The 230,686-nt window shown below is 72.2% G+C and carries 201 protein-coding genes, 3 tRNA genes, 1 pseudogene and 1 riboswitch (1 of these 206 cut by a window edge); of the genes and pseudogenes, 121 read left to right on the top strand and 84 right to left on the bottom strand.

The window, feature by feature from the left end; genetic code table 11:
- From ACZ46W_RS19850 to ACZ46W_RS19835, 4 genes are all read right to left on the bottom strand, one after another.
- Positions 1-430 carry the start of an S-methyl-5'-thioadenosine phosphorylase gene (locus ACZ46W_RS19850; RefSeq protein ID WP_468339183.1) on the bottom strand. Its footprint begins 437 nt before the window's first position, so the window shows 430 of its 867 coding nt (coding positions 1-430); its start codon is at positions 428-430; its stop codon lies off the left edge, out of view.
- A gap of 75 nt (positions 431-505) precedes the next feature.
- The gene (locus ACZ46W_RS19845) at positions 506-835 is read right to left on the bottom strand and encodes an FmdB family zinc ribbon protein (protein WP_468339181.1); all 330 of its coding nucleotides are present in this window, start codon (positions 833-835) and stop codon (positions 506-508) included.
- Positions 836-903: 68 nt separating this feature from the next.
- Positions 904-2,199 (bottom strand): MFS transporter, encoded by a 1,296-nt coding sequence (locus ACZ46W_RS19840; protein WP_468339179.1) that lies wholly within the window; start codon positions 2,197-2,199, stop codon positions 904-906.
- A gap of 327 nt (positions 2,200-2,526) precedes the next feature.
- Positions 2,527-4,074, bottom strand: a complete 1,548-nt coding sequence (locus tag ACZ46W_RS19835) for a potassium/proton antiporter (RefSeq protein ID WP_468339177.1) — start codon at positions 4,072-4,074, stop codon at positions 2,527-2,529.
- Positions 4,075-4,253: 179 nt separating this feature from the next.
- Here ACZ46W_RS19835 and ACZ46W_RS19830 point away from each other — a divergent pair, with 179 nt between their 5' ends.
- Positions 4,254-7,079 carry a penicillin acylase family protein gene (locus ACZ46W_RS19830; RefSeq protein WP_468339175.1) on the top strand — a complete coding sequence of 942 codons (2,826 nt, stop codon included), beginning with the start codon at positions 4,254-4,256 and terminating at the stop codon, positions 7,077-7,079.
- A 34-nt stretch (positions 7,080-7,113) separates the two neighbouring features.
- On the opposite strand, the gene ACZ46W_RS19825 is transcribed toward ACZ46W_RS19830, so the two are convergent.
- On the bottom strand, positions 7,114-7,707 hold the full coding sequence (locus tag ACZ46W_RS19825; protein ID WP_468339173.1) for a 5-formyltetrahydrofolate cyclo-ligase: 594 nt from the start codon (positions 7,705-7,707) through the stop codon (positions 7,114-7,116).
- Between the two features lie 94 nt (positions 7,708-7,801).
- Between ACZ46W_RS19825 and galU the strand changes: the two genes are divergently transcribed.
- From galU to ACZ46W_RS19785, 8 genes are all read left to right on the top strand, one after another.
- Complete coding sequence (galU, locus tag ACZ46W_RS19820; protein ID WP_468339171.1) at positions 7,802-8,713, top strand: UTP--glucose-1-phosphate uridylyltransferase GalU; 912 nt, start codon at positions 7,802-7,804, stop codon at positions 8,711-8,713.
- Complete coding sequence (glp, locus tag ACZ46W_RS19815) at positions 8,710-10,017, top strand: molybdotransferase-like divisome protein Glp (RefSeq protein WP_468339169.1); 1,308 nt, start codon at positions 8,710-8,712, stop codon at positions 10,015-10,017. The genes galU and glp overlap by 4 nt, the downstream gene beginning before the upstream one ends.
- A gap of 125 nt (positions 10,018-10,142) precedes the next feature.
- The gene (moaC, locus tag ACZ46W_RS19810; protein ID WP_468339167.1) at positions 10,143-10,643 is read left to right on the top strand and encodes a cyclic pyranopterin monophosphate synthase MoaC; all 501 of its coding nucleotides are present in this window, start codon (positions 10,143-10,145) and stop codon (positions 10,641-10,643) included.
- Between the two features lie 146 nt (positions 10,644-10,789).
- Positions 10,790-11,260 (top strand): MogA/MoaB family molybdenum cofactor biosynthesis protein, encoded by a 471-nt coding sequence (locus ACZ46W_RS19805; RefSeq protein WP_468339842.1) that lies wholly within the window; start codon positions 10,790-10,792, stop codon positions 11,258-11,260.
- Positions 11,261-11,274: 14 nt separating this feature from the next.
- A complete protein-coding gene (locus ACZ46W_RS19800) occupies positions 11,275-11,877 on the top strand; it encodes a GNAT family N-acetyltransferase (protein WP_468339840.1) in 603 nt (200 codons plus the stop codon).
- A 211-nt stretch (positions 11,878-12,088) separates the two neighbouring features.
- Positions 12,089-13,150, top strand: coding sequence for a divisome protein SepX/GlpR (gene sepX / locus ACZ46W_RS19795; RefSeq protein ID WP_468339165.1), 1,062 nt, complete (start codon positions 12,089-12,091; stop codon positions 13,148-13,150).
- 87 nt (positions 13,151-13,237) lie between these two features.
- Positions 13,238-13,311: transfer RNA gene (locus ACZ46W_RS19790), tRNA-Ala, on the top strand.
- Between the two features lie 371 nt (positions 13,312-13,682).
- Positions 13,683-15,617, top strand: a complete 1,935-nt coding sequence (locus tag ACZ46W_RS19785) for an RICIN domain-containing protein (protein ID WP_468339163.1) — start codon at positions 13,683-13,685, stop codon at positions 15,615-15,617.
- 61 nt (positions 15,618-15,678) lie between these two features.
- On the opposite strand, the gene ACZ46W_RS19780 is transcribed toward ACZ46W_RS19785, so the two are convergent.
- Together ACZ46W_RS19780 and ACZ46W_RS19775 are read right to left on the bottom strand one after the other, a co-directional pair.
- Positions 15,679-16,647 carry a trypsin-like serine peptidase gene (locus tag ACZ46W_RS19780; protein ID WP_468339161.1) on the bottom strand — a complete coding sequence of 323 codons (969 nt, stop codon included), beginning with the start codon at positions 16,645-16,647 and terminating at the stop codon, positions 15,679-15,681.
- Positions 16,648-16,793: 146 nt separating this feature from the next.
- The gene (locus ACZ46W_RS19775; protein WP_468339159.1) at positions 16,794-17,273 is read right to left on the bottom strand and encodes a GNAT family N-acetyltransferase; all 480 of its coding nucleotides are present in this window, start codon (positions 17,271-17,273) and stop codon (positions 16,794-16,796) included.
- Between the two features lie 59 nt (positions 17,274-17,332).
- Here ACZ46W_RS19775 and ACZ46W_RS19770 point away from each other — a divergent pair, with 59 nt between their 5' ends.
- The 3 genes from ACZ46W_RS19770 (at position 17,333) to ACZ46W_RS19760 (ending at position 19,864) form a co-directional block, all read left to right on the top strand.
- The gene (locus ACZ46W_RS19770; protein WP_468339157.1) at positions 17,333-18,130 is read left to right on the top strand and encodes an exodeoxyribonuclease III; all 798 of its coding nucleotides are present in this window, start codon (positions 17,333-17,335) and stop codon (positions 18,128-18,130) included.
- 119 nt (positions 18,131-18,249) lie between these two features.
- Entirely contained in the window at positions 18,250-19,269 is a 1,020-nt protein-coding gene (locus tag ACZ46W_RS19765) for a DUF6528 family protein (RefSeq protein WP_468339155.1), read from the top strand.
- A 91-nt stretch (positions 19,270-19,360) separates the two neighbouring features.
- Positions 19,361-19,864 carry a hypothetical protein gene (locus tag ACZ46W_RS19760; RefSeq protein WP_468339153.1) on the top strand — a complete coding sequence of 168 codons (504 nt, stop codon included), beginning with the start codon at positions 19,361-19,363 and terminating at the stop codon, positions 19,862-19,864.
- On the opposite strand, the gene ACZ46W_RS19755 is transcribed toward ACZ46W_RS19760, so the two are convergent.
- The gene (locus ACZ46W_RS19755) at positions 19,861-20,487 is read right to left on the bottom strand and encodes a MerR family transcriptional regulator (RefSeq protein WP_468339838.1); all 627 of its coding nucleotides are present in this window, start codon (positions 20,485-20,487) and stop codon (positions 19,861-19,863) included. The two genes, ACZ46W_RS19760 and ACZ46W_RS19755, sit on opposite strands and share 4 nt — an antisense overlap.
- A gap of 194 nt (positions 20,488-20,681) precedes the next feature.
- Here ACZ46W_RS19755 and ACZ46W_RS19750 point away from each other — a divergent pair, with 194 nt between their 5' ends.
- The 4 genes from ACZ46W_RS19750 to ACZ46W_RS19735 all read left to right on the top strand — a co-directional run bounded on the left by ACZ46W_RS19750 (position 20,682) and on the right by ACZ46W_RS19735 (position 24,259).
- Positions 20,682-22,187 (top strand): flavin-containing monooxygenase, encoded by a 1,506-nt coding sequence (locus ACZ46W_RS19750; protein WP_468339151.1) that lies wholly within the window; start codon positions 20,682-20,684, stop codon positions 22,185-22,187.
- Positions 22,184-23,062 carry an alpha/beta fold hydrolase gene (locus ACZ46W_RS19745; RefSeq protein WP_468339149.1) on the top strand — a complete coding sequence of 293 codons (879 nt, stop codon included), beginning with the start codon at positions 22,184-22,186 and terminating at the stop codon, positions 23,060-23,062. The genes ACZ46W_RS19750 and ACZ46W_RS19745 overlap by 4 nt, the downstream gene beginning before the upstream one ends.
- The gene (locus tag ACZ46W_RS19740; protein ID WP_468339147.1) at positions 23,059-23,955 is read left to right on the top strand and encodes an SDR family oxidoreductase; all 897 of its coding nucleotides are present in this window, start codon (positions 23,059-23,061) and stop codon (positions 23,953-23,955) included. The genes ACZ46W_RS19745 and ACZ46W_RS19740 overlap by 4 nt, the downstream gene beginning before the upstream one ends.
- Positions 23,956-24,052: 97 nt before the next feature.
- Positions 24,053-24,259, top strand: coding sequence for a hypothetical protein (locus ACZ46W_RS19735; RefSeq protein ID WP_468339145.1), 207 nt, complete (start codon positions 24,053-24,055; stop codon positions 24,257-24,259).
- 434 nt (positions 24,260-24,693) lie between these two features.
- Here the strand turns inward: ACZ46W_RS19735 and ACZ46W_RS19730 are convergent, their stop codons facing one another.
- On the bottom strand, positions 24,694-28,005 hold the full coding sequence (locus ACZ46W_RS19730; protein WP_468339143.1) for a S41 family peptidase: 3,312 nt from the start codon (positions 28,003-28,005) through the stop codon (positions 24,694-24,696).
- 158 nt (positions 28,006-28,163) lie between these two features.
- Here ACZ46W_RS19730 and ACZ46W_RS19725 point away from each other — a divergent pair, with 158 nt between their 5' ends.
- Positions 28,164-28,736: a TetR/AcrR family transcriptional regulator gene (locus tag ACZ46W_RS19725; protein WP_468339141.1), complete on the top strand. Its 573-nt coding sequence runs from the start codon at positions 28,164-28,166 to the stop codon at positions 28,734-28,736.
- A 145-nt stretch (positions 28,737-28,881) separates the two neighbouring features.
- Complete coding sequence (locus tag ACZ46W_RS19720) at positions 28,882-31,059, top strand: MMPL family transporter (protein WP_468339139.1); 2,178 nt, start codon at positions 28,882-28,884, stop codon at positions 31,057-31,059.
- An 80-nt stretch (positions 31,060-31,139) separates the two neighbouring features.
- On the opposite strand, the gene ACZ46W_RS19715 is transcribed toward ACZ46W_RS19720, so the two are convergent.
- Entirely contained in the window at positions 31,140-31,496 is a 357-nt protein-coding gene (locus ACZ46W_RS19715; RefSeq protein WP_468339137.1) for an SsgA family sporulation/cell division regulator, read from the bottom strand.
- 160 nt (positions 31,497-31,656) lie between these two features.
- Between ACZ46W_RS19715 and ACZ46W_RS19710 the strand changes: the two genes are divergently transcribed.
- Genes ACZ46W_RS19710 through ACZ46W_RS19695 form a run of 4 tightly spaced genes read left to right on the top strand, consistent with a single transcriptional unit; the run spans position 31,657 to position 35,468 of the window.
- On the top strand, positions 31,657-32,703 hold the full coding sequence (locus ACZ46W_RS19710; protein WP_468339135.1) for an energy-coupling factor ABC transporter permease: 1,047 nt from the start codon (positions 31,657-31,659) through the stop codon (positions 32,701-32,703).
- Position 32,704: 1 nt separating this feature from the next.
- A complete protein-coding gene (cbiQ, locus tag ACZ46W_RS19705; RefSeq protein WP_468339133.1) occupies positions 32,705-33,466 on the top strand; it encodes a cobalt ECF transporter T component CbiQ in 762 nt (253 codons plus the stop codon).
- Positions 33,463-34,236: an energy-coupling factor ABC transporter ATP-binding protein gene (locus ACZ46W_RS19700; RefSeq protein ID WP_468339131.1), complete on the top strand. Its 774-nt coding sequence runs from the start codon at positions 33,463-33,465 to the stop codon at positions 34,234-34,236. The genes cbiQ and ACZ46W_RS19700 overlap by 4 nt, the downstream gene beginning before the upstream one ends.
- Before the next feature lie 47 nt (positions 34,237-34,283).
- Positions 34,284-35,468, top strand: coding sequence for a serine hydrolase domain-containing protein (locus ACZ46W_RS19695; protein WP_468339129.1), 1,185 nt, complete (start codon positions 34,284-34,286; stop codon positions 35,466-35,468).
- Positions 35,469-35,471: 3 nt separating this feature from the next.
- On the opposite strand, the gene ACZ46W_RS19690 is transcribed toward ACZ46W_RS19695, so the two are convergent.
- The 12 genes from ACZ46W_RS19690 to ACZ46W_RS19635 form a co-directional block, all read right to left on the bottom strand.
- Entirely contained in the window at positions 35,472-35,897 is a 426-nt protein-coding gene (locus tag ACZ46W_RS19690; protein ID WP_468339127.1) for a hypothetical protein, read from the bottom strand.
- A 361-nt stretch (positions 35,898-36,258) separates the two neighbouring features.
- The gene (locus ACZ46W_RS19685; RefSeq protein WP_366128695.1) at positions 36,259-36,459 is read right to left on the bottom strand and encodes a type II toxin-antitoxin system VapB family antitoxin; all 201 of its coding nucleotides are present in this window, start codon (positions 36,457-36,459) and stop codon (positions 36,259-36,261) included.
- A 60-nt stretch (positions 36,460-36,519) separates the two neighbouring features.
- Positions 36,520-37,137 (bottom strand): hypothetical protein, encoded by a 618-nt coding sequence (locus ACZ46W_RS19680; RefSeq protein ID WP_468339125.1) that lies wholly within the window; start codon positions 37,135-37,137, stop codon positions 36,520-36,522.
- Entirely contained in the window at positions 37,134-38,450 is a 1,317-nt protein-coding gene (locus ACZ46W_RS19675; protein WP_468339123.1) for a DUF7224 domain-containing protein, read from the bottom strand. The genes ACZ46W_RS19680 and ACZ46W_RS19675 overlap by 4 nt, the downstream gene beginning before the upstream one ends.
- Positions 38,450-39,253: an ATP-binding cassette domain-containing protein gene (locus ACZ46W_RS19670; protein WP_468339121.1), complete on the bottom strand. Its 804-nt coding sequence runs from the start codon at positions 39,251-39,253 to the stop codon at positions 38,450-38,452. The genes ACZ46W_RS19675 and ACZ46W_RS19670 overlap by 1 nt, the downstream gene beginning before the upstream one ends.
- 11 nt (positions 39,254-39,264) lie before the next feature.
- Entirely contained in the window at positions 39,265-39,687 is a 423-nt protein-coding gene (locus ACZ46W_RS19665; RefSeq protein ID WP_468339119.1) for a hypothetical protein, read from the bottom strand.
- Between the two features lie 148 nt (positions 39,688-39,835).
- Positions 39,836-40,687, bottom strand: a complete 852-nt coding sequence (locus ACZ46W_RS19660) for an EamA family transporter (RefSeq protein ID WP_468339117.1) — start codon at positions 40,685-40,687, stop codon at positions 39,836-39,838.
- Positions 40,684-41,169, bottom strand: coding sequence for a YbaK/EbsC family protein (locus tag ACZ46W_RS19655; protein WP_468339115.1), 486 nt, complete (start codon positions 41,167-41,169; stop codon positions 40,684-40,686). Before ACZ46W_RS19655 ends, ACZ46W_RS19660 begins: the two co-directional genes overlap by 4 nt.
- A gap of 42 nt (positions 41,170-41,211) precedes the next feature.
- On the bottom strand, positions 41,212-42,849 hold the full coding sequence (locus ACZ46W_RS19650; RefSeq protein ID WP_468339113.1) for a penicillin-binding transpeptidase domain-containing protein: 1,638 nt from the start codon (positions 42,847-42,849) through the stop codon (positions 41,212-41,214).
- 162 nt (positions 42,850-43,011) lie between these two features.
- A complete protein-coding gene (locus ACZ46W_RS19645) occupies positions 43,012-43,689 on the bottom strand; it encodes a hypothetical protein (RefSeq protein ID WP_468339111.1) in 678 nt (225 codons plus the stop codon).
- Between the two features lie 35 nt (positions 43,690-43,724).
- A complete protein-coding gene (locus tag ACZ46W_RS19640) occupies positions 43,725-44,279 on the bottom strand; it encodes a hypothetical protein (protein ID WP_468339109.1) in 555 nt (184 codons plus the stop codon).
- A 181-nt stretch (positions 44,280-44,460) separates the two neighbouring features.
- The gene (locus tag ACZ46W_RS19635; protein ID WP_468339107.1) at positions 44,461-46,194 is read right to left on the bottom strand and encodes a dolichyl-phosphate-mannose--protein mannosyltransferase; all 1,734 of its coding nucleotides are present in this window, start codon (positions 46,192-46,194) and stop codon (positions 44,461-44,463) included.
- Positions 46,195-46,267: 73 nt separating this feature from the next.
- On the opposite strand from ACZ46W_RS19635, the gene rsmI reads away from it, so the two are divergent.
- From rsmI to ACZ46W_RS19600, 7 genes are all read left to right on the top strand, one after another.
- Positions 46,268-47,146: a 16S rRNA (cytidine(1402)-2'-O)-methyltransferase gene (rsmI, locus tag ACZ46W_RS19630; RefSeq protein WP_468339836.1), complete on the top strand. Its 879-nt coding sequence runs from the start codon at positions 46,268-46,270 to the stop codon at positions 47,144-47,146.
- 128 nt (positions 47,147-47,274) lie between these two features.
- On the top strand, positions 47,275-47,676 hold the full coding sequence (locus tag ACZ46W_RS19625; protein ID WP_468339105.1) for a hypothetical protein: 402 nt from the start codon (positions 47,275-47,277) through the stop codon (positions 47,674-47,676).
- Between the two features lie 28 nt (positions 47,677-47,704).
- The gene (locus ACZ46W_RS19620) at positions 47,705-48,574 is read left to right on the top strand and encodes a TatD family hydrolase (protein ID WP_468339103.1); all 870 of its coding nucleotides are present in this window, start codon (positions 47,705-47,707) and stop codon (positions 48,572-48,574) included.
- Positions 48,575-49,067: 493 nt separating this feature from the next.
- Positions 49,068-50,387 (top strand): ubiquitin-like domain-containing protein, encoded by a 1,320-nt coding sequence (locus tag ACZ46W_RS19615; RefSeq protein WP_468339834.1) that lies wholly within the window; start codon positions 49,068-49,070, stop codon positions 50,385-50,387.
- On the top strand, positions 50,384-51,244 hold the full coding sequence (gene rsmA, locus ACZ46W_RS19610) for a 16S rRNA (adenine(1518)-N(6)/adenine(1519)-N(6))-dimethyltransferase RsmA (protein ID WP_468339101.1): 861 nt from the start codon (positions 50,384-50,386) through the stop codon (positions 51,242-51,244). Before ACZ46W_RS19615 ends, rsmA begins: the two co-directional genes overlap by 4 nt.
- An 8-nt stretch (positions 51,245-51,252) precedes the next feature.
- On the top strand, positions 51,253-52,158 hold the full coding sequence (locus tag ACZ46W_RS19605) for a 4-(cytidine 5'-diphospho)-2-C-methyl-D-erythritol kinase (RefSeq protein WP_468339832.1): 906 nt from the start codon (positions 51,253-51,255) through the stop codon (positions 52,156-52,158).
- A 48-nt stretch (positions 52,159-52,206) separates the two neighbouring features.
- Positions 52,207-53,490, top strand: coding sequence for an acyltransferase family protein (locus ACZ46W_RS19600; protein WP_468339099.1), 1,284 nt, complete (start codon positions 52,207-52,209; stop codon positions 53,488-53,490).
- A gap of 93 nt (positions 53,491-53,583) precedes the next feature.
- Here the strand turns inward: ACZ46W_RS19600 and ACZ46W_RS19595 are convergent, their stop codons facing one another.
- The gene (locus tag ACZ46W_RS19595; RefSeq protein WP_468339097.1) at positions 53,584-54,231 is read right to left on the bottom strand and encodes a lipoprotein; all 648 of its coding nucleotides are present in this window, start codon (positions 54,229-54,231) and stop codon (positions 53,584-53,586) included.
- 210 nt (positions 54,232-54,441) lie between these two features.
- Here ACZ46W_RS19595 and ACZ46W_RS19590 point away from each other — a divergent pair, with 210 nt between their 5' ends.
- From ACZ46W_RS19590 to ACZ46W_RS19575, 4 genes are all read left to right on the top strand, one after another.
- On the top strand, positions 54,442-56,262 hold the full coding sequence (locus tag ACZ46W_RS19590) for an ABC-F family ATP-binding cassette domain-containing protein (protein WP_468339095.1): 1,821 nt from the start codon (positions 54,442-54,444) through the stop codon (positions 56,260-56,262).
- A 245-nt stretch (positions 56,263-56,507) separates the two neighbouring features.
- On the top strand, positions 56,508-58,394 hold the full coding sequence (locus tag ACZ46W_RS19585; RefSeq protein ID WP_468339093.1) for an outer membrane protein assembly factor BamB family protein: 1,887 nt from the start codon (positions 56,508-56,510) through the stop codon (positions 58,392-58,394).
- Positions 58,395-58,710: 316 nt separating this feature from the next.
- Positions 58,711-60,480, top strand: a complete 1,770-nt coding sequence (locus ACZ46W_RS19580; protein WP_468339091.1) for an outer membrane protein assembly factor BamB family protein — start codon at positions 58,711-58,713, stop codon at positions 60,478-60,480.
- Positions 60,481-60,702: 222 nt separating this feature from the next.
- Complete coding sequence (locus tag ACZ46W_RS19575; protein ID WP_468339089.1) at positions 60,703-61,392, top strand: helix-turn-helix transcriptional regulator; 690 nt, start codon at positions 60,703-60,705, stop codon at positions 61,390-61,392.
- 21 nt (positions 61,393-61,413) lie between these two features.
- Here the strand turns inward: ACZ46W_RS19575 and ACZ46W_RS19570 are convergent, their stop codons facing one another.
- A complete protein-coding gene (locus ACZ46W_RS19570) occupies positions 61,414-61,689 on the bottom strand; it encodes a hypothetical protein (protein WP_468339087.1) in 276 nt (91 codons plus the stop codon).
- 21 nt (positions 61,690-61,710) lie between these two features.
- On the bottom strand, positions 61,711-63,399 hold the full coding sequence (locus tag ACZ46W_RS19565) for a sodium:solute symporter family protein (RefSeq protein WP_468339085.1): 1,689 nt from the start codon (positions 63,397-63,399) through the stop codon (positions 61,711-61,713).
- Positions 63,400-63,630: 231 nt separating this feature from the next.
- Between ACZ46W_RS19565 and galT the strand changes: the two genes are divergently transcribed.
- The 4 genes from galT to ACZ46W_RS19545 all read left to right on the top strand — a co-directional run bounded on the left by galT (position 63,631) and on the right by ACZ46W_RS19545 (position 67,814).
- Positions 63,631-64,674: a galactose-1-phosphate uridylyltransferase gene (gene galT / locus ACZ46W_RS19560; protein ID WP_468339083.1), complete on the top strand. Its 1,044-nt coding sequence runs from the start codon at positions 63,631-63,633 to the stop codon at positions 64,672-64,674.
- Positions 64,671-65,645, top strand: coding sequence for a UDP-glucose 4-epimerase GalE (gene galE / locus ACZ46W_RS19555; RefSeq protein ID WP_468339081.1), 975 nt, complete (start codon positions 64,671-64,673; stop codon positions 65,643-65,645). The genes galT and galE overlap by 4 nt, the downstream gene beginning before the upstream one ends.
- Positions 65,642-66,784: a galactokinase gene (gene galK, locus ACZ46W_RS19550; protein WP_468339079.1), complete on the top strand. Its 1,143-nt coding sequence runs from the start codon at positions 65,642-65,644 to the stop codon at positions 66,782-66,784. The genes galE and galK overlap by 4 nt, the downstream gene beginning before the upstream one ends.
- Before the next feature lie 244 nt (positions 66,785-67,028).
- The gene (locus tag ACZ46W_RS19545; protein WP_468339077.1) at positions 67,029-67,814 is read left to right on the top strand and encodes a LuxR C-terminal-related transcriptional regulator; all 786 of its coding nucleotides are present in this window, start codon (positions 67,029-67,031) and stop codon (positions 67,812-67,814) included.
- Here ACZ46W_RS19545 and tamR read toward each other — a convergent pair.
- Complete coding sequence (gene tamR / locus ACZ46W_RS19540; RefSeq protein ID WP_073757514.1) at positions 67,773-68,270, bottom strand: MarR family transcriptional regulator TamR; 498 nt, start codon at positions 68,268-68,270, stop codon at positions 67,773-67,775. The genes ACZ46W_RS19545 and tamR overlap by 42 nt on opposite strands.
- Before the next feature lie 131 nt (positions 68,271-68,401).
- Here tamR and ACZ46W_RS19535 point away from each other — a divergent pair, with 131 nt between their 5' ends.
- Positions 68,402-69,241, top strand: a complete 840-nt coding sequence (locus ACZ46W_RS19535) for a trans-aconitate 2-methyltransferase (protein WP_468339075.1) — start codon at positions 68,402-68,404, stop codon at positions 69,239-69,241.
- Between the two features lie 106 nt (positions 69,242-69,347).
- Here ACZ46W_RS19535 and ACZ46W_RS19530 read toward each other — a convergent pair whose 3' ends face one another.
- Entirely contained in the window at positions 69,348-70,025 is a 678-nt protein-coding gene (locus tag ACZ46W_RS19530; RefSeq protein ID WP_468339073.1) for a TetR/AcrR family transcriptional regulator, read from the bottom strand.
- Positions 70,022-71,008 (bottom strand): acyl-CoA desaturase, encoded by a 987-nt coding sequence (locus ACZ46W_RS19525; protein ID WP_468339071.1) that lies wholly within the window; start codon positions 71,006-71,008, stop codon positions 70,022-70,024. Before ACZ46W_RS19525 ends, ACZ46W_RS19530 begins: the two co-directional genes overlap by 4 nt.
- A 214-nt stretch (positions 71,009-71,222) precedes the next feature.
- Between ACZ46W_RS19525 and ppc the strand changes: the two genes are divergently transcribed.
- Positions 71,223-73,952 (top strand): phosphoenolpyruvate carboxylase, encoded by a 2,730-nt coding sequence (ppc, locus tag ACZ46W_RS19520; RefSeq protein WP_468339069.1) that lies wholly within the window; start codon positions 71,223-71,225, stop codon positions 73,950-73,952.
- Between the two features lie 66 nt (positions 73,953-74,018).
- Here the strand turns inward: ppc and ACZ46W_RS19515 are convergent, their stop codons facing one another.
- The 7 genes from ACZ46W_RS19515 to ACZ46W_RS19485 form a co-directional block, all read right to left on the bottom strand.
- Positions 74,019-74,729, bottom strand: a complete 711-nt coding sequence (locus ACZ46W_RS19515) for a hypothetical protein (RefSeq protein ID WP_468339067.1) — start codon at positions 74,727-74,729, stop codon at positions 74,019-74,021.
- A 144-nt stretch (positions 74,730-74,873) separates the two neighbouring features.
- Positions 74,874-75,341 carry a hypothetical protein gene (locus ACZ46W_RS19510; RefSeq protein WP_468339065.1) on the bottom strand — a complete coding sequence of 156 codons (468 nt, stop codon included), beginning with the start codon at positions 75,339-75,341 and terminating at the stop codon, positions 74,874-74,876.
- Between the two features lie 54 nt (positions 75,342-75,395).
- Positions 75,396-75,992, bottom strand: a complete 597-nt coding sequence (gene pth, locus ACZ46W_RS19505) for an aminoacyl-tRNA hydrolase (RefSeq protein WP_468339063.1) — start codon at positions 75,990-75,992, stop codon at positions 75,396-75,398.
- A gap of 84 nt (positions 75,993-76,076) precedes the next feature.
- Complete coding sequence (locus ACZ46W_RS19500; RefSeq protein ID WP_468339061.1) at positions 76,077-76,670, bottom strand: 50S ribosomal protein L25/general stress protein Ctc; 594 nt, start codon at positions 76,668-76,670, stop codon at positions 76,077-76,079.
- A gap of 207 nt (positions 76,671-76,877) precedes the next feature.
- Complete coding sequence (locus ACZ46W_RS19495; protein WP_468339059.1) at positions 76,878-77,855, bottom strand: ribose-phosphate diphosphokinase; 978 nt, start codon at positions 77,853-77,855, stop codon at positions 76,878-76,880.
- Positions 77,856-77,964: 109 nt separating this feature from the next.
- Positions 77,965-79,416, bottom strand: coding sequence for a bifunctional UDP-N-acetylglucosamine diphosphorylase/glucosamine-1-phosphate N-acetyltransferase GlmU (gene glmU / locus ACZ46W_RS19490; RefSeq protein ID WP_468339057.1), 1,452 nt, complete (start codon positions 79,414-79,416; stop codon positions 77,965-77,967).
- 127 nt (positions 79,417-79,543) lie between these two features.
- Positions 79,544-79,614 (bottom strand) — tRNA-Gln (locus tag ACZ46W_RS19485).
- 124 nt (positions 79,615-79,738) lie between these two features.
- Here ACZ46W_RS19485 and ACZ46W_RS19480 point away from each other — a divergent pair.
- A complete protein-coding gene (locus ACZ46W_RS19480; RefSeq protein ID WP_468339055.1) occupies positions 79,739-81,052 on the top strand; it encodes a sensor histidine kinase in 1,314 nt (437 codons plus the stop codon).
- A 25-nt stretch (positions 81,053-81,077) separates the two neighbouring features.
- Here ACZ46W_RS19480 and ACZ46W_RS19475 read toward each other — a convergent pair whose 3' ends face one another.
- Entirely contained in the window at positions 81,078-81,566 is a 489-nt protein-coding gene (locus ACZ46W_RS19475; protein ID WP_468339053.1) for an SUKH-3 domain-containing protein, read from the bottom strand.
- A 10-nt stretch (positions 81,567-81,576) separates the two neighbouring features.
- Entirely contained in the window at positions 81,577-82,092 is a 516-nt protein-coding gene (locus tag ACZ46W_RS19470) for a YwqJ-related putative deaminase (RefSeq protein WP_468339051.1), read from the bottom strand.
- A 227-nt stretch (positions 82,093-82,319) separates the two neighbouring features.
- Between ACZ46W_RS19470 and ACZ46W_RS19465 the strand changes: the two genes are divergently transcribed.
- The 3 genes from ACZ46W_RS19465 to ACZ46W_RS19455 all read left to right on the top strand — a co-directional run bounded on the left by ACZ46W_RS19465 (position 82,320) and on the right by ACZ46W_RS19455 (position 86,924).
- Positions 82,320-83,303 carry an SMI1/KNR4 family protein gene (locus ACZ46W_RS19465; protein ID WP_468339049.1) on the top strand — a complete coding sequence of 328 codons (984 nt, stop codon included), beginning with the start codon at positions 82,320-82,322 and terminating at the stop codon, positions 83,301-83,303.
- A gap of 7 nt (positions 83,304-83,310) precedes the next feature.
- Positions 83,311-85,965 carry an SUKH-4 family immunity protein gene (locus ACZ46W_RS19460; RefSeq protein WP_468339047.1) on the top strand — a complete coding sequence of 885 codons (2,655 nt, stop codon included), beginning with the start codon at positions 83,311-83,313 and terminating at the stop codon, positions 85,963-85,965.
- Between the two features lie 92 nt (positions 85,966-86,057).
- Complete coding sequence (locus ACZ46W_RS19455) at positions 86,058-86,924, top strand: cellulose-binding protein (protein WP_468339045.1); 867 nt, start codon at positions 86,058-86,060, stop codon at positions 86,922-86,924.
- Between the two features lie 177 nt (positions 86,925-87,101).
- Here ACZ46W_RS19455 and ACZ46W_RS19450 read toward each other — a convergent pair whose 3' ends face one another.
- Positions 87,102-88,973, bottom strand: a complete 1,872-nt coding sequence (locus ACZ46W_RS19450; RefSeq protein WP_468339043.1) for an MFS transporter — start codon at positions 88,971-88,973, stop codon at positions 87,102-87,104.
- 373 nt (positions 88,974-89,346) lie between these two features.
- Here ACZ46W_RS19450 and ACZ46W_RS19445 point away from each other — a divergent pair, with 373 nt between their 5' ends.
- Positions 89,347-90,135 carry an ABC transporter ATP-binding protein gene (locus ACZ46W_RS19445; protein WP_468339041.1) on the top strand — a complete coding sequence of 263 codons (789 nt, stop codon included), beginning with the start codon at positions 89,347-89,349 and terminating at the stop codon, positions 90,133-90,135.
- On the top strand, positions 90,132-92,711 hold the full coding sequence (locus ACZ46W_RS19440) for an ABC transporter permease (RefSeq protein ID WP_468339039.1): 2,580 nt from the start codon (positions 90,132-90,134) through the stop codon (positions 92,709-92,711). The genes ACZ46W_RS19445 and ACZ46W_RS19440 overlap by 4 nt, the downstream gene beginning before the upstream one ends.
- Positions 92,712-92,734: 23 nt before the next feature.
- Here ACZ46W_RS19440 and ACZ46W_RS19435 read toward each other — a convergent pair whose 3' ends face one another.
- Entirely contained in the window at positions 92,735-94,192 is a 1,458-nt protein-coding gene (locus ACZ46W_RS19435; protein WP_468339037.1) for a DUF2079 domain-containing protein, read from the bottom strand.
- A 256-nt stretch (positions 94,193-94,448) separates the two neighbouring features.
- Between ACZ46W_RS19435 and mfd the strand changes: the two genes are divergently transcribed.
- On the top strand, positions 94,449-97,979 hold the full coding sequence (mfd, locus tag ACZ46W_RS19430) for a transcription-repair coupling factor (protein ID WP_468339035.1): 3,531 nt from the start codon (positions 94,449-94,451) through the stop codon (positions 97,977-97,979).
- Between the two features lie 271 nt (positions 97,980-98,250).
- On the opposite strand, the gene ACZ46W_RS19425 is transcribed toward mfd, so the two are convergent.
- A complete protein-coding gene (locus ACZ46W_RS19425) occupies positions 98,251-98,814 on the bottom strand; it encodes a dihydrofolate reductase family protein (protein WP_468339033.1) in 564 nt (187 codons plus the stop codon).
- 22 nt (positions 98,815-98,836) lie between these two features.
- Positions 98,837-99,391, bottom strand: coding sequence for a dihydrofolate reductase family protein (locus ACZ46W_RS19420; RefSeq protein WP_468339031.1), 555 nt, complete (start codon positions 99,389-99,391; stop codon positions 98,837-98,839).
- A 177-nt stretch (positions 99,392-99,568) separates the two neighbouring features.
- On the opposite strand from ACZ46W_RS19420, the gene ACZ46W_RS19415 reads away from it, so the two are divergent.
- Positions 99,569-100,210 carry a TetR/AcrR family transcriptional regulator gene (locus ACZ46W_RS19415; protein ID WP_468339029.1) on the top strand — a complete coding sequence of 214 codons (642 nt, stop codon included), beginning with the start codon at positions 99,569-99,571 and terminating at the stop codon, positions 100,208-100,210.
- Between the two features lie 4 nt (positions 100,211-100,214).
- On the opposite strand, the gene ACZ46W_RS19410 is transcribed toward ACZ46W_RS19415, so the two are convergent.
- Positions 100,215-100,769, bottom strand: coding sequence for a TetR/AcrR family transcriptional regulator (locus tag ACZ46W_RS19410; protein WP_468339027.1), 555 nt, complete (start codon positions 100,767-100,769; stop codon positions 100,215-100,217).
- A gap of 108 nt (positions 100,770-100,877) precedes the next feature.
- On the opposite strand from ACZ46W_RS19410, the gene ACZ46W_RS19405 reads away from it, so the two are divergent.
- From ACZ46W_RS19405 to ACZ46W_RS19395, 3 genes are all read left to right on the top strand, one after another.
- Positions 100,878-101,732, top strand: a complete 855-nt coding sequence (locus ACZ46W_RS19405) for an SCO6745 family protein (RefSeq protein ID WP_468339025.1) — start codon at positions 100,878-100,880, stop codon at positions 101,730-101,732.
- A 16-nt stretch (positions 101,733-101,748) separates the two neighbouring features.
- Entirely contained in the window at positions 101,749-102,501 is a 753-nt protein-coding gene (locus tag ACZ46W_RS19400; RefSeq protein WP_468339023.1) for an HNH endonuclease family protein, read from the top strand.
- Positions 102,502-102,567: 66 nt separating this feature from the next.
- Positions 102,568-103,314 carry an N-acetyltransferase gene (locus tag ACZ46W_RS19395; protein ID WP_468339021.1) on the top strand — a complete coding sequence of 249 codons (747 nt, stop codon included), beginning with the start codon at positions 102,568-102,570 and terminating at the stop codon, positions 103,312-103,314.
- A 122-nt stretch (positions 103,315-103,436) separates the two neighbouring features.
- Here the strand turns inward: ACZ46W_RS19395 and ACZ46W_RS19390 are convergent, their stop codons facing one another.
- Entirely contained in the window at positions 103,437-104,201 is a 765-nt protein-coding gene (locus ACZ46W_RS19390; protein ID WP_468339019.1) for a hypothetical protein, read from the bottom strand.
- A 135-nt stretch (positions 104,202-104,336) separates the two neighbouring features.
- On the bottom strand, positions 104,337-105,182 hold the full coding sequence (locus tag ACZ46W_RS19385; protein WP_468339017.1) for a DUF4190 domain-containing protein: 846 nt from the start codon (positions 105,180-105,182) through the stop codon (positions 104,337-104,339).
- A gap of 202 nt (positions 105,183-105,384) precedes the next feature.
- Between ACZ46W_RS19385 and ACZ46W_RS19380 the strand changes: the two genes are divergently transcribed.
- The 3 genes from ACZ46W_RS19380 to ACZ46W_RS19370 all read left to right on the top strand — a co-directional run bounded on the left by ACZ46W_RS19380 (position 105,385) and on the right by ACZ46W_RS19370 (position 109,739).
- A complete protein-coding gene (locus tag ACZ46W_RS19380; protein ID WP_468339015.1) occupies positions 105,385-107,418 on the top strand; it encodes an N-6 DNA methylase in 2,034 nt (677 codons plus the stop codon).
- Between the two features lie 138 nt (positions 107,419-107,556).
- A complete protein-coding gene (locus tag ACZ46W_RS19375; protein WP_468339013.1) occupies positions 107,557-108,216 on the top strand; it encodes a hypothetical protein in 660 nt (219 codons plus the stop codon).
- Positions 108,213-109,739, top strand: coding sequence for a protein kinase domain-containing protein (locus tag ACZ46W_RS19370; protein WP_468339011.1), 1,527 nt, complete (start codon positions 108,213-108,215; stop codon positions 109,737-109,739). Before ACZ46W_RS19375 ends, ACZ46W_RS19370 begins: the two co-directional genes overlap by 4 nt.
- Positions 109,740-109,754: 15 nt before the next feature.
- Here the strand turns inward: ACZ46W_RS19370 and ACZ46W_RS19365 are convergent, their stop codons facing one another.
- Complete coding sequence (locus ACZ46W_RS19365; RefSeq protein WP_468339009.1) at positions 109,755-110,570, bottom strand: class I SAM-dependent methyltransferase; 816 nt, start codon at positions 110,568-110,570, stop codon at positions 109,755-109,757.
- Between the two features lie 19 nt (positions 110,571-110,589).
- Entirely contained in the window at positions 110,590-112,956 is a 2,367-nt protein-coding gene (locus ACZ46W_RS19360; protein WP_468339007.1) for a YfhO family protein, read from the bottom strand.
- Between the two features lie 126 nt (positions 112,957-113,082).
- On the opposite strand from ACZ46W_RS19360, the gene ACZ46W_RS19355 reads away from it, so the two are divergent.
- From ACZ46W_RS19355 to ACZ46W_RS19295, 13 genes are all read left to right on the top strand, one after another.
- A complete protein-coding gene (locus tag ACZ46W_RS19355) occupies positions 113,083-114,054 on the top strand; it encodes a glycosyltransferase family 2 protein (RefSeq protein ID WP_468339005.1) in 972 nt (323 codons plus the stop codon).
- A complete protein-coding gene (locus tag ACZ46W_RS19350) occupies positions 114,051-114,470 on the top strand; it encodes a GtrA family protein (RefSeq protein ID WP_366128631.1) in 420 nt (139 codons plus the stop codon). The genes ACZ46W_RS19355 and ACZ46W_RS19350 overlap by 4 nt, the downstream gene beginning before the upstream one ends.
- Before the next feature lie 91 nt (positions 114,471-114,561).
- Positions 114,562-115,197: a SurA N-terminal domain-containing protein gene (locus ACZ46W_RS19345; RefSeq protein ID WP_468339830.1), complete on the top strand. Its 636-nt coding sequence runs from the start codon at positions 114,562-114,564 to the stop codon at positions 115,195-115,197.
- Between the two features lie 9 nt (positions 115,198-115,206).
- A complete protein-coding gene (locus ACZ46W_RS19340; protein ID WP_468339003.1) occupies positions 115,207-116,205 on the top strand; it encodes a nucleoside triphosphate pyrophosphohydrolase in 999 nt (332 codons plus the stop codon).
- Positions 116,206-116,491: 286 nt separating this feature from the next.
- The gene (locus tag ACZ46W_RS19335; protein ID WP_468339001.1) at positions 116,492-117,736 is read left to right on the top strand and encodes a cytochrome P450 family protein; all 1,245 of its coding nucleotides are present in this window, start codon (positions 116,492-116,494) and stop codon (positions 117,734-117,736) included.
- A gap of 180 nt (positions 117,737-117,916) precedes the next feature.
- Positions 117,917-118,852 carry a transglycosylase family protein gene (locus ACZ46W_RS19330; RefSeq protein WP_468338999.1) on the top strand — a complete coding sequence of 312 codons (936 nt, stop codon included), beginning with the start codon at positions 117,917-117,919 and terminating at the stop codon, positions 118,850-118,852.
- Between the two features lie 259 nt (positions 118,853-119,111).
- Positions 119,112-119,288: riboswitch (cyclic di-AMP (ydaO/yuaA leader) on the top strand.
- 3 nt (positions 119,289-119,291) lie between these two features.
- Positions 119,292-119,960, top strand: a complete 669-nt coding sequence (locus ACZ46W_RS19325; protein WP_468338997.1) for a transglycosylase family protein — start codon at positions 119,292-119,294, stop codon at positions 119,958-119,960.
- Between the two features lie 257 nt (positions 119,961-120,217).
- Complete coding sequence (eno, locus tag ACZ46W_RS19320; RefSeq protein ID WP_468338995.1) at positions 120,218-121,498, top strand: phosphopyruvate hydratase; 1,281 nt, start codon at positions 120,218-120,220, stop codon at positions 121,496-121,498.
- Positions 121,499-121,604: 106 nt separating this feature from the next.
- Positions 121,605-122,075 carry an FtsB family cell division protein gene (locus tag ACZ46W_RS19315; RefSeq protein WP_366128625.1) on the top strand — a complete coding sequence of 157 codons (471 nt, stop codon included), beginning with the start codon at positions 121,605-121,607 and terminating at the stop codon, positions 122,073-122,075.
- Between the two features lie 14 nt (positions 122,076-122,089).
- Positions 122,090-122,626: a DUF501 domain-containing protein gene (locus ACZ46W_RS19310; RefSeq protein ID WP_468338992.1), complete on the top strand. Its 537-nt coding sequence runs from the start codon at positions 122,090-122,092 to the stop codon at positions 122,624-122,626.
- Positions 122,623-123,543 carry a Ppx/GppA phosphatase family protein gene (locus tag ACZ46W_RS19305; protein WP_468338990.1) on the top strand — a complete coding sequence of 307 codons (921 nt, stop codon included), beginning with the start codon at positions 122,623-122,625 and terminating at the stop codon, positions 123,541-123,543. Before ACZ46W_RS19310 ends, ACZ46W_RS19305 begins: the two co-directional genes overlap by 4 nt.
- Before the next feature lie 370 nt (positions 123,544-123,913).
- Complete coding sequence (locus ACZ46W_RS19300; RefSeq protein ID WP_468338988.1) at positions 123,914-125,299, top strand: NAD(P)/FAD-dependent oxidoreductase; 1,386 nt, start codon at positions 123,914-123,916, stop codon at positions 125,297-125,299.
- 311 nt (positions 125,300-125,610) lie between these two features.
- Positions 125,611-126,915, top strand: a complete 1,305-nt coding sequence (locus tag ACZ46W_RS19295) for a class I SAM-dependent methyltransferase (RefSeq protein ID WP_468338986.1) — start codon at positions 125,611-125,613, stop codon at positions 126,913-126,915.
- A gap of 87 nt (positions 126,916-127,002) precedes the next feature.
- On the opposite strand, the gene ACZ46W_RS19290 is transcribed toward ACZ46W_RS19295, so the two are convergent.
- Together ACZ46W_RS19290 and ACZ46W_RS19285 are read right to left on the bottom strand one after the other, a co-directional pair.
- A complete protein-coding gene (locus ACZ46W_RS19290) occupies positions 127,003-129,531 on the bottom strand; it encodes an ABC transporter permease (RefSeq protein WP_468338984.1) in 2,529 nt (842 codons plus the stop codon).
- A 125-nt stretch (positions 129,532-129,656) separates the two neighbouring features.
- Positions 129,657-130,427 carry an ABC transporter ATP-binding protein gene (locus ACZ46W_RS19285; RefSeq protein ID WP_366128619.1) on the bottom strand — a complete coding sequence of 257 codons (771 nt, stop codon included), beginning with the start codon at positions 130,425-130,427 and terminating at the stop codon, positions 129,657-129,659.
- A 403-nt stretch (positions 130,428-130,830) separates the two neighbouring features.
- On the opposite strand from ACZ46W_RS19285, the gene ACZ46W_RS19280 reads away from it, so the two are divergent.
- Positions 130,831-130,912: transfer RNA gene (locus tag ACZ46W_RS19280), tRNA-Leu, on the top strand.
- A gap of 183 nt (positions 130,913-131,095) precedes the next feature.
- Positions 131,096-131,974 carry a Bax inhibitor-1/YccA family protein gene (locus ACZ46W_RS19275; protein WP_468338982.1) on the top strand — a complete coding sequence of 293 codons (879 nt, stop codon included), beginning with the start codon at positions 131,096-131,098 and terminating at the stop codon, positions 131,972-131,974.
- A gap of 82 nt (positions 131,975-132,056) precedes the next feature.
- On the opposite strand, the gene ACZ46W_RS19270 is transcribed toward ACZ46W_RS19275, so the two are convergent.
- Positions 132,057-132,287, bottom strand: coding sequence for a DUF4287 domain-containing protein (locus ACZ46W_RS19270; protein ID WP_073757614.1), 231 nt, complete (start codon positions 132,285-132,287; stop codon positions 132,057-132,059).
- A 99-nt stretch (positions 132,288-132,386) separates the two neighbouring features.
- On the opposite strand from ACZ46W_RS19270, the gene ACZ46W_RS19265 reads away from it, so the two are divergent.
- Positions 132,387-132,734 carry a hypothetical protein gene (locus tag ACZ46W_RS19265; protein WP_468338979.1) on the top strand — a complete coding sequence of 116 codons (348 nt, stop codon included), beginning with the start codon at positions 132,387-132,389 and terminating at the stop codon, positions 132,732-132,734.
- Here ACZ46W_RS19265 and ACZ46W_RS19260 read toward each other — a convergent pair.
- From ACZ46W_RS19260 to ACZ46W_RS19250, 3 genes are all read right to left on the bottom strand, one after another.
- Complete coding sequence (locus ACZ46W_RS19260) at positions 132,718-133,623, bottom strand: hypothetical protein (protein ID WP_468339828.1); 906 nt, start codon at positions 133,621-133,623, stop codon at positions 132,718-132,720. The genes ACZ46W_RS19265 and ACZ46W_RS19260 overlap by 17 nt on opposite strands.
- 428 nt (positions 133,624-134,051) lie before the next feature.
- Positions 134,052-135,272 carry an acetyl-CoA C-acetyltransferase gene (locus ACZ46W_RS19255; protein WP_468338977.1) on the bottom strand — a complete coding sequence of 407 codons (1,221 nt, stop codon included), beginning with the start codon at positions 135,270-135,272 and terminating at the stop codon, positions 134,052-134,054.
- A gap of 470 nt (positions 135,273-135,742) precedes the next feature.
- Positions 135,743-136,747 (bottom strand): SGNH/GDSL hydrolase family protein, encoded by a 1,005-nt coding sequence (locus ACZ46W_RS19250; protein WP_468338975.1) that lies wholly within the window; start codon positions 136,745-136,747, stop codon positions 135,743-135,745.
- Positions 136,748-136,851: 104 nt separating this feature from the next.
- On the opposite strand from ACZ46W_RS19250, the gene ACZ46W_RS19245 reads away from it, so the two are divergent.
- Positions 136,852-138,237, top strand: a complete 1,386-nt coding sequence (locus tag ACZ46W_RS19245; protein ID WP_468338973.1) for a cystathionine beta-synthase — start codon at positions 136,852-136,854, stop codon at positions 138,235-138,237.
- A gap of 278 nt (positions 138,238-138,515) precedes the next feature.
- Here ACZ46W_RS19245 and ACZ46W_RS19240 read toward each other — a convergent pair whose 3' ends face one another.
- Entirely contained in the window at positions 138,516-138,938 is a 423-nt protein-coding gene (locus ACZ46W_RS19240; protein WP_468338971.1) for a hypothetical protein, read from the bottom strand.
- A 178-nt stretch (positions 138,939-139,116) separates the two neighbouring features.
- Here ACZ46W_RS19240 and ACZ46W_RS19235 point away from each other — a divergent pair, with 178 nt between their 5' ends.
- Both ACZ46W_RS19235 and ACZ46W_RS19230 read left to right on the top strand, forming a co-directional pair.
- Positions 139,117-139,962, top strand: a complete 846-nt coding sequence (locus tag ACZ46W_RS19235) for a MurR/RpiR family transcriptional regulator (RefSeq protein ID WP_366128612.1) — start codon at positions 139,117-139,119, stop codon at positions 139,960-139,962.
- 100 nt (positions 139,963-140,062) lie between these two features.
- A complete protein-coding gene (locus tag ACZ46W_RS19230) occupies positions 140,063-140,623 on the top strand; it encodes a hypothetical protein (protein ID WP_468338968.1) in 561 nt (186 codons plus the stop codon).
- Between the two features lie 73 nt (positions 140,624-140,696).
- On the opposite strand, the gene ACZ46W_RS19225 is transcribed toward ACZ46W_RS19230, so the two are convergent.
- The 7 genes and pseudogenes from ACZ46W_RS19225 to ACZ46W_RS19195 all read right to left on the bottom strand — a co-directional run bounded on the left by ACZ46W_RS19225 (position 140,697) and on the right by ACZ46W_RS19195 (position 146,038).
- Entirely contained in the window at positions 140,697-141,071 is a 375-nt protein-coding gene (locus tag ACZ46W_RS19225) for a hypothetical protein (RefSeq protein ID WP_468338966.1), read from the bottom strand.
- 8 nt (positions 141,072-141,079) lie between these two features.
- On the bottom strand, positions 141,080-141,619 hold the full coding sequence (locus tag ACZ46W_RS19220) for a roadblock/LC7 domain-containing protein (protein WP_468338964.1): 540 nt from the start codon (positions 141,617-141,619) through the stop codon (positions 141,080-141,082).
- 43 nt (positions 141,620-141,662) lie between these two features.
- On the bottom strand, positions 141,663-142,451 hold the full coding sequence (locus ACZ46W_RS19215) for a transcriptional regulator (protein WP_468338962.1): 789 nt from the start codon (positions 142,449-142,451) through the stop codon (positions 141,663-141,665).
- On the bottom strand, positions 142,448-142,786 hold the full coding sequence (locus ACZ46W_RS19210; protein WP_468339826.1) for a hypothetical protein: 339 nt from the start codon (positions 142,784-142,786) through the stop codon (positions 142,448-142,450). Before ACZ46W_RS19210 ends, ACZ46W_RS19215 begins: the two co-directional genes overlap by 4 nt.
- A 165-nt stretch (positions 142,787-142,951) precedes the next feature.
- A pseudogene (locus tag ACZ46W_RS19205) lies at positions 142,952-143,161 on the bottom strand (hypothetical protein); the annotation flags it as partial.
- 130 nt (positions 143,162-143,291) lie between these two features.
- Positions 143,292-144,647 carry an APC family permease gene (locus ACZ46W_RS19200; protein ID WP_468338960.1) on the bottom strand — a complete coding sequence of 452 codons (1,356 nt, stop codon included), beginning with the start codon at positions 144,645-144,647 and terminating at the stop codon, positions 143,292-143,294.
- Positions 144,648-144,685: 38 nt separating this feature from the next.
- Complete coding sequence (locus ACZ46W_RS19195; protein WP_468338958.1) at positions 144,686-146,038, bottom strand: type III PLP-dependent enzyme domain-containing protein; 1,353 nt, start codon at positions 146,036-146,038, stop codon at positions 144,686-144,688.
- 119 nt (positions 146,039-146,157) lie between these two features.
- On the opposite strand from ACZ46W_RS19195, the gene hutU reads away from it, so the two are divergent.
- The 6 genes from hutU to ACZ46W_RS19165 all read left to right on the top strand — a co-directional run bounded on the left by hutU (position 146,158) and on the right by ACZ46W_RS19165 (position 153,118).
- The gene (gene hutU, locus ACZ46W_RS19190) at positions 146,158-147,822 is read left to right on the top strand and encodes a urocanate hydratase (RefSeq protein WP_468338956.1); all 1,665 of its coding nucleotides are present in this window, start codon (positions 146,158-146,160) and stop codon (positions 147,820-147,822) included.
- A gap of 56 nt (positions 147,823-147,878) precedes the next feature.
- Positions 147,879-149,069, top strand: coding sequence for an allantoate amidohydrolase (locus ACZ46W_RS19185; RefSeq protein WP_468339824.1), 1,191 nt, complete (start codon positions 147,879-147,881; stop codon positions 149,067-149,069).
- On the top strand, positions 149,060-150,394 hold the full coding sequence (locus tag ACZ46W_RS19180) for a formimidoylglutamate deiminase (protein ID WP_468338954.1): 1,335 nt from the start codon (positions 149,060-149,062) through the stop codon (positions 150,392-150,394). Before ACZ46W_RS19185 ends, ACZ46W_RS19180 begins: the two co-directional genes overlap by 10 nt.
- Before the next feature lie 44 nt (positions 150,395-150,438).
- On the top strand, positions 150,439-151,686 hold the full coding sequence (gene hutI, locus ACZ46W_RS19175; protein WP_468339822.1) for an imidazolonepropionase: 1,248 nt from the start codon (positions 150,439-150,441) through the stop codon (positions 151,684-151,686).
- 269 nt (positions 151,687-151,955) lie between these two features.
- Positions 151,956-152,621: a hypothetical protein gene (locus ACZ46W_RS19170; RefSeq protein ID WP_468338952.1), complete on the top strand. Its 666-nt coding sequence runs from the start codon at positions 151,956-151,958 to the stop codon at positions 152,619-152,621.
- An 89-nt stretch (positions 152,622-152,710) separates the two neighbouring features.
- Positions 152,711-153,118: a hypothetical protein gene (locus ACZ46W_RS19165; RefSeq protein WP_468338950.1), complete on the top strand. Its 408-nt coding sequence runs from the start codon at positions 152,711-152,713 to the stop codon at positions 153,116-153,118.
- 646 nt (positions 153,119-153,764) lie between these two features.
- Here ACZ46W_RS19165 and ACZ46W_RS19160 read toward each other — a convergent pair.
- Genes ACZ46W_RS19160 through ACZ46W_RS19150 form a run of 3 tightly spaced genes read right to left on the bottom strand, consistent with a single transcriptional unit; the run spans position 153,765 to position 155,137 of the window.
- Positions 153,765-154,550, bottom strand: coding sequence for a hypothetical protein (locus tag ACZ46W_RS19160; protein WP_468338948.1), 786 nt, complete (start codon positions 154,548-154,550; stop codon positions 153,765-153,767).
- Positions 154,547-154,933 carry a toxin-antitoxin system YwqK family antitoxin gene (locus ACZ46W_RS19155; protein ID WP_468338946.1) on the bottom strand — a complete coding sequence of 129 codons (387 nt, stop codon included), beginning with the start codon at positions 154,931-154,933 and terminating at the stop codon, positions 154,547-154,549. Before ACZ46W_RS19155 ends, ACZ46W_RS19160 begins: the two co-directional genes overlap by 4 nt.
- A 27-nt stretch (positions 154,934-154,960) precedes the next feature.
- Positions 154,961-155,137, bottom strand: a complete 177-nt coding sequence (locus tag ACZ46W_RS19150; protein WP_468338944.1) for a hypothetical protein — start codon at positions 155,135-155,137, stop codon at positions 154,961-154,963.
- A 119-nt stretch (positions 155,138-155,256) separates the two neighbouring features.
- On the opposite strand from ACZ46W_RS19150, the gene ACZ46W_RS19145 reads away from it, so the two are divergent.
- The 10 genes from ACZ46W_RS19145 (at position 155,257) to ACZ46W_RS19100 (ending at position 166,784) form a co-directional block, all read left to right on the top strand.
- Positions 155,257-156,366, top strand: a complete 1,110-nt coding sequence (locus ACZ46W_RS19145; RefSeq protein WP_468338942.1) for a CapA family protein — start codon at positions 155,257-155,259, stop codon at positions 156,364-156,366.
- A 65-nt stretch (positions 156,367-156,431) separates the two neighbouring features.
- Positions 156,432-157,295 (top strand): LLM class F420-dependent oxidoreductase, encoded by an 864-nt coding sequence (locus ACZ46W_RS19140; protein WP_468338940.1) that lies wholly within the window; start codon positions 156,432-156,434, stop codon positions 157,293-157,295.
- Positions 157,296-157,490: 195 nt separating this feature from the next.
- A complete protein-coding gene (locus ACZ46W_RS19135; protein ID WP_468338938.1) occupies positions 157,491-159,104 on the top strand; it encodes an ABC-F family ATP-binding cassette domain-containing protein in 1,614 nt (537 codons plus the stop codon).
- A gap of 33 nt (positions 159,105-159,137) precedes the next feature.
- Positions 159,138-159,830 carry an aspartate/glutamate racemase family protein gene (locus ACZ46W_RS19130; protein WP_468338936.1) on the top strand — a complete coding sequence of 231 codons (693 nt, stop codon included), beginning with the start codon at positions 159,138-159,140 and terminating at the stop codon, positions 159,828-159,830.
- 158 nt (positions 159,831-159,988) lie between these two features.
- The gene (locus tag ACZ46W_RS19125) at positions 159,989-161,077 is read left to right on the top strand and encodes a GNAT family N-acetyltransferase (protein ID WP_468338934.1); all 1,089 of its coding nucleotides are present in this window, start codon (positions 159,989-159,991) and stop codon (positions 161,075-161,077) included.
- An 11-nt stretch (positions 161,078-161,088) separates the two neighbouring features.
- On the top strand, positions 161,089-162,333 hold the full coding sequence (locus ACZ46W_RS19120; RefSeq protein WP_468338932.1) for a glycosyltransferase family 2 protein: 1,245 nt from the start codon (positions 161,089-161,091) through the stop codon (positions 162,331-162,333).
- Positions 162,330-163,127 carry a polysaccharide deacetylase family protein gene (locus tag ACZ46W_RS19115; protein WP_468338930.1) on the top strand — a complete coding sequence of 266 codons (798 nt, stop codon included), beginning with the start codon at positions 162,330-162,332 and terminating at the stop codon, positions 163,125-163,127. Before ACZ46W_RS19120 ends, ACZ46W_RS19115 begins: the two co-directional genes overlap by 4 nt.
- 128 nt (positions 163,128-163,255) lie before the next feature.
- Complete coding sequence (locus ACZ46W_RS19110; RefSeq protein ID WP_468338928.1) at positions 163,256-165,157, top strand: hypothetical protein; 1,902 nt, start codon at positions 163,256-163,258, stop codon at positions 165,155-165,157.
- 14 nt (positions 165,158-165,171) lie between these two features.
- Entirely contained in the window at positions 165,172-165,651 is a 480-nt protein-coding gene (locus ACZ46W_RS19105; protein WP_468338926.1) for a hypothetical protein, read from the top strand.
- Positions 165,648-166,784, top strand: a complete 1,137-nt coding sequence (locus tag ACZ46W_RS19100) for a glycoside hydrolase family 26 protein (RefSeq protein WP_468338924.1) — start codon at positions 165,648-165,650, stop codon at positions 166,782-166,784. Before ACZ46W_RS19105 ends, ACZ46W_RS19100 begins: the two co-directional genes overlap by 4 nt.
- Here ACZ46W_RS19100 and ACZ46W_RS19095 read toward each other — a convergent pair.
- The 3 genes from ACZ46W_RS19095 to ACZ46W_RS19085 all read right to left on the bottom strand — a co-directional run bounded on the left by ACZ46W_RS19095 (position 166,759) and on the right by ACZ46W_RS19085 (position 171,173).
- The gene (locus ACZ46W_RS19095) at positions 166,759-168,942 is read right to left on the bottom strand and encodes a lipopolysaccharide biosynthesis protein (protein WP_468338922.1); all 2,184 of its coding nucleotides are present in this window, start codon (positions 168,940-168,942) and stop codon (positions 166,759-166,761) included. The genes ACZ46W_RS19100 and ACZ46W_RS19095 overlap by 26 nt on opposite strands.
- Positions 168,935-170,128 carry a DegT/DnrJ/EryC1/StrS family aminotransferase gene (locus ACZ46W_RS19090; protein ID WP_468338920.1) on the bottom strand — a complete coding sequence of 398 codons (1,194 nt, stop codon included), beginning with the start codon at positions 170,126-170,128 and terminating at the stop codon, positions 168,935-168,937. Before ACZ46W_RS19090 ends, ACZ46W_RS19095 begins: the two co-directional genes overlap by 8 nt.
- A 136-nt stretch (positions 170,129-170,264) precedes the next feature.
- Entirely contained in the window at positions 170,265-171,173 is a 909-nt protein-coding gene (locus ACZ46W_RS19085; RefSeq protein WP_468338918.1) for an RNA polymerase sigma factor SigF, read from the bottom strand.
- Between the two features lie 240 nt (positions 171,174-171,413).
- On the opposite strand from ACZ46W_RS19085, the gene ACZ46W_RS19080 reads away from it, so the two are divergent.
- From ACZ46W_RS19080 to ACZ46W_RS19055, 6 genes are all read left to right on the top strand, one after another.
- Positions 171,414-171,782, top strand: a complete 369-nt coding sequence (locus ACZ46W_RS19080; RefSeq protein ID WP_366128583.1) for an STAS domain-containing protein — start codon at positions 171,414-171,416, stop codon at positions 171,780-171,782.
- Positions 171,783-171,934: 152 nt separating this feature from the next.
- A complete protein-coding gene (locus ACZ46W_RS19075) occupies positions 171,935-172,498 on the top strand; it encodes an ATP-binding protein (protein WP_468338915.1) in 564 nt (187 codons plus the stop codon).
- A 131-nt stretch (positions 172,499-172,629) separates the two neighbouring features.
- Entirely contained in the window at positions 172,630-173,316 is a 687-nt protein-coding gene (locus tag ACZ46W_RS19070; RefSeq protein ID WP_468338913.1) for a peptidase, read from the top strand.
- A 4-nt stretch (positions 173,317-173,320) separates the two neighbouring features.
- Positions 173,321-174,100: a COG1470 family protein gene (locus tag ACZ46W_RS19065; protein WP_468338911.1), complete on the top strand. Its 780-nt coding sequence runs from the start codon at positions 173,321-173,323 to the stop codon at positions 174,098-174,100.
- Positions 174,097-175,101: a neocarzinostatin apoprotein domain-containing protein gene (locus ACZ46W_RS19060; protein WP_468338909.1), complete on the top strand. Its 1,005-nt coding sequence runs from the start codon at positions 174,097-174,099 to the stop codon at positions 175,099-175,101. The genes ACZ46W_RS19065 and ACZ46W_RS19060 overlap by 4 nt, the downstream gene beginning before the upstream one ends.
- A gap of 14 nt (positions 175,102-175,115) precedes the next feature.
- Positions 175,116-176,480: a hypothetical protein gene (locus ACZ46W_RS19055; protein WP_468338907.1), complete on the top strand. Its 1,365-nt coding sequence runs from the start codon at positions 175,116-175,118 to the stop codon at positions 176,478-176,480.
- A 69-nt stretch (positions 176,481-176,549) separates the two neighbouring features.
- Here the strand turns inward: ACZ46W_RS19055 and ACZ46W_RS19050 are convergent, their stop codons facing one another.
- A complete protein-coding gene (locus ACZ46W_RS19050) occupies positions 176,550-178,070 on the bottom strand; it encodes a peptide MFS transporter (protein WP_468338905.1) in 1,521 nt (506 codons plus the stop codon).
- A gap of 489 nt (positions 178,071-178,559) precedes the next feature.
- Between ACZ46W_RS19050 and ACZ46W_RS19045 the strand changes: the two genes are divergently transcribed.
- On the top strand, positions 178,560-179,237 hold the full coding sequence (locus ACZ46W_RS19045) for a response regulator transcription factor (RefSeq protein WP_468338903.1): 678 nt from the start codon (positions 178,560-178,562) through the stop codon (positions 179,235-179,237).
- Positions 179,238-179,255: 18 nt separating this feature from the next.
- Complete coding sequence (locus ACZ46W_RS19040; RefSeq protein WP_468338902.1) at positions 179,256-180,527, top strand: ATP-binding protein; 1,272 nt, start codon at positions 179,256-179,258, stop codon at positions 180,525-180,527.
- A 12-nt stretch (positions 180,528-180,539) separates the two neighbouring features.
- Here the strand turns inward: ACZ46W_RS19040 and ACZ46W_RS19035 are convergent, their stop codons facing one another.
- Positions 180,540-181,064: a GtrA family protein gene (locus tag ACZ46W_RS19035; protein WP_468338900.1), complete on the bottom strand. Its 525-nt coding sequence runs from the start codon at positions 181,062-181,064 to the stop codon at positions 180,540-180,542.
- Between the two features lie 84 nt (positions 181,065-181,148).
- Here ACZ46W_RS19035 and ACZ46W_RS19030 point away from each other — a divergent pair, with 84 nt between their 5' ends.
- The 4 genes from ACZ46W_RS19030 (at position 181,149) to ACZ46W_RS19015 (ending at position 185,697) form a co-directional block, all read left to right on the top strand.
- Positions 181,149-182,321, top strand: a complete 1,173-nt coding sequence (locus tag ACZ46W_RS19030; protein ID WP_468338898.1) for a 5-(carboxyamino)imidazole ribonucleotide synthase — start codon at positions 181,149-181,151, stop codon at positions 182,319-182,321.
- Complete coding sequence (purE, locus tag ACZ46W_RS19025; RefSeq protein WP_468338897.1) at positions 182,318-182,842, top strand: 5-(carboxyamino)imidazole ribonucleotide mutase; 525 nt, start codon at positions 182,318-182,320, stop codon at positions 182,840-182,842. Before ACZ46W_RS19030 ends, purE begins: the two co-directional genes overlap by 4 nt.
- Positions 182,839-184,032 carry a dipeptidase gene (locus ACZ46W_RS19020; RefSeq protein ID WP_468338895.1) on the top strand — a complete coding sequence of 398 codons (1,194 nt, stop codon included), beginning with the start codon at positions 182,839-182,841 and terminating at the stop codon, positions 184,030-184,032. The genes purE and ACZ46W_RS19020 overlap by 4 nt, the downstream gene beginning before the upstream one ends.
- Positions 184,033-184,635: 603 nt before the next feature.
- The gene (locus tag ACZ46W_RS19015; RefSeq protein ID WP_468338893.1) at positions 184,636-185,697 is read left to right on the top strand and encodes a dipeptidase; all 1,062 of its coding nucleotides are present in this window, start codon (positions 184,636-184,638) and stop codon (positions 185,695-185,697) included.
- Between the two features lie 3 nt (positions 185,698-185,700).
- On the opposite strand, the gene ACZ46W_RS19010 is transcribed toward ACZ46W_RS19015, so the two are convergent.
- Entirely contained in the window at positions 185,701-186,078 is a 378-nt protein-coding gene (locus ACZ46W_RS19010) for a VOC family protein (RefSeq protein ID WP_468338891.1), read from the bottom strand.
- Between the two features lie 28 nt (positions 186,079-186,106).
- Positions 186,107-187,450: a UDP-glucose dehydrogenase family protein gene (locus tag ACZ46W_RS19005; RefSeq protein WP_468338889.1), complete on the bottom strand. Its 1,344-nt coding sequence runs from the start codon at positions 187,448-187,450 to the stop codon at positions 186,107-186,109.
- A gap of 202 nt (positions 187,451-187,652) precedes the next feature.
- Between ACZ46W_RS19005 and ACZ46W_RS19000 the strand changes: the two genes are divergently transcribed.
- Positions 187,653-188,801 carry an acyl-CoA dehydrogenase gene (locus tag ACZ46W_RS19000; RefSeq protein ID WP_468338887.1) on the top strand — a complete coding sequence of 383 codons (1,149 nt, stop codon included), beginning with the start codon at positions 187,653-187,655 and terminating at the stop codon, positions 188,799-188,801.
- Positions 188,802-188,851: 50 nt separating this feature from the next.
- On the opposite strand, the gene ACZ46W_RS18995 is transcribed toward ACZ46W_RS19000, so the two are convergent.
- A complete protein-coding gene (locus tag ACZ46W_RS18995) occupies positions 188,852-190,111 on the bottom strand; it encodes an LCP family protein (RefSeq protein ID WP_468338885.1) in 1,260 nt (419 codons plus the stop codon).
- A 119-nt stretch (positions 190,112-190,230) separates the two neighbouring features.
- Between ACZ46W_RS18995 and ACZ46W_RS18990 the strand changes: the two genes are divergently transcribed.
- Positions 190,231-190,770: an acyl-CoA thioesterase gene (locus ACZ46W_RS18990; protein ID WP_366128563.1), complete on the top strand. Its 540-nt coding sequence runs from the start codon at positions 190,231-190,233 to the stop codon at positions 190,768-190,770.
- Positions 190,771-190,794: 24 nt separating this feature from the next.
- On the opposite strand, the gene ACZ46W_RS18985 is transcribed toward ACZ46W_RS18990, so the two are convergent.
- On the bottom strand, positions 190,795-192,282 hold the full coding sequence (locus ACZ46W_RS18985) for an LCP family protein (RefSeq protein WP_468338883.1): 1,488 nt from the start codon (positions 192,280-192,282) through the stop codon (positions 190,795-190,797).
- 123 nt (positions 192,283-192,405) lie between these two features.
- Between ACZ46W_RS18985 and ACZ46W_RS18980 the strand changes: the two genes are divergently transcribed.
- Positions 192,406-193,431 (top strand): glycosyltransferase family 2 protein, encoded by a 1,026-nt coding sequence (locus tag ACZ46W_RS18980; protein ID WP_468338881.1) that lies wholly within the window; start codon positions 192,406-192,408, stop codon positions 193,429-193,431.
- Positions 193,432-193,541: 110 nt separating this feature from the next.
- Here the strand turns inward: ACZ46W_RS18980 and ACZ46W_RS18975 are convergent, their stop codons facing one another.
- Positions 193,542-194,498 (bottom strand): hypothetical protein, encoded by a 957-nt coding sequence (locus tag ACZ46W_RS18975; protein ID WP_468338879.1) that lies wholly within the window; start codon positions 194,496-194,498, stop codon positions 193,542-193,544.
- A 15-nt stretch (positions 194,499-194,513) separates the two neighbouring features.
- Positions 194,514-194,915 carry a hypothetical protein gene (locus ACZ46W_RS18970; protein WP_468338877.1) on the bottom strand — a complete coding sequence of 134 codons (402 nt, stop codon included), beginning with the start codon at positions 194,913-194,915 and terminating at the stop codon, positions 194,514-194,516.
- Positions 194,916-195,206: 291 nt separating this feature from the next.
- Here ACZ46W_RS18970 and ACZ46W_RS18965 point away from each other — a divergent pair, with 291 nt between their 5' ends.
- Genes ACZ46W_RS18965 through ACZ46W_RS18955 form a run of 3 tightly spaced genes read left to right on the top strand, consistent with a single transcriptional unit; the run spans position 195,207 to position 198,471 of the window.
- Positions 195,207-196,523: a peptidoglycan-binding protein gene (locus ACZ46W_RS18965; RefSeq protein ID WP_468338875.1), complete on the top strand. Its 1,317-nt coding sequence runs from the start codon at positions 195,207-195,209 to the stop codon at positions 196,521-196,523.
- Positions 196,520-197,227: an ABC transporter ATP-binding protein gene (locus tag ACZ46W_RS18960; protein WP_468338873.1), complete on the top strand. Its 708-nt coding sequence runs from the start codon at positions 196,520-196,522 to the stop codon at positions 197,225-197,227. The genes ACZ46W_RS18965 and ACZ46W_RS18960 overlap by 4 nt, the downstream gene beginning before the upstream one ends.
- Positions 197,224-198,471: an ABC transporter permease gene (locus ACZ46W_RS18955; RefSeq protein WP_468338871.1), complete on the top strand. Its 1,248-nt coding sequence runs from the start codon at positions 197,224-197,226 to the stop codon at positions 198,469-198,471. Before ACZ46W_RS18960 ends, ACZ46W_RS18955 begins: the two co-directional genes overlap by 4 nt.
- Before the next feature lie 82 nt (positions 198,472-198,553).
- Here the strand turns inward: ACZ46W_RS18955 and ACZ46W_RS18950 are convergent, their stop codons facing one another.
- The 4 genes from ACZ46W_RS18950 to ACZ46W_RS18935 all read right to left on the bottom strand — a co-directional run bounded on the left by ACZ46W_RS18950 (position 198,554) and on the right by ACZ46W_RS18935 (position 204,507).
- Positions 198,554-200,245 carry an LCP family protein gene (locus ACZ46W_RS18950; RefSeq protein ID WP_468338869.1) on the bottom strand — a complete coding sequence of 564 codons (1,692 nt, stop codon included), beginning with the start codon at positions 200,243-200,245 and terminating at the stop codon, positions 198,554-198,556.
- Positions 200,246-200,310: 65 nt separating this feature from the next.
- Complete coding sequence (locus ACZ46W_RS18945) at positions 200,311-202,002, bottom strand: LCP family protein (RefSeq protein ID WP_468338867.1); 1,692 nt, start codon at positions 202,000-202,002, stop codon at positions 200,311-200,313.
- Between the two features lie 239 nt (positions 202,003-202,241).
- On the bottom strand, positions 202,242-203,627 hold the full coding sequence (locus tag ACZ46W_RS18940; protein ID WP_468338865.1) for an LCP family protein: 1,386 nt from the start codon (positions 203,625-203,627) through the stop codon (positions 202,242-202,244).
- 127 nt (positions 203,628-203,754) lie between these two features.
- The gene (locus tag ACZ46W_RS18935; RefSeq protein WP_468338863.1) at positions 203,755-204,507 is read right to left on the bottom strand and encodes a TIGR03089 family protein; all 753 of its coding nucleotides are present in this window, start codon (positions 204,505-204,507) and stop codon (positions 203,755-203,757) included.
- A 127-nt stretch (positions 204,508-204,634) separates the two neighbouring features.
- On the opposite strand from ACZ46W_RS18935, the gene ACZ46W_RS18930 reads away from it, so the two are divergent.
- The 3 genes from ACZ46W_RS18930 to ACZ46W_RS18920 all read left to right on the top strand — a co-directional run bounded on the left by ACZ46W_RS18930 (position 204,635) and on the right by ACZ46W_RS18920 (position 208,315).
- Positions 204,635-206,053, top strand: coding sequence for a peptidoglycan recognition protein family protein (locus tag ACZ46W_RS18930; RefSeq protein ID WP_468338861.1), 1,419 nt, complete (start codon positions 204,635-204,637; stop codon positions 206,051-206,053).
- Between the two features lie 109 nt (positions 206,054-206,162).
- Positions 206,163-207,245 (top strand): mannose-1-phosphate guanylyltransferase, encoded by a 1,083-nt coding sequence (gene manB / locus ACZ46W_RS18925; protein WP_468338858.1) that lies wholly within the window; start codon positions 206,163-206,165, stop codon positions 207,243-207,245.
- 71 nt (positions 207,246-207,316) lie between these two features.
- Entirely contained in the window at positions 207,317-208,315 is a 999-nt protein-coding gene (locus ACZ46W_RS18920) for a DNA-3-methyladenine glycosylase family protein (RefSeq protein WP_468338856.1), read from the top strand.
- Positions 208,316-208,321: 6 nt separating this feature from the next.
- Here the strand turns inward: ACZ46W_RS18920 and ACZ46W_RS18915 are convergent, their stop codons facing one another.
- From ACZ46W_RS18915 to ACZ46W_RS18905, 3 genes are all read right to left on the bottom strand, one after another.
- Positions 208,322-209,638, bottom strand: coding sequence for a coenzyme F420-0:L-glutamate ligase (locus ACZ46W_RS18915; protein ID WP_468338854.1), 1,317 nt, complete (start codon positions 209,636-209,638; stop codon positions 208,322-208,324).
- An 86-nt stretch (positions 209,639-209,724) separates the two neighbouring features.
- Positions 209,725-210,681 carry a 2-phospho-L-lactate transferase gene (gene cofD, locus ACZ46W_RS18910; protein ID WP_468338852.1) on the bottom strand — a complete coding sequence of 319 codons (957 nt, stop codon included), beginning with the start codon at positions 210,679-210,681 and terminating at the stop codon, positions 209,725-209,727.
- Positions 210,682-210,747: 66 nt separating this feature from the next.
- Positions 210,748-211,245 carry a cysteine dioxygenase gene (locus ACZ46W_RS18905; protein WP_468338850.1) on the bottom strand — a complete coding sequence of 166 codons (498 nt, stop codon included), beginning with the start codon at positions 211,243-211,245 and terminating at the stop codon, positions 210,748-210,750.
- A 662-nt stretch (positions 211,246-211,907) separates the two neighbouring features.
- Here ACZ46W_RS18905 and ACZ46W_RS18900 point away from each other — a divergent pair.
- The 3 genes from ACZ46W_RS18900 (at position 211,908) to ACZ46W_RS18890 (ending at position 217,957) form a co-directional block, all read left to right on the top strand.
- Positions 211,908-212,171: a WhiB family transcriptional regulator gene (locus ACZ46W_RS18900; protein ID WP_023588371.1), complete on the top strand. Its 264-nt coding sequence runs from the start codon at positions 211,908-211,910 to the stop codon at positions 212,169-212,171.
- A 558-nt stretch (positions 212,172-212,729) separates the two neighbouring features.
- On the top strand, positions 212,730-216,434 hold the full coding sequence (locus ACZ46W_RS18895) for a glycosyltransferase family 2 protein (RefSeq protein ID WP_468338848.1): 3,705 nt from the start codon (positions 212,730-212,732) through the stop codon (positions 216,432-216,434).
- Positions 216,431-217,957, top strand: a complete 1,527-nt coding sequence (locus ACZ46W_RS18890) for a DUF5719 family protein (RefSeq protein WP_468338846.1) — start codon at positions 216,431-216,433, stop codon at positions 217,955-217,957. The genes ACZ46W_RS18895 and ACZ46W_RS18890 overlap by 4 nt, the downstream gene beginning before the upstream one ends.
- A 133-nt stretch (positions 217,958-218,090) precedes the next feature.
- On the opposite strand, the gene ACZ46W_RS18885 is transcribed toward ACZ46W_RS18890, so the two are convergent.
- Positions 218,091-218,519: a metallopeptidase family protein gene (locus ACZ46W_RS18885; protein WP_366128542.1), complete on the bottom strand. Its 429-nt coding sequence runs from the start codon at positions 218,517-218,519 to the stop codon at positions 218,091-218,093.
- Between the two features lie 273 nt (positions 218,520-218,792).
- On the opposite strand from ACZ46W_RS18885, the gene ACZ46W_RS18880 reads away from it, so the two are divergent.
- The 6 genes from ACZ46W_RS18880 (at position 218,793) to ACZ46W_RS18855 (ending at position 224,943) form a co-directional block, all read left to right on the top strand.
- Positions 218,793-219,221: a DUF3499 domain-containing protein gene (locus tag ACZ46W_RS18880; RefSeq protein ID WP_468338843.1), complete on the top strand. Its 429-nt coding sequence runs from the start codon at positions 218,793-218,795 to the stop codon at positions 219,219-219,221.
- Between the two features lie 75 nt (positions 219,222-219,296).
- The gene (locus ACZ46W_RS18875) at positions 219,297-220,679 is read left to right on the top strand and encodes a phosphomannomutase/phosphoglucomutase (protein ID WP_468338841.1); all 1,383 of its coding nucleotides are present in this window, start codon (positions 219,297-219,299) and stop codon (positions 220,677-220,679) included.
- 404 nt (positions 220,680-221,083) lie between these two features.
- Positions 221,084-221,266, top strand: coding sequence for a Trm112 family protein (locus ACZ46W_RS18870; RefSeq protein ID WP_468338839.1), 183 nt, complete (start codon positions 221,084-221,086; stop codon positions 221,264-221,266).
- 83 nt (positions 221,267-221,349) lie between these two features.
- Entirely contained in the window at positions 221,350-222,507 is a 1,158-nt protein-coding gene (locus tag ACZ46W_RS18865) for an SIS domain-containing protein (RefSeq protein WP_468338837.1), read from the top strand.
- 238 nt (positions 222,508-222,745) lie between these two features.
- A complete protein-coding gene (gene manA, locus ACZ46W_RS18860; RefSeq protein ID WP_468338835.1) occupies positions 222,746-223,912 on the top strand; it encodes a mannose-6-phosphate isomerase, class I in 1,167 nt (388 codons plus the stop codon).
- 95 nt (positions 223,913-224,007) lie between these two features.
- A complete protein-coding gene (locus ACZ46W_RS18855; RefSeq protein WP_468338833.1) occupies positions 224,008-224,943 on the top strand; it encodes a cation diffusion facilitator family transporter in 936 nt (311 codons plus the stop codon).
- 57 nt (positions 224,944-225,000) lie between these two features.
- Here the strand turns inward: ACZ46W_RS18855 and lepB are convergent, their stop codons facing one another.
- On the bottom strand, positions 225,001-225,687 hold the full coding sequence (gene lepB / locus ACZ46W_RS18850; RefSeq protein WP_468338831.1) for a signal peptidase I: 687 nt from the start codon (positions 225,685-225,687) through the stop codon (positions 225,001-225,003).
- Positions 225,688-226,017: 330 nt separating this feature from the next.
- Here lepB and ahcY point away from each other — a divergent pair, with 330 nt between their 5' ends.
- Both ahcY and ACZ46W_RS18840 read left to right on the top strand, forming a co-directional pair.
- Positions 226,018-227,475 carry an adenosylhomocysteinase gene (gene ahcY, locus ACZ46W_RS18845; protein ID WP_468338829.1) on the top strand — a complete coding sequence of 486 codons (1,458 nt, stop codon included), beginning with the start codon at positions 226,018-226,020 and terminating at the stop codon, positions 227,473-227,475.
- Between the two features lie 138 nt (positions 227,476-227,613).
- Entirely contained in the window at positions 227,614-228,228 is a 615-nt protein-coding gene (locus ACZ46W_RS18840) for a hypothetical protein (protein WP_468338827.1), read from the top strand.
- Positions 228,229-228,240: 12 nt separating this feature from the next.
- Here the strand turns inward: ACZ46W_RS18840 and ACZ46W_RS18835 are convergent, their stop codons facing one another.
- On the bottom strand, positions 228,241-229,248 hold the full coding sequence (locus ACZ46W_RS18835; protein ID WP_468338825.1) for an RDD family protein: 1,008 nt from the start codon (positions 229,246-229,248) through the stop codon (positions 228,241-228,243).
- Between the two features lie 118 nt (positions 229,249-229,366).
- Between ACZ46W_RS18835 and ACZ46W_RS18830 the strand changes: the two genes are divergently transcribed.
- The gene (locus ACZ46W_RS18830) at positions 229,367-230,374 is read left to right on the top strand and encodes a stage II sporulation protein M (RefSeq protein ID WP_468338823.1); all 1,008 of its coding nucleotides are present in this window, start codon (positions 229,367-229,369) and stop codon (positions 230,372-230,374) included.
- Positions 230,375-230,686: the final 312 nt, after the last annotated feature.

Raw genomic sequence — 230,686 nt, 5'->3', positions numbered from 1 at the left:
TGTGGACGACGTTCGGCACCGTTCCGTCCGGCAGCGGCTCCCCGTCGAAGAAGGTCTGCGTACGGGCCTTCGTCCGGTCCACCAACTGGTCCGGCACCAGCAGCGTGCCCGGCCCGTACTCGGGGCGCAGCCCGCCCACGGCGCACGGGCCGAGGACCTGTCGTACGCCGACCGACCGGAGCGCCCACAGGTTGGCCCGGTAGTTGATGCGGTGCGGCGGGAGGTGGTGGCCGCGCCCGTGCCGGGGCAGGAAGGCGACACGGCGACCGGCCAGCTCACCGAAGAACAGCGAGTCGCTCGGGCTGCCGTACGGCGTGGTCACCCGGACCTCGGTGACGTCCTCCAGGAAGGAGTAGAACCCCGAGCCGCCGATGACGCCGATGTCCGCGCGCATGTCCGTGCCAGTGCCTGCCTTCGCTGCGTTCGCCATGCGCCTCACCCTAGCCGGGGCCGGATACGCCGAGGACCCCGCCGTGGAAAACGGCAGGGTCCTGGCCAAACGTGATCAGGCGGCGGAGCTGGAGCTTCCGGCCGTGCTGGAAGAGCTCGACGTGCTCGACGCGGCGGGCTTGGAGTCCGACGAGCCGGAGGACGAGGAGCTCGACGACGTACCGGCCGCGCCGGACGACTTCGCGGCGGGCGAGCTGCTCGACGACGCGCCACGGCTGTCGTTGCGGTAGAAGCCGGAGCCCTTGAAGACAATGCCGACGGCCGAGAACACCTTCTTCAGGCGTCCCTGGCAGCTCGGGCACTCGGTCAGGGCGTCATCGGTGAACTTCTGCACCGCCTCGAGGCCCTCGCCGCACTCGGTGCACTGGTACTGGTAGGTCGGCACTTGTCTTCCTCCTGGCACTCTCACTCGATGAGTGCTAACGACAGTCCATAGTGACGTATTCCGCGGGATCAGTCCACCGTCACCGGCACGCGGTGACCGACGCCACGTGCGACGGTCCGGCTCGCCGGACGGGGCACGAGCCGCGACCGGAGCGCCACCAGGGTGGTCAGCGCCAGTGCCGTACCGGCCAGCGGGACCAGGAAACCGGCGCTCGCGCCGTACCCGTCCGCGAGCCGCCCGGCCACCGTCACGGCGGCCGCCTGGCCCAGGGCCACGGCGCCGGTCAGCCAGGTGAAGGCCTCGGTGCGGGCGGACGCCGGGACCAGCGACTCGACCAGCGTGTAGCCGGTGATCAGCGCCGGGGCGATGCACAGCCCCACGACCAGGCCGAGCGCGCCCAGCAGCACCACGGAGTGCGCGGACCACAGCAGCGAGGCGGCGACCGTCAGGGCCGCGTACCCGAGGATCAGGCGGCGCCGGGGCCCGGACTTCCAGGCGATGGCGCCGACCGCGACGCCGGCCAGCATGTTGCCCGCGGCGAAGAGGCCGTACAGCAGGCCGTTCATGCCCGGCTGGCCGATCTCCTCGGTGAACGCGGTCAGGGAGACCTGCATGCCGCCGAAGACCGAGCCGATGCCCAGGAAGGCGATCGCCAGGACGCGTACGCCCGGGATGGACAGGGCGGAGGTGTGCTCCACGCGTGCGTGGGCGGCGGACAGGCCGTGGGCGGGCTGGGTGCCGCGCTGGGCGGCGAAGAGCAGGCCGCCGGCCAGGGTGAGCGCCGCCTCGGCGACCAGGCCGGCCGCCGGGTGGACGCCGGTGCACAGCGCGGTGGCGAGGACGGGGCCCACGACGAAGGTGAACTCGTCGGTGACGGACTCGAAGGCGGCCGCCGTCGACATCAGCGGCGAGCCCTCCAGCTTCGCGGCCCAGCGGGAGCGGACCATGGGGCCGATCTGCGGCACCGAGGCGCCGGTCGGCACCGCCGCCGCGAACAGGGCCCACAGGGGGGCGTTTGCCAGCGCCAGCGCCGTCAGGGCCGACACCGACACGGTGTGCACGAGCACGCCGGGAATGAGGACGGCACGCTGTCCGAAGCGGTCGGCGAGCTTCCCGCTCTGCGGGGCGAACAGGGCCATGGAGACGCCGGTGAACGCGGCGACGGCGCCGGCGCTTCCGTAGGAGCCGGTGGTGTGCTGCACCAGCAGGACGATGCCGATGGTGAGCATCGCGAAGGGCTGCCTCGCCGCGAATCCGGGAAGCAGGAACGTCCAGGCTCCCGGGGTGCGCAGAAGCTGCCCGTATCCGGGACGCTTGACAGCGTCAGACGTGGTGACCGTGGCTGTGTTAACAGCGGAGGGCACGGCCTGTGCCTTTCTGCTGCCTGGTAGCGCTCCCCTGGGTGTCGGGAGCCGCCGAGAGCTGTCCTCTTGCGCGGAACTGCGGTAGATACCGGGCCCCTACTGCGGAGGGGCGACTCGGCCGCCATACGGTCGCGCCAGCTCTGCGTCAGGCAGAGTTGGTTCGATCAGTGTGTGCCTTCATGGTACAGGGAAGAGCGCATGTGGTGCCTGTGAATTTGCCAATACGGACCAGCCGTCGCCTCCGATTAACCGGATGTTCGCTTTCGGGGTCCCTTGGCCGGGCCTCTGGACGCCGGTTCCCGGGCGTCCTCGCCCCAAAACCGCCCCTCAGGCCCCGCCATTGCCTCCCGTTCCCAGCCAGCCGGCCAGCTTGCCGCCCTGGGCCACCGCCCGCAGCCGCCGCTCGGCCGCGTCCCGGACCGGGTCCGTGGCCACCACCAGCAGCTCGTCGCCGCGCCGCAGCACGGTCGTCGGCGACGGCACGAAGCTCTGGCCGTCCCGTACGACGAGGGTGACGGCCGCGCCCGGGGGCAGCCGCAGCTCCGCGACCTCCACACCGTGCATCCTCGACCTCTCCGGGACGGCCACCGACAGCAGGTGCCCGCGCAGCCGCTCCAGGGGGGCGGATTCGACGCCCAGGTCGGCGGCCTCGGCCTGGTCGCCCAGCCGCAGCGCCCTGGCCAGCCAGGGCAGGGTCGGGCCCTGCACCAGGGTGTAGACGACCACCAGCACGAAGACGATGTTGAAGACCTTCTCGCTGCCCTCGATGCCGGACACCATGGGGATGGTCGCCAGGATGATGGGCACCGCGCCACGCAGGCCCGCCCACGACATGAGGGCCTGTTCCGGCCAGGGGATCCGGAAGGGCAGCAGGCTCAGGAACACCGACAGCGGCCGGGCCACCGCCGTCAGCACCAGCCCGACCATCACCGCCGGCCAGAAGTCGTCGAGCAGCTCGTGCGGGGTCACCAGCAGGCCGAGCAGGACGAACATGCCGATCTGGGCGATCCAGCCCAGCCCCTCCGCGAAACCTCGGTTGGCGGGCGCGTGCGGCAGCTTGGCGTTGCCCAGGACCACCGAGGCCAGGTAGACCGCGAGGAAGCCACTGCCGTGCGCCATGGCGCCGGCCGCGTACGCCACCACCGCGATGGCCATCACGGCGATCGGGTACAGGCCGGAGGCGGGCAGGGCCACGTGCCGCAGCCCGAACGCGCCCAGGAAGCCGACGGCCAGGCCGATGGCGGCGCCGATGGCCAGCTCCAGCGCGATCGTGCCGAGCAGCACGTACCAACTGTCGACGGGGCCGGTGGTCGAGAAGGCCACCACCAGGATCACGACAGGGGCGTCGTTGAAGCCGGACTCGGCCTCCAGGGTCCCGGTCACCCGGGACGGAAGGGGAACCTTGCGCAGGACGGAGAAGACGGCGGCGGCGTCCGTCGAGGAGACGACCGCGCCGATGATCAGCGCCTGCCGCCACTCCAGGCCCACCCAGTAGTGCGCCGCCGTGGCCGTGACGCCCACGCTCACCGCGACGCCGGCGGTCGACATGACGGCCGCCATGGGCAACGCGGGTTTGATCTCCTTCCACTTCGTTCCCAGGCCACCCTCGGCCAGGATCACCACAAGTGCGGCATAGCCGATCACCTGGGTCAGTTCGGCGTTGTCGAACTCGACGTTGCCGATCCCGTCCTGCCCGATGGCGATGCCGATCCCCAGGTACAGGAGCAGGCTGGGGAGCCCGCTGCGCGAGGAGATCCGCACCGCCGCGACGGCGACGAGCAGCACGAGCGAGCAGACGAACAGGAGCTCATTGAGCTGGTGGACAGTCAGTGGGCCGACCCTTTCCTCACTTGCGCGCCGGATCGTTCCAGCCACGGGCGCTTTGTTACTTTACCTAATCATTAACGCTTCCTTGACGCCGGGGCCGGGGGCGCGGTGCCCGTGCCGGGTCCCCGGGAAAGGCCTCCTTACTGACACCGCGTCCGGGCCGGGCGGGCGCTGCGCCTATGGTTGCTCCAGCACTCCAGGACCAGCCTGCGCCTCGAAGGACAGCGATGCCCGCCAACACCACCGCCGCTTCCACCAAGAAGAAGGGGCGACGCGCCCGTCTGCTCGTGATCGCCCTGGTGCTGGCGCTGGTCGCGGGCGTCGGCTATGGCGCCTATTGGAGCGTCAGCACCGTGCGCGCCCCCTTCCCGCAGACCACCGGCACCCTCAAGCTCGACGGACTGTCCGGGCCCGTCGACGTCAAACGGGACGACTACGGCGTTCCGCAGATCTACGCCTCCACCGACGAGGACCTGTTCCGCGCCCAGGGCTACGTCCAGGCACAGGACCGGTTCTGGGAGATGGACGTCCGCCGCCACATGACGGCCGGGCGCCTGTCGGAGATGTTCGGCAAGGAGCAGGTCGACACGGACGCGTTCCTGCGCACCCTGGGCTGGCACCGGGTGGCCCAGGAGGAGTACGACAAGCTCCTGTCGCCCGACACCAAGAAGAACCTCCAGGCGTACGCGGACGGCGTGAACGCCTACCTGAAGGGCAAGGAGGGCCGCGACATCTCGGTCGAGTACGCCGCCCTGTCCTTCAGCAACGACTACACCATCGAGCCCTGGACCCCGGTCGACTCGGTGGCCTGGCTCAAGGCCATGGCCTGGGACCTGCGCGGCAACATGCAGGAGGAGATCGACCGTTCGCTGATGACCAGCCGGCTCAGCGAGAAGCAGATCAAGGACCTCTACCCCGGGTACCCGTACGACCTGCACCGCCCGATCGTCGACAAGGGCGGCGTGGACAAGGTCACCGGCAAGTTCGACCCCTCCGCCAAGGGCGGCGCCCAGGACGCGGACTCGGGCAACGGTCAGGGCGCCGGCACAGGGGCCGGCACAGGGACCGGCACGGGGAGCGGTACAGGCACCGGCACCGGCGGCTCGGACACCGCCCAGGGCGCCACCCAGGGCCTCCAGTCGCAGCTCTCCGCGCTGTCCACCTCCCTGGAAAAGATCCCCGCCCTGCTCGGCCCCAACGGCAACGGCATCGGCTCCAACTCCTGGGTCGTCTCCGGCAAGTACACGACCACGGGCAAGCCGCTGCTCGCCAACGACCCGCACCTGGCGCCCCAGCTCCCCTCGCTCTGGTACCAGATGGGCCTGCACTGCCGTTCGGTGTCGGACAAGTGCCGTTACGACGTGGCCGGCTACACCTTCGCCGGGATGCCCGGCGTGATAATCGGCCACAACCAGGACATCGCCTGGGGCTTCACCAACCTGGGCGCTGACGTCAGCGACCTGTACCTGGAGAAGATCACCGACAGCGGCTACCGGTACGGCAACAAGGAACTGCCCTTCGTCACCCGCGAAGAGGTCATCAAGATCGCCGGAGGCGGCAGCAAGAAGATCACCGTCCGGACGACGAACAACGGCCCCCTGGTCTCCGACCGCAGCAACGAGCTGGAGAAGGTCGGCGACGAGGCGCCTGTCGACACCCTGGCCCCGGACCGGGGCGACGGCTACGCGGTGGCGCTGCGCTGGACCGCCCTGGACCCGGGCAAGTCCATGGAGGCCGTGTTCAAGCTGAACCGCGCCACCGACTTCAAGCAGTTCCGCGCGGCCGCCCGTGACTTCGAGGTGCCCTCCCAGAACCTGATCTACGCCGACGCCAAGGGCGCCGAGGGCAACATCGGCTACCAGGCCCCCGGCAAGATCCCGGTCCGCAAGAAGGGCCACGACGGCACCATGCCGGCGCCGGGCTGGGACCCGAAGTACACCTGGGAGAAGAAGTTCGTCCCCTTCGACGAACTGCCCTACGAGGAGAACCCCGAGCGCGGCTACATCGTGACCGCCAACCAGGCCGTCATCGACCCGGACAAGTATCCGTATCCGCTGACCGAGGACTGGGGCTACGGATCGCGCAGCCAGCGCATCAACGACCTGATCGAGTCCAAGACCAAGGACGGGGCCAAGGTCTCGACCGAGGACATGCGCACCATGCAGATGGACAACAGCAGCGAGATCGCCAAGCTGCTGACGCCCTACCTGCTGAAGATCGACATCTCGGACCCGCACGTCCGTGAGGCGCAGAAGCTCCTGGAGGGCTGGGACTACACCCAGGACGCGGACTCCGGCGCGGCCGCCTACTTCAACGGCGTGTGGCGCCACGTCCTCAAGCTGGCGTTCGGCAACAAGCTGCCCAAGGAGCTGCGGGTCAAGGGCGAGTGCCTCAACGTCCGCCCGGCCGACTCCACCGGACCCGTCGACGAGCAGAACAGGCTGGTCCGGGAGTGCGGCCAGCGCGACGCCGCGGCGGCCACGGCCCAGCCGGACGGTGGCGACCGCTGGTACGAGGTGGTCCGCCGGATCCTGAAGGACGAGAAGAACGAGTGGTGGCAGTCCGCCCCCAGCCGCACCCACCGGGACGGCACCGCCACCCGTGACGAGCTGCTCAAGCGCGCCATGGTGGACGCCCGCTGGGAGCTGACCTCCAAGCTCGGCAAGGACGTCAACAGCTGGAGCTGGGGCCGGCTGCACCAGCTCACCCTGAAGAACCAGACCCTCGGCACCGAGGGCCCGGGCTTCATCCAGTTCCTGCTCAACCGGGGTCCGTGGAACCTGTCCGGCGGCGAGGCGGCGGTCAACGCCACCGGCTGGAACGCGGCCGGCGGGTACGGGGTCGCCTGGGTGCCCTCCATGCGGATGGTCGTGAACGTCGGCGACTGGGACAAGTCCCGCTGGATCAACCTGACCGGCGCCTCCGGGCACGCCTACAACGCCCACTACACCGACCAGACGGACAAGTGGGCCAAGGGCGAACTGCTCGACTGGCCCTACGGCAGGCAGGCGGTCGACGCCAGGACCGTGGACACGCTCGTCCTCACGCCGTAGGCGGCGGGCGGCACGAAACCGGCCGGGCCCGCCATCAGGCCCGGAAGCGGAGGGTGGCCTCCGGGGTCACCACCGCGTGCACGGGGTGGTCGTGCGGTTCCTCCGGGACCCGCTCGACCACCTCGTTCGCGTACAGGAGCACCACCAGGGCCGGATCGTGGCCGGACCGGGCGATGCGGGCCAGGACCCGGTCGTACGAGCCGCCGCCCCGCCCCAGCCGCATGCCCCGCACGTCCACCGCCAGGCCGGGCAGGAGGACCGTGTCGGCCTCCAGGACGGCGTCCACGCCCTGCCGGGGCCCCGAGGGCTCCAGGAGGCCGCGGCGGGCCCGTACGAGCCCCTCCGCGCCCTCATAGACCGCCCAGTCCAGGTCGTTGTCCTCCAGCAGGACCGGCAGCAGGACGCGCACGCCCCGCTCGCGCAGCACGTCGAGCAGCGCGCGCGTGCCCGGTTCGGTGCCTATGGAGACGTATGCGGCGACTGTCCCGGCCCGCCGCAGCTCGGGCAGGTTCAGGGCGACGTTCGCGAGAACCGCGGCCGTCTCCTGGACGTCATCACTGGTCAGGAGGGTGCGCGCGGCGAGGAGTTGGCGGCGCAGAACGGCCTTTTCGGACATGTCGCCGACCATGGTTACCTCACAAACCTCTCGTACATGACCGTATGGGGAGGAAGTTAACCGGAAGCTAATCTTCCGCCCATACCGAACAGATATGGTGCTCCGCATGACCAAGTCGCACCCCAGGATCAGCAAGGCTGTCATCCCCGCCGCCGGCCTCGGCACCAGGTTCCTGCCGGCCACGAAAGCCACTCCCAAAGAGATGCTGCCTGTGGTCGACAAGCCCGCCATCCAGTACGTCGTCGAGGAGGCCGTGGGCGCCGGCCTCTCCGACGTGCTGATGATCACCGGCCGCAACAAGCGGCCGCTCGAGGACCACTTCGACCGCAACTACGAGCTCGAAGAGGCCCTCATCAAGAAGGGCGACCAGGAGCGCCTCGCCAAGGTCCAGGAGTCCAGCGACCTGGCCACCATGCACTACGTCCGCCAGGGCGACCCGCGCGGCCTCGGCCACGCCGTCCTGTGCGCCGCCCCGCACGTGGGCGACGAGCCCTTCGCCGTCCTCCTCGGCGACGACCTCATCGACCCGCGCGACCCGCTGCTGTCCCGCATGGTCGAGGTCCAGGAGCGCGAGGGCGGCAGCGTCATCGCGCTGATGGAGGTCGAGCCGTCCCAGATCCACCTCTACGGCTGCGCGGCGGTCGAGCCCACCGGCGACTCCGACGTCGTGAAGGTGACCAACCTGGTCGAGAAGCCCGACCCGGCCGAGGCGCCCAGCAACTACGCCATCATCGGCCGGTACGTCCTCGACCCCGCCGTCTTCGGGATACTGCGCAAGACGGAGCCGGGCCGCGGTGGCGAGATCCAGCTCACCGACGCCCTCCAGAAGCTGGCCGCAGACGAGTCGGCGGGCGGACCGGTGCACGGCGTCGTCTTCAAGGGCCGCCGCTATGACACCGGCGACCGCGGCGACTACCTGCGGGCCATTGTCAGACTCGCGTGCGAACGTGAGGATCTGGGACCGGACTTCCGGAACTGGCTTCGCAGTTACGTCACCGAGGAGATGCAAGCGCTGTGAGTACGACCTGGTCGGTGGACGAGCACCTGGAGGACATCCTCCAAGCGGTCCACCCGCTCGACCCGATCGAGCTGCCGCTGCCCGACGCCCAGGGCTGTGTCCTGGTCGAGGACGTCATGGTGCCCGTCGCCCTGCCGCCCTTCGACAACAGCTCCATGGACGGATACGCGGTACGGGTCGCCGATGTCACCGGCGCCACCGAGGAGTTCCCGGCGGTGCTCACGGTCATCGGTGACGTGGCGGCGGGCAGCGAGGGGCTGCCCACCGTCGGCCCCGGCCAGGCCGCCCGCATCATGACCGGTGCCCCGCTGCCGCCGGGCGCCGAGGCCGTCGTCCCGGTCGAGTGGACCGACGGCGGCACCGGCGGCGCGCCCGCCACCGGCATGCGGGCCGCCAGCGCCGCCCCCGAGGGAGCCACCGGCGAGGTCCGCGTCCACCGCCCGGCCGAGGCCCGCGCCCATGTACGCGCGCGTGGCAGCGACGTCCAGGCCGGCGACCTGGCCCTGGAGGCCGGTACGGTCCTCGGCCCGCCGCAGATCGGGCTGCTCGCCGCGATCGGACGCGGCACGGTGCGGGTCCGTCCCCGCCCGCGCGTGGTCGTGATCTCCACCGGCAGCGAACTGGTCCAGCCGGGCGAGGAACTGGGCCCGGGCCAGATCTACGACTCCAACAGCTACGCCCTCGCCGCCGCCGCGCGCGACGCCGGGGCCATCGCCTACCGGGTCGGCGCGGTCACCGACGACGCCACGACGCTGCGGGCGGCCATCGAGGACCAGCTCATCCGCGCCGACCTCCTCGTCACCACCGGCGGGGTCAGCGTCGGCGCGTACGACGTGGTCAAGGAGGCCCTCTCCTCGGTGGGCGACGAGGACGAGCCGGGCAGCGGCGTCGACTTCCGCAAGCTCGCCATGCAGCCGGGCAAGCCGCAGGGCTTCGGCTCCATCGGCCCCGACCACACCCCGCTCCTGGCCCTGCCCGGCAACCCGGTCTCCAGCTACGTCTCCTTCGAGCTGTTCGTCCGGCCCGCGATCCGTGCCCTGATGGGGCTGAAGGACGTCAAGGACACCCAGCGGCCACGCGTGCGTGCCGTCCTGTCCGCCGACAAGCCGCTGTCCTCACCGGCCGGCAAGCGCCAGTTCCTGCGCGGCAGGTACGACGCCGAGGCCGGCACGGTCACCCCTGTGGGGGGCGCGGGCTCCCACCTGATCGCCGCCCTGGCACACGCCGACGCCCTGCTCGTCGTCCCCGAGGACACCACCACGGTCGAGCCGGGCGGCGAACTGGACGTGGTCCTCATCGGCTGATCGTCCGGCGTGGCGGTACCGTGTCTGCGCTGTGCCTTCCCGGGGGACCACCCCCGGCCCCCGGCGGCGCGACAATGGGCCGTACGGGGCAATCGGCGCCGGAACACGCGAGGCGGAGTTCAGCAGTGAGTACGCAAGGCAGCCTGACGCACATCGACGAGTCGGGGGCGGCCCGCATGGTGGACGTCTCCGAGAAGGACGTCACCGCCCGCACCGCCCGCGCCACCGGCCGGGTCCTCGTCTCCCCCCGTGTGATCGAGCTGTTGCGCGGTGAGGGCGTCCCCAAGGGAGACGCCCTGGCCACCGCCCGTATCGCGGGCATCATGGGCGCCAAGCGCACCCCGGACCTCATCCCGCTGTGCCACCCGCTGGCCGTCTCGGGCGTGAAGCTGGACCTGTCGGTCGCGGACGACGCGGTCGAGATCGCGGCGACGGTGAAGACCACCGACCGCACGGGTGTCGAGATGGAGGCGCTCACGGCCGTGTCGGTGGCCGCGCTGACCGTCGTCGACATGATCAAGGCCGTCGACAAGGCGGCCGTGATCACCGACGTACGGGTGGAGGAGAAGACGGGCGGCAAGTCGGGCACCTACCGGCGCACCGAGGCGGAAGGGGAGCGGGCGTGACGCCCCGGGCCGGAAACGTCACCGGCGCGCACCCCCACCCCCCGGAGCGCGCCCACGAGCCGGAGCGCGCCGCCACCGCGCACGCCCCCGAGCCGGAGCACGCCCCCGCTCCGCACGCCCACACCGGCGGCAGCCCGTACCGCGCGCTGGTCGTCACCGCCTCCAACCGGGCCTCCGCCGGGGTGTACGAGGACAAGGGCGGCCCCATCCTCGCCGAGGGCCTCGCCCGCCTGGGCTTCACCGTCGACGGACCGCAGGTCGTCCCCGACGGCGACCCCGTCGAGGCCGCGCTGCGCGCCGGGGTCGAGGCCGCGTACGACGTCATCCTCACCACCGGCGGCACCGGCGTCTCGCCCACCGACCGCACCCCCGACGTCACCCGCCGGGTGCTGGACCACGAGGTCCCCGGCATCCCGGAGGCCATCCGCGCGTACGGCCGCGAGAAGGTCCCGACGGCCGTGCTGTCCCGGGGCCTGGCCGGGGTGGCCGGCCGCACCCTGATCGTCAATCTGCCCGGCTCCACCGGCGGCGTCCGCGATGGCATGGCCGTCCTGGAACGGCTCCTGGTCCACGCGGTCGACCAGCTCCGCGGCGGCGACCACCCCAGACCGTCATGAACCCGGCCTGGCCGGTGACGCTGGCGGACGGCCCCGTCGTCCTGCGGCCGATAAAGCTGCGCGACCAGCGGGCCTGGCGCGAGGTCAACCGGCGCAACCGCGACTGGCTGCGCCCCTGGGAGGCGACGATCCCACCGCCGGCCCCCGGCGTCCCGTTCGCCCAGCGCCCCACGTACCGCCAGATGGTGCGCCACCTGCGTGCCGAGGCGAACGCGGGGCGGATGCTGCCGTTCGTCGTCGAGTACGAGGGGCGGCTGGTCGGCCAGCTCACGGTCGCCGGCATCACCTGGGGCTCGATGTGCTCGGGCCACGTCGGGTACTGGGTGGACCGCGAGGTCGCGGGCCGGGGCGTCATGCCGACCTCCGTGGCGCTCGCCGTCGACCACTGCTTCCGTACGGTCGGACTGCACCGGATCGAGGTGTGCATCCGACCCGAGAACACCCCGAGCCGCCGGGTCGTGGAGAAACTGGGATTCCGCGAGGAAGGGCTGCGCCCGCGCTATCTCCACATCGACGGTGCCTGGCGCGACCACCTCGTCTTCGCGCTCACCGCCGAGGAGGTCCCGGAGGGGCTGTTGCGCCGGTGGCACCGGGTCAGCCGGGGAACCCCGCGCTGATCGACCGCAATCGACCGCGACGGCTATCAACCGCGACCGCAATCGACCGCGAACCGAGCACAGTAATAAAATATATGTTCGAATTCAGGCGGGCGTTCTGTCGGAACCGGTCGGATCAATCACAAAAAAATTCAGTGATATCAGCCAGATCGTGCGACACACCGGCCCAATTGGCCGATGGCCGGATGCGAACCCCTCTACGGTGTGAGGCGTGAGCAGCAGCGGCCTCATCTACGCAGTCATCGTCGGGGCCTGGGCCGCCTACCTGGTGCCGATGTGGCTCCGCAGGCAGGACGAGCTGAACGAAGCCCGTCCGACGGAACGCTTCAGCACCGCCATCCGGCTCCTGTCCGGACGGGCGGGCATGGAGCGCCGGTACGCCAAGGAGCTGCGCGAGCGCACCGCCGAACAGGCGGCGTCGCCCGACGTCGACCCGGACGCCGAGACGGAGCATCTGAGCTCGGTCGACGTCCGGGCCTTCGCCGCGCCCCCGGACCGTACGGAGGCGCGCCTGGAGGTCCCGGAGCTTCCGCCCGCGAGGCCACGCCCCGCCCGGCGCCCCCGCCCGGCCGGTGCGGCCGCCGAGCGCGCCCGGCGCTCCAAGGTCCTCGCCCGGCGCCGGCGGACCACGGTGATCCTCTTCCTCGCCTTCACGCTCGGCGCGATCGTCGCGGCGGTCGGCGGCCTCGCCTTCCTGTGGGCCCCGGGCGTCCCGGCCGTGCTGCTGAGCGCGTACATCGTGCACCTGCGCGCCCAGGAGCGCCGTCGCTTCGTGTACGTCATGGACCGGCGCCGCGCCGAGGCCGCGGCACAGCGCCTGCGTGAGAGCCGCCCGCGCGGCCGTACCGCCCCCGACCAGGGGGACGCGCCCGAGGCCCGCCACCCGCAGCCCGACCCCGAACCGGCCCCCGCGCTCACCCCGCAGGAGGCCGGGCGCCGCGCGCTGGTCGAGCAGACCGACCACGCCGAGTGGGTGGACCAGCAGCGCGACCACGGCCCCACCCGCGGCGATAGCTGGGACCCGGTCCCGGTGCCGCTGCCCACCTACGTCACCGCCCCGGTGGCTCCGCGCGCGACGGGCGGTGTCGACGTCACCGACCCGGAGACCTGGAGCGCGGCCCGTTCCTCCCCGGCGGAACCCACCCCGCCGCCGGCCACCCGCCAGAACCCCCACCCCAGCCCGCACCCGCCGCGCCGCCCCCACGACCACGGCAGGACACCGCTCTTCGACCAGTACGCGGACGAGGACCGCCCCCGCGCGGCCAACGAGTAGGGCGCCGCGTGACGGACCTCTCGGCGGCCCGCGGGGAACGGATTTCCAAGCACCCGGATCGGGATGCTAATGTTTCACACGTCGCAAGGGCCTGTGGCGCAGACTGGTAGCGCACCTCGTTCGCATCGAGGGGGTCAGGGGTTCAAATCCCCTCAGGTCCACGCACACACAAGATCCCGTCCGATCGCTCAGATCGGGCGGGATCTTGTCGTTGTCCGCGGGCGACGTCGGTGCCGGCCCCGGTGTTCCCCGGGGTCCGGGCGGTCGCGCCCGCGCCGGACGCGAAGGGCAACGCGAATACCGATGGGCACCGCGTGCCGGAACTCTTGTTCCAAAGTGGCGGGTTATGGAAGGCTGAGCAGCCCCGCGGGCCCAACAGGGCTTAATTGAGCGGCAGTTCGAATTTCCGGACGGTGGCACCCCCAAAAGGGAATCGGCCCCCCAAACGGAATCGGCATCCGACAAGGTATGTACCAATCAGGCGGCGTTCCCCTCAGCCCCCCATCGCAATGCCCTGAATGGAAATACACCCATGCCCTCACGCCCTCGCCCCGATTCCTCCGTTCCCCCGCCCCCTCCCTACGCGCCCACCTCTGGGGGCGCCGACGCGGCACTCGCCGGCATGCTGGGCGCGGCGCCCGGCGGCGGGGGTACTGCGGACGCCTATCCCGCCACCGTGCTCATGGCGCGGCACTGCGGGGCGGTCAGTGACTACGCGGCGCTGCTCACCGGCTCGCGCACCTATGCCTCGATGGTCGTGTCGGCCGCCTTCGCGCACGTGCTGGACGAACTGCGCCAGGGCGTGGGCGGTACGGAGGCCGCGGTGCGGCCGCGGCTGCTGGTGGCGGCGCGGCGGACCCTCGCGGAGTGGGCCGGGGACGCGCGGATCGCGGCCCTGCTGACCGGACTGCCGAATCCCGCCGGGCCGGCACCGGACCGGGAGCTGGTCGCCCGGGCATTCGCGGCATTGCCCGGGCCGGCCCAGGTTCTGCTCTGGCACCGGGAGGTCGAGGCGGAGGGCATATCCATTCCGGCGGCTTTGCTGGCCATCGACCCGCGTGCCGCGACAGCGCAACTCGAAGGGGCCCGGGAACTGTTCCGCGCGGGCTGTCTGCGCGCCCATTTCGAGCTGGCCGCCGACCCGGAATGCCGCCACTACAACCGGCTGCTCGACATATCACTGCGGCGCGGCGGCGCCCTGATCCCGGACATTCAGCGGCATTTGTCGAAGTGCCGGCACTGCCGGTACGCGGCTGAGCAACTGCGCCACTCCGACGGGCGGCTGCCGCTGCTGCTGGCCGAGGGCGTGCTCGGCGAGGGGGCCGGGGCGTACGTCGAGTCGCGGCCGGGCCGCTCCCGTGCGCGTGCCGGGGCGCAGGCCGAGGCGCGGAGGGCAGGCCGGCACTCGCGGGCCGTGCCGGTGGGGGCCGTGCGGCGCCTCGCCGGGGCCGTGCCGGGCGGCGGGGCGCTCCTGGCGGGGCTCGGGCTCGTCATGACAGGCGTCCTGGCCGTGGCGGCCGTCGCCGGCCTCTGGACGGACACCGACGGCGGGCCCGGCGCCGGAGCGGCGGCCCCGAGCAGCCCGGCCGGCAGCGCCGCCCCCGCGCCCGGCTCCCGGCCGACCACCGCCCCGCCGCAGGCGCAGCCCCAGCCGCCCTCGTCGGCCGGACACGGCGGTGGCGCCCTGACCACGCGGCTGCGCAACGCCGAGACCGGGCTGTGCCTCGACATCCGGGACGGCCGGCCCCAGGTGGGCGCCGAACTCACCCTGGCGCCGTGCTCGGGCCACCCCACCCAGGCGTGGCGGTACGAGCGGGACGGGCTGCTGCGCAGCGCCGCGGCCCCGGTCCTGTGCCCGAACTCGCAGGAGCCCTCCGGTGTGGTGGTGCTCCGGCTGTGCGCGACCCAGGCCGCGGTGACCGTGCGGTACGACCTGAGCATCCAGGGCCATGTGGTGCCCCGGTGGCACGCGGGCCTGGGCCTGGTGCCGGCCACCGCGCAGCCGGGAACCACCGTGGTGGTCAAGCTCCGCGACGGCTCGGCGTCCCAGCGCTGGCTGACCGACGACAACGCTGTCGGCGCCGCTCCCTCCCCCCGGCGGGCCGTCGGGGCGGCCGGGGACGTGGAGTCGGCACGCTCGGGAAGGGGCCCGTCGCCGGACCGGGCGCCCGGCGCGCCGGGCGGCGGCACCGGGCGCGGTCCCGGAGCGCCGCCCGGGACGGCTCCCGGGGACGGGCGCGGGGACAGCGACGGGGACGGTCGCGGGGCCGAGTACGGCGTGCGCGGCGTCCGGGACGCGGCCCCCGGACCGGGCGCGGCGGAGCCCGCCCCGGAGCCCGCCCCGGAACGCGCGCCCCTGGACGGTGTCGCGCTCCCGGCCGGAGCCGCGCCCCTGGACGGTGCCCCGCCGCTGGCCACCGTCCGGCTGCCGGGCGCGACGGTGGACGCGGCGGTCGGCGTGCGGTGAGGGCCGCCCGGCCGCCCGGCGGGCGAGCCCCCGCCCGCCGGGCGCCGCCGGAGTCAGCCGGTCAGGAGACCTGGGCCTTGTCGTACAGGGCCTTGGCCTCGTTGCCGAAGTACGGCCCGAACATCCGGTTCGGCAGGAAGGTGTACCCGAAGCTGTTCACCGAGACCTGGAGGCCCGTGCCGGTCGCCTCGCTGAAGCCGGTGAACCAGGGGCCGCCGCTGGAGCCGCCGGTCATGTTGCAGCCCAGGCTGTGGTCCTGGGAGAAGAGGAAGTCCTTGGAGGAGTTCCCGCTGCAGTAGATCAGCTTGGAGCCGTCGTAGGGAGACGCGGCCGGGAAGCCGAAGGCGTACATCTGCTTGTTGTAGCCGCCGTTGAACTGGATGCCCTGGGCGCCGGTGACGGACGTGAGCTTCTGGCCGTTCAGGGGGGCGACGACGGCCGCGCCGATGTCGTGGTTGATGTCCTCGCTCGCCTCCCACTGCGGGGTGGTGAGCGTCTTGGTGGCGGTCCACTGGCCGTGGGGCGCCTGGCCGTTGTTGTACGCGGGGACGAAGACCCAGTTGGTGTGCCAGCTCCCCTGGTACTTCACGCAGTGCCCGGCGGTGATGACCGTGCTGGCGTTTTGGCTGGTCACGGCGTTGCCGGAGCAGGAGGCGGTACGGCCCTGGAAGGTGAAGAAGACCCTGCCGGACGTCTTCACGACCGCTCCGCCGCCGGTCCAGGCTCCGCCCGCCTGGGGGAAGGCGGTGGGGGCGACGGTCGTCGTCTCGCCGCCGGGCTTCGGGGTCTTGAGCTTCTTCAGCGCCTGCGGGGTGAGCAGCAGGTCGAGCGGGGTGGCGCCGCGCATCCGCTCGGCGGTCCAGAACGTGCGGGCCGTCTGCTGTTCGGCGGTGGGGACGCCCCGTGCGGCGGGGGCGGGAGCGGGGGCGGGGGACGACGGGGCCGCGGTGGCGGTGGTGGTCGACAGGGCGCCGGTGATCAGGGCTCCGACGGTCAGCAGGACGCCCATGGCGGTGCGTTGGCCTCTCACGCATGTCTCCTTCTGCCGTGCCCGGGGCGCGGTCGGCGCGGCCGGGCAGGGTGGGGGAACGAAGAGCGGTGCGGATCGACGTGCGTGAGGCAGGGTGCCACGGACGGCTGTTGTTTGTCAGGGGCGCGTCATGACTGATTTCGGCGTCACTTCAGCGGTTTCGCGAAGCAGCGGCTGCTCTCGTACTCGCGGTAGTAGCCGAACTTGGCGCACGGCTCGTACCCGCTGGACGTGTAGAGCGCGATGGCCTCCGGCTGCGCGTCGCCGGTCTCCAGCACCATGCGGGTGCGGCCGGCGGACCGGGCGTCGTCCTCCAGGGCGGCGAGGATGCGGCGGGCCAGGCCCAGGCCCCGGGCCTCGGGGACCACGTACATGCGCTTGAGCTCGGCGTCGCCGTCGGCGTACCCCTCCTCGTTCTCGTCCTGCGTGCGCCAGCCGCCGGTGGCGACGGGGCGGTCGCCGGCGTCGTAGGCGATGAGGTACAGACCGTGCGGCGGGCGGAACATCGTCGGGTCCAGCGGTGTGAGGTCGCCCTCGTCGTCGTAACGCTCGGCGTACTCGAGCTGGACCATGTCGTTGAGTTTGCGGGCGTCGGGGTGGTCGAACGGCGTAGGGCGTATAATCATGCGGAGCATCGTACATTCATGCGGGGCGATCTTCGAGGGCTTCTCGGTAGTGTGCCCGGATGCTCATTGTGACGTCCGTGAACGTGAATGGTCTCCGCGCAGCCGCGAAGAAGGGGTTCGTGGAGTGGCTGGCCGCCACCGAGGCCGATGTCGTGTGCCTCCAGGAGGTACGGGCGGAGGAGGCGCAGCTCCCCGAGGCGGTCCGCTCGCCCGAGGACTGGTACACCATCCACGCCCCGGCCGCCGCCAAGGGCCGCGCGGGTGTCGCCCTCTACACGCGGCGTGAACCGGACGCCGTGCGGATCGGCTTCGGGTCGAGCGAGTTCGACGGCAGCGGGCGGTACGTCGAGGCCGACCTGCCGGGCGTCACGGTCGCCAGCCTCTACCTGCCCTCGGGCGAGGTCGGCACGGAGCGGCAGGACGAGAAGATCCGCTTCATGGGCGAGTTCCTGCCGTACCTCAAGGAACTCAGGGAGCGGGCGGCCGCCGACGGCCGCGAGGTGGTCGTCTGCGGCGACTGGAACATCGCCCACCAGGAGGCCGACCTGAAGAACTGGAAGGCCAACCGGAAGAACTCCGGCTTCCTCCCCGAGGAGCGGGAGTGGCTGACCCGCGTCTTCGACGAGGCGTCGTACGTGGACGTCGTCCGCGCCCTGCACCCCGGTCAGGAGGGGCCGTACTCGTGGTGGTCCTACCGCGGCCGCGCCTTCGACAACGACGCGGGCTGGCGTATCGACCTCCAGGTCGCCACGCCCGGCCTCGCGGCCCGCGCGGTCAAGGCCTGGGTGGAGCGCGCGGCGACGCACGGCGAGCGGTGGAGCGACCACGCCCCGGTGACGGCGGCGTACGACCTGTAGGGCGGGCCGCCGGGCAAGCGGGATGACGTGATCCGGAAGTGAGGGTATGTCACCGCTTGTGTGGCGGCCGGTGTGGCGGGACCGGGTTCGGGGGAATGCTTCTGGCAGGGTGAGGCGGTGTGCGCAGCACCGCCGTACGTACGCCGCTGAGGTCCGTCCTGGTCGCCGCGGTCACGTGCGGAGTGCTGGTCGCCGCCACCGTACCGACGTCGGCCACCGTCCCGGTTCCCGCTTCCGAGATCCCCGCCGGGACGCCCGACGTCCTTGTCACCGATCAGGCCTCCAAGCGCGTCCTGCTCCTCGACGGAGGGCGGCGCGAGTGGGACCCGGGCGCTGATCCGGACGCCGTGAAGTGGGCGTTCTCGCCGGTCGGGGACGCCCGGTACGCGGACCTGGACCCGGACGTGAGCTGGGTGCACCCGAGCGAGGCCAAGGTGCGCACCTGGCGTGGCCGGACGTACGTGCTGACGGTGGCCTCGTACGGCTTCGCCGCGGTGGTCGAGTACCCGTCGGGCGGGCGGTACTGGGGCGACGCGCTCTCGCCGGGCACCATCCGGGACAACCCGCACAGCATCGAGCTGCTGCCGGACGGCAAGGTCGCCGTCGCGGGCAGCACCGGCGGCCTCGTGCGGCTGTACGCGGCCCCGCGCGGCCGGGCGGACGTGCCGCACGCGACGTACCCGCTGAAGGACGCGCACGGGCTCCAGTGGGACGCCGGGCGGCGCGTGCTGTGGGCGCTGGGCGGTGACCGGCTGGTGGCGCTGAAGGCGGGCGGTACGGCGGCGGGGCCGACGCTCGAAGCGGTCTTCGAGGCGCGGCTGCCGACCCCGCACGGGCACGACCTGGGGCAGGTGGCGGACGACCCCGACCGGCTGTGGGTGAGCAGCGGCTCGGCCGTGTACCAGTACGTGAAGAGCACCGGGGCGTTCGTGCGGGACTTCCCGGACGCGGCGGGGGTCGGCCGGGCGCGGGTCAAGGCGGTGGGGGACGACCCGGTGACCGGCCAGGTGGTCTCGACCGTGCCGGAGCGGGGGCTGGGCGAGACGTGGTGGACGCGCACGGTCGCGGTGCACCGGCCGGCCCGGGCGTACCGGCTGGTGGACGGCGGGATCTACAAGGCGCGGTGGTGGCTGCCGTGAGTGGGTCGTAGCCCCCGCTCCGCCGCCCGGCGGAGGCGGATGCGACCGTACGGCGACGCGGGCCGGGACGGCCGGGCGGAAGCATGAACGCATGCTGAGGATGACCGCTCTTCCGGACGTTCCCCGTTGGGCCGTGCTGGCCGCCCACACCGTGCCGTTGATCACCCTGCCGTCGGGCCTGTGGCGGATCGGCGTGGCGCTCGGACTGCCGCTGGCCGACTACCGGCCCGTCGGGTGGGAGGCCGTGTACGTCGTCGGGCTCAGCGTGGTGGCGGAGGCGCTGGCGCTGCTGACGCTCGGGCTGGTGCGGGCGTGGGGCGAGGTCGTGCCCCGGTGGGTTCCGCTGCTGGGCGGCCGGCGGGTGCCGCCGCGCGCCGCGACCGTGCCGGCGCTGACCGGCGCGGCGGGGCTGGCGGCGCTGTGCGCGTGGTCCTTCTACGCCCAGTACGCGGGGCTGGGGGAGGGCAGCATCGGGACGCCGGCCCAGGACCTGCTCCTGGTGGTCTGTTACGTGCCGCTGCTCGCCTGGCCGCCGCTGCTGGTGGCGGTGACCGTCGCGTACGGGCGGCGGCGCGGCGCTGCGACCGCGGCTTAGGGCGCGAGGGCGCGCAGGCGGCGGTCGAGTGCCATCGAGACCTCCGCCTCCACCACGCTCTTGGCGAGCGGCCGCAGCCGTACGAGGTCGGCCTCCCCGCCCGTGTGCTCGTACAGCAGGTCGGTGAAGAGGCGGGCCAGGGCGTCCGCGTGTTCCCGGACCCGGCCGGCCGTCGCGAGGACCGCCGCGAGCGGGACGCCCTCCTTGACCAGCGCGGCCGAGACGTCCAGCAGGCGGCGGCTGACGTGCACGATCTCCTGGCCGTCCGTGGCCAGGTAGCCCAACTCCAGGGCGGCGGCCAGGTTTTCGGGCGTGACCTGGTCGGCGAAGTGGTCGGCCAGCTCCTCGGGCGTGAGCCGGACCGGCTCCTCCTCGGTCGGCTCGCCCAGCCCGAGCACCTCGCCGACGTCGCGGCCGCTCTCGAAGGCGGCGGCCAGGTCGGCGATGCCGTTGAGGGTGTGGCCGCGCTCCAGCAGGGCGGCGATCGTCCGCAGCCGGGCCAGGTGGTGGGGCCCGTACCAGGCGATGCGGCCCTCGCGGCGGGGTGGCGGGATCAGGCCGCGCTCGCGGTAGAAGCGCAGGGTACGTGCCGTGATGCCGGCCGCCTCGGCCAGCTCTTCCATGCGGTACTCACGCGTGGGGGCCGGTTGCCCGTTCGTCCGCTGGTTCGTCACGCCCGCAACCCTATGTCGTACCGCCGGTAACTTCCTTGGTTCGACCCCTACCGCTCGGTAAGGACCTGCTCTACTCTCCCAACAACCGTGCCAGTGATTGCTGGCAGAGTTTGCGGATTTCGGATTTCCGATGCGGAGGCGGCATGAGCCAGCACGAGCACGTACGAGTGGCGGTGATCGGATCCGGATTCGGCGGCCTCGGAGCCGCCGTCCGGCTGCGCCGCGAGGGGATCACCGACTTCGTCGTCCTGGAGCGGGCCGACTCCGTCGGCGGCACCTGGCGCGACAACAGCTACCCCGGCTGCGCCTGCGACGTACCGTCCCACCTCTACTCGTTCTCGTTCGCGCCCAACCCCGACTGGCCGCGCACCTTCTCCGGGCAGCGCCACATCCGCGCCTACCTGGAGCACGTTACCGACACCTTCCGGCTGCGCCCGCACCTCCGCCTCAACCACGAGGTGCTGATGATGCGCTGGGACAACGACGAGCTGCGGTGGGAGATCGAGACCTCGCGGGGCACGCTCACCGCCGACGTCGTCGTCTCCGCGACCGGCCCGCTGTCCGACCCGAAGATCCCGGACATCCCCGGCCTCGCCGCCTTCGAGGAGGCGGGCGGCAAGGTCTTCCACTCCGCCCGCTGGGACCACGACTACGACCTGGCCGGCAAGCGCGTCGCGATGATCGGCACCGGTGCCTCCGCCATCCAGATCGTGCCGGCGATCCAGCCGAAGGCCGGGAAGGTGACGCTGTTCCAGCGCACCCCGCCGTGGGTCATGCCCCGCATGGACCGCGCCATCAGCGGCGTCGAGCGGTGGCTGCACCGGCAGTTGCCGTTCACCGGGACCGCGCGGCGCGGACTGCTCTGGGGCATCCGGGAGTTGCAGGTCAGCGCGTTCACCAAGCGGCCGAACGAGCTGCGGCTGGTCGAGTCGATCGCCAAGGCCAACATGGCCAGGGCCATCAAGGACCCCGCGCTGCGGGCCAAGCTGACCCCGTCGTACCGCATCGGCTGCAAGCGGATCCTGCTGTCCAGCGAGTACTACCCGGCCATCGCGCGGCCCAACGTGGACGTCGTCGCCTCCGGTCTGGCGGAGGTGCGCGGCCGGACGGCCGTCGCCGCCGACGGGACCGAGGCCGAGGTCGACGCGATCATCTTCGGCACCGGCTTCCACGTCACCGACATGCCGATCGCCGACCGGGTGGTGGGCGCCGACGGGATCACGCTGGCCGAGGCGTGGAAGGACGGCATGGAGTCGCTGCGCGGTGCGACCGCCGCGGGCTTCCCCAACTGGATGACCATCATCGGGCCGAACACCGGCCTGGGGAACTCCTCCATGATCCTCATGATCGAGTCGCAGCTCAACTACATGGCCGACTACCTGCGGCAGTTGAACCTGCTCGGCGAGCGGGCCGCGCTCGCCGCCCGGCCCTCGGCGGTGGCCGCGTGGAACCGGCGCGTACAGGCCCGGATGGAGCGGACGGTGTGGAAGGCCGGCGGCTGCGATAGCTGGTACCTGGACGCCAACGGCCGCAACACCACGCTCTGGCCCGGCACGACCTCCGAGTTCCGGCGCGCGACGCGGACGGTGGACCTGTCGGAGTACGAGGTCGTGCGCGTGCGTTCGCTGCCGAAGGAGGCCGCGGCATGAGGGTCGTCCCCGCCGTCTCCGCCGACGGATCGTCGCTGCACGTCGAGGTGTACGGGCCCGAGGGCGCCCCGGCGGTGGTCCTGGCCCACGGCTGGACCTGCTCGACCGAGTTCTGGGCCGCCCAGGTGCGGGACCTGTCCGCCGACCACCGGGTGATCGTCTACGACCAGCGCGGTCACGGGCGTACGCCCGCCGTCGGGCCGTCCGGATACACGACCGACGCCCTCGCCGACGACCTGGAGGCCGTACTGGCCGCCACGCTCGAACCGGGCGAGAAGGCCGTGCTCGCCGGGCACTCCATGGGCGGCATGACGCTCATGGCGGCGGCCGGGCGGCCGGGGCTGCGCGAGCACGCGGCGGCGGTTCTGCTGTGCAGCACGGGCCCCTCGCGGCTGGTCGCCGAGTCGCTGGTGCTGCCGATGCGGGCCGGGCGGCTGCGGACCCGGCTGACCCGTGCCGTCCTGGGCGCCCGGGCGCCCCTCGGGCCGGTCACCCCCGTGTCGAAGGCCATCCTCAAGTACGCCACGATGGGCCCCGGTTCGGCGCGCGAACGGGTCGCGGAGTGCGCCCGGATCGTGCACGCCTGCCCGCGCCGGGTGCGGGTGGCGTGGTCGCACGTGCTCGCGGAACTGGACCTGGAGGCCGGGGTGCGGCAGTTGACGGTACCGACGGCGGTGCTGGCCGGCACGGCGGACCGGCTCACGCCACCCGTCCACGCCCGGGCGCTGGCCGCCGCCCTGCCCGCCTGTGTGGGCCTGGAGGAACTGGCGGGCGTCGGGCACATGACACCGGTCGAGGCGCCGGAGGCCGTGACCGCCCGGATACGCGCCCTGGTGACCACGTACGTCCGTACCGAGCAGGAGGAGGTCGCATGAGCAGGGTGAGCCTGGAGGGACAGGTCGCGGTCGTCACGGGAGGCGCGCGGGGTGTCGGCGAACTGCTGGCGCGCAAGCTGTCCGCGCGGGGCGCGAAGGTCGCGCTGCTGGGCCTGGAGCCGGAGCTGCTCAAGGAGGTGTCCGGCCGGCTGCACACCGAGAGCGACTGGTGGCACGTCGACGTCACCGACCACGAGGCCATGGCCCAGGTCGCGGGCGAGGTGAAGGAGCGCTTCGGCAAGGTGGACATCGTCGTCGCCAACGCGGGCGTGGCGGCGGGCGGTCCGTTCGTGGACTCCGACCCGGACGCCTGGCGGCGGGTCATCGAGGTGAACCTGATCGGCGGCGCGGTGACGGGGCGGGCGTTCCTGCCCGTGCTCATGGAGAGCCGGGGCTACTTCCTCCAGATCGCCTCCCTCGCGGCGATCACCCCGGCGCCGATGATGACCGCGTACTGCGCGTCCAAGTCGGGCGTGGAGGCGTTCGCGCACAGCCTGCGCGCGGAGGTCGCCCACAAGGGCGTACGGGTCGGCGTCGGCTACCTGTCGTGGACCGACACCGACATGGTGCGCGGCGCCGACGAGGACGACGTGATGCGGGAGTTGCGGCAGCGGCTGCCGTGGCCGTCGAACCGTACGTACCCGCTCGGCCCCGCGGTCGACCGGATCGTCGCCGGGATCGAGCGGCGCTCCGCGCACGTGTACGCCCAGTGGTGGCTGCGCGGCATGCAGTCGATGCGCGGCTACCTGCCGGGGCTCATCGCGACGGTGGGGCAGCGCGAGATGAGGCGCTTCGAGCCCCGGCTGGCCGGGGTGGGGAAGGGGCTGGTCGGCGCCGGCGGCGCGGCGGACGAACAGGCGCGTACGGAGCGTGACCGTTCGGTGACTACTTGATCGAAATGCGCGGTATGTCGGGGCGTGCCAGGCTGGTCGAGGCCGGGGGCCGATGACGGTCCCCGGAGTCCCCCACACCCTTTCAGGAGAAACCTCGATGGGTATCGCAGACCAGTTCAACGACAAGGCGCAGGAGATGAAGGACCAGACCAAGCGCCGGGCCCAGGACGCGAAGCGCGAGGCGCAGGAGCGTACGCAGAAGGGCCAGCAGAAGGGCCGCCAGCCGCGCGACGAGCGTCGCCAGGGCCTCCAGGACGACATGCAGGGCCAGCGTGCCCGGGCGGACGAGGGCTACGACATCTGACGCCACGGCGGTAGGCAGGGCGCACCCGGGACGCCGGGTGCGCCCTCGCGCGTACGGGGCCGCGCGCCCGGCTCCCGCCGCGGGGGGCGTACGTGTACGCCCGTGGGCGCCCGGCACCGGGGGCTGCGCCCCGGGCCCCGCCGGTGGTGGCTGACGCCCCGGTGCGCGGCAGCTTCGCGCCGCGGGGGCGGGCGCCCGGGGCTCGTTCCCCCACCCCGCCCCTTCCCGAAACCGGGGCTCCGCCCCGGCCCCCAGGCCCCCGGTCGGGGGGAGTTGCACGTGGGGCCGGCGCCCCCGCCCCTACCGGCGTGAGGGTGACGGGGTCGGAGGTGGGGGGTGTTCGGACGTAAGAGCGCGAAGCGCAGTCCGAACACCCCCCGCCGTAGGCCCCGGCGCCCGCCCGCAACCAGGCGCCCGCACCGGCGGCGCGGCCGTCAGGAGGCGGGCCTCGGGGGGAGTTTGGGGCGGGTGAGGGATGGGACCTGGGAGTAGTCCGGGGGGCGGGACGCCGGGTGCTCGGCGAGGAGCTGGAGCGCGACCTCCACCGCGTCCGCGAGTTGCCGGTGGCGGCCCTCCGCCCAGTCCAGCGGGGTGCGGAGGATCTCGATGTCGGGGGCCACGCCGTGGTTCTCGACGGACCAGCCGTACTCGTCGAACCACGCCGCGTTCATCGGCACCGTGATCACCGTGCCGTCGCCCAGCCGGTGGCGGCCCGTCATGCCGACGACGCCGCCCCAGGTGCGCTGGCCGACCACCGGGCCGAGGCCGAGGAGCTTGAAGGCGGCCGTGATCATGTCCCCGTCCGACGCGGTGGCCTCGTCGGCGAGGGCGACGACCGGGCCGCGCGGGGCGTTGGAGGCGTACGAGACGGGCTGGGCGTTGCGGGTGAGGTCCCAGCCCAGGATCTTGCGGGTGAGCTTCTCGACGACGAGCTCGCTGATGTGCCCGCCCGCGTTGCCCCGGACGTCGACGATCAGGGCGGGCCGGGCCATCTCCATCCGCAGGTCCCGGTTGAACTGCGCCCAGCCCGAGCCGCCCATGTCCGGGATGTGCAGGTACCCGCACATGCCGCCGCTCAGCTCCCGCACCACCTCGCGGCGCTTGGCGACCCAGTCCTGGTACCGCAGCGGCCGCTCGTCGACCAGCGGGACGACGGCCACGCGCCGCGCGGGGCCCTCCCCCTCGGAGCCCCCGTCGGGGCGGAACGTCAGCTCCACCGTCGTACCGCCAGCCCCGGCCAGCAGCGGGTACGGCCCCGCCACGGGGTCCACCGGGCGGCCGTCCACGTGGGTGAGGACCGCGCCCTCGCGGATGCCCGTACCGGCCAGTGGCGAGCGCGCCTTGGAGTCGGACGACTCGCCCGGCAGGATGCGCTTGACCGCCCAGTGGCCGTCCCGGCACACGAAGTTGGCGCCCAGCAGCCCCTGGGCGCGCTGGTAGTGCGGCGGGCCCTCGTTGCGGCGCGCGGGCGTGACGTACGCGTGCGAGGTGCCCAGCTCGCCCAGCACCTCACGCAGCAGGTCGGCGAACTCGTCGGGCGAGGCGACCCGTTCGACCAGCGGGCGGTACTGGTCGAGGACGGCGTCCCAGTCGATCCCGCTCATGCCCGGGTCCCAGAAGTAGGCGCGGATGATCCGCCCCGCCTCGTCGTACGCCTGGCGCCACTCCGCGCCGGGGTCCACCTCGTGCAGGATGCGGCGCGAGTCGACGTACACCGTGGAGTCGCTGTCGCCGGGCTCGTTCGCCGGGACGGCCCGCAGGTCGCCCTCGTCGACCACGACGAGCCGGCTGCCGTCGCCGCTGACCGCGTACCAGTCCAGGTGGTCGACCAGCTCGGTCTTGCGGGCCTTGGCGAGGTTGAAGTGTTCGAGGGTGGGCCGCCCGGAGGTGTCGGCCGGGTTGACGAATGTCTCGCCCAGGGCGCCCGAGATGGGCCACCGCAGCCACACCAGGCCGCCGCCGCTCACCGGGTGCAGGGAGGAGTACTTGGAGGCCGCGACGGGGAAGGGCGTCACCCGGTTCTCCAGGCCCTCGAACTCGACGACCACCGTCCCGTCGCCCTCGGCCGCCTCCTCCGCGAGGTCGAGCCCGCCCGCCGCGGGCCGCCCCTCCGGCGACAGGGCGAACGGGGAGGGCGTGGTGGAGGCCAGCGGCACCAGGTAGGGGCGGCAGCCGAGCGGGAAAGACAGGTCCCCGGTGTGGACGTCGTACACCGGGTCGAAGCCGCGCCAGGACAGGAAGGCGAGGTAGCGGCCGTCGCGCGTGAAGACGGGGCTCTCGTCCTCGAAGCGGCCGTTGGTGACGTCCACGATCGTCCGGTCCTTGATCCGGGCGATCTTGATCTGGCGCAGCGACCGGCCGATCCCCGGGTGGGACCAGGTCAGCCAGGCGCCGTCGGGGGAGAACGCCATGTCCCTGACGGGCCCGTTGATGGAGCGGGTCAGCTCCGTCAGGCCGCCGGCCGGCTCGCCGTTCGGTTCGCTCGCCGGCTCGCCCGACGGCTCCTCGGGCTCCTCCGGCACGTCCAGCAGCAGCAGCCGCCCGTCGTTCGACGCGATCGCCAGCCGCTCGCCCTCCGGGTCGGCCAGCATCTCCGTCACGTGCCCCAGCTCGCCCGCCGCGAGCCGCCTCGGCTCCCGGTCGCCGCTGGCCCGCGGCAGGTGGGCCACCTCGATGGCCTCCTCGCCCTCGGCGTCGGTGACGTACGCGATCCGCCCGCTGCTGCCGAGCATCACCGGCAGCCGCACCCGTACGCCCGGGGTGTCGGCGATCGTCCGGGCGGGGCCGTCCCGGTGCGTGAGCCAGTACAGGCTGCCGCGTACGGAGACGGCACTGGCCCGGCCGGTCTCGTCCACCGACACGGCGTCCACGTTGGTCGCCGCGGGCACCTGGTAGGTGCGCCGCCCGGCGCGCGGCCCGCCGAGCCGCACCGCCAGCCTGCGGGGCTCGGAGTCGGGGGTCAGGGCGTCCACGATCCACAGGTCACCCGCGCACTGGTAGACCACGCGGCGCCCGTCGGAGGAGGCGTGCCGGGCGTAGAAGGCGTCGTGGTCGGTGTGGCGCCGGAGGCCGGTGCCGTCGGGGAGGCAGGAGTACAGGTTGCCGACGCCCTCGTGGTCGGAGAGGAACGCGATCCTGCCGTCCACGAACATCGCGCAGTCCAGGTGGCCCTCCAGGTCGGGCAGCAGCCGCTCCCCGTGCAGCCACAGCCGCCCGGTCGCGCCGCCACGGTACCGCTTCCAGGCGGCTGGCTCGTGCGGCGGCTTGCCGGTCAGCAGCAGGGTGAGGTGGCGGCCCTCGATGTCCGCGACCGCGATGTCCGCCACCGGCCCCCACGGCAGTCGGCCGCCGGGCGAGCCGTCGACCGGGACCTTGTAGGCCCAGGAGAAGTGCGAGAACGGCTGGCCGTGCGAGGCGACGGCCAGGATCTCCCCGTCGGGCGTCCACCCGCACACGCGCGTGTCGACCGACCCCCAGTAGGTCAGCCGGCGCGCGGGTCCGCCGTCGACGGGGGCGAGGTGGATCTCCGGGTCCAGGCTGCGCCAGTTCGTGTACGCGATGTGCCGCCCGTCCGGCGAGAAGCGGGGGTGCCCCACGCGTGTCCGGTCGACCGTCACCCGCCAGGCCCGGCCGGGCGGTTCGCCGTCCGCGACCAGGGGCGCGACCCACAGGTCGTCCTCGGCCACGAAGCACAGCAGGTCGTCGTGGAGATGGGGATAGCGGAGGTATGCGCCGTCGCTGCTCACACAGCCATGCTTTCCGCGCTCAGGGGGCCCGGCAACCCGATCACGTGATCCAGCACACGTACGAAACGGTTTCGTTTCGCAGCAGGGCTGCCGTACTCTCGTATGCGTACGAAACCGTTTCGTCTCGATGGTCGACGGTCGATGGGAGTGCAAGGGACATGGCACGCGGCAGGCTCACCCCGGAACGCGAGGCCGAGCTGTACGAAGCCGTGCTCGACCTGCTCCGCGAGGTCGGTTACGACGCCCTCACCATGGACGCCGTCGCCGCCCGCACCCACTCCAGCAAGGCCACCCTCTACCGCCAGTGGGGGAGCAAGCCCGAGCTGGTCGCCCACGCCCTGCGGCACAACAAGCCGGTGAATATCGCCGAGATCGACACCGGCTCGCTGCGCGGCGACTTCCACGAGATGCTCGCGCGTTCCGACGACTGCCAGATGGAGAAGGACTCCGCGCTGATGCGGGGCCTCGCCCATGCCGTCCACGACAACCCCGACCTGCTCCAGGCGCTGCGCGACCTGCTCGTCGAACCCGAGATGACCGGGCTCGGCGAGGTGCTGGGCCGCGCGGTGCGGCGCGGCGAGGTCGCCGTGGACAACCCCGCGCTGGGGCTCGTCCCGCACATGCTCATCGGCGCCTTCGTCGCCCGCCCCCTCGTCGAGGACCGGCCGGTCGACCAGGCGTTCCTCACCGCGTACGTCGACGCCGTGGTCCTCCCCGCCCTGGGCGTCTGACGCACCACCAGCACCACCAGCACCACTCCTGGCGCCACCACCGCACCACCTGGCACCACCACCGCACTACCTGACACGTACCGCTCACGCTGTCGGGCCGGCTCCCCATGTCCTGTTGTCCCACCCATCACCGGGAGACGCCCCCGTGGCAACGTTCCTCTACCGACTCGGCCGGTCAGCCTTCCGGCGCCGCCATTTCGTCGCCCTCATCTGGATAGCGCTGCTGGCGCTCGCCGGCGTCGGCGCCGCTTCGGCGCCCGCCGCGACCTCCAGCTCCTTCTCCATACCGGGTACGGAGGCCCAGAAGGCCTTCGACCTGCTCGAAGAGCGCTTCCCGGCCGCCGGTGCCGACGGCGCCACCGCCCGGGTCGTCTTCAAGGCCCCCGACGGCCGGAAGATGACCGACCCGGCCCACAAGGCCGAGGTCCGCAAGGCGGTCGGTGAGCTGAAGAGCGGCTCCGACCAGGTCGTCAACGTCACCGACCCGTACACCGTCCAGGCGGTCTCGCGGGACGGCAGCACCGCGTACGTACAGGTGTCCTACAAGGTCAGCGGCATGGAGCTGACCGACGCGACGCGCGAGGCGCTGGAGGAGACCGGCGACCAGGCGCGCAAGAGCGGGCTCACCGTGGAGATCGGCGGTGACGCGCTCCAGACCGTCCCGGAGACCGGGGCGAGCGAGATCATCGGCGTGATCGTCGCGGGGATCGTCCTCGTGATCACCTTCGGATCCCTGGTGGCGGCCGGGCTGCCGCTGCTCACCGCGATCATCGGTGTCGGCATCGGCGTCTCGACGATCACGGCGCTGGCGTCCGTCCTCGACCTCGGCTCCACCACCTCCACCCTCGCGATGATGATCGGCCTCGCCGTCGGCATCGACTACGCGCTGTTCATCGTCTCCCGCTACCGCGCCGAGCTGGCCGAGGGCCGCGAGCGGGAGGAGGCGGCCGGACGGGCCGTCGGCACGGCCGGTTCCGCCGTCGTCTTCGCCGGGCTCACCGTGGTCATCGCCCTGGTCGGCCTCGCCGTGGTCAACATCCCGATGCTGACGAAGATGGGCTTCGCGGCGGCCGGCACGGTCCTGATCGCCGTTCTCATCGCCCTCACGCTCATCCCCGCGCTGCTCGGTTACGCCGGCGGGCGCGTGGTCGGCCGCAAGGCCCGCAAGGCGGCCGGGTCCGCGCCGGCGGGCGAGGAGAAGCCCAACATGGGCACCCGCTGGGCCCGCTTCGTGCTGCGCCGCCCGGTCGCCGTGCTGCTCGTCGGCGTCATCGGCCTCGGTGCCGTCGCCGTACCGGCCGCGTCGCTGGAGATGGGCCTGCCCGACGACGGCGCCCAGCCCACCTCCACCACCCAGCGCCGCGCCTACGACCTGCTCTCGGACGGCTTCGGGCCCGGCTCCAACGGCCCGCTGATGGTCGTGGTCGACGGCGACAAGGCCGCCGCGGACCGTACCGTCACCGACATCAAGGGCCTCGACGGGGTCGCGGCCGTCACCCCGGCCACGGCGAACAAGGCCGGCGACACCTCGATCATCACCGTCGTACCGAAGGACCGCCCCTCCTCCGTCGAGACGGAGAACCTGGTCCACTCGATCCGGGACACCACCGGTGACGACGTGCTGGTCACCGGCGCGACCGCGATGAACATCGACTTCTCGCAGAAGATGAACGACGCGCTGCTGCCCTACCTGGCGCTCGTCGTCGGCCTCGCCTTCCTGCTGCTGATGGTCGTCTTCCGGTCGGTGCTGGTGCCGCTGAAGGCCGCGCTCGGCTTCCTGCTCTCGGTGGTCGCCGCCCTCGGCGCGGTCGTGGCCGTCTTCCAGTGGGGCTGGCTCGGCTCGCTCTTCGGCGTCGAGCAGACCGGCCCGATCATGAGCATGATGCCGATCTTCATGGTGGGCGTCGTCTTCGGTCTGGCCATGGACTACGAGGTCTTCCTCGTCACCCGGATGCGTGAGGCGTACGTCCACGGGGAACGGCCCGGCGAGGCGATCGTGACCGGCTTCCGGCACGGGGCGCGGGTCGTCACGGCCGCCGCCGTGATCATGATCGCGGTCTTCGCGGGCTTCATCGGCTCCAGCGAGCAGATGGTGAAGATGATCGGCTTCGGCCTCGCGGTCGCCGTGTTCTTCGACGCGTTCGTGGTGCGGATGGCGATCGTGCCGGCGGTGCTCGCCCTGCTCGGCCACAAGGCCTGGTGGCTGCCGCGCCCGCTGGACCGCGTCCTGCCGAACGTGGACGTCGAGGGCGAGGGCTTGCGTGTGGAGCCGGCCGCCGACGCGTCCCCGGAGGACGGCGAGCGGGAGCTCGTACGGGCCTGACACGGACCCCGGGGCGGCCGCTCGACCGGAGCCGCCGCCCCGGTCACGCGCCGTCGCCGCGTCGTGCCGTCACCCTGGCTTCACCGGGTGACGGTCGACGTGGTCGTGGCGTACGTGCGCCGGATGAAGCGCATCAGCGCCGAGGAGTCGAACTGCACCACGGCCACGCCCTCGGGGGCGTGGAACTCGACGATCGTCTGGACGCGGCCGCACGGCCAGACGCCGAAGTCACCGTCCCGGGCGGGGGCGCGCAGGCCGTTTTCCAGCAGGGAGCGCGGGAAGCTCCAGTCGGTGCCGCCGGGGAAGCAGAGCCGTACGACGGGTTCGGGATCGACCGGTTCGTAGCGGATCGCGACGGGGACGGGACGGGAGAGCGGGCCGTCGGTCACGATCAGGGCCTTGGTGTGGACTACGACACCTTCCTCAGCGGGGTACATCGGCCGACTCCTCACACTCGCCTCATTTGTCTCTAATGTCCCACCATTCCGCGGGGTGTGCCCGCCCCCCTTTTCGTGATGTGGACGCTCTTGCAAGTCGTTCGCAAGAGGACCCATCATCGAACCCGTTCTTATCCGCCTGTCCGAAAGCGGTCCCCGCATGCATGTCCCCGACGGATTCATCAACGCGCCGGTCTCCGCGGCCGCCGGTCTCGTCGCCGCCGGCGCCGTCGCGGTCAGCCTGCGCGGGGCACGGCGGGAACTGGACGACCGGACCGCGCCGCTCGCCGGTCTGGTCGCCGCGTTCATCTTCGCCGTGCAGATGCTGAACTTCCCCGTCGCGGCCGGGACCAGCGGGCACCTGCTGGGCGGAGCGCTGGCGGCGATCCTCGTCGGGCCCCATACGGGTGTGCTGTGCATCGCGGTCGTCCTGCTGATGCAGGGGGTCCTGTTCGCGGACGGCGGCCTCACCGCGCTCGGCGTCAACATCACCGTCATGGGCGCGGTCACCGTCCTCGTGGCGTACGGGCTGTTCCGCGGCCTGGTCAAGGTCCTGCCGCGCACCCGCCGCTCGGTGACCGTCGCGTCGTTCGTCGCCTCGCTGGTGTCGGTACCGGCCGCCGCGGGCGCGTTCACCGCCGTCTACGCCATCGGTGGCACGACCGACGTACCGCTGCCCAAGGTCCTCACCGCCATGGTCGGCGTCCACGTCCTGATCGGCATCGGCGAAGCGGTGATCACCACCGCGACGGTCGGCGCCGTCATCGCCGTACGGCCGGACCTGGTGTACGGGGCCCGTGGCCTGGCCGCGCCGCTGAAGCTCCGCGTGGGCGGCGAGCTGGTCGAGGCGACCCCGGCGTCCGCGCCGGTGGCGCCGGTGGCCGCCCGCTCCACGGCGAAGGTGTGGATCACCGGCCTGGCCACCGCGCTCGTCCTGGCCGGATTCGTCTCCTTCTACGCCTCCGCCAGCCCCGACGGCCTGGAGAAGGTCGCCGCCGACCAGGGCATCGACCGGAAGGCCGAGGAGCACGCCGCCGCCGACTCGCCGCTCGCCGACTACGGCGTCAGCGGCCTCACAGACGCCCGCCTGTCCGGGGGGCTGGCGGGCACCATCGGCGTCGGCGCGACCGTCCTGGCCGGCACGGGGGTCTTCTGGGCGGTACGCCGGCGCCGTACGGAGGAATCCCGTACCGAGGAAACCGTCTGACATGGGCGCCGGGCACACCCACAAGCTCTACCGGCACGGGCACTCGCCGGTGCACCGGCTGCCGCCGCACTGCAAGCTGGCCGCCGTCTTCTGCTTCGTCGTGGTCGTCGTCTCCACGCCCCGCGAGGCGGTCTGGGCGTTCGCCGCGTACGCCGGGCTGCTCGGCGCGGTGGCGGCGGCCGCCCGCGTCCCGGCGGGGTTCGTGCTGCGGCGCCTGGTCATCGAGGTGCCGTTCGTGGCGTTCGCGTTCCTCATGCCGTTCGTCGTGCCGGGCGAGCAGACGACGCTGCTGGGCGTCTCCGTGTCCGTACCCGGCCTGTGGGACGCCTGGAACGTGCTGGCCAAGGGCACCCTGGGCGTCGCCGCCTCCGTGCTGCTCGCCGCCACCACCGAGCTGCGCGCCCTGCTGCTCGGCCTGCAACGGCTGAGACTGCCGCCCCTCCTGGTCCAGATCGCCTCGTTCATGATCCGGTACGGCGACGTCATCACCGACGAGATGCGGCGCATGTCCGTCGCCCGGCGCTCGCGCGGCTTCGAGGCGAAGGGCGTACGGCACTGGGGCGTGCTCGCGAAGTCGGCGGGCGCCCTCTTCATCCGCTCCTACGAGCGCGGCGAACGCGTCCACCTGGCGATGGTGAGCCGCGGCTACGCCGGTTCGATGCCGGTCATCGACGAGGTGACGGCCTCCCGGGCCCAGTGGTCGTCGGCCGCCGCCCTCCCGCTCACCGCCCTCGTCATCTGTCTGCTGGGATGGACGCTATGAGTCTCAGTTTCGTGCCGTCGCTCGACGTCCGCGGCCTCGCGTACGCCTACCCCGACGGCCACCAGGCGCTCTTCGGCGTCGACCTGACCGTCGAGCGGGGCGAGCGGGTCGCGCTGCTCGGCCCCAACGGCGCCGGCAAGACCACCCTCGTACTCCACCTCAACGGCATCCTGGGCGGTGGCGTGGGGACGGTGACCGTCGCCGGGCTGCCCGTCGAGAAGGCCAACCTCGCGGAGATCCGCCGCAAGGTCGGCATCGTCTTCCAGGACCCCGACGACCAGCTCTTCATGCCGACCGTCCGCGAGGACGTGGCCTTCGGCCCGGCGGCGGCCGGGCTGCGCGGGGCCGAGCTGGAGGCGGTCGTGGTGAAGGCCCTGTCCAGGGTCGGGATGGCGGAGTACGCCGACCGGCCCCCGCACCACCTGTCCTTCGGCCAGCGGCGGCGCGTCGCGGTGGCGACCGTCCTCGCGATGGAGCCCGAGATCCTCGTCCTGGACGAGCCGTCGTCCAACCTGGACCCGGCCTCCCGCCGCGAACTCGCCGACATCCTCCGCTCGTTGGACGTCACCGTCCTGATGGTCACCCACGATCTGCCCTACGCCCTCGAACTGTGCCCGCGCTCGGTCGTGCTGAGCGAGGGCGTGATCGCGGCGGACGGCCCGACCGGCGACCTGCTCGGCGACGAGGAGCTGATGCGCGAGCACCGCCTGGAGCTGCCCTTCGGCTTCGACCCGACCGCAAGGCCGACCCGGAAGCCGGCGCCCCACTAGCGCGTTGCACCATGGGGTGAACGATCGCGGGAGAGGAGCGTGGGAGCGTGAACGTCCAGGACATCCAGGGCCTCCAGGACATCCAGGGCACGGTGCAGGCGGGCTTCGAGCCGGTCAGGGACGCGTTCCTGCGCAACTTCCAGCAGCGCGGCGAGCGGGGCGCCGCGGTCGCCGTCTACCGGGACGGCCGCAAGGTCGTCGACCTGTGGGCGGGCGTCAAGGACGCCGACGGCACGGCACCGTGGGCCGTGGACACCGCCCAGGTCGTCCGCTCGGCCACGAAGGGCGTCGCCGCCGCCGTACCGCTGCTGCTGCACCAGCGCGGGCAGCTCGACCTGGACGCGCCGGTCGGCACGTACTGGCCCGAGTTCAAGGCGGCGGGCAAGGAGCGGGCGCTGGTGCGCCACCTGCTGTCGCACCAGGCGGGCGTCCCGGTCCTGGACCGGCCCCTGACCCTGGCCGAGGCCGCCGACGTCTCCGTCGCGGCGGACGCCATCGCCGCCCAGGCGCCCGTGTGGGAGCCGGGAACCGACCACGGCTACCACGCCCAGACGTACGGCTTCCTGCTGAGCGCCCTCGTCCAGCGGGTCACCGGCCGCTCCATAGGCCGCTGGGTCGCCGAGGAGATGGCGCGCCCGCTCGGCCTCGACCTGTGGATCGGCCTCCCGGCGGACGAGGCGCACCGGGTCGGCCGCGTCGGGCCCATCGAGGAGCCGGCGGCCGGCGGCGCGCTCAAGCTGCGCCCCAAGCGCTCGGTCGCCGACGCCTACGCCGACCCCTCCTCGCTCACCCGCCGCGCCTTCGGCGCCATCACCCCGGCCCCGGACGAGAACGACCCGGCCTACCGGGCCGCCGAACTCCCCGCGTCGGCGGGCGTCTCCACCGCCCGGGCCCTGGCCCGCTTCTACGCGGCGACGCTCGGCCCGGTGGACGGCCACCGCCTGTTCGCGCCGGCGACCCTGGCGATGGCCCGCACCGAGGAATCCGCCGGCCCGGACCGAGTGCTCGTGGTCTCCACCCGCTTCGGCCTCGGCTACATGCTGCACGGCCCGGCGTCCCCGCTGCTCGGCCCCGGCTCCTTCGGCCACCCCGGGCGCGGCGGCTCGCTGGGCTTCGCCGACCCGGAGTCGGGCATCGCGCTCGGTTACGTCACCAACGGCATGCGCAAGGGCGTCACGGCGGACCCCAGGGCCCAGGCGCTGGTGCGGGCGGTCAAGTCGGTCGTCGCCTAGGCGCTATCGCGCAGGCGTCTGCTGACCGGTCAGCAGACCGAGCAGGTGGTCCATCTCGCCCCGCCAGATGCGGTGCACGTTCATCCGGGTCGGCTGCGTCTGCCCGGGCAGCAGCACGCGGAACGAGCTCCATACGGTGTTGCGCCGCACGTCGCCGATCATCGCGCCCACCTGGGCGGGCGGCAGGGCGAACGCGATCTCCTGGGGGCGGTTGCTCATCCGGCTCGCCTTGTGGATGACGACGCTCTGCTCGGTCAGGGTGATGAAGTAGTACGTCAGGAACGCCTGCCCGATGATCCCCAGCATGCTCATCAGCCACACGCTGGGCCCGGCGATGGCCTGAATGGTCACGATCGGCCGGTCGGTCGGATTGGCCTGCGCGAGGGCCTCCGCCACCTGCCGCTGAATGGTCGCCTTCTTGATGGCCATGGGCCCTCCCCGGGATGCGGAATGTACGCCCCCACTTCCGGGGGCACCGCAGAATACCCAGACGCGACGGCCGCACGAACGCCCGTACGGTGCCGAGCATGTTCACCCTGTCCCTCGACACCACGTCCGAGAGCTACGCCACGGGCCGGTCCTTCGGCGCGCTGCTCGTCACGGCCGGTGCCATGGCCCTGGTCTGACGCCTGACGGCCTCGTGGCGGACATCCGGGGCAGGGCACCGGCGCAACGTCGTCCTCGGCGCACCGGCCTGGGCCGCCGAGGACCGGCCCGCCCCGCCCCGCACGGTCGCCGCGCCCGCGAAGGTCGTGACTTCTTCGACGGGGCGAAGACCCGTGATGGCCCGTCAGCCCTGCGGCTCCTGTGGCCGGACGTCGACCTCCCGCAGCGCCTGGTCCTTCAGCTCGGTACGGGCCTCGGTGCGGTGACCGCGCGCAATGTAGTCCCGTACGACCAACTCCACGGCGTCCTGCGGTGACCCGACCCCGGCCAGCACCATCACCTCCACCACCAGTTCGGCGTCCAGACTGATGTCCACCTTGGCCACCACGGCCCCCCTTCGTCGCACGTCGTCCCCGGACCCTAGCGGTTCGGGCCCCCCACGTACTCACCGCTGCTCGGCCCGCTCCGTCCGGCGCGGTGACCCCGTACAGGCCGCCACCGCGCCGAGCACCCACAGCGACACCGCCACGGCGGCGGCCGGGGCAGCGGAGGCGGGGTGGAGGGACCAGGCCCACGGCTCGGTGGTGTTGTCGAACCGCACGCCCAGCAGCAGTGTGGGGCCCAGCATGCCCAGGGGGAGCAGCCAGGACAGGCCGCTGCCGAAGAGGCGGGCGCTGATCAGGGCCAGCCCGAGGTAGCCGACGGCGTTGCGCACGGACGCGCCGGACACCTCCCACCCCGCCCCGCCCAGCAGCGGGAGGGCGCTCAGGGCGACGGCCAGGCCGAGCAGCACGGCCAGGTGGACGGCGCGGTGGCGGCGCATCGGCTGGGCGGCGGTCCGTTCCAGGTCGCTCATGGGCGAGAACAGCGTCGTGCCGAGGACCACCGCGTACGCCACCGGCGCGACCTCGGCGACCGGGACGGTGAAGTCCACCAGGTAGCGGAACTCCGGTACGGCGACGCGCTGCTGGGCAAGGAGAGCGGTCGCCGCGGCGATGATGGTGCCGATGGCCGCGGCACGTGGCAGGCCGCGGCTGCGCGCGTAGGCGAGGGCGGCGTTCACCGCGGGGCCTTCGGTGCCCGGGGCAGCGCGGGTACGGGGCGGCAGGACCGGATGTGGTCGGCCGACGCCTCGATCCAGCGCTCCTGCTCGGCGGGAGGGGCGGCGGTGACGCGTTCGAGGGCCGCGCCGAAGTCGTCGCCGTAGTACTCGGTGGGGGCGCCGAGCCGGTGGCGGACCACGGCCTCGAAGAGGAACGTGTCCGGGTAGCCGCCGGTCTCCTTCAGCAGGTGCGGCTCGCACTCCGACGGAGGCTGCGGCAGGGCGGCCGTGAACATGGCGTCCGTCAGCTCCTCCTCGCTCATGTCGGGCGACGTCAGCGCCAGTTCGGCCGTGTGGCCCCGTGGACGCTCCAGGCCCGTGGCGTAGAAGCCGCGGTTGAAGCCCGACAGGGTGCCCAGGCCCGTGTCGACGCGCCGCACGGCGGCCTTCGCGCGGGGGAGCAGATGCCGGTCCTCCGGCCACAGGCAGACCGTCGTGCGGCCACCGGTGGCGCAGGCGGCCTGGGATGGCTGTGCCTTGCGCACGGCCCAGTAGGAGTCCGGCACCGGGGTACGGAAGGCGACCAGCGTGCCGCCCGCGGTCAGGGCGACGAGCCCGAGCGCCACGAGGGGCAGCGGCCGGGGGCGCAGGGTGGCGCTCCGCCGCAGTGCCGGCAGGGCGGGCAGCACCAGACCCAGGGCCAGGCACCAGGCCGCGGCGACCAGCATGCGCGTCGTGTTCGGTTCGAACACGGTGTCCCAGTGCTCGTCGACGGCGGGGAAGAGCTTGTTCAGCGCGCTGTCCGGTACGAAGGCGAGGGCGACGAAGAGCCCGTACCAGAGGACCCCCGCGAAGGGCGCGCAGACGCGTGACGGCAGGGCGGTGCCGAGGGCCACGCCCAGGCCGGTCTGGAGGGCCAGCATCGAGGCGCCGAGCAGCAGGGGCGTCCAGACGGGCCCGCCGCTCTGGCTGACCTGGGCGGTCCGTGCGAAGGCGACGGCGATGAGGACGGCGTACGCGATCAGGGACCACAGCCAGGCCGCGAGCCAGAGCACCAGCGACTGCGTCCAACCGCCGCGGGCGGCGGTGTCGGCCCAGATCCGCACCTGATGGCGGTGGGCGCGCCCGGCGGCCCACGCGGCGGCGCTGCTCATCAGCGAGCCCATCACGATGACGGCGAAGAGCTGGACGCGCAGGCTGGTCTGGGTCCACCAGCCGATCCAGTCGCTCTGGGCCGGGCTTTCGGACAGGAAGTAGTAGCAGCCGATCGCGCCCATCAGCACGGCGACCCACTTGGCCTCGCCGCGGCGCATCTCGGTCAGCAGTACGCGCATCAGCCCGTCACCGCTTCCGACCCGGCCAGATGGAGGTAGCCGGCCTCCACCGCGCCGCCGTCCACGGCGGAGTCCCCGCCCGAGCCCTCGCCCGGCAGGGCGCACAGCTCGGCGACCGTGCCGGTGAAGCGGACCCTTCCCTGGAGGAGGACCGACACGCGGTCGCACACGTGCGCCACGTCCTCGGCCAGGTGGGTGCTCATCACGACGGCACACCGCTCGCCGAGGCCCTGGATCAGGGTGCGGAAACCGACGCGCTGGGCGGGGTCGAGGCCGACCGTCGGCTCGTCGAGCAGGACGAGGGCCGGTTCGTTGACCATGGCCTGGGCGATGCCCACACGCCGGAGCATCCCCCCGGACAGCGCCCCCATCTTGCGGTCCGCGTACTGCTCCATCTCCACCAGGCGCAGCGCCTCACGGGCCCGCTCCCGGCGCCGGGCCGACGGCACCTTGCGCAGCCAGGCCGCGTACTCGGTGAACTCCAGGACGGTGAAGGCGGGATAGAACCCGAAGGACTGCGGCAGCACCCCGATCCGCTGCCGCAACCGCCGCACCGCCGCCCCGTTCGGGGCTTCCTCACCAAGGAGGCCGAGCGTCCCGGACCCGGGTCTGCGCGCGGTGCTCAGCACGGACAACAGGGTGCTCTTCCCCGCCCCGTTGGGCCCCAGCAGACCGGTGACCCCGGCGGAGAAGTGGAGGGTGACGTCGTCAAGGGCGGTCGTCGGCCCGTAACGGACCGAAACGCCCGCGACCGCCGCCACCGGCGCGGTGCCGGCGGCGGCGGTGCTGTTGCGAGGTGACACGGTGTTCCTGATCAGTTCTGGGCGTTCACGTAACCGGTCGCACGGCTCCCGGGAATCCCCGCCCAGGTGGCCTTGGTGTAGTACTTGCCACTGGTGCTGGTGCCCTTGTAGGCACCGCAGCCGTACCCGGAACGGTAGCTCCGGGAGGTGCTGGCTATCTGCGGGTCCGGACGGAAGCTCTTGTCCTCGTAAATGTAGGCGCTGAACGTCCGCGTGTCGTTGACCGGAACATCGCCGCAGGCCTTGGCGTGGCCGCTGCCCGGGCCGCGCCAGCGGTCGCCGTCCTCCTTGCTTCCCGCGGTGGCGACGCTGAACGGCAGCCGGCTGCCGCTGATCTCGGCAGCCACGGCACCGACGGCGGGCACGCCGACGGCCAGCGCGGTCAGCGCACCGACGAGCACGCGCGTACGCCGCTTGGTCATGGTGGCACGCATGTAATCCCCCTTTGGATGAAGCGAGTTGGTCGGTGATCACGCTATGCCAAAGCGGTGGGGAGCGGGAGCGGATTAGATCAGGTGTGCGACCGATCACAGGCAAACCGGACGCGCACCCTCCAGGCCGGCGCCCCGGCCGGGGGGGCGCTCAACCCACGTGCAGCATCAGCCCGATGCCCACCACCATCACGCCCGCCGCCGCGATCCTGGGTGCGCCGAAGCGTTCCTTGAAGAAGAGGGCACCGATGGCCGCGCCGACGATGATGGAGGATTCGCGGAGGGCGGCGACCGGGGCGAGGGGGGCGCGGGTCTGGGCCCAGAGGACCAGCGCGTAGGCGGAGATGGAGAGCACCGCGCCCAGCAGGCCCCGGGCGGCGTGGGGGCGGAGCTGGGCGGCCAGTGCCGTGCGGCGGCGGTGGAGGGTGTACGCCGGTATCGCCAGGCCCTGGAGGAGCATCAGCCAGGCGATGTAGCCGAGCGGGGTGCCCGAGGCGCGCACGCCCACGCCGTCGACGACCGTGTACGCGGCGATGGCCAGGCCCGTGGCGAGGGCGGCGACGATCGCCGGCCGGTGCGGGCGGTGCTTGCCGCCCCGGATGCCCCACAGGGCCAGGCCCACCAGCCCCGCGCAGGCGACCGCGACGCCGGCGAGCTGCCGTTCGTCGGGCAGCTCGTCGACGAAGGCGGCCGCCAGGACGGTGACGACGAGCGGTGCCGTGCCCCGCGCGATCGGGTACATCTGGCCGAAGTCGCCGAGCGTGAACGACCGCATCAGCAGGGCCATGTAGCCGACGTGCAGGGCGGCGGACAGCAGCAGGTACGGCCAGGCGGCCGCCGCCGGCAGCGGGACGAAGCAGGCCGCCACCGCGCCGATCAGCGCGCCGCCGCCGGATATGAGCGTGAAGGACAGCAGTTGGTCCTTGATGTGGTGGGCGATCGCGTTCCACCCGGCGTGCGTCACCGCGGCCAGCAGCACGGCAGCCGCGACGAGCGGCGTCACGCGGGCCGCTCGCGCACGTCGACCAGGGTGCCGCCGGCGTGGGCGATCAGCGTCTTGGGGTCGAGCGGGAACACCGTGTGCGGCGTCCCGGCCGCCGCCCACACCACGTCGTGGTCGAGCAGCCCCCGGTCGGCCAGCACCCGGGTCGCCGTCACGTGCCCGAAGGGCGGTACGCCGCCGATCGCGTACCCCGTCGTCCGCCGGACCAGGTCCGCGTCCGCCCGCGTCACCGCGGCGGCGCCCAGCTCACGCCGTACCAGCTCCACGTCGACCCGCGACGAGCCGTCCATCAGGACCAGGACCGGTACCCCGTCGGCCGCGAAGACCAGCGACTTGACGATCTCGGACGGGTCGCAGCCGATCGCGGCGGCGGCCTGGGCGGCGGTGCGGACGGCGTCGGGGAAGCGGCGGACCTCGACGTCGTGCAGGCCGAGCGCGCGGAGGGCCTCGGCGAAACGCGGGTGGGCAAGTGAAGCGCTCATGGCCCGCACGCTAGCGGTGGCTGTACGGGCCACGCGAGTGGGTTACCGGGCGTTGAGCACGGCCGCGACGAGCGGGCCCGCCGCGTCCCCGCCGTGGCCGCCGGACTGGACGACCGCCGCGGCGGCCAGGTCGTCGGCGAAACCGGCGAACCAGCTATTGGACGTGGCCTGCCCGCCGACCTCGGCCGACCCGGTCTTCGCGCCCTTGTCACCGCCGACCCCCGCCATGGCCGCCGCGCCCGTCCCGCTGGTCGCCGTCGCCCGCATCATGTCGCGCAACTGGCGGGCGGCCGATCCCTCCAGCGGGCGCGCGGCGGTGGCGATCTGCCGGTGGTCCAGGTCCCGGTCCACGATGACCGGCTGCTTGAAGGAACCGCTCTTCGCGGTCGCGGTGATGGACGCGACGTTGAGGACGTTCATCTGGATGGTGCCCTGCCCGATGTACTGGGCCGCCGCCTCGCCGCCGCGCTCCTCGGGCACGGAGCCGTCCCAGGTGCGTACCCCCGTCTGCCACTCCAGGCCGATGCCGAAGACGTCGCGGGCCTCCTTGCCGAGCGCCCCGTCGTCGCCGACGTCGTCGATGAGCTTGATGAAGGCGGTGTTGCAGGACCGCTTGAAGCTCTCGTTGAACGTGCTGCCGTCCGGCAGGGCGAAGTGGTCGAGGTTGTGGAACGTACGGCCCTGGTACAGGACGTTCTTGGGGCACTCGGCCGGGCGGTCCTTGCTGACCAGGCCCTTCTCCAGCAGCAGCGCCGCCGTCACCATCTTCATCGTCGAACCGGGTGCCTGCTTGCCCTCGAACGCCGCGTTGAACGCGTCCTCGCGGTTGTTGGCCACCGCCCGTATCTCGCCCGTGGACGGCTTGATGGCCACCACCGAGGACTCCGCGTACTGCTTCACCGCGCGTTCGGCCGCCGCCTGGACGTCCGCGTCCAGCGTCGTCTCCAGCCGGCCCGGCTTGCCCTCGGTGAGCGTCAGCAGCGTCTGGTCGGGCACGCCCTCGGACTCCGCGTCGATCCACGTCTCGATGCCGGCCACGCCGCCGGCGTCGGCGCCGTACTTCTGGCGCAGCTCGTCCAGGACGGGCTTCAGGGACGGGTACTTCTCCGGCGTCAGCTCCACGCCGTCGCGGTCCACCGCCTTGACCGGCGGGTGCGACGCCTGGCCCGTGCGCAGCATCGTCCCGTCGGTGAGCTTGGGGTGGATCACCGACGGCTCCCAGTCGACCAGCGGCTTGCCGGTGGTGAGGCCGCGTACGACGGTCAGTTCGGAGGCGTACGTCAGGCGCTTGGACTTCCCCTCGTACGTGACCGTCGCGTCGACCGTGAAGGGCACCTTGGGGCCCACCGGGGTGCCCGGGGTGATGACCGCCTTCGAGACGTGCGCGACGTCCCGGAAGTTCTGCACGGCAGGTGCGGCGGTGTCGGCGTGGTTGGTCAGCTCACCGGCCGCCGCGTCGTCGCCCGCCGCCCACGCGGCGAGGAAGTCCTTCGCGGTCCGCTCGACCTCCTCGGCGGTGACCGGCCCGCTGCCGGCCTTCCGCGGGGCCGCGGCGGACGTCGTCGTCCCCGTCGCACCGCCCGTGATGCCGTTGTACAGGTTGTACGCCCCGTACCCCACCCCACTGGCCACGACGGTGAACACCCCGCCGACGATGGCGACCTTCGCTCCACTGCGCATCGTGCAGTCCCCCTCCCCAGGAGCCCCGTTGAACGCGTTCAAGCGCGTAACTGGAGTCACCCTACGGGACGGGAGTGACGACGCGGCTGACTGTTACCCGACCGGAACGTCAGGGCCCCGGACACCGCTGCCGGTGTCCGGGGCCCGCGCGTGCCTACCGGCTCAGCGGGTGGTGCTGAGCGCGAAGACGTCGTCCGCGCTGTTCAGCCGCTGACCCGACGGGGCGGACTGAGCCGTCTTCCCCGCCTGGGCCGGGGCCGCGCTCCTGGTGCCCTCGGTCAGCTCGTGCGCCGCCTCCGGGTCCCGGGGCGTCTGGAGGGCGCCGTCCTTGGCGGCGACCACGCACGCGGCGGTGGACGCGCAACTGTAGACGGGGCCGTCGGCCCCCTCGTACCAGGACGTCAGGTAGAAGACGTACTTCCCCTTGGGGAGGCTGTCGGTGAGGTCCTTCAGGTTGTGTCCCGGGTCGCGGGTGAACTCGACGACCGCGCCGGTCACCCCCGGCTTGCTGGACTTCTCGACCTTGATCTCGACGTTCGAGGTCCGGTTGGCGGGCTTGCCCGGGTCGGTGTAGTCCTTGCCCTCCTTGGCGCCCGTGATGGTGCCGAGGACCACCAGGTCCGAGCGGCCCGCCAGATCCGGGACGCTCGCCGGCGGGTTGGCCTCCGAGGCCGCCGCACCGGCGTGCGCGCTCCAGAAGTCGCCGGACGCCTTCGCGGCGCCGGACGCGCCCTGCTCCGCGTCGGCCTTCGGTGTGCCGGACGAGCACGCCGCCGTGGCCAGCAGGACCGCGAGCGTGGCGGCGCCGGCGGCCGCCCGCGTGATGTGTGTGCGCTTCATCGGTCGCTCACTCTCCTCTGCTTCCTCGGTCCTGCTCAGTAACGGCCGTTGATGTGGTTCTTGTCGTGCTTGGAGTAGTAGTTGTGGTCGGGATTGCTCCGCAAGCAGGAACGATTCGGCGAGGAGTAGTTGCGGTTGTCGCCGGTGGCGTGGCCCAGTCCGACACTGTGGCCGATCTCATGGCACGACAGCGACTTGTAGTTGTTGTGCGGCACCCTGTTGTTGAACACGATGGTGAACTGGTCGCACTTGGACGAGCTGCCGCTCACCTTCTTGACGCACGTGGTCCACGCGTACCAGTTCCTCTGGTCGCCCGTGGGGTTCCACGTGGCGTACGCCCAGACGTCGACCTTGTTGTCGTACCGGCGCTCCAGGCTGGTCGTCATGTCCGTGGGCGCCAGCGAGTTCTTGCGCGCCCAGTCCATGCCGCCGCGCTGCCCCGACGACAGGTCGTCGTCGAAGAAGAAGCTGTGCGCCTTGTTGTCCGCGAACGTCGGCCCGAAGGAGTTCGCCGAAGCCGGCTGGGCGACGAGTATCAGCGAACCGGCGGCGGCACCGAGCGCCGCGAGCACACGTGTGCTCCGTCTCATGGTCTTTTCCCCGTTCCCCGTTGGTCTGTCTCACGGGGGAAACGGCGATCCCTCACGGACCCCCACGGGCGGCACGCGCGCCACGCGTGCACACGCGGCCACGCACGCCGCCCAAGGCCCGTTCCCCCCGGCTGTAAAACACACTACACAGCCCAACTGACAACGGGGCAGCGGGATTTGCCTACACCCACGTATCCAGCCACATGCGGTCGCGCCAGTCGTCCATCGGGATCGACTCGCCCGTGTAGAGGGGCCAGAAGTAGATGAAGTTCCAGACGATGAGCAGCACCAGCACGCCCACGCCGACCGCGCCGATGGTCCGTCGGCGTTCGGCGGCCGCGTCCGTGCCCGGTGGGCCCAGCATGGCGCCGGCCATCATCGCGACCGCCAGGCACAGGAACGGCACGAACACCACGGCGTAGAAGAGGAAGATGGTGCGCTCCTGGTAGAAGAACCACGGCACCCAGCCGGCCGCGACCGCGCACGCGATGGCGCCCGCCCGCCAGTCGCGCCGGAAGAACCAGCGCCACAGGACGTACAGGAGCGCGAAGCACGCCGCCCACCACAGCAGGGGCGTGCCGATCGCCAGCACCTCGCGCGCGCACTTCTCCCTGACGTCCACCGGGCAGCCGTCGCGGCCGGCCGCCGGGTCCTCGTAGAAGTACGAGACGGGCCGGCCCAGCACGATCCAGCTCCACGGGTTCGACTGGTACGTGTGCCCCGACGTCAGGTTGACGTGGAAGCTGTAGACCTCGGACTCGTAGTGCCACAGGCTGCGCCACCAGTCGGGGAACAGCCACGACCACGAACTGTCCTTGCCCTCCGTGGCCGCCCAGTTCCGGAAGTAGCCCTTGTCCGTGAGGATCCAGCCCGACCACGAGGCGATGTACGTGGCGATCGCCACCGGCACCGTCGAGACGAACGCGGGCAGCAGGTCGCGCCGGAGCACGCTCGTGTACGGGCGGAAGGCGCCGGCCGTGCGGCGCGCGCCCACGTCCCACAGCACCGTCATCACCCCGAACGCGGCCAGGATGTACAGGCCGTTCCACTTCGTGGCCGCCGCCAGGCCCAGCGTCAGCCCGGCCGCGATCCGCCACGGCCGCCACCCCAGGCGCAGCGTTTCCGCGACGTCCGCGTCGGGCCGCAGCACCCCGTCCTCGCCCACCGGCAGTGCCGCCGCGAGCCGCCGCCGCGACCGGTCCCGGTCGATCAGCAGGCACCCGAACGCCGCCAGGACGAAGAACATCAGCACCTGGTCGAGCAGTGCCGTGCGGCTCATCACGAAGTGCAGCCCGTCCACGGCCAGCAGCGCGCCCGCCAGGCACCCGAGGAACGTCGACCGGAACAGCCGCCGCCCGATCCGGCACAGCATCAGCACCGACAGCGTGCCCAGCACCGCCACCATGAAGCGCCAGCCGAACGGGGTGAACCCGATGAGCCGCTCACCCAGCCCGATGACCCACTTGCCCACCGGCGGGTGCACCACGTAGCCCGGGGCCGTCGGGACGGCCACCGCGCCGGGGTCGTCCAGGATCGACCTGTCGACGTCCTTCGGCCACGCCCCCTCGTACCCCTGGTTGACCAGCGCCCAGGCGTCCTTGGCGTAGTACGTCTCGTCGAATATCACCGCGTGCGGCTCGCCCAGGTTCCAGAACCGCAGCACCCCCGCCACCAGCGCCACCAGCAGCGGGCCGCCCCACGCCGCCAGCCGCCACAGCCGGTCGGCCACCGCGGGGGGCGCGCCGAGCACCGTCCAGACCCGGTCCGAGGGGCGGGCGTACGGGGGCACCAACCGCTCGCGCAGGCCCGTCACCGGCCGCGGCACATAGCCGAAACGGCGCAGGCGCTGCTGCCACGAGGGCGGCTCTTTCCCGGCGTCCTGCCCGTGCAGGGCCTTATGAGCAGTACTGGTCACCGCGCCATCGTAGGGAACGCGCCTGTGCGAGTCGCCCGTCCGGGCTGCGAGGATGGCTCCTGTGACAGGAACGGTGACCGGAACGCTCGTACTCGCAGGGACCCCGATCGGAGACGTCGCGGACGCCCCGCCCCGCCTCGCCGCCGAGCTGGAGAGGGCCGACATCGTCGCCGCGGAGGACACCCGGCGGCTGCGCCGGCTGACCCAGGCGCTCGGCGTGCACACGACCGGCCGGGTCGTGTCGTACTTCGAGGGCAACGAGTCAGCCCGTACGCCCGAGCTCGTCGAGGCACTCACGGGCGGCGCGCGCGTCCTGCTGGTCACCGACGCGGGCATGCCGTCCGTCTCCGACCCCGGCTACCGGCTGGTCGCCGCCGCCGTCGAGCGGGACATCAAGGTCACGGCCGTGCCGGGGCCGTCCGCCGTGCTGACCGCGCTCGCCCTGTCCGGGCTGCCCGTCGACCGGTTCTGCTTCGAGGGCTTCCCGCCGCGCAAGGCGGGCGAGCGACTGTCCCGGCTGCGTGAGGTCGCCGCCGAACGGCGCACCCTCGTCTACTTCGAGGCCCCGCACCGCCTCGACGACACGCTCGCCGCCATGGCGGAGGTGTTCGGCGAGGAGCGGCGGGCCGCGGTGTGCCGCGAGCTGACCAAGACCTACGAGGAGGTCAAGCGCGGCGGCCTCGGCGAGCTGGCCCGCTGGGCGGCCGAAGGCGTACGCGGTGAGATCACGATCGTCGTGGAGGGCGCGCCCGAGCCCGGCCCCGGGGAGCTGGACGCCGACGAGCTGGTGCGCAGGGTGCGGGTGCGCGAGGAGGCGGGGGAGCGTCGCAAAGAAGCCATCGCCGCCGTCGCCGCCGAGGCGGGGCTGCCCAAGCGGGAGGTCTTCGACGCGGTCGTCGCGGCAAAGAACGCGTCTGCCGAAGGCTCCGCAGTGGGTAAAGGACTATCGTAAAAGCTAAAGACCAGACCGTGCGGCAGGCCTTTCGGCATGGGAAGCCCCAAAACCGGTCCAACTTTCGACAGGTGCCTACGCACTCCCGCCCGTAAAGGCGTCCACTGGTTCAGTGGAAAGGAGCTGGCATGAGCGAGACCACAAGTACTCCGGTCGGCCATGAGGCATATGCCTTCGCCTGCATGAACTGCGGGTACGGCTGGGAGCAGGCGTACGACATCGAGCACCACACGGACATCAGCGGGCACGAGTTCGTCGTGTACAAGGCGGGGGGCCGCCGGGTGCCGTCACCGCTCTCCAACCCCACCTGTCTGAACTGCGGGCGGCACCGCGTCCGGATCATGCGGGCCGGCCAGGTCTCCTCGGTGCTCGAACTGCTCGCCCAGCACCAGGCCGAGCCGACGAAGGGCTCCGTCGGATCGGCCGGGCCGACCCTCGGCCAGGAACGGGCACCGGCGGCGGAACAGCCCGCCAAGGAGCCGCACCACTGGCACCTGTCCGACCTGCTCCACGCCTTCCACCGGAAGTAGCCGCCGGCCGCTTCCGTACGATCGGGGCATGAGTTCCAAGGACGCCCCGCCGCCGCTGCCCGAGCCCCTCGGAGTGCCGGTCGCCGATTCCCACACCCACCTGGACATGCAGTCCGGGACCGTCGAGGAGGCCCTCGCCAAGGCCGCCGCCGTCGGTGTCGAGACGGTGGTCCAGGTGGGCTGCGACCTCAAGGGCTCCCGCTGGGCCGCCGAGACGGCCGCCGCGCATCCTCAGGTCCACGCGGCGGTCGCCCTGCACCCCAACGAAGCCCCGCGCATCGTGCTCGGGGACCCCGACGGCTGGTCCCGGCAGGGCGCCCGGGAGGCGGGGGGCGACGCGGCGCTGGACGACGCGCTCGCCGAGATCGACCGGCTCGCCGCCCTGCCCGAGGTCAAGGCGGTCGGCGAGACCGGCCTGGATTACTTCCGCACCGGCCCCGAGGGCATGGCCGCCCAGGAGCGGTCCTTCCGCGCCCACATCGAGATCGCCAAGCGGCACGGCAAGGCGCTCGTCATCCACGACCGCGAGGCCCACGACGACGTGCTGCGGATCCTCGCCGAGGAGGGCGCTCCGGAGCGGACGGTCTTCCACTGCTACTCCGGCGACGCCGCCATGGCCCGCGTCTGCGCGGACGCCGGGTACTACATGTCCTTCGCCGGGAACGTCACCTTCAAGAACGCCCAGCCGCTGCGCGACGCGCTCGCCGTCGCCCCGCTGGACCTCGTCCTCGTCGAGACGGACGCGCCGTTCCTGACGCCCGTGCCGTACCGCGGACGGCCCAACGCCCCGTATCTCGTTCCGATCACGGTCCGGGCGATGGCGCACGTGCGGGGGATCGACGAGGAGGCCATGTCGACCGCGATCGCCGTCAACACAGCGCGAGCATTTGATTACTGACCGATAACGAGTCGGCGGCGCAACAGGGTAGCGGCGCGACACAGCGTAGTCGAATCGCTTTGGTGAGTGACGGGCCCTCCGCTAGGGTCCCGGCCTCGTGAGCAACTCCCAGGGCAGTCACCGCACCGCCCCGGCTCCGCCCCGGGAGCCGGTGGCGGGGTACGAGGCAATGGGGTACGCGTACGAGCCGGCGGGATACGGCTCCGAGGCGCCCGGGTACGAGACGGCCGTCCGGTACGAGACGGCCGGGTACGAGACGGCCGCCGGGTACGGGGCGCCGGCCGGGTACGAGACGGCCGTCGGCTACGAGGCGCCGGGGTACGAGGCGTGGGGCGTGCCGTCGGCGTCGGCCGAGCCGGGGTTCCCGCCGCCGGCGGCACCGGCGCGGGACACTCCACCCGCGCCCGTCGCCGTGTACCGGGCGTTGCCCCGGCAGGGACCCGGAGCCCGGGCCCGCGCGCGGTCGGGGACGCGCGCCGGGGCATGGGCCGGTATGGGGTCCGGGCAAGGATCGGCGGGGTCGGCCGGGGCGACCGCGACATGGGCCGGTGCCCACGCCGGGACGGGAGCCGTGGCCGGGACCGGGGCCGGGACCGGAGGCGGCGTCGATCCCGCAGCGCCGACCCTCCCGGCGGTGCCCACCGGGGGCCGCGCCGAGGCCCGCCGTGCCGCCCGTCGCCGCAAGGCCGCCGGGGTGGGCGGGGCTGCCGGGGCGGGCGCTCCGGAAGGACTGCGGCGGCTCGTCCCGCAGGCACTCGTCGTGGCGTTCCTCGCCGGCGGCACCAGCGCGTTCGTCGCCGACGACAAGGCCGTGCGGCTCAGCGTCGACGGCGTACCGCGCACCATGCACACCTTCGCCGACGACGTCTCCGAGCTGCTCGCCGACGAGGGGCTCGACGTGGGCGAGCACGACCTCGTGGCGCCCGCGCCGCACGAGGCGCTCGCCAGCGGCGACGAGGTCGTCCTCCGCTACGGCCGCCCCGTCGTCCTCACCCTCGACGGTCAGCGCCGCCGCGTCTGGACCACCGCGCGGACCGTCGGCGAGGCGCTGCGCGGGCTCGGCGTCCGTGCCGAGGGCGCCTACCTGTCGGTGTCCCGCTCCGCCGCCATCACCCGGCGCGGCCTCGCCCTCGACGTACGCACCGAACGCACCGTGACCTTCATGGCCGACGGCCGCGAGCGCACCATCCGCACCAACGCCGCCACCGTCCGCGAGGCGGTCGAACAGGCGGGGATCGTCCTCGGCGGCCAGGACACCACCTCCGTACCGCTCGGCAGCTTCCCGCGCGACGGCCAGACGATCACCGTCATGCGGATCACCGCCGGCAAGGAGGTCCGCGAGGAGCCCATCCCGTACGAGGTGGAGAAGGTCGAGGACCCCTCGCTCTACACCGGCACCGAGGTCGTCGAGCGCCAGGGGCGGCAGGGCTCGCGCCGGGTGACGTACGCCGTGCGCACCGTCAACGGGGTCAAGCAGAGGCCCCGCAGGATCGCCGACGAGGTCGTACGGGAGCCGGTCCACCGGCGGGTGTTGGTCGGCACCAAGCCCATGCCGACCTCGGTCGCCGGCGCCGACCACCTGAACTGGGACGCCCTCGCCCAGTGCGAGTCCGGCGGCCGGCCGGACGCCGTGGACTCCTCCGGTACGTACGGCGGGCTGTACCAGTTCGACCCCGGCACCTGGCGCTCCCTCGGCGGCAGCGGCGTCCCGCAGGACGCGCCCGCCACCGAACAGACATACCGGGCGAAGAAGCTCTACGTGCAGCGGGGGGCGAGCCCGTGGCCGCACTGCGGCCGTAGGCTGTATCGGTGAGCACCACTGAGCCCGACGCACTCCTCGGCCCCGCCGACATCCGTGAACTGGCCGCAGCGCTGGGCGTCCGCCCCACCAAGCAGCGCGGCCAGAACTTCGTCATCGACGCCAACACCGTCCGGCGCATCGTCCGCACCGCGGAGGTCCGCCCCGACGACGTCGTCGTGGAGGTCGGGCCCGGGCTCGGGTCGCTGACCCTGGCGCTGCTGGAGGCGGCGGACCGGGTGGTCGCCGTCGAGATCGACGACGTGCTCGCGGGTGCGCTGCCGGCGACGATCGCCGCCCGCATGCCGGCGAAGAAGGACCGTTTCGCGCTCGTCCACTCCGACGCGATGCACGTCCAGGAGCTGCCGGGCCCGCCCCCGACAGCGCTCGTGGCGAACCTCCCGTACAACGTCGCCGTGCCCGTGCTGCTGCACATGCTCGACCGCTTCCCGACCATCGAGCGCACCCTCGTCATGGTCCAGTCTGAGGTCGCCGACCGGCTCGCGGCCCGGCCGGGCAACAAGGTGTACGGCGTGCCGTCGGTCAAGGCCAACTGGTACGCGGAGGTCAAGCGGGCCGGAGCCATCGGGCGCAACGTCTTCTGGCCCGCGCCGAACGTCGACTCGGGCCTGGTGTCCCTGGTACGCCGGGACCCCCCGAAGACCACGGCGTCGAAGCAGGACGTCTTCGCGGTCGTGGACGCGGCCTTCGCCCAGCGCCGCAAGACGCTGCGCGCCGCGCTGGCCGGCTGGGCCGGTTCGCCGGCGGCCGCCGAGGCGGCGCTGGTCGCCGCCGGGGTCTCCCCGCAGGCGCGGGGCGAGGCCCTCACCGTGGAAGAGTTCGCACGCATCGCGGAGGCCAAGGCAGCGTGACCCAGAGCATGCCCGAGAGCATCACCGTACGAGTCCCGGCGAAGGTCAACGTCCAGCTCGCGGTCGGCGCCGCGCGCCCGGACGGCTTCCACGACCTGGCCAACGTCTTCCTCGCCGTCTCCCTGTACGACGAGGTGACGGCGACCCCGGCCGACGGGCTGCGGATCACCTGCTCCGGCCCGGACGCGGACCAGGTGCCGCTGGACGCCACCAACCTGGCCGCCCGCGCGGCCATCGCCCTCGCGGCCCGGCACGGCATCTCGCCGGACGTCCACCTCCACATCGCCAAGGACATCCCCGTCGCGGGCGGCATGGCGGGCGGCAGCGCCGACGGCGCGGGCGCGCTGCTGGCCTGCGACGCCCTGTGGGGCACGGGCGCGTCCCGCGAGGAGCTCCTCGACATCTGCGCCGAGCTCGGCAGCGACGTGCCGTTCAGCCTCGTCGGCGGGGCGGCGCTGGGCACCGGCCGCGGTGAGCGGCTGACGCCGCTGGAGGTCGGCGGCACGTTCCACTGGGTGTTCGCGGTCGCCGACGGCGGCCTGTCGACCCCCGCGGTGTACGGGGAGTTCGACCGGCTCGCCGCCGGCACGGACGTCCCCGCCCCGGCCGCCTCGCCCGCCCTGCTGGACGCGCTGCGCACCGGCGACGCCGCCGCGCTGGCGGGCGCCCTCGCCAACGACCTCCAGCCCGCCGCCCTCTCCCTGCGCCCCTCCCTCGCCGCCACCCTCGCGGCCGGCACGGAGGCCGGCGCCCTGGCGGGCCTGGTCTCCGGGTCCGGCCCGACGACCGCGTTCCTGACCAAGGACGAGGACGCGGCCCGCACGGTCGCCGACGCCCTCCTCGCCTCCGGCACCTGCCGCACGGCCCGGGTGGCGACGTCGCCGGCGGCGGGGGCTACTCAGATCCGTACCTGAGTACGAGAGCGCTGACGCCGGTGCGGCCCCGTCCGGGACCGTACCGGCATGGCAATCAGCGTCTCGGAGCTCGCCGCCCGCACCCCCGACACCCGTGACCGGTACATCGACCTGCTGCGGGTCGCGTCGCTCGCGACCGTGGTGCTCGGCCACTGGCTGATGGCGGCCGTCACCGCCGACGGCTCCATTGGCAACCTGCTGGCCGTCGTCCCCGAGCTGCAAGTGCTCACCTGGGCGCTCCAGATCATGCCGGTGTTCTTCTTCGTCGGAGGCTTCTCGCACGCCCTGTCGTACCGCTCGCGCCCCGTCTACGCGGCGTTCCTGCGGGCCCGGCTCCAGCGGCTGCTGCGCCCCACGATGGTGTTCATCGGGGTGTGGACGGCCGCCGCGCTCGCCGTCCAACTGCTCGGCGGGGACGGCGGCCTGACGGGCGTGGCGCTGCGCCTGGTGGCACAGCCGCTGTGGTTCATCGGCATCTACCTGGCGATGGTGGCGTTCACCCCGCCGCTGCTGAGGCTGCACGAGCGGTACGGGTGGGGCGCGTTCGCCGCGCTGGTGGCGGGCGCGGTGGCGGTGGACGCGCTGCGGTTCGCGGCCGGGGTGCCGTACGTCGAGTTCCTGAACTTCGCCTTCGTGTGGCTGGCCGTGCACCAGCTCGGCTTCCTCCGGGCGGACGGCCGCGTCCGGATGCCCGCCGCCCTCGCGGTGTGCGGTCTGGTGGGCGCCGCCGCGCTGGTGGCCTTCGGCCCGTACCCGCTGTCCATGGTCGGCATGCCGGGCGAGAAGGTCTCCAACATGGCCCCGCCGACGCTGGCCCTGCTGTGCCACGGCCTGTGGCTGGTCGGCGCGGTGGAACTGCTGCGCGGCCCGGGCGCGAGGCTGGCCCGGCGCCCCGCCGTGTGGCGGGCCGTCATCGCCGCGAACGGTATCGCCATGACCGCGTTCCTGTGGCACCTGACGGCCATGCTCGGCGTGTACGGCGCGATGCTCGCGCTGGACGTGCCGCTCCCGGAGCCGGCGTCCGCCGCGTGGTGGGCGCAGGTGCCCGTGCGGCTGGCGGTCGCGGCGGCGGTGACGGCGCTGCTGGTCGCCGTGTTCCGCGCGGTCGAGCGCCCCGGCCCGCGCCCGGCCGCCGCCCCGGGCTCGTCACCCGTGGCGGCGCTCGGCATCACGCTGTGCCTGTTCGGCGTGCTCGGCCTGTCGATGGTCGGCTTCGGCGGCCTGCTGGAAGGCCGCTCGGCGCTCCTGATCGCCGTCCCTGTCACCGCCCCGGCGGCGGTCGGCATGGCCCTGGCCGGCTGGCTCCTGGTGGAACGCGCGGGCCGCGCCTGACCAGCCGACGGGCGGCCGGGACCGGTCGCGCTCGCGTGCACGGGCCGCTCCCCGGGCCGGCCTCCAGGCGGGCGGCCGGGGCCGCGCGTGCGGTCAGCCCGCGAGTGCGGTCGTGCGCTTCGCTCGCTCGTAGGCGGGGAGCATCGCCTTGTGCTCGTCGGCGTCCAGCCCGCCCAGGTGCACCACCACCGGGCCGGCGGGGGTGGAGACGGCGAAGGCCCGCTCGGGCTTGGGACCGTCGGTGAACTCGCTGGTGATCGTGTACGTCACCTCGGTGGCCGGCAGGGCGCCCGCCTTCGTCTCCGCGTACGCGACCTTCGAGGCGTTCTTCTCGGCGCCCACGAACGCCTCAAGCGCCTTGCGCGGCGTCTCCTTCGCGTTCGCGCCCGTCCAGACCCGGATGAACCCGATGTTCCCGGCCGGCTTGGCGTCGACCTCGCAGGCGAGGATGACCGTTCCCTGCTGGGCCAGCGCGGCGAAGTCGGGATCCCCCGACACCGTCACCTTCTCCGCTGTCCACTGGGGCGCCGTCTCGAACGACACGGGCAGCACGCACGGCGTGCCCTTGCCCCCGATCACGGTGCCCTTGGCCTCGGCCGACGCGCTCGGCTGCGCCTTCTCGGCCGCCTTCTCGGACGTCTTCTCGGGCGCCTTGGCCGGCGGCTCCGGCGAGCACCCCGTCAGCACCGCCCCGGCCACCGCCGCCACCGCGACGCCGCGCAGCATTCCGTATCGCCCCATGACAACCCCACCCCTCGCGTGACGATCAAACGCCGCACGCTACCGCACCGGCACCGCACACCCGTGCGCGGCCGCCGAGCCCGGCCGGGTGGGCGCCCGCGAGCGCCGCCGGAACCACCGGCCCCCGTCCTTGACCGACCGCCGCACGCCGGCGCACCGCCCGCGGCGGCTACCCTGGTAGGTCGACCCCGTCCCCTGCACAGGAGTGAAATGGCCGTCAACCTGGTCAATGTCGAGGCAGTCAGCAAGGTGTACGGCACCCGTGCCCTGCTCGACGGTGTCTCCCTCGGCGTCTCCGAGGGGGACCGGATCGGTGTCGTCGGCCGCAACGGAGACGGCAAGACCACCCTCATCCGGATGATCGCCAAACTGGAGGAGGCCGACACCGGACGCGTCACGCACAGCGGCGGCCTGCGCATCGGGGTGCTCACCCAGCACGACTCGCTCGACCCGGCCGCCACCGTCCGGCACGAGGTCATCGGCGACCTCGCCGACCACGAGTGGGCCGGCAGCGCCAAGATCCGGGACGTGCTCACCGGGCTGTTCGGCGGCCTCGACCTGCCGGGCTTCCCGCAGGGCCTCGACACCGTCATCGGGCCGCTGTCCGGTGGCGAGCGGCGCCGGATCGCGCTCGCGAAGCTCCTGATCGCCGAGCAGGACCTGATCGTCCTCGACGAGCCGACCAACCACCTCGACGTGGAGGGCATCGCCTGGCTGGCCCGCCACCTCCAGGCGCGGCGCTCCGCGCTGGTCTGCGTCACGCACGACCGCTGGTTCCTGGACCAGGTGTGCACGCGCATGTGGGACGTACAGCGCGGCACGGTCCACGAGTACGAGGGCGGTTACTCCGACTACGTCTTCGCGCGTGCCGAGCGCGAGCGCATCGCCGCCACGGAGGAGGCCAAGCGGCAGAACCTGATGCGCAAGGAGCTCGCCTGGCTGCGGCGCGGCGCCCCCGCCCGCACCTCCAAGCCGCGCTACCGCATCGAGGCCGCCAACGAGCTGATCGCCGACGTTCCGCCGCCGCGCGACACCAGCGAGCTGATGAAGTTCGCCAACGCCCGGCTCGGCAAGACCGTCTTCGACCTGGAGGACGTGACCGTCACCGCCGGGCCCAAGGTGCTGCTCAAGCACCTGACCTGGCAGCTCGGCCCCGGCGACCGCATCGGCCTGGTCGGCATCAACGGTGCCGGCAAGACCTCGCTGCTGCGCGCCCTCGCCGACGCCGCCGCCACGCAGGGCGAGCGGCAGCCGGCGGGTGGGCGGATCGTCGTCGGCAAGACGGTCCGCCTCGCCTACCTGTCGCAGGACGTCGCCGAACTCCCCGCCACCCTGCGGGTGCTGGAGGCCGTCCAGCAGGTGCGCGACCGCGTCGACCTCGGCAAGGGCCGGGAGATGACGGCGGGGCAGCTCTGCGAGCAGTTCGGGTTCACCAAGGAGAAGCAGTGGACGCCGGTGGGCGACCTGTCCGGCGGTGAGCGCCGCCGCCTCCAGTTGCTGCGGCTGCTGATGGACGAGCCGAACGTCCTCTTCCTCGACGAGCCGACCAATGACCTCGACATCGAGACCCTCACCCAGTTGGAGGACCTCCTCGACGGCTGGCCGGGCTCGATGGTCGTCATCTCCCACGACCGGTTCTTCATCGAGCGGACCACGGACAAGACGTACGCGCTGCTCGGCGACGCCACGCTGCGGATGCTGCCGCGCGGCATCGACGAGTACCTGGAGCGGCGCCAGCGGATGATCGAGACGGCGGCCGCCGCTTCGGCGTCGTCCCCGGCTCCGGCCGCCGCGTCCGCACCGGCCGGTGAGAAGTCGGCGGCCGACGTGCGCGCCGCCAAGAAGGAGCTCCAGAAGATCGAGCGCCAGCTCGACAAGGTCTCCGAGAAGGAGACCAAGCTGCACACCCAGATCGCCGAAAACGCCACCGACTTCGAGAAGGTGGCGAAACTGGACGCGGAGCTCCGGGAACTGGCGGCCCAGCGCGAGGACTTGGAGATGCGCTGGCTGGAACTCGCCGAAGACGCCTGAGCCCCGGGGGTACGTGGCGAAGGCGTGGAGAGCGGATAACGAGGGCATCACAGGCCGGTCCTCCCTTGGGAACAGGGGCGGACCGGCCCCTTTCGTGTCGGTGCCGAGTGATAGAAAGAAGCCCCGCTCGACTCACGTAACACTGCGGAATCCATGTCCGATTCGCTCCTTTCCGGCGGTACGTGCGCGCCGGAATCGCGGGGGAGGCCGGTCGGGCAGCGGACCGCACGAAGGGGGAAGCGCTGATGACTCAGCCGCCCAGCCAGCAACCGCCGCAGGGGGGCTTCGGGTCTCCGCAGGACCCGCACCAGCAGCCCCCTCAGGCCCCGGCCCAGCCGCCGGTCCCGCCGCAGGCTCCCGCCCAGCCGGCCGGCGCACCGGCCTACGGCGCCCCGCAGGGCGCCCCGGCCCAGCCGCCCGCCCAGCCGCCCGCCCAGCCGCCCGCCGGGCAGCCGCCGGTGCCGCCGCAGGCTCCCGGCCAGCCGCCCGCCGCCGCGCCCGGTTACGGCTACCCCCAGACTCCCCCGGCCCAGCCCGGCTACGGCTACCCGCAGCAGCCCGGGCAGCAGCCCGGCCCGTACGCGGCACAGCCCGGGCCCTACGGCCAGCAGCCCAACCCCTACGGGGGCTACCCCGGCCAGCCGCAGTACCCCGGCGCGCCCACCCCGCCCCCGGCCGGCAGGACCAGCCCCTTCAAGGGCAAGCCCGCCGCCATCATCGGCGCGGCCGTGGCCGCCCTGCTCGTCATCGGCGGCGGCACGTACCTCGCCCTCAGCGGCGACGACAGCGACCCCAAGAAGCCCGACGCCAAGGGCTCCGGTGCCGCGCCCGCCCCGACCGGCTCCGGCGAGGTCGACCAGGGCGACGGCACCGGCGGCGGCCGTGAGGCCAACGACGACCTGAACGCCGGGCGCAAGCCGGGCGAGGCCAAGGTCGAGTGGCTGATGACCAACGACGTGGACCTGCCGCGCAACGGCGCGGACGTGTACGGCCCGTGGGTCGTGGGCGACACCGTCGTCAAGGCGATGTACAAGAGCGTCGTGGGCTACTCGGCGGCCGACGGCAAGAAGAAGTGGGAGGTGCCGTTCACCACCGAGGTGTGCACCGCCCCGGCCGCGCCCGCCGCCGACGGCACCATCGTCATCGGCGTCAACGACAAGGCCGGTGAGAAGGCCGACTGCACGGTGCTCCAGCAGATCGACCTGAAGACCGGCAAGGCGGGCTGGAAGAAGCCCGTCCCCCAGGGGACCGGCTTCAACGCGCTGTCCGACATGACGCTCGCCATCAGCGGCACCACCGTCACGGCCGCCGGCACCGGCAACGCCCACGGGTTCTCCCTCGCCGACGGCAAGCACCTCTTCGGCACGCCCGACGCCGACTGCAAGCCGTTCGCCTACGCGGGCGGGCCGAAGCTCATCGCCGCGTCGAGCTGCCGCACGGGCGACTACAACAAGACCCAGCACGAGGTCAGCGAGGTCGACCCGGCGACCGGCAAGCCGAAGTGGACGTACAAGCTGCCGGCGAACTGGGAGGTCACCAAGGTCTTCTCGGTCAGCCCGCTGGTCATCTCCACCGAGGAGCCGGACAGCAAGAAGTGGAGCATCGTCGCGCTGACCGACGCGGGCAAGCTCCGCTCGACGCTGGACGGCGGCAAGGACAAGTTCAACCCCAAGTGCGGCGGCAGCTTCGTCGTCTTCGGCGAGAACCTCCAGGGCTGCATCGGTGTCGCCGCCGACGCCAACACCTTCTACATGTCGACGGAGCCCACCCAGCTCACCAACGGCACCAACGACGTGGTGGCGTTCGACCTGAACACCGGCAAGCCCAAGTGGCGCGCCCCCGCCGGACCGCAGCGGACGATGACGCCCCTGCGCATGGAGGGCGGTGACGTCCTGCTGTACATGGAGGGCTCCTGGGACCGCGGCGGCGCCGTCGCGACCCTCGCCCCGACGGGCGGCAGCCCGAAGGTGCTGCTCCAGCACCCGGCGTCGACGGCCGAGATCGAGAGCGACTTCTACTCGCCCCGGTACGCGTACGCCGACGGACGCTTCTTCATCGCCAGCGGCCGCGTCAGCGCCCGTAACGACGCCGAGGAGAAGCAGACGAAGACGATGATGGCGTTCGGCAAGTGACGACCGCCCCCGTTCGCTGACTCAGCCGAACCGACCGCCGTCCGGCCCGCCCGGGCCGGACGGCACGCTCAACCCCTACGGGGGCTGACCGACGCCTCGCCGCCGGCCGGTGGGCCCGACGTGGTCGCGACCGTCGCCCCGGGCGCCCACGAGCCGCGCGTCCTGATGCGGGCTCGCATGGAGCGCGTACGGCCGGGTCAGGGGCTTCGACGACGAGGAGGAGCGGGAAATGGCGATCATCCTGGCCTTCGGCACCTGACCTGCCCCGAATCCTGACGCACTGAACCGAGATCCTTCTTCCAGAGGTACGCACACCATGACGCAGCCGCCACCGCCGCCGAACCAGCCGCCGTCGCCCGGGGGCTTCGGCGCGCCGCAGGACCCCCCTCCGGGAGGGTTCGGGGCTCCCACTCCGCCGCCGCAGAACCCGGGCTACGGCTACCCCCAGGCGCCTCAGGCACCCCAGCCGCCCCAGGCTCCTCCGCCCGCCCAGCCGCCCGGTTACGGCTACCCGCAGGCGCCGGGGCAGGTGCCCGGGCAGCCGCCGACGCAGCCGCCCGGTTACGGCTACGGCTACCCCACCGCCCCGATGCAGCAGCCGGCGCAGGGCGGACCCGGGGGCGGGGGCGGCAAGCAACTGTCCACGCAGATGCAGATCATCATCGCCGCGGCCGTCGCCGTCGTGCTGATCATCGGCGCCGGGGTCTGGTACGCCACCTCCGGCACGAGTGACCCCGCCGACAACGCCAAGGGCGGCTCCTCCGGCGCCACCGGTGGCGCCAACGGCGGCGGCACGGGCGGCCCCGACGGCGCCGGCAAGGAGAAGGTGCCCGCCAACACCCAGGCCAAGGTCGCCTTCCAACTGCCGCTGCCCAAGGTCCAGGACCTCACGGACGTGAACGGCTCCTGGGTCACCGACAAGGCGTACGTCAAGTCCGGCGTCGAGTCGGTCGTCGGCTACGACGTCGACAAGGGCACCCCGCTGTGGACCACGCCGCTCCCCGGCCAGGTCTGCGCGGCGTCCCGGCACGTCAAGGACAACAAGACCGCCATCGTCTTCGAGGCCGCCAAGCGCGTGCCGCCGAAGAACTTCCAGCCGTGCACCGAGGTCGGCGTCATCGACCTGACCACCGGCAAACTGCTGTGGCGCAAGTCCGTCACGGGCGCCGACGCCGGTGACGACAAGGCCGCGTTCGACGAGGTCACCATCGGCGCCACCACCGTCGCGGCCGGTGGCCTCGACGGCGGCGCGGCCTGGGACCTGGCCACCGGCAAGGAGCTGTGGAAGCCGCAGGTCAACGCCGAGGAGTGCGAGGACCGCGGCTACGGCGGCGGTGAAGCCCTCGTCGCGGCGCGCGTCTGCGGGCCCTACGACAGCGCGTACGTGCTCATCCAGAACCTCGACCCGAAGACCGGCGCGCCCCTGTCGTCGTTCAAGATGCCGGCCGGCGTCGAGGACGCGGGCATCATCTCCACCAAGCCGCTGGTCGTCGCCGCCGACGTGGGCGACACCGCCGGTGACGGCTCCGGCATCTCGGACTTCTTCTCCATCGACGAGAAGACCGGCAAGCTCAAGGTGAAGATCGCGGCGGACGCCGAGCGGTACGCGGCCGAGTGCGACTCGTCCGGCGTGGAGGTCTGCCACCGGGCTGTCGTCGGCAACAACCGGCTCTACCTGCCCACCGAGGACCACGAGGGCGGCGGTGAGTACGGGGACACCAACGAGATCGTGTCGTTCGACCTCACCACCGGCAAGCCCACCACCGACAAGGCCGACGCGGGCGACCGCTACTCGATGTTCCCGCTGCGGATGGACGGTGGCAACGTCATCGCGTACAAGAAGGCGCCGTACGACAAGGGCGGACAGGTCGTCAGCATCGACGGCGGGTCCTTCAAGCAGACCGTGCTGCTGGAGAACCCGTCCGACGAGTCGGTGCGGTCCGCGGAGCAGTCCTTCGTCCTGGACTCCGCGGAGATCCTCTACCGCGACGGCAGGCTGTTCATCGCCGACAACCTGTTCGACAAGCCGAGCGGTACGTCCACCGACCGCAAGGAGTACCTGGCGATCGGGTTCACCACACACTGATGCACCTCGCACAGGGCGGACGGCCCGGCACATCGACTCGCTCGATGTGCCGGGCCGTCCACTTGGTGAGCCGCATGTAGCCCTGTTTGGCGAAGAATTCGACATTCTGGGGGGCTTCTGACAAGTAACGGGCGCGCAACGTCGAACAAGCGTGTAGCTTGCCGGGTCAACAGTGCTGGGGCGCGGCGGGGGGCCGGCCCCAGGTGGATGGGGGGAAGCTCGATGGGCGTGCGGCTCATGGTGGTCGACGACCACCGACTGCTCGCCGAGGCGCTCGCCTCGGCGCTCAAACTGCGCGGGCACCGGGTGCTCGCGGCCGCCGCGCCCACGGCGGGCGCGGCCGAACTGGTGGTGAGCAGGGCGCCCGAGGTCTGTCTGCTGGGGACGGCGGCCCCGGCCGAACCGGGGGCGTTCGACCCGATCGTGACGATCAAGCGGGAGCGCCCGCAGGTCGCCGTGGTGGTGCTGGGGCCGGTGCCGTCCCCGCGCGGCATCGCGGCGGCGTTCGCGGCAGGCGCTTCCGGTTACGTACGCCACGACGAGCGCATCGAGGGCGTGGAGCGCGCCATGATGAAGGTCAGGGCGGGCGAGACGGCGGTGGCGCCGCAGTTGCTCCAGGGCGCCTTCACCGAGCTGCTCAACCCGGCCGCCCAGCCGGACGACGAAGGGCAGCGGCTGCTGCGGCTGCTCACCCCGCGCGAGGTGGAGGTGCTGGTGCGGGTCGCGGAGGGCGACGACACCAGGCTGATCGCGGCGGGCATGAACATCGCGCCGAGCACGGCCCGTACGCATGTGCAGCGGGTGCTGATGAAGCTGGGCGTCGGGTCCCGGCTGGAGGCCGCCGCGCTGGCCGCCCGTACGGGGCTGCTGGACCGGGCGTCCGGAGTGGCGAAGGGGCCGGACCTGCTCTGACGCGGTCCGGCCCCCTCGGGTCTACTCGCCGGGCGGCGCCGGGGGCGCCATCGGGCGCAGCCGCAGCCAGATCAGGAAGAACAGCCCGAGGGCGAGCATGCCCAGGCCGGTCCAGAGGTTGATGTTGACGCCGACGGCCTTCTTCAGGTCCGCGTCGGACGCGGTGAGCCCGGCGACGGTGACGATGATCCCGTACACCGTGAACAGGCCCCCGATGATGCGCCGGATGTCGAAGAGGCGGGCGGCGGTGGCGGACTTCTTCTCCAGCTCGGAGACTTCACGCTGCAGTTCGGACATGGGTGGGTGCCTCCGGGGCGGTCACAGGGAGTACGGCAGGTAGCAGGCGGCGGCCAAGGCGACGGCTCCCCAGCCCAGCAGGGCGGGGCGCCGGTACCAGGCGTCGTCGCCCTCGGACGGGGCCTCCTCCATGCCGGGCGACCTCGTCCCGTACACCAGGCCGGCGAGCTCCGCCTCGGGCTTCGGAGCGGTGAACAGCGTGACGGCGACCATCACCACCGCACCGGCGACGAACCCGACGATCGCCGAGACGAAGTTGGCGCCCTGGTCGGTGGGGATGGCGATGACGCCCTGCTTGTAGATGACGAAGTAGTTGACCATCGCGGCGACGGTGCCCGCTATCAGCCCCCAGAAGCCGGACTTGACCGAGGCGCGCTTCCAGAACATGCCGATGATGAAGACGACGAACATCGGCACGTTGAAGAAGGAGAACAGGGTCTGGAGGTACCCCATGATGTTGGAGAAGCTGGCGGCGAGGAACGCGGTGCCGATGGAGGCGAGGACGCCGATCGCGGTGATCAGCCGGCCGAAGCGCAGGTAGTAGGTGTCGTCGCGGCCCTTGACCACGTACTTGGCCCAGATGTCGGCGGTGAAGACGGTGTTGAACGACGACACGTTCGCCGCCATGCCCGCCATGAACGCGGCGAGCAGGCCGGTAACGGCTATGCCGAGTACGCCGTTGGGCAGCAGCTCCTGCATCAGCAGCGGGATGGCGTCGTTGTAGGTGAGGTCCGAGCCCGCCGTGCCGATCCTCGGTACCAGGACGGCGGCGACCAGGCCCGGGATCATCACCGCGAACACGATGAAGATCTTGGGGAAGGCGGCGATCAGCGGGGTGCGCTTGGCGGCGGACAGGTTCTTCGCGGACAGGGCGCGCTGCACCTCGGCGAAGTTGGTGGTCCAGTAGCCGAAGGAGAGGACGAACCCGAGGCCGAGGACGATGGTCAGCCAGTTCGCGCCCAGCGGGTTGGGGTCGCCGATGCCGGTGCCGCCCCAGGCGGAGAGGAAGTCGGAGCCGTGGCTCTTCTCCAGTGAGCCGGTCAGTCCGTCCCAGCCGCCGACCCGCTTCAGGCCGAGCACGGTCAGCGGGATGAGCGCGGCGAGGATCACGAAGAACTGGAGCACCTCGTTGTAGATGGCCGAGGACAGGCCGCCGACGGTGATGTACGCCAGGACGAAGAAGCCGGCGACGACGATGGAGACCCACTGCGGCCAGCCGAGCAGCGCCTCGACGACGATCGACAGGGCGTAGAGGTTGACGCCCGCGATGAGGATGGCGGCGAACGCGAACAGCACCGAGCTGAGCAGGTGCGCCGGCCTGTCGAACCGCTGGAGCAGGAACTCCGGTACGGAACGGACCTTGGAGCCGTAGTAGAAGGGCATCATCACCAGGCCCAGGAAGACCATCGCGGGGATGGCGCCGATCCAGTACCAGTGGACGACGGCCACGCCGTACTGGGCGCCCGTCGCGGCCATGCCGAGGATCTCCGTCGCGCCCAGGTTGGCGGCGACGAAGGCCAGTCCGGTGACCCAGGCGGGCAGGGAGCGGCCCGAGAGGAAGAAGTCGAGGCTGGTCCTCACACTGGCCCGGGCGGCGAATCCGATGCCCAGGACCACGGCGAAGTAGATCGCCAGGATCGTGTAGTCGAGCCCGTTGGTGGGGAGCCGGAGCCCGTCGGCCAGGTAGTGCCCGTCGGCGAGGTGATGCATGAGTACTCGCTTCGTCGCGTGGACTGATCACGCCGGAACCTACGCCTCCCTGTTCATGATCTGAACAGTTCTGTTGGTTTTCTTTGTTTGATTGTGATCGGGTAAGGAGAAATGTCGGAAGCAAGCGCTTGCAGCTCGTCACGACGCTGGGCGTTGACGGGTGCTGTTGGGCTGTGGTTGGTTATGTTTGTTTCTGTTGGTGTGGGCGTGAGGTTCCCGAGGAGTCCTTGAGTGAAGAAGACGTCGACCCGGCTGGCCGACGGCCGTGAGCTGGTCTATTACGACGCGCGGGACGACGCCGTCCGTGACGCCGTGGACCGGCGCCCCCTCGACCCCATCTCCACCACCGCGGAGATCCGCCACGACCCGCTGCTGGGCGACTCGGTCGCCATCGCCTCGCACCGCCAGGGCCGCACCTACCACCCGCCCGCCGACGAATGCCCCCTGTGCCCCTCCCGCGACGGCCGGCGCAGCGAGATCCCGGCCGGCGACTACGACGTGGTCGTCTTCGAGAACCGCTTCCCCTCCCTCGCCGGTGACTCCGGCCGCTGCGAGGTCGTCTGCTTCACCCCCGACCACGACGCCTCGTTCGCCGACCTCACCGAGGAGCAGGCGGCCCTCGTCCTGGAGGCCTGGACCGACCGCACTGCCGAACTCGCCGAGCTGCCGGGCGTGAAGCAGGTGTTCTGCTTCGAGAACCGGGGCGCCGAGATCGGCGTCACCCTCGGCCACCCGCACGGCCAGATCTACGCGTACCCCTTCACCACCCCGCGCACGGCGCTGATGCAGCGTTCCGTCGCCGCCCACCGCGCCGCCACCGGCCGCAACCTCTTCGACGACCTCGTCGAGCGCGAGCGCACCGACGCCGAACGGGTGGTCCTGCGGACCGACGAGTGGATCGCCTTCGTGCCGTACGCCGCCCACTGGCCGTACGAGGTGCACCTCTACCCCAGGCGTCGCGTGCCCGACCTGCGGGCGTTGGACGAGGCCGCGCGCGCCGGGTTCCCCCAGGTCTACCTGGAACTCTTGCGTCGCTTCGACCGCATCTTCGGGGAGGGCGAACCGCCGACGCCGTACATCTCGGCCTGGCACCAGGCGCCCTTCACCGGCCCCGGGTGCGACGACTTCGCCCTGCATCTCGAGCTTTTCACCATCCGACGCACTTCCGGCAAGCTGAAGTTCCTCGCGGGCTCGGAGTCCGGCATGAGCGTGTTCATCAACGACGTGCCGCCGGAGGCCGCGGCCCGCCGACTGCGAGAGGTAGCGAGCGCATGAAGTATCTCGTCACGGGTGGAGCCGGCTACGTCGGCAGTGTGGTCGCCGCGCACCTGCTTCGGGCGGGGCACGAGGTGACCGTCCTCGACGACCTGTCGACCGGCTTCCGCGAGGGCGTACCGGTGGGCGCGCGCTTCATCGAGGGCCGCATCCAGGACGCCGCCCGGTACCTGGACCCCTCCTACGACGGCGTCCTGCACTTCGCCGCGTTCTCGCAGGTCGGCGAGTCCGTCACCGACCCCGAGAAGTACTGGGTGAACAACGTCGGCGGCACCATGGCCCTGCTGGCCGCGATGCGCGACGCGGGCGTGCGCCGCCTGGTCTTCTCCTCCACGGCCGCGACCTACGGTGAGCCGGTCTCGACGCCCATCACCGAGACCGACCCCACCGCGCCCACCAGCCCCTACGGCGCCACGAAGCTCGCCGTCGACCACATGATCACCGGCGAGGCCGCCGCGCACGGCCTGGCCGCCGCCTCACTGCGGTACTTCAACGTCGCCGGGGCGTACGGCGAGTGCGGCGAGCGACACGACCCCGAATCCCACCTCATTCCGCTCGTCCTCCAGGTCGCGATGGGCGAGCGGGAGTCGATCTCCGTGTACGGCGACGACTACCCGACCCCCGACGGCACCTGCGTGCGCGACTACATCCACGTCGCCGACCTGGCCGAGGCGCACCTGCTCGCCATGGACGCGGTCACGCCGGGCGAGCACCTCATCTGCAACCTCGGCAACGGCGAGGGCTTCTCGGTGCGCGAGGTCATCGAGACCGTCCGCGAGGTGACCGGCCACCCGGTGCCCGAGGTCGTCGCCGGTCGCCGCCCCGGCGACCCGGCGGTGCTGGTGGCCTCGGCCGCCACCGCGCGCGACCGGCTGGGCTGGAAGCCCTCCCGGCCGGAGCTGGCGGGCATCGTGGCGGACGCGTGGGACTTCGCGAAGACCCTCGCCAAGAAGAGAGGGGCGGGGCGATGACCGTCGAGGACGGCTTCAAGGAGCTGTACGGGTACGCGCCCGAGGGCGTGTGGGCGGCGCCCGGCCGGGTCAACCTCATCGGCGAGTACACCGACTTCAACGACGGCTTCGTCATGCCGCTGGCGCTCCCGCACACCGCCGTCGCCGCCGTGTCGCGGCGCACCGACGGGCAGTTGCGCGTGCACTCGGCCGACACCGACCAGGGCGTGGTCCAGCTCGGCGTCGATGCCCTGGAGCCGCTCGCCGACACCGGGTGGGCCGCCTATCCGGCGGGTGTGGTGTGGGCGCTGCGCGCGGCGGGCCACCCGGTGACCGGCGCCGATATCCACCTCGCGTCCACCGTGCCCACGGGCGCCGGGCTGTCGTCGTCGGCCGCCCTGGAGGTCGTCACCGCGCTCGCGCTGAACGACCTGTACGGGCTCGGGCTGACCGCCCCGGAGCTGGCCGTCCTCGCGCAGCGCGCCGAGAACGCGTTCGTGGGCGTGCCGTGCGGCGTGATGGACCAGATGGCGTCCGCGTGCTGCACCGAGGGCCACGCCCTGTACCTCGACACCCGTGACCTGACGGTACGTCAAGTGCCGTTCGACCTCGCCGACCAGGGTCTGACGCTGCTGGTCGTGGACACCCGCGTGAAGCACGCGCTCGGCGACGGCGCGTATGCCGAGCGGCGCGCCGGGTGCGAGGCGGGCGCGCGGGCGCTGGGTGTGCGCACGCTGCGCGAGGTCGAGTACGTGCAACTGTCCGCTGCCCTGCGACGGTTGGGTGACGAAACGGTTCGCTCGTACGTCCGCCACGTCGTGTCCGACAACCACCGCGTCCAGCGGACGATCGCCCTCCTGGACGCGGGCGACGTGCGGGCGGTCGGGCCGGTCCTCAGCGAGGGCCACGCCTCCCTCCGCGACGACTTGGCGGTGTCCTGCCCGGAACTGGACCTGGTGGTGTCGGCGGCGACCGGCGCCGGGGCGCTCGGCGCGCGGATGACGGGCGGCGGGTTCGGCGGCTCGGCGATCGTGCTGGCCGAGGCGGCGGACGCGGACACGGTGACCAAGGCGGTGGGTGAGGCGTTCGCGGCGGCCGGGTACACCGCTCCACGGGTCTTCCCGGCGGTGCCGTCGGCGGGGGCGCGCCGCGTGGCGTGAGCGCGGGCGCGGCCGGCGCCCACGCGCGCGTGCCTGTGAGTTTGGTGAAGTGCCCTTCCCCGCCGCCCGCCCCGCCGTACTCTGATGCACGGCACCGGTGGGGGCCGGTGCTGATCAGGGGGCGAGACAGCCGGGTACGACGCCCGGGGCGGGGGTAACAGTCACTGCACGGCGGCGGCCGTGCGACCACTGAGTACCTCGGGCTCCGGGCGCCGTACCCGTAGCTGCGCAGCTTCCTCGACACATGGGGGTGTCAGTGGTCCGTATCCGGGTTCTGGTGGTGGACGACCACCGCATCTTCGCCGAGTCGCTCGCCGCCGCTCTGGCGGCCGAGCCCGACGTGGACGTCGCGGCGGCCGGCAGCGGCCCCGCCGCGATGCGCTGCCTGGACCGGGCGACGGCCGAGGGCCGCAGGTTCGATGTGCTGCTCATCGACGCCGACCTGGGCACCGCGGCCGCTCCGGCGGTCGCCCGCGCGGTGCCGGACAACGGCGAGGGCGTGGTGGACGGCATCTCGCTGGTCGCCGGGGTCCGGGAGGGCCGCCCCGAGGTGCGTACGGTCGTGCTGGCCGAGAAGGACGACCCGCGGCGGGCCGCGCTCGCCCTCCAGTCCGGCGCCTCGGGCTGGGTCGCCAAGGACTGCTCGCTCCAGCGGCTGCTGACGGTCATACGGGGAGTGCTGCGCGACGAGACGCATCTGCCGCCCGCGCTGCTCACCGGGGTGCTGCGGGAACTGACGGCCGCGCGCAAGCACCGCACCGAGAGCGAGCGGCTGGTGGAGTCGCTCACCCCGCGCGAGCGGGAGGTGCTGCGCTGCATGGTGGCGGGCCTGGGCCGCAAGGCGGTCGCCGAGCGGCTGTTCCTGTCGCCGCACACGGTGCGTACGCACATGCAGAACGTGCTGGGCAAGCTGGGTGTGCACTCCACGCTCGCGGCAGTGGCGCTGGCCCGCCGGGCGGGTGTGGGCCCGGCCGAGACGGAGCCGGCCTTAGCCGGGGATGTTGTCGAACGGGGCGGTCAGTTGGCGTAGCAGCGCGGCCAGTTCGGCGCGCTGGGCGCGGGACAGCTCCGCGAGGATGGCGCGCTCCTGGGCGAGGAGCCCGGCGAGGGCCTGGTCGGCGCGGTCGCGGCCCTCGGGAGTGAGGCGGACCAGGACGCCGCGCCGGTCACTGGGGTCGGGCAGGCGCTCGACGAGGCCCTTCTTGGCGAGCCGGTCGATGCGGTTGGTCATGGTGCCGGAGGTGACCAGCGTCTGGGTGAGCAGTTGGCCGGGGGAGAGCTGGTAAGGTGCGCCGGCGCGGCGCAGTGACGTCAGGACGTCGAACTCCCAGGGTTCCAGGTTGTGCTCGGAGAAGGCGAGGCGTCGGGCCCGGTCGAGGTGGCGGGCCAGCCTGGAGACGCGGCTGAGCACCTCGAGCGGTTCCACGTCGAGGTCGGGGCGCTCGCGGCGCCATGCAGCGACCAGTCGGTCGACCTCGTCCTCCATGGCGATCAGTGTAGGGGATCTGTCGACGTGAAGTCTCTTGACGTCAAGAAATATTCGGCTGGACCATTGGGCATGACGGGGCCGGGACTCTGTTCCGCTTCGGTACTACGTTCCAGCAAGGGGGCTCGAACATGTATTCCGCACCAACCTGGGATCCACAGCAGTACCTGCGCCACTCCTCACACCGCACGCGACCGTTCCTCGACCTGCTCGCCCGGATACCGGAACTGCCGGCCACCCTGGAGGGCCGCTCGCCCCGCATCGCCGACCTCGGCTGCGGCCCCGGCAATGTCACCGCCCTGCTCGCCGACCGCTGGCCCGGTGCGCGCATCACCGGCTTCGACCTCTCGCCCGAGATGCTGGAACAGGCGAAGAAGACCTACGCCGGCACCACCGACGGCGGCGGCTGGCTCGATTTCCGCCCGGCCGACGCCGCGCACTGGACGCCGGACGAACCTTACGACCTGATCATCTCAAACGCGGCGCTCCAATGGGTGCCCAACCATCCGGAGTCGTTCCCCGTCTGGACCCAGGGGCTCGTCCCGGGCGGCACGCTCGCTTTCCAGGTGCCCGCCAACTTCACCTCGCCCAGCCACGCGCTGCTGGGCGAGCTGTGCGAGACCCCGCAGTGGCGGGCCCGCCTCACGGGCCACGGCCGCCGCTTCGTCCACATCCTCGACGCCGCCGACTACCTCACGCGCCTGGCCGACCTGGGCCTGGCCGTGGACGTGTGGGAGACGGTCTACTCCCAGCTCCTCCAGGGCGAGGACCCGGTCCTCGACTGGGTCAAGGGCACCGCGCTGCGGCCGGTCCTGACCGCCCTTGACGGCGACGACGAGGCGGTCGCCGAATTCCTGGCCCAGTACCGTGACCTGCTGCGCAAGGCGTATCCGCCCGGCCCGCACGGCACGGTCTTCCCGTTCCGCCGCATCTTCGCGGTCGCCACCCGGGGCCAGGAGGCGAAGGGGTGACGCCCCACTTAACGGCGATACCCGCCATACGCCCGCGCCGGGGCGCGCCACGCTGCCGCGCCGCGCCCCGGCACGGGTCCGCACGGCTCTTACGGGTTGTCGTTCCTCAGCTCTTGCGGTGGCCTATCAGCCGGGGGTTTGGCTCCAGGCCGTCCAGGCCGTGCCAGGCCAGGTTCACCAGGTGGGCCGCCACCTCCGCCTTCTTCGGCTTGCGGGCGTCCAGCCACCACTGGCCGGTCAGGGCCACCATGCCCACCAGCGCCTGGGCGTAGAGCGGGGCCAGCTTCGGGTCGAAGCCCCGCGCCTTGAACTCCAGGCCCAGGATGTCCTCCACCTGCGTGGCGATGTCCGAGATCAGCGACGCGAACGTGCCCGTCGACTGGGCCACCGGCGAGTCCCGCACCAGGATGCGGAAGCCGTCCGTGTACGTCTCGATGTAGTCCAGCAGCGCGAACGCCGCCTGTTCCAGCAGCTCGCGCGGGTGCCCGGCGGTCAGGGCCCCGGTCACCATGTCGAGGAGCTGGCGCATCTCGCGGTCCACGACGACCGCGTACAGGCCCTCCTTGCCGCCGAAGTGCTCGTACACCACCGGCTTCGAGACGCCCGCCTTCGCGGCGATCTCCTCCACCGACGTGCCCTCGAAGCCCCGCTCGGCGAAGAGCGTGCGGCCGATGTCGAGCAGTTGCTGCCGGCGCTCCGCGCCCGTCATCCGGACCCGGCGCCCGCGCCTGGGTTTGTCGCTGCTGCTGGTACTACTGCCGTCGATCGCCACACCGTCCATCATGCCGCGTTCGCGGCGCGGTCCTGGCGGCGGGCTTCGATCCGCGACCGGCTCGGCCAGCGCACGTCGTAGGCCCAGCCCAGCATTTCGAACCAGCGGATCAGGCGGGCGCTGGAGTCGATCTGCCCCCGCATCACCCCGTGACGTGCACACGTCGGGTCCGCGTGGTGCAGGTTGTGCCACGACTCACCGCACGACAGCACCGCCAGCCACCAGACGTTGCCGGAGCGGTCCCGCGACTTGAACGGGCGCTTGCCCACCGCGTGGCAGATCGAGTTGATCGACCACGTGACGTGGTGCAGCAACGCGACCCGTACCAGCGAGCCCCAGAAGAACGCCGTGAAGGCGCCCCACCACGACATCGTGACCAGACCGCCCACCAGCGGCGGGATCGCCAGCGACACGACCGTCCAGAAGACGAACTGGCGCGAGATCCGGCGGATCGCCGGGTCCTTGATCAGATCCGGCGCGTACTTGTGCTGCGGCGTCTGCTCCTCGTCGAACATCCAGCCGATGTGCGCCCACCACAGGCCCTTCATCAGCGCCGGAACGGTCTCCCCGAACCGCCACGGCGAGTGCGGGTCACCCTCCGCGTCCGAGAACTTGTGGTGCTTGCGGTGGTCCGCCACCCAGCGCACCAACGGCCCCTCCACCGCCAGCGACCCCATGATCGCCAGCGCGATGCGCAGCGGCCGCTTCGCCTTGAACGAACCGTGCGTGAAGTAACGGTGGAACCCGATCGTGATGCCGTGGCAGCCGATGTAGTACATCGCCACCAGCAGCCCCAGATCCAGCCAGCTCACGCCCCAGCCCCACGCCAGCGGCACCGCCGCGAGCAGGGCCAGGAAGGGCACCGTGATGAACAGCAGCAGCGTGATCTGCTCGATCGAGCGCTTGCTGTCCCCGCCGAGTGTGGCGGAGGGCAGGTCCGGGGAGGGAGAAGCGGCGGGATCCGAGGTTTCGAGCACGTCGGAGCTTGTGGTCATGGGTGTCCCCTGGGGGCTGAGGGATACAACGGAAGCTGTGGCTACGGTCCCGTAACCTACGGCGACGTAAGTATGGCAGCGGTTGGGCGCGCGGCAAGAGGGCTGGCGACGGCGCCGCCGGAGGGGACACCTATCCTGGGTGTCGTCGGACAGCGCGGTCCGCAGCCTCCAGTACCCCTCCAGACGTGCTCAAACACTGCAAGGAGCCGCACCTGTGAGCAGTGCCGACCAGACCCCCACCGCCAGCGCCGAGCTGCGCGCCGACATCCGCCGACTGGGCGACCTGCTGGGCGAGACGCTCGTACGGCAGGAAGGACCCGAGCTCCTGGAGCTCGTCGAGAAGGTCCGCCGCCTCACGCGCGAGAACGGCGAAGCCGCAGCCGAGCTGCTCGGCGACACCGACCTGGAGACCGCCGCGAAGCTGGTACGCGCCTTCTCCACGTACTTCCACCTGGCCAACGTCACCGAGCAGGTGCACCGCGGCAAGGAGCTGCGCGAGAAGCGCGCCGCCGAGGGCGGCCTGCTCGCCCGCACCGCCGACATGCTCAAGGACGGCGATCCCGAGCACGTGCGCGAGACGGTCAAGCACCTCAACGTCCGCCCCGTCTTCACCGCGCACCCCACCGAGGCCGCGCGACGCTCCGTGCTCAACAAGCTCCGCCGTATCGCCGAGCTGCTGGAGACCCCGGTCATCGCCTCCGACCGGCGCCGCCACGACCTGCGCCTGGCCGAGTCCATCGACCTCATCTGGCAGACCGACGAACTGCGCGTCGTACGCCCCGAGCCGACCGACGAGGCCCGCAACGCCATCTACTACCTCGACGAGCTGCATGCCAACGCCGTCGGCGACGTCCTGGAGGACCTCGCCGCCGAGCTGGAGCGCGTCGGCGTCGAGCTGCCCGCCGGCACCCGGCCCCTCACCTTCGGCACCTGGATCGGCGGCGACCGCGACGGCAACCCCAACGTCACCCCCGCCGTCACCTGGGACGTGCTGATCCTCCAGCACGAGCACGGCATCACCGACGCCATCGAGCTGATCGACCACCTGCGCAGCCAGCTCTCCAACTCCATCCGGTACGCCGGCGCCACCCAGGAGCTCCTGGACTCCCTCCAGCAGGACCTGGACCGGCTCCCCGAGATCAGCCCCCGCTACAAGCGCCTCAACGCCGAGGAGCCCTACCGGCTCAAGGCCACCTGCATCCGGCAGAAGCTCGTCAACACCCGCGAACGCCTCGCCAAGGGCACCCCGCACCAGGAGGGCCGCGACTACCTCGGCACCGCCGAGCTGCTCCAGGACCTCACCCTGGTCCAGACGTCCCTGCGCGAACACCGCGGCGGCCTGTTCGCCGACGGCCGCATGGACCGCACCATCCGCACCCTGTCGGCGTTCGGCCTCCAGCTCGCCACCATGGACGTCCGCGAGCACGCCGACGCCCACCACCACACCCTCGGCCAGCTCTTCGACCGCCTCGGCGAGGAATCCTGGCGGTACGCGGACATGCCGCGCGACTACCGGCAGAAGCTGCTCGCCAAGGAGCTGCGCTCCCGCCGCCCGCTCGCGCCCACGCCCGCCCCGCTCGACGCGGCCGGCACCAAGACCCTCGGCGTCTTCCACACGGTCAAGGAGGCCTTCGAGCGCTTCGGGCCCGAGGTCATCGAGTCCTACATCATCTCCATGTGCCAGGGCGCCGACGACGTCTTCGCCGCCGCCGTCCTCGCCCGCGAGGCCGGACTCATCGACCTGCACGCCGGCTGGGCCAAGATCGGCATCGTGCCGCTCCTGGAGACCACCGACGAGCTCAAGGCCGCCGACGTCATCCTCAACGACATGCTCGCCGACCCGTCGTACCGGCGCCTCGTCTCGCTGCGCGGCGACGTCCAGGAGGTCATGCTCGGCTACTCCGACTCCTCCAAGTTCGGCGGCATCACCACCAGCCAGTGGGAGATCCACCGCGCCCAGCGCCGGCTGCGCGACGTCGCCCACCGCTACGGCGTACGCCTCCGCCTCTTCCACGGCCGCGGCGGCACCGTCGGCCGCGGCGGCGGCCCCTCCCACGACGCGATCCTCGCCCAGCCCTGGGGCACCCTGGAGGGCGAGATCAAGGTCACGGAGCAGGGCGAGGTCATCTCCGACAAGTACCTGATCCCCTCCCTGGCCCGGGAGAACCTGGAGCTCACGGTGGCGGCGACGCTCCAGGCGTCCGCCCTGCACACCGCGCCCCGCCAGTCCGACGAGGCCCTCGCCCGCTGGGACGCGGCCATGGACACCGTCTCCGACGCCGCCCACACCGCGTACCGCAAGCTCGTCGAGGACCCCGACCTGCCGACGTACTTCCTGGCCTCCACACCCGTCGACCAGCTCGCCGACCTGCACCTGGGCTCGCGGCCCTCCCGCCGCCCCGGCTCGGGCGTCTCGCTCGACGGACTGCGCGCCATCCCGTGGGTCTTCGGCTGGACCCAGTCGCGGCAGATCGTCCCCGGCTGGTACGGAGTCGGCTCCGGCCTCAAGGCCCTGCGCGAGGCCGGCCTCGACGCCGTACTCGACGAGATGTACGAGCAGTGGCACTTCTTCCGCAACTTCCTGTCCAACGTCGAGATGACCCTCGCCAAGACGGACCTGCGGATCGCCCGCCACTACGTCGAGACCCTCGTCCCGGAGAACCTGCGGCACGTCTTCGACGACATCGAGGCCGAGCACGCGCTCACGGTCAGCGAGGTGCTGCGCGTGACGGGCGGTGAGCAACTGCTCGACTCCAACCCCGTCCTCCAGCAGACCTTCGCCATCCGCGACGCCTACCTGGACCCGATCTCCTACCTCCAGGTCGCGCTGCTCGCCCGCCAGCGGGCCGCCGTCGAGCGCGGCGAGGAGCCCGACCCGCTGCTCGCCCGGGCCCTGCTGCTCACCGTCAACGGCGTGGCGGCCGGCCTGCGCAACACCGGCTGACGCGCGCGGACGAAGGAAGGGGGCGCCCGGAACCACCGGGCGCCCCTTTCACGCGTCATACGCCGGTCAGGGCTGCTTCTTGGCCCTGCCCAGCCGGGACACGAGGTAGCCGCCGCCCACGACGAGCGCCGCCGCGACGCCGGCGAGGATGCCGACCGGGGCGGAGCTGCCGGTCTCGGCGAGGTCGCCCTCGGCGGAGCCGTTCGCGGCGGGAGCTCCGGCAGCGGCCGGGGCGGACGAGGCGGGCGACGTGGCGTCCGTCTGCGCGGAGGGCTTGGCGGCGGACGGCTCGGCGGAGGGCTCCGCGGAGGGCCGCTCGCCCGGCTGGGACGCGCCCGGCTCGGAGCCGCCGGGCTCGTGGCCGCCCGGTTCCGCGTCGCACGCCGACCAGAAGACCTTCTGCTTGGCACGGCCGTTCTCGCCGTCGAAGTTCCAGAACAGCTTGTAGTGCCCGTCGGGCAGGGTTAGGTCGTCGGTGCGTCCGTGCCCCGACCCGTCCAGCGTCAGCGAACCGGACTCGACCGTCTCACCCTTGACGTCCGCCGTCGGAGCCCAGGCCTCGATGTGCCACTCCACCTGCTGGCCGGCGTCGAAGCCGAACGCGTCGAGGTAGAAGGTGCAGACGTGCGGTTCGTTCTTGAGGAGCTCCTCGCCGGTGGAGGCATCGTGGATCTTGACGGTGCCGTTGTCGCCCTTCGTGGCGAGAGCGGACGGGGCGAACACCAGTGAGCAGGCCGCAGCCGCCACCAGCACGCCGGAGAGAGTAAGAGTGCGCATGGATAGTCCAACGAGAGAGGGGGGCCGTGGGGGGCGGCTGAAGCTTCTTGTGACTCCACACCGGCGTCAAGACACCGGACGCCGCATACCCGATCACCCGCATAACGATTGGGTGAATCCCTCATTCCGCTACGCCGGCGACGGTCAGAGTGCGAAGAACGTCCCCACCAGCAGCGCCCCGCCCACCGACGCCGACACCCACGCCAGCCTGGGCAACCGCATCCCGCCACCGATCACCAGCGCCGCCAGCAACAACGCCCCGCCCAGCGGCAACCACGCGTGCAGCCCGCCCGGCCACCCCGTACGCACCAGCTCCGTCGTGTCCGGCTTCACCACCACCGGATACCGGCCGCCCTTCTGCACGGCCACCGAGTGCGCGATCGTCATGTCGGTACGCGGCCCGGGCGGGCCGTCCGGGTCGTAGCGCCCCGTACAGACGTCCGCCGAACACCCCGTGACCGTCAGCGTGCCGTGCTCACGGCCCTTCGACAGCAGGACATGCTGCGCCGTGCCCCACGACGCCCAGACACCCGCCACCACCAGCAGCAGGGCGACCAGCGCCATGGCGGCACCGCGCGCGTACGGGAGGGCTGAAGTCCGCTTCTTGCTCATGGGGCGCGATCCTCTGGGATATGACCGCGCCCGGTCAATCCCGGTCCCGACAGGTCAGGAGTTGTACGCCGACTGCGCCCGCTCCAGGCCCTCCGTCACCAGGCACTCGACCGCGTCGGCCGCCCGGTCCACGAAGTAGTCCAGCTCCTTGCGCTCGGCCGACGAGAAGTCCTTCAGCACGAAGTCCGCGACCTGCATCCGCCCCGGCGGACGCCCGATCCCGAACCGCAGCCGGTGGTAGTCCGCGCCCATCGCCTTCGTCATCGACTTCAGACCGTTGTGGCCGTTGTCGCCACCACCCAGCTTCAGCCGCAGCACCCCGTAATCGATGTCCAGCTCGTCATGGACCGCCACGATGTGCGCGGTGGGCACCTTGTAGAAGTCCCGCAACGCCGTGACCGGACCGCCGGACAGATTCATGTACGACATCGGCTTGGCCAGGATCACCCGCCGGTTCGCCGGCCCGGGGGGCCCGATGCGGCCCTCCACCACCTGCGCCTGTGCCTTCTGCGCCCGCTTGAACTTGCCGCCGATCCGCTCCGCGAGGAGGTCGGCCACCATGAAGCCGACGTTGTGCCGGTTCGCGGCGTACTCCGGCCCCGGGTTGCCCAGGCCCACGATGAGCCAGGGGGCGCTGGCATCCGTCGTCATGTCCTCAAGTCTCCTCGCGTACGAACAGGGAAACGGGGTGGCGGGCCGCAGCCCGCCACCCCGTCAAGCGGTGCCCAGGAGGGCTCAGGCCTCGGCGGCCTCTTCGCCCTCGGCACCCTCAGCGGCCGGCTCCTCGGCCTGCGCGGCCAGCACCTGGAGGACGACAGCGTCCTCCTCGACGGCCAGCGTGACGCCCTTGGGCAGGGTGATGTCCTTCGCCAGGACGGAGGCGCCGGCCTCCAGGCCCTCGACGGAGACGGTCAGCGACTCGGGGATGTGGGTGGCCTCGGCCTCGACCGGAAGCGCGTTGAGCACGTGCTCCAGCAGGTTGCCGCCCGGGGCCAGCTCGCCCTCGGCCACGACCGGAACCTCGACCGTGACCTTCTCGCCACGCTTGACCAGCAGCAGGTCGACGTGCTCCAGGAAGCCCTTCAGCGGGTCGCGCTGCACGGCCTTCGGGATGGCCAGCTCGTTGGTCTTGCCGTCGATGTCCAGGGAGATCAGGACGTTCGGCGTACGCAGCGCCAGCAGCAGGTCGTGGCCCGGCAGCGTCAGGTGCAGCGGCTGCGAGCCGTGACCGTAGAGAACACCCGGAACCTGGTTCGCGCGACGGATGCGGCGGGCGGCACCCTTGCCGAACTCGCTGCGGGTCTGGGCGGAGATCTTCACCTCGGACATATGCACTCCTCGTAAGTGTCAGACGGATCAACGGTCGTGGTGGTTACCCGGCCACGACTGGACTTGGCCTGCTACGAAGAGCGCGTCGATAACGGACCGCCGCACCTCGTTCGGTGCGGCCTCCCTCGCCGAGCAACTACACCAGTCTAACCGAAAGCGAAAGGCCGCCCCGACCGGTGTGGTCGGGGCGGCCTTTCGGCTGCGTACTCAGCCCTGCTCCTCGAAGAGGCTCGTCACCGAACCGTCCTCGAAGACCTCGCGGACCGCGCGGGCGATCGTCGGCGCGATCGACAGCACCGTGATCTTGTCCAGCTCCAGCTCACCCGGGGTCGGCAGCGTGTTCGTCAGCACGAACTCGCTCACCTTGGAGTTCTTCAGCCGGTCGGCCGCCGGGCCGGACAGGATGCCGTGCGTCGCGGTCACGATCACGTCCTCCGCGCCGTGCGCGAACAGCGCCTCGGCGGCCGCGCAGATCGTGCCACCCGTGTCGATCATGTCGTCGACCAGGACACACACCCGGCCCTCGACCTCACCCACGACCTCGTGGACCGTCACCTGGTTCGCGACGTCCTTGTCACGGCGCTTGTGCACGATCGCCAGCGGCGCGTCCAGCCGGTCGCACCAGCGGTCGGCGACACGGACGCGGCCGGCGTCCGGGGAGACGACGGTCAGCTTGTTGCGGTCGACCTTGGCGCCCACGTAGTCGGCCAGCACCGGCAGCGCCGACAGGTGGTCCACCGGACCGTCGAAGAAGCCCTGGATCTGGTCCGTGTGCAGGTCGACCGTGAGGATGCGGTCGGCGCCCGCGCACTTCAGCATGTCCGCGATCAGACGGGCCGAGATCGGCTCACGGCCACGGTGCTTCTTGTCCTGCCGGGCGTAGCCGTACGACGGGATGATCACGGTGATGCTCCGGGCCGAGGCCCGCTTCAGAGCATCGATCATGATCAACTGCTCCATGATCCACTTGTTGATGGGAGCCGTGTGGCTCTGCATCAGGAAGCAGTCCGCACCACGGGCCGACTCCTGGAAACGGACGTAGATCTCACCGTTGGCGAAGTCGAACGCCTTCGTCGGCACGAGGCCGACACCCAACTGGTGCGCAACCTCCTCGGCCAGCTCGGGGTGGGCGCGGCCGGAGAAGAGCATCAGCTTCTTCTCGCCGGTCGTCTTGATCCCGGTCACAGCACTGTCTCCTCAGACGTGTTCTCTGGCCGCGACCACTTTCCGCGCGAACCAGCCGAATTTGTGTGCACGTATCACGGTACGCCGAGTTCGACGCACCTGTTTCCGGTCAGTCCTCGCCGGAACCCTGCTCCGAGGCCGCCGCGGCTGCCTGCGCCGCCGCGCTGCCCGGCCGCTTCCGAGCCACCCAACCCTCGATATTCCGCTGCTGGCCACGGGCGACAGCCAGCGAACCGGGCGGTACGTCCTTGGTGATCACGGAGCCGGCGGCGGTGTACGCGCCGTCCCCGACCGTGACAGGCGCCACAAACATGTTGTCCGAGCCGGTACGGCAGTGCGACCCGATCGTCGTGTGGTGCTTGCTCTCGCCGTCGTAGTTCACGAACACGCTCGCGGCGCCGATGTTCGAGTACTCGCCGATCGTCGCGTCCCCGACGTACGACAGGTGCGGAACCTTCGAACCCTCGCCCACGCGCGCGTTCTTCATCTCCACATACGTGCCGGCCTTCGACTTCGGGCCCAGCAGCGTCCCCGGGCGCAGGTACGCGTACGGACCCACCGTCGCGCCCTCGCCGACGTCCGCCCGGTCCGCCACCGTGTTGTCCACCCGGGCACCCGGGCCAACCCGGGTGTCCTTCAGCCGGCTGTTCGGCCCCACCTCGGCGTCCTCGGCCAGATGCGTCGACCCCAGCAGGATCGTGTTCGGGTGCACCACCGCGTCCCGCTCGAACGTCACCGTGGCGTCCACGAAGACGGACGCCGGGTCGACGACCGTCACGCCGTCCATCATGGCCCGCTCCAGCAGCCGCTGGTTCAGCAGCGCCCGCGCCTCCGCCAACTGCACCCGGTTGTTGATCCCCAGGATCTCCCGGTGGTCCCCGGCCACCGACGCACCGACCCGGTGCCCGGCCTCACGGAGGATGCCGAGGACGTCCGTCAGGTACTCCTCGCCCTGACTGTTGTCCGTCCGCACCTTGCCCAGCGCGTCCGCCAGGAGCTTCCCGTCGAACGCGAACACCCCGGAGTTGATCTCCCGGATCGCGCGCTGCGCGTCGGTCGCGTCCTTGTGCTCCACGATCGCCGTGACGGCGTCCGTCTCCGGGTCCCGGATGATCCGCCCGTACCCGGTCGAATCCGGCACCTCGGCGGTCAGCACGGTCACGGCGTTGCCGTCGGTCGCGTGCGTCTCCGCCAGCGCGGTCAACGTCTCGCCGGACAGCAGCGGGGTGTCACCGCACACCACGACCACGGTCCCGTCCAGCGCCTCGGCCCCCAGCTCCTCCAGGGCCATCCGCACGGCGTGGCCGGTGCCGTTCTGCTCGTACTGCACGGCGGTACGGGTGCCGGCGTAGTGCTCGTCCAGGTGTGCGGTCACCTGCTCGCGGGCGTGCCCGACGACGACACACAGGTGCGCGGGGTCCAGCTCGCGTGCCGCCGAGACGACGTGTCCGACGAGCGAGCGCCCGCAGATCTGATGCAGGACCTTGGGGGTCTTCGACTTCATGCGGGTGCCCTCACCCGCTGCGAGGACGACGACGGCTGCCGGGCGGTTGGCGCTCACGGGAATGCCCTTCGGCTTCGGGTGGTGGACACCCGCAGGATACCGGGGGGTTTCGGGGCGGAAATGAGGGCGGGTCCTGACTGTGCGGTCAGGACCCGGTGTACGCGCTTCGCAAGGGATTCCAGAGCTCCCGGGGAAGGAATCGAACCCTCATTCAATGGACCAAAACCATTTGTCCTGCCATTAGACGACCCGGGATGGATCACCACGTATGCCCGAATTTTTCGCGGGTGGGCGCGCGTGGCAGGCCCTACTATGCCGTACCCGCCCCCTTCGACGCGACGCCGGAAATCGGGTCGCGCCCGCCCGTAGGCTGGAAGACATGACCGCAACGGGGGCAGACCAGGATGCCGCGGGCGTGACCGCCCGGGGCTGGTGGTGGTGGGGGCGGCGGCGCAGTGCCGTGCTGGACGTGACGCTCGGGGCCGTGTCGGCCCTGGAGTGCGCGGCCGAGGGGGTCGGGTTCGCGGACAACGCCGGGCTGCCCGTGCCCGTGGGGGTGCTGTTCGGGCTGGTGGCCGGGGCGGTGCTGGTCATGCGGCGGCGGTGGCCGATCGCCGTGGTGCTGGTGTCGATCGCGATCACGCCCGCCGAGATGGGCTACCTGATGAGCATCGTCGGGCTGTACACGCTCGCCGCCTCCGAGGTGCCCCGGCGGATCATCGCGGCGCTGGCGGGGATGTCGCTGGTCGCGGTGCTGATCGTGACGTTCGTGCGGGTGCGGCAGGACATCGCGTCGGCCGACTTCGATCCCGGGCCCTGGTACGTGCCGCTGATGGCGGTGTTCATGTCGCTGGGTCTGAACGCCCCGCCCGTGCTGTTCGGGCTGTACATAGGGGCGCGGCGGCGGTTGATGGAGAGCTTGCGGGAGCGGGCGGACAGCCTGGAGCAGGAGCTGTCGCTGCTGGCGGACCGGGCGGAGCAGCGCGCGCAGATGGCGCGTACGGAGGAGCGGACGCGGATCGCGCGGGAGATGCACGATGTGGTGGCGCACCGGGTGAGCCTGATGGTGGTGCACGCGGCGGCGCTTCAGGCGGTGGCGTTGAAGGACCCGCAGAAGGCGGCGAAGAACGCGGCGCTGGTGGGGGACATGGGTCGGCAGGCGCTGACGGAGTTGCGGGAGATGCTGGGGGTGCTGCGGGCGGGCGATCCGGCGCCGGTGCGGGAGTCGGTGCCGCTGGCGGCGGTGGGGCGGGCGGCGGCCGCGGCGGCCGGCAGGGGGGTGGACGCGGCGGAGGACGGGCCGTGCCTGGACGCGCTGGAGGAGTTGGTGGAGCAGTCCCGGCAGGCCGGGATGGCGGTGGAGCTTCAGGTGATGGGGGAGGCGCGGTCGTACGGGCCGCAGGTGGAGCGGACCGCGTACCGGGTGGTGCAGGAGGGGCTGACGAACGTCCACAAGCACGCGGCGGGCGCGAAGGTCGTGGTGCGGCTGGCGCACCGGGGCGGTGAGGTGGCGATGCAGGTGGAGAACGGGCCGTCGGACGGCAAGGCGGCGGATGCGGGGCTGCCGAGCGGGGGCAATGGTCTGGTGGGCATGCGCGAGCGGGTGACGGCGCTGGGCGGGGTCTTCGTGTCGGGCCCGACGGACGAGGGTGGTTTCAAGGTGTCGGCGGTGCTGCCGGTGCGGGCCGCGTAGCCGGTGCGGGGGCCGGGCGGCCGGTTCAGGTCGAGGTGAGCCGGGCGGGCTGGGCGCCGGTGATCAGGAGCGCCAGGGCGTGGTCGATGTCGGGGCCGAGGTACCAGTCGCCGGCGTGGTCGAGGCTGTAGACGCGTCCTTCGGCGTCGATGGCGAGGACGGCCCGGTTGTCGGCCTCTTCGCCGATGGGGGCCAGGTCCGTGTCGAGGGCGCGGCCGAGGTCGGCGAGGCTGCGGGCGTGGTGGAGTCCGGCGAGCGGGTCGAGGTGGACGGGTACGGGAGCGATCTGGCGGCCGGGTCCGGGCGCGGCGATGTGAAGGCCGCCGAATTCCGCCCAGGCTTCGACGGCGGCGGGGAAGACGCTGTGCCGGTGGCCGGCGGGGGAGACGTACGCGCGGAGGGTGTCGGCCCACTGTTCGGCTTGTTTGATGTCCCAGCGGCCGGGCTGCCAGCCCGCTTCCCTGAGGGCGGCGTCCACGGCGACGGGGAAGCGGGTGGTGTTCAGGTCGGGCATGGGTGTCCGGTCAGCCGTTCTGGGCGGTGGTGGGGTCGACGGGGCGTACGCCGAAGTGGGCGAGGAGTGCGGCGCAGGAGCGGCAGGGGGCGGCGTAGCTGCCGTGGAGGGGGTCGCCGTCCTCGCGGATGCGGCGTGCGGTGATCTTGGCGTGTTTGAGCGAGCGGCGGGCTTCGCCCTGGCTGAGGGGTTTGCGCTGGGCGCGTTTGGAGCGGCTCGCCTCGGTGGCGGTGAGGTGGCGGGAGAGCAGGATGGCTTCGGGGCAGCGGCCGGTGAAGCGTTCGCGCTGGCCGCTGGTGAGGGTGTCGAGGAAATCCTGTACGAGGGGGTGCAGGGCGGGCGGCCGGTCGCCGCGGCCGGCGGTGCAGGTGAGGGTCTCGCCGCGTACGGAGAGTGCTGCTCCGACGGTGGGCAGGATGCCGTCGCGCCGGTGGCGCAGGATCGGGGTGAGGTCGGGGCCGGTGCTGCTCCAGCTCAGGCGTGGGTCCCCGGTGGCGGGCGTCGTGCCTGGTCGCGCTGCGTGCATGGTGCGTGTTGTCCCCTCTGCAATCCCCCGAGTTGCGGGGAACAGCCTGCCAAATGGGTGAGCTGATGGGGAAGCGGGGGCGCTGAAACGTGTGATCGGCGTGTCGTGTGATCGTCATTGGGTCACCTGAGTGTGACGGGTGGTCACCGAAACGGAGGGCGAGTTCCTCCTGTTGCCCCACCGCATAGGCTGTGCGGACCAGCCAGCAGCAGCAGGGGGCATCCGCCATGACGACAGGTCGGCTCGGGCAGCACAGTGCCGCGCCACCGAACGCGGCCTACGCCGGGCAGGTCGTGCACTTCCCGGACCCGGTCCGGGCCGCCCGGCATCCCGGTGGGGTGCGGGTGGACGGGAACGGCCATCCGGATTTCTCGCCGTACGCCCGCGCGGCCGCGGAGATCGCGGAGCCGCCGGAGGGTTTCGGCGTGGACGAGCTGCGTCTGACGGACTACGTGTCCGCGAACGCGGCGCTGGCCGCGTCGGGGCACGAGCTGTGGGACACGGTTCCGGCGGTGGCGACGCCGCACGGCTGGACCTGGCACCACGTGGCCGGTACGCGGCGCATGGAGCTGGTTCCGGTGGAGGTGAAGGCGCTGCTGCGGCACCACGGTGGCCTCGCGACGGCTTCGGTCGACCACGGCAAGCGCGGTACGCGTCCGTTGCAGGAGACCCGGCCGGCGCACGTCGGGCTGCCGAAGGGCGCGCTGTCGGTGACCGAGGCGCAGTTGCAGGGCGTGGAGGAGGACCTGGGCTACCGGCTCCCGGGCGCGTACCGGTCCTTCCTGAAGGCGGCGGGCGGCTGCGCGCCGGTGGGCGCGGCGCTCGACCCGGAGCTGGGGCTGCTGGTCGACCAGCCGTTCTTCACGGTGCGCGACGAGGCGGCGGTCAATGACCTGGTGTACGTCAACAAGTGTCTGCGCGATCACCTGACGAAGGATTACCTCGGTGTCGGGTTCGTGCAGGGCGGTCTGCTGGCGGTGAAGGTGCGGGGCGGCGGTGATGTCGGCTCGGTGTGGTTCTGCGCGTACGACGACGCTCGTGACCAGGACGGCTTGACGGTGCAGGACCGGGTGGACCGGCTGCTGTTGCCGTGCGGGGCGGACTTCGACGAGTTCCTCCAGCGGCTGGCGGGCAATCCGCCGGAGCTGGAGACGGTGGCGAACCTGATGGTGGACGGCGGCTTCGCGCGGGCCGTTCCGGTGGGGGAGTGAGCTTTCGATGGTGACGTTCGCGCAGGCGCAGGAGCGGGCGGAAGAGTGGGTCAACGGCGACGTGCCCGTGTACCAGCACCGTGAGGTGCGGGTGCGGGAGTTCGAGCTGGGGTTCGTGGTGTGGGCGGAGGACCGTGAGGACGGACCGACGTCGGACGGCGGGCGTCAGCGGCTGGTGATCGCCCGGGACAGTGGTGAGGCGACGTTGTGGCCGGGGCTGCCGGTGGGTGAGGTGATCCGCCGGTACGAGGAGGAGTACGGGGCCCCCGCGGCGGCGCCGGCTCCTGCCGTGGCGCAGCCGGAGCGGATCGACCTGAACCAGACGTCGTTCCTGTTGAGCCCGCCGGAGTGGCTCCAGGAGGCGGCGGACCAACTGGGCATCCCGGACCGGCGTGCGGGGAGCACGGGGGGTTCCGACACGTCGGGCGGGGGTGGCCCGTCTGGCGCGGGTGCCTCTGGTGCCGGTGCCGGTGTGGTGGCCGGGGGTGGTGCCGGTACGTCCGGTGCCGGTGTGGCCGCCGGGGGTGGTGCCGGTACGTCCGGGGCCGGTGTGGCCGGCGGGGAGCGCGGGGAGGCCGCGCCTGCCGTGGCGGCTGCCGACGCGACGCCGCCCGCCCCGGTCGACGCCGTGCCCACCGCTCCCGCCGGGGCCGTGCCGGCGGACGCCGCTCCGGCTCCGTCGGCCGACGCGGTGACCGGCGGCTCGGCGACGGCCGGGCGCGGGTCCCATGTCGAGGGCGGCGCCTGGCCGGCCCCGCCCGGGGACCACGAGCCCACCACGCCCGACGGGGTCCCCGCCTCCGCGCCGTGGAGCGACGTCAACGCGCCCGGCGGCGACGGCGACGACGCCTCCGTACCGCTGCCCGCGACCGTGTTCGCGCCGCCGCTGTCCGGGTCGGACGACGACGACACGCCGCCGCCCGCGGTGGGAGCCGACGCGCCGACCGCGCTGATGGCCGGCGGCAGCCAGCTCCCGCGTACCGCCGTCGCGCCCGCCGTGGACCCGCAGCAGTTGGCACCGGGCGACATAGCGGACGCCGCCACCAGCAAGGCCGCCCTGCCGCCGCGCGGCGCCAGGCCCTCCCGCGGGACCGGCCCGACGACTCCGCCGCCGCCCGGTGCGCCGGGCACTCCGGGGGCGCGGCCGCCCGCGTCGGGCCCGGGTGCGCCCGGGGCGCCGGCCGGCGGGTACGTACCGACGCAGCTCGTGTCGCAGTTGCCGCCCGACGGCACGCCACCGCCCGGTGTGCCGACCCCGCCGCCGCCTCCGGGTTCCACGCCGCCTCCGGGTGGCGGGGTGCACCACGCGGCCACGATGCTGGCGCATCCCGGTCCGGGCGGGCCGGGTGCCCCTGGTACGCCGCCGCCTCCGGCGCCTCCCGCGCCTCCGGGGTCCACGCCGCCTCCGGGCGGTGGGGTGCACCACGCCGCGACCATGCTCGCCCAGCCGGGTCCGGGCGGCCCGGGTGCGCCCGGTACGCCGCCGCCTCCGGGTCCGCCCGGTGCGCCGGGCGCCCCCGGCACGCCCGCGCCTCCTGGTCCGCCCGGGCCTCCCGGTGGTGGGGTGCACCACGCGGCGACGATGCTGGCGCAGCCGGGCCCGGGTGGCGGGCCCGGTCCGCTGCCGCCGCCGGCTCCCGCGCCCGCGCCGCCCGCGTACGGCTACCCGCAGCAGCCGCCCACCGGGATGCCGACCGTCGGCCCCGGCTACCAGGCCGTGCTGCGCTACCGCGCGCCCGACGGCTCCGAGGCCCAGCTCATCCGCCGCTCGGCGCCCGGTACGCCGCACCCCGAGTGGCAGATCCTGCACGAGCTGCGTGCCATGAACGTGCCGCCGCAGCAGGTGCTGGAACTGCACACCGAGCTGGAGTCGTGCGAGCTGCCCGGCGGCTACTGCGCCCGGATGATCCGGGAGACCTGGCCGCAGGCGCGGATCACCTCGATCGCCCCGTACGGGCGTGACCACGCGAGCCGCCAGCAGGGCATGGGGCAATTGATCGCCCACCAGGGCGAGTTGCACCAGGTCGCCGACGGCCCGGCGCGTCCGGCGCCGCTGCGCGTGCCGTTGCCGCCGGTGCAGCCGGCGCCGCCGGTTCCGCCGGAGGGCATCGCGCAGGAGCTGGTGGGCGCGTTCGGGCCGCAGGGGATCTGCCGGTTCGACCAGCGGGCCGTGTCGCGGCAGGGCGTGCCGGAACTGGTGGCGCGCACCCTGGTGTGGGCGGGGCTGCCGGCCGACTTCGGGCCGTTCTTCTGGGCGCAGCCGGCCCAGCCGGTGGTGCCGACGCTCGCCGAACTGGCCGCTCAGCGGCAGGTCCAGCCGGCGTCCGACGCGGGTTCCTACCTGGTGGTCGGGTCCGACTTCGGGCGGGCGATCTGCGTGCAGTACGGGACGGCGCACATCGTGGCCGTACCGGTGGAGGCGGGTCCGGACGGGCGGCCGGCGGCGCCGCAGTTCGTCAACAGCGGACTGCCGGAGTTCACCCGCTGCCTGGCGCTGCTGGGACGGATGTGGCGGCTGCGGTTCGGGCTGACGCCGGAGCAGGCGGGCCGCTGGACGGTCGATTTCCAGGCGCAGTTGGCGATGCTGGACCCGGCGGCGCTGTCGTCGCCGGAGAGCTGGTGGTCGGTGCTGCTGGAGCAGATGTGGGACGGGCTGCTCTAGGGCTCTGACGTCGCAGGCGCTGTTGGCGTATAGGCGCCCCTTTCCGTTGGTACGGGTTGTTGCATCCTGGACCGGGGAAAGGGGCGTCAGTCATGAGTGGTTTCGCTGTCGTATGGGGGCGCGGCTACCGGACCGAGCAGGTGGACCGGGCCGTCGCCGGTCTGGAGGCCGAGCGGGAGGCCGCGCGGCGTCGGGCGGACGAACTGGCCGTACGTGCGGAGGAGCTGGCGGCGGAGGCGGCGCGGCTGCGGGAGTTCGTGGCGGAGTTGCCGCCGCAGCGGTACGAGACGCTGGGGCACCGTGCGCAGCGGATCCTCGCCCTCGCGGAGGAGGAGGCCGACGCGCTGCGGGCGGACGCGCTGGAGGAGGCGCGGCGCCTGGCGGACGAGGCCGAGGCGGCGGCCCGGTCGGTGCGGGACGCGGCGCGCGATGCCGCGCAGGCGGTACGGGGCCGGGCCGAGGCGCGGGCGGAGGAGACCCTCATGGCGGCGCGGCGCACGGCCGGGCAGACCCGGGCGGAGGCGCTCGCCGAGGCCGAGGAGCGGCGGGGCGAGGGGCTGGCCGCGCTGCGGGAGGCGCGGGAGCGCGCGGAGCGGATGCTGGCCGAGCAGGAGGCGGGGCACGCCGAGCGGCGGCAGGCGGCGGAGCGTGAGGCGGCCGGGCGGGAAGCGGAGCTGGCGGCGCGGCACGAGGAGCTGATGGGCGTGGCGCGGGCGCGACTGGCGGAGGCGGAACGGGCGCTGGCGGAGACGGCCGAACAGGCGCGGCACGGCCAGGAGGAGGCCGACGCGCAGGCGGCCGCCCTGCTGTCGGAGGCGCGGCTGCGGGCCGAGCGGGTGGAGCGGGAGACGGAGCGGATCCTGCGGGAGCACGAGACGGCACGCGAGGAGATGCGCGCCCACATGGCCCACGTACGCAGCAGCCTGGCGGCGCTGACGGGACGTACGGACCCGGCGTAGGCGGGGCCTGGGCGGCCTATGGAGGGTCGGCGGGTCGGGCTTGGGGGTTCGGCTCGGGGGTTCGGCTCGGGGGTGGGGCGGGCTGAGGGGGTGGGGCGGGCCTGGTCGGATTGGGCTGGGCGGTCCGGGCTGCGGGTCGGGCCGACGGGTCGGGCCGGGCGGTCTGGCCTGGGCGGCCTAGGCGGTCCGGTCGTCGTCCGTGAGGACGGGGAAGCGGCGCGGGGCGAGGGTCAGCAGGGCGACGAGGGCCAGGGCTCCGGCCGCCGCAGCGCCGACGTACACGTACTCCACCGCGGTGTCCACGGCCGTGGGGGTGAGCGCGGCGGGGTCGTCCAGGCCGCCTTCGGTGAGGCGGGTGGCGAGGACGGCGTTGGCGATGGCGCCGAAGAGGGCCGCGCCCAGGCTCTGGCCGACCTGCCGGCAGAAGAGGACGGACGCGGTGGTGGTGCCGCGCTCCGACCACGGGACGGTGGACTGTACGCCGACGATGAGCGGGAGTTGGACGAGGCCGAGGGCGGCGCCCAGCAGCAGCATGAGCAGCGCCGGCTGCCATGCTTCGCCCGGGTAGGGCAGGAGCGGGAAGGCGAGGAGGACCAGCACGGCGAGGGTCATGCCGACGGCGGCCGTGAGCCGGAAGCCGATGCGGCCGTAGACGCGGTTGGAGAACGCCGCGCTGATGGGCCACGACAGGGTCATCGCCGACAGGACGAAACCGGCGGCGATGGGGCCCAGGCCCAGGACGGACTGGGCGTACGTGGGGAGGAACGCCGTCGGCGCGACCATCAGCAGGCCCAGCGCGCCGAGGGAGAGGTTGACCGCCGCTATGGTGCGGCGGCGCCAGACCCAGCCGGGGATGATCGGCTCGGCGGCGCGGCGCTCGATCAGGACGGTGACGGCCATGAGGGCGGCCGCGCCCGCGAACAGCGCCAGGGAGGGCGCGGAGAGCCAGGGCCAGGCCACGCCGCCCTGGACGAGGGCGGTCAGCAGCAACGTACCCGTGGTGAAGATCGCCAGGGCGCCCGGCCAGTCGACGCGGGCCTTCGCCTTGCGGGTGGTGCTGCGGGTGCGGGCGGGTTCGGACAGGTGGCGGGCGATCAGCCAGAGGGCGAGGGCGCCGACGGGCAGGTTGACCAGGAAGATCAGGCGCCAGTCCGCGTACCCGGCGAGCAGCCCGCCGAGCGCCGGGCCGGCCACGGACGAGGTCGCCCAGACCGTGGAGAGCCGGGCCTGGATCCTTGGGCGTTCCTTGAGCGGGTAGAGGTCGGCCGCGATGGTCTGCACGGTGCCTTGCAGGGCGCCGCCGCCCAGCCCCTGGACGATCCGGAAGGCGATGAGGGACGCCATGCTCCACGCGGCGGCGCACAGGAGCGAGCCGATGAGGAAGAGCACGATGCCGGCGATCAGGACGGGCTTGCGGCCGAAGGTGTCGGACAGCTTCCCGTACACGGGGAGGGTGACGGTCACGGCCAGCAGGTAGCCGGAGAAGAGCCAGGAGAAGACGGACAACCCACCCAGGTCACCGACGATCTGCGGTACGGCGGTGGAGACGATGGTGCCGTCCAGGGCGGCGAGGGCCATGCCCAGCATCAGCGCCGCGACGACCGGTCCCCTTCGGCGGGTCGCGGGGGGCGTGGCGTCGGAGTCGGAGTCGGAGTCGGAAGCGACGGCGACGGCGTCGGCTTCGGTGGCGGGCGGTGCGTCGACCGGCGCCTTCGGGGCGGGGGTGGGCGGTGCGGTGGGCGGCGGGGCGGACGGTGGGTCGGCCGGGGCCTCCGCCGTGGGGCCGGGTATCGCGTCGGCCCGCCCCTTCGCCGCCGCTTCGGGTATCGGGTCGGCTGCCGCGTCCGGTGTCGCACCGCTCGGCTCCCCGGCCGTGGAGTTGCCGGTCGTCCCGGCGTGCGCCCCCGCCGCCGTATCGCCCGACGCCCCGGCCGGTGAGTCGGCCCGCGCCCCGAGCCGCGCACCGTCCGGCGCCCCGGCCCGCGCTCCGGACGGCGCTCCGGCCCGCGCACCGGACGGCGCGCCAACTGCCGCGTCGGCTTCGGACACCGGAATCCCTTTCCCCATGCACGTATTTCGTCGGGCCAGCCTCTCACCCCCTCCTCGGGTGGAGAACCCCTAGGGGCACCTCCCTACTCCGGCCCAGGGGGTCTTCGTCCCGCCGGAGGACGTGGAGGCACGGGCCCGTTCCTTAGCTTGTTCTTACGGGCGCCGAGCTGCCGCGAGGGCGGTGGGGGCGGGGGTGGGGAAAACCCCAGGGCGAAGACTGCGCTGGGCACCAGTGCGCTCGGGTGCGGGGCGGCGGAAGACTTGTGGTCATACGCGGGGCCCGCGCAGCGACTTCCCAACACCACGGCATTCGGCATACCGGCATACCGGCATGCCTCCGACATTCCGTCATACCCGATATAGGAGACTTACCGTGACAACGGCTGTGACCATCCCCAGGCACGGGGGTACTGGAGGGCGTACGGCCGTCGCGGCGCGGGCGCGACAGGTCGTCAAGGCGTACGGGGCGGGCGAGACCCGCGTCGTCGCGCTGGACCACGTCGATGTGGACATCGCACGCGGGCAGTTCACCGCGATCATGGGCCCGTCCGGGTCCGGCAAGTCGACGCTGATGCACTGCCTGGCCGGCCTGGACACCGTGACGAGCGGTGAGATCTTCCTCGACGAGACCGAGATCACCCGGCTCAGGGACAAGAAGCTGACACAGCTCCGCCGGGACCGGATCGGGTTCATATTCCAGGCGTTCAACCTGCTGCCGACGCTCAACGCGATCGAGAACATCACGCTGCCCATGGACATCGCCGGCCGCAAGCCGGACGCCGCCTGGCTGAACCGGGTGGTGGAGACGGTGGGGCTGGCCGAGAGGCTGAAGCACCGGCCCTCGCAGTTGTCCGGCGGGCAGCAGCAGCGCGTGGCGGTGGCCCGTGCGCTGGCCGCCCGACCCGAGATCATCTTCGGCGACGAGCCGACGGGCAACCTGGACTCCCGGGCGGGCGCGGAGGTGCTGGGCTTCCTCCGCCGGTCCGTGGACGAGCTGGGCCAGACCATCGTGATGGTCACGCACGACCCGGTGGCGGCGAGCTACGCGGACCGGGTGCTGTACCTGGCGGACGGGCGCATCGTCGACGAGATGTTCCGGCCGACCGCCGAGGCCGTCCTGGACCGCATGAAGGACTTCGACGCGCGGGGGCGGACATCGTGACCGTCGTCAGAACCTCCCTGCGCAACTTCTTCGCGCACAAGGGCCGTATGGCGCTCTCGGCGGTGGCCGTGCTGCTGTCCGTGGCGTTCGTCAGCGGAACGCTGGTGTTCACGGACACCATGAACACCACGTTCGACAAGCTGTTCGCGGTGTCCTCGCCCGATGTCACCGTCAGCCCCAAGTCGGCCGGTGCCGTGGACGAGATGCCGCAGACCGGCAAACCGGAGGCGATGCCCGCGTCCGTTGTGAGTCGGGTCCAGGCGGCGGAGGGCGTCAAGTCCGCCGAGGGCGCGGTCGTCTCGACGAGCGTGACCGTCGTCGATGCCGACAACAAGAACATGGGCGCCACCAACGGCGCCCCCACGATCGCCGGCAACTGGACGCGCAACGACCTGCGTTCCATGGAGATCACCTCCGGGCACGCGCCGCGTGGCCCGACCGAGGTGATGGTCGACGCCGACACCGCCGAGAAGCACCGCCTGGAGATCGGCGACGAGCTGCGCACGATCGCCGTCACCGGTGACTTCACGGCGAGGATCTCCGGCATCGCCTCCTTCAAGGTCACCAACCCCGGTGCGGCCGTCGTCTACTTCGACACGGCCACCGCCCAGCGCGAACTGCTGGGCAGCGCTGGGCGGTTCACCCATGTGTGGGTGACCGCCGACCCGGGCGTCAGCCATGACGAGCTGAAGAAGAACGTGGCGTCCGCCGTCGACGGGCCGTACCGCTTCCAGACGCAGCAGGAGGCGGCCGACGCGGGACGTAAGGACGTCAGCGGATTCCTCGACGTGATGAAGTACGCGATGCTCGGCTTCGCCGGGATCGCCTTCCTCGTCGGCATCTTCCTCATCGTCAACACCTTCTCGATGCTGGTCGCCCAGCGCACCCGCGAGATCGGCCTGATGCGCGCCATCGGGGCCGGCCGCAAGCAGATCAACCGCTCGGTCCTCATCGAGGCGGTGCTCCTCGGCCTCGTCGGCTCGGTGCTCGGTGTGGGCGCCGGGGTGGGCCTGGCGATCGGCCTGATGGAACTGATGTCGTCCATCGGCATGGAGCTGTCCACCCAGGACCTCACCGTCAAGTGGACCACTCCGGCCGTCGGCCTGCTCCTCGGCGTCGTCGTGACCGTCCTGGCGGCGTACATACCGGCCCGCCGGGCCGGCAAGGTCTCCCCGATGGCCGCCCTGCGGGACGCGGGCACTCCGGCGGACGGCAAGGCCGGTGTCGTGCGCGGCATCATGGGCCTGGTCCTGACCGGCGCGGGCGCTGCCGCGCTGTACCTGGCGGCGCGGGCGGACAAGGCGACCGAGGGGTCGATGTTCCTCGGCGCGGGCGTGGTCCTGAGCCTGGTCGGCTTCGTCGTGGTCGGCCCGCTGCTGGTGGGGGGCCTGGTCAAGGTGATCAGCGCGCTGCTGCTGCGGATGTTCGGGCCGGTGGGGCGGATGGCGGAGCGCAACGCGCTGCGCAACCCGCGCCGTACGGGAGCCACCGGCGCGGCCCTGATGATCGGCCTCGCCCTGGTCGCCTGCCTGGCGGTGGTCGGCTCGTCGATGGTCGCCTCGGCGACGGAGGAGCTCGACAAGTCGGTCGGCGCGGACTTCATCGTCCAGAGCGCGAGCGCCGACGGCCGGCCGATCGTGCCGCAGGCGCAGGCGGCCCTGGAGCGGACACCGGGCATCGCGCATGTGACCGAGTACAAGGTGGTGGAGGCCAGGCTCACGTCCCCGGACGGCAGGACGGAGGACGAGGGCGTCGTCGCCGCCGACCCCACGTACGCCACCGACCTGCGGCGCGAGACCGTCGCGGGAGACCTGGCGGCCGCGTACGGCGAGGGCGCGATGTCGGTCGGCAGTGACTACGCCGGCCGGCACGGGGTGAAGGTCGGCGACACCATCGCGGTGGCCTTCAAGGGCGGCGAGACCGCGAAGCTGAAGGTCGCGGCGATCACCTCGGACGACACCAACGTCGACAAGGGCGCCATGTACACGAACATCACGACGGCCGAGAGTTACGTCCCGGCCGAGAAGATGCCCAAGAGCGTGATCATGTTCGCGAAGGCGGAGGAGGGCGAGGAGCGCGAGGCGTACGCCGCGCTGAAGGAGTCGCTGGCCGCGTACCCGCAGTACAAGGTGCAGAACCAGACCGACTTCAAGCAGGACCTGAAGGACCAGGTCGGGCAGCTCCTGAACATCGTGTACGGGCTGCTGGCGCTGGCGATCATCGTGGCGGTGCTGGGTGTGGTCAACACCCTGGCCCTGTCGGTCGTCGAGCGGACCCGGGAGATAGGCCTGATGCGGGCGATCGGCCTGTCGCGGCGTCAGTTGCGGCGCATGATCCGTCTGGAGTCGGTGGTCATCGCCCTCTTCGGCGCCCTGCTCGGCCTGGGGCTCGGCATGGGCTGGGGCACGGCGGCGCAGAAGCTGCTGGCCCTGGAGGGGCTGGGAGTCCTGGAGATACCGTGGCCGACGATCCTGACGGTGTTCGTCGGGTCGGCGTTCGTGGGACTGTTCGCGGCGCTGGTCCCGGCGTTCCGGGCGGGCCGGATGAACGTGCTGAACGCCATCGCGACCGAGTGACCGGGCAGCCCGGGGCCGGGGTCTCACTTCTGGCCGGTGCGCCGTTCCAGCAGCAGGTAGCCGCCCGCTTCGCCGGCCACGCGGTAGCGGGCGTCCGGGTGGAGTTGCCGGGCGTAGGCGTGAGCGTCGCGCACCCAGCCGGAGGAGTTGTTCAGCGCGATCCAGTCGGGGGTCACGCCCCGTGTGTCGCCCAGCCACATGACCCGGCAGCGGCCGGTCAGGCGGCTGATCGGTCCGACGTTGGCCTCGACGGTCGCACCGTCGGGGACGCGGGAGAGGAGGTTCTCGGCCGCGACGACGCGCGGTGACTTGCGGTACGTGGCGGCCTCGGTCAGCGACGCGAGGGGCAGCGAGGTGGTCAGGGCGAGCGCGGCCGCGGCGGCGCAGGCGGGGAGCCGGTCCGCGTAGGCGCGCAGCCAGGGGCGCGGGCTGCGGCGCGAGATGTCGACGGCGTCGGCGAGGGCCAGGAACAGCACGGGCATCAGGACGGCGCTGTAGTGCCAGTCGGTGGACCAGTAGTGATCGTCGCCGGACAGGAAGCGCCAGCCCACGGTGGGTGCGGCGGCCAGCAGAAGGGGGGAGCGGACGGCGAGCAGACCGGTGGTGGGCAGCAGCAGCCAGGCGAGGGTGCGCAGCTTGGTCTCGGCGCCGGCGAAGGGGGAGGGGCCGCCGTCGACCTTGGTCCAGTAGTCGTAGCCGCCCGTCGTGTTGAAGGCGGGGATCACGGTGGTGAGGGTGAGGAGCGTGGCGGCCGCGCCGAGGACGGCGACCCCGAGGGCGTACAGGGCGGCGTGGGACGGGTCCCGGCGGGCGCGCCAGGCGACGACCAGGGCGATCGCGGTGAGGGTGATGCCCAGGTCCTCCTTGACCAGGACGAGCGGCGCCGCCCACAGGAGGGCGGCGCGCCACCGGTGGGCCAGGAGGGCTTCGAGCGAGAAGGCGATCAGGGGGACGGCGAAGCAGATCTCGTGGAAGTCGAAGTCGGCCGCCTGCTGGATGCCCCAGGACAGCCCGTACGCGACGCCGATGGCCAGGCCGGACGCCCGGCCCAGCAGGCGGGTGGCGGCGCGGGTGACGGGGATCGCGGCGAGCGCGAAGAGCGCGGCCTGGGCGACGAGGAGGGTGACGGGGGTGGGGAAGAGCCGGTAGGCGGGGGCGAGGAGGGCGGTGACGGGGCTGAAGTGGTCGCCGAGGATGTTGGTGCCAGGGCCCTTGAGGTCGGCGACCGGGGCCTGGAGATGGGCGTAGCCGCGTATGGCCTGCTCGAAGATGCCCAGGTCCCAGGAGCGGGTCTCCATGCGGCGGTACCGCAGTACGGACAGGGCCGTGTAGGCGGTGAACAGCGCGAGGGCGAGGAGGTGGGGGGCGCGGTCCGTCCAGGTCCGCGGCCGGTTCCCGGGCGTGGCGGGACCGCGCGGGCCGGGTATCGGTATCGGTTCGGTGTCGCCGGCGGGCGGGGCGGCGACGGCGGCTCCACGCATGGGGGAGGGGCTCCTTGGGGTCACTCGGCGGGTCGGACAGGTCCCGGGGCGTATACGTCATGGGCGTATACGCCCCGGGCGACGGTTCCGGTTGACACTCTGCCGCACGTATTTTCGGACACTCCGAACGGACGCCTCGTGGGGCGGGGGAGGTTTCGGGCGCGGCTGTCGGACCGACGTCGTACGCTGGGAACCCCCGGCCCGTGAGACGTGTCGGGCGGTTCGCGTTGCCCACACCCCCCGGATGGACGCCTTCATGAGCTTGCACGGTCTGCTCGACGCCGTCGTCAAGGACCCCGCCCTCACCGAAGCGGTGAAGGCCGCCGCCGATGGTCACCGGGCCCATGTCGACCTGGTCGGCCCGCCCGCGGCGCGCCCCTTCGCGCTCGCCGCGCTGGCCCGCGACGCCGGCCGCCCCGTGCTCGCCGTGACGGCGACCGGCCGGGAGGCGGAGGACCTGGCGGCGGCCCTGCGCAGCCTGCTGGACCCGGACACGGTCGTGGAGTACCCGTCCTGGGAGACGCTGCCGCACGAGCGCCTCTCGCCCCGCTCCGACACCGTGGGCCGCCGCCTCGCCGTGCTGCGGCGCCTGGCCCACCCGTCGGCGGACGACCCGGCGACCGGCCCCGTCTCGGTCGTCGTCGCGCCCGTGCGGTCCGTGCTCCAGCCGCAGGTCAAGGGCCTGGGCGACCTGGAGCCGGTGTCGCTGCGCACCGGTCAGCAGGCGGACCTGAACGATGTGGTGGACGGCCTCGCGGCGGCGGCGTACGCGCGCGTGGAGCTGGTCGAGAAGCGCGGCGAGTTCGCGGTGCGCGGCGGCATCCTGGACGTGTTCCCGCCGACCGAGGAGCACCCGCTGCGGATCGAGTTCTGGGGCGACGACGTCGAGGAGATCCGCTACTTCAAGGTCGCCGACCAGCGGTCCCTGGAGATCGCCGAGCACGGCCTGTGGGCGCCGCCGTGCCGGGAGCTGCTGCTGACGGAGTCCGTCAAGGCACGCGCGGCCGCTCTCGCCGAGGCCCATCCGGAGCTGGGCGAGCTGCTCGGCAAGATCGCCGAGGGGATCGCCGTCGAGGGCATGGAGTCCCTCGCCCCGGTCCTGGTCGACGACATGGAGCTGCTGCTCGACGTGCTGCCCAAGGGTTCCATGGCGGTGGTGTGCGACCCGGAGCGCGTGCGCACCCGGGCCGCCGACCTGGTGGCCACCTCCCAGGAGTTCCTGCACGCCTCATGGGCGGCGACCGCGGGCGGCGGCGAGGCGCCGATCGACGTCGGCGCGGCGTCGCTGTGGGGCATCGCGGACGTCCGGGACCGGGCGCGCGAGCTGGGCATGATGTGGTGGTCGGTGTCGCCGTTCGCCGCCGACGAAGAGCTGTCCGATGACACCCTCAAGCTCGGCATGCACGCCCCGGAGTCCTACCGGGGCGACACGGCCCGTGCGCTCGCCGACACCAAGGGCTGGCTGGCCGACGGCTGGCGCACCGTCTTCGTCACCGAGGCGCACGGCCCGGCGGCCCGCACGGTCGAGGTGCTGGGCGGCGAGGGCATCGCGGCCCGCCTCGACGCCGACCTCACCGACATCTCGCCGTCCCTCGTGCACGTGGCGTGCGGTTCGATCGAGTACGGCTTCATCGACCCGGCCCTCAAGCTCGCCGTCCTCACCGAGACCGACCTGTCCGGCCAGAAGGCGGCCGGCAAGGACGGGCAGCGGATGCCGACGCGCCGCCGCAAGACGATCGACCCGCTCACCCTGGAGACCGGCGACTACATCGTCCACGAGCAGCACGGCGTGGGCCGCTACATCGAGATGGTGCAGCGCACCGTCCAGGGCGCCACCCGTGAGTACCTCCTCGTCGAGTACGCCCCCGCCAAGCGCGGCCAGCCCGGCGACCGGCTCTACATCCCCACCGACCAGTTGGAGCAGGTCACCAAGTACGTCGGCGGCGAGGCCCCGACGCTGCACCGGCTCGGCGGCGCGGACTGGACCAAGACCAAGCAGCGCGCCAAGAAGGCGGTCAAGGAGATCGCCGCGGACCTGATCAAGCTGTACAGCGCCCGGATGGCCGCCCCCGGCCACGCCTTCGGCCCGGACACCCCGTGGCAGCGGGAGCTGGAGGACGCCTTCCCGTACGCGGAGACCCCCGACCAGCTCTCCACCATCGCCGAGGTGAAGGAGGACATGGAGAAGACGGTTCCCATGGACCGTCTGATCTGCGGCGACGTCGGCTACGGCAAGACGGAGATCGCCGTGCGCGCCGCGTTCAAGGCGGTGCAGGACGGCAAGCAGGTCGCCGTCCTCGTGCCGACCACGCTGCTCGTGCAGCAGCACTTCGGCACGTTCTCCGAGCGGTACTCCCAGTTCCCGGTCAATGTCCGCGCCCTGTCCCGCTTCCAGACCGACACGGAGGCGAAGGCGACGCTGGAGGGGCTGAAGGACGGCTCCGTCGACATCGTCATCGGCACGCACCGCCTGTTCTCCTCCGAGACCAAGTTCAAGGACCTGGGCCTGGTCATCGTCGACGAGGAGCAGCGGTTCGGCGTCGAGCACAAGGAGCAGCTCAAGAAGCTCCGCGCCAACGTCGACGTGCTCACCATGTCCGCCACCCCCATCCCCCGGACGCTGGAGATGGCGGTGACCGGCATCCGTGAGATGTCGACCATCACCACGCCGCCGGAGGAGCGGCACCCGGTCCTGACCTTCGTCGGCCCCTACGAGGAGAAGCAGATCGGCGCGGCGATCCGCCGTGAGCTGCTGCGCGAGGGCCAGGTCTTCTACATCCACAACCGGGTGGAGTCGATCGACCGGGCGGCGGCCCGCCTCCGCGAGATCGTGCCCGAGGCCCGGATCGCCACCGCGCACGGCCAGATGTCCGAGACCGCGCTCGAGCAGGTGGTCGTGGACTTCTGGGAGAAGAAGTTCGACGTCCTGGTCTCCACCACCATCGTCGAGTCGGGCATCGACATCTCCAACGCCAACACCCTGATCGTCGAGCGCGGTGACAATTTCGGCCTCTCCCAGCTCCACCAGCTCCGCGGCCGGGTCGGCCGTGGCCGCGAGCGGGGTTACGCGTACTTCCTCTACCCGCCGGAGAAGCCGCTGACCGAGACGGCCCACGAGCGCCTGGCGACGATCGCCCAGCACACCGAGATGGGCGCCGGCATGTACGTCGCCATGAAGGACCTGGAGATCCGGGGCGCGGGCAATCTGCTGGGCGGCGAGCAGTCCGGCCACATCGCGGGCGTCGGTTTCGACCTGTACGTCCGCATGGTGGGCGAGGCGGTCGCCGACTACCGCGCCTCCCTGGAGGGCGGCGTGGAGGAGGAGCCGCCGCTGGAGGTCAAGATCGAGCTCCCGGTCGACGCGCACGTCCCGCACGACTACGCGCCGGGCGAGCGGCTGCGCCTCCAGGCGTACCGGTCGATCGCCTCCGCGAACTCGGAGGAGGACATCAAGGCGGTCCGCGAGGAACTCACCGACCGCTACGGCAAGCTCCCCGAGCCGGTCGAGAACCTGCTCCTGGTCGCCGGCCTCCGCATGCTGGCCCGCGCGTGCGGCGTCGGCGAGATCGTGCTCCAGGGCGCGAACATCCGCTTCGCCCCGGTCGAGCTGCGCGAGTCGCAGGAGCTGCGCCTGAAGCGCCTCTACCCCCGTACGGTGATCAAGGCGCCCACGCACCAGATCCTGGTCCCCCGCCCCACCACGGGCAAGATCGGCGGCAAGCCGGTCGTGGGCCGCGAACTGCTGGCGTGGACGGGCGAGTTCCTGACGACGATCCTGGGGTCGTAGGCCCCACGGCGTGGGGGCGGTCCGTGCGGTGATGGCCGCCCCCACGCACCCGAACGCCGGTGCGTGGGCTCGCCGACCGGTCCCGCGCCGCCGCGCCCAGCGAGCCCCGCGCGCCCCGCGCCGACCGTGCGGGGCTGGTACGAGCCCATCGACGGCGATGCGACCGCGCTGGTCCGGCCGTATCTGCGGGCGTACGAGCGGGAGGAGGCGGACCGGGTGCGGCAGTGGCGCCGTAGCGTGCTGCTGTTCGCTCCACCCGCCGCGTCGGCTCTCACGGGCGCTTCGGCTCCAAGTGCAGCGCCGTGATCCCGCAGTCGAACTGCCGGGAGGCGACCAGGCGCAGTGGCTGCCGGTCCCCGGTGTAGGGGAAGACGGCCAGGCCGGCGCCGAGGGCGGTCGGGTTGACGAGCAGGTGGAGCTCGTCGAGGAGGCCCTCGGTGAGGAGGTTCTGTACGAGGGTGGCGCCTCCGTAGGCGATGATGTCGCCGCCCGGCCGGGCCTTGAGCTCGTTCACCGTCTCGGCGAGGTCGCCGCCTGCGACGACGGCGTTCTCCCAGGGCGACTCGGTGAGGGTGCGGGAGATGACGACCTTGGGCGTGTTGTTCATCTTGTCGATGGACGCCTGGTCCTCGCCCTCGGGGCCCGCCGCCCAGGCCGGGATGAAGCCCTCGGCGAGCTTGCGGCCCAGCACGATGCAGTCGACCGGCTCGGTCAGCGCGTCGAGGTAGGCGTTGATGTCGTCGGTCCAGGGGCACGTCAGCCAGTCCATCTCGCCGTTCGGCCCGGCCATGTAGCCGTCGACGCTCATCTGGACCTGGAGCTTGAACTTGCGCATGTGATGGGTCTCCTGGGGATGGTCAGCGCTCGTAGCGGAGGAGGACGACCTGGGAGTCGAAGGTCCGGGACTCGGCCAGCTTGAGGCCGAACCGCTGCTTGGGGTGCTGGAACACGGGCTTGCCACCGCCGAGTACGACCGGGTGGACGAAGATCTGGTACTCGTCGATCAGGGCGTGTTCGGTCAGCGTCGCCGCCAGGGTCGAGCCGCCGAAGAGCACGAGGTGGGCGCCGGACTCCTTGAGGGCGGCCAGCTCCTCGACGACGTTCGTACGGATCACGCGGGTGTTCCAGTCGGCCTTCTCCAGCGTGGTGGAGACCACGACCTTGGGCGTCGCCCGCCAGATCGGCGCGAACGCCAGGTCGTGCTCGTGGTCCGACAACTCCTCGGCGCGCGGCCAGAAGCCCGCCATCATCTCCCACACCCGGCGCCCGTACAGGAAGGTGTCCGCGCTGTCGGTCAGCGCACGCGAGTGGGCCGACAGCTCCGGGTCCATGACGGGCCAGTCGAACTCGCCGTTCGGGCCCTCGATGAAGCCGTCGACCGACTGGTGGACGAAGTGGGTGATCTTTCCCATGGGGTCTCCTCGGAAGGTGGTTCGTCAGTGTGGACCGCCGGACGGGGCGGAACTCATCGCAGCCCCTTCTTGTGTACGATGTCCACATTCCGGGGGTGTGGTGATCCGCACCCCTGGAGTGATCTTGCAGCAGCGTACAGAGAAGATGTGGATGCTGTCCACATTGAGGAGCGGTCAATGTCGGGCAGTGCCGAAAAGCCGACGCGGAAGACCTACCGCCACGGCAACCTCCGCAACGCCCTGATCGAGGCCGGGCTCGGACTCGCCCGCGAGGGCGGCCCCGACGCCGTCGTCCTTCGCGAGGCGACCCGCCGCGCGGGCGTCGTACCCAACGCCGCCTACCGGCACTTCAAGGACCGTGCCGCGCTCCTGCACGCGGTGTCCCAGGCGGCGATGGCCCAGGTGGCCGTCATGATCGAGGCCGAACAGGCCGCCCTGCCGCCCACCGGCGACCCGGCGGCGGCCGCCCGCGCCCGCTTCCGCGCCGTGGGCACCGGCTACTTGCGCTTCGCGCAGGAAGAGCCCGGGCTGTTCCGCATCGCCTTCCACGTGCCCGGCGACATGACGTACGCCACCGACGAGACCGCCGCCGGAGCCGGTGGCAAGACCCCCTTCGAGCTGCTCGGCTCGGCCCTGGACGACCTCGTCGAGGCGGGCGTTCTGCCGGAGGAGCGGCGGCCGGGGGCGGAGTTCCTCGCCTGGTCCGCCGTACACGGTCTGGCGGTCCTCCTCATCGACGGCCCGCTGCGGGGCCTTCTCCCCTCCCAGGCGTACGACGCGGGGCAGGGCGTCATCGACATGGTGGAACGCGGCATCTGACCGGTCAGGCCTTGAACAGCAGGCCGGTCAGCGAGCGGAAGACGTCCTCCGGGGCGCGGTCGCCCACCGGGTCGGTGAGGTTGTGGGTCAGCAGCAGCGTCGCGAAGCCGTGGGCCAGGGACCAGGCCGCGATGCCCGCGAGGCGGGGCTCGTCGGTGTCGACCGCGTCGGCCACCGCCTCGCGGAGGCGGTCGCCCGCGCGGGTGCGGGCGGCGAGCAGGGCGGGGTCGTCGGGGCGGTGCAGGTCGGGCTGGAACATGACCTGGAAGTGCGCGGGGTGGTCCATGGCGAACCGCACGTACCGCACGCCCGCATCCCGCAGGTCGGCCGCCTCGGCGAGCGCGTCCGCCAGGAGGTCGAAGCCCTCGGCCGCGATCGCGGTCAGCAGGCCGGCGCGGTCCTTGAAGTGGTGGGCGGGCGCCGCGTGTGAGACGCCCGCGCGGCGGGCCAGGTCCCTCAGGCTCAGGGCGGCCGGGCCGTCGGTGCCGATGACGTCGAGGGCGGCGGCGAGTACGGCCCGCCGCAGGTCGCCGTGGTGGTAGGCGCGCTGGCTGCTCATGAGGTCACCGTACGCCGAATCTAGGCATTGACAAGTTCGGAGGGTGGGAGCACGCTGGACCGTGCTGGATCTAGTCACTGTCTAGATGGGCCCGAGTGGGGAGCGGTCATGGACGTCACACGCGTACGCCAGATGTGGCACCTGCTGGAGCCGGTGCACGCCGTGCTCTACTACGCGCCGGAGGCCTTCGAGGAGGCCGCCGCGCTGGGGTACGGGACCGAGGAGCGCTGGCCCTCCTACTTCGCGTGGCGGGCCGCGCCGCTCGGGCCGGTGGGCGCCGGACGGGTGGCGTCCGCGTTCTACAGCTTCAGCCCCGCGATGGTGGAGCGGTACGTCCCGGCCGCGTGGCGGGTCGCCGCGCCCGGGGACGTCCTGGCGGCGCGGCTGCGGGCGGTGGACCGGTTCTACCGGCGGCTGCCGGGTGCGGACGTGGGCGAGCTGGACCAGGCCGCCGCCCTCGCCCGGCGCGCCGCCGAGGCCGCCGTACACGCCGGGCGCCCCCTCGCCGCCGCCAACGCCGCCCTGGAGTGGCCCGACGCGCCGCACCTGGTCCTGTGGCAGGCCGCGACCGTGCTGCGCGAGCACCGCGGGGACGGCCACCTGGCCGCGCTGCTCACCGCCGGGCTCGACCCGGCCGAGGCGCTCGTCTCGTTCGCCGCCATAGGAGCCGCGTCCCCGCAGACCTTCGCGAGCCGCGGCTGGAGCGCGGATGAGTGGGCCGCCGCCCGCGAACGGCTCGCCGCGCGCGGGCTCGTCGCCGAGGACGGCACCGCGACCGAGGCCGGCCGGGCGCTGCGCGCCGAGGTCGAGCGGCGTACGGACGAACTGGCCGCCGGGCCGTGGTCGCAGCTCGGCGAACAGGACACGGTGCGCCTTTCGGAACTGCTGGGCGGTGTATGGCTGGCGGTTCTGGGAAGCGGGCTGCTGCCGCGCGAGAACACCCTCGGGGTGGGCAAGGTCTGACACCTACGATGCGGGCATGCCTACGCCCCGGACCGCCCTGCCCGCCGTCCTCCTCGCCGTCACCGCGTCCCTCGTCGCCGGCTGCGACGCCATCGGCGCCGGCGACCCGTCATCCGGACCGGACGGCGCGGCCACGGGCGCGGCCGGCCCGCTGGACAACCCGGACGGTACGAGGCCGGGCCTGGCGCCCCTCACCTCGGACGCCGAGCGGGCCGAGGCGCGGCGGCTCATCGAAGCGCTCACCGTGAAGGGACGCGGGCCGAGTACCGGTTACGACCGGGACGAGTTCGGCTACGCCTGGATGGACACCGCCGACGGCGTACCGCTGGCGCGCAACGGGTGCGACACCCGCAACGACCTCCTGCGCCGCGACGGCCGGGAGCCGCGCTTCCGCTCGGGCTCGAACTGCGTGGTCGTGGCGATGACCCTCCACGACCCGTACACCGGCCGGACCATCGAGTGGCGCAAGCAGCGGGCCGCCGAGGTCCAGATAGACCACGTCGTACCGCTGTCCTACGGCTGGCAGATGGGGGCCTCCCGCTGGCCGGAGGCCAAACGCGAACAGCTCGCGAACGACCCGCTGAACCTGCTGCCGGTCGACGGCCCCGCCAACTCCGCCAAGAGCGACTCCGGTCCGGCGTCCTGGCTGCCGCCGAACAAGCAGGTCCGCTGCTCGTACGCGGTGCGCTTCGCCCAGGTGGCCAAGAAGTACGAACTGCCCGTGACGCGGGCGGACAAGCGGGCCATGCTGCGCCAGTGCGGCGGATGAGCCGCGCGGACGGCCCGGCCGCAAAAGCGGTTGGGCCGCGCGTGGCTGGCTGTTTAGCCTGCCCGGATGGATCTGTGCATAACGACGCTCGCCGAGCGGCCCGAACACCAGGGCGCCCTGTGGGAGATGCGGGACCTGTGGCCGCAGTTCATGCTCCACGACCCCATCGGCTGGGCGAACATGGGGCGGATCGTCGCCGAGCTGCCCGAGTACGTGCTGGTGGCCACCGACGCCGGAGGGGCGGTGGTGGCGCGGGCGTTCAGCGTCCCGTTCCAGTTGCGGGCCGAGGGGCGCGGTGAGCTGCCCGCGACCGGCTGGGACCAGGTGCTGCTGTGGGCGTTCTCCGACCGGCGGCACGGGCGCATCCCCGACACGGTGAGCGCCATCGAAGTCGCCGTCGACGCCCGCGTCCAGGGCAAGGGACTGTCGGGGCGGATGCTGGCGGCCATGCGGGACAACGCGCGGCAGCTCGGCTTCCGCGAGGTCGTCGCGCCGGTCCGGCCGAGCGGCAAGCACCTGGAGCCGGGTGTGCCGATGGGGGAGTACGCCTTCCGGACGCGGGCGGAGGACGGGCTGCCGCACGATCCTTGGCTGCGCGTCCACGTCCGCGCGGGAGGGGTCGTGGAGGCGGTGGCGCCCGCGTCGATGACGATCGCGCACTCGGTGGAGCGGTGGCGGGAGTGGACCGGGCTGCCGTTCGACACGGACGGCCTGGTGGAGGTGGAGGGCGCGCTGGTCCCGGTGCGGTGCGAGGCGTCGCAGGGGTACGCCGTGTACGTCGAGCCCAACGTGTGGGTGCGCCACCCGCTGTAGGCCGCCCGGACACGGCGGTGCCGGACAGGCCGCCCCCTCCGACGGTCTGTCCGGCACCCCTTGTGGCCCCCGTGGCCCCCGTGGTCTTCGTGGTCCCTGGTGGCGTGGCCCTCCGGGTTCCCTTACTCAGCCCCGAGCTTGTCCAGGTCGAGGATGTCCTTGGCGGCCGGCTTCTTGGCCGGGACCGGCTTGTTGTAGTCGGTGAAGGACACGGTGCCCGGCTCCTCGCCGCCCTTCTGATCGATCTTCAGCAGGTACGGCTCGCCCTCCGTGGCGACGTAGATCTTGTACGTCGTGTCGCCGTCCTTCTCCGTGAGCGTCAGCGCCTTCTTGCCGTTGACGGTGGTCTCCTCGCCCCGCTTGGCGAAGTTGATGCCCGTCTCGAACTCGGCCAGCATCGAGTTCAGTTCACACATTTCGAGGCCTTCCTTGGCCTCCGGGTCGGTGACGTCCGTCTTCAGCCAGCGGCCCTTGAGCATCTTCAGGGCCGCTTCCGTCTCCTCCGGCGAGCCGCCCTCGTTCTGCTCACGCAGGAAGGCCTCGTCGAAGCGCAGGTAGGCGTCCTTGCCGGTCTTGATGAGCTCCATGGTGCCGGCGGCGCCCATGGTTATGGTCCCCGTGCACTGTCCCTTGGTGTCCAGGGCCATGAAGGCCTTCATCTGCCCCTCGGGCATCTTCATGTTCGCGTCGAGGGTGAGGGAGTCGGCCGTCTTGGTGGCCTTGATGGCCTTGTTGGCGATCTGCGGGCCGGAGAGCCCGGCGAACGGCTCGGCCTTCTTGGCCTCCCCGGTGTCGGAGGGGCTACAGGCCGTCAGGCCGAGCGCGGCGGCGGCGCAGAGGGCGGCCAGGACGGGGCGCTTGAACGTGCGGAGGGCGGTGGCAGACATGGGGTGTTTCTCCGGGGTGATGGTGACGGGGGGAGGAAGGGGAACGGAAAGGAAGGGAAGGGCGGAGAAGGGGAGACAAGGGGAGACAAGGGGAGAGGGGGAGCGCAGGGCCGAGGGGGTCGGCTCACGCCGGAGCTACAGCTTCAGCTCCCACTGGGTGGCGTCGTAGTCGAAGCCGGGGGCGACCTCGACGGTCAGCGTCTTGGCGTCGGCGGGGGCGTCGAAGGCGTACTGGACCGTGACCTTCTTGCCGGGCAGGACGGTGCCGGTGAATCCCTTGCCGTACGTGTCGCCGTCGAAGATCTCTTCCGCGGTCACACCGGCGGCCCCGGCGCGGGCGCTGACGGTGAGGGAGTCGGCGGAGAACTTCTCCTTGCCGCCGTTCTCGACGGTGACCGTCAGCGCGTAGACCTTGTTGCCCTCGGTGTGGCCGATCGCGAACTCGCCGGGCTTGACGGACTTGGTCGCGGACACGGTCACCTGGACGTCGTCGTCGTAGACCGAGGTGTCACCGGCCGCCAGGGCCTTGTCCTTGCCGGCGTCCTTCGCGGCCGGGGCGCCGCTCTTGCCGGTGGCCGGGTCCTTCGTCGCGGTGTTGCTCAGCTCCTTGTTGATCTCGTCCACCGCGTCGTCCACGGCCTTGAACGTGATCACCGCGCCGACGACCGAGAGGATCAGCGACACGAGGCCGAGCACCGCACCGGTCATCGTGACGCCCTTGTTCACGGCCTCGCCCCGCTTGACCCGGCCTCGGCCGGCCAGGCCCAGCACCAGGGCGATGACGCCGAGGATGCCGGCCAGCCAGAACAGGATCGGGATCAGGCCGGAGAGCGCGCCGATGATGCCGAGGACCAGGGCGGCGGTGCCCAGGCCGTTGCGTGCGGGCGCCGACGGCTGCGGCGCGGGGGCGCCGCCGTACGGGCCGGAGCCCGGGTGGGGCTGCTGGGCGCTGTACTGCGGCTGCTGCGAGAAGTCGGACATGGGTGCCCTCCCGGACGGTGACATAGGTCTGTGTTCGGGGCGGTGGGGCTGCCCCATCTGGCGACGGGTCAATAAGAGCAGAGGCTGTGAACCGAGTCAACACGGTTCACAAAAATCTGCTCCGCTCACGCTGTGAATCGGTGGGTCTTGTGTACGGCTGTAGGATCTGCGACACAGCAGCAGATGGAAGGGAGTCAGCCAGGTGCCGGACAACGCAGCAGAGGTGACCGCGGCCGGGATCGCCCGCCTCGCCGGGGTGGGACGGGCCGCCGTCAGCAACTGGCGGCGTCGGCACGCCGACTTCCCCAAGCCCGTCGGCGGCACCGAGACCAGCCCGTCCTTCGCCCTCGCCGACGTCGAACGGTGGCTGCGGGCCCAGGGCAAGCTCGCCGAGGTCCCCCTGCGTGAACGCGTCTGGCAGCAGATCGCCGGACACCCGGCGGGGGCGGTCACCGCCCTGGTTCACGCGGGCTGCGCCCTCCTCCTCGTACGCGACAGGTCCAGCGGCTGGCTGGAGCTGACCGCCGTGTCGGACGAGCGCATGTCGGAACTGCTGCCCACCGCCCTGGAAGAGGTGCTGACACTCCGCTTCGGCGCCGAGCGGGCCGTGCCCACCCCGCTCCCGACCGCGCTCGCGCCCTCCGTCCCGCTGCTGCGCGCCGTCACCGAACTCGCCGCCGGGACCGGCGCCCGGCAGGCGTTCGAGTTCCTCCTCGGCCGCCACCTGGACGCCAACCCGCGCCAGTACACCCTCACCCCGCCCGGCCCCGCCGCCCTCATGGCCGAACTCGCCGGGCCCGCCCGGACGGTGCTTGACCCCGCCTGCGGCACCGGTGCCCTGCTGCGCGCCGTCGCCGAGCCCACCGCCCTGTACGCCCAGGAGACCGACCCCGACCTGGCCGCGCTCACCGCCCTCCGGCTCGCCCTGCACTCCGGCGCCGAGGTCCGCGCCCAGGTCGGCGACACGCTGCGCGCCGACGCGTTTCCCCGGCTCACCGCCGACGCCGTGCTCTGCCACCCGCCGTTCAACGAACGCAACTGGGGGCACGACGAACTCGCCTACGACCCGCGCTGGGAGTACGGCTTCCCCGCCCGCACCGAGTCCGAACTGGCCTGGGTCCAGCACGCCCTGGCCCGGCTGCGCCCCGGCGGCACCGCTGTCCTGCTGATGCCCCCCGCCGCCGCCTCCCGCCGCTCCGGCCGCCGCATCCGCGCCGACCTGCTGCGCCGGGGCGCGCTGCGGGCGGTCGTCGCCCTCCCGGCCGGCGCGGCACCCCCGTACGGCATCCCGCTCCACCTGTGGGTGCTGCGCAAGCCCGTCGCCGGTGCCCCGGCCTCACCGGAGCTGCTGGTCGTCGACACCTCCGAGCACACCGACGCCGGCCGCGACAAGCTCGACTGGCCGGCCGTCCACACCGCCGTACTGGACGCCTGGGCGCCCTTCGACAAGCACGGCACCGTCGCCGAGCGGCCCGGCGCCCACCGCTGCGTCCCGGTCATCGAACTCCTCGACGACGACGTGGACCTCGCACCCGCCCGCCACCTGCCGCCTCCGGCCGTGGCCGGCGGCGCCGAGGAACTGGCCGGGGTGCACGACCGCCTGACGACCGTGCTGCGCCGGACCGCCGAGCTCACCCCGCTCCCCGCACCCACCTCCACGCGCCCCGAGCCCGCCCGCCTCCCCGGCGTCACCGTCGGCGAACTCGCCCGCACCGGCGCCCTGGAACTGCGCGCGGGCGGCACCGGAGCCGGCCCGGCGGCCCTCCGCGTCCTCACCGAACAGGACGTCCTGGCCGGCCAGGCCCCCTCCGGCAGCCTCCCCGAGGGCACCGGCGAGGAGCCCGTGCTCGTCCGCGCCGGGGACGTCGTCGTCCCGGTCCTCGGCGGCGGGTCGATCGCCCGCGTCGTCGACGAGGCCACCGCGGGCGCGGCCCTCGGCCGCAACCTCCAGTTGCTGCGCCCCGACCCGGCGGCGCTCGACCCCTGGTTCCTCGCCGGCTTCCTGCGCGGCACCGCCAACAACCGCCAGGCCAGCAGCTACGCGTCCACCGCGACCCGCCTCGATGTGCGGCGCCTCCAACTGCCCCGCCTCCCGCTCGCCGAACAGCAGCGGTACGGCGAACGCTTCCGGGCCCTCGCCGAGTTCGAGGAGGCGCTGCGCCTCGCCGGGCGCCTGGGCGAGCGGCTCGTGCGGGGCATGTACGACGGGCTGACGGACGGCACGGTCGAGGCCTGACGGACGGCACGGTCGAGGCCTGACCGGGGCTTCGGTGATCAGTTCAACAACGGTTCCGCACAACCCCGAGGCCGTTGTCGGTGTCGGTGTATACGCTCGACTTCTTGTCAGACTCGTACGTTTTCGTCAGGAGCAGGAATGCACGGCCACGGCTATGCACCGCCACCGTCACAGCGCCCGGCCGACGGCTCGCTGATCGCGCTGCGCGTGCTGTTCTCGGCGATGACGTTGCTGAGCTGCGGCTTCCTCGGCTGGGTGCCCATGCTGCGGCTCGCGGTCGTGACCCGCAGGACCCTGGACTGGTTCCTGTTCTGCGCCGTCCTGCTGCTCAACATCGGCCTGCTGGTGTTCCTGGTCGCCGTCACCCCGGAGGACGTGGACAAGGAGATCAGCGACGGTGACGCCGCCATCATGGTCGTCTGGATGATGGCGGTGATCATCGGTGTCCTCGCGTACTACCTGACGGCCGAGATCCAGTACTTCAACCGGATGGCCGCGGCCCCCCAGCCCGTCTACGGGACCACGCCGGCCGGGTACGGCTACCCGCCGGCCGGGCAGTCGCCCCTGCAGCAGACGTACCTGGCCCAGCCCCAGCCGGCCCAGCCCCAGCCGGCCCAGCCCCAGCCGGTCCAGCCCCCCGCCCGGCCGCAGCCCGCCCAGCCCGTGCCGGCCCAGCCCCAGCCGCAGCCCACGGCGAAGCCGACGTCGCAGCGCATCGACCAGGTGCGCGCCGAGCTCGACGAGCTCAGCGACCTCCTCCGCAAGGAGCCCCAGGACCCCCGGGAAGGGGACAAGTGAACGGGCGGGTCATCGCCGGGCGCTACGAGCTGTCCACCGTCATAGGGCAGGGCGGCATGGGCCAGGTCTGGACCGCCTACGACGGGCGGCTCGACCGCCGCGTCGCCGTCAAGCTGCTGCGCCCCGACCACATGGCCGCCGCCACCGCGGCCGACGAGATGCGCCGCCGCTTCGTCCGCGAGTGCCGGGTCACCGCCCAGGTCTCCCACCCCGGCCTGGTCACCGTGCACGACGCGGGCAGTGACGGCGACGACCTGTACCTGGTGATGCAGTACGTCGAGGGCGCCGACCTCGCCGACCACCTCGCCGAGCACGACCCGTACCCCTGGCAGTGGGCGGTCTCCGTCGCCGCCCAGCTCTGCGCGGTGCTCGCCGCCGTGCACGCGGTGCCGATCGTCCACCGCGACCTCAAGCCGCGCAACGTCATGGTGAAGCCCGACGGCACGGTCACCGTCCTCGACCTGGGCGTGGCGTCCGTCATCGACACCGACACCACCCGCCTCACCCACACCGGCTCGCCCATCGGCAGCCCCGCCTACATGGCGCCCGAACAGGCCATGGGCGGCGCCGTCGGCCCGTACACCGACCTGTACGCGCTCGGCGCGCTCCTCCACGAACTCCTCAGCGGGAACGTACCTTTCGCCGGCTCCACCGCCCTCGGCGTCCTCCACCGCCACCTGTACGAGCCGCCGCTGCCCGTACGGCAGTTGCGCCCCGAGATCCCCGAGGCGCTCGAAGGGCTCGTCCTGCGGCTGCTCGCCAAGGACCCCCAGGCCCGCCCGTCCGGCGCGCAGGAGGTGTACGAGACGCTCGCCCCGCTACTGCCCGCGCGCGGCGTACCGACGGGGCCCCTCGACCCCACGCGTCCCTTCCTCCGCCCGCACGCCCCCTGGCCCGACCGGTCCACCACGCCCGCCCCCGTGCCGCAGCCGCCCGTCCCGCCCGCCACGGCGCGCCCCGATGTCGCGGCCGCCGTCGACGAGGTCAAGCGACTGCTCGCCGAGGGCAGCATCACGCAGGCCGTCGACATCCTCGGCGGGATCCTCCCGGCCGCCGCCGCCGAGCACGGCGAGCACTCCCCGGTCGTCCGCATCCTGCGCAAGCAGTACGCCACGACGCTGATGGACGACGGCCAGTACCGGCGCGCCCTGCCCGAGCTGCGGCGCCTCGCCGACGACCGCGCGGCCGAGGCGGGCCCGGCCGACCCGCAGACGCTCCAGTTCCGGTACGAGGCGGCGCTGTGCCTGGAGCAGCTCGGCGAGACGGCCGCCGCGCTCGCCGAGTACCGCGCGGTCCTGCCGTACTACGCGAGCAGCCAGTCGGCCGGCGCCGACCCGGCCCGCGCCTTCGACATCCGGCACCGCATAGGCCACCTGCTGCTGGCGATGGGCGACCACACGGCGGCGCAGCAGCAGCTCCAGAACCTGCTGTACGACACGGAGCGGGCGTACGGCCCGTACCACCCGCTCCCGGCGGAGCTGCGCCGCGCGCTGGAGCGCCAGCAGCAGATGCGCGGGATGTGACGCCGCGCCCCGGGGTCAGGCCGCCCGGCAGTACACCGAATCCGCGACCCGCCCGAGCCCGCTGAGCCCGGCCGGGCGCGCCCCGGCGTCCGAGCCGACGACGACGACCCCGCCGGGCGCGGCCAGCTCCCGCACGAGCGTCAGGTCGTGGGCGCCGTTCACCACGATCACGCCGTAGCGGCGGTCGCCGATCCGCTCCCGTACCGCCGCGTCGCCGAAGCCGCCCCGCGCGATGCGGGCCGCGTCCGCCGAACCGTTCCCCGTCGAGCCGCCCAGCGCCAGGTTGCCGCGCACCTCCTCCTCGCGGGTGGGCGAACCGTCCAGCGGGTCGACGATCGTCAGCCGCGCCTCGACGCCGTCACGCCGCAGCATCCGCTGCAGTGCCGCCGCGAACAGCCCGTGCCGGGTGCCGATCTCCAGGACGTCGCCGTTGGGCGGGGCGAGCAGGGGCACGGTGGCGAGCCGCCCGCACACGTCGGAGACCGTGCCGGCCAGGCCGCCGGCCCCGAGGGCCTCCAGCGCCACCAAGTGGCGGTAGGCGATGGTGATGTCGTGCCGGGCGCGCTCGCCGCCGTCGCCGGTGACGGCGCGCACTTCGCGTACGAGGGTGTCGACCTGGGTCTCGGTCGGCATCCGGTGCCCGTCGCGCCCCGCCTGGTCGAGCAGCAGCCCGAGGCCGTAGCTCTGGCGGCGCAGGTCGGCCACCGCGTGGTGCAGGGCGTCGAGGTCGGACTGGAGCGCGGTGGTCGCGCGCTCCATGCGCTGCTCGACCAGGGCGAACGCGGGGCGCATGACCCGCTTCGCCAGCCGGTTGCTCAGAAGAGAGGGCATGCGGGGCAAGCTACGCCGCTCAGGCCGCTGTGGGGGTCACGGCACGGTGGTGCACGGGTGAAGTCTTGGTGGCGCGCAGGCGACTCACGCGGCCGGTCACCACCAGGGTGATGAGCGCCACCGCTCCGACGCCCGCCCCGGCGCGCAGCCCGGGCGGCCGGAAGACGCAGGCCACCGTGGTGCGACGCCCCGTCAGCTCGACCGCGACCAGCCCGCCGTAGGAACCGGCGGGGCGGCCCTCGCAGCGCCAGCCCGCGATACGGGGTGCCGCGAGGACGGCCGTGCCCCGGCTGCCCGGCGGCAGGTCGGCGCGGACGCCGTCGGCGGTGACGCGCACCGCGACCGCGCCGGTCGCCCTCAGCCCGGCCACGGCCGCCGCCAGCCGGGCCCGGTCCAGGCACCCGACGCTGCCCGGGCCCACGTCACCGTGGCCCTCCAGCACCACCCGGGCACCCGCCGTGCGCTGCGTACCCAGCGGCGTCATCGGGGCACGCCGCTTCGGCAGGCCGCCGCGCAGCTCCACCGGCGGGCCCGCCCCGAGGCGGGCCGTCCCGGTGAAGTCCGGCGCCCACACATGGACGTCGCTGCCGACCGGGCACGCGCCATCGGCGGGGAGGTCGTAGACGCGTGACCCGAGCAGCAGTTCCTGGTTACGGAACGGCGAGGCCCCGTACCGGAGTTCCCGGCCGTCGGGACCGCCCGGCCGCACCGTCACCAGCGGGAGCACGTCCGCCCGCCGTTCCAGCGACGAGCCCCGCCACCGCGCGCCCACCCCGAACAGCGCGTCCGTCACGGGGTTGTCCAGCGACTGGAGGCTGCGCCCGTTGGACGTCCACCCGCCGCCCAGCGCGGCCAGCGTCCGGGTCAGCACCGCCGGCGTGTGGCTGCTGTAGTAGGCGGCGCCCTGACCGCCCACCAGCAGCGGGTCGTTGCCGGTGAGCTGCGGGCGCCCGGGGTCGGTGCGGTACCGCGGCCACCCGTCGGCCCCGGCCACCGCCGCCGCCCGAGCCTCGTGGCCGGCTCCCCAGGCCGGGTAGTCGTCCAGCCGCGCAGGCCGCTCCCGGTCGGCGTACGCCGTGGTCGCCGCGGCCTGCCCGACCAGGGCGCCCGCCAGCAGCACGGCGCCGACGGCCCCGTACCGCCGCGCCCGGAGGCGTACCAGCGCCAGGGCACCCACGCCGGCCGCCAGACCCCCCGCGAACAGGGCGTACGACCAGCCGCCCACGGGGGTCGCCCCCACCGCGATCAGGCCCAGGACCAGCGATCCGCCGGCCACTGCCCGCCACCCCGGCCACCCGTACGACACGCCCGTCCACGCGGCGAGCACCACCACCCCGGCCAGGACGAACGTCTGCCGGTACGGGCTGCCGTTGGGTGTGGCGAACACATGCCACGCCAGGTGCGTCGGCTCCCACTGCACCGACAGCACCACGCCCACCACGAGCCCCGTCCATATCCACCGCTCCCGCGTCGGCACCCCCCGGTGGAAGGGCAGCGCCGCCGCCAGCAGCAGCGCGCCGGTGCCCAGGAAGAGGGCCGGGGTGAAGAAGCCGTACGTCGCCGGAAGCACCCGCGCGGCCACGTCCCCCCACCCGGCGGGCGCGAACTCCCGCGTCCAGCCGGGGTACGCGTGCCGCGACCCCAGGAAGACCGGCAGCAGGACCGGCGCCGCGAGCCCGATGCCCAGCAGCACCGTCCAGGCCGCCCGCAGGAGCACCCGCCACCCGCGCACCCCGCGCGCCGCCAGCACCAGGGCGGCGCCGATCGTCGCCATGTAGGCGGTGTAGAAGTTGGCGGTCCACGCCACCGCGACGACCACCGGCCCCAGCGCCGGGTGCCGTCCCGTCCGTATCCACTCCCCGACCAGGCACAGCAGCGGGAACGCGATCAGGCCGTCGAGCCACATCGGGTTGTACGACGCCTCGGCCACGGCCCAGCCGCACAGCGCGTACGAGGCCCCCAGCACCGCGGCGCCCCACCACGGGCCGCGGCGCTGCCCGAGGAGCAGCAGAGTCATGGCGGCGGCCGCGACGGACATCTTCAGGACCGTGATCACATACACCGCGAGGTCGATGTCGTCGCGCGGGAAGACCCCGACCAGCAGGGCGAAGGGGCTGGTCAGGTACGTGCCGAGGTCCGGCAGGAAGCTCGTGCCGTAGCCGGAGGACCAGTTGAGCAGCAGCCCGCCGTCCGCCCGCCCGTGCAACAGGTCCCACAGGTGGGCGTGGAACGGCACGAACTGGTTGCCCAGGTCGTTGACGCTGCGCGTGCGCGGCCCGAAGGGGAAGGTCCGGGCGACGGCGTCACCGGCGCAGACGGCCAGCGCGGTCAGCAGCCCGGCGAGGGCACCGGCGCGAGCCCCGGAGCGGGGCGCGTTTCTGTCCATGGTGCGGCCGAATATGCCAGCGCCCTTCCGGGAAATCACCGGCCTCCCGGACCAGTTCATTCAATGGTCGTCTGCCCGCCATGTGGAGCGACCGCCGCCGACACGCACATCGGTTGTCGTTCTTCCGTGCTGATCTCGATTGTTGTGCCGTGCTTCAACGAAGAGGAGATCATCGGCCGCTTCCACGGCCATGTGACCACGGAACTCGAATCCGTCGCAGGGGAATTCGCGGTGGAATTCGAGCTGGTCTATGTGGACGACGGAAGTCATGACCGTACGCTCTCCCTGCTCGAAGGGATCGCGGCTTCGGACTCCCGGACCCGCTATGTCTCCTTCAGCCGCAACTTCGGCAAGGAAGCGGCGATGCTGGCCGGCCTCCAGCACGCGGGCGGGGACGCGGTCGTCATCATGGACGCCGACCTCCAGCACCCGCCGGAGCTGATACGCCGCATGGTGCGGCTGTACGACGAGGGCTACGACCAGGTCATAGCCCGGCGCACCCGCACGGGCGACCGGGTCACCCGTACCGTCGCCGCCCGGGCCTACTACTGGCTGATCAACCGCCTCGTCGACGTCGAGCTGGTCGACGGCGTCGGCGACTTCCGGCTGCTGTCGCGCCGGACGGTCGACGCGATACTGGAACTCACCGAGTACAACCGTTTCTCGAAAGGCCTCTTCGCCTGGGTCGGATTCCGCACCACGACCTTCGCGTACGAGAACGCACCGCGTGAGCAGGGCCGCTCGAAATGGTCCTTCCGCAAACTGCTCAACTACGGCCTGGACGGTCTGATCTCCTTCAACGACAAACCGCTGCGGGCGGCGCTCTATCTCGGCCTGCTGCTGGTGGCCCTCGCCACCGCGTATGCCGCCTGGATCGTCGGTGTCGCGCTGGTGAACGGTGTCGACACCCCCGGTTATGTCACCCTGCTGGTGACGGTCACGGCACTCGCCGGGGTCCAGATGGTGATGCTGGGACTCGTCGGGGAGTATGTGGGCCGTATCTATTACGAGGTGAAGCGGCGCCCGCACTTCCTGGTGAAGGCGACCAACACCCCCGTATCGCACCGCCGACCCCGTGGGGAGCTCGTACGCCGATGACCGTCCGCGGCCAGTTGGTCAGGTTCGCGCTGGTGGGCGTGGTGAACACCGCCACCTACTACGGCTTCTACCTGTCGTTCCTGGCCCTGGGCCTGCCCTATGTGGCCGCCCACGTCGTCGCCTTCCTCCTGTCCATGACCGGGTCCTTCTTCCTGAACTGCCACGTCACCTACCGGACCCGCCCGACCTGGCGGAAGTTCCTGCTGTTCCCGCTGACCAACGCCGCCAACTTCGTGATCACCACGAGCGGCGTGTGGCTGCTGGTCGACCTGGCCGGCTTCTCCAGCCGCTGGGCCCCGCTGGTCGCCGCCGCGGCGGCCATCCCCATCACGTTCGCCGTCTCCCGGACGATCATGCTGCGCCCCGAGACTCCCCGGACCCGTGAGTCGTTGACGCAAGCAGTGGCCTCGAAGTAGTGGCCTATGCCACTGCGACTGCCTACCATCGATCACCGCAAGGTCGTTCACACTGACGCACGACCCACGCCGGGAGGCTCCTTTGCACCGCCTGCATCGCCGCCGTCGCACCGCGCTCACCGTCTCCGCCGCGCTCCTCGCCGCGGCCCCGCTCCTGGCCGCCTGCGGAAGCGACGCCCACCCGGGCGCGGCGGCCGTCGTCGACGGCGAGCGGATCGAGGTGGCCGCGCTCCAGGCCCAGGTCAGGGACGTACGCAGCGCCCAGCAGGCGTCCCCGCAGGCGAAGCAGCTCATCGAGGCCACCGGCGACCTGAACCGCGAGAAGCTGAACGGCATGATCTTCGACCGGGTGGTGGAGAAGGTCGCCGCCGACCACGGCATCACCGCCAGCCGCAAGGAGGTCCAGGAGACCCGGCGGGCCGCGGCGGGCCAGAGCGGCGGCGAGGAGCAGCTCGCCGCGATGCTGCTCCAGCAGCAGGGCGTGGCCCCCGACGAGATCGACAGCGTGGTGCGGCGCAACGTCCTCATGAACAAGATCGCCGCCAAACTGGGCGCGGGGAACACCCCGGAGGGGCAGCAGAAGCTCACCGAGGTGTTCGCCGCCGCCTCCAAGGAGCTCGACATCGACGTGAACCCGCGCTACGGCACGTGGGACAACGACAAGATCCAGCTCGGCGAGTACAGTGCACCCTGGCTCCGGCAGCTCGGCGGCCGGCAGCAGATGTAGGTTCGAGGGGTGAACGCCGACACCCCCGACACCCCCGACACGCTCGACGCCGGGACCCCCGGCCGTATCGTCCTGCTCACCGCCAGCCACCGCGTCGCGCCGGGGCTGCTGTCCTGGCCCGCGTGGCGGACGCTGCACGCCGCGGACCGGGTGCTGTGCGCCGACGAGGCGCACCCCCAGCTCCCGTACCTGCGGGAGGCGGGCGTCACGGTCGAGATCGCGGCGCCGACCGCCGAGGAACTGGTCGGCGCCTGCGCCGGAGGCCGCACGGTGGTGGTCGTCGCGACCGGCGAGGGCGATCGTGCCCTGACGGACGGGCTGGCCCGGATGGCGGGCTCCGGCCGGGTGTCGATGCCCGACCTGGAGCTGCTCCCCGGTTCGTACGACCTGCCGGGCGCGCGGCTGCTGGACCTCGTCGAGGTCATGGACCGTATCCGCCGCGAATGCCCCTGGTCGTCGCGGCAGACGCACGAGGGCCTGGCCAAGTACGGCATCGAGGAGGCGTACGAACTCGTCGAGGCCATCGAGGACGGCGACCGCGACGAACTGCGCGAGGAGCTCGGGGACGTCCTGCTCCAGGTGGTCTTCCACGCCCGGATCGCCGAGGAGCACGAGGAGGAGCCCTTCTCGATCGACGACGTGGCGGGCACGATCGTCGAGAAGCTCATCCACCGCCACCCCCACGTCTTCGGCGAGGAGCGCGCCGAGACGCCGGAGGAGGTCAAGGAGCACTGGCTGCGCACGAAGGCGGTCGAGAAGCAGCGCGCGTCCGTGACCGACGGTGTCCCGCTCGGCCAGCCCGGCCTCGCCCTGGCGGCCAAGCTCGCGAGCCGGGTCCGCAACGCGGGCCTGGACGTCCCGGTCCCGTCCGGCGACGGCATCGGCTACGAGCTGCTCGCCCTGGCGGTACGGGCCGAAGCGGCGGGCGTGGACCCCGAGGCCGCGCTGCGAGCCGCCGGCCGCACCTACCGGGACGCGATCCGCACGGCGGAGGGCCAGAGCACCTGACCCGCGCGGGGCGGCGGAGGGCGACGGCACCGGCCCCGCACGGGGCGCGGCGCGCCCGCCGGGCGGCGCCCCTACCGGGTGGCGCCCTCGCCGGTGCGGGGCGGCGGAGGGCGACGGCACCGGCCCCGCACGGGGCGCGGCGCGCCCGCCGGGCGGCGCCCCTACCGGGTGGCGCCCCTACCGGGTGGCGCCCCTGCTGGGCGGCGCCCCTACCGGGCGGCCCGCCCCGGTCGGGGCCGGGGCACGTGCCCGAGGGGCGTGGGCGCCGACGCGTTAACGTCGAGGCGTGAACGACCCGAACGCCGCGCCCGAACTCTTCACCTGGGAGTTCGCCACCGATCCGTACCCCGCCTACGCCTGGCTCCGGGAGCACGCGCCCGTGCACCGGACCAGGCTGCCCAGCGGGGTGGAGGCGTGGCTGGTGACGCGGTACGCGGACGCCCGGCAGGCGCTGGCGGACCAGCGGCTGAGCAAGAACCCCGCACATCACGACGAGCCCGCGCACGCCAAGGGCAAGACCGGCATCCCCGGTGAGCGCAAGGCCGAGCTGATGACGCACCTGCTCAACATCGACCCGCCGGACCACACCCGGCTGCGCCGCCTGGTCTCCAAGGCGTTCACGCCCCGGCGTGTGGCGGAGTTCGCGCCCCGCGTCCAGGAGCTGACGGACCGGTTGATCGACAACTTCGCCGCGAAGGGCAGCGCCGACCTCATCCACGAGTTCGCCTTCCCGCTCCCCATCTACGCCATCTGCGACATGCTGGGCGTCCCGCGTGAGGACCAGGACGACTTCCGCGACTGGGCGGGGATGATGATCCGGCACGGCGGCGGGCCGCGCGGCGGGGTCGCGCGGTCGGTGAAGAAGATGCGCGGGTACCTCGCCGAGCTGATCCACCGCAAGCGCGAGGATCCGGGTGACGACCTGATCTCAGGGCTCATCAAGGCCTCGGACCACGGCGAGCACCTCACCGAGAACGAGGCCGCCGCGATGGCGTTCATCCTTCTGTTCGCGGGTTTCGAGACGACCGTGAATCTGATCGGTAATGGGGTCTATGCCCTGCTTCGTCACCCGGACCAGCGCGCCCGGCTCCAGGAGTCCCTCGCCGCCGGCGAGCACGGGCTGCTGGAGAGCGGGGTCGAGGAACTGCTGCGCTACGACGGCCCGGTGGAGCTGGCGACGTGGCGGTTCGCGACCGAGCCGCTCACCATCGGCGACGAGCGGATCGCGGCCGGTGACCCCGTCCTCGTCGTCCTCGCCGCCGCCGACCGCGACCCGGAGCGGTTCGCCGACCCGGACGCGCTGGACCTGGCCCGGCGGGACAACCAGCACCTGGGGTACGGGCACGGCATCCACTACTGCCTGGGCGCGCCGCTCGCCCGGCTGGAGGGGCAGACCGCCCTGGCGACCCTGCTGACCCGGCTGCCGGACTTGCGACTTGCGGTGGATCCTACCGATTTGCGGTGGCGTGGCGGGCTCATTATGCGTGGACTGCGCACGCTCCCGGTCGAGTTCACCCCTCATGTCGGCTGACGACCCATCAGATCTGTGATCTTCGCGTAATCTCCGGTGCATCGACTTGTGACTGACGTTCGAATGCCGCTACGTTCACCGTCACCTCAGCAGTCACGCGAAAGGCAGCACCGCATGCGCTCCGGGAACGGCCGGCACCGACGACCCCGTCAAGCCCCCGCCATCGTCGTCGCGGCAGGGGTGACCGGATCCGCCATCGCGCTCCCGCTGCTCGGCGCGGGTTCCGCGTCGGCGGCCGACGCGACCACCTGGGACCGGGTGGCCGAATGCGAGTCCGGCGGCCTGTGGAGCGCCGACCTGGGCAACGGCTTCTACGGCGGCCTCCAGATGTCGCAGGAGACCTGGGAGTCGTACGGGGGCCTCGCCCACGCCGCGCGCCCCGACCTCGCCAGCCGCACCGAGCAGATATCCGTCGCCGAGAAGGTCTACGCGGCGACGGGCGTCAAGGCGTGGGAGACCTGCGCCCCGATCGCCGGCCTGGGCGGCGCCGCCGAGACGCCGGGGACCGACCTGGGCGTCGCGCCCACCGAGACCGCCCCTGAGCCGTCCGCCCCGGCACAGAGCGCCGAGCCGACGGACCCGGCCGAGACCCTCGAAGGCCCGACCGCGCCCGCCACGCCGACGGACCCGGCCGCGCCCACCGACCCGGCCGCCACACCGACCGGCCCGGCCGGAACGCTCCTGCCCACCGAGCCCGCTCCGACGGCGCCCGGCGCGACCCCCGCTCCGGGCACCGGCAAGCACCGCGGCGAGCCGTCTCCCGAGGAGACTCCGGCGACCGACCCGACCGCCCCGGTCGCCCCAGCCGCACCGGAGGGCGAAACCACCACCAAGCCCACCGATCCTGCCAAGCCCGCTGATACCGGCAATTCGGCCACCGGGCGCGAAAGCGACGGCCACCCCTCCCGGGGTGACGGAGCGTCGCGCGACCCCGGCAGTGTCGAGCCCGGCGCGTACACCGTCCGCCCCGGCGACAACCTCTGGAGCATCGCGGACGAGCACGACGTCCCCGGCGGCTGGCCCGCCCTCTACGAGGCCAACCAGGAGACCGTCGGCGCCGATCCGGACCTCATCGTCCCCGGTCAGAGCCTCGACCTGACGACGGATCAGCCGTAGGGGCAGGGGTTATGTCCACTTCTGGGTAAGTGAGACATGAATCTCTTCGCCCCAACTGGCGCACCGTGGCCGCCCGAAGCGCACAATCCGCCCTTCACCTGCGTAAACGCCCGTCAAGGGCAGGCGCATAAGGGCGGATTGACCCCGATGTCCGCCTTTGAACTTCGGGGAGGTCTCTGTTTACGGTCGTGACCGCTCGCCACCGCGGGCCCCATCGACCGGAACGCCGAATCCTGCCGCCGGTCGACGGGAACAGTCGTCGCGTCACGCGCCGAAGGCAGGAGCGGGGGACCCAAGGTAAGTGCCGGGCCCGGCCATGGAGACATGGCGCGGACCGGCTTGGGGTGAAGCCGCGCGCCGCACCGCGGTGCCGCGCGGCCGGGCAGCTCACGCCCGAACCCGACAGCTCACCTCGCAGGCGTCGGTGAGGAGATGTCCCATGCTGTTCTCCAGCAAGGCCAAGCACCGTCGCCCCTCCAAGGCCGCCCGGTTCGCCGCGTTCGCCGGCATCACCGGTGTCGCCGTCGCCGCCCCGCTGATGGGCGCCACGTCCGCCTCGGCCGCCACCGCCGCCGAGTGGGACAAGGTCGCCCAGTGCGAGTCCGGCGGCAACTGGTCCATCAACACCGGCAACGGCTACTACGGCGGCCTCCAGTTCTCGGCCTCCACCTGGGCCGCGTACGGCGGCACCGCGTACGCCGCGACCGCCGACCAGGCCTCCAAGTCGCAGCAGATCGAGATAGCCGAGAAGGTCCTGGCGGGCCAGGGCAAGGGCGCCTGGCCGCACTGCGGCGTCGGCCTGTCCAACGCCTCGTACCAGGGGGCCCCGGTCCAGGAGCGCAAGGCCGAGCAGCCCACCACGCGCAGCGAGCAGCGCACCGCCCCGAAGGCCGAGAAGAAGGCCGCGCCGAAGACCGTCACCACCCCGACCGGCAAGAAGGTCGAGAAGGGCGACGGCGAGTACAAGGTCAAGGCCGGCGACACGCTCAGCACCATCGCCGCCGACAAGAAGGTCGCGGGCGGCTGGCAGAAGCTCTTCGAGCTGAACAAGGACATCGTCGACGACGCCGACCTGATCTACCCGGGCCAGCAGCTCCACCTGAGCTGACCCCCGCGGGACCACCCCGGCCCGGCGCGCCCTTCCCCCGTGCGTGCCGGGCCGGGGTTCCGCGCTCCAGCCACATTACCGACCGGTAGGTTTCGTGGCGTTTCGCCCGCAATGCAGCCTGGTGAGCCCTTTTTCGTCCCAGGAGGCGGGCGTCGGCTGGTCACGGCTCCCCGGCCGGTTAGGCTCTTGCCGCAAGGCCAAAGAGACCCTGCACCGCATGCGTCACATTTTGCGTCACATCCCAGAAGGAGATGCTCGTGCCGTCCATCGACGTCGTCGTAGCCCGGGAAATCCTGGACTCCCGAGGCAACCCCACGGTCGAGGTCGAGGTCGGCCTCGACGACGGCAGCACCGGCCGTGCTGCCGTCCCGTCCGGTGCCTCCACCGGTGCGTTCGAGGCCCTCGAGCTCCGCGACGGTGACAAGGACCGCTACCTCGGCAAGGGTGTCGAGAAGGCCGTCCTCGCCGTCATCGAGCAGATCGGCCCGGAGCTCGTCGGCTACGACGCCACCGAGCAGCGGCTGATCGACCAGGCGATGTTCGACCTGGACGCCACGCCGGACAAGTCCTCGCTCGGCGCCAACGCCATCCTCGGCGTCTCCCTCGCCGTCGCGCACGCCGCCTCCGAGGCGTCCGACCTCCCGCTCTTCCGCTACCTGGGCGGCCCGAACGCGCACCTGCTGCCCGTTCCGATGATGAACATCCTGAACGGCGGCTCGCACGCCGACTCCAACGTGGACATCCAGGAGTTCATGATCGCCCCGATCGGCGCGGAGTCCTTCTCCGAGGCGCTGCGCTGGGGTGCCGAGGTCTACCACACGCTGAAGAAGGTCCTGAAGGACAAGGGCCTGTCCACGGGCCTGGGCGACGAGGGCGGCTTCGCCCCGAACCTGGACTCCAACCGCGCCGCCCTCGACCTCATCCTCGAGGCCATCAAGCAGGCCGGCTACGCCCCGGGCAAGGACATCGCCCTGGCGCTCGACGTCGCCGCGTCCGAGTTCTACAAGGACGGTGCCTACCAGTTCGAGGGCAAGTCCCGCTCGGCCGCCGAGATGACGGACTACTACGCCGAGCTCGTCGAGGCGTACCCGCTGGTCTCCATCGAGGACCCGCTGTTCGAGGACGACTGGGACGGCTGGAAGACCATCACCGAGAAGCTGGGCACCAAGGTCCAGCTCGTCGGCGACGACCTGTTCGTCACCAACCCGGAGCGCCTGGCGCGCGGCATCGACGAGGGTGCCGCGAACGCCCTGCTGGTCAAGGTCAACCAGATCGGTTCGCTGACCGAGACCCTGGACGCCGTCGAGATGGCCCAGCGCAACGGCTTCAAGTGCATGATGTCGCACCGCTCCGGCGAGACCGAGGACGTCACCATCGCCGATCTGGCCGTCGCCACCAACTGCGGCCAGATCAAGACCGGCGCCCCGGCCCGTTCCGAGCGCGTCGCCAAGTACAACCAGCTCCTGCGCATCGAGGAGATCCTCGACGACGCCGCGGTGTACGCGGGCCGCAGCGCCTTCCCGCGCTTCAAGGGCTGATCACCGGCCCGGTCGCATAGCCCGGTTACGTACGTCCCCGGCCACGGTCCCGTACCGTGTCCGGGGACGTACGTACGTAACGGGCAAGGGGAGGCGGGTACACGACATGGCCCGGGACCGGTTCTCCACCGCGACCAGGCTGCGACTGCTCGGCGAGCAGACCGCCGCCCGCGTCTACCGCTCCCAGACCCGCCGGCAGGCCCGCCGCTCCCGGCTCACCGGCCGCGCGGCCTTCCTGGCACTGGTCGTCTGCTCCCTGGTGGTCGCCCTGGCCTACCCGATGCGCCAATGGGTCTCCCAGCGCGCCGAGATCGCCGAGCAGGAGCGGCTCGCGGCCGAGGCGAGCGAGCGCGTCGAACGGCTGCGCGACGAGAAGGCGCGGCTCCAGGACGACGCGTACATCAGGCGCCTCGCCCGCGAGCACCTGCACTATGTACTCCCCGGGGAGACCGGCTACACGGTCATCGACCCCGACGCGGTGCGCGAGCGCCGCACCGACCAGGGCGCGGCCGACCGCCCCTGGTACTCCAACCTCTGGGACGGCGTGGACACCGCCGACCGCACCGACCGCAAGTAGAACCCAAGGCAGGCATGGAAACGCCCCCTCCGCAGACCGAACGCACCGAGCCCACCGAGGCGGACGTCGCGGCGTTCAAGGAACAGCTCGGCCGCCCGCCGCGCGGCCTGCGCGCCATCGCGCACCGCTGCCCGTGCGGCAACCCGGACGTGGTGGAGACCGCGCCCCGGCTCCCGGACGGCACCCCGTTCCCGACGACGTACTACCTCACCTGCCCGCGCGCGGCCTCCGCGATCGGCACGCTGGAGGCGAACGGCGTCATGAAGGAGATGTCCGAGCGGCTCCAGAGCGACCCCGAGCTCGCCGCCGCCTACCGCGCCGCGCACGAGGACTACATCGCACGCCGTGACGCCATCGAGGTCCTGGAGGGCTTCCCGAGCGCCGGCGGCATGCCGGACCGCGTGAAGTGCCTGCACGTGCTCGTCGGCCACTCGCTGGCCGCCGGGCCGGGCGTGAACCCGCTGGGCGACGAGGCCATCGCGATGCTGCCGGAGTGGTGGGCCAAGGGTCCGTGCGTGACCGTTCACCGGGACGAGGAGGGCGAGCAGTGACCCGCGTGGCCGCCATCGACTGCGGTACGAACTCCATCCGGCTGCTGGTCGCCGACGTGGACCCGTCGACCGGCGAAGTCACCGACCTGGACCGGCGGATGACGATCGTCCGGCTCGGCCAGGGCGTGGACAAGACCGGGCGGCTCGCCCCCGAGGCGCTGGAGCGGACCTTCACGGCGTGCCGCGAGTACGCCGCCGTCATCAAGGAGTACGGGGCCGAGAGGCTGCGTTTCGTGGCGACCTCGGCCTCGCGCGACGCCGAGAACCGCGACGACTTCGTCCGGGGCGTGAAGGACATCCTGGGCGTGGAGCCCGAGGTCATCACCGGTGACCAGGAGGCGGAGTTCTCCTTCACCGGCGCGACCAAGGAGCTGACGGGCCCCGGCGACGGCGAGTACCTGGTCGTGGACATCGGCGGCGGCTCCACGGAGTTCGTGGTCGGCCGCACGCACGCGCGTGCCGCCCGGTCGGTCGACATCGGCTGCGTACGCCTGACCGAGCGTCATGTGCGCAGTGACCCGCCGTCCGAGGTTGAGGTGGCGGCGATCCGGTCGGACATCGAGGCGGCCCTGGACCTTGCGGAGGAGACGGTTCCGCTGCGGGAGGCGGAGACGCTCGTCGGGCTGGCCGGTTCGGTCACGACGGTGGCGGCGATCGCGCTGGGGCTGGCCGAGTACGACTCGGCGGCGATCCACCGCTCGCGGATCTCCTACGAGCGGGTCGCCGAGGTCACCGCGCGGCTGCTGGCGGCGACGCACGACGAGCGGTCCGCGATCCCGGTGATGCACCCGGGCCGGGTGGACGTCATCGTCTCGGGCGCGCTGGTCCTGCTGGCCGTCATGGAGCGGACCGGGGCCCGTGAGGTGGTCGTTTCCGAGCACGACATTCTGGACGGAATCGCCCTCTCGCTCGTCTGACGCGGGCCCGGCGGACACCCGTCCGGACGGCGCGTCGGAAAAGTTCGTGAAGTTCTTCACAAGGAAAAGGGCCCTGAGGGGGGTCAAGGAGCCGTCCAACGGCCTCCAGCGCCCCGCTCGGGGCCCTTTCGCAGGCGTGTACGCCACCCTCGGCTGTGTTTCGTAGGTGTGAACTCCGGTGGTGGTCCACGGTTAAAAGGTGCTCGCCGCCCCAGTTCAACGGGGGTGAACAACGTCTTCCGTTACACCGTGGTTCCCCCGTGGCGCCATGACCTCCGTCACGCGGGCCGCGCAGTGTAGCAGAGGTCTCCCACAACCTTGTGAAGGGGCGCACGAGCGACCCCCCTCCGGCGGGTGGATACTCGATGGCATGAGCACCACGGAGCGTCCCAGGATCCTCGTAGTAGGCGGTGGGTACGTAGGCCTGTACGCAGCTCGGCGCATTCTCAAGAAGATGCGCTACGGCGAGGCGACCGTCACGGTCGTCGACCCCCGGTCGTACATGACCTACCAGCCCTTCCTGCCCGAAGCCGCCGCCGGCAGCATCTCGCCGCGGCACGTCGTCGTCCCGCTGCGACGCGTGCTGCCCAAGGCCGAGGTACTCACCGGCCGGGTCACCACCATCGACCAGGACCGCAAGGTCGCCACGATCGCGCCGCTCGTCGGCGAGGCGTACGAGCTGCCGTTCGACTACCTGGTCATCGCGATGGGCGCGGTCTCCCGCACCTTCCCGATCCCCGGCCTCGCCGAGCAGGGCATCGGCATGAAGGGCATCGAGGAGGCCATCGGCCTGCGCAACCACGTCCTCGAGCAGCTCGACAAGGCCGACTCGACCACCGACGAGGAGGTCCGCCGCAAGGCGCTGACCTTCGTCTTCGTGGGCGGCGGCTTCGCCGGCGCGGAGACCATCGGCGAGGTCGAGGACCTGGCCCGTGACGCCGCGAAGTACTACAAGAACGTGAAGCGCGAGGACATGCGCTTCATCCTGGTGGACGCCGCGGACAAGATCCTTCCCGAGGTCGGCCCCAAGCTCGGCAAGTACGGCAAGGAGCACCTGGAGGGCCGTGGGGTCGAGGTCTACCTCTCGACGTCCATGGACTCCTGCGTCGACGGCCACGTGGTGCTGAAGAACGGCCTGGAGGTCGACTCCAACACCATCGTGTGGACCGCCGGTGTGAAGCCCAACCCGGCGCTCGCCCGCTTCGGCCTGCCGCTGGGCCCGCGCGGCCACGTGGACTGCGACGCCACGCTCCAGGTCAAGGGCACCGACTACATCTGGGCCGCCGGCGACAACGCCCAGGTCCCGGACCTCGTCGGCCGCAAGGCCGGCAACGAGAACGCCTGGTGCCCGCCGAACGCCCAGCACGCGCTGCGCCAGGCCAAGGTCCTCGGCGACAACGTGATCTCCGGCATGCGGGGCTTCCCGCAGAAGGAGTACAGCCACGCCAACAAGGGTGCGGTCGCCGGTCTCGGCCTGCACAAGGGCGTCGCGATGATCGTCATGGGCAAGGTGAAGATCAAGCTCAAGGGCCGTCTCGCCTGGTACATGCACCGCGGCTACCACGGCATGGCCATGCCGACCTGGAACCGCAAGATCCGCGTCTTCGCGGACTGGACGCTCGCGATGTTCCTCAAGCGCGAGGTCGTCTCGCTCGGCGCCATCGAGTCGCCGCGCGAGGAGTTCTACGAGGCGGCCAAGCCGGCCCCGGCCGCCGCCCCGGCCGCGTCGAAGCCGGAGAAGGCCAAGGCCTCCTGACCGGTAAGGCCTCCTGACCGGTTCCTCCTGGTCGCCCCGGCTCAAGGGGCCGCCCGCCATCCGTGGTGCGGGCGGCCCCTTCCGCATACCCGGCCCCGGCGGCCCGTGCGCCGGGGCGGGTGCCTGGCCGTGCGCCGGGGCGGGTGCCCGGGGGTGGCTCCGGCGGGCTGAAGGGGTGTCAGGGCGCCCGGCAGGCCGGGCGGCACGCATTTTGCCGTCGCATTGCATCGTTTCGGGACTGCATCCGTGCGCCCCGGGTGTTTTCGTGGTGTTGAGCATTTCTGGGATCCCTCATCACGGAGGTGTGCACCATGGCCGACGCCGCGTCGCGGCTCACCACGCTCGCCGAGGACCTGCTGGGCGTTCCGCTCCCGGTCGGGATCCGCGCCTGGGACGGCAGTGAGGCGGGACCGCCGGGTGCGCCCGTCCTCGTCGTACGCCACCGCCGGGCGCTGCGGCGGCTGTTGTGGAAGCCGGGGGAGCTGGGGCTCGCCCGGGCCTGGGTCGCCGGGGAGCTCGACGTGGACGGCGACCTGTATGAGGCCCTCGACCGGCTCGCGGGCCTCGTCTGGGAGCGCGGCGCCGACGCCAAGGACGCCGTGCACCCCGTACGCAACCCCAGACTCCGCGCCGCCGCCCGCGGCCTGGTCCAGCTCGCCGGGCCCTGGCCGCCGCCCCCGCCGCCCGCCGAGGAGGTCCGCCTCCGCACCGGCCCCCTGCACACCAAGCGCCGCGACAGGGCGGCCATCAGCCACCACTACGACGTCGGCAACGACTTCTACGCGCTGGTCCTCGGCCCGTCCATGGTCTACTCGTGCGCCTACTGGTCCGAGGGCAGCACCCTCGAAGAGGCCCAGGCCGCCAAGCTCGACCTCGTCTGCCGCAAGCTGGCCCTGAAGGAGGGCGACCGGCTGCTCGACGTGGGCTGCGGCTGGGGCTCGATGGCCATCCACGCCGCCCGCGAGTACGGCGCCCGTGTCGTCGGCGTCACCCTCTCCACCGAGCAGGCCGCCTACGCCCGCAAGCGCGTCGCCGACGAGGGCCTGACCGACCGGGTCGAGATCCGCGTACAGGACTACCGCGACGTCAAGGACGGGCCGTACGACGCGATTTCGTCCATCGGCATGGCCGAGCACGTCGGCCGGATCCGCTACCGCGAGTACGCCGACGACCTGTACGCCCTGCTCAAGCCCGGCGGCCGGCTGCTGAACCACCAGATCTCCCGCCGCCCCGAGAAGGACGAAGCCGCCTACCACGTCGACGACTTCATCGACCGGTACGTCTTCCCCGACGGCGAGCTCGCACCCGTGGGCCGGACCACCACCGCCCTCGAAGACGCCGGGTTCGAGGTCAGGGACGTCGAGGCCATCCGCGAGCACTACGGCCACACCCTGCGGCGCTGGGTGACCAACCTGGAGTCCCGCTGGGCCGAGGCCGTACGGCTCGCCTCCCCCGGCCGGGCCCGCGTCTGGCGGCTCTACATGGCGGCCTCCGCCGTCTCCTTCGAGCGCAACCGCATCGGCGTCAACCAGATCCTCGCCGTGCGGACGCCCGACGACGGCGTCTCGGGCCTGCCGCTGCGGACGAGGGAGTGGACCGAGCGCCCGGACCGCTGACACGGCGAGACCGCTGACACGGCGAGACCGCTGATACGCCGAGGGCCGGGTCCCCCGGAGGGGACCCGGCCCTGTTTCCTGTGGGGGTCACTCGGCCTTGATGGCGTTCAGCATGTTGAGCTTCGCCGCGCTGCGCGCCGGCCACATCGCGGCCAGGACGCCCACCAGGGCCGCCAGGACCAGGAAGAGCCCGATCCGGTCCCAGGGGATGACCAGCGCGTAACCCGGCAGGCTCGACTTGATGGTCTGGCCGATCGCCCAGCCCAGGAACGAGCCGAGGCCGATGCCGACCACCGCGCCGAAGACCGAGATGACCACGGCCTCCAGCCGCACCATCCGCTTCACCCGGCGCCGGTCCAGGCCGATCGCCCGCAGCATGCCGATCTCCTGCTGCCGCTCGAAGACCGACATCGCCAGCGTGTTGACCACACCCAGCACCGCGATGATCAGGGCCATCGCCAGCAGGCCGTACATGATGTTCAGCATCATGTTGATCATGCCGCCGAACTGGTCGCGGATGTCCTGCTTGTCCATGACGTTGATCGCCGGGTTGTCACCGAGCGCGTTGACCAGGGCCTTCTCGTTCGCCGCGGTCTGGCCGCCGTCCATCTTCACGAAGATCTGCGGGATGTACGGCTTGGTCTCGTGCGGGGCGACCACCTTCGTGTCCACCAGGACCGGCGAGAGGAACTCGCTGTCCTTGTAGACCGCGCCGACCTTCAGGGAGCCCTTCTTGTCGTCGTTGAAGGTGACCGGCAAGGTGTCGCCGACCTTCCAGCCCTGCTTGGTGGCCGTCTTCTCGGCGACCGCGATGCCGCCCTTGCCGAGCGAGTCCAGCGAACCGTTCACCAGCTCGACGTTGAGGACCCGCTCGATGTCGCCCGGCGTGATCGCCGACGCCGACACCCAATCGCCCTCGACCTCGAAGGACGAGGACTGCTGCGGCGAGACCGCCGTGACGCCCGGCGCCTTCTCCAGCGCGGCCAGCGCGGACTTGTCGAGATCGCCGCCGCTGGCCATCGCGACCATGTAGTCGGCCTTGATCTGGTCCGTGGTCATCTTGTCCAGCGCCGTGCCGACCGTGACGCCCAGCACCGACAGGCCGGTGACCAGCGTCAGGCCGATGGCCAGCGCGGAGGCGGTGGCGCCGGTGCGGCGCGGGTTGCGGACCGCGTTCTGTCCGGCCAGTTGGCCGGAGACCCCGAAGGCGCGGACCATCAGCGGCCGTACGAGGGCGATGACCGGGCGGGACAGCAGCGGGATCAGCACGATCACGCCGACCAGGGCGAGGAAGGCACCGCCCGCGATGAGCATCCTGCCGTCCGAGCCGGCCGCCGCGCCCGCCACGATCAGCGCCGCGCCCGCGGCGGTGATGAACCCGCCGATGGAGTTGCGCACGACCAGCGACTTGGTGGTGGCCACCGCGTGGACGCTGCTCATCGCGGCCACCGGCGGGATCTTCGCGGCACGGCGGCCGGGCAGCCAGGCGGCGAGCATCGTGATCAGGACGCCCACACCGAGCGCGGCGAGCACCGGCGTCGTACCGATGACGAGCGGTCCGTCGGGCACCTTCATGCCGAACGCGGCCATCCCGGAGCGCAGCGCGACGGCCAGGCCGACGCCGAGCGCGAAGCCCACCACGGAGGCGACCAGACCGACCACACCTGCCTCGGCCAGCACCGAGCGGGTGATCTGCTTGCGGGAGGCGCCGACGGCGCGCATCAGCGCGAGTTCCTTGGTGCGCTGGGCGACCAGCATGGTGAAGGTGTTGGAGATCAGGAAGACACCGACGAAGAGCGCGATGGCGGCGAAGGCCAGGAGCATCTGGTTGAGGCTGCTCAGGCCCTCCTCGATGTCCTTCGCCTGCTCGTCGGCGAGCGCGGCGCCCGTCTTGGCCTCGGCGTTCTCCGGGATCAGCGGCTCGACCGCGTCGAGGATCCGCGCGTCGTCGGCGCCGGACGCGGCGGTGACGGTCACGTCCTTGAAGTAGCCCGGCTTCAGGTAGAGCGCTTGCGCGACGGAGGTGTCGAAGAGGACCAGGCTGCCGCCGGCGCTGACGGCGCCGTCCTCGGTGGTGAAGACGCCGGCCAGCGTGTACTCCTTGACCGGCCCGTTCGTGGCGACGCGGACCTTGTCGCCGACCTTGTACTCGCCCTTGGTGGCGGTGTCCTTGTCCAGGGCGATCTGGTCGGCCCTCACCGGGCCGGAGCCCTCGGTGAAGTCGTAGGCGGCGTCCTTGCCGTCCTTGCCGGGGGCGAAGTTGGAGCCCTTGTTCGACCAGCCGACGCCGATCAGTTTGCCGTCGGGGTCGGCGACCCCGGCGAATCCGTCCACGCGTCCGGTGACGGAGGCGACCCCGTCCAGCCGGCCGATCTTGTCGAGGGTCTGCTGGGAGAGGCCCGGCTCCTGCTTGGCGTCGGCCGCGTCGGCGTACGAGGTGACGGCCACGGCGACGTTGTCGTAGCTCTTGGCCGACTGGTTGCGGAAGGCGTTGGACAGGGTGTCGGTGAAGACCAGGGTGCCGGCGACGAACGCCACGCCGAGCATGACGGCGAGCACGGTCATCAGCAGCCTGGCCTTGTGCGCGAGCACGTTGCGCAAGGCGGTACGGAACATGAGGTGTGAGTCCTGGGGTGAAGGAGGGAACGGCGGGATTCCGGGGCGCGTGGCGGGCCCGGTGGTGCGGGCGGCCCGGGTGGGCCAGGACGGCCCGGTCCGGGGCGGCGCGCCCCGGTGGGGCGTCAGCTCGTGCGGCCCTTGGCGTCGAACTCCTTCATGCGGTCGAGCACGCCGTCCGCCGTCGGGCGCAGCATCTCGTCGACGATGCGGCCGTCCGCGAGGAAGATCACCCGGTCCGCGTAGGAGGCGGCCACCGGGTCGTGGGTGACCATCACGACCGTCTGCCCCAGTTCGCGCACCGAATTGCGCAGGAAGCCCAGCACCTCGGCGCCGGAGCGGGAGTCGAGGTTTCCGGTCGGCTCGTCACCGAAGATGATCTCGGGCCGGGAGGCCAGCGCGCGGGCCACGGCGACGCGCTGCTGCTGTCCGCCGGAGAGCTGCGCGGGCCGGTGGCCGAGGCGCCCGGACAGGCCCACCATGTCGATGACCTTGCGCACCCACTCCTTGTCGGGCTTGCGGCCCGCGATGTCCATGGGGAGGGTGATGTTCTCCTGGGCGGTCAGCGTCGGCAGCAGGTTGAACGCCTGGAAGATGAAGCCGATCTTGTCGCGGCGGAGCTGGGTGAGCTGCTTGTCCTTGAGGGAGCCCAGCTCCGTGTCACCGATCCGGACGGAACCGCTGCTGAAGGTGTCGAGCCCGGCCACGCAGTGCATCAGCGTCGACTTGCCGGAGCCCGAGGGACCCATGATCGCGGTGAACTCGCCCTGGTGGAAGTCCACGGTGACCCGGTCCAGGGCGACCACCTGGGTCTCACCCTGTCCGTAGACCTTGGACAGATCCGTGGCGCGGGCGGCCACCGCGGTGGCGCGGTAGGCGGTGGGGGTGGTGGTCACGTGGGGGCTCCTGTCGGGGACTGTTCTTCGAGGACCCGTCCATCGTCATCGCCCACCACCCCGCCGGGCGTCCGTCCGCATGCCCGTATCCGGGGCAGCCTGGAGTCGGACCGGGGGGCCCGCCCCTCCTCCTGAGGTATGACGGGGCCCCTGAGACGCGGCCCGGGGGGCCGGGGCGGAGGGGGCGGTTCACCGACCGGGTGACAGGAGGCGACGACTTTCCGTCATTCCTTTGCGTACGTCTTTGCGGCCGCGAGCCCCCCAAGCCTGCCGCGGAACGCCGCCCACCAGCACTGACGCACCCTCAGACGTCAATAAAATAAGACAACATCGGGCCATCGTTCCGCTGTTCGGGGGACGCGCCCCGATAGGCTCATGTGCCAACGCGGAGCCGCGGGGTAACGCCCGGATGGTGGAATGCAGACACGGCGAGCTTAAACCTCGCTGGCCTTCGGGCCGTACCGGTTCGAGTCCGGTTCCGGGCACTCCCGACCCTCCTCACGGGAGCGGTCCCACAAAAAACCGGACGACCGGCAGGATTCAGCCACGGACGAGCGAGCGAACCAGTGTGACGGGAGTGAAAGATCCTCCCCGAGCACTAGGGTGTTTCTTTTGCTTGCCCATTACTCTTGTCTCAAGGCCGCGCACGGCGGCCATGGAGGAGTGAGATGAGGAGCAGCAACCCGGTCTTCTCGCGACGGGGGTTCAGCCGCGACAACGGCTATGCGGGCTTCAACGCGCAGCAGCCGCAGGCCGGGGGCCCCGTCGCTGGAACGAACCCGTACGCGACGAACCCGTACGCGACCAACCCTTACGCGCAGGACGCCCAGCTCGGCGCCCCCGCACAGGCCCCGGCGCGCCCCGGTGCGATGACCATCGACGACGTGGTGTCCCGCACCGCGATCACGCTCGGTACGGTCTTCGTCACCGCGACGCTCGCGTGGTTCCTGATGCCCGTCGACCCGGCGAACATCAACACGTCGTACGGCATCGCCATCGGCGCGGCCCTCGTGGCCTTCGTCTTCGCGATGATCCAGTCCTTCAAGCGCAAGGCGTCCCCCGCGCTGATCCTGCTGTACGCGGCGTTCGAGGGCGTCTTCCTCGGCGTGATCTCCAACGCCGTCTCGACGTACTTGTCGCCGGGTGTCGTCCCGCAGGCGGTGCTCGGCACCATGGCGGTCTTCGCCGGCGTGCTGATCGCCTACAAGATGCGCTGGATCCGCGTCACCCGCCGCTTCTACGGCTTCGTGATGGCGGCCGCGATCGGCTTCATCTTGCTGATGGCGGTGAACATGCTGTTCGCCGTGTTCGGCGGCGGTGACGGCCTCGGCTTCCGCAGCGGTGGCCTCGGCATCCTGTTCGGTGTCATCGGCATCATCCTCGGTGCGTGCTTCCTGGCCCTCGACTTCAAGCAGGTCGAGGACGGCATCACCTACGGCGCCCCGCGCGAGGAGTCCTGGCTGGCGGCCTTCGGCCTCACCATGACGCTGGTGTGGATCTACCTGGAGTTCCTGCGACTGCTGTCGATCCTCCAGGGCGACGACTGACGCGAGTGAACGTACGAAGGGCCCGTCCGGCAGCGCGCCGGGCGGGCCCTTCGGCGTTGTCGTCCGACCCGTCAGAGCAGCTTCACAGCAGCTTGCGGGCGGCCCGCCTCAGGTCGTACTCGTGGATGATCGCCTTGGCGTGTCCGTAACTGAGGTTGTGCTCGCCCCGGAGCCAGCTCACCTTCTCCTCGAAACGTACGAGGGAGGGGCCTTCCTCGACGGTGCGAAGCCATTCGGACACTTGCCGGCCTGTGCAGTGGGGAATGCGGGAGAGCAGATTTCGATGGGTCTCTTCGGAGAAGACTTGGGACATCGGCGCCTCCGGACGCTGTGCGCGTGTGCTCCTTCACGTCACCGTGCCTGAGCGTTCGCCCGTTGGCAACAGTCCCGTCGCGGCGCATAGGGTCGCGGCGTGCTCGATACGACAGAACTGACCGCCGCCGTCGAACGCTTCGCCGACCGGCTGCGGGCCGCGCCACAGAGCCGGCTCCAGCGGGGCGCGGCGGCCGAAGGGCTGGCTCTGGCCAGGGACTTGGCGCTCCGGGCGCAGCGGCTGGAGGCGCCGGACACGCCGCCGCGGACCATGCCGGACGCGGGGGTGTTCGCGGTCGCGGACCAGTTGGTGGTGGCCTGCAACGATTTGGCGGAAATTCTGCGAACGGCCCCGGCCGGTTCCCCGGCGCAGCGGGAGCTGCTCCGGCGGGAACTGGACGAGGCCGTGGCGGCGGTGCGGCGAGCGGCGGCTACAGCGACGCTATGACGCGGTCCGCGAGGATGTAGACGCTCTCGGCGTCGGCGCCGCTGCCGCACGAGAAGGTCAGGGCGTACGCGCCGGAAACCCCGGACCCGCCCAGCAGGACCGGCGTCTCACCGCGGCGCAGCGCCTCCGCGAGGCGCTCGGCGGTCTCCCGGTGGCCGGGCGTCATGCACAGGGTCGTGCCGTCGGCGAACACGTACACGTCCAGGGTGCCCAGGGGGCCGGGCCGTACGTCGGTGAGCGCCGTGCGGGTCTCGGCGAGCTCCTCCAGGCGGGCCACGGTGCGCTCGTGGTCGGTGACCACGGGCGTCTGGACCGGCACGAAGTCGGGGTGGGAGGGGTGGCGGCGGCGGGCCGCGGCCAGCTCGGGGGAGTCCTCGGGGAACTGGTTGTCGGTGATGCCGGGGAAGTCCGGCAGCTCGGCGAGGGCGTCGAGGTCGTCGAGGCCGTCGGCGTACTCGGCGTACTCCAGGCCGAGGTCGGTCGCGTCCATCGCGTCCAGCGCCTCCAGGCCCGCGAAGTCCGCCTGACGCGGCACGAAGAACGGCCCGTCCTCGCCCGTGCCGGCCGCCGTGCCGCCGCCCGGTCCGGTCAGCCCGCCCAGCAGCGTGCCGGGCCCGTCGGCGGCGTCCCGCGCCTCCTGGGCGGCCCAGAAGGCCCGCGCCTCGGCCAGCTCGCGCTCCCGCTCCTCCGCGAGGGCCTCGGCGACGGCCGCGCGTATGTCCTCGGCGGCGCGGGCGTGCGGAACGGTGGGGGTACGGTCGGCGGTGTTCGCGGCGGCGAGCTCCGTGCGCAGCGCGGTGACCTGCCGGCGCAGCCCGTGGGCGGCGTGCAGGGCAGCGGCGCCCACGGCCGTGGCGGTGGCCGTGGTCAGCAGCAGGGCGAGAGACATGGCGCTCACTGACTTACTCCCGGTTTCAATCGATCCCCCGCACTTCCTACATCAGCTTGTCGTGCCCCCGCGCCCCCTGTCAGTGCATTACGTCACGAAATGGACAGGTCTTTTGCCTCGTGGTTTTACCGGATTATCAGGCTGACCTGCACAAACGAATCTCCCCCGGGAGATAGGTCACATCCTGGGGGAGATTCGGTCACGGCTGGGACGCGGCGGGGTTAGCCGAGTCGCCCGCTGCTTCTGGTCGCGTTCCGCTTCACTACCGCTGCGGGCAGGTGCCGCCCTCGTTCCTCGGGCGACCCCTACCCTCCGCTACAGCTCAGCTCAGCTCAGCCGCTCGCCTCTTCTGGTCGCGCTTCGCTTCGCTACCGCTGCGGGCAGGTGCCGCCCTCGTACCTCGGGCGACCCCTACCCTCCGCTACAGCTCAGCTCAGCCGCTCGATGACCATGGCCATGCCCTGGCCGCCGCCGACGCACATGGTCTCCAGGCCGAACTGCTTGTCGTGGAACTGGAGGCTGTTGATCAGCGTGCCGGTGATGCGGGCGCCGGTCATGCCGAAGGGGTGGCCGACGGCGATGGCGCCGCCGTTGACGTTCAGCTTCTCCAGCGGGATGTCCAGGTCGCGGTACGACGGGATGACCTGGGCGGCGAACGCCTCGTTGATCTCGACCAGGTCGATGTCGCCGATGGTCAGCCCGGCGCGCTTCAGCGCCTGCTTGCTCGCCTCGACGGGCCCGTAGCCCATGATCTCGGGCGACAGGCCGGAGACGCCCGTGGAGACGATCCGCGCGAGCGGGGTGAGGCCCAGCTCGCGGGCCTTGGTGTCGCTCATGATGACGAGCGCGGCGGCGCCGTCGTTGAGCGGGCAGCAGTTGCCGGCGGTCACCAGGCCGTCGGGGCGGAAGACCGGCTTCAGGCCCTGCACGCCCTCCAGCGTCACGCCCGCGCGCGGGCCGTCGTCCTTGCTGACGACGGTGCCGTCGGGCGTGGTGACGGGGGTGATCTCCCGCTCCCAGAAGCCGTTCTTGATCGCTTCCTCGGCGAGGTTCTGCGACCGGACGCCGAACTCGTCCATGTCCTGGCGCGTGACGCCCTTGAGGCGCGCCAGGTTCTCGGCGGTCTGGCCCATCGCGATGTACGCGTCGGGGATCAGGCCGTCCTCGCGCGGGTCGTGCCAGTCGGTGCCCTCCTGCTCGGCGCGGGCGGCGGTGCGGGCCTCCGCCTCGGCGAACAGCGGGTTGTGCGTGTCGGGCAGGCCGTCGCTGGTGCCCTTCACGGAGCGGGACACCATCTCGACGCCGGCGGAGATGAAGACGTCGCCCTCGCCCGCCTTGATGGCGTGCAGGGCCATGCGGGACGTCTGGAGCGACGAGGAGCAGTACCGGGTGATCGTGCAGCCCGGCAGGTGGTCCATCCCCATCTGCACGGCGACGATCCGGCCCAGGTTGTGCCCCTGCTCGCCGCCGGGCAGGCCGCAGCCGAGCATCAGGTCGTCGATCTCACGCGGGTCGAGCTCGGGCACCTTGGCGAGCGCGGCCTGAATGATCGTGGCGGTCAGGTCGTCCGGCCGCAGGTCCTTCAGCGAGCCCTTGAAGGCCCGGCCGATGGGGGAGCGGGCGGCTGAGACGATCACGGCTTCGGGCATCACGGCTCCAGAGGGGCGAGGGGCAGGACTGAGAGGGAAGTTACCTGTACGTATCGCTCAGGTCATCGGGCCGGGCGTGTGATGCGGACCGCATTTCTAAGCGCTCGCTCAGCACCCGCGGGTCCGGCCTGCCACCGGGCACCTTCCCGTTACCCGCGGTTTCACCCACTGCGGCGGGCCCCCTGGGCCGCCGCAGCCGGAAGGGGCGGGCTTCCCGTGGCTGACCCGAAGGGGGACGCGCAGCGGGTCGTGTTCAGGGCGTAAAACGACTGAGCTTGCGAAGGAGAGCCCAGGGCGCGATCCCCGGAGCGGCCCCAACGGCACGCGCCCGCGCCGGGCCGACCCCGACGAGCCGGGGCCCGCGCCGGGGTGACCGCGCCGGGGGGGGCGACCCCGACGAGCCGGGGCCCGCGCCGGGGCGGCCGCTCAGGGTCCACCGTTTCGGAGGGGCGCGCCGTCCGCGGGAGGGGTCAGGGGCGGGCGTCGTCGGGGAGGGGGGCCGGGTCCTGGACCGAGGGGAGGCGGCGACGGCGGCGGTGCTTGAGCAGGGCCCACGGCGCGCGGGCGCCCGTGACCTCCGTACCGGCTTCCTCCACCGCCTCCGCCGCGGCCTTGGCGACCGGCAGCATGCCCTCCCGGCGGTCCGCCTCCAGCAGGTCCGCCTCCGGCCACACGCCCAGCACCGCGCACAGGGTCGGCAGCACCGCCATCGCCGCCGTCGCGTACCCCTCCGCCGACGGGTGGTAGTTGTCCGCCCCGAACATCTCGCGAGGGTTCGCCGCGAACTCCGGGCCCAGCAGGTCGCCCAGCGACACCGTGCGGCCGCCCTGTTCGACGACCACGATCGTCTGGGCGGCCGCGAGCTGGCGCGACGCACGCCGCGCCAGCCACCGCAACGGCTGGTACACCGGCTCGATCGTGCCCAGGTCGGGGCACGTGCCCACGACGACCTCCGCGCCCGCCGTACGCAGCCGGCGCACGGTCGTCGCCAGGTACCGCACCGACTGCGTGGGCGACATCCGGTGCGTCACGTCATTCGCGCCGATCATGATCACGCACACGTCGGGAATCCGACCCGGATGGGCGAGCAGCAGCGTGACCTGGCGCTCCAGGTCGTCCGAGCGGGCCCCCGGCAGGGCGACGTTCCGCAGCTCCACCGGGCGCTCCGCGACCGCCGCGAGCCCCGAGGCCAGCAGCGCGCCGGGCGTCTGGCCCGCCCGGCGCACTCCCTGGCCCGCCGCGGTGGAATCACCCAGGAGGGCGAGCCGCAGGGGCTCGGCGCCGCCCGCGTACCCCCGGCCGTACAGCCCGTCCGCGCACGGCGGCAGCGGCGCCACACCGCCGCCCACCGAACGCTTCGCCAACTGCACCTCGGCCAGCAGCACCCCGACCGCCGCCACCCCCAGCAGCCCGATACCGCCGCCCCCGTACGCCGCGCCGGCGGCGATCCGCCGTGCCACCCTCGCCCTCGACATAGGGGCAGCCACCTCCTTGTTGCCGTACAAGAGCTAACTGCCCCGTAACCGCCTCCGACTACGCATACGCTGGCTGGACCATTACGGAGACCCCGGAGACTACGGTGCAATACCACGACTCGATGATCAGCCTCGTCGGCAACACCCCGCTGGTGAAGCTCAACAGTGTGACCGAGGGCCTCAAGGCCACCGTCCTGGCCAAGGTCGAGTACTTCAACCCCGGCGGTTCGGTCAAGGACCGCATCGCCCTGCGCATGATCGAGGCGGCCGAGGAGAGCGGCGCCCTCAAGCCGGGCGGCACGATCGTCGAGCCCACGTCCGGCAACACGGGCGTCGGCCTCGCCATCGTGGCCCAGCAGAAGGGCTACAAGTGCATCTTCGTCTGCCCCGACAAGGTCTCGACCGACAAGATCAACGTGCTGCGGGCGTACGGCGCCGAGGTCGTCGTCTGCCCCACGGCCGTTGACCCCGAGCACCCGGACTCGTACTACAACGTTTCCGACCGCCTCGTCCGTGAGACGCCGGGTGCCTGGAAGCCGGACCAGTACTCCAACCCGAACAACCCCCGTTCGCACTACGAGACCACCGGTCCCGAGCTGTGGGAGCAGACGGACGGGAAGATCACCCACTTCGTCGCCGGTGTCGGCACCGGCGGCACCATCTCCGGTACCGGCCGCTACCTCAAGGAGGTCAGCGGCGGCACGGTCCGCATCGTCGGCGCCGACCCCGAGGGCTCCGTCTACTCCGGCGGCTCCGGGCGGCCCTACCTCGTCGAGGGCGTGGGCGAGGACTTCTGGCCCACCGCCTACGACCGGACCGTCACCGACGAGATCATCGCCGTGTCCGACAAGGACTCCTTCCAGATGACCCGCCGCCTGGCCAAGGAGGAGGGTCTCCTGGTCGGCGGCTCCTGCGGCATGGCGGTCGTCGCGGCGCTGCGCGTCGCCGAGGGCCTCGGCCCCGACGATGTCGTGGTCGTCCTCCTTCCGGACAGCGGACGCGGCTACCTTTCGAAGATCTTCAACGACGAGTGGATGGCCGACTACGGCTTCCTGGAGGAGTCCGGCCCGTCCGCGAGCGTCGGCGACGTCCTCCGCCACAAGGAGGGCGACATCCCCAAGCTCGTCCACATGCACCCCGAGGAGACGGTCGGCGAGGCCATCGACGTGCTGCGCGAGTACGGCGTCTCGCAGATGCCCATCGTCAAGCCCGGCGCCGGTCACCCCGACGTCATGGCCGCCGAGGTCGTCGGCTCGGTCGTCGAACGCGAGCTGCTGGACGCCCTGTTCACCAAGCGCGCCTCCCTCGACGACCCGCTCGACAAGCACATGAGCCCGCCGCTGCCCCAGGTCGGCTCGGGTGAGCCGGTCGCGGACCTGATGTCCGTACTGGGCACGGCCGACGCGGCGATCGTGCTGGTCGAGGGCAAGCCGACCGGTGTGGTGAGCCGTCAGGACCTGCTCGCCTTCCTCGCGAAGGACGGCAAGTAGCCACAACGGGACGGGGCTTCGCCGAAACGGTACGAGCACGACATGTTGCGGCAGCACCCGCTTAACACGCGTCCGGCACTGTAGTCCTTGTCGGCGTCAAGGACTTCCGGAGCGGCTCCCGGACCTCCAGTGAACGCCACGGACGCGGAGACCGGCCCTGACCCGGGCCCGTGTCCCTCGCGGGGACCGCCGTCGTCCCGCCCCCCGGCAACGGGGGTGCGGCGGTCCCCGCGCCACTCTTCCCCGTTACGCGTGTCTCCCGTTACGCGTGTCTGCCGTCACGCGTCCGGATCGCGGCGCCGCCGCTGGGATATGCCCCGCAGGCAGTGCGCCGCGTTGACGCCGACTATGCCCGCCCAGGTGACGAGCAGGCCCTTCAGTCCGGCGTGCGCCGCGCCGATCGCCGTGAGCGGGATCGCGAGGACCAGCGAGACGACGGCGAAGCCGAAGCGCTCCCCGAATTTCTCCCCCACGGCCGGCGCCCCGCCGGGGCGGGCGCCGCGGGCGACGATCATCTGCTGCTCGGCGACCTGGCGGCGGACGCGGCGGTCGACCGTGGCGTCCAGGCGCTGCTCCACCTTCTCCAGGAACGACTCGACGAGGGCCGACTCGTACTCCGTCCCCAGTTCGCGCCGGGCCTGAAGGGTGGCGTCGAGCTCCTTCTCGAGCTCCTTCTCGAACTCCGTGTCGCGGGTTTCCATGCTCGATACGGTACGGAGCCGGAGAAGTGGTGTCGCTGGGGCTAGCCCCCCTCTTCGACCCCCGGGGCTCCCCCGGGGGTCGGTTCTCCCCCGGCCTCCTCGCGCCGCTTGCCCGGCTGCATATTGTCATGCAGAGTCTTGGATGACTGAATAGGAAGCTCGGGAACAGGGGGACGGCATGAGCGACAGCCCTGCCGCACGGTTGCAGGCGCTCTTCGAGGGGCACCGGCTGACGCCCACCCAGCGGCGGATCGCCCACTCGATGGTGCGCCGCGCCGGCGACGTACCGTTCCTGTCCAGCGTGGAGCTGGCCGAGCTGGCCGGGGTCAGCCAGCCGTCCGTGACCCGCTTCGCGGTGGCGCTCGGGTTCGACGGCTATCCGGCGCTGCGCAAGCACCTGCGCGAGGTGGCGCCCGCCGAGCCGGCCGCCGCGGCGGCGGGCGAGACGACGTACAACGAATACCAGCAGGCCGTGCTGGGCGAGATCGAGAACCTGAAGCACCTCGCCGAACTGCTCGCCGACCCCGAACCGGTGGAGCGTGCCGGGCGGCTGCTCGCCTCGTCCCGGCCGCTGCCCGTGCTGGGCCTGCGCGCCGCCTCCTCCCAGGCGCGCGGCTTCGCGTACTTCGCGGCGAAGGTGCACCCGGACGTGCGGCTGCTCGACGAGGGCGGCACCATGCTCACCGACCGGATCGACGCCGCCGTGCGGGCGGGCGCCACCGTGCTGCTCTGCTTCGCGCTGCCCCGGCACCCCCGCGAGGTCGTGGACGCCCTCGCGTACGCGCGCGACGCCGGGCTCACCGTCGTCACCGTGGCCGACTCCGCGTTCGCCCCGGTCGCCAAGCACAGCGACCTGCTGCTCCCGGCGGCGGTCGGCACCGGCCTCGCCTTCGACACGGCGTGCGCGCCGATGCTGCTGGGGCGGGTGCTGCTGGAGGCGATGTGCGACGGGCTGCCGGACGCGCAGGCGCGGCTGGAGGAGTTCGACGCGGCGGCGGCCGCGCGGGGGCTGTTCGTCGAGTGACGTCCCCTCGGAGCGTTCCGCTCAGGGGCTCTCAGGAGACTTTAAGGAAGGGGCGTTACCCTCCCGCCGCACCGAGGAGACCGTGAACAGGGAGGCGGACGTGGCTCGCGGAGGGCAGGTACTGGCGAGAGTGGCCGTGGTCGTACGGGCGGGGGCCGCGCCCCTGTGGTGGCCGGGACTGCTGGCCGCCGCGACCGGGGCGCTGCTGCCCGGGCTCACCGGGCGGCGCATCGGGCTGCTGACCGGGGCCGCGCTCTTCCTGGTGACCGCCGCCGCCGTGGCCCTGGCCCGGCGAGGGCGCTATGTACGGCTGGCCACGGAGGCCACCCGGGCCGCGCGGGCGGACTTCCTCCAGGACCGCGCCGTGACGCTGCGGGTCTGGCGGCGCGCCCACCGCTGGTGGCTGCTGGGCGCGTTCCTCGCCGCCGTCGGCTCGTCGTTCGCGCTGCCCGGCGCGGGCGGGCTGTGGCTGGCGGGCGCGGGCGCCGGGCTCTGGCTGAAGGCGCTGTGGATCGGCCACCGGGAACGTACCGACGAGACCCTGTGGTGGGTACGGGCCGACTGGCTCGGCAAGGGACCGGCCGGAAAGCCCGTCAAGGGGTACCGGTCGACGGGCATCGCGGCCGGCGACGCCGCACCGGGCGGGGCGCGGCGCCGCTGAGCGTACGTACGCCGGCCAGTCCTACGCCGGGCGTACGCAGGCCGGTCATACGTAGACCGGTCATAAGCCGGTCTCATATCTCCAGTTCGGCCTCGATCCTCCGGAGCTGGTGGCGGGCCATCGCCAGGTTCGCCCGCTCCTTGTCCAGCGCCAGGTAGAGGAACAGGCCGTTCGCGCCCCGGCCCTTGAGGAGCCGGATCAGGTGGTACTGCGAGCCGAGCGTGATCAGGATGTCCTCGATCTCGTCGCTCAGCCCGAGCATCTCCATGGTGCGCACCTTGGCGCGTACGACGTCGGTGTTGCCGGCGGCGGCGACCGACAGGTCGAGGTCCTTGCCGCCGCCTATCGTGCCGAGGGCCATGCCACTGGTGTAGTCGACGAGGGCGGCACCCAAGGCGCCGTCGATGACGGTGGTGGCTTCCTTGAGGGCGGTTTCGGTGTTGGCCATGGGTCTTCTCACGCTTCCTTCGGTTTGTGGGACGGGAGGGGCGGGATGGCTGTGTGTTGGGGCTCGCGCCGGTGCAGGGCGCCGTCGACCAGTTCGCCGATGCGCGCGCTCGACCGCCGGGCCTCCAGGTGGAGCCGGCCCACGTTGATGCGGGGCTCGGCGAGGAGCGTCAGGACGGCGGAGGCGCCCGCCGCGTACGTCGCGACGTAGCCGTGCTCGCCGCGGACCAGCAGCTCGCGGAAGCCGCCCTGTCCGGTGGCCTCCGTGAGCCGCAGCGCCACGCCGAGCGCGGCCGCGGTGAGCGCGGCGACGCCCTCCGCGGCGTCCGCGTCCGCCGTGTCGCGGGCCAGGACCAGACCGTCGGCGCTGCCCGCGAGCGCCCCGGTCACCTGCGGGACCCGGGCGCGCAGGCGCCTGAGCTCGGCGAGCACTTCGGCTTCGGCCGCGGTCATGAGCTGTCTCCTTTCGCTCCCCGCACTCCTCTCGCTCCTCGCGCTCCTTTCAGTCCTTTCGGTCCTCTCGGCGCGTTGGCGCAAGGCGCGCCTCATGAGCGGGCATGGGGCGTACGGGGCCTACGGGGCGTACGAGTGGTCACAGATGGGCCTCCAAGGCGTCACGGAGCCGGCGGAGCAGGGCGACGTCCGGGTCGGGCGCACAGGGCGCGTAGGGCGCGTAGGGCGCACTGGGCGCACTGGCCGCGCTGACCGCGCGGTGCGCGTCGGACGGGAAGCGCGCCGACTCGTACGGGGGCGGTTCGTGCCGGGTGGGTTCGGGCGGGGTCGCCACGAGCCCGGCCGCGGCCAGCCGCCGGATCTCCAGCAGGGTGTGGAACGCGGGCCGGCCCAGCGCCCACGCGAGTTGCGCGGGGGTGCGTACGCCGTCGGCGTGGGCCAGCAGGGAGCGCTGCCGGGCGGTGACCGTCTGGCCGGGCGCGGCGGCACGCGGGACGACCGGCGCGGTGTCGACGGCGGGGTAGGGCCACACGCTGTCGAGCAGCTCCCGGCGGCGCAGCGTCTCGCGCTCCACGTCGGCCGCGGACACGGGACCTACGGGCCGTACGGCGTGCGTCCCGTGAGCGGCGCCGTACTGGAAGCGGGCCGGGCCCCGGCCGGGCGCCAGCGCGAAGAACGCGGCGTCGAACAGGGCGCCCAGGTGGCAGATCTCCAGCTCACCGGCAGCGATCCGGCCCCGTCGTGGCCGCCGTCCGCCCGCCGTCAGCAGGACGTCCGGCCCGGGCGCGACCGGGCTCTCGGCGTGCACGACCCGCCCCTCGACGAGGTACAGGGTCCCGTGGTCCCGCACCAGCGCCCCGGTCGCCCGCTCCCTGGCGAGCCGCAGCAGCATCGGGGACACGACCGCTCTGGCGGCGTGCGCGCTCATACCAGTACCAGCCGCTCGGCCAACTCCCGCAGGCGGAGGCGGGCGAGGGCGAGGTTGCCGGTGGAGCGGTCCAGCCACAGGTGGAGGAAGACGCTGCTGTCGAACGTCGTCTCGACGAACCGCAGGACGTGATAGCCGGTACGGGTCGTCACGATGACGTCCTCGACGGGCGGGGCCTTCGGGTCCACGCCCCCCGCCCGCGCCGGGACCAGGGCCGGAACGAGCGCCGGGACCAGGGCCGGGGCCGCGCCCGGGGCCGCGCCCGGCCGGTCCGACGGCCCCGCCGGATCCGGTAACGCCCCGGCAGGGCCCGCCCCCGCCGGTAACGCCCCCACCGCTCCAACCGTCCCAGCCGTCCCAGCCGCCCCAACCGCCTCCGACGGTGACGCGGCCGGACCCCGCGCCGGTAACGACCCCGGTAGCGACTCCGGTATCGGCCGCGACCCCGACCCCGGCCCCGGCTCCGGCCCGGACCCCGACCCCGATCCCGATCCCGGCCCCCATCCCGGCTCCGACTCGGGGGCGAACGACTCGTACTCCGCCGCCGCCCGCGCCAGTTCCGCCGTTTCCGCCGCCGTCGTCTCGTGGTCGCCCACCGGGGACCGGCCGGCCGTGCCGAGGGCGAGGCCACTGGTCCAGTCGACGAGGGCCGCCCCCAGCGCGCCCGGCAGGCTCATCGCTTCGCGCAGGCACTCGTCGATTCCGGGCACGCGGGCTCCCCTCCCAGTTCCCCGTTGCGCTCAAGGTGCTGTGACCATGACGCTACGCAACGTTCCCCCGCCTGGTGGGAGTTCTGGCATTTTCCAGAGGAACGTGCCCCGGAGGGGATAGGGTCGCCGGTTACGACTCGCCGCGTACCCGCATCACCACCTTGTTGACCACCCACAGCCCCACACCGATCGCCAACAGCACCCCCGCCCGGATGTAGACGTCTGCGTCCCGGTCGGCAAGTGGGCTGGCCAGGATGAGGGCGGTGATCGCGCCGAGGACCGGCAGCGCCGTCGGCGTACGGAAGTGCTCGTGCTCGACCGGGTCGCGGCGCAGTACCAGTACCGCGATGTTGACCACCGCGAAGACGCACAGCAGCAGGAACGCCGTCGTGTCGCCCAGGCCCGCGATCTCGCCGGTCGAGACCAGCCCGACGGCCAGGAGCGAGACGAAGACGATCCCGACGACCGGGGTGCGGCGGACGCGGAGGACGCGGCCCATGGCGCGCGGCAGAATCCGTTCGTTGGCCATGCCGTAGCAGAGGCGCGAGGCCATCATGATGTTGATGAGCGCCGAGTTGGTGACGGCGAACAGCGCGATGAGGGCGAACGCCTTGGGCGGGAAGTCGATCCCGCCGGCCTTGACGACCTCCAAGAGCGGCCCGCTGGACTTCTCCAGGGTGCGGTAGTCGACCATGAGCGACGAGATCAGCGCCACCAGGACGTAGATGGTGCCGGTGACCGCGACGCCCGTGAAGATGGCCCGGGGGAAGGTGCGGACCGGGTCGCGGGTCTCCTCGGCCATGTTGACCGAGTCCTCGAAGCCCACGAAGGCGAAGAAGCCGAGCGCGGTGGCCCCCAGCACGCTGGTGATCAGGGCGTACCCGGTGCCGCTCGCTTGGAACTCACCCAGCCGCGACGGCTCCCCGTCCCCCGTGAGCACCGCCCAGGCGCCGATGGCCAGGATGATCAACAGGCCGGTCAGCTCGACGAGCGTGAGGACGACGTTGGTCTTCACGGACTCCGACACGCCTCGCAGGTTCAGCGCGGCGAGCGCGAGGATGAAGAGGATCGCGATCAGCGTGGGCGGGACCACGCCTTCCGTGAACTCGGCGAGATAGTCCCCGCTGAACGCCCGGGCGGCCGCGCTCGCGGACGACAGGCCCGAGCACATCACCATGAAGGCGACGATGAAGGTGAGGAAGGGGACCTTGAACGCCTTCTGGGTGTAGAGGGCCGCCCCGGCCGCCTTGGGGTACTTGCCGACGAGTTCGACGTACGACGCCGCCGTCAGGATCGCGACGACGAAGCCGATCGCGAACGGCAGCCAGAGCGCGCCCCCCACCTTCCCCGCCACCGCGCCGGTGGTGGCGTAGATGCCGGTGCCCAGGATGTCGCCGATGACGAAGAGGATGAGCAGTTTCGGTCCGATGACCCGTTTGAGGGCCGGCTCCTGGTGAGCTCCCGCGGGCTCTTCGGTGGTGGTCATGGGGTGGTTGTGCCCCCGCCGTCCGGGGTGATGCCCGATCAGTCCACGAGCAGCACGTCCGGGCGTACGCCACCTGCCTCGGCGACGATCTCGGCGACGGTCTGCGGCGGGCGTACGGTCGCGAAGCGGACCGACCCGTCCTCGCGGGTCGTGAACCCGTACACCCCCGGACGGGCGAGGGAGTTGTACGCGTAGTGGTGCGCGAAGTAGTACGCCCCGGTGTCCAGAGCGGCCACGATGTCGCCCGGTTCGAGGCGCGGCAGCGGGCGCTGGACGGCCAGCAGGTCGCCCGCGAAGCAGGCCGGCCCGGCCACGTCCTGGTCGACGACCGGGCCGCCCGTCTTGGGCATCCCCTTGGCGTCGTACGCGGCGATCCGCAGCGGCCAGGAGACGGGGTCGTAGACGGTGCGGGTGGCGACCTGCACGCCCGCGTGCGTCACGGCGATGGGCCGCGCGCCGGACGTCTTGGTGTACTCGACGCGGGCCAGGACCGTGCCGTGCTTGGCCAGCAGTGACCGGCCGAACTCGGTGACCAGGCCGTACCGCCCGTCGAACAGCCCCGGGACCTCGGTGGCCAGGAGCCGGGCGTACTCCGCGTACGTCGGTGTCTCGTCGTCGGAGGTGAAGTTCACCGGCAGGCCGCCGCCGATGTCGATGGTGTCGACCTGGCGGCGCCCGGCGGCCGTGTTGATCTCCTCGGCGAGCCCGTACACCTCCCTGATGCCGGTGACGAGCAGGGACAGCGGCACGCCCTGCGAGCCGGAGTGGGTGTGCAGGCGGGTGAGCCAGGGGCGGTCGAGGTACGCCCGGACGACGCCGGCGCGGGCGCCCTCGTCGCGCAGGGCGACGCCGAACTTGGAGGTGGCGGTGGCTGTCGACAGGGCGTCGATGGTCCCGCCGCCGATCTGTGGGTTGACGCGCAGGCCGAGCGGGGAGGCGCTCGGCGTTTCGTGGCGCAGGGCGTCGATGCGGGCCAGTTCCTGCGGGTTGTCGGCGTTGACGGCGATCCCGAGGGCCAGGGCCTCGCGCAGCTCGGCGGGGGTCTTGGCGGGGGAGTCGAGGACGATCCGGTCCGCCGTCACCCCGGCGGCGCGGGCCAGGGCCAGCTCGCCGGGGCTGGCGACCTCGGCGCCGAGGCCCGCCTCGTACAGCAGGCGCAGCACGGGGACGAGCGGGGACGCCTTGACGGCGAAGGCGTGCAGGACGGGCGCGTCGGTGACCTCCGCGAAGGCGGCGCGGAGGGCGGCGGCGGAGGCGCGCACGCCGGCGATGTCGAGGAGGGCGGCGACGGGTTCGGTCTCGGTGAGCAGGGCCTGGTCGACTGCCGCTCGTACGGCCTGATCGCGACGGTCCGAAGCCATGCCCATGCCCATGTTCGCCATGTTCGCCATGTTCTCCAGCCAATCATCCGGTGTCGGGCGCCGCAGCCGTTGACTACATCTATTCAGCAAGCCAATATGTGAATACCAACTCTGCAATCGCTGCTCATCGCATCCGAGGAGGCATCCCCATGTCAGGACCCCGCCCCGTACGGGCCCCGCGCGGTACGGAACTGAGTGCCCTGGGATGGCAGCAGGAAGCCGCCCTCCGGATGCTCCAGAACAACCTCGACCCCGAGGTCGCCGAGCACCCCGACAAGCTCGTCGTCTACGGCGGCACCGGCAAGGCCGCCCGCGACTGGCGCTCCTTCGACGCGATGGTCCGTACGCTGCGGACGCTCAAGCAGGACGAGACCATGCTGGTCCAGTCCGGCCGCCCCGTCGGCGTCATGCAGACCCACGAATGGGCCCCGCGCGTCCTGATCGCCAACTCCAACCTGGTCGGCGACTGGGCGAACTGGGAGGAGTTCCGGCGCCTGGAGCAGCTCGGCCTGACCATGTACGGCCAGATGACCGCCGGGTCGTGGATCTACATCGGCACCCAGGGCATCCTCCAGGGCACGTACGAGACGTTCGCCGCCGTCGCCGCGAAGAAGTTCAACGGCACCCTGGCCGGGACGATCACCCTCACCGCCGGCCTCGGCGGCATGGGCGGCGCCCAGCCGCTCGCCGTGACCATGAACGACGGCGTCGCCATCTGCATCGACTGCGACCCGCGCGCCATCGAGCGCCGCATCGAGCACCGCTACCTGGACGTGAAGGCCGACTCCCTCGACCACGCCCTCCAGCTCGCGGTGGAGGCACGCGACGCCCGCCGCCCGCTCTCCATCGGCGTCCTGGGCAACGCGGCCGACCTCGTCCCGCGGCTCCTCGCGATGAACGCCCCCATCGACATCGTCACCGACCAGACCTCCGCCCACGACCCGCTCTCCTACCTGCCGGTGGGCGTCGACTTCGACGACATGGCGGCGTACGCGGCGAAGGACCCGGCGGGCTTCACCACCCGTGCCCGCGAGTCCATGGCCAGGCACGTCGAGGCCATGGTCGGCTTCATGGACGCGGGCGCCGAGGTCTTCGACTACGGCAACTCCATCCGGGGCGAGGCGCAGCTCGCCGGCTACGACCGGGCGTTCGCCTTCCCTGGCTTCGTACCCGCCTACATCCGCCCCCTGTTCTGCGAGGGCAAGGGCCCCTTCCGCTGGGCCGCCCTGTCCGGTGACGCCGCCGACATCCACAAGACCGACAAGGCGATCCTCGACCTCTTCCCCGAGAACGAGTCGCTCGCCCGCTGGATCAAGATGGCCGGCGAACGCGTCCACTTCCAGGGCCTGCCCGCCCGCATCTGCTGGCTCGGCTACGGAGAGCGCGACCGCGCCGGCGAACGCTTCAACGACATGGTCGCCTCCGGCGAGCTGTCCGCCCCCCTCGCCATCGGCCGCGACCACCTCGACTGCGGCTCGGTCGCCTCCCCGTACCGCGAGACCGAGGCCATGCTGGACGGCTCCGACGCCATCGCCGACTGGCCGCTCCTCAACGCCATGGTCAACGTCGCCTCCGGTGCCTCCTGGGTCTCCATCCACCACGGTGGCGGCGTCGGCATGGGCCGCTCCATCCACGCCGGCCAGGTCACGGTCGCCGACGGCACCCCGCTCGCGGGCGAGAAGATCCGCCGCGTCCTCACCAACGACCCGGGCATGGGCGTCATCCGCCACGTCGACGCGGGCTACGACCGCGCCGAGTCGGTCGCCGACGAGCGCGGCGTCCGCGTCCCGATGCGGGAGGGTGACGAAGCGTGACCGGCACCGCGGGCGCACACCCACCCACCGGCGGGCAGCCGCCCTCGTTCCACGAGATGTGGCGGCAACTCGCCCCCATCGGCCGCCACGCCTCCACCCGTGGCTACCGCCGCTACGCCTGGACCGGCGCCGACGCCGACTGCCGCACCTGGTTCCAGGAGCAGGCCGAGGCGCGCGGGCTCACCTATGAGACCGACCGCAACGGCAACCAGTGGGCCTGGCTCGGCGACCCCCTCGGCGAGGACGCCGTCGTCACCGGCTCGCACCTGGACTCCGTCCCGGACGGCGGCGCCTTCGACGGCCCGCTCGGCGTCGTCTCCTCCTTCGCCGCGCTCGACGAACTCCGCGGCAGGGGAGTGGAGTTCCGCCGGCCCCTGGCCATCACCAACTTCGGTGACGAGGAGGGCGCCCGCTTCGGCCTGGCCTGCGTCGGCTCCCGCCTCACGGCCGGACAGTTGACGAAGGCCGCCGCGTACGAGCTGCGTGACGCCGACGGCGTCACCCTGCCCCAGGCCATGGAGGCGGCCGGGTACGACCCGGAGGCCATCGGCCCGGACCCGGAGCGCCTCTCCCGTATCGGAGCGTTCGTCGAACTCCACGTCGAGCAGGGCCGCGCGCTGGACCTGACGGGCGACGCCGTCGGTATCGCCTCCGCCATCTGGCCGCACGGCCGGTGGCGGTACGACTTCCACGGCGAGGCCAACCACGCCGGCACCACCCGGCTCGGCGACCGGCGCGACCCGATGCTGACGTACGCCGAGACGGTCCTGGCCGCCCGCCGCGAGGCCGAACTCGCCGGAGCCGTCGCCACCTTCGGCAAGATCGCGGTCGAGCCCAACGGCGTCAACGCCATCCCCTCCCTGGTACGCGGCTGGCTCGACTCCCGGGCCGCCGACCAGGCGACCCTGGACGCGGTCGTCTCGGGTATCGAGGCGGCCGCCCACGAGGCCGCCGCCCGCCAGGGCATCGACCTCACCGTCGTACGCGAGTCCTTCACCCCCGTCGTCGAGTTCGAGCACGCCCTCCGGGACGAGCTGGCCAAGATCCTCGGTGGCCAGATCCCGGTCCTGGGCACCGGCGCCGGGCACGACGCGGGCATCCTGTCGGCCTCCGTCCCGACGGCCATGCTCTTCGTCCGCAACCCCACGGGCGTCTCCCACTCCCCGGCCGAGTACGCGGCCGAGGACGACTGCGTGGCCGGCGTCCACGCCCTCGCCGACGTACTGGAGGGCCTCGCGTGCCGCTGACCTACTGGGCCGAACACGCCTGGCTCGGCACCCATGTCGAACCGGGCGTCGCCCTCGACGTGTCCGACGGCCGGCTCACCGCCGTACGCACCGGCGTCGACGCCCCGCCACCGGGCGCGGTGCCCTTGCGCGGCCTGACCCTCCCGGGCCTGGCGAACGCGCACAGCCACGCCTTCCACCGTGCCCTGCGCGGCACCGTGCAGGTCGGCTCCGGCACCTTCTGGACCTGGCGCGAGGTCATGTACCACGTCGCCTCCCGTCTGACGCCCGACAGCTACTTCGCGCTCGCCCGGGCCGTGTACGCGGAGATGGCCCTGGCCGGCATCACGGCCGTCGGCGAATTCCACTACCTCCACCACGCGCCCGGAGGCGCCCCGTACGCCGACCCCAACGCCATGGGCGAGGCCCTGATCGCGGCGGCCGGCGAGGCGGGCATCCGCATCACGCTGCTCGACACGGCGTACCTGTCGTCCGGCTTCGGCGAGCCGCCCAACGAGCACCAGCGCCGGTTCTCCGACGGCACGGCGGAGGCGTGGGCCGAGCGCGCGTCCCTCCTCAAGGACCGCGACGGCGTCCGCATCGGCGCGGCCGTCCACTCCGTACGGGCCGTGCCCGCCGACCAGCTCTCCACGGTCGCCCAGTGGGCCGCCGACCGCCAGGCGCCCCTGCACGTCCACCTCTCCGAGCAGACCGCCGAGAACGACGCCTGCCTGGCCGCCCACGGCCGCACCCCGACCCGGCTGCTCGCCGACCACGGCGTACTCGGCCCGCGCACCACAGGGGTGCACAACACCCACCTCACCGACGAGGACATCGCCCTGCTCGGCGGCACCGGCTCCGGCACCTGCATGTGCCCGACGACCGAACGCGACCTCGCGGACGGCATCGGCCCGGCCGTCGCCCTCCAGCGGGCCGGCTCGCCCCTGTCGCTGGGCAGCGACAGCCACGCCGTGATCGACCTGCTGGAGGAGGCGCGGGCGATGGAGCTCGACGAGCGCCTCCGCTCCCGCACGCGGGGGCACTGGACGGCCGCCGCGCTGCTGCGCGCCGCCACCGCCGACGGGCACACGGCCCTCGGCTGGCCGGGCGCCGGGCGCCTCGAAACCGGGGCGCTCGCCGACTTCACGACGATCGCCCTCGACACCGTCAGGACAGCGGGACCGGAGCCGCGTCTGGGAGCTGAGACAGCGGTATTCGCCGCGTCGGCAGCGGATGTGCGCCATACGGTCGTGGGCGGCCGTCACGTCGTACGCGACGGAGCCCATGCCCTGGTCCCGGACGTACCCCGAGCCCTGGCGGAGTCGATCGCCGCGCTGCGCGGCTGACGGCGCCGAACCCGCTGAAGGAGACACCCCTCACCATGAACAGCATGAACAGCGGCCCCGAGACGACGAACAACCCCCCGGCGACAGCCGCCCCCGCGACGGCGAACAACACCGTCGCGGCGACGGCCACCGTCATCACCAACATCGCCAGCCTGGTCACCAACGACCCCTCCCTCGGTGATGGATCCCCCCTCGGCCTGATCCAGGACGCGGCCGTCGTCATCGAAGGCGACCGCGTGGTCTGGATCGGTGAATCAAGCAAAGCACCCGCCACTGACAATCGGGTCGACGCGGGCGGCCGGGCGGTGATCCCCGGGTTCGTCGACTCCCACTCCCACCTGGTCTTCGCGGGCGACCGCACCGCCGAGTTCAACGCCCGCATGTCCGGGCAGCCCTACGCCGCGGGCGGCATCCGCACCACCGTCGCGGCGACCCGCGCCGCCACCGACGAGGCACTCGAAGCCAACGTCACCCGCTACCTGCGCGAGGCCCTCCGCCAGGGCACGACCACCTTCGAGACCAAGTCCGGCTACGGCCTCACCGTCGAGGACGAGGCCCGCGCGCTGCGCATCGCCTCCCGCCACACCGACGAGGTCACCTACCTCGGCGCCCACATCGTCTCGCCCGACTACGCCGACGACCCCGCCGGTTACGTCGACCTCGTCACCGGCCCGATGCTGGAGGCCTGCGCCCCGTACGCCCGCTGGATCGACGTGTTCTGCGAGAAGGGCGCCTTCGACGGCGACCAGGCGCGCGCGATCCTCACGGCCGGCAAGGCGCGCGGCCTGCACCCCCGCGTCCACGCCAACCAGCTCTCGTACGGCCCCGGTGTCCAGCTCGCGGTCGAACTCGACGCGGCGTCCGCCGACCACTGCACGCACCTCACGCAGCAGGATGTCGACGCGCTCGCCAGCGGCCGTACCGTCGCCACCCTCCTGCCCGGCGCCGAGTTCTCCACCCGCGCCGAATGGCCGGACGCCCGCCGTCTCCTCGACGCGGGTGTCACCGTGGCCCTCTCCACCGACTGCAACCCGGGCTCGTCGTTCACCTCCTCCATGTCCTTCTGCATCGCGCTCGCCGTACGCGACATGGGTATGACCCCGAACGAGGCCCTCTGGTCCGCCACGGCCGGCGGCGCGGCCGCCCTCCGCCGCACCGACATCGGCCGCCTCACCCCCGGCGCCCGCGCCGACCTCGCCCTCCTCGACGCCCCCTCCCACGTCCACCTCGCCTACCGCCCGGGTGTCCCGCTGGTGACGGCGGTCTGGCGGCGGGGCGAGCGGGTCGTCTGACGCGCATCTGCCGCCTCTGGCGAAGCCCCTGGATCCATGTCCGGGGGCTTCGTCGTGGCCGATGCTTGAGGTTTCCTTGAGCTGTGCGGATCTCCGCTAACGGTTTGTCAAATACATGCACTGTGATTCACGTCACCGCCTGTTGTGGCGCATGGTCTCGTACCGATAAACATGGCGTGCGCGCGTCACCGAATGCATAACTCCAAGGTGGTGCGCCCGCGACTCCCTGACCAGGAGTCGCCTTACAACACCCATCGAAACGGGGCACAATGGACCGCACTGTCGTGCGCACTGCAATACCTCTCTTTGTCGCCGGGGCCCTGCTGCTGTCAGGGGCGGGAGTAGGTGTCGCTTCTCCGGCAGAGGAACCGCTTCCGGCCGAGGACGCGAAGATCGTTCTGAATGACGGGCGTGTCGTCGGGGTGAATGACACGGTGAATTTCTCGTTCGAGGGGGACGGGACGGCGGTTGAACCGAAGTCCGGAAAGGGCGACATGGCCGCCATGGCCTGCCCGGAGGTGAACGACCCGCCGAAGTACACCGTCAAGGGGACCCCGTACTTCCTTCCGGACAAGAAGAAGCCGCAGTCGACCTGGCTGTTGCCGCGCCAGACCGTGTCGTGGACCGTGACCGGCAGCCACACCTTCACATGGGACATCGGTGCCAGCGCCGAGGCCGAGGCGGGCGCCATCCTGGCCAAGGCCAAGGTCAGCGTGGACACCAAGATCAGCAACGCCTGGACGTGGACCGGCACTCAGACCGTGACGGACACGAACACCACGTCCAAGGGCTACCGGGCCGTGCTCGGCCAGGTCGGTTGGAAGCTCACCGGCACGAAGACGTGGATTGCTCCGCCTTGTACGGTCAAGAAGAAGACCATCGTCGTCCTCGCTCCGCGCAAGGGAGACATGTCGATCGGGCGGCAGAATTCATGAGTCGAGTCAGGCGGGCAGCGTTGTGCCTGGTGGCCATTACAGGGCTCAGTGCGGCAGCGTGCACCCCTACCGAGCGGTCCGGCCCCCCTGTGCAGAGCCCCAGCGCCACCGGAACCGCCTCGGACCCGACACCGGGCGGCGCCGCTGACCTGGCGGCTGTTCTGGAACGGTCCTTCGTCGCCCGGGAGTCCATCGGCAGCGGATCCGGTCGGCTGGAAACCCGGTTCGGGAACACTCATCCCAGTACCCCAGAAAACGTGCTGAGCGTGACATTCGCGTTCACGTGCACGGGTAAGGGGAAGGTGGCGCTGAAGTTCTCCGTCGGCGGCAAGGAAATGCCGAAGGCCGCGGGAACCCAGGTGTGTGACGGCTCCATTTTCCAGCGGAGCGTCGACGTACCCAAACCCGGCCCCGTCGCCTTCGAAGCCGTCGTGAGTGGCTCCACCAAGGGCGATTACGCCTACGCCTACTACGCCGAGAAAAAGCAACTCCCGTAAGGGCATGCAGTACCGGCCCGAGAGCCCGCAGCCGACGAGTCCCGGTTGCCGGCTCTCGGGCCTCCCTTTTCACAGATCGTCGTCGGTGCGGTTGTGCCAGCCGGTCGCGAGGAGGTCCGGCGCGCAGTCCGTACACACATATACGTTGAAACCCGGCCCCGAACCGGCATGCACCTCCGAGACGAGGACAGGGGCCGTGGTGAACCGGTCGCAGCGCACGCACATCCGCCCCGGCTGACGGGCGGCCACCCGCCCGCCGCCGGAGTGCCGACGGCGTGCGTATCGAGGTCGACCCCGAAGTCCGCCGCGAACACCGTGGCGAGCCGCCGCTGACGCTGCTCGTCCGCCATGAGGTCTGGGCGGACCGTGAGGTCTCGTGCCCGTTCAGCGTCACGTCGAGCCCGTGCGGCGAGCGGGCGGCGGGCAGTTGGTCCGGCTCCGCACGCGGGCGCAACCGGAGCCGGGGCGCGCCCGACTCGACGGAATCGGCACCTCGGCCACGGGGCAAGGGCGCGAATAAGGTCGGGCACGTCGCCGCTCCTTGGCCGCGCTGGCCACGCCCCAGGAGGTCTAGCCCCTCGCCGGGGTCTTCCGTGTCCTTGGAGATACTCCGAGATGCAGCCCTCTGTACGTTGGATATTTGTCGTCACCGACAGGTGCCGGCCACGGTCGCCGCAATGAGATTGGCCGCCTTGATCTCATCGAGCTTCACCAGGCCGACGTCCTTCGCCTGCTCTTCGGAGCAGGGGATCCGGTCCGTCGGCTCCCAGCACAGGTCCGTGCCGAACAACTCGTCCCACTGCCCCTCGCGCAGCTTGCGGCGCCTCAAGAGCGGTCCCCGGCCGTCGGCGGCGGCATAGTAGGAGATGCGGCCCTCGGCGTCGACGGCGTCGAGCACGGTGTTGCTGAGCGTGCGCAAGGGCGGCGTGCCGCGGTGACCGCGCAGGGTTCCGGGCTTGTAACTTACGCCGGTCAGGTCGAGGAAGCCGGCGTTGTCGCGGAAGAACTTTCCACCCCGCTCGTAGAAGAGGATGAGCGGTTCATAGAGATCCGGCAGGTCGGGTATCGCGGCCGGGTTCTGCTCCCGGAGTTCAGCCAGGCGCACCGCACCCGCGTTGGTGCGCCTGACCTCTGGGTACGGCACCTGGCTCAGGTGCTCATCAAGCTCCGCAGAGATTGCCGGGGGAAGCCGAAGTAGTGGATCCACATAGGGAGTGACATCAAAGAACGGCCACGCGCTCTCGGCCGAACAGGCCTCGGCCCACAGAGACGCACGCCGCATGTATTCACGCATGAGGAGGATGCGGCGTGACATCACATGCCCGAACGCGAAGTCCCAGTCACCCGTCCATTCCACTGCGCGAAGGCGACGCAGCATGACGGATGACGGGCAGTCAGGCTGCGGGCGGAGTGCCGACGATTCGGCCGTCATGGGCTGCCCCGTTCGGTAGCGTCGCGGCGCCAGGTGGTCAGAAGGATGCCCTTCTCATCCCACGTGTCCGTCTCGAGGAGAGAGTCGCCCACGCTGTCGAACAACTGCCGGGACATCAGCGCCCCGTTGGGGTGCCACTCCCTGCACTCGCCTACCGGAAGGCCATGCCGGGCGGCAGCCTCTGAGCGCAGGGTGCCGTCCTTGTACCACTCGCGCGACAGGCCGTGCAGTATGCCATCAGCGTACTGGTCGAGACTGATCAGATATCCGTTCTGGTACTCGGCCACTTCTCCGGTGAAAAGAACCCCGCGGTAGAGCAAGCAGCCGACGCCGTCCATGTCGACGTCCGGATCATCGATGTCGATCCTCACCACAGGTCTCACACCAGGCTCCTTCCGGTCCGGGCACCCCTACTCGAACCGTGGCGCCACTGTGTTCCGTCTGAACGCGCCGCCCTCGCGAGGCATAAGGCTCGCGGAGATCTTGACCCCCGCGCCGGACAACGCCTTCACCTTCGCGGTGAGTTCCGCTTCGTTGCCGGTGAAGACCGGCACCTCGGCCGGGTCGACAGGTGCGTCGTCGCTCAACTCGTCGTCCCCCCGAGTTCGACGAATGGATCATGTGTGCGACATGAATATCAACTCCGTCGTCACGGGTGCAATCAGCAATCGCGCCAGTCTCGCCGGTCCCGAACTAACCTGGAGGCATGACCGCCGACGCGGTGACCCTGTTCCTCTGCGGCGACGTGATGCTCGGCCGTGGGGTGGACCAGATCCTGCCCCGGCCCGGAGACCCGGCCCTGCGGGAGTCGTACATCCGTGACGCCCGGGCATACGTCGAGCTCGCCGAGGCGGCGAACGGGCCGGTTCCGCAGCCCGTGGTGCCTGCCTGGCCCTGGGGGGACGCCCTGCCGGTGCTGGACCGGGCGGGGCCCGACGTGCGGGTGGTGAACCTGGAGACGAGTGTCACCGGCGACGGGGAATTCGCGGCCGGGAAGGAGGTGTACTACCGGATGCACCCCGAGAACCTGCCCTGCCTGGCCGCCGCCCGGCCCGATGTGTGCGTGCTGGCCAACAACCACGTCCTGGACTTCGGCCGCCGGGGGCTGGAGGACACGCTCGACGCCCTCGCCGGGGCGGGCCTGCGGGCCGCCGGGGCGGGGCGCGACGCGGAGGAGGCGTGGCGGCCCGCGATCGTCGACCTGGGCACCCACCGGGTCGTGGTGGTCGCCTTCGGGATGGAGTCCAGCGGCATCCCGCCCGACTGGGCCGCAACCGGCAAACGGCCCGGGGTCGCCTTCGCGCCGGGGGCCACGTACGAGGTGGCCGAGTCGATCACCCGGCTGGTGCGGGAGGTCGCCCGGCCCGGCGACGTGGTGGTCGCCAGCGTCCACTGGGGGTCCAACTGGGGGTACGCCGTCGGGCGCGACCAGGTCCGGTTCGCGCACGCGCTGATCGACGGCGGTGTCGACGTCGTGCACGGGCACTCCTCGCACCACCCCCGCCCCCTGGAATTGTACCGGGGCGGGCTCGTCCTCTACGGCTGCGGTGACTTCATCGACGACTACGAGGGCATCACCGGATACGAGCACTTCCGGGACGACCTCCGGCCGCTGTACCTGGTGACGGTGGAGCCCGGCTCCGCCCGTCCGCCCGCCGTGCGGATCGTCCCTATGCAGGCCCGGCGCATGCGCCTGCGGCACGCCTCGCGCGAGGACGGCGAGTGGCTGCGGGAAACCCTGGACCGCGTCAGCCGTGGCTTCGGTACGCGCGTCGGGCTCGACCCCGAGGGCGCGCTCGTCGTAAGTTCTCCTTGAACTCACTCCCACAGCGCAGCCTGCCGGTCCCCGGCAGGCTGTTTTCGTATGCCCAGGAGGCGTCCATGAAGCTCGGTCTCACCTGCCCCCGGTTCGTCTGGCCCGGCGGCGACGCCGCCATCGCGTCGCGGTTCGCCCAGGTCGCGCGCGGTGCCGACGAGGCCGGGCTGGACAGCTTCTGGGTGATGGACCACCTCTTCCAGATACCGAACTTCGGTGCCGCCGAGGACCCCATGCTGGAGGCGTACAGCGCCCTGTCGTACGCGGCCGCCCTCACCCGGCGCGTGACCCTGGGCGCGCTCGTCACATCGGTGACGTACCGTCAGCCGGGCCTGCTGCTCAAGCAGGTGACCACCCTGGACGTGCTGTCCGGCGGGCGGGCCGTGCTCGGGATCGGGGCCGGGTTCCACGAGGACGAGCACCGGGGGCTCGGGTTCCGGCTGCCGCCGGTCGCCGAGCGGTTCGAGCGGCTGGAGGAGACGCTCCGGATCGCCAAGCGGATGTGGAGCGCCGAGGACACCGCGTACGAGGGCGAGCACTACCGCCTGGAACGCACCCTCAACTCCCCCCAGGCCCTCTCCCGGCCCCACCCACCCATCCTCATCGGCGGCAGCGGCGAGAAGAAGACGCTGCGGCTGGTCGCCCGCTACGGCGACGCCTGCAACTTCTTCCTCGGCGCCGACATCCCCCACAAGCTGGGCGTGCTCCGCGCGCACTGCGAGGCGGAAGGGCGGCCCTATGAGGCGATCCAGAAGACGCTCCATATGCGCGTGCCCGAAGGGCAGTCCCTGGGGGAGAGCGTCCAGCGCTGCGGCGAACTGGCCCAGCAGGGCATCGACCACGTCATCGTCGCCATGCCCGACCCCTCCACGGACGCCTCCCTCTCGCACCTGGCCGAACTCGCCCGTCAGGTGCGGACCGCTTCATAAGGAGCGGCTTCATAAGGAGCGGCTTCATGAGGAGCGGCTTCATGAGGAGCCGCTTCACGAGGAGCCGCTTAATGAGGTGCGACCGGCTTCGGGCGCCTCGTACCCTGGCCGCATGTCTATGCCCCGGATCTCCTAGCTCAGGACACACGCCTCACGCCACCCGTGTGTCCTTCTGCTTATCCGGAGCGTTAACCCATGCTTACCGTTCGTGGTGCCGACGTGCGCGTCGGCGCCCGGCTGCTGCTGGCCGGCATCTCCTTCCACATCGCGCCCGGCGACCGTATCGGCCTGGTCGGCCGCAATGGCGCCGGCAAGTCCACCCTCATGAAGATCCTGGCCGGGCAGGAGCGCCCGGCCGCCGGGGACGTCGTGCGTACGGGGTCGGTCGGCCACCTCGCCCAGGACCCGCGCGCCGCCGACCCCGCCACCACCGTCACCGACCGCATCCTGTCCGCGCGCGGCCTGGACCGGGCGGTCCGGGAGCTGCGCGCCGCTGAAGCAGCGGTGTCCGAGGCCGCCATGGCGGGGGCGTCCCCACACCGACTGGACCGCGCCATGGCCGCCTACACCCGCGCCGAGGCGGAGTTCCAGGCGCGTGGCGGGTACGCCGCCGAGGCCGAGGCCGCACAGGTCGCCGCCGGTCTCGGGCTGCCCGGGCGCGTGCTGGACCAGCCCGTCGGTGAACTGTCCGGCGGGCAGCGGCGCCGAGTGGAGCTGGCCCGCATCCTGTTCTCCCGCCATGACACGCTGCTGCTGGACGAGCCGACCAACCACCTCGACGCCGACTCCGTCGGTTGGCTGCGCGGCTTCCTCGCCGGTCACCCGGGTGGGCTCGTCCTCATCAGCCACGACACCGAGCTGCTCGCCGCCACCGTCAATCGGGTCTTCCACCTCGACCCGCACCGCGCCGTCCTCGACGTGCACAACACCGGCTGGCACGCCTATCTGGCGCAGCGTGCCGCCGAGGAACGCCGCCGCGCCCGCGAGCGGGCCAACGCCGAGCGCAAGGCGGCCGCGCTGCGCACCCAGGCCGACCGGATGCGCGCCCACGTCGCCACCGCCACCGCCGCCAAGAACATGGCGCGCCGCGCCGACCGGATGCTGGCCGCCCTGGAGCCCGCCCGCCGCACCGGCAAGGTGGCCCGCATCCGGCTGCCCGAGCCGGCGCCCTGCGGCCGGATGCCGCTCGGCGCGGTGTCCCTGGCCAAGGCGTACGGCACCCACCAGGTCCTCACCGGCGTGGACCTGGCCGTCGACCGGGGCAGCCGCCTGGTGGTCCTCGGCCACAACGGCGCGGGCAAGTCCACGCTCATGAAGATCCTCGCGGGCCGGGAGCAGCCCGACTCGGGCCGGGTCGTGCACGGGCACGGGCTGCGGCTCGGCTACTTCGGCCAGGAGCACGACACCCTGGACCCCACCCGCACGGTCCGCGACAACCTGGCGGCCGCCGCACCGCACCTGACGGACGGTGAGGTGCGCCAGGTGCTGGGCGCGTTCCTGTTCGGCGGTGACGACGCCGACAAGCCGGCCGGCGTCCTGTCGGGCGGCGAGAAGACCCGGCTTGCCCTCGCGGGCCTGGTCCACTCCGGCGCCAACGTGCTGCTCCTGGACGAGCCGACGAACAACCTCGACCCCGCCTCCCGCGACGAGGTCCTCGCGGCCGTCTCCGCCTACCCGGGCGCCGTCGTCATGGTCACCCACGACCCCGGCGCCGTCGAGGCGCTGCGCCCCGAGCGGGTCCTGCTCCTCCCGGACGGCGACGAGGATTTGTGGAGCGCCGATTACGGCGAGCTGATCGGCCTGGAGTGAGCCCCTCCGGGACGATCATGGCAACCTGGCCCGATGAAGACCATCGGACTGATCGGCGGCATGAGCTGGGAATCCAGCGCGGAGTACTACCGGCTTCTCAACGAGCTCGTACGCGAGCGCCTCGGCGGGTTGCACTCCGCCCGGTGCATCCTGCACTCCGTCGACTTCGCGGAGATCGAGCGGCTCCAGGTCTCCGGGGAGTGGGAGCAGGCCGGCGAGGTGCTCGCCGAGGCCGGGCGAGGATTGGCGGCCGCCGGGGCGGACCTGTTGCTGATCTGTACGAACACCATGCACAAGGTGGCCGGGCAGGTGGAGGACGCGGTGCCGGTGCCGCTGTTGCACCTGGGGGATGCCACCGCCGGGGCCGTGCGGGCGGCGGGGCTGAAGACGGTCGGGCTGCTCGGGACCGCGTTCACCATGGAGCAGGACTTCTACCGCGACCGGCTGGCCGCGCACGGGCTGACCGTGCTGGTCCCGGAGGCGGAAGGGCGGGCCGAGGTGCACCGGGTCATCTATGAGGAGCTGTGCCTCGGCATCGTCAAGGACACCTCCCGCGCCGCCTACCAGCGGGTCATCGACCAGCTCGTCGCCGATGGCGCGGAGGGTGTCGTCCTCGGCTGCACCGAGATCGAGCTGCTGATCGGGCAGGAGCACAGCCCGGTGCCGGTCTTCCCCACGACCCGTCTGCACGCCGAGGCCGCCGTCACCGCCGCGTTGTCCCACTGAGGGCGGTTGATCGCCCCTTTGGTCACATGATCACCATTCACCCCACTCCTTCACGGATCGGTCACAAGATGGGCGACTAGCCCTGTCACGGCAGGTTTTCGACCGGTACCGTCCTTAACCGGCACGACTCAGGGGGAGACGGGCGCCGGGGGGCGGAGTTGAGCGCTGTACGCACGCATGTCGTGAAGCCGGGGGAGCTCGACCGGGAACAGGCCGACGTCTGGCGCGAACTGCGCGTCACGTCAGGCGCTCCGGCGAACCCCTTCATGGAGCCCGAGTTCACCCTCGCGGTGGGGCGCGTACGGCCCCGGGCGCGGGTCGCCGTCCTCCAGGCCGGCGGAGAGACCTTCGGGTTCTTCCCGTACGAGGAAGGGCCCCTGGGGCAGGGCCGGGCCATCGGGCTCGGGGTGTCGGACTGCCAGGGCGCGGTGCTGCGGCCCGGCACCGGCATCGGCGTACGGGAGCTGCTGCGCGGCTGCGGACTGGCCGCCTGGGAGTTCGACAACCTCGAAGCCGGACAGGCGCTCTTCCTCCCCGGCGCCGCCGAGGAGTTCGCCTCGCCCGTGATCGACGTGGCCGAGGGGTACGCCGCGTACGAGACCCTCCTGCGCGCCCAGTCGCCCAAGTTCCTGAAGACCACCCTGGCCAAGGAGCGGCGTCTGGGCCGCCGGGCGGGCGACGTGCGGTTCGAGTTCGACGAGCGCGACCCGGCCGCGCTGCGCACGCTCATGGCGTGGAAGTCGGACCAGTACCGCCGCACCGGCCGCCACGACCGGTTCGCCCAGGAGTGGATCAGCGCCCTGGTGCGGGGCCTGCACACCACCCGCGCGCCCGGCTGCTCCGGCGTCCTGTCCGTCCTGTACGCCGCCGGCCGCCCCGTCGCCGCGCACTTCGGGCTCCGCTCCCGCACCGTCCTGTCCTGCTGGTTCCCGGCCTACGACCCCGCGTACGCCACGTACTCGCCGGGCCTGATCCTGCACCTGCGCATGGCGGAGGCGGCCGCGGCGGCGGGCATCGGCACGCTCGACCTCGGCCGGGGCGCCGCCGAGTACAAGGACGCCCTCAAGACGGGCGAACTACGGGTGTACGAAGGCAGCTCCGTACGCCCCGGAGTGCGCGCGGGCCTCCACTGGCTGCGCCGCGAGCCCGTCCGCCGCGCCCACCGTTACGTCCGTGACCGCCCCCGGCTCGCGCGGTACGCCCAGCGGACACTCACCCAGGCCGGCCGGCTGCGCCACCGCCGCTGAAGGAGGCCCTCATGGCCATCGCCACCACCCTCACCGCCGTCGCCGTCGCCGACATCGACCTGGACGGGCTGGACGGGGACGTCCTGTCGTTCCGGTGCGCCGACGACCCGCACGGCCGGGTCCACGCCCTGGTGCGGCTCCGGGGCCGTCCCCTGGGCATCGTCCTCGGTGACGTCCCGCCCGGCGCCGACCCGGCCCGCACGATCGCCGCGCTCGCCCGCGAAAGGCTGGCCGGCCACCCGGAGCCGCCGCCCGAGACGTACCGCGACCTGCCCCGGACCTCCGTCGTCGTCGCCACCCGCGAACGCGCCGGGCAGCTCGCCCGCGCCCTGGACTCCCTGCTCGACCAGGACCACCCCGACTACGAGATCGTCGTCGTCGACAACGCGCCCCGCACGCGCGCCACCGAAGAACTCGTCGAGCGGAAATACCCCGGCGTCCGGTACGTACACGAGGACGTGCCCGGCCTCGCCGCCGCCCACAACCGGGGCGTCGCCGCCGCCGACGGCGCCGTCCTCGCCTTCACCGACGACGACGTGGTCGCCGACCCGCACTGGCTCACCGCGCTCACCGGGCCGTTCGCCGACGACCCGCGCATCGGCTGCGTCACCGGGCTGATCCTGCCCGCCCGGCTGCGCACCCCCGCCCAGGTCCTCCTGGAAAGCCACGGCGGCTTCGCCAAGGGCTTCACGCCCCGCACCTACGACCCCGCGCGCCCGCCCGCCGACCAGCCGCTGTTCCCGTTCACCGCCGGCAGCTTCGGCTCGGGCGCCAACATGGCGTTCCGCGCCACCGCCCTGAAGGGCGTGGGCGGCTTCGACCCGGCCACCGGCACCGGCACGCCCGCCAGGGGCGGCGACGACCTGTACGCCTTCGTCGCCGTCCTCGCCGCCGGGCACCGCCTGCACTACACGCCCGACGCCCTCGTGCGGCACCACCACCGCGAGACCTGGCAGGACCTGCGCGACCAGGCGTACGGCTACGGCGCCGGCCTCACCGCGTACCTCACCGCCCTCGCAGTCCGCCGCCCCGCCCTGCTGCCCGCCCTCCTCGCCCGCCTCCCGCGCGGGCTCGCCCACGCGCGCGTGATGACCGCCGCACGCCCACCACAGGCAGGCGGCATACCCGGCGAACACGGCACCCTCGGTCACCCCTGGCCGCGCAGCCTGTCGCGACTGGAGCGGCGCGGAATGCTGTACGGCCCGCTCGGCTACGCCCGCGCCCGGCTGCGCAACGGACGACCGGAGGCGAGATGAGACCCCGGATACCGGTCCTGCTCTACCACGCCGTAATGGACGACCCGCCGCCCTGGATCGCCGAATTCACCGTCACGCCACGGGACTTCGGCGCCCAGCTCGACGCCGTCGTGGCGAGCGGCCGCACCGCCGTGCCCCTCTCCGCGCTCGCCAGCCACCTGGCGGGCAAGGGCGACCTGCCGCCCCGGCCCGTCGTCCTGACCTTCGACGACGGCTTCGCCGACCTGCCCGGCCCCACCGCCGAGGCGCTCGCCTCCCGCGACCTGCCCGCCACCGCGTACCTCACCACCGGGGCGATCACCCCCGGGCGCGCCAGCCTCCTGCCGCCCGCGCCGATGATGGACCTCGCCGAGGCGCCCCTGCTGGAGCAGTACGGCATGGAGGTCGGCGCCCACACGGTCACCCACCCGCAGCTCGACACGCTCACCCCCCGCGAGGTCCGGCGCGAGCTGCGCGACTCCAAGGCGGTCCTGGAGGACGTCCTCGGCCACGAGGTGGCGCACCTGGCCTACCCGCACGGCTACAACAGCCGCGCCGTGCGCCGGGCGGCGCGCGACGCCGGGTACGCCTCCGCCGTCGCCGTACGGCACGCGCTCAGCTCGGAGGCGGACGAGCCCTACCGCATCGCCCGGCTCATCGTGCGCCGTACGCACACCGTCGCCGACATCGAGGGGTGGATGGCGGGCCGGGGCGCGAGGACCGCGCCGTACCCGGACTCCCCGGCGACGGTCGGCTGGCGGCTGTACCGGCGGGCCAGGGCGAGGGCCCGGCGACGGCCCGCGTTCGCGGGCTGAGTTCGCGGGGTGGGGGACCCGGGGTCGGAGACCCGGGGTTATCCACAGGAAACGTCAACAGCCGCCCAAATCCGAAGGACATTCCTATACTTCGCTGAAGCGGCCACATTCGTGGGGGGAGTGGCACAGTGCAGCAGCAGCAACGCGCGCCCGCGCCCGTCGGGCCCGTCGGTGACGAGGCGGTGGACGTCCCCTCCGGCGCGCCCCCGCCCGTACGAAGCCACCGCCCCTGGCCGCCCTGGCACACGGCCTTCCGGCCCTGGCAGACCCTCTTCAGCCTGCTGCCGCTGCTCCTCGCCGCCGCCCTGTGGCTGTACGCGCTGCCGCGCACCGGCTTCCGCGACATCGGGGACTACGGTCTGCTCGACCGGTTCCCGGTGGCCTACTACGCCGCGCTCGCCGCCCTGATGGCCGGGTTCCTGGTCGCGCTGCGGCGCGCGGGGACGGCGCCCTGGTGGCCGGCGGCGTACTGCGTGGCCATGCTGGTGGCGCTCAAGGCGCCGCCCGCCGTGCTGTACGACGGCGTCCGGTACGCGTGGGCGGCCAAGCACGACGAGGTGATCAACCGGCTGCTGGCGGAGGGCACGGTCCACCCGTACACCGAGCTGTCGGGCGGCATGGCGGCGTACGACCAGTGGCCGGGGTTCTTCTCGCTGAACGCCGCGCTCGTACGGGCCTTCGGCGTGGAGGCGGCCGCCTCGTACATCAACTGGGCGCCGGTCGCCCTCGGCGTGCTGACCCTGCCCGTCCTGGTGCTGATCTACCGCACCTTCAGCGACGACTGGCGGCTGGTGTGGACCGGCGTGTGGATCCACCAGCTCGCCAACTGGGTGGGCCAGGACTACCTCTCCCCGCAGGGCTTCTCCTACCTGCTGTACCTGACCGTGTTCGCCGTCGTCGTACGGCACTTCGTGCGGCCCGGATCGGCCGGACCGCTGCGCGACCGCGCGCGGCTCGACCCGGCGGCGGCGACCGTCCCGCCGCCCACCGGCACCCGGCAGCGGGCGGTCTGCGTCCTGGTCACCGTCCCGCTCGTCGTGGCCATCAACGCGTCCCACCAGCTCACGCCCGTGATGCTGTGCGCCACGCTGTTCGCGCTCTGTCTCACCCGCCGCTACCGCAACATCGGGCTGCTCGTCGTCGCCGGCGCCATCATGCTCGTCTGGGACCTGACGATGGGCCGCCCGCTGTTCCTGGAGACGCTCGGCACCCTGCGCGAATCGGCCGGTGACCTGCTGGGCAACTCCCGCGCGGGATACGCCGGTGAGCCGACCGGACCAGGGCCGGAGCTGGTCGGCGCGGCCAACATCCTGATGGTGCTCGCCCTCGCCGCACTCGCCGGCACCGCGGTGATGCTGCGCCGCGGACTGGTGCGCGGCGCCCTGCCACTGCTGCTGGCCGCCGCCGCCCCCGTACCGATGTTCGCGATCAACGACTACGGCGGCGAAATGCTCTTCCGCGTCTACCTGTTCGGGCTGCCCGGTACGGCGTTCTTCGCCGCCGCCGCGCTCGTCCCGGCGGCCGGCGCCAGGGGGCGGCCCTCCCGGATCGCCCGCCGGGTCACGGCCGTCGCCCTGCCCGTGACGCTGACCGCCCTCGCGGCCGGGTTCCTGCCCTCGTACTACGGCAAAGAGGGCATGCATTACGCGCCGCCCGACGAGGTGGCGCTGGTGGAGCGGGCGTACGACCGGGCACCGGCGGGCTCGCTCATCCTGGCGACGACGGGGTCGTTCCCCGGCGCGTACACCCGCTACGACCAGTACGAGCGCTGGTTCTTCACGGAACAGGACGTGCCCGAGAACGTGAAGATGCTGACCGATCCGGCGGGCTACCTGGCGCGCGGCATACCGGAGGGGAGACGGGCGTACGTGATCCTCACCCCGACGCAGGAGGAGGCCGTCACCGGGGAGGGCTATCTGCCGCCCGGCAGCTTCGACGGCCTGATGGCCGACCTCAGGCGCTCGCCGCTCTTCCGTGTGGTGGAGGACGGCGACCACGGGCTCGTTCTGGAATACCGGCCGCCGAAGTGACGGAGGAGATGGCCATGCGCCTCGACAGCACACACCTCAGAGTGGGACTGGCGGCCTCCGGATGGCTCGCCCTCGGCGCCACCGCGCTGCCCGGCGGCTCGCCGCTGCGCTGGGTCCCCGTCCTGGCCTTCGTCACCTTCGGGCCGGGCCTCGCCCTGCTCCACCCGCAGCCCGCGCGGCTGCGCCCGGGCGCCCGGCTGGAGGCGCTGGCGCTGGCCGCGCCGCTCAGCCTGTCGCTGGCCGCGCTCACCGCGACCGCGCTGTTCCTGGTGGAGGGGTTCTCCACCACCGCGTTCCTGGTGTCGCTGGCGGCCTTCGTGACGGTGGCCGCCGCCCTGCCGGGCGTGCCGCTGCCGGCGGCGACGCGCGGGGCGGCCGGTACGGCCACCGCGGCGGGTACGGCCACCGCGGCCGGTACGGCCACCGCGGCGGGCGCCACGACCGCGGCGGGGACCGCCACCGGACGTGCTCAACCCGACGGGCAGGCCCGATGACCGGGCCCATGCCCCGGCCGATGACCGGGCGGCGCTCCAGCGGTTCGCGGGCGGGTGCGTACACGGCGCTGGTGCTGGCGGTCGTCGGGGCGCTGCTCATCGGGCTGGGCGTGTGGGCGGCCACCCGGCCCGACGACACCACCGACGGCCTGCCGCGCGGTGCCGCCTCCGGCGACGTACCCGAGGGCCCGTGTGCGCCGACCGCGTCACTGGAGCCCCCGTGCGGGGCCTGGTGGGGCGCCTATGTGCCGTACGCGGCCAACGGCTCCCTCACGGACGCGGTCCTCACCTTCGAGCGGAAGATCGGGAGGAGGCTCGACCTCGTCTACAACTACCACGACATGTCGGACACCGACCTCGACGGACAGCTCCTCACCCCCGACGAACAGGAGTTGGGCCGCGACCGCCTGCTGATGCTCGCGTGGGAGTCCACCGTCTGGACCGAACCCCACCACGCCAACTGGACCGAGCGGCAGCTCGGCTGGAAGAACATCGCCTCCGGCGCGTACGACGAGGAGATCATCGATCCGCAGGCCCGCCGCCTCAAGGCGTACGGCAAGCGCGTCTTCCTCTCCTTCGACCAGGAGACCGACTTCCGCATCAAGGAGGGCGCCGGCACCCCGGCCGAGTTCGTCGCCGCCTGGCGGCACATCCACGACCGGTTCGAGGAACTGGGCGTGGACAACGTGGTGTGGGTGTGGACGGTCTCCGGATACCTGGGCCACGCCGAGCAGATGAAGGAGCTGTACCCGGGCGACGACTACGTCGACTGGATCGGCATGGATCAGTACAACTACTACCTCTGCCACAGGTCGCCCACCTGGCTGGACTTCGACCGCAGCCAGCGCCCCTCCTACGACTGGCTCCGCGCCCACATATCCGGCGACAAGCCCGTCATGCTGGCCGAGTTCGCCACCGCGCCCGACCCCAGCCGGCCACAGCGGCAGCGCGACTGGTACGCGAAGATCCCCGAGGTCGCGCCGACCCTTCCCCGGGTGAAGGCACTGGTCCACTGGAACCGGCCGGTACCGGGCGAGGGCTGCGACCTGACCGTCAACGACGGTCCCGGGCTGGAGGGTTACCGCCTGGCCGGGCAGGACGACTACTTCAAGCAGCCCGTCCCGCCCCGGTAGACCCACTCCCGGTGGACCCACTCCCGGTGGACCCGCCCCGACCCGACCGTCCCCCGCGGCGGCCCGCCACGAGCGCCGCCACGGCCCCCGCGCCCAGGCCCAGGAACACCGGCAACGCCACCGCCGCGAACGCGTCCTGCGCCGCCCACCCGGCCACCGCCAGCACCCACACGACGCCCGCCACGACCCGCACGCCCACACCCAGGGCCCGCAGCGCCACCGCCGCCAGGCCCAGGCACAGCACCTGGAGCGCGAACGGCAGGGCGCCCAGCACCGCGTCCGGCCCGTCCGGCCCGGTCAGCCCGGCCACCTCGGCGCCCAGCCGCACGAGCCGCTCAAGCCGCCCGGCCCCCGGCCCGCTCACCGCCTCAGGCCGGATGCCCACCAGCAGCGGGGCCGAGTGCAGGGCGGCGGCCGTCACCAGCAGCGCCGCACCCACCAGCGCGGGCCGCGGCCGCTCCAGCGAGACGGCCGCGCAGTACACGACGACCAGCAGAATCCCGGCCGTGACCGTGACCGGGGGCAGCACCTCCAGCAGTTCCGCGCCCGACAGACGCTCCCGCCCCGCGTCCCGGGCGCCCGCGAGCGGCGCCCAGAACAGCCCGGCGGCCAGCCCCAGCAGCAGCCACAGCCACCGGGCGAGCCACCGCTCACCCCCGGCACCGGGCCGCGACGCGTACACCGGCAGCCCGAACGCGGGCGTCGCCGTGTCCTGCCCCGGCAGGTAGCCGCCGCGCAACCCCGCCCTCTCCGCCGCCTGCGCTCTTTCCCCCTCCGCCCTCTCCGCCCCCGCCCCCTCCGCCCTCTCCGCCGCCTCCCGCGCCCAGGTCGTGCCGTACTCGGGCGCCGGCACCCGCCTGCGCCTCGGAAGCCCCGGCTCCCGCCCGAGCAGCGCCCCGCGCAGCCCCGGCGCCGACACCAGGGCCATCACCACCATCGACAGCAGCATCGCGAGCCCCGCACCCGCGATCCCGGCCGGGCCCATCAGCGCGGCCGCGCTGCCCAGCACCAGCACGCACATGGCGCCCTGGACGGCGGCGAGCGCGCCGGTGCGGCCCTGCACCCTCAGCACCCCGATGTAGAGCTCCACCGCGACGCGCGGCAGGGCGGCCGCCGCCAGCAGCCGCAGCACGAGCGTGCCGTGCTCGGCGTACGAGGGCCCGAACGGTGCGAGGATGTGCGGCGCGAAGACGACCAGCACCAGCACCACCGGCACCAGCAGCAGCGCCATCCGGCGCAGCGCGCCGCGCACGCCCTGGGCGAGGCTGTCGGGGCTGTGCGAGGCGTGCGCGGTGAGCGAGGAGGCCATGTTGATGGCCATGAACTCCATGGTCCCGCCGACCGTGTACGCGGTGTAGAACCAGCCGTTGTGCGCGGAGTCGAAGCGGACCGCGACCATCACCGGCAGCAGGTTGATCATGGCCAGGCTGAACAGCGCGCCCACCGAGTCCCCGGCGAGGAACCGTCCCATCTCCCGTGGCGTGGGCGGCTCCCGGTGGCGGTCGGCGGCCGCCTGGCGCGGGATGAGCCGGCGGAAGACCAGCCAGCCGAGTGGCAGCACGGACAGCGCGATGGCGGCGGCCCACGAGACGAAGATTCCTAAGCCCGGCAGCGCGCTCGCGAAGGACACCAGCAGCAACAGCTTGGCCGTGGAGAAGACCGCGTTGCCGACCGGCACCCACACCGCCTTGCGCAGCCCGGTCAGCACCCCGTCCTGGAGGGTCAGCAGCGCCCACGCCACGCACGCGACGGTGAAGAAGACCCCGGCTCCCAGGCCGCGCAGCGGCGCGTACGACGGCCCCCACAGGTCCAGCGTGCACAGGAACGCCACGCTCGCCAGGGCCACCACCAGGGAGCTGACGGCGTACGTCCGCCACACCAGGGGCCCGGTCGCCCGCCCCGCGCGGGGCACGTACCGCACCACCGCGCCGATCATGGTCGTGGCGGTGATCGAGGAGAGCAGCCGCATGGCGGCGATGGCGGCGGAGCCCTGCCCGACGGCCTCCTCGGTGTAGTACCGGGCGGCCACCAGCCAGAAGCCGAGGCCGAGCGCGGCGGAGACGCCGGTGGAGAGCATCAGCGCGTAGGCGTTGCGGAACATCGAGTCGCCGCTCGGCCGTGCGGCGGCGGTGCCGTGCCGGACCGCCGTGTCAGTCACCGTGCGGCGGCGCGGGCCGGGCGCCCGAGGCGCGCAGGACGTCGAGGACCAGGTCTGCCCGGAGCGGGTCGGCGGGCAGCGCGTGCCGGGCGAACCAGCGGGCCGCCGCCGGGGCGGGGGAGGGGTCCGTGAAGGGCTCGCCCGCGTAGTCGTCCAGGGGCGGGTCGTACAGGTACCCGGTGGTCACCCGGGCGCGGGCGAGGGCGGCGATGGCCGCGTCCCGGTCGGCGACCAGCAGCGGAACGCGGAACAGCGGCCGCACCGGCGCCGACGGATCGCCCCACGGTGACGCGAGCAGTCGCTGGGTGCCGGCGCGGTGGGCCGCGAGCGTCGTGTCGAGGCGGCCGAGGAGGCGCCGGGCACGTCTCAGCCGGGCACGCCCGGGCGTGAGCCGGTAGTCGTGCATGTCGACCCGGACCCACGAGTGGAAGGGGGCGAGCCCGGGGGCGCCGGCCATCGCCGCCTTCAGCTCGCCGGGGCGCAGCGGCATCCGGATCTCCTCGCGCTCCGCCATGCCCAGCAGCCGCATCCCGGCACGGGCGGCCCTCACCAGGCGCAGCGCCCGCACGGTGGCCTCGGCGTACGGCCGTACGGCGTAGGCGAGTTCGGCGCCCGTGCGGCGTGGGTGCAGCAACTCGTCGCGGGCGCGGGCGAGTTCGGGACGGAGGGCCGGGTCCCGTAACGCGAGGAAGCCGCCGGTCTTGGCGCCGGTGTGCTTGGAGAGGCTGAAGACGGACGCCTCGCCGTACGTGCCGACGGGCCGGCCGCCGATCTCGCCGCCGATCGCGTGCGCCGCGTCCTCCAGCAACGGGATGCCCGACTCGGCGCACCTGGCGGCCAGTCGCGGGGCCGGGTCGGGGTTGCCGTACAGGTTGGTGGTCAGGACCGCCGACAGGCCGCGCCACACGTCCTCGGGGACGGCGGCGATGTCCATCGACGCGTCATGGGGCTTGAGCGGTGCCTGTACGGGGCGGAGCCCGGCGGCGAGGACGACGAAGAAGATGACGTCGTCGTTGACCGGCGACATGAGCACCCGGCCGCCGGGCGGGCACCAGTGGCGCAGCGCCAGGTACAGGCCGAGCCGGCAGGACGGCACGTACAGGCACTCCCTGCCGAGGCGGGCGCGCATCGACTCCTCGAGAGCGGACTCTTCGGGAGCGGACTCCTCAAGAGCGGCGTACACCATGTGATCCCCCCTGGACCCCCCTGAACCCCGGGCCAATGTCGCCCAATCGGGACGACCCCGTCAAGAAGGCGGCAGGACAGGAGGAAGGGCCCGTCCCTTGACGGAACGGGCCCTTCCAGCACGCGCTTCGCGGGCGTCATTCTTCCAGGGTGAGGCCCTTGCGAAGTTTGCCCAGCGTGCGGGAGAGCAGACGGGAGACATGCATCTGCGAGATGTTGAGCTCCTCGCCGATCTCCGACTGCGTGAGCCCGGCGACGAAGCGGAGGGAGAGGATCTTCCGGTCGCGTGCCGGGAGGGAGGCGATCAGCGGCTTGAGGGACTCGATGTACTCGATGCCTTCGAGCCCGTGGTCCTCGTAGCCGATGCGGTCCGCCAGCGCGCCCTCGGTGTCATCCTCCTCGGGCTGGGCGTCGAGCGAGCTGGCGGTGTAGGCGTTGCTCGCCGCCATGCCCTCGACGACTTCTTCCTTGGTGATCCCGAGCTTCTCGGCGAGCTCGCCCACGGTGGGCGAGCGGTCGAGCTGCTGGGCCAGTTCGTCCCCGGCCTTGGCCAGGTCGAGGCGGAGTTCCTGGAGCCGGCGCGGGACGCGTACGGACCAGGAGGTGTCGCGGAAGAACCGCTTGATCTCTCCCACGATGGTTGGCATCGCGAAAGTGGGGAACTCGACCCCGCGGCTGAGTTCGAAGCGGTCGATGGCCTTGATGAGACCGATGGTGCCGACCTGGATGATGTCCTCCATCGGCTCGCTGCGGGAGCGGAACCGGGAGGCGGCGAACTTGACGAGGGCGAGGTTCAGTTCGACCAGCGTGTTGCGGACGTACGCGTACTCGTGCGTGCCCTCCTCGAGCGTGTCGAGGCGCGCGAAGAGTGTCTTGGAGAGGGCCCTCGCGTCGAGTGGTTCGACCTCGTCGTACGGAGGGATGACGGGCAGGCCGAGCTCTTCTGTCCCGAGCTGCTCGTAGGTGTCGATCTGGGGGTCGATCTGGTGGGGCGGAGTTGCCGACGGCGCGTGGGGGGTACGCGTTTCGTCGAGCCGGGGTGACATGGTCTCCTCCATCGTTCTCGGCATATGGCCGCCGATGCCCAAAGAATGTGGCTGCGGTGTGCGGCGCCTCCAAAGCCGGCCGTGTTGGTTGTGTCCCTACTAGCCCTACCCGCTTCCTACGGATCGTTGCAAGTGTCAATTGTCCCATATGTCCGGCTTGTGGTTAAGTCTCGACTACCGGCGGCCCGACAGAAGGCGTAGGGTTCTACCGACTCAACGGCATCGGCGAAGAGGGACGGCATGGACCGCGGGACGGTCGGCAGCGCGAATCAGGGCCGACTCAAGGTCGGGGTCCGGACGGAAGGCCGCAGCGAAGTTCTCACGCCGGCGGGTGAGCTCGATCACCACACCGCCGAGCTGCTGCGCGAGCCGCTGGACGCCGCGCTGGATCAGGGCCGCACACGCCTGGTGATCGACTGCTCGCAGTTGGCATTCTGCGACTCCACCGGGCTGAACGTGCTGCTCGGGGCACGCCTGAAGGCGGAGGCCGCGGGCGGTGGGGTGCATCTCGTCGGGATGCAGCCCGTGGTGGCCAGGGTGTTCGAGATCACTGGTGCCGAGGCGGTTTTCACCGTCCACGACTCGCTGGAAGCGGCGCTCGCCGACTGACGCGACAAAGCGGGGGGTGTCGTCCCGGTCGGGACGGGCAGAAGAACCCCGCGGCAACTGTACGGAGGGGCTCCACACTCTCTGTGACGGCCCCGTGGCTGCTTTGTGACGACGTAATGGCGACTTGGTGAATTCGGTGAGGTGAAGCGCTGATGGGTGCCACCCAGCAGCATCCGCCGAGCGATCTCGGCCCCCAGCCGGACGGCTCCGGCGCTGGTGCCGCGCTCCCGGCTGCCCCCGCCGCGCCCACCATGCCGGAGGTGAGGTCCGACATGTCAGGTGCGGCGTCCGGGGCGACTCCCGCGGGACGCCGGACGCGGCGGCTCTCGCTGGGCAGCGCCAGCGGGATCGTTCCGCTCGCCCGGGACTTCACGAGGCAGGCGCTCTACGACTGGGGGTGGCTCCCGGCCGCCACCGCCGACCGGCGGGCCGCAGCCGAGGACGTCCTGCTCGTCGTCTCCGAACTGGTCACCAACGCGTGCCTGCACGCCGAGGGCCCCGAGGAGCTGCGCGTCTCGCTCGACGCGAAGGTGCTCCGGCTGGAGGTGGAGGACCGGGGCGCCGGTCAGCCCGCGCCGCGCCAGCCGCACCGGGCCGGGCGGCCGGGCGGGCACGGCATGTTCATCGTCCAGCGCCTCTGCCTGGACTGGGGCGTCGTCCGGTCCACGGGCATGCCCGGCAAGACGGTCTGGGCGGAACTGGCGGCCCCCGCTTAACCTCGCGGGAACCTTTCGGCGTACTTGTGGAGCGCGGCGATACGCCGTGCTCTTTGTCTTCCCTCCCCAACGTCACGGGCGTACCTTGAGCGCCAATCTGATGAGCCGTCAGACATTGGGGTGATCTCGAGGTGTCGTACCAGAAGCGGACAACTCCGGCGCTGGCGGCGGCGGTCACGGGTGCGATGGTGCTGCTGGCCGCCCCCGCGGCCCACGCCACCGTCGTGGACGTCGACTACGCGTGCCGGACGCCGATCGGGCCCAAGGGCGCCGTATCGCCCATCGACATCACGAGCGTGAAGAGCGGCAGCGGCTACAAGCTCACCATGACGTTCCGCAAGGGTGTCTCCTCAAGCCCGGTGGAGCTCGGCAAGGGCGCCATGAACCCGAGCGCGGTCATCAAGGTCGGCGGCGCGGACAGCGGCACGCTCACCGTCTCCGGACCGCCCAACGACCGGGCCATCCCCGCCAACACCCCCATCAAGATCAGCGACTTGACGGGTACGTACACCCCGAGGAAGAGCGGCAAGGTCACCTTCACCGCCGGGGTGCTGACCATCAAGGCACTCGGTACGACCACGACGTGCACGCCCAAGAACAACCCCAAGCCGTCACTGGAGCTGGACGTCACGGCGTCCGGGTCCGGGTCGGCGTCCGGGTCCGGGCCCGGGTCGGGGTCCGGGTCTTCCGGCGCCGGGGAACTGCCCAGGACCGGGCCGCTGGACTCGGCGCTCGCACTGGGCACGCTCGGCGGCACGGTGCTGCTCACGGGCGCGGCCGGGGCGCTGTGGCTGACCCGCCGGACCCGCCGGGCGTGATCCCGTGCGCGCCCGCGTCGTGGCCGCCGCCCTCGCCGCCGTACTGGTGCCCGCCACGCCCGCGACGGGTCACGCGGCCGAGGCCCGGCCGTACATCTACCTGGAGGGGCCGCCGGGCACCGTGCTCCAGGACACCCTGTCGCTGACCAACCCGGGCAGGCGGCCGCTCACGCTGCGGCTGCGCGCCACCGCCCCGTGGGTCGCCTTCGCCGCGAACCCGGTGACCGTGCCGCCCCGCACCCGCGCCGAGGTGCCCTTCTCCGTCACCGTCCCGCCCGACGCCCCGCCCGGCGACCACACGGGCGCGCTGTTCGCCGGGGACGGCGCCGGGGGCGAGGTGACCGTGCCGGTACGGCTGCGGGTCGGCGGGCCGCGCCTCGCGGCGCTCACGGTCGAGGACGTCCGGATCACGGGCGGGGCCATCCACTACACGCTGGTCAACCGCGGCAACACCGTCCTCGTACCCCGCCTCGCGGTACGCGCGGAGGGCCTGTTCGGCGAGGTGCTGCGCCGCGCGGAGCGCCCGCTGCGGCTGGAGCTGCGGCCGGGCCGCCGGGTGGAGCTGACCGAACCGTGGGCCGACCGGGACCGCCCGGCCCTGGACCGGGTCACCGTCCGGCTGGACGCCACGGCCGCGGGCGGCGCCCGGGCGGGGGCGGAGGCGGCCAGGACCTTCGGCACGTGGTGGGCGGGCGGGGCGTCGGCGGTGGCGGTGGCCGTGGCGGGCGCGGTGACGTGGCGGATACGGCGCCGGGGGCGCGGGGCGAGGGGAGCGGAAACGTGAGGGCGAGCCGGTGGGCGGTGGTGGCCGCGCTGGTGGCGTGCGTGCTCGTGGGGCTGCCCGGACCGCCGGCGCCCGGCGGGGCCGCCGCGGCGGACCGTGGCCCCGCCGTCACGCTCTCCCGCCCCGAGGCGGCCAAGGGCACCGAGATCACGGTCAGCGGCGCCGGCTGGCGGCCCAAGGCGCTGCTGATGCTGCTGGTCTGCGGCCAGAACATGCGCGGCGGCACCAACTCCTGCGCCAACGCCCAGGGGCGCGCCGTCACCACCGACGCGTCCGGCGCGTTCACCAGGAAGGTTCCGGTCGCGGCGCCGCCCAAGCCCTGCCCGTGCGTGGTCCACGTGGCGACCGTGACGGGTGACCCCGCCACGGTGGACGCCCCGCTGAGGATCACCGGCCACCCGGTCGCCCCCCTGCCGGAGCCGTCCGGTGACGGCCGGCTCGCCGTGCTGGCGGCGCCCCGGCTCGAAGGGTCCAGCGGCGTCCTCGTCCTCTTCGGCGCCCCGGCCCGGCGCCGGGTCGTCCTCACGGTCGGCAACCTCGGCACGGCACCGGTCGAGGACCCCGTCTTCCAGGTCGGCACCGCGCACGGCGTGTACGCCCCGCAGTGGGAGGAGCGGCAGTGGCGCGGCACCGTCCGGCCGGGCCGCAAGGCGCTGGTGGAGCTGCCGGTCCAGCTCGCGGCGGGCGCGCACGGCGACTACCAGGTGTCGGTGAAGTACGGCGGCAAGGTCCTGGCCGAGCAGCCGTGGCGGGTGGGGCGGCCCTGGGGCGTGACGCTCTTCTGGGTGCTGCTCGCCGTGGTCGTACCGGCGGGCCTGTACCGGGCGGGGATGGCGGTCGTGGACCGCGTACGCCCGCGGCGGCCCGATCGCCCCCACCGCGCCGGGCGCCGGCGCGCCGCCGTACCCGTGACAGAGCCCACCCGCACGGCGGGCCTGCCCTGGTTCGCCCCGGACTCCGCACCGTCAGAGAACCGACCCACGACGAAGGGACATTCGTGAGCACGCAACGGAGGATGAGCGCGGCCGGAGTCGCGCTGATGCTCGGCGGCGCGGGGATCCTGCTGGCCGCGGGACCCGCGCAGGCGGCCGAGGTGTCGTACGGCACGGAGTGCGTCCCGCCCCCCATCTCCGGTCTGCCACCGGTGCGGGGCACGACCAAGGTGCAGATCACCGCGCCGGCGGAGGCGAAGGTCGGCGACGAGGTGGAGGTGGTGTGGAAGACGGTCGAGGCCGCGTCCAAGAATCCGGACATCCTGGATTTGGAGAAGGACACGGTCAAGCCGACCGGCGTGGTCGAGGTCGCGGGCGCGCAGACCGGCGACCTGGCGATGGAGGGCCCGCGGCAGAACCCGCCGATACCCAAGAACAGCCCGATGGTGCTGCCGGACATGAAGGGCAAGCTGAAGCTGACCGCGCCGGGGGAGATCACGCTGACCCCGGGGGCGTACACGATCAACGTCTCCAAGCCGCTGTCCACGGACACCAAGTGCGCGCCGAAGGAGACGGTGCGGCCGGCTCACACGATCAAGGTCACCGACGGCGCCGGTCCGCCCACGACGGGCGGTACGACCAGCAGCGGCGGTACCAGCAGCGCCGGCGGTACCAGCAGCAGCGGTGGGTCGAGCGGCAGCGGTGGCACGAGCAGTACCGGTGGCACGAGCAGTACCGGTGGCTCAAGCGGTTCTGGTGGCACGAGCAGTGCCGGTGGCAGCACCGGCGGTGGCGGCGGGCAGACCGACTTCGAGGGCAAGGAGGTCTCCGTCGCGTACGCCTGCAAGACGCCCATCGGCGACAAGAACGCCACCTCCCCGGTGAAGATCAACGCCAAGCGGAACGGCGGGAACTTCGACCTCACGGTGAAGTTCTCCAAGTCCGTGATGGACAGCCCCGCCGACATCCCCAAGGACTCGGTCAAGCCGTCCATGGAGGTCAAGCTCGGCAGCGCGGACAAGGGCTTCGTCCACGTCGAGGGCCCCACCAACAAGGAGCCGATCAAGGCGGGCGACCCGATCGAGATCCCCGACCTCACCGGCACCTACAAGCCCGGCGCCACCGGCAAGGCGACGCTCAGCCCGGGCGTCCTGACCGTCAAGGCGCTCGGTACGACGACGACGTGCACCCCGCCCGCGAACGTGCCGGTCTCCCTGGAGCTCGACACCTCCGCCCAGCCGGGCGGCGCCTCCGGCGGCACGTCCACGTCCGGCGGCACGGGCGCCGGTGGCTCGACCGGCGCCACGTCCACCTCCGGCGGCGGCCTCGCCGACACGGGCGCCGAGGACGCGGGCGCCCTGCGCGCCCTCGCGCTGGTCGCCGGCACGGTGATCCTGCTGGGCGGCGCGGTGTTCACGTTCACCCCGTGGCGGCTGCTGCGGCGGTGACACGGCGAAGGGCCGCCGCCCCGGACGGATCCGGTGCGGCGGCCCTTTTGAGGACCGCGGACGAACGCGTCAGTGCACGTTGCCCATCAGCGTCTGGACCTTCTTGCGGTACATGAAGACCGCCACACCGGCGGCGGCCGCCAGCGACGCCTCCATGGCGATGATCCCGGTGCCGTTGAGGTCGACACCCGCCAGGGACAGCAGACCCGTGGTGCAGTCGCCCGCGGTGACCGCGAGGAACCAGACACCCATCATCTGCGAGGCGTACTTCTGCGGCGCCATCTTCGTGGTCACCGACAGGCCGACCGGGGAGAGGCACAGCTCACCGATGGTCTGGATCATGTAGATCGACACCAGCCACATGGGCGAGACCTTGGTGCCGTCACCCGCCATGCCCATCGGGACGATGAAGACGAAGAACGAAGCGCCCACCAGCACCAGGCCCATCGCGAACTTCACGATGGTGTTGGGCTCCTGGTCCTTACGGGCCAGCCACAGCCACAGCCAGGCGAAGACCGGGGCCAGCGCCATGACGAACAGCGGGTTCAGCGACTGGTACCAGGTGGCCGAGAAGGCGAAGCCGAACACGGTGTCGGCGGTCTTGCTGTCCGCGAAGAGCGACAGGGTCGAACCACCCTGGTCGTAGATCATCCAGAAGATGGCGGCGGCCACGAAGAACCAGATGTAGCCGTTCATCTTCGACTGCTCGGTCGACGACAGCTCCTTGTCGCGCTTGATGCGGACGAGGACGGCGACCGGGATGACCAGACCGGCGAGGGTCAGCGGGACCAGCGCCCAGTTCAGGGTGAACGCGCCGATGGCGACGACCACGCCGTAGAAGACGGCGACGGCCAGCACCGCACCCGTGACCTTGAGGAGGATCGTGCGGCGCTCCTCCGGGCTCAGCGGGTTGGGGACGATGTTGCTCTTCGGGCTCAGGTGGCGCGTACCGAGCAGGAACTGGAGCAGACCCAGGCCCATGCCCAGCGCGGCGAGCGCGAAGCCGAAGTGCCAGTTGTGCTCCTTGCCGACCGTGCCGATGACGAACGGGGCGACGAAGGCACCGAGGTTGATGCCGATGTAGAAGAGCGTGAAGCCACCGTCACGGCGCGGGTCCTCGGGACCGTCGTAGAGGTGGCCGACCATCGTGGAGATGTTGGCCTTCAGCAGACCGGAACCGGCGGCGACCAGGATCAGGCCGACGAAGAACATCGCCTGGCCCGGCAGCGCCAGCGACAGGTGGCCGACCATGATCACGGCACCGGCGATCGCGACGGTCTTGCGGGCGCCCCAGACGCGGTCGCCGAACCAGCCGCCCGGCATGGCCATCAGGTAGACCATCGACACGTAGACGGAGTAGATGGCCGTGGCCGTGGCCGCCGTCATCGCGAGTCCGCCGCCCTGGCTGCCCGTGGCGGCGTCGGCGCCGCCCGAGACCAGGTAGTACACGAGCAGGGCGCGCATGCCGTAGTAGCTGAAGCGCTCCCACATCTCGGTCAGGAAGAGAGTGGCCAGGCCGCGGGGGTGGCCGAAGAAGGTCTTCTCGCCGCCAGCGGTACTGGCCGAGTCCTTCGTCAGGCTGGACGCCATGGGTCGATCCTTGCTTGCTCGGGACGCGCTGCGCTTCGTGAGCGGTCACGCGCCCGGTGGGGGGCGGCCGGCACCGGCACGTTCCCGATCCGCCCCTACGCCCGAACAGGGGTTCGCCCCCGTGCCGGGCACGGAGGCGAGGGGATCAGACGCACCGGGATCCACGCCCCGGACATGTCACCACGTCACGGGGCCCGGCCCACAGGTCATTCACTGACTCAAGACTGGCGGAACCGGCCTTGCGCAGAAAGGGGCCTTAGGCGTGGTTAACGGCCCAAAGGTCCCGGAGTAGTGCATCAGGCGTCTCGCCACCATACGACACGACACTGCGGCATATGGAAGGACTTGAGAGATGGATCACAGGTGTCGGCGGAACCGGTGAAGCACTTTTGAAGGTGTTACCCAGGATGTCACCTCGAACACGCAGGTCCTGTTGATCATCGTGCGATCCCCCGGCGGCGCTCGTACGGCGCGGACTACCATCACCCCATGACCCGTGTACTGCTCGCCGAGGACGACGCATCCATCTCGGAACCGCTGGCCCGCGCCCTGCGGCGGGAGGGGTACGAGGTCGAGGTACGGGAGGACGGACCCGGCGCGCTCGAGACCGGGCTGCAGGGCCATGTCGACCTGGTCGTGCTGGACCTGGGCCTGCCCGGGATCGACGGCCTCGAAGTGGCCCGGCGGCTTCGGTCCGAGGGGCTCACGGTGCCGATCCTGGTGCTGACGGCCCGCGCCGACGAGGTCGACACCGTTGTCGGGCTGGACGCGGGCGCCGACGACTACGTCACCAAGCCGTTCCGGCTCGCCGAGCTGCTCGCCCGCGTACGGGCGCTGCTGCGGCGCGGTGCCAGCGAGCCCGTCCCGGCCCCGTCCACCCACGGCGTGCGCATCGACGTCGAGTCGCACCGCGCCTGGATGGGCGACGAGGAGCTCCAGCTCACCGCCAAGGAGTTCGACCTGCTGCGCGTCCTCGTCCGCGACGCCGGCCGGGTCGTCACCCGCGACCAGTTGATGCGCGAGGTGTGGGACACCACCTGGTGGTCGTCCACCAAGACCCTCGACATGCACATCTCCTGGCTGCGCAAGAAGCTCGGTGACGACGCCGCGAACCCCCGGTACATCGCCACCGTGCGCGGCGTGGGCTTCCGCTTCGAGAAGAGCTAGGCACCGAAAGCAGGCACAGTGCGCCGCCGACTGATCAACTCCACGCTCGCCGTGGTCCTCGTCGTGATCGCGGTCTTCGGGGTCTCCCTGGTCATCGTCGAGACGCGCACCATCAGCAGCAGTGCCCAGGAGAGCGTGGACTCCGAGGCGGTCAGCCTGGTCAGCATCGTCGACAGCCGGCTCGTCGGCGGCGAGCCGGTCAACCCCGACATCCTCGCCGAGCAGAGCGGCGCCAAGCGGTACGCCCTGATCGACATCCCGGGCCGGGCCCCCATCGAGATCGGCGAGCGGCCCCGGGACAGCGTCATCCGGGGCGTCGCCCAGGGCGACCGGGGCGTGACGGTCACCGTCGAGGAGTCCCGCTCCACCGTCACCCGCGAGGTCGGCCGCACCCTGCTGATCATCGGCGCCGTGGCGCTGCTCGCCGTGATCGCCGCCGTTCTCCTCGCCGTACGCCAGGCCAACCGCCTCGCCTCGCCGCTCACCGACCTCGCCGAGACGGCCGAACGCCTCGGCTCGGGCGACCCCCGGCCCCGCCACAAGCGGTACGGCGTGCCCGAGCTGGACCGGGTCGCCGACGTCCTCGACGCCTCCGCCGAGCGGATCGCCCGGATGCTCACCGCCGAGCGGCGACTGGCCGCCGACGCCTCGCACCAGCTCCGTACGCCGCTGACCGCGTTGTCCATGCGGCTGGAGGAGATCTCCGAGACCGACGACCTGGCCACGGTGAAGGAAGAGGCGCACATCGCGCTCACCCAGGTCGAGCGGCTCACCGACGTCGTCCAGCGGCTGCTGACCAACTCGCGCGACCCGCGCACCGGCTCGGCCATCGCCTTCGACCTCGACGAGGTCGTCAAGCAGCAGATCGAGGAGTGGCGGCCGGCCTACCGCAGCGCGGGGCGGGCGATCGTCCGGTCCGGCAAGGTCGGCATGCGGGCCGTCGGCACCCCCGGCGCGGTCGCCCAGGTGCTGGCCGCGCTGATCGAGAACTCCCTGATGCACGGTGGCGGCACGGTCGCGCTGCGCACCCGGGTCACCGGCAACCAGGCCGTCGTCGAGGTCACCGACGAGGGGCCGGGCGTACCGCCGGAACTGGGGGCGCGCATCTTCGAGCGGACCATCAGCGGACGCAACTCCACCGGCATCGGCCTCGCCGTCGCCCGCGACCTGGCGGAGGCGGACGGCGGGCGCCTGGAACTGCTCCAGCAGCAGCCGGCGGTGTTCGCGCTGTTCCTCAGCCGTGAGGTGCGCAGCCGCAAGGAGAAGAACGAGCCCCCGACGATCCGCTAGCCGCCGGCGGTACTAGCGGCGCGGGGCGACCGGCTCACCGGACCGTTCCGACTCGGGCCGGCGCTGCTCCAGGAACGATTCGGCGGTCTGCACGGCCTCGCGGCCCGGCAGCGTACGGAAGACCCACGTGCGGTACGACCAGAAGCGGAACAGGGTCGCGACACCGATGCCGAAGAACTTGAAGAAGTTGTTCTGCAACGGGCTGTCCCACCCGAAGCCGTACGTCGCCGTGTACAGCACACCGTTCTCGATGACCAGCCCGACCAGGCTGAACAGCAGGAAGAGCGTCAGCTCCTTCGTACGGCCGCTCTTGTCACGGTCCCGGTACGTGAAGTAGCGGAAGCCCACGTAGTTGAACGCGATCGCGACGACCGTGGCGATCAGGCTGGCCCGGACGACCGGGATCTCCGTGGTGTGCCGCACCAGGTTGAAGACCGCCATGTTGACCAGCAGGCCGAGGCCGCCGACGAGACCGAATTTGGCGATCTCGCGGACGAGCTGGTCCAGCCGCACCCGCAGTGCGCCTCGTTCACTCATGGTGATCTTTCAGCCCCGTCCGGTCGAGTGGTCCAACCAAGCCATGCTAACCACCCGCCCCTGAGCCCGCGCGGGGACGGAGAAATGCCGGTCGCCGGGGCCGGATACCCTAAGAGGGTGACGTTCCCGGTAGTAGGCATGGTGGGCGGCGGTCAGCTCGCCCGAATGACCCACGAGGCGGGTATCCCCCTCGGTATCAAGTTCAAGCTCCTCAGCGAGACCCCGCAGGACTCCGCGGCGCAGGTCGTGAGCGACGTCGTCATCGGCGACTACCGCGACCTGGACACGCTGCGTGAGTTCGCACGCGGCTGCGACGTGATCACGTTCGATCACGAGCACGTACCGACCGAGCACCTGCGGGCCCTGGAGGCGGACGGCATTCCCGTCCGGCCGGGGCCCGACGCGTTGGTGCACGCCCAGGACAAGGGCGTGATGCGGGCCAGGCTCGACGAGATCGGCGCCCCGTCCCCGCGCCACCGCATCGTGACGGACCCCGCGGACGCGGCGGCCTTCGCCGCCGAGACCGGCGGCTTCCCGATCATCCTCAAGACGGTGCGCGGCGGCTACGACGGCAAGGGCGTGTGGTTCGTCCGCTCCGAGGACGACGCCCGCGACCCGTTCCTGGCGGGCGTGCCGGTCCTCGCGGAGGAGAAGGTCGACTTCGTCCGCGAGCTGGCGGCGAACATCGTCCGCTCGCCGCACGGCCAGGCCGTGGCGTACCCCGTCGTCGAGTCCCGGCAGGTCGACGGCGTCTGCGACACCGTGATCGCCCCCGCGCCCGACCTGTCGCCCGAGCTGGCCGGCCAGGCCCAGGAGCTGGCGCTGCGCATCGCCAAGGAGCTGGGCGTCGTCGGCCACCTCGCCGTCGAGCTGTTCGAGACGCGAGACGGCCGCATCCTGGTCAACGAGCTGGCCATGCGCCCCCACAACTCCGGCCACTGGACCCAGGACGGCGCGGTCACCTCCCAGTTCGCCAACCACGTCCGCGCGGTGCTCGACCTGCCGCTGGGCGACCCGCGCCCCCGCGCCACGTGGACCGTGATGTGCAACGTCCTGGGCGGCGACTACCCCGACATGTACCAGGCCTACCTGCACTGCATGGCCCGAGACCCCCAGCTCAAGATCCACATGTACGGCAAGGACGTGAAGCCCGGCCGCAAGGTGGGGCACGTCAACACCTACGGCGACGACCTCGACGACGTGCTGGACCGCGCGCGTCACGCCGCCGGCTACCTGCGAGGAACGATCACCGAATGAGCAGCCCCCTCATTGGCATCGTCATGGGATCCGACTCCGACTGGCCGGTCATGGAAGCCGCGGCCCAGGCCCTCGACGAGTTCGAGATCCCGTACGAGGTCGACGTCGTGTCCGCGCACCGCATGCCGCGCGAAATGGTCTCGTACGGCGAGCAGGCCGCCGACCGGGGCCTGAAGGCGATCATCGCGGGCGCCGGCGGCGCCGCGCACCTGCCCGGCATGCTCGCCTCCGTGACGCCGCTGCCCGTCATCGGGGTGCCCGTCCCCCTGAAGTACCTGGACGGCATGGACTCCCTGCTCTCCATCGTCCAGATGCCCGCGGGCGTCCCCGTGGCGACCGTCTCGGTGGCCGGGGCGCGCAACGCGGGCCTGCTGGCCGCGCGCATCCTCGCCACCTCCGACCCGGACCTCCTGGCCCGGATGCAGGACTTCCAGCAGGAGCTGAACGACCAGGCGACGGAGAAGGGCAAGCGGCTGCGGGCGAAGGTCGAGGGCTCGGCGTCGTTCGGCTTCGCCAAGTGACGGGGCGGTCCGGACTCGTGGACGAGGCGCGCGAACTGCTCGCCTCGTACCCCGTGGTGGACGGCCACAACGACCTGCCGTGGGCGCTGCGGGAGAACGCCGGTTACGACCTGGACCGCCTCGACGTCGCGGCCGACCAGACGGGCCGGCTCCACACCGACATCCCCCGGCTGCGGGCGGGCGGGGTCGGGGCCCAGTTCTGGTCGGTGTACGTGCGCAGCGGCATGGCCGGTGACGACGCGGTCAGCGCCACGCTGGAGCAGATCGACTGCGTCGACCGGCTGCTGGCCCGGTACCCGGCCGACCTGGCGCCCGCGCTGACCGCCGACGACATGGAGGCCGCCCGTGCCTCCGGGCGCATCGCGTCGCTCAAGGGCGCCGAGGGCGGCCACTCCATCAACAACTCGATGGCCACGCTCCGCGCGCTGTACGCCCTCGGCGTCCGCTACATGACGCTCACCCACAACGACAACGTGGCGTGGGCCGACTCGGCGACGGACGAACCGGGCGTCGGCGGTCTGTCGCCCTTCGGCCGCGAGGTCGTACGGGAGATGAACCGGCTCGGCATGCTGGTGGACCTCTCCCATGTGGCCGACACGACGATGCGCGACGCGCTGGGTACGTCCGAGGCGCCGGTGATCTTCTCGCACTCCTCCTCCCGGTCGGTGTGCGACCACCCGCGCAACATCCCCGACGACGTCCTGGCTCTGCTGCCCTCCAACGGCGGCGTCGCCATGGCGACGTTCGTCCCCAAGTTCGTCCTCCCCGCCGCCGTCGACTGGACCCGGCGGGCCGACGAGAACATGCGGGCGCACGGCTTCCACCACCTGGACACCACCCCGGAGGCGATGCGCGTCCACGCGGCCTTCGAGGAGGCCAACCCCCGCCCGGTCGCCACCGCCGCCACGGTCGCGGACCACCTGGACCACATGCGGGAGGTCGCGGGCATCGAGCACGTCGGCATCGGCGGCGACTTCGACGGCACGGCGTTCACGCCGTCGGACCTGTCGGACGTCTCGGCGTACCCGAACCTGATCGCGGAGCTGCTCCGCCGCGGCTGGTCCCGCGCGGACCTCGCGAAGCTCACCTGGCAGAACGCGGTCCGCGTCCTCCGCGACGCGGAATCCGTCTCCCGGTCCCTGTCGAGCCGCGCGCCCTCCACTGCCACGCTGGCCGCGCTGGACGGCTGAGGCCGACTCACCCGTCGTGGGCGGTCGCCGGTCGCCTGGGTTCCGTTGTGGGCAGTCGTTCCGCAGGGCGGAACGGGTGGGCACAACGGACCGGGGCGGTGCCTGTTCCCGGTGCCCCACGGGGGCGGTGCCGTGACGGCCACCCCGGTGGGTGGGGCGCGGCCCCTCCGGGCTCACCTCCTTGAGGCCGGCGGCCTTGGGTACGCCGGGTCGGGAGCCCTTTCGACGCCGCCAACCTCTGCGGGGGCGACCCTGCACGGCCACACCCCGGTCGTATGCCGGGTGCGGGCCGGTGGTTCCGGAAGACGGCGAGAAGGGGCCGTGCAGGGTCGCCCCCGCTGGGGGTCCCCCCACGCCCTCCGGGCGGGGACGATCGGCGGCGGGATACGGCTACTACGAGACCGGCTCGGCACCCCGCCGACGGCGAGGAGGTGAGCCCGGAGGGGCCCCGACCAGACCCACCGGCCGCAACCGACCCCGCCCGCGCGCCGCACATCCTGTGGTCACCCGAACGCAGTACGTCACCGCGACCCCCGACTGGCCCCGTGCCACCGTGGCCGTATCGAGAAGCGGCTCGTCGTGACCCCCGGAGCGGAGCTCCCCATGGCAGACCTGCAGGACCACCCCTACGCGGCACCCTCCGCGATCGGTGAGCTCGACGACACGCCCGACGGCGCCGCCGAGGCGCCCACGCCGGCTGAGGTCGACATCGAGCGGGCCCGGGTACTGCTCGCCGCGCAGCTCGTCGTGGACGGTCACAACACCCTCGCCCAGGAGCTCGACCGCACGCACTGGCACGACCTCCAGCACGGCTCGGCGCTCCTCGACACCGACATCCCCCGCATCCGCGCGGGCGGCGTCGGCGCGCAGTTCTGGTCGCTGCACGTGGCGCCCGGGCCCGCCGCCGTCCAGGAGACGCTGGACCGAATAGACGCGGTACGGACCCTCATCGCGTCCTGCCCCGAGGCCCTCCGGCTCGCCCTCACGGCCGCCGACATGGCCGAGGCCCGCGACTGCGGCCGGATCGCGTCGCTCCTCGGGCCCGTCTCCGGCGCCGCCCTCGGCGACTCGCTGGCCACCCTGCGCGCCTACCACGCGCTCGGCGTCCGCAGCGTGAGCGTGGCCGGTACGCGCTGGACCGCCGACCCCACCGGGCTGACGCCGTTCGGGGAGGAGGCGGTCCGCGAGATGAACCGCCTCGGGGTCCTCGTCGACCTCTCGGGCGCCTCCGAGGCCACCATGGACCGGGTCCTCGACGTGTCGAAGGCGCCGGTCATCCTCTCCCACTCGGCGGCCCACGCCCTCACCCCGCACTCGGCCAACGTCCCCGACGACGTACTGCGCCGCCTGCACGCCAACGCGGGTGTCTGCATGGTGACCTTCGCCCCCGACCAGGTCACCCGCCACGGTGACCAGCCAGCCACCCTCTGGGACGTGGCCGACCACGTCGAGTACGTCCGCGAGGTCGCCGGGCCGGAGTGCGTCGGCCTGTCGGGCTCGTACGGCATGACGACCGACGCCCCGCACACCATCGGGCTGGAAGACGCGTCCTGCTACCCGAACCTGATCGCCGAGCTGCTGCACCGCGACTGGTCCGAGGCCGACATCGCGGCCCTGACCTGGGGCAACGCGGCCCGTGTCGTACGCGAGGCCGAGCAGCCCTGACGGTCAGGCGCGGCACAGGCAGAACGGGTGCCCCGCCGGGTCCGCGTACACCCGGAAGTCCCGCTTCCCCCCGTCGTCGTCCACGTCCAGCGGCCGGGCGCCCAGCGCGAGGACCTGCTCGTGCGCGGAGTTCATGTCCTCGACGTCGAGGTCGAGGTGGAGCTGCTGGGAGTTCCGGTCGGCCCGGGGCCACTCGGGCGGGCGCAGGTCCGGCGCGCGCTGGAAGGCGAGCCGCTGCCCGTCGGGGAGGTACAGGTTGATCCAGTCCCCGTCGCCGGGGTCGCCCTTCACGTCGCCGCCGAGGATCGCGGCGTAGAACTCGGCGAGCCGACGCGGCTCGGGACAGTCGATCGCGGTGAGAATCAGTTTCGCGAAACCCATGGCAGCCGGGTGCCCCGAAGCCCCGGGATCACGCCCGCGGCCGGCCCATCGCCCGGAACGTCCAGCCCGCTGCCCGCCACGCGGCGGCGTCCAGCGCGTTCCGCCCGTCCAGGATCACCCGTGACGCCACGACCTCGCCCAGCTCCGCCGGGTCCAGCTCGCGGAACTCGCGCCACTCCGTCAGGTGCAGCACCACGTCCGCGCCCCGCACCGCGTCCAGCGCGCTGTCGGCGTACCCGAGCGTCGGGAACAGCCGCCGGGCGTTGTCCATGCCCTTCGGGTCGTACACGGTGACCTGGCCGCCCTGGAGGTGGATCTGACCCGCGACGTTCAGCGCGGGCGAGTCCCGCACGTCGTCCGAGTCCGGCTTGAACGCCGCTCCCAGTACCGCCACCCGCTTGCCGAGGAACGTGCCGTCGCCGAGGGCCTCGCGCGCCATGCCGACCATCTGGCCGCGGCGGCGCATGTTGATGGAGTCGATCTCGCGGAGGAAGGTGAGCGCCTGGTCCGCGCCCAGCTCACCGGCGCGCGCCATGAAGGCCCGGATGTCCTTGGGCAGGCAGCCGCCGCCGAAGCCGATCCCGGCCCGGAGGAACTTCGCGCCGATCCGCTCGTCGTACCCGATGGCCTCGGCGAGCTTGACCACATCGCCCCCGGCCGCCTCGCACACCTCCGCCATGGCGTTGATGAAGGAGATCTTGGTCGCCAGGAAGGAGTTCGCGGAGGTCTTCACCAGCTCCGCCGTCGGGAAGTCGGTCACCACGAACGGCGACCCCTCCTCGACCGGAGTGGCGTACACCTCACGCAGCAGCTTCTCCGCCGCCGCGCTCTCCACGCCCACCACGATCCGGTCCGGGTGGAGCGTGTCCTGCACGGCGAAGCCCTCGCGCAGGAACTCCGGGTTCCACGCCAGCTCCGCGTCGGCGCCCACCGGCGCCCGGTCGGCGAGCAGCCGCGCGAGCCGCTCCGCGCTGCCGACCGGCACGGTCGACTTGCCGACGACGAGCGCGGGCCGCCGCAGGTGCGGGGCGAGCGAGCCGAAGGCGGCGTCGACGTAACTCATGTCGCACGCGTAGTCACCGTGCTTCTGCGGGGTGTTCACACAGACGAAGTGGACGTCGCCGAACTCGCCGACCTCCTCCCATGAGGTGGTGAAGCGCAGCCGCCCGGTGGAGCCCTCGATCCCCGCGACGTGCCGGTGCAGCAGCTCCTCCAGGCCCGGCTCGTACATCGGGACGCGGCCCGCCGAGAGCATCTCGATCTTCTCGGGGACGACGTCGAGCCCGAGCACCTCGAAGCCCAGCTCCGCCATGGCCGCCGCATGGGTGGCGCCGAGGTATCCGGTGCCGATCACGGTGATCTTGAGGGCCATACGGTGCTCCATTGACGGACGGGAAGGAGTGCGGGCCCGAGCATAGTCGGGCCCCGCCCCGGGCACCGTTCTCCCGTGGTCGGCGCTGTCGTCAAACTCACGTATGCCTCGCTCGGCCCTCCCACTAAAATTCGGGTTACTTAACGGTAGTTAGCAGCACTCAGGGGAGTGAGAGTAGTGGCGCCAAAGGGAGAAAAGCACCGTGCCTGACTTCGATCTGTACCGCCCGTCCGAGGAGCACGACATGCTCCGCGACGCCGTCCGCTCGCTCGCCGAGGCGAAGATCGCGCCGTTCGCCGCCGCCGTGGACGAGGAGGCCCGCTTCCCGCAGGAGGCCCTCGACGCCCTGACCGCGAACGACCTGCACGCCGTGCACGTCCCCGAGACCTACGGCGGCGCGGGCGCCGACGCGCTCGCGACCGTGATCGTCATCGAGGAGGTCGCCCGCGTCTGCGCCAGCTCCTCCCTCATCCCGGCCGTGAACAAGCTCGGCTCGCTGCCCGTGATCCTCTCCGGCTCCGAGGAGCTGAAGAAGAAGTACATGACCCCGCTCGCCAAGGGCGACGGAATGTTCTCGTACTGCCTCTCCGAGCCCGACGCGGGCTCGGACGCGGCCGGTATGAAGACCAAGGCCGTCCGCGACGGCGACCACTACGTCCTCAACGGCGTCAAGCGCTGGATCACCAACGCCGGCGTCTCCGAGTACTACACGGTCATGGCCGTCACCGACCCGTCCAAGCGCTCCAAGGGCATCAGCGCCTTCGTCGTCGAGAAGGGCGACGAGGGCGTCTCCTTCGGTGCCCCGGAGAAGAAGCTCGGCATCAAGGGCTCCCCGACCCGCGAGGTCTACCTCGACAACGTCCGCATCCCCGCCGACCGCATGATCGGCGAGGAGGGCACCGGCTTCGCCACCGCGATGAAGACCCTGGACCACACCCGCATCACCATCGCGGCCCAGGCACTCGGCATCGCCCAGGGCGCGCTGGACTACGCCAAGGGCTACGTCCAGGAGCGCAAGCAGTTCGGCAAGCCGATCGCCGACTTCCAGGGCGTGCAGTTCATGCTCGCCGACATGGCGATGAAGATCTCCGCCGCCCGCGCGCTGACCTACCAGGCCGCCGCCGCCTCCGAGCGCGGCGACGCCGACCTCACCTACCTGGGCGCGGCGGCGAAGTGCTTCGCCTCCGACATCGCCATGGAGGTCACCACGGACGCCGTCCAGCTCCTCGGCGGCTACGGCTACACCCGTGACTACCCGGTCGAGCGCATGATGCGCGACGCCAAGATCACCCAGATCTACGAGGGCACCAACCAGGTCCAGCGGATCGTCATGGCCCGCAACCTGCCGTAACACCCGCACGTAAAGGGCCCGCACCACGTGGTGCGGGCCCTTCGTCGTACCTACTTCTCCGTGACGGTGACCTTCTCGTCGTTCTGGATCTGCTGGACCAACTGCTGCACCTTGGCCTTGTCCCAGACCAGGTTGCCGCCGCGGGTGCCGTTGATCGGCATGTTCATCGACGTGCCGTCGCCGCCGCTGATGCCCTTCATGGCGAAGAACATCTCGCCCAGGTCGAACAGCGACATGTCCTTGTCGACGATCAGCGTGTCCAGACCCGCACCCATCGTCGGGTACAGCTTGAACGGGTTCAGGATGGTCCCCGGCGTCGCCGCCTGGCTCGCCAGCGCGGACAGGAACTTCTGCTGGTTCTTCGTACGCGCGAGGTCCGACTCGGCGAAGGCGTACCGCGTCCGTACGAACGCCAGCGCCTGCTCGCCGTTGAGGGTCTGCTTGCCGGCCTGGAAGTCGGCGCCGGACTTCTTGTCCTTGAAGCCCTTCTCGATGTTCATCTCGACACCGCCGAGGGCGTCGACGATGTTCGCGAAGCCGGCGAAGCCGATCTCGGCGTAGTGGTCGATGCGCAGCCCGGTGTTGTGCTCGACCGTGCGGACCAGCAGCTCGGGGCCGTCCTCCGCGTACGCGGCGTTCAGCTTCACGCGCCGGCCCTGGGCCGGGAACGTCTTGCCGGAATCGGAGCCCACGAACTTCGGAATCTCCACATCCGAGTCGCGGGGCAGCGAGATCATGGTGTTGCCGCTGCCGCAGGCCGCCAGGATCATCATCGAGTCGGTGCGCTTGCCCTCGGCGGAGCCGGTGTGGAGCTTCTTCTTCTCCTCGGCCGTCATGCCCTCACGGCTGTCGGAGCCGACGATCAGGTACGTCGTGCAGTCGCCCTCCTTGGGGCGGTCGATGACCTTGGCGAGGTCGACCTCGCGGCGCATCTTGCCGTCGGCCCAGAAGTACGTGCCGATCGTCGTGCCGAGCACGGCCACCAGGACCACGATCGACCCGATCTTGATGCGGCGGCGCCAGTCGGGGGCGCTGACCGAACCACGGTCGTGGCCGCGCGGGCCGCCACCGCGAGCGCCTCCCTGCGGGGTGCCGTAGACCTGCCCGGTGTTGTAGCCGCTGTCGTAGGCGTCGTCGTACCCCCGCGACTGCTGCTGCGGGACCGGCGGGGCCACCGGCGGGCGCTGCGGCGGCGCGGCGGGGCGCTGCACGTGGCGCATCCGGCGGGCGCCCTCGGGCTGGGCGTCGGCGCTGCCACGGCCGTAACGCGCGTTGCGGTCGTCGGTCCATCCTTCGGGCCAGTCGTTCATGCGGACCAGTGTGCAGGCCGCCCCCTGGACCCCGACAGGGTGGGTGGGGAATCGGGTCGCGGCTGTAGCGAACCTGATGCAATGAGGGGCGGGACGGACTCGGGCATAGGGTGGAGGGCATGACAGATCAGGCCTCCGAGCTGCGGGGAAAGCCGACCTCGGCCTCCCGCACCACCCTCAGCCACATCATGACCGGCAATGACACCAACCTCCTCGGCACGGTGCACGGCGGTGTGATCATGAAGCTGGTGGACGACGCGGCGGGCGCCGTCGCGGGCCGCCACTCCGGCGGGCCCGCCGTCACCGCCTCCATGGACGAGATGGTGTTCCTGGAGCCGGTCCGCGTCGGCGACCTGGTCCATGTGAAGGCGCAGGTCAACTGGACCGGCCGGTCCTCCATGGAGGTCGGCGTCCGGGTCCTGGCCGAGCGCTGGAACGAGTCCACGCCCGCGACCCAGGTCGGCTCGGCCTACCTGGTCTTCGCCGCCGTCGACGCGGACGGCAAGCCCCGCCCCGTCCCGCCCGTGATCCCGGAGACCGAACGCGACCAGCGCCGCTACCAGGAGGCCCAGATCCGCCGCACGCACCGCCTCGCCCGCCGCCGCGCGATCAAGGAGCTGCGCGAGAAGCGCGCGGCGGAGGGCCTGGACGAGGCGTGACCCCGCCCACCGCGCCCCGCGGGGTCAGGCGCAGATCACCTGGTCCCCGGTGACCACGCCGAACTCGCCCTGGAAGGCGTCCTCCGCCCGGACCGGGAGGACGCCGGCGAAGTTCGCGCCGGCCGTGACCTTGAAGGTCGCGCCCTGGCCTTCCACCGGGCGCAGCTCGCAGCCCGGCAGCGCCGTGGCGAGGGAGCGGGCCGAGCGGTCCCAGCGGGGGTCGAACCAGACGATCGTGCGGCGCACGTCACGCCGCGCCCAGTTCAGGGCCGTCGCGCTCGTCTTGAAGCCGGTCGCCCGCAGCGCCGCGTCGATGCGGGCGCCCAGGCCGTGCACCCGGGTGCCGTTGTAGACCTGCACCCGGATCTGCTGGGGCGAGACCTCGACGAGCTTCTTGCGGACCGTGCTGCGGGTGGCGTAGGGGGCGAGCGGCTTGTCCGCGCGTACCGCGTCGAACAGCTTCTTGGCCTTCACCGGGTCCCACTTCACCGTCGAGCCGATGCCCTTCACCGGGAAGCTGGTGTTGGCGACGGGTACGGAGGTGAATTCGGACGACGCCGCCGTGAAGCCGCGCATCGCCTTCGCGAGGGCCAGCATCTGCTGCGCGCCGAAGCCCTCGTCGGCCCGCACGGAGCTCAGCATGGAGGTGACGACCTGCTGGAACCGCACCGGGTTCAGCATGGTGCCGTTGCTGGTGGCCTGGTCGATCAGCGCGGCGACGAACCGCTGCTGCCGCTGCATGCGGCCCAGGTCGGACGCCCCGTCGACATGGCGGGAGCGCACGTACTGGAGGGCGGCCCCGCCGTCCAGCTTGTGCGTGCCGGCCGGCAGGTCCAGCCCGGTGTACGCGTCCTTCATCGGCTTGGCGGTGCAGATCTCCACCCCGCCGATGGCGTCGACGGTCCGCATGAAGCTCGTGAAGTCCAGCTCCAGGTAGTGGTCGATCTTCACGCCGGTCATGTGCTCGACGGTCCGTACGGTGAGGTTCGGCCCGCCCTCGGCGTACGCGGCGTTCAGCTTCACCGGGTGCTGGTGGTGGTACTTGCCGGTGGTGGCGTCCGTGTGGGGCGGGATCTCGGCGTACGAGTCGCGGGGCAGCGACACCATGCTGGCCCGCTTACGGTCGGCGGAGATGTGCACCAGCATGATCGTGTCGGTGCAGCGGCAGGGCGCGCCGCCGAGCCGGTACTTCTCCTTCTCCCGGGGCGTGATCTTGTCGCGGCCGTCGGTGCCGACGAGCAGGATGTTCGTGCCGTGGCCCGGCGCGGGGCGGTTCTTCATGTCCTTGAACGGGTCGACCCGGCTGATCTCCGTGTCCAGGCTCGTGACGATCGCGTGCCCGATCCCGCCCGCCGCCAGGACCAGCACCGACAGGGTGGTCGCCAGCCGCATCCGCCACCGGGGCCGCCCGCGGTCTCCTCGCCGCTCGGCCGGTGCCGGCGCCGGGGCCCGTCTCGGCCGCCCGGGGGCGGGCGGCCGGGGCGCGGCGGGGCGGCGGGGCGGCGTGGGCACGAAGGACACCTCCGCGGGCAGTTTGGGGAATAGTCGGCACAGTAGGCCCATACGATCAGCGCCCGTCCGCGCCACCCGGGCGGCGCGCACCAGCGTCCCCCATTCGCGGTAACGTGACAGGCGATGAACGCCAAGCCCTCCCCTCCGCCCCCCGTCTCCGTGATCATGCCGGTCCTCAATGAGGAGCGGCATCTGCGCGCCTCGGTCCGTCACATCCTCGAGCAGGAGTACGACGGCGAGATGGAGGTGGTGATCGCGCTGGGCCCGTCCACGGACCGTACGGACGAGATCGCCGCCGAGCTCGTGCGGGAGGACCCGCGCGTCCACACGGTGCCCAACCCCACCGGGCGCACCCCCGCCGCCCTCAACGCCGCGATCAAGGCGTCGCGTCACCCGATCGTGGTCCGGGTCGACGGGCACGGCATGCTGTCGCCGAACTACATCGCGACCGCCGTCCGTCTCCTGGAGGAGACCGGCGCGCAGAACGTCGGCGGCATCATGCACGCCGAGGGCGAGAACGACTGGGAGCACGCGGTCGCCGCCGCGATGACCTCCAAGATCGGTGTCGGCAACGCGGCGTTCCACACCGGCGGTGAGGCGGGCCCGGCCGAGACCGTCTACCTGGGTGTGTTCCGCCGCGAGGCGCTGGAGCAGCAGGGCGGGTACAACGAGGAGTTCATCCGTGCCCAGGACTGGGAGCTGAACTTCCGCATCCGCGAGGCGGGCGGCCTGATCTGGTTCTCGCCGGAGCTGAGGGTCCAGTACCGCCCGCGGCCGAGCGTGCGGGCGCTGGCGAAGCAGTACAAGGACTACGGCCGCTGGCGGCACGTCGTCGCCCGCTACCACCAGGGCTCGATCAACCTCCGCTACCTCGCCCCGCCGACCGCCGTCTGCGCCATCGCGGCGGGCCTCGTGGTGGGCGCGACGCTCACCCCGCTCGGCTTCGTGGTCCCCGGCGGCTACCTGGCCGCGATCGTCGCCGGCTCGGTCCCGGCCGGCAAGGGCCTGCCGCTGAAGGCGCGCCTCCAGATCCCGGTCGCGCTGGCGACGATGCACATGTCGTGGGGGTACGGATTCCTCACGAGCCCCCGCTCCCTGGCCCGCAAGGTGATCGCCAGCCGCCGCCCGGCGGTGCTCACGACGGGCTGAGAGCACCGATACCCGCACCGCGGGGGCCGATGGGAGGTCCCTTGCGGTGCGGGTGTCCGTTCCCGTACGTGGGCGGAGCGGTGGTCCTCAGACGGTGGAAGAGGCCTTGCTCATCGGCTCGTCGAGGCCGACGCGGCCCTGAGGATCGCGTCCTTGCGCTGCTTGAGCGTGTCCAGCATCTGCTGATTGCTCTCGATCGCCCGCTTCTGGTAGGCGACTTCGACCGCGTACCACGTGCCGATGACGTTGTGCTTCTCCTTGCACTCCACGTCCGCCTCGGCGACGCGGATCTCCGCGGGCGTGGGCGTGGTGGACTTGGCGAAGCGTTCGTCCTCGACCGGCGCCATGGGGCCGTTGTAGTTGTAGCCCTTCGCCTTCATGCAGCCCGACCAGTCCGCGAACGCCTTCCGCACCCGCTTGTCCTTCTGGGACTCCTGGTAGGCGAAGAGCGCGAGGTGTGAGGCGAACTCTTCCTTGTCCGGGTGGACCTTGGGGCCCTTCGAGGCGAGCTCGCGAAGCGCCTGACCCCAGCAGCCGCCCTTGGGGATGGCCTTGCCGTTGGCGGCCTTGGCGGTCTTCTGGCCCGAGTCGTCCTGGGGGCCGAACAGGGCCAGCGACTCGGCGGGCGTGTAGTGCTCCTCGGGTCGCTTGCCCCGCAGGGAGGGGTCGGTGTTGTACCCGAAGCGGGACGCCGACGCCATGTCGGACACCCCGTAGCGGTTGGCGTCCCGCAGGGCCTTGTCGCCCTGGTAGAGGGGACGCGGCTCCAGGTCGAAGCCGAAGCCTCGCATGCACTGGGCGGCGATGCGGTCCTCGCCCTGGCGCCGGACGCGCTCTTCCGCGTCCGTCCAGGTGTACGCCTCCAGAGGCAGCTCCAGGTTGCGGGAGCCGCGCATCTGCGGGACGGACTCGATCTCGGGCGGATTCTTGTAGTCCACGGGAGGTGCTTCGCTCGCCCGGGTTCCTTCTGCCTGGTCCTCCGTGCCGGAGGACGAGCAGCCGACGAGCCCGACGGTGGCGCTGATCAGCGCCACCGCGAGCAGTCGGCCAGTAGAGGTGCCTCGCACTGGCTGGTCCGCTGTTTAGTAGGGCTCGTAGGCGGAGGCGTTGTTGTTCTGCAGCCACCCCGGCGTGTTGCGGCGGACGTTGTCGCAGGTGTGGTTGTGGCGCTCGCCCTTGTAGTCCGAGTTGAAGAAGATGGCGAACGGGTAACGCGTACCGAAGCATCTGGCCGACGAGGCGTTGTTGCCGGCGATCTGGCCCTGACCCGCACCGGATGACATGAACCTGTCATCATGGTGGGTGGGGTTCTCGTCGTAGTGGTCCATGAAGGACGAAGCGCCGTACTGCGTCGAGTGGTAGTACATGCACAGCTCGCCGCTCTCGCAGCTACCGTCCAGGCTCCAGGCCTGGGCGGGGGCGGCGGTGGCGGCGAGCGCGCCGGCGGTCAGGGCGGCGGCAACAAGCGCATTGCGTACGCGCATTGAAGGTTTCCTCCGTTGAGTGAAGAACGGGCTCGTGCCCGGCGGCAGCATGGCACAAAGGTTCGAGCGAGCGGCCGACGGCGCAACGATCTTGGCTTAAAATAATCTTACTGGCCAGAACGTACAGTTCCGCAACAGGCCTTGCACACAATCTTCTTGACAGAGTGTGACCAATAGCGATCACCTGCGGGCGATTCGGGCGTTGCTCCGCCGGGACGTACCGGAGGCGAGGGAGGGGACCACGTGTCCAGAACAGGGGAGCACTCGGGGCTCTCCCGTAAGAAGCGTGCCTTGGCCGTTCTTGCGGCGAGCGCGTGCGTGGTGGCCGGAGCGGCTCTCTGGACGTCCACCATGGTGAAGTCGCCGGCCCAGGCCGCAGCGGAAGCGGGGCCGCCGTCTCCCGATGTGCTGACGGCTCCGGTGGAGCGCCGGGTGCTCTCCGACACCGTGGTGACGCGCGCCACCGTGTCCGCGTCCCAGACCCTCGACATAGCCCCGGCGGGTGCCGCCACGGAAGGTGGCGGCAATCCCGTCGTCACCAAGCTGATGGTCCGGTCGGGCGACACCTTCCCGGCCGGACGCACCCTGCTGGAGGTCTCCGGGCGGCCGGTCTTCGCCCTGCGCGGCTCCCTGCCGGTCTACCGGGACCTGAAGCCGGGCTCCCACGGCGACGACGTGCGTCAGTTGCAGAGCGCGCTGCGCGACCTCGGCCACGACACCGGTGCGGACACGTCCGGGCGTTACGGGCCCGGCACCAAGCGGGCGGTCGCGGCGCTGTACGACTCCCTCGGCTACGAACCGGTGGAGGCGGGCGGCGACAAGGCGGAAGGGGACCCGGCCGACGCGGCGCGCGACCAAGTGAAGTCGGCGCGGCGGGCGTTGGAGTCCCTGGAGTCCAAGAAGGGCGCCACGCCGGAGGAACTGCGGTACGCCCGCGAGGACCTCGCCGAGGCCCAGGAGGCGCTGACGAACGCCGAGGCGGTCGCGGGCCCCATGGTTCCGGCGAGCGAGGTGATCTTCCTGTCGGGCTTTCCCGCCCGCGTCGACTCCCTCACCGCCAAGGTCGGAGGCCCCGTCGGCGAGAAGCTGATGACGGTCTCGGCGGGCCGACTGGTCGTCAGGGGCTCCGTCGGCGCCCACGAGAAGGGCTTGCTCCGGGCGGGGCAGAAGGTCAAGGTGCTGTCGGAGGTGTCCGGCGACGAGGTGACCGGGACCGTCGCCTCCGTGGCGGACAGCCTGACGGTCCCCTCCCAGGACGGGGAGGACGCGGCCGTCGCCGAGCAGGGCGGCTACGCCGTGGTGATCAACCCCGACAAGGCACTTCCGGCGCGGCTGGCCGGCCAGGACGTGCGCATCACCATCGAGGCCGCCACCTCCAAGGGCGAGGTGCTCGTCGTGCCGGTCTCGGCGGTGTCGGCCGGGGCCGATTCCCGTACGACCGTGACGGTGCTGACCGCCGGTGGCGACCGGCGCCGGGTGGAGGTGCGGCCGGGCACGTCAGGTGACGGTTACACCGAAGTGGCGCCCATCGGCGGCGGCCGGCTCGCCGAGGGAGAACTGGTCGTCGTGGGCGTCAACGCCGCCTCCGGCAGCGGTGCCGCTCGGTGACCGGTCCCGTCATCGAGTTCCGCGGTGTGGGCCTGACGTATCCCGGCCCGCCCCCGGTCCAGGCGCTGCACCCCTGCGAACTCTCCATCGGGCAGGGCGAATACGTGACCGTCGTGGGCCCGTCCGGGTCCGGCAAGTCGACCTTCCTCAACATCGCCGGACTCCTCGACGTGCCCACCGCCGGAACGTACCTGCTCGACGGCATCGACACCGGGGCCCTGTCGGACGCCGACCGGGCCGGCCTGCGCGGCAGGCGCATCGGCTTCGTCTTCCAGAGCTTCCACCTGCTGCCGCACCGTTCCGCCACGGAGAACGTCCTGCTGGCCATGGTCTACAACGGTGTGGCCCGCTCCGACCGCGGGCCGCGCGCCCGTGAGGCCCTGCTCCGGGTCGGCCTCGGGCACCGTCTCGACACGCTGCCCACCCGGCTGTCGGGCGGTGAGCGCCAGCGGGTCGCCATCGCCAGAGCCCTGGTGTCCCGCCCGTCGCTGCTGCTCTGCGACGAACCGACGGGCAACCTGGACACCGCCACGGCCGCCTCCGTCCTGGAGCTGCTCGACCAGCTCCACCGGGACGGAATGACCATCCTCGTGATCACCCACGACCCCGAAGTGGCCGCGCGCGGTCAGCGCACCATCGCCATCAGGGACGGCGTCCTCACCGAACAAGGCGTCTTCACGGAAAGGGCGGACACACCCGCATGAGACTTCTGCGGCGACGCCGTCCGGACGGCGTCGAACGCGCGCGCCTCAGCGTCCGCGACCTGCTGTCGGAGGCCGTGGCGGGCATGCTGCAACGCCCCGCCCGCTCCCTGCTCACCGCGCTCGGCACGGTACTGGGCGTCGGCGCCTTCGTGGCCGTACTCGGGCTGACCGCCACCACGTCCTCCCAGATCGACTCGCGGTTCAACGAGCTCACGGCGACCGAGGTGACCGTCGAGGACACCGGTGGGGAGCAACCCGAGTTCGTCGCCAACGCCTTTCCGGCGGACGCCGACGCCCGCATCCGCCGGCTCAACGGCGCCAAGGAGGCGGGGGTCTACTGGCCCGTCCGGCTGGGCCGCGACGAACTGGTCAGCGCCGCCCCGGCCGGCGCCAACGGCAGGGGCGAACGCGTACAGGTGATCGCCGCCTCGCCCGGCGTGCTGGCAGCGGCCGGCCCGCACCTCGAACAGGGGCGCACCTTCGACGCGTACCACGACGAGCGTGCCGAGCAGGTCGCGGTGATCGGCTCGGGCATGGCCTCCCAGCTCGGCATCACGACGCTCGACACCTTCCCCGCCGTCTTCGTGGGGGACCACGCCTTCACCGTCATCGGCATCGTGGGCGACGTCGACCGCAAGGCGGACCTGCTGATGTCGGTCGTGGTGCCGCGTACGACGGCCGAGCGCATCTGGGGCGGCCCGCAGAGCGGTGAGCGGGCGAAGATGCTCATCTCCACCGAACTCGGCGCGGCACAGCAGATCGCGAGCGAGGCCGCTCTCGCCCTCGACCCGGCGCATCCGGACCGGTTCAAGGCAGTGCCGCCGCCCGACCCCAAGACGCTGCGTGGCAACGTGACGTCCGACCTCAACCAACTGTTCCTGCTGCTGGCCGGGATATGCCTGGTCATCGGCGCCGTCGGCATCGCGAACACCACTCTCGTCGCGGTCCTGGAAAGGACCGGCGAGATCGGGCTGCGGCGGGCGCTCGGCGCGCGCGGCCGCCACATCACCCTGCAGTTCCTCGGCGAGTCGGGAGCGCTCGGCACACTCGGCGGCCTCGTCGGGACGAGCCTTGGCACCGTGACGGTGGTGGCGATGGCGGTCGCTCGCGACTGGACGCCCGTCATCCACCCGGCAACCGTCGTGGCGGCCCCGCTGATCGGCCTGGTCACGGGCGTGCTGGCAGGGCTCTACCCGGCGTGGCGGGCCAGCCGCATCCAGCCCGCCGAGGCGCTTCGCCGCTGACTGCGGCCCCCACCCGCGTACGAACGGAGCCCCGGCACACCGCCGGGGCTCCGTTCATGTCCACTGCCGGGGCACGGGCCCGTCACCAGGTGAAGTTGGGGTCCACCGTCATGCAGCCGGACTGGTCGGCCCTGCTGGTGTTGGACCCGGGGGCCTTCCCGGTGGCCTTGGGCTTCGGGAAGGTGTCGCCCTCGCGCCAGTCGGCCCCCACGATGAGCGTGATGCCCTGGACCTTGTCCGACTTCTGCACCGAACCGAGCGGGATGCCCAGCGACTTGGCGACCGCCTGGGCATCCGCCTCCAGGTCCGCGCCCGGGAACCGGACGACCGTCTTGGCCTGGCGCGGGGTGAGGGTGTCGGCCTTGGCCAGCGTGTACCCCTTCTCGACCAGCAGCCCGGCCACCGTGGTCGCCCGCCCCTGGGCCGAGCCCAACTGGTCGGTGTAGGTGCCGTTCTGCACGGTCACCTTGGTCTCGGCGGGCGGGGCCGCCGTGTCCTTCGTCGCGGTGGGAGTGGCGCGCTTGGACGGCTTGCCGTCGAGCGGGATGTCCTCGCGGATCATCCGGAACAGCTCCTCGGCCTCACCCGGCGTCGGCTCGACCTTGCCGGGCTTACGGGTCGAGTAGAAGTTGGGCATCGTCGTCATGGTGATGCGCCCGGTCGGCACGCTCTTGAGCTGCTCACCCAGGTCGTAGAGCTTGCCGATGGTGTCGAGCCCGGTGTCCACGGTGAGCGCCTCGATGGCCGCCTCGGCGAGCTTGCGGAGCTTGTTGGGGTCGGTGAGCTTGGCGTTCTTGCGCAGCTCGCGGACCATCGAGTTCATGTACATGTGCTGCGCCTTGGCGCGCTCCAGGTCGGTGCCGTCCCCGAAGCCGTAACGCGTCCGCAGCCATTGCAGCGCCTGCTCGCCCTTGATGGGGTGGGTGCCCTTGGCCAGCTTCAGGCCGGAGCCCTTGCCGTCCCTGGTGCGGGACTCGATGTTCTTGTCGACGCAGACGGGTACGCCGCCGATCGCGTCGGCCATGGACACCACACCCGCGAAGTCGATCATCATGAAGTGGTCGATGGGGATACCGGTGAGCTCGACCCAGGTGGCCACCGTGCAGCCCGGACCGCCGCGGTTGAGCGACTCGTTGGTCTGCGCGAACAGGCTCTCGCGGTAGACCTTCCCCGTCTCCTTGTCCTCGCACTCCGGGATCTTCAGCATGGTGTCGCGGGGCATGCTGACCACGGAGATGTTGCTGCGGTCGGCGGAGAGGTGCACCAGCATCTGTACGTCGGCGAGCGGAGGGCCGTCGAAGGTCTCCTTGGCGCCGCCGAGGTCCTGGTTCGCCTTGGAGTTCCGGGCGTCCGAGCCGATGAGGAGGATGTTCAGCGGCGTCTGCCCGGCGGCGTTCGCCCTGTGCTCGGGCATCTTGTTCTTGCCGAGCGTGAGGTCGTCTTTCTTGATCTTGTTGTTGAGGTGCTCGTAATAGAGGTATCCGGCGCCGGCCGTACCCAGTATCAGCAGCGACAACACCGAGGCGCTCCAGCGCAGTACGCGCCGCTTGCCCCTCTTGGTGCGGCCGGCCCGGGCGCCCGCGCCGGCACCGCGCTCGCGGGCGCGGCCACGCGGCCGGGAGTGACGGCCCGAGGCCGTGTCCGACGCCGCCTCCGGGGCCGGTTGCCCCTCGGCCCGGCCCGGGCCGGCGTCCCCCTGATCCTCGTACCGGGTGTCGTCCCAACCCCCGTCACGGGCGTGCGGAACGCGCTGCCGCGTTCCCTCCCCACGCACGCTTCCCTGTCCCACCCAGTTCCCCTCAATCAACTGTCGGTGATGCACCCCCCCATGAACTCAGGTCACTGGGCGCACACCTTCTTGTCGGCCTCGACCTTGTCCAGGTCCGCCGGTGGCTTCTTCGGCCCGGTGATGGGCACCCCGGCCCCCTTGAAGTCGGCGCCGAGCGTGAGCACCATCGGCACCTGCTCCCCGGCGTCCACCGTCCCGGGCTTGAGACCGGACGCGGGCAGCCCCAGCATGTCGGCGAGCGCGCGGGCCTGGTCGGCCTGGTTCGGCGCGTATTCGAGGGTCGTCTTCGCGAGCTTCTTCGGAGCGTTGCTCTTGTTCGACGCCTTCAGTACGCCCTTGTCGTTCTGAAGCCACAAGAGTGTCGCCTGTGCGGCACCGACGGTGTCGCTGCCGTTGTAGACGTCGACGCGCACCTCGGAGGGCTCGGCCCTGGTGCCCTTGAGGAGCGCGTCCTGCTTGCTCTTGGCGGCCTTCTCCTTCTGCTTCACCTCGGTGAAGGAGACGTCGTGCTGGAGCATGCTGAAAACCTGGGGGGCCTTGACGGGGTCCAGGACGACGGTCGCCTTGATCTCCTCGTTGGGGTTGTCTATCACCGGGATCGTCGTGAAGGTGATGTTCTTGAGATTGATCCCGCCGATCTCCTCGGCGAGGGCGGTGAGTTTCGGGATGTCGCCTATTCCCTTGTCCACCGTGAGAGCCTTGGTCGCCGCGTCCGCGAGGTCGAGCATCCGCTTGGGGTTGCCCAGGGTGTCGTCCTTCATCTTGCGGATCATCGAGGCGACGAACTGCTGCTGCATCTTGATGCGGTCCAGGTCGCTCTCGTTCCCGAGACCGTGCCGGTTCCTGAGGAAGGCGAGCGCCTGCTCGCCTTCGAGTTCGTGCGTCCCCGCGGGCAGGTCGAGTTGGGAGTAGCCCTTGTCCTTGATCGGCTTGGTGAGGCAGACCTCCACACCGCCGATCGCGGTGGTCAGCGTCTTCACCGCGTTGAAGTCGGCCATCATGAAGTGGTCGATCGGGACGCCGGTGATCTGCTTGACCGTGCGCATGGTGCAGCCCGGGTCGCGGCCGTTCACGCCGAAGCTTTCGTTGAACTTCGTGTACGGCGTGCCGGGAATGACCTTGGTCGAGCCGTCCGGCTGCTTCGTGGGGCAGTCCGGGATGTCCGTCTTCAGATCTCTCGGAATGCTGATGGCGGTGGCGTTGGTGCGGTCCTCCGACACATGGAAGAGGAACGTCGTGTCGGCGTGACCGGTCGAGTTCTGCCGGTCCCCGTAGCCCTCGTTGCCCTTGCCGGTGCGTTTGTCGGAGCCGATGAGGAGGATGTTGATCGGACCGTCCTTGAGAGCGCCGCCATTGGCCGCGTCACCCACGTCGACGGTGTTGATATTGCCGTTGAGACGGTCGTAGATCACATAGGCGCTGATGGAGGCGCCCACGACGACGACGCCCATGACGCCGGCGGTCCACAGGAGCGCCTTCTTCTTGCGCGACTTCTTCTGCTTGCGCTTGCGGCGTCCGGCGGCCGGGGCGCTGGCGCCGCGACGGCTGCGCTGCCCGGGGACGGAGCGGGGAGTGGCTGTCGTACGCGATTCGGAGGCAGAGGCACTGCGCGGCCGGCCGACCTTGGACTGCTGCTGTGTGGATTCCTGCAGTCGCAGTTCGTAGTTGCCTGTGTCCGGGTTGAGCACCCACTGGTCTGCGGGGTCGATGTTGTCCACCCGCCCACGGCCTTGCGCATCCACGGTTGCTTGAGTCCTCCGTCGGTGCCACTCGAGGCGTTCCCTCCCCGGGAGGGAGACGCTCGGTTCGGGGATCCGGTTGTGCGACCTCATGGCCGGGGACCACCGGATCGCGTCACACTATCCGCCCAGTTCAGCGTGGTGCGACGTCCGTGACAAATTCCACGGGCCTTACAAGGGGAAAATGGGTGCAATCCGCCTGGCCGGTTGCCCGTTCCTTGGGCAGGGCTTTACTCGCCGCGCTATCGGCAGGTGCGGACGGCGGCATTCGTGCCCGCGAAAGTCGGCGTCGAGGAAGGGCTTGTGCCCCTCTTGCGCCTGCTCGACTCCCCGCTGCCGGTCTCGTTCTGCCCGTCGCCGGGAACGACGACGACGGGTTCGTCGTCCCGCAGGCGCTTGAACAGGCTGTTCGCACGGGGCTGTACGAGTTCGTCCCGGTTCGGGTTGTCGCGGTAGGGGCGCCGGGGAATGGTAAGGAACTGCACCTTTTCGGTCGGTACGCTGCGCATCGCGCGCGACAAGTCGTACAGGTCTTTCAACGAGTCCAGCCCCGGGTCGGTCGTGACGGACTTGGTGGCCGCGTCGAGCACCGGATAGAGCCGCGTCGGGTTGAGCAGCACCCCGTTGCTCTGCACCTTGTTGACCAGCGCGCCGAGGAACTGCTGCTGGCGGTCCATGCGTTCGGTGTCGCTGCCGTTGCCCAGCGACTTGCGGGCCCGTACGTAACCGAGGGCCTGCTCGCCGTTGAGCGTCCGGGCGCCGGCCTTCAGGTTCACCCGTGCGTCCGGGTCGTCGATGGCCTCCCGCACGCACACGCGTACACCGCCGACCGCGTCCACCATGTCCTTGAAGCCCCGGAAGTCGATCACCACGTGGTGGTCGACGCGGATGCCGGTCAGCTTCTCCAGCGTACGGACCGTGCAGGCGGTACCGCCGCGCTCGAACGCCCAGTTGAACTGGGCGAACTGCGGGGTGGTGCGGGAGCCGTCCCGCTTGCGGCAGCTCGGGATCCACACCATGAGGTCGCGCGGCACGGACACCGCCGTCGCGCTCCGCCCGTGGGCGGCCAGGTGCAGCAGGATCGTGGTGTCGGAGCGCTGGGTGCCCTTGTCCCGGCCGTACTGGGCGTTGCCGCTGCCGGCACGGGTGTCCGAGCCGATCAGCAGGATGTTCCGCGCGCCGCGCACCAGGGCGCTGGGGCGCTCCCTCTCGTACCGCTCCAGCTCCTCGGCGGCGGAGAGGTCGGTGGTGATGTTCTCGTCGAGCTTCTTGTACAGCCACCATCCGACTCCGGCCGCCGCGAGTACGACCACGGCGCCCACGAAGGCGATGGCCCGCAGACCGCGGGGCCGGAACCGGGTGCGCCGGGGGGTGGCGGGCCCGGCTGGCACGGCCACCGGCCGGGGGGCCGGCTCGGCCGGGTGCGCCGCGGGCCGCTGCCGGCGCTTCTTGCCGCCCTTGCCGCTGCTCCGGCCGGCGCCCTTGCCGCCGCCCGTGCCGCCGCCCGTGGGCGTGCGGCCCTTGCCGGCCGCCCCTCGGTCCGACGGGGCGTCACCGGCTGGGGTGCCCGGACCGGACGCCCCTGCTGGGGGATCCGGCTCCGGGGGCGTACCAGCGCTGTCCGTCACGTCGTCCGTCCGTCCTTTCACACGAGGGGCCTGCACACGGGTGTGTGCCGATCATCCATCGCGGACGGCCCCGAACCCCGGGGGACTCGGCACGCCGTGCGCCGGACGGGTGGACTTCCGTCGCCCGTCACACCACGGTGCTGGTGATCCGCTCGCTCTCGACGCGCTTCGCGAGCCCTTCCGGTGACAGTTGGTCCAGGTTCCGGCACAGGACGACGGACGCCCCCGCCGCCAGCGGCGCGTACAGGCCCGCCGACAGCCCCTCCCACGTGTCGTACGGCAGCGCCGACAGCACCCGCGCCCCGCCGGCCAGGCCCAGTCGCGAGGCGTCCGCGCGTGCCCGGTCCACGGCCTCGGCGCCGGTCAGCTCCGTGCCGCCCACGGCCAGCGCCGGGGCGGCCGGGTCCACGGGGGCGTACGGGACGAAGACGTCGGCCATCGACGGGACCTCCACGGCGTAGTCGTCGTACCCGGCCGGCGGCGTGGGGAAGCGGCGCCCCAGCGGTGCCAGGGACAGCGCGACGCGGCCGCCCGTGCAGGCGAGGCCGTCGTCGAGCCGGTCCGGCCCGGCGACGACGTGGTCCGCGCCGGCGGGGTCGCCGTCGAGGTCGGCGACGACGCCCACCGAGGAGCAGGCGACCAGCCACACCGCGGTCTGCCAGTGCGCCGGCAGCAGCAGCGCGAGCCGGTCACCGGGCTCGGCGGACAGGGCGTCCTGGATGAGGTTGGCCGTCTTGGCCACCCAATTGGCGAAGGTGGCCACCGACAATTCGACGCGTTCACCGGTTGCGTCGTCGTAGTAGGTGATCAAGGGGCGTGCCTGGTCCGCCTTGAACGCGGATACGAGCAGGTCGGCGGGGGTACGGTCGCTGGCATTCACGCGCGCCAGGGTACGCGCGCGGGGCCGGCCGGGTGCGCCGTACCGGTGACCGGGGTCCACCGGTCGGACCGATGCACCGTCAGTTTCCCGGCAGGCGTGCCGCTTCCGGCTTGTTCAGGATCGCCTCATGCGTGCCTACCTTGCATCCTCGATCGGCGTCGCGTGCGCCGCGGCCCTCGTGCTCCCGCTCGCGCTCCCCGCGAGCGCCACCCCCGTCGCCCCCGCCCTGTCGGGCACCTCCGCCGCCCCCGCCGGTGAGGCGGCGGTCCCCGGCTCCACCCAGTCCCTGCCGCTCGTCTCCCTCCCCTCCGAGCGGGCGGCCGGCGCCGCGCAGCAGGGGCTGACCCGACGGGACGTCCGGCCGTTCTCACTGGTCGGCGTCGTCTGGGACGACCCGGAGGACGAGCTCCACGGCTCGGTCCAGGTCCGTACCCGCGCCACCGGGACCAACGCGTGGTCCGGCTGGCAGTCCGTCGAGACCCACAACCACCACCACGCCGCCGATCCCGGCACGCCCGAACGCGACTCGGGCACCGTCCGCGGCTCCACCGCCCCGCTGTGGGTCGGCGCCTCCGACGGCGTCGAGGTGCGCGTACGGGCCGAGGCCCCGCGCTCGGGCGGCACCCCCGCGACGCTGCCGCGCGGCATGCGCATCGAACTCGTCGACCCCGGTGACGAGCCCAGCAGCGAGCCCGCCCGCGAGCCCGCCAGCGAGGACACCGCCCAGGGCCCCGAGATCCCCGAGGGCAACGACACCGGCACCACCACCGGCCAGGCCCCCGCCCCGGCGCCGGTGCTGACGCCCGAGGAGTCGGCCGCCTCCGCCGTGAACGCCGAGCTGGTGCCGCTCGGCGCGACCGAGATCCCCGAACTGTCCAAGGCCGAGACGGACGCGGCCTTCGCCGACCAGTTCGGCGACGAGGCCATGGCCTCGAAGCCGTACATCGGTCCCCGCCCGCGCATCATCACCCGCAAGGGATGGGGTGCCGACGAGCGGCTGCGCGAACGCAACTTCGTCTACACCAAGTCCGTCCAGGCGGCCTTCCTGCACCACAGTGCCACCGGCAACAACTACTCCTGCAAGCAGGCCCCATCCGTTCTGCGCAGTATCTACCGCTACCACGTCAAGAGCAGCGGCTGGCGTGACTTCGGCTACAACTTCGCCGTCGACAAGTGCGGAAACATCTACGAAGGCCGTGCGGGAGGCGTGGCCAAGGCGGTGCTGGGTGCGCACACCCGGGGCTTCAACAGCAACAGCATGGGCATCGCGGTCCTCGGCACGTACAGTCAGTCCTCCCCGCCCTCCGCGGCGGTGACCGCCATCGCGCGGCTGACGGCATGGAAGCTCGGCCTGTACGGAAAGGATCCCCGGGGGAAGACCACGCTGACCTCGGGTGGTGGAAACCGGTACAAGAAGGGCGCGAAGGTCAAACTGAACGTCATCTCCGGGCACCGGGACGGCTTCTTGACCGACTGCCCGGGCTCACGGCTCTACGGCAAGCTCGGCACGGCCCGGAAAGCGTCGGCCAAGTACCAGGGCCGGTGACGACGACCGGGGCGGCTGTACCGAACGGTCTGCATACACTGTCCGGTCGTATCGGTCATATGACCGATGTGGCCCATCGACCGGACCCAGCAGGAAGCAGAGACGACAGGTGACAGAAGCGATCCTCCTGGTCGGTGGCAAGGGCACCCGGCTGCGTCCGATGACGGTCAACACGCCCAAGCCGATGGTTCCGGCGGCCGGCGTCCCGTTCCTCACGCACCAACTGGCCCGCGCCCGGGCGGCGGGCGTCGAGCACATCGTGCTGGCGACCTCGTACCTCGCCGAGGTGTTCGAGCCGTACTTCGGCGACGGGTCGTCGCTCGGCCTGCACATCGAGTACGTCACCGAGAAGGAGCCCCTGGGCACGGGCGGCGCCATCCGCAACGTCGCCTCGCGCCTGCACTCGGGACCGGACGAGCCGGTCCTGATCTTCAACGGGGACATTCTGACCGGCCTGGACATCCGGGCCCTGGTGGACACCCACGAGACGTCCGGCGCGGACGTCTCGCTCCACCTCACCCGCGTCGAGGACCCCCGCGCGTTCGGCCTCGTCCCGACCGACGCCACCGGACGGGTCACCGCCTTCCTGGAGAAGCCGCAGACGCCCGAGGAGATCGTCACCGACCAGATCAACGCGGGCGCCTACGTCTTCCGCCGCTCCGTCATCGACACCATTCCGGCGGGCCGCCCCGTCTCGGTCGAACGCGAGACGTTCCCCGACCTGCTCGCGACCGGCGCCCACCTCCAGGGCATGGTCGACTCCACGTACTGGCTGGACCTCGGCACGCCGCAGGCGTTCGTGCGCGGCTCCGCCGACCTCGTGCTGGGCCGCGCCCCGTCCCCGGCGGTGCCCGGCCGGCGCGGCGACCGGCTCGTCCTCGACGGGGCCTTTGTCGCCCGGGACGCCAAGCTCACCGGCGGTACGGTCATCGGCGCCGGCGCGACGGTCGGCGAGGGCGCCCGGGTGGCCGGCAGCACCGTCCTGGACGGCGCGGTCGTCGAGGCCGGCGCGGTGATCACCGACTCCCTGATCGGCGAGGGCGCCCGGGTGGGCGCGCGGACGGTGCTGCACGGCGCGGTGATCGGCGACCGCGCGCACGTGGGCGCCGACAACGAACTTCGCGACGGCGTACGCGTCTGGTGCGGGGCCCGGCTGCCGGACGGGGCCGTGCGCTTCTCGTCGGACCAGTGAGCACGCTGGGTCTACCCTCATAGGGACCCTGGGGCCCCACCGGGGACCCCGACCGTGAGGACCGTACCGACGTGGCAGGCCGTTACGCCCCGCGCCCGACCCGCACCACCGTGCGCGGCGGCCATGTCGCCCTGCCCGCGCAGGCCTCCGGCCCAGGGGCCGCCGCGCCACGCACGCGCACCTGGACGCCGCCGTACCCGCTGGACCTGGGGCTCGCCCTGGGCCCGCTGCGGCGCGGCCCGGGTGACCCGACGTTCCGGACGGCGCCCGACGGGTCGGTGTGGCGGGCCACCCGCACCCCGGCGGGCCCCGGCGCGCTGAGGGTCGCGGCGCGCGGCGGCACCGTCGAGGCCCAGGCGTGGGGCGAGGGCGCGGAGTGGCTCCTGGACCGGCTCCCGGCGCTGCTCGGCGCGGAGGACGATCCGTCGGCGTTCACCCCGCACCACCGGCTGCTGGCCGTGACCGAGCGGCGCCGCCCGGGGCTGCGGCTGACCCGGACCGGGCTGGTCATGGAGTCGCTGATCCCCTCGATCCTGGAACAGAAGGTCACGACGGACGAGGCGTACCGGGCGTGGCGGCTGCTCGTCACCAGGTTCGGCGAGCCCGCGCCGGGCCCGCACGACCGCCTGTACGTCATGCCGGAGCCCCGCACGTGGGCACTGATCCCGTCCTGGGAATGGCACCGCGCGGGCGTCGACGACAAGCGCGCCGCCACGATCCTCCGCGCGGTCCGGGTCGCCCGCCGCCTGGAGGAGGCCGCCGCGATGGACCCGGTGGACGCCCGTCGCCGGCTGGAGCTCATCCCGGGCATCGGCCCCTGGACGTCCGCCGAAACGGTCCAGCGCAGCAACGGCGCCCCCGACGCGGTCACCACCGGCGACTACCACCTGCCGAGCATCGTCGGCTACGCCCTGGCCGGCCGCCGCGACGCCGACGACGAGGAGATGCTGGAGCTCCTCGCCCCCTACGCGGGCCAGCGCCACCGCGCCGCCCGCCTCATCCTCCTCAGCGGCCACACCCCGCCCCGCCGCGGCCCCCGCTTCACCCCGGGCAACATCGCCGCGCTCTGACCGGGGTCACCGCACCTCGACGAAGCCCTCCACGTCCCGCGCCGCCCGCGGCCCCGGCACCCGCGCCGGGCGGCCGACCGCCACCGCGCCCATCGGGTCCCAGTCGTCCGGCAGCCCCAGCACGTCCCGTACGACGTCCCGGCAGAACATCGTGGACGACACCCACGCCGACCCCAGCCGCTCGCCGGCCAGCGCGACCAGGAGGTTCTGGACGCCCGCCCCGGCCGCGACCACGAACATCTCCCGCTCCGCCCCGTCCCGCCGCGCGTCCCCGTAGTGGTGCGAGCCGTCCATCACCAGGCACGGCACCACCAGGTACGGCGCGCGCCGCAGGACGTCACCGCGGCGCACCCGGCGGGCGATGGCGTCCTCGCCCAGACCGTCGGCCCGCAGGTCGGCGACCCACGCGTCCCGCATCGCGTCCAGCAGCCGCACCCGCGACTCCTCCGACTCCAGCAGCACGAACCGCCACGGCGTCGTGTGGTGCGGCGCGGGCGCCGTCAGGGCGGCGGCCACCGCCCGCCGCACCGCACCCGGGTCCACCGGGTCGTCCCGGAACTCACGCACCGTGCGCCGCAGCGTGACCGCCTCCCGCACGGCCTCGGACGTACCGAGCCGGAACATGTCGTCCGCCGCGTCCCGCACGAGCGCGCGGGCGCCCTCGCCCGCGTCCGGCACCACCAGGTGCGCGAGGCCCCGCACGACCGCGACCGGCAGGCCCGTCGCCTTGCCCTTCACCAGGTCCCCGGCGGCGGCCAGCTCGTCCGCTCCGGCGACCACGGTGGCCACCAGCGGGTTGCCGTACGCGTCGGTGCCGCCGCGCAGGTCGTCCAGCACCCGGACCCCCGCGGCGCCGATCGCCACATCGGTGACCCCGCTGCGCCACGGCCGCCCGAAGGTGTCGGTGACGATGACGCCGACGTCCACACCGAGGGCGTCCCGCAGCCCGTCGCGGATGGCCCGCGCGGACGCGTCCGGGTCCTCCGGCAGCAGCAGCACCGTGCCCGCCGGGGTGTTCGACGCGTCGACCCCGGCCGCCGCCATGACCAGGCCCTGCCGGTTCTGGACGATACGGAGGGTGCCGCGCCGGGCCACCACCCGTACCGTCTCGGCGTCGATGGCCGCCTCGCGGTCGTCCGCCGCGACGATCCGGCCCTCCGCCTTGCTGACGATCTTGGACGTGACGAGCAGCACGTCACCGTCCACGAGCCCCGGTCCGGTGGCCGCGATCAGTTGGGCGAGGTCGTCGCCCGGCCGCACCTCGGGCAGCCCGGGCAGCGCCCACACCCGGTAGGAGGGGGCAGTCACGGAGGGGGCCGTCACGGAAGGGGGTGTCACGGCGGGGGCCGTCAGGGAAGGGGCCGTCCCGGAGGGAGCCGTCACGGGGGAGGTCGGCACGGAGGAGGCCGTCACGCCCGTACCTCCTCGGCGAGGGCGAGTGCCTCGCGCGCCATCGCCGCCGTGGCGTCCACGTCCGTCATCATCAGCGGCACCGCCCGGCAGCGGATGCCGGCCGCCTCCACCTCGCCGACCGTGCCCGCGTCTGCCGTGTCGACCAGCCAGCCGTCGAGCAGCCCGGATCCGTAGTGCTGGGCGACCGCCGCGGCCGTGGACTCGACGCCCACCGCCGCCAGCACCTTGTCGGCCATGCCCCGCACCGGCGCGTTCCCGACGATGGGGGAGAGACCCACCACCGGCACGCCCGCGTCGGCGATCGCCTCGCGGATGCCGGGCACGGCGAGGATGGTGCCGATGCTCACGACCGGGTTGGACGGCGGGAAGAGCACCACATCGGCCTCGCCGATCGCCTCCAGCACGCCGGGCGCCGGCTTGGCCTGCTCGGCGCCGACCGGCACCACCGCGTGCGCGTCCACGGAGGCGCGCAGCTTCACCCAGTACTCCTGGAAGTGGACTGCCTTGCGCTCGCCCTCGACCTCGATGGCGACGTGCGTCTCGACGCGGTCGTCGGACATCGGCAGCAGCCGCACCCCCGGCTTCCACCGGGCGCACAACGCCTCGGTGACGGCACTCAGCGGATACCCGGCGCCCATCATCTGCGTACGGACGATATGGGTGGCGAAGTCGCGGTCGCCGAGCCCGAACCACTCGGGTCCGACTCCGTACGCCGCCAGCTCGCTCTTGACCGTGAAGGTCTCGTCCGCGCGCCCCCAGCCCTGCTCCTCGTTGATGCCTCCGCCCAGGGTGTACATCACCGTGTCGAGGTCGGGGCAGACCTTCAGCCCGAACAGATGGATGTCATCACCGGTGTTGCCGATGACCGTGATGTCCGCGTCGGGCGCGGCCTGCTTGAGGCCGCGCAGAAAACGGGCACCGCCGATGCCGCCGGCCAGAACCACAATGCGCATGGGCACAGTCTGTCAGCCGAACGCCGATCCTTTGAGTGGTGGTGGCCGGGGCGACGGGTGGGCCTGTCAGGCGACTACGACATCCCGGGTCTCCGGGGCGGAGCAGGTGGTGCCGTGCATCGGCATGTCGGTCAGTCCCGGGTAGTAGACGTGCAGGCTGACGGCCGGGTCGAGCGAATCGTTGACCACATCGTGCGCGTACCCCGGCGCGAAGACGCGCTGGGCGCCGGCACTGAGCAACCGCGCGCCCTTTTCCGTACGTTCCGTCAGTTCCCCCTCGAGAACGGTCAGTACGCCGGAGGAGCCGCCGTGATCATGCATACCCGTGCCCTGACCGGGCACCCAGGACAGCAGCCACACCTCGTAACCGGGCCCGGTGCGCAGCCGGTGGTACCAGCGGGTGGTGGCGTCGTACTCGACGAGGTGCGCCCACTGCGCCCGGTCGGCGGCAATCGTCCGGGCGAGCCCGGCGAAGTCGGCCACGGTGGACGGGTGCTCCTTGGCGGGCTGGAGCAGGTGCTGTACGGCGAGGATGTCGCCGGCGATCTGGAGGTCGCTGTTCATGGAGTGCGGGGGTTCCTCGGGAGAAACGGATCCGGAACGTCCGGAAACCGGAGGGGGAAAACAGACGCTGGAGGAGGGCTGGAGCGCTACGGCATCAACAGCAGGAACAGCGACAGCAACAGAGCGGCTGAAGAGCCGGGGCAGCGCTGCGGGACCCACGGGCGTGGGTCGCGGGGAGCGCTGTGGTCGCTGGCATGCCATCAAAGGTGACCGGCTGGATTACGTCTGTCAACCCAATGCCCGATTTGGCGGCAATGTTTCACCTCATCCGGTTACTCCGTCCGGAGAAAGGTTTGTGCTGGCGGGGGCCAGGACACATGGCGCAGCAACCGCCCGCGCAAACGTCGTCGCGCTCTCGTGACCTGACTGTGATCCGGGTCGCTTCACCGGCTCGACCGCAACAAGATCGAAGCGGCGAACGTCCTCCCTTGAAGAGGTGGTGAAAGGGAGGGTGCGGGCAGGGCGGCGGCATGTGTCTCATTTTTGCTGATTTGAACACTTTCCGCATAGCCTTGGTTCCGCAGAGTGAATACCGGACCCAATAGCAGATCCCGGCTTGACTGGCCCGGAGCACCACACTTGTAATTTCACTCGTGTCGTTCGGCCGAAAAATTCGACAAACGGCCACATCACGGGGACGCAAAGACCGACGAGGGGCGCACATGACCGAGTTGTTCCAGGAACTGCTGGTCGAGGACGCGGATGAGGAACTCGGCTGGCAGGAGCGCGCGTTGTGCGCCCAGACGGATCCGGAGTCCTTCTTCCCCGAGAAGGGCGGATCCACTCGCGAGGCCAAGAAGGTCTGCCTCGCCTGCGAAGTCCGTTCGGAATGCCTCGAGTACGCGCTCGCCAATGACGAAAGATTCGGAATCTGGGGCGGCCTCTCGGAGCGCGAGCGCCGCCGCCTCAAGAAAGCCGCGGTCTGACCCACCGGGCGCGGCCCACCGGCCCGAGCCGCCGATCTCCGTCCGACGCGCCGCTGCCGGCCGCCCTCGCACGGGCACGCCGATTCCCAGTCACCGCCCTGCCCACCCGGGGGGGCACCCGCTACACAAGCCGGCCACCTGGTTTCGTACCGGCTCGGGCGATTCCCAGCCACCGCGTCCGTGTGCCGCGCCCGCCATGCGGCGCAGGCGGGGCCGTGCAGGGTCGTCCCCGCAGAGGTTGGCGGCGAAGCCGGGGCTCCCTTTGGTGGCGCCCAAGGCCGCCGGCCTCGAGAGTCGAGCCCGGAGGGGCCACGCCCCCACCCACCGCTTAGGCGCCGCCCGGGCCCGGCCGCCCGCACGCACGGAGTGCGCACCCGGCCCCGCCGGGCCCGCGCCGAGCGGCCAAAGCGTGCACACATGTGCGTAAAGAACGGTCCGCCGACCCTGCTCTGTCCACAGGCGGCGGACCGCTCTCCTGCCAGCCATTAGTGTGGGCCTCCGTCCGAGACGCTCCAACGCCCCCCGCGGGCGACCCCCGGCCGGAGGGCCCGTAACCCGATGTCCGCCACCACGCAGCAGCCCGAGTTCCCGCGGCACGTCGTCACCGCCGTGCTCGTCTCCCACGACGGCGCCCGGTGGCTGCCGGACGTCCTCGCCGGACTGCTCGGTCAGGAACGCCCCGTACAGAACGTCATCGCCGCCGACACCGGCAGCGCCGACGACTCCGCGCGGCTGGTCACCGAGGCCATCGGCGACGACCGGGTGCTGCACCTCGCCCGCCGTACGGGCTTCGGCGCCGCCGTCGACGAGGCGGCCCGCACCGCTCCCGTCCTCGGCCCCGAGGAGTTGCCGTACCTGAAGCGGCCCAGCGGCTGGGACCCGGTCAGCCGGACGTGGAACGACGACGCGTACGACATGCCGGACCTGCCGTACGGCGAGCCCGTCCAGTGGCTCTGGCTGCTCCACGACGACGCCGCGCCCGAACCCGGCGCCCTCGCCGAGCTGCTCCGGGTCGCGGACAGCGACGCGTACGCGGCGATCGTCGGGCCCAAGCTGCGCGGCTGGTACGACCGCAAGCAGCTCCTCGAAGTGGGCGTGTCCATCGCCAACAGCGGTCGCCGCTGGACCGGCCTGGACCGGCGCGAGCAGGACCAGGGCCAGCACGACCAGGTCAGGTCGGTGCTGTCCGTCTCCAGCGCCGGAATGCTCATCCGCCGTGACGTCTTCGAGGAGCTGGGCGGCTTCGACCGGCGCCTGCCCCTGATGCGCGACGACGTCGACCTGTGCTGGCGCGCCCACTCCGCCGGCCACCGGGTCCTCGTCGCGCCCGACGCCGTCCTCCGCCACGCCGAGGCCTCCGCGCGCGAGCGGCGCACCGTCGACTGCGCGGGCCGCTCCGTCGCCAGCCCCCACCGCGTCGACAAGGCGGGCGCCGTCTACACGCTGCTCGCCAACGCGCGCGGCATCGCCTTCCCGTGGGTCCTGCTCCGTCTCGTCGTCGGCACCCTCCTCCGTACGCTCGCCTACCTCGTCGGCAAGGCGCCCGGCCAGGCCGTGGACGAAGTCATGGGCCTGTTCGGCACGTTGCTGCGGCCCGAGCGGATCATCGCGGCCCGCCGCAGAAGAAGCCGAAGGGCCGTCGAGGCGTCCGAACTGAGGCCGCTGTTCCCGCCGCCCGGCGCTACCGTGCGCGCCACCGTCGAGCAGGTCATGTCCAACTTCGGCGGCACGGACGCCGATTCGGGCGGCTCGCGCCACGGCGCGGTCGAGTCGGGCCCCGGCGGGGACGACGCCGAATACCTGGAGATCGAGCAGTTCGCCCGGCTCAAGAAGATCGCCCGCAAGCCGGGCCCGGTCCTCTTCGCCCTGCTGCTGGTGGCATCCGTGGTGGCCTGCCGCGGCCTGTTCGGCGGCGGCTCCCTCGCGGGCGGCGCGCTGCTGCCGATCCCCGACGGAGTCGGGGAGCTGTGGGGGCGGTACGCGGACGCCTGGCATCCGCTCGGCACCGGCGGCACACAGACCGCCCCGCCGTACCTGGCGGTCCTCGCCGCCCTCTCCGCCGTGTTCCTCGGCTCCACCGGCCTCGCGCTCACCGTGCTGCTGGTCTGCTCGGTGCCGCTGGCCGGTTTCACCGCGTACTTCGCCTCCCGTCCCCTGGTCCAGTCACGGCTGCTGCGTGCCTGGGGAGCCGTCGCGTACGCCTTCTTGCCCGCCGTGACCGGGGCGCTGGCGACCGGGCGGCTGGGCACGGCCGTCCTGGCCGTCCTGCTGCCGCTGATCGCCCGGGCCGCCGTCGCGGCGCACGGACTGCGGCTGCGCGGGGAGGCACGCGGTAGCTGGCGCGCCACCTGGGCGTACGCGTTGCTGCTCACCTTCACCATGGCGTTCACGCCCGTCGTCTGGCCGCTCGCGGTCGTCCTCGGGCTGGCGGTGCTGGTGCTGCGGCGCGGCGACATCGTCGCGTACGGGCTGCGCTTCCTGGCCGCCGTGGGCACACCGCTGCTGCTGCTCGCGCCCTGGTCGCTGACGCTGCTGTCCGACCCGTCCGCCTTCTTCAGGGAGGCCGGGACGGAGTTCGGTACGGGCGCGGCCTCCCCGCTCGACCTGCTCGGCGTCTCGCCGGGCGGGCCCAGGACCGTCGGCGGGATCGTCCTGATCGGCCTGGTCCTGGCGGCGCTCGCGGCCCTGCTGCGCGCCGAGCGGCAGTTCGCGATCCGCGCGGCGTGGGTGGTCGCCGTCGTGGCGCTCGTCTTCGCGGCGCTCCTCAACGGCGCGGGCAGCGGCCCCGGCGACGGCTCCGGCTGGGCCGGGCCCGCCACCCTCGTGTACGGCATCGCGCTGCTGGCCGCCGGCATGCTCGGCGCGGAGGGCGGCCGTACCCGCGTCGCCTCCCAGAGCTTCGGCTGGCGCCAGCCGGTCGCCGTGCTGATCGCGCTCGCCGCCGCCGTCGGGCCGGTCGTCTCGGCGGCCAACTGGATGATCGGCGGCGCGGCCGGCCCCCTGGAGCGGCGCGACCCGGTCCAGGTGCCCGCCTTCGTCGCCGAGGAGAGCGACACCCGGGACCAGCCGCGCACCCTGGTGCTGGGCGGCACCTCCACCGCCGAGGTGCCGTACACCCTGGTGCGTGGCTCCGGCGCCCGCCTCGGCGACGCCGAGCTGACCGCGGCGGGCGGCGGTGACCCGCGCCTCGACAAGGTCGTGGCCAACCTGGTCGCCGGCTCCGGCGCGGACCAGACCGACCAGCTCAGCGGCTTCGCGATCCGGTACGTCCTGGTCCGGGACGGCGCCCCGCGCCAGATGAGCCGCGTCCTGGACGCCACGCCGGGGCTCACCCGGCTCAGCCAGTTGGACGGCAGTGCCCTGTGGCGGGTGGACCGGCAGGTCGCGCGGGCCACCATCGTCCCGGGCGGCGACGGCAAGGGCGAGCGGCTGCCGGTGGCCGCCGGTCCCGTCGAGGCGCACACCGAGATCCCGGCCGGCGGCCCCGGTCGCGTGCTGCGTATCGCGGACCGCGCGGACGACGGCTGGCTGGCCACGATCGACGGACGGCCGCTGAAGAAGACGGTCGTCGACGGCTGGGCGCAGGGCTTCGAGCTGCCCGCCGAAGGCGGGCGCCTGGACCTGACGTACGAGGACTCCTTCGGCCACACCGCCTGGCTCTGGGCGCAGTCCTTCCTGGCCGTCGTCCTCCTCGTGCTGGCCCTGCCCGGGCGGCGCCGTGACGTGGACGACGACCTGCCGGACGACGAGCCCGTCGTGACCGCCGAGGACCTGGCGGGCGACGGCCGCCGGGCGCGCCGGCTGCGGGCGGCGGCGGCCGCCGAGGCGGCGGAGGCGGGGGACGCGGAGACGGCTCCCGACGCCGGGCCGCACCCCGCCCCCGATCCCGTACCGGACACCGACCCGTACGCGCACCCGGAGGTGCCGCGGCAGCCCGTCTACGGCGAGTGGGACGGCGGCCACACGTACGCCGCCCAGCCGGCCGCCCAGCAGCAGTACCAGGCCGACCCGTACCAGCAGTACCCGCAGTCCTACGAGCAGTACCAGCAGCCGCAGTCCTACGAGCAGGGTGCTCCCCAGCAGGGTGCTCACGAGCAGGGCGGATACGAGCAGGGCGGGTACGAGCAGGGCCAGTACGACCCGCAGTACCAGCAGCAGCAGTACCAGCAGTACCCGCCGGGGCAGTACGAGCAGCAGCACTACGGCTACGAGGGCTACGAGTACGACAACGAGCAGCGTCCCGACGGGAGCAGCAACCAGTGAACCGGACCACCCTCTCCCTCGCCGCCGCCGTCACCGCCCTCGCCGCGGTCACCGGATTCGCCGCCCTGACCACCCCCGAGAGCGACGCCGGTACGCCGACGGCCCGCCCGGCCTCTGTCCGGCTCCCCGTCGAGCGCTCCAGCCTGCTGTGCCCCGCGCCGAGCAACTCCGAGGTCGCCGAGACGGTGTACACGTCGTTCACCCCGGCCGGTGAGGGAAAGGGCAGCGGGCAGGCCGAGCTGATCCCGTCCGCCGCCACGGCTGACGGGACGACGGCCGACCCCAAGAAGACGGACACCCCGAAGAAGGCACCGGCCGCCGACAAGCCCGTCCTCACCCTCGCCCAGCCCGGCAAGCCCGCCTCCGCCGAGGCGGACGGCGGCGACGCGCCCGCCCTGGTCGGTTCGGCATCCGGACCTCTCGCCCCCGGCTGGACCACCCAGCAGACCACCAAGGTCCCGGCGGGCGGAGGGCGCGGACTGCTCGGCGTGAGCTGCACCCCGCCCGACACCGACTTCTGGTTCCCCGGCGCCTCGACCGCCAAGCAGCGCGCGGACTACGTCCATCTGACCAACCCCGACGACACGGCCACCGTCGTCGACATCGAGCTCCACGGGCCGCAAGGCCCCCTGAAGTCGCAGCTCACCGAGGGCATCACGGTCCCGGCGCGGTCCAGCGTGCCGGTGCTGCTGTCCACCCTGACCACCGACCCTGCCGCCGAGGACGTCACGGTCCACGTCACCACCCGCAGCGGGCGGGTCGGCGCCGTGGTGCGCTCCGCCGACGAGAAGCTCGGCAGCGACTGGCTGCCCGCGTCCGTCGACCCGGCCGGGACGCTGGTCCTGCCCGGCATCCCGGCCGACGCCACGTCCGTACGGCTGGTGGCGTACGCGCCGGGCGAGGACGACGCCGACCTGAAGATCCAGCTCGCCAGCCCGACCGGCACGATCACCCCGGCAGCGGCCGAGAGCCTGCACGTCAAGTCGGGGATGACCGCGGCCGTCGACCTCAAGGACGTCACACGCGGCGAGGCCGGGTCGCTGCTGCTGTCCCCGGCGCAGAAGGGCAGGGCCACCCCGGTGGTCGCCGCGCTGCGGGTCGTGCGCGGCAAGGGCGACGACCAGGAGGTGGCGTTCATCCCGGCGACCGGTCCGGTGGGGGAGCGGGCCACCGCCGCCGACAACCGGGCCAAGGGCACCACCCTGTCGCTGACCGCGCCCGGCGAGACCGCGGAGGTCCGGGTCACCGCGTCGGCGGGCACCGAGGGCGGGACGCCGGCGACCAAGACGTACACGGTCAAGGGCGGTACGACACTGGCGGTCACGCCGCCGGTTCCGGCCGGGCTGAAGGGTTCGTACGCGCTGACCGTCGAGACGCTCTCGGGCGGCCCGGTCCACGCGGCCCGCACGCTGGCCGAGCCGGACGACGGCATCCCGATGTTCACGGTGCAGACGCTCGCCGACGACCGCGGCACGGTGGAGGTCCCGGAGGCGCGACAGGACCTGTCGGTCCTCGTCGACTAGCGGGGGCCGGCGACCAGCGGGACCAGCCGCGACCAGCGGGGCCGCTTGGGTCGGCGACCAGCGGGACCAGCCGGTTCCGCCGGGGCCCAGCTCCGCCGGTTGCGACGGGATCCCAGCCGGTCCCGGCCCGGGGTCAGTCCTGTCCGTACCGGGGGTCGACCGACTCGGGAGACAGCCCCAGCAGCTCGGCGACCTGCTCGACCACGACCTCGTGGACGAGCAGGGCACGCTCGTCGCGGTTCTTGGCCCGCAGCTCGACGGGCCGCCGGTAGACGATGACCCGCGCGGGCCGGTCGCGGCCGGCCGGGACCGAGACGCCGAGCGGCACGGACTCGTCGGAGGCCACCGGGACCTCCAGGACGAGGAAGTCGACGTCGGCGAGCTGCGGCCAGCGCCGCTCCAGCCGCTCCACCGAGTCCTGCACCAGATCGCGGAAGGTGTCCGCGCGGGTGGCGGAGAGCGGTACCTGGGGCGGGGCGACGGGCCCGCGCATGCCGCGGCCGTGGCGGTCTCGGCGGCGTGGCCGGGGCTCGGCCGGGCGGGGCGGTACGGGACTGTCCATCACTGAGGCAGGGTAGCTCTCCCCGGCGTATGACGATCGTGCCGCGCGCCACGCCCAGGGCATGTCGTTAATTGAGCATTCCGGCCGCGCTTCGGATCGATTCGGTGCCGGGAGTGGACCGGTCGGCTCGTCAGGATTGACCGGATTCGTTCGGGGTGGTGTTCGGCGCCTCGACCATCGGGACCCCTGCCTCACACCTTCCGCGCAGGTCAGTCGAGGCGTTCGCGGAGGCCCTGTGCGGGACGTCACACCGCGACACGGGCGAGTGACCTGGTGGAGAGTCGTCGCGGCCCGCTCAAGAGTGCGGTACCGTCCAACGTCGTGAGCCCTGTACGTCGCTGTTCGCGCACCGCGTGCGGCCGCCCTGCCGTCGCGACACTGACGTACGTCTATGCCGACTCGACTGCGGTCCTCGGCCCGCTCGCCACCTACGCCGAGCCCCACTGCTACGACCTGTGCGCCGAGCACAGCGAGCGCCTGACCGCGCCGCGCGGCTGGGAGGTCGTCCGCCTCTCCGACGGCTCCGCGCCCACCCGCCCCAGCGGTGACGATCTCGAAGCGCTCGCCAACGCCGTACGGGAAGCGGCCCGCCCCCAGGAGCGCGCCGCGCAAGCCGGCGGCAAGCCCGGCGGCCGTGCCGGGGACCCGGTGGAGGTAGGGCGGCGCGGGCACCTGCGGGTGCTGCGCTCTCCCGACTCCTGACCTCACGCCCCCTACGGGTAGTTTGTGTGCTCCACCGCGGGTGGACACACAGGGCGTGCAGGAGGGTGCGGGGAAGTGGAAGCTGACCAGTCTCGTGATCTGTCGGGGATCGTGAAGGCGTACGACGTTCGCGGAGTGGTGCCGGACCAGTGGGACGAGCCGCTGGCGGAGCTCTTCGGCGCGGCGTTCGTCGAGGTGACCGGCGCCGAGGCCATCGTGGTGGGCCACGACATGCGCCCCTCGTCGCCCGGCCTGTCCGACGCGTTCGCCCGGGGCGCGGCGCGGCGCGGCGCGGACGTCACGCTGATCGGCCTGTGCTCCACGGACCAGCTCTACTTCGCGTCGGGGCGCCTGGGACTGCCGGGCGCGATGTTCACGGCGTCGCACAACCCGGCCCAGTACAACGGCATCAAGATGTGCCGCGCGGGCGCGGCGCCCGTCGGCCAGGACACGGGCCTCGCGGACATCCGCGCGCTCGTGGAGAAGTGGCTGGAGACCGGCGCCCCCGAGGCGGCGGCCACCCCCGGCGAGCTGACCGAGCGGGACACGCTCACCGACTACGCCGCCCACCTGAAGACCCTCGTGGACCTCACCTCCATCCGGCCGCTCAAGGTCGTGGTCGACGCGGGCAACGGCATGGGCGGCCACACGGTCCCCACCGTGTTCGAGGGCCTGCCGCTGGACCTGGTCCCGATGTACTTCGAGCTGGACGGCACGTTCCCCAACCACGAGGCCAACCCCTTGGACCCGGCCAACCTCGTGGACCTCCAGCAGCGGGTACGCGAGGAGGGCGCGGACCTGGGCCTGGCGTTCGACGGCGACGCCGACCGGTGCTTCGTGGTGGACGAGAAGGGCGACCCGGTGTCCCCGTCCGCGGTCACGGCGCTCGTCGCGGCGCGCGAGCTGGCCAGGAACGGCGGTACGGGAACGATCATCCACAACCTGATCACATCGTGGTCCGTCCCCGAGGTCGTCCGCGAGAACGGCGGGACGCCGGTGCGCACACGGGTCGGCCACTCCTTCATCAAGGAGGAGATGGCCCGTACCGGCGCGATCTTCGGCGGCGAGCACTCCGCGCACTACTACTTCCGCGACTTCTGGAACGCCGACACCGGCATGCTGGCCGCGCTCCACGTCCTCGCGGCCCTCGGCGGCCAGACCGGGCCCCTGTCCCGGCTGGTCTCCTCGTACGACCGCTACTCCGGCTCGGGCGAGATCAACTCCACGGTCGCCGACCAGCCCGGCCGCACGGCCGCGGTCCGCGAGGCGTTCGCCTCCCGCGACGGGGTCACGACCGATGACCTCGACGGCCTCACGGTCACGGGCCCCGACTGGTGGTTCAACCTCCGCCCCTCCAACACGGAACCGCTGCTGCGCCTGAACGTCGAGGCCCGCGACGAACCGACGATGACCGCCCTCCGCGACGAGGTCCTCGCCCTCATCCGCACCACCGCCTGACCCACCCCGCCGCCCGGCCGGGCCCGACACCAACGGGCCCGGCCGCGGCAGCCCGGTGCGTTGCCGCCCGCCATCCCACCCGGCTCGCGGCAACGCGGCGAGGCGGAAGCCCCCACCTCCGCCGCCCCCACGCGTCCAACACCCGCCAGGCCCCCCCGCCAAGCCGCACCCCCGCCCAAAGCCGCCTCCGCCCAAAGCCGCCTCCGCCCAAAGCCGCCTCCGCCCAAAGCCGCCTCCGCCCAAAGCCGCCTCCGTCCAGGGGCGCACCCCACCCCCCGTCAAAGCCGCATCCCCGGCCCCCCGGCGGTAGGCTGACGTGGCCCGATGCGCACACACCAGCACACCAAGCAGTGCGCCCACCGCCCACCAGACCCGAGACCCGCACCCCCGAAGGGACCGCCCCCATGCCGCTCGAAGCCGGCCTTCTGGAGATCCTCGCCTGCCCGGCCTGCCACGCCCCGCTCAGCGACCGCACGGCAGCCGAGAACCCCGAGCTGATCTGCACCGGCGAGGACTGCGGCCTGGCGTACCCCGTACGGGACGGCATCCCGGTCCTCCTCGTGGACGAGGCCCGCCGCCCCGCCTGACGGCGCACCCGCGAAGGGCGCCGCACACCCCGGCGCCGCGCCGAACCGCACCCAACCAGCACGGCGATCGGAGGCCCCACCTCATGCTCGACGAGACGCTGCTCGACGACCCGGACGCCTTGGCCCGAGTCGACCGCCGCGGTCTCCTCCGCGGGGCCGCCGAAGCCGGCGCGCGCGTACGCACCGCCGCCCGCCACGCCGCCGAAGCCGGCGTCACCGAGCTGAACCCCGAAGGCCGCCCCCGCGCCATCCTCACCGCCGGCCCCGGCACCGCCGCCTCCTGCGTCGCCGACCTGGTGGCCACCCTGGCCGGCGCCTCCGCGCCCGTCGCCCGCCTGCACTCCACCGGCGTGGCAGCCGCCGCGGGCGCCCTCCGCTGGACGCTCCCGGGCTGGGCCGGTTCCGTGGACCTGCTCCTGATCACCACCGCCGACGGCACCGAACCCGGCCTCGCCCTCCTCGCCGAACAGGCCTACCGCCGTGGCGTCACCGTCGTCGCCGTCGCACCCCAGCGCTCGCCGCTCGCCCAGGCCGTCGGAGACACGCACGGCCTCGTCGTCCCGATGGCCACCGCTCCCCACGAGCTGACCGACGAGGAATCACAGTCGGCGAGCCCCGCCGCCCTGTGGGCCCTGTTCACCCCGCTCCTGGCGCTGCTCGACCGGGTCGGCCTCGTCACCGCGCCGGCCGACGCCCTCCAGAAGGTCGCCGACCGCCTCGACCGCACGGCCGAACGCTGCGGCCCGGCCGTCGCCACGTACAGCAACCCCGCCAAAACCCTCGCCGCCGAACTCGCCGACACGCTCCCGCTGATCTGGACCGAGGGGCTCGCCGCCGCCCCGATCGGCCGCCGGTTCGCCACCGTGCTGGCGGAGCTGGCCGGCCGCCCGGCCTTCGCGGCGGAGCTCCCGGAGGCGCTCGCGGCCCACGGAACCCTCCTGGCGGGCGACTTCGCGGCCGGTGCGGACCCCGACGACTTCTTCCGCGACCGCGTCGAGGAGGCGCAGGCCCTGCACGCCCGCGTCGTACTGCTCCGCGACCGCCCGGTCGGCGGCCTCACCGCCGCGCCCGCCGCCCGCGAGCTCGCGCTCAGCCACGACACCACCATCAGCGAACTGGAACCCGAGAACGGTACGGCCGACGACGGCGCGACCGACCTCGCGGCGTTCGCCGAGCTGCTCGCGGTGACCGACTTCGCGGCCGTCTACCTGGCGCTGGCGTCCCACCGCACCCCCACCTGAACGCCGCCACCCACCTCCCCCCGACCCAAGCTGCCCCCAAAACCCCTGGGGTTACCCCCACGACCCAAGCCACCACCCCAAATCCCCTGGCCACCTCCCGACCCAAGCCGTCACCCCCGAACCCCTGGCCACCCCCACGACCCCAGCCGCCACCCACCCACGCCGATCTCCCGGGCCACCCCCTGACACGCCCGCCCGCCCCCCACCGCAAGGCCCAAGACGCAAGGAAAGACGACGCATGGACCGCCTCTCCAACACCGTCCGCCCGTACGCCTGGGGCTCCACGACGGCCATCCCGGAACTGCTCGGCGTCGCCCCCACCGGCGAGCCGCAGGCCGAGATGTGGATGGGCGCCCACCCCGGCGCCCCATCCCGCGTCACCCGCGCCGGACAGCCGGAGCAACCGCTCTCCGCCCTGATCGAGGCCGACCCGGAAGGCGAACTCGGCCCCGCCACCGTCGCTAAGTTCGGCCCCCGCCTGCCCTTCCTCCTCAAGATCCTCGCGGCCGCCGCCCCCCTCTCCCTCCAGGTCCACCCGGACCTCACCCAGGCCCGGGAAGGCCACGCCGCCGAGGAACGCGCCGGCATCCCCATCGACGCACCCCACCGCAACTACAAGGACGCCAACCACAAGCCCGAACTCATCTGCGCCCTCACCCCCTTCGAGGGCTTCTGCGGCTTCCGCACCCCCGACCGGACCGCAGACCTCCTCGCCGCGCTGGACGTCGACTCCCTCAAGCCGTACGTCGACCTCCTCCACGCCCACCCCGAGGACGCCGCCCTCCGAGAGGTCCTCACCGCCGTCCTGGCCGCCGACCCCACCGAGATGGCGGCCACCGTCACCGAGACCGCCGCCGCCTGCGACCGGCTCGGCGGCGCCCACGCCCCGTACGCCGTCCTCGCGCACCACTTCCCCGGCGACCCGGGCGTCCTCGCCGCCATGCTGCTCAACCACGTCCGGCTCCAGCCCGGCGAGGCGCTCTACCTCGGCGCCGGCGTCCCGCACGCGTACCTCGGCGGCCTCGGCGTGGAGATCATGGCGAACTCCGACAACGTCCTGCGCTGCGGACTGACCCCCAAGCACGTCGACGTCCCCGAACTCCTCCGAGTGGTCCGCTTCGAGGCGAACGACCCGGGCATCCTCCGCCCCGAAGCCTCACCCTCCGGCGAAGAGGTGTACGAAACCCCCGTCGACGAGTTCCGCCTCTCCCGGTACGTGCGGCCCGAAGGCACCGGCCCCGTCGACATCACCGCCGCCACCCCCCAGATCGTCCTCGCCACCTTCGGCACCCCGCAGACGAACGACCTCCCCCTCACGCCCGGTCGGTCCGTCTTCATCCCCGCGGGCGAAAAGGCCGAACTGTCCGGTACGGGCACGGTCTTCCGCGCCACAGTGGTGGCCTGACGCACCGCCCGCCTCCGCTGCTGCAACAATGTGCCGCCGTACGAACCACCCCCCACCCCCAGCAGCCGGCAGCATCAGGAAGGACACCCGCACGCATGAGCGCGTCAGGCGGAACCAAGGCGATCGTGGCGGCGCTCGCCGCGAACCTCGCTATCGCGGCGGCCAAATTCGTGGCGTTCCTCTTCAGTGGTTCGTCCTCGATGCTCGCCGAGAGCGTGCACTCGCTCGCCGACTCCGGCAACCAGGGCCTGCTGCTCCTCGGCGGCAAGAAGGCCCAGCGCGAGGCCACGCCTCAGCATCCCTTCGGCTACGGCCGCGAGCGCTACATCTACGCCTTCCTCGTCTCGATCGTCCTCTTCTCCGTCGGTGGCATGTTCGCCATCTACGAGGGCTACGAGAAGATCAAGCACCCGCACGAGATCGAGGCCTGGTACTGGCCGGTCGGCGTCCTCGTCTTCGCGATCATCGCCGAGACCTTCTCCTTCCGTACGGCCATCAAGGAATCCAACGAGATCCGCGGCAGCCTCTCCTGGAAGGAGTTCGTACGCCGCGCCAAGGCGCCCGAGCTCCCGGTCGTCCTCCTGGAGGACCTCGGCGCGCTGGTCGGTCTGATCCTGGCGCTCGTCGGCGTCAGCCTGGCCATCGCCACCGGCAACGGCGTCTGGGACGGCATCGGCACCCTCTGCATCGGCGTCCTGCTCATCCTCATCGCGATCGTTCTCGCCGCCGAGACCAAGTCTCTGCTGCTCGGCGAGGCCGCCGGTATCGACGAGGTGAAGAAGATCGAAGAGGCGCTCGTCGACAACAACACCGTCACCGGCATCATCCACATGCGTACGCTGCACCTCGGCCCCGAGGAGCTGCTGGTCGCCGCGAAGATCGCCGTCCGGCACGAGGACACGGCCACCGAGATCGCCGCGGCCATCGACGCCGCCGAGGAGCGCATCCGTGCCGCCGTACCGATCGCCCGGGTGATCTACCTGGAGCCCGACATCCGCCGGGACACCAAGCCCGCCGCCCCGGCCCACTGACGGGACAACGAGACAGGCGAGAGGCCCCCGCCCGCGCGCAGCGGACGGGGGTCTTCCTCATGCCCGGCCGCCGCCCACCTGGCCGCCGCCCACCTGGCCGCCGACCGGGCCGCGGGGCCCCGGTCGGCGTCCGGTCAGCCACCCCGCGAGTCCCAGCCCGCCCCCGACGAGCACGGCGAGGGCCCCGGCGACCGCCCCCGTGCCCAGCAGCACCGGAACCGTGCCGCTGTCCAGCACCCGCTCACTCACCGCCGCCGCCGGAACCGTCCCGCCGGGACTGTCGTCCGCGAAGTAGCGCGAGTCCCGGGCGTTCGCCCGGTCGTCCCCGAGCGTGAACAGCCGACCCTCCGGCACCGTCACGTCGTACCGCATCCCGTCCCCGACCGGATCACCGCCCCGCACGTACGGCTCGGACAGCGGCTCCCCGTTCAGCGTCACCGTCCTGCCGTCACAGACGACGCGGTCGCCGCCGACTGCGATGACGCGCTGTATCACCGGCAGGTCCCCGTACCGCTCCGGCATGCGGTAGAGGACCACATCCCCCCGCCGCACCTCCGACGGCTCGACCTTCTCGGCAATGAGCCGGCGGCCCTGGCCGTACGTCGGTTCCATCGACGTCGAAGCAACCGTGTGCCCGGTGTACCCGCCCATGAAGGCCATCCCGCACCCCACGAGCAACACCAGCCCCACCGGAAGCAGCACCCACCCGGCGATCCGCAATCCACGCCCCGGTCTCATGCCCATCCCGTCCCACCCCTTCGTCCGACGGGCTGCCCGTACGCGCCCGAGGGACCCATGATCGCCCCGCCCCCTCCCGCCCCGGGCGGCCCCCCGCTGCCGGGGATTCGGCCGGATCGCGGCCCCGGGCGGACTGTGGGTCGCCGAAGCGATCGGTGTAGATTCGTGACCAGAGTCAGACGTCGCTGCTGATGGCGGTCGGGCGGTCCGCGACGGACCGGCCGAGGGAGAGAGGGCCTCCGACGACTGCACTGCGGGTACCGGGCATTCTTGTGCCCAGTTGCCTCGCAGAGCCAGCCGTACCCACCCTCGACCCAACACGAGGAGCAGCTCGAAATGACGACTGTCGACAACCGACAGGACTTCAAGGTCGCCGATCTCTCCCTGGCCGAGTTCGGCCGCAAGGAGATCACCCTCGCCGAGCACGAGATGCCCGGCCTGATGGCGATCCGCAAGGAGTACGCCGAGGCCCAGCCGCTCGCCGGCGCCCGCATCACCGGCTCCCTGCACATGACCGTGCAGACCGCCGTCCTGATCGAGACCCTGGTCGCCCTCGGCGCCGAGGTCCGCTGGGCGTCCTGCAACATCTTCTCCACCCAGGACCACGCCGCCGCCGCCATCGCGGTCGGCCCGAACGGCACCCCGGACAACCCCCAGGGCGTCCCGGTCTTCGCCTGGAAGGGCGAGACCCTGGAGGAGTACTGGTGGTGCACCGAGCAGGCCCTGACCTGGCCGAACACGCCCACCGGCGGCCCGAACATGATCCTGGACGACGGTGGTGACGCCACCCTCCTCGTCCACAAGGGCGTCGAGTTCGAGAAGGCCGGCGAGGCCCCGGACCCCTCCACCGCGGACAGCGAGGAGTACGGCCACATCCTCCGTCTCCTCAACCGCACCCTGACCGAGAACCCCCAGAAGTGGACCCTCCTCGCCTCCGAGATCCGTGGCGTCACGGAGGAGACCACGACGGGTGTCCACCGCCTGTACGAGATGCACCGTGACGGCACGCTGCTGTTCCCGGCGATCAACGTCAACGACGCGGTCACCAAGTCGAAGTTCGACAACAAGTACGGCTGCCGCCACTCGCTGGTCGACGGCATCAACCGCGCCACCGACGTCCTCATCGGTGGCAAGGTCGCCGTGGTCTGCGGCTACGGCGATGTCGGCAAGGGCTGCGCCGAGTCGCTGCGTGGCCAGGGCGCCCGGGTCATCGTCACCGAGATCGACCCGATCTGCGCGCTCCAGGCGGCGATGGACGGCTACCAGGTCACCACCCTCGACGAGGTCGTCGAGAGTGCCGACATCTTCATCACCACGACCGGTAACAAGGACATCATCATGGCCTCGGACATGGCCAGGATGAAGCACCAGGCGATCGTGGGGAACATCGGTCACTTCGACAACGAGATCGACATGGCCGGCCTGGCCAGGATCCCGGGCATCGTCAAGGACGAGGTCAAGCCGCAGGTCCACACCTGGACCTTCCCCGACGGCAAGAAGATCATCGTGCTGTCGGAGGGCCGCCTGCTCAACCTGGGCAACGCCACCGGCCACCCCTCGTTCGTGATGTCCAACAGCTTCGCCGACCAGACGCTGGCCCAGATCGAGCTGTTCACCAAGCCCGAGCAGTACCCGACCGACGTCTACGTGCTGCCCAAGCACCTCGACGAGAAGGTCGCCCGCCTCCACCTCGACGCCCTCGGCGTCAAGCTCACCACGCTCCGCCCGGAACAGGCCGAATACATCGGTGTGAAGGTCGAGGGCCCGTACAAGCCCGACCACTACCGCTACTGACGGCGCCCGTGCACTGACGCACGTCCGCAGCAGCCGGTCAACGGCAGCACGTACCAGGCAGGCCCCCGCACCCCCGTGCCGGGGGCCTGCCCCGTACCGGGCGTACCCCTACCGCCGATCCCGAGGACCCGAGGACCCATGCCCCGCGGCCGTTATTCGCTCCATGATCCGCACGATCACACCCCCCTCGGTGAAGAGCACTTCAACTGCGCCCCCGGCCCCTCCGGCTGGCGCTACGTCTCCCAGATCACCACCCCCTCCGGCGATCACGCCGGCTCCGTCGACCTCACCCTCGACGACCTCGGCCGCCCGATCCGCCTCGAACTCCACGCCGCGAGCTGGCAGGTCCGCGGCGCCGCCCTCGACGGCGTCACCTGGGTCCGCACCGACCCCACCGGAACCCACGCCACGGAAGGCAATGTGCGCGCCCACGCCTTCACCGGCACGTCACCGGCGTTCCTCATCGCGACATCCCGCCTGCTGCGCCTCACCCCCGGTTCTGCCCCCACCCGTGTCCGACTCGTCGCCTTCACGGACCCGGTCCTCGCCCCCCTCACGGTCGACCAGTCGTGGGCCCTGATCAGAAGTGAAGCGCACGCCACTGACAACGGCCCCCTCACCGTGGACGAATACCAGGTCAACGCCCTCGACACGGGCGAACAGCGCACGGTCCACATCGCCGGCGACGTGGTGCTCGCGGCCCCCGGCATCGAGCTGGAGGACCTCCAGACCCCGCCGTCGGTCTTCCCCTGACCGCTACCCGCCTCACGCGGGCGGAGCGAATCCCGTGGCGGGCGGCGTGCCCCCGCCCTCGCCTCCCGCCCGACCGCTCCCCACCGAGCCCCCAACGCCATAACCAACCGCCCCAGACCCACCAACCCCAGCACCGGCCCCACCAGCCCCAGTACCGGCCCCACCAACCCCCGGCAGCGAAGCCCCCAAGCCCATCGAAGCGCTGCCACCCACCGAAGCGCCACCGCCTACCGGCGCCCCACCGCCCGCCGATGAGGACGCCCTACCGCCCTGCGGGGCGAATGCCCGCCGCGCATCCCGCGCCTGCCGCTCGTTCACCACCGCGGCCAGATAGTCCGCCGCCGGCACCCCCGGGGGCGGAGGCGCACCCGTCCGGGCCACCAGATCGTCGGCCAGCCGCTCCGCCAGCGCCCGCCCCACCTCGCCGTCGAGCTGCCGCATCCGCGTCAGGTACTGGCGTATCGCCAGCCACAGGTCGTCCGGCACCGCCGACAGATCGAGCTGCGCGAACCGCCCGACGAGCCAGGGCGGCGGAGGCGGCACCGCCACCGCCCGAGCCGCCGGAACCCGCTCACGCACGACGAGCGTCCCCGCGAAGACATCACCGATACGCCGCCCCCTGGCCGACACCAGGGACGCGATGCACGCCACGACGCCGAAGGTCATCAGGATCTCCACGACGCCCATCGCCCCGCGCACCAGCGCGTGCCGGAACCGGATCGGCCCTCCGTCGTCCCGCACCACCCGCAGCCCACAAGCCAGCTTCCCGAGCGAACGCCCATGACTGAGGGTCTCCACCGCTATGGGCCCACCCACCAGGACGAGCATGAACGTCGCGATCGACACCGCCGTGACGGCCGCCTCGTCCAGCGAGGCGGTGGCCATCGCGAGGCCGACGGATATCAGCAGGTACGCGGCCCACACCACGACGAGATCAATGGCGAGGGCAAGCGCCCGGCTCGGCAACCTCGCCGGCTGCAAGCCGAGTACGACCGCGTCCCCCGTCACTACCCCGCTCACAGCGCCCACCCTTCTTCGGCCTTCCCCAACCCCTCCGAACGCCAGTCTGCCAAGCTGACCACCAGCGCGCCGCAGTAGTACGAACCGTACGCACCAGTGCCTGGAGCAGCAGCCGATCATGGACCTCGACGTCTACGTCACCGCCCACCGCGCCGAGTGGGACCGCCTGGACCACCTCCTGCGCCGCGGCAACCACCTCACCGGGGCCGAGGCCGACGAACTGGTCGCTCTCTACCAGCGCACCGCCACGCACCTCTCCCTGATCCAGTCCAGTGCCCCGGACCCCATGCTCACGGCCCGCCTCACACAACTGGTGGCCCGTGCCCGCGCCACGGTCACGGGCACCCGCCGCGCCTCCTGGCGCGACGCCGCCCGCTTCCTGACGGCCGGGTTCCCCGCAGCGGTCTACCGCTCACGCCACTGGTGGATCCCGACGGCCGTCCTGTCCACCCTCGTGGCCGCGATCATCGGCTGGTGGATCGGCACCCACCCGGAGGTCCAGGCCTCCATCGCGGCCCCCGACGAGCTCCGCCAGATGACCCGCCCCGGCGGGGAGTACGAGACCTACTACTCCAGCCACCCGGCCGCCTCCTTCGCCGCCCAGGTCTGGACGAACAACGCCCAAGCCGCCGCCATGTGCCTGGTCCTCGGCGCCTTCCTCTGCGTGCCGGTGCTGTGGATCCTCTTCCTCAACATGCTGAACCTGGGCGTCGGCCTCGGCCTGATGTCCTCGGCCGGCCGCCTCGACACCTTCCTCGGCCTCGTCCTCCCGCACGGCCTGCTGGAGCTGACCGCCGTCTTCGTCGCCGCCGGCACCGGCCTCCGGCTCGGCTGGACCCTCATCGACCCGGGCCCCCAACCGCGCCGGACAGCCCTTGCCCAGCAGGGCCGCGCCGCCCTCGGCATGGCACTCGGCCTGGCCCTGGTCCTTTTCGTCTCGGGCCTCATCGAAGGCTTCGTCACCCCCTCGGGCCTCCCGACCTGGGCCCGCATCACCATCGGCATCGCCGCCGAGCTGGCATTCCTGGCGTACGTGTACGTCCTCGGCGGCCGCGCGGCCAGGGCAGGCGAAACGGGTGACGTGGGGTTCCCCGACCGCAGCGCCGAGCTCCCCACCGCCGCCTGATGTGCGTCCGCCCCCGCTGACCTGCTAGTCTCCTCTTCGCCCACAAAACCCGTTGACACGGGTGGCATGGGGAGGTAGCTTTGAACGGTTGCCTCGGACTGGACAAGTTCGAGCGCAGCCAACTAGAGTCTCTCTCGCTCCGGTCGGAATTGATTTCCACGGAGCCAATCCGATTCCCATCCGAATCACCAACGCCGATTAGCTCGGCGGAAATGATTCTGATAAAGTCGGATCAGCCGAAAGGCAAAGGCCCTCCAACGGCCACCGGAAACTGAATCCGAACCGGAAACGGAACGGAAAAAGAATCTGGTA

Source organism: Streptomyces sp. NPDC031064 (assembly GCF_055570965.1).
Note: the sequence above shows the minus strand (reverse complement) of the source record. Positions and strands in the feature narration are given on the sequence as shown.

Coding starts and splice junctions, on each gene's coding strand:
- ACZ46W_RS19830 (WP_468339175.1), top strand. CDS start 4,254: ATGCCCGCCAACACCACCGCCGCTTCCACCAAGAAGAAGGGGCGACGC.
- ACZ46W_RS19825 (WP_468339173.1), bottom strand. CDS start 7,707: ATGGTCGGCGACATGTCCGAAAAGGCCGTTCTGCGCCGCCAACTCCTC.
- galU (WP_468339171.1), top strand. CDS start 7,802: ATGACCAAGTCGCACCCCAGGATCAGCAAGGCTGTCATCCCCGCCGCC.
- ACZ46W_RS19785 (WP_468339163.1), top strand. CDS start 13,683: ATGCCCTCACGCCCTCGCCCCGATTCCTCCGTTCCCCCGCCCCCTCCC.
- ACZ46W_RS19775 (WP_468339159.1), bottom strand. CDS start 17,273: ATGATTATACGCCCTACGCCGTTCGACCACCCCGACGCCCGCAAACTC.
- ACZ46W_RS19770 (WP_468339157.1), top strand. CDS start 17,333: ATGCTCATTGTGACGTCCGTGAACGTGAATGGTCTCCGCGCAGCCGCG.
- ACZ46W_RS19760 (WP_468339153.1), top strand. CDS start 19,361: ATGCTGAGGATGACCGCTCTTCCGGACGTTCCCCGTTGGGCCGTGCTG.
- ACZ46W_RS19755 (WP_468339838.1), bottom strand. CDS start 20,487: ATGGAAGAGCTGGCCGAGGCGGCCGGCATCACGGCACGTACCCTGCGC.
- ACZ46W_RS19750 (WP_468339151.1), top strand. CDS start 20,682: ATGAGCCAGCACGAGCACGTACGAGTGGCGGTGATCGGATCCGGATTC.
- ACZ46W_RS19745 (WP_468339149.1), top strand. CDS start 22,184: ATGAGGGTCGTCCCCGCCGTCTCCGCCGACGGATCGTCGCTGCACGTC.
- ACZ46W_RS19740 (WP_468339147.1), top strand. CDS start 23,059: ATGAGCAGGGTGAGCCTGGAGGGACAGGTCGCGGTCGTCACGGGAGGC.
- ACZ46W_RS19735 (WP_468339145.1), top strand. CDS start 24,053: ATGGGTATCGCAGACCAGTTCAACGACAAGGCGCAGGAGATGAAGGAC.
- ACZ46W_RS19725 (WP_468339141.1), top strand. CDS start 28,164: ATGGCACGCGGCAGGCTCACCCCGGAACGCGAGGCCGAGCTGTACGAA.
- ACZ46W_RS19715 (WP_468339137.1), bottom strand. CDS start 31,496: ATGTACCCCGCTGAGGAAGGTGTCGTAGTCCACACCAAGGCCCTGATC.
- ACZ46W_RS19710 (WP_468339135.1), top strand. CDS start 31,657: ATGCATGTCCCCGACGGATTCATCAACGCGCCGGTCTCCGCGGCCGCC.
- cbiQ (WP_468339133.1), top strand. CDS start 32,705: ATGGGCGCCGGGCACACCCACAAGCTCTACCGGCACGGGCACTCGCCG.
- ACZ46W_RS19700 (WP_468339131.1), top strand. CDS start 33,463: ATGAGTCTCAGTTTCGTGCCGTCGCTCGACGTCCGCGGCCTCGCGTAC.
- ACZ46W_RS19690 (WP_468339127.1), bottom strand. CDS start 35,897: ATGGCCATCAAGAAGGCGACCATTCAGCGGCAGGTGGCGGAGGCCCTC.
- ACZ46W_RS19675 (WP_468339123.1), bottom strand. CDS start 38,450: ATGCGCGTACTGCTGACCGAGATGCGCCGCGGCGAGGCCAAGTGGGTC.
- ACZ46W_RS19665 (WP_468339119.1), bottom strand. CDS start 39,687: ATGCGTGCCACCATGACCAAGCGGCGTACGCGCGTGCTCGTCGGTGCG.
- ACZ46W_RS19655 (WP_468339115.1), bottom strand. CDS start 41,169: ATGAGCGCTTCACTTGCCCACCCGCGTTTCGCCGAGGCCCTCCGCGCG.
- ACZ46W_RS19650 (WP_468339113.1), bottom strand. CDS start 42,849: ATGCGCAGTGGAGCGAAGGTCGCCATCGTCGGCGGGGTGTTCACCGTC.
- ACZ46W_RS19645 (WP_468339111.1), bottom strand. CDS start 43,689: ATGAAGCGCACACACATCACGCGGGCGGCCGCCGGCGCCGCCACGCTC.
- ACZ46W_RS19640 (WP_468339109.1), bottom strand. CDS start 44,279: ATGAGACGGAGCACACGTGTGCTCGCGGCGCTCGGTGCCGCCGCCGGT.
- ACZ46W_RS19625 (WP_468339105.1), top strand. CDS start 47,275: ATGAGCGAGACCACAAGTACTCCGGTCGGCCATGAGGCATATGCCTTC.
- ACZ46W_RS19620 (WP_468339103.1), top strand. CDS start 47,705: ATGAGTTCCAAGGACGCCCCGCCGCCGCTGCCCGAGCCCCTCGGAGTG.
- ACZ46W_RS19615 (WP_468339834.1), top strand. CDS start 49,068: ATGGGGTCCGGGCAAGGATCGGCGGGGTCGGCCGGGGCGACCGCGACA.
- ACZ46W_RS19605 (WP_468339832.1), top strand. CDS start 51,253: ATGCCCGAGAGCATCACCGTACGAGTCCCGGCGAAGGTCAACGTCCAG.
- ACZ46W_RS19600 (WP_468339099.1), top strand. CDS start 52,207: ATGGCAATCAGCGTCTCGGAGCTCGCCGCCCGCACCCCCGACACCCGT.
- ACZ46W_RS19595 (WP_468339097.1), bottom strand. CDS start 54,231: ATGGGGCGATACGGAATGCTGCGCGGCGTCGCGGTGGCGGCGGTGGCC.
- ACZ46W_RS19590 (WP_468339095.1), top strand. CDS start 54,442: ATGGCCGTCAACCTGGTCAATGTCGAGGCAGTCAGCAAGGTGTACGGC.
- ACZ46W_RS19585 (WP_468339093.1), top strand. CDS start 56,508: ATGACTCAGCCGCCCAGCCAGCAACCGCCGCAGGGGGGCTTCGGGTCT.
- ACZ46W_RS19580 (WP_468339091.1), top strand. CDS start 58,711: ATGACGCAGCCGCCACCGCCGCCGAACCAGCCGCCGTCGCCCGGGGGC.
- ACZ46W_RS19575 (WP_468339089.1), top strand. CDS start 60,703: ATGGGCGTGCGGCTCATGGTGGTCGACGACCACCGACTGCTCGCCGAG.
- ACZ46W_RS19570 (WP_468339087.1), bottom strand. CDS start 61,689: ATGTCCGAACTGCAGCGTGAAGTCTCCGAGCTGGAGAAGAAGTCCGCC.
- ACZ46W_RS19565 (WP_468339085.1), bottom strand. CDS start 63,399: ATGCATCACCTCGCCGACGGGCACTACCTGGCCGACGGGCTCCGGCTC.
- galE (WP_468339081.1), top strand. CDS start 64,671: ATGAAGTATCTCGTCACGGGTGGAGCCGGCTACGTCGGCAGTGTGGTC.
- galK (WP_468339079.1), top strand. CDS start 65,642: ATGACCGTCGAGGACGGCTTCAAGGAGCTGTACGGGTACGCGCCCGAG.
- ACZ46W_RS19545 (WP_468339077.1), top strand. CDS start 67,029: ATGGGGGTGTCAGTGGTCCGTATCCGGGTTCTGGTGGTGGACGACCAC.
- tamR (WP_073757514.1), bottom strand. CDS start 68,270: ATGGAGGACGAGGTCGACCGACTGGTCGCTGCATGGCGCCGCGAGCGC.
- ACZ46W_RS19535 (WP_468339075.1), top strand. CDS start 68,402: ATGTATTCCGCACCAACCTGGGATCCACAGCAGTACCTGCGCCACTCC.
- ACZ46W_RS19530 (WP_468339073.1), bottom strand. CDS start 70,025: ATGATGGACGGTGTGGCGATCGACGGCAGTAGTACCAGCAGCAGCGAC.
- ACZ46W_RS19525 (WP_468339071.1), bottom strand. CDS start 71,008: ATGACCACAAGCTCCGACGTGCTCGAAACCTCGGATCCCGCCGCTTCT.
- ACZ46W_RS19515 (WP_468339067.1), bottom strand. CDS start 74,729: ATGCGCACTCTTACTCTCTCCGGCGTGCTGGTGGCGGCTGCGGCCTGC.
- ACZ46W_RS19510 (WP_468339065.1), bottom strand. CDS start 75,341: ATGAGCAAGAAGCGGACTTCAGCCCTCCCGTACGCGCGCGGTGCCGCC.
- pth (WP_468339063.1), bottom strand. CDS start 75,992: ATGACGACGGATGCCAGCGCCCCCTGGCTCATCGTGGGCCTGGGCAAC.
- ACZ46W_RS19500 (WP_468339061.1), bottom strand. CDS start 76,670: ATGTCCGAGGTGAAGATCTCCGCCCAGACCCGCAGCGAGTTCGGCAAG.
- ACZ46W_RS19480 (WP_468339055.1), top strand. CDS start 79,739: ATGACCGCAACGGGGGCAGACCAGGATGCCGCGGGCGTGACCGCCCGG.
- ACZ46W_RS19475 (WP_468339053.1), bottom strand. CDS start 81,566: ATGCCCGACCTGAACACCACCCGCTTCCCCGTCGCCGTGGACGCCGCC.
- ACZ46W_RS19470 (WP_468339051.1), bottom strand. CDS start 82,092: ATGCACGCAGCGCGACCAGGCACGACGCCCGCCACCGGGGACCCACGC.
- ACZ46W_RS19465 (WP_468339049.1), top strand. CDS start 82,320: ATGACGACAGGTCGGCTCGGGCAGCACAGTGCCGCGCCACCGAACGCG.
- ACZ46W_RS19460 (WP_468339047.1), top strand. CDS start 83,311: ATGGTGACGTTCGCGCAGGCGCAGGAGCGGGCGGAAGAGTGGGTCAAC.
- ACZ46W_RS19455 (WP_468339045.1), top strand. CDS start 86,058: ATGAGTGGTTTCGCTGTCGTATGGGGGCGCGGCTACCGGACCGAGCAG.
- ACZ46W_RS19435 (WP_468339037.1), bottom strand. CDS start 94,192: ATGCGTGGAGCCGCCGTCGCCGCCCCGCCCGCCGGCGACACCGAACCG.
- mfd (WP_468339035.1), top strand. CDS start 94,449: ATGAGCTTGCACGGTCTGCTCGACGCCGTCGTCAAGGACCCCGCCCTC.
- ACZ46W_RS19425 (WP_468339033.1), bottom strand. CDS start 98,814: ATGCGCAAGTTCAAGCTCCAGGTCCAGATGAGCGTCGACGGCTACATG.
- ACZ46W_RS19420 (WP_468339031.1), bottom strand. CDS start 99,391: ATGGGAAAGATCACCCACTTCGTCCACCAGTCGGTCGACGGCTTCATC.
- ACZ46W_RS19415 (WP_468339029.1), top strand. CDS start 99,569: ATGTCGGGCAGTGCCGAAAAGCCGACGCGGAAGACCTACCGCCACGGC.
- ACZ46W_RS19410 (WP_468339027.1), bottom strand. CDS start 100,769: ATGAGCAGCCAGCGCGCCTACCACCACGGCGACCTGCGGCGGGCCGTA.
- ACZ46W_RS19405 (WP_468339025.1), top strand. CDS start 100,878: ATGGACGTCACACGCGTACGCCAGATGTGGCACCTGCTGGAGCCGGTG.
- ACZ46W_RS19400 (WP_468339023.1), top strand. CDS start 101,749: ATGCCTACGCCCCGGACCGCCCTGCCCGCCGTCCTCCTCGCCGTCACC.
- ACZ46W_RS19395 (WP_468339021.1), top strand. CDS start 102,568: ATGGATCTGTGCATAACGACGCTCGCCGAGCGGCCCGAACACCAGGGC.
- ACZ46W_RS19390 (WP_468339019.1), bottom strand. CDS start 104,201: ATGTCTGCCACCGCCCTCCGCACGTTCAAGCGCCCCGTCCTGGCCGCC.
- ACZ46W_RS19385 (WP_468339017.1), bottom strand. CDS start 105,182: ATGTCCGACTTCTCGCAGCAGCCGCAGTACAGCGCCCAGCAGCCCCAC.
- ACZ46W_RS19375 (WP_468339013.1), top strand. CDS start 107,557: ATGCACGGCCACGGCTATGCACCGCCACCGTCACAGCGCCCGGCCGAC.
- ACZ46W_RS19365 (WP_468339009.1), bottom strand. CDS start 110,570: ATGCCCTCTCTTCTGAGCAACCGGCTGGCGAAGCGGGTCATGCGCCCC.
- ACZ46W_RS19360 (WP_468339007.1), bottom strand. CDS start 112,956: ATGGACAGAAACGCGCCCCGCTCCGGGGCTCGCGCCGGTGCCCTCGCC.
- ACZ46W_RS19350 (WP_366128631.1), top strand. CDS start 114,051: ATGACCGTCCGCGGCCAGTTGGTCAGGTTCGCGCTGGTGGGCGTGGTG.
- ACZ46W_RS19325 (WP_468338997.1), top strand. CDS start 119,292: ATGCTGTTCTCCAGCAAGGCCAAGCACCGTCGCCCCTCCAAGGCCGCC.
- ACZ46W_RS19315 (WP_366128625.1), top strand. CDS start 121,605: ATGGCCCGGGACCGGTTCTCCACCGCGACCAGGCTGCGACTGCTCGGC.
- ACZ46W_RS19310 (WP_468338992.1), top strand. CDS start 122,090: ATGGAAACGCCCCCTCCGCAGACCGAACGCACCGAGCCCACCGAGGCG.
- ACZ46W_RS19300 (WP_468338988.1), top strand. CDS start 123,914: ATGAGCACCACGGAGCGTCCCAGGATCCTCGTAGTAGGCGGTGGGTAC.
- ACZ46W_RS19295 (WP_468338986.1), top strand. CDS start 125,611: ATGGCCGACGCCGCGTCGCGGCTCACCACGCTCGCCGAGGACCTGCTG.
- ACZ46W_RS19290 (WP_468338984.1), bottom strand. CDS start 129,531: ATGTTCCGTACCGCCTTGCGCAACGTGCTCGCGCACAAGGCCAGGCTG.
- ACZ46W_RS19275 (WP_468338982.1), top strand. CDS start 131,096: ATGAGGAGCAGCAACCCGGTCTTCTCGCGACGGGGGTTCAGCCGCGAC.
- ACZ46W_RS19270 (WP_073757614.1), bottom strand. CDS start 132,287: ATGTCCCAAGTCTTCTCCGAAGAGACCCATCGAAATCTGCTCTCCCGC.
- ACZ46W_RS19260 (WP_468339828.1), bottom strand. CDS start 133,623: ATGTCTCTCGCCCTGCTGCTGACCACGGCCACCGCCACGGCCGTGGGC.
- ACZ46W_RS19255 (WP_468338977.1), bottom strand. CDS start 135,272: ATGCCCGAAGCCGTGATCGTCTCAGCCGCCCGCTCCCCCATCGGCCGG.
- ACZ46W_RS19250 (WP_468338975.1), bottom strand. CDS start 136,747: ATGTCGAGGGCGAGGGTGGCACGGCGGATCGCCGCCGGCGCGGCGTAC.
- ACZ46W_RS19240 (WP_468338971.1), bottom strand. CDS start 138,938: ATGGAAACCCGCGACACGGAGTTCGAGAAGGAGCTCGAGAAGGAGCTC.
- ACZ46W_RS19235 (WP_366128612.1), top strand. CDS start 139,117: ATGAGCGACAGCCCTGCCGCACGGTTGCAGGCGCTCTTCGAGGGGCAC.
- ACZ46W_RS19225 (WP_468338966.1), bottom strand. CDS start 141,071: ATGGCCAACACCGAAACCGCCCTCAAGGAAGCCACCACCGTCATCGAC.
- ACZ46W_RS19220 (WP_468338964.1), bottom strand. CDS start 141,619: ATGAGGCGCGCCTTGCGCCAACGCGCCGAGAGGACCGAAAGGACTGAA.
- ACZ46W_RS19215 (WP_468338962.1), bottom strand. CDS start 142,451: ATGAGCGCGCACGCCGCCAGAGCGGTCGTGTCCCCGATGCTGCTGCGG.
- ACZ46W_RS19200 (WP_468338960.1), bottom strand. CDS start 144,647: ATGACCACCACCGAAGAGCCCGCGGGAGCTCACCAGGAGCCGGCCCTC.
- ACZ46W_RS19195 (WP_468338958.1), bottom strand. CDS start 146,038: ATGGCGAACATGGCGAACATGGGCATGGGCATGGCTTCGGACCGTCGC.
- hutU (WP_468338956.1), top strand. CDS start 146,158: ATGTCAGGACCCCGCCCCGTACGGGCCCCGCGCGGTACGGAACTGAGT.
- ACZ46W_RS19185 (WP_468339824.1), top strand. CDS start 147,879: ATGTGGCGGCAACTCGCCCCCATCGGCCGCCACGCCTCCACCCGTGGC.
- hutI (WP_468339822.1), top strand. CDS start 150,439: ATGAACAGCGGCCCCGAGACGACGAACAACCCCCCGGCGACAGCCGCC.
- ACZ46W_RS19170 (WP_468338952.1), top strand. CDS start 151,956: ATGGACCGCACTGTCGTGCGCACTGCAATACCTCTCTTTGTCGCCGGG.
- ACZ46W_RS19160 (WP_468338948.1), bottom strand. CDS start 154,550: ATGACGGCCGAATCGTCGGCACTCCGCCCGCAGCCTGACTGCCCGTCA.
- ACZ46W_RS19145 (WP_468338942.1), top strand. CDS start 155,257: ATGACCGCCGACGCGGTGACCCTGTTCCTCTGCGGCGACGTGATGCTC.
- ACZ46W_RS19140 (WP_468338940.1), top strand. CDS start 156,432: ATGAAGCTCGGTCTCACCTGCCCCCGGTTCGTCTGGCCCGGCGGCGAC.
- ACZ46W_RS19135 (WP_468338938.1), top strand. CDS start 157,491: ATGCTTACCGTTCGTGGTGCCGACGTGCGCGTCGGCGCCCGGCTGCTG.
- ACZ46W_RS19130 (WP_468338936.1), top strand. CDS start 159,138: ATGAAGACCATCGGACTGATCGGCGGCATGAGCTGGGAATCCAGCGCG.
- ACZ46W_RS19120 (WP_468338932.1), top strand. CDS start 161,089: ATGGCCATCGCCACCACCCTCACCGCCGTCGCCGTCGCCGACATCGAC.
- ACZ46W_RS19115 (WP_468338930.1), top strand. CDS start 162,330: ATGAGACCCCGGATACCGGTCCTGCTCTACCACGCCGTAATGGACGAC.
- ACZ46W_RS19105 (WP_468338926.1), top strand. CDS start 165,172: ATGCGCCTCGACAGCACACACCTCAGAGTGGGACTGGCGGCCTCCGGA.
- ACZ46W_RS19100 (WP_468338924.1), top strand. CDS start 165,648: ATGACCGGGCCCATGCCCCGGCCGATGACCGGGCGGCGCTCCAGCGGT.
- ACZ46W_RS19090 (WP_468338920.1), bottom strand. CDS start 170,128: ATGGTGTACGCCGCTCTTGAGGAGTCCGCTCCCGAAGAGTCCGCTCTC.
- ACZ46W_RS19085 (WP_468338918.1), bottom strand. CDS start 171,173: ATGTCACCCCGGCTCGACGAAACGCGTACCCCCCACGCGCCGTCGGCA.
- ACZ46W_RS19080 (WP_366128583.1), top strand. CDS start 171,414: ATGGACCGCGGGACGGTCGGCAGCGCGAATCAGGGCCGACTCAAGGTC.
- ACZ46W_RS19075 (WP_468338915.1), top strand. CDS start 171,935: ATGGGTGCCACCCAGCAGCATCCGCCGAGCGATCTCGGCCCCCAGCCG.
- ACZ46W_RS19055 (WP_468338907.1), top strand. CDS start 175,116: ATGAGCGCGGCCGGAGTCGCGCTGATGCTCGGCGGCGCGGGGATCCTG.
- ACZ46W_RS19050 (WP_468338905.1), bottom strand. CDS start 178,070: ATGGCGTCCAGCCTGACGAAGGACTCGGCCAGTACCGCTGGCGGCGAG.
- ACZ46W_RS19045 (WP_468338903.1), top strand. CDS start 178,560: ATGACCCGTGTACTGCTCGCCGAGGACGACGCATCCATCTCGGAACCG.
- ACZ46W_RS19035 (WP_468338900.1), bottom strand. CDS start 181,064: ATGAGTGAACGAGGCGCACTGCGGGTGCGGCTGGACCAGCTCGTCCGC.
- ACZ46W_RS19030 (WP_468338898.1), top strand. CDS start 181,149: ATGCCGGTCGCCGGGGCCGGATACCCTAAGAGGGTGACGTTCCCGGTA.
- purE (WP_468338897.1), top strand. CDS start 182,318: ATGAGCAGCCCCCTCATTGGCATCGTCATGGGATCCGACTCCGACTGG.
- ACZ46W_RS19015 (WP_468338893.1), top strand. CDS start 184,636: ATGGCAGACCTGCAGGACCACCCCTACGCGGCACCCTCCGCGATCGGT.
- ACZ46W_RS19010 (WP_468338891.1), bottom strand. CDS start 186,078: ATGGGTTTCGCGAAACTGATTCTCACCGCGATCGACTGTCCCGAGCCG.
- ACZ46W_RS19005 (WP_468338889.1), bottom strand. CDS start 187,450: ATGGCCCTCAAGATCACCGTGATCGGCACCGGATACCTCGGCGCCACC.
- ACZ46W_RS18995 (WP_468338885.1), bottom strand. CDS start 190,111: ATGAACGACTGGCCCGAAGGATGGACCGACGACCGCAACGCGCGTTAC.
- ACZ46W_RS18990 (WP_366128563.1), top strand. CDS start 190,231: ATGACAGATCAGGCCTCCGAGCTGCGGGGAAAGCCGACCTCGGCCTCC.
- ACZ46W_RS18980 (WP_468338881.1), top strand. CDS start 192,406: ATGAACGCCAAGCCCTCCCCTCCGCCCCCCGTCTCCGTGATCATGCCG.
- ACZ46W_RS18970 (WP_468338877.1), bottom strand. CDS start 194,915: ATGCGCGTACGCAATGCGCTTGTTGCCGCCGCCCTGACCGCCGGCGCG.
- ACZ46W_RS18955 (WP_468338871.1), top strand. CDS start 197,224: ATGAGACTTCTGCGGCGACGCCGTCCGGACGGCGTCGAACGCGCGCGC.
- ACZ46W_RS18930 (WP_468338861.1), top strand. CDS start 204,635: ATGCGTGCCTACCTTGCATCCTCGATCGGCGTCGCGTGCGCCGCGGCC.
- cofD (WP_468338852.1), bottom strand. CDS start 210,681: ATGCGCATTGTGGTTCTGGCCGGCGGCATCGGCGGTGCCCGTTTTCTG.
- ACZ46W_RS18905 (WP_468338850.1), bottom strand. CDS start 211,245: ATGAACAGCGACCTCCAGATCGCCGGCGACATCCTCGCCGTACAGCAC.
- ACZ46W_RS18900 (WP_023588371.1), top strand. CDS start 211,908: ATGACCGAGTTGTTCCAGGAACTGCTGGTCGAGGACGCGGATGAGGAA.
- ACZ46W_RS18895 (WP_468338848.1), top strand. CDS start 212,730: ATGTCCGCCACCACGCAGCAGCCCGAGTTCCCGCGGCACGTCGTCACC.
- ACZ46W_RS18885 (WP_366128542.1), bottom strand. CDS start 218,519: ATGGACAGTCCCGTACCGCCCCGCCCGGCCGAGCCCCGGCCACGCCGC.
- ACZ46W_RS18870 (WP_468338839.1), top strand. CDS start 221,084: ATGCCGCTCGAAGCCGGCCTTCTGGAGATCCTCGCCTGCCCGGCCTGC.
- ACZ46W_RS18865 (WP_468338837.1), top strand. CDS start 221,350: ATGCTCGACGAGACGCTGCTCGACGACCCGGACGCCTTGGCCCGAGTC.
- manA (WP_468338835.1), top strand. CDS start 222,746: ATGGACCGCCTCTCCAACACCGTCCGCCCGTACGCCTGGGGCTCCACG.
- ACZ46W_RS18855 (WP_468338833.1), top strand. CDS start 224,008: ATGAGCGCGTCAGGCGGAACCAAGGCGATCGTGGCGGCGCTCGCCGCG.
- lepB (WP_468338831.1), bottom strand. CDS start 225,687: ATGGGCATGAGACCGGGGCGTGGATTGCGGATCGCCGGGTGGGTGCTG.
- ahcY (WP_468338829.1), top strand. CDS start 226,018: ATGACGACTGTCGACAACCGACAGGACTTCAAGGTCGCCGATCTCTCC.
- ACZ46W_RS18840 (WP_468338827.1), top strand. CDS start 227,614: ATGCCCCGCGGCCGTTATTCGCTCCATGATCCGCACGATCACACCCCC.
- ACZ46W_RS18830 (WP_468338823.1), top strand. CDS start 229,367: ATGGACCTCGACGTCTACGTCACCGCCCACCGCGCCGAGTGGGACCGC.